Here is a 230,686-nt window from a genome sequence, read left to right as displayed (position 1 = left end):
CCAGCGCGTGGTCGCACGGTTGGCGCCATTAAGCGTGTTGAGTTGGTTGACCTGACGGGTGCCACGCACTTCGAACTGTGCCTCCAGCGGTGCCAGATCCGGTTTGCCGAACTGCGTGACATCGTTGGATTCGAGGGTCAGCTCGACCGTCTCGCCGGAGTTCAGGCGACTGCGATCCACACTGGCTGTCAGCTCGGCCGCGTGGGCAGAGGCTGTGCAGATCAGCAGTGGCAGCAAGAGGGCGGTGAAGCGGGTCATCGAGTGTTTTCCTGATCCTGATGTTGTTGCTGTTCGTACCAGAACTTGCGTCGCAGCAGTTCGCCCGGATCGTCCGGGATCTTGCCCAGCCATTGCTCCAGTGCCTGGCGTTGCTCGCCGGCGAGGTTGTCCTCGCTCGGGTGCAGCGTCGGCGGGGTGCTTTGTTGTTCGCCTGGCTCGCTTTCCGGCAACTGGTTGGCTCCCGGCAGTGGCGGAGCAGTTGGCGGCGGTTCGGTGGCCGAATCGCCCGGTTGAACCTCGCCTGAGGTTTCATTTGTACCTGCCGGCGGTGGAGTATTTGCCGGCGGTGTGTCACCACCCGGAGCGGTCTGCTGATCGGTCTTGTTATCCGGTTCGGCCGGAGGCGGAACATTTTTCAGCTTGAGCAGATTTTCCACCAGCGCCTTGTTGGTCAACGCCGGGCGCAGATCAGGCTGACGCTCCAGTGCCTGTTCATAGGCATCCAGCGCCGCGTCCAGCTCACCGCTTTTGGCCAAAGCATTGCCACGATTGTAGTGGGCGTGAGCGTCATTGCCTTCGGCGAAGCGCTGAGCGGCGCCACTGTAGTCGCCGGCCTCGTACAGCGCCACCCCTTGCCACTGCGGATCTTCGAAATGTTGCGCTGCCTCGGCCGGACGTTTCTGTTTGAGCAGGTGCAAACCTTGCTGGTCGGGGCGCAGCCACAGATCCTCGAAATCAAACGCGTAGCTCGGCTGTGGCAGGCAAAACAACAGCGGCAGACAGAACAACCAGCCACGGCGACCGGCGCAAGCCGCCAGCAGTAACAGCGGCAACAGCAGCCAGTAACCCTGATCGGCCCAAGTGTCGAGACGTAGCGTCTGGCCATCGTTGCGCAGGCTGCGCGGACCGTCGAGCAGGCCGAGTTCGCCCAGATCGGACTCATCGAGACGAGCAATCCGATACTCGCCGCCCACTGCATTTACAAAGCTGTTGAGCGCGGCGCTGTCGAGTTGGGGCACGCGGATCGCGCCTTGTTCATCCTTGAGGAAACTGCCGTCCTCCTGCGCAATCGGCGCACCTTCGGCGGTACCGACGCCGAGCATCAGCAACTGCGCCGATTGCCCGCCCAGTGCGTGGCGAATGCCTTGGCGTTCCTGTTCCGACAGCGACGAGCCGATCAGCAGAATCCGGCCCTGGCCCAGCGCACCTTGTTCTAGCAACGCCAAGGCCTTGCTCACCCCCAGATCAGCGCGATGGCCGCTTTCCGGCATCAGCGAAGGCTTCAACGCGTCGAGCAAGTTGCGACTGGTCGCCAGATCATCCGACAGCGGCACCAGCGTATGAGCGCTGCCGGCGTAAACCACGATTGCGGTTTGCGCATCGCTGCGCACCTGCAGCAGATCGAACAGCTTGCGCCGCGCCTGTTCCAGACGCGTTGGCGGCGAGTCGGTAGCGAGCATTTCCGGGGTCAGCTCCAGCACGACGACTAGCGGGTCAGCAGGTTTCTGACTGATCTGCTCGACGCGCTCCCAGCTCGGCCCGAGCAACGCCAGAATCGTCAGCAGCCACGCCACGCCAAGCGCAACCCACGGCAGTTTGCTGTCGCGACCGCTGCCACCACTGAGTAGCGTGGCGTGGAATGCCGGGGGCAAAATCATCTGCCAGCGCCCGGCACGTTTCTGCCGATGCCACAGCAACCAGATCATCCAGCCGAGCAATGGCAAAAGCAGCAACCACCAAGGGCGAAACCAGTGCGGCCATAGCGCGATCATCGGCGCCTCCGTAAACGCAGGCGCTTGAGCCTTTCACGCCAGTCAGGCAGAGGGCTTTGCAGAAACAGTTCCTTGGTAAACAGGCGTTGCAGCGGATTGTCCGGCCACAATTCGCGTGCGACCAGCAGCATGCTCAACCACAGCGCCAGTGCCAGCGGCCAGTGATACAGAGCTTGGGCCGGGCGGGCCTGGGTCGGTTGCTGAGTCACCGGCTCGAGTTGATCGAGGGTGTCCTTGATTGCTTGCAGTTCCTTGGCGTCACGGGCGCGGAAGTAGCGCCCGCCCGTGGCCTCGGCGATGGCTTCAAGTGCCGGTTCGTCGAGATCCAGCGTCGGGTTGGCGCCGAGCAGGGCGGTAGCGCCGCTTTCTGCCGGATCGGCGCCAATGCCGATCGGATAGATTTTCACCCCTTCACTGGCGGCCAATCGCGCAGCGGTCAGCGGGTCGATTTCGCCGCCATTGTTGGCGCCGTCGGTGACCAGAATCAGCACCCGGCTCTGCGCCGGACGCATGCGTAAACGCTTCAGTGCCAAGCCGATGGCATCGCCAATCGCGGTGTTCTTGCCGGCGATACCGATGCGCGCTTCGTCGAGCCAGACCCGCACCGTGCGCCGGTCAAAGGTCAGCGGCGCTTGCAGATACGCCTGGCTGCCAAACAGGATCAATCCAACCCGATCACCCTCGCGACTTTCGAGGAAATCGCCGAGCAGATGCTGGACCAGCGTCAGGCGGCTGACGTCTTCGTCCTTCCACTGCATGTCGGGGAAATCCATCGAGCCGGACACGTCCACTGCCACCAAAAGATCACGGCCACTGGCGGCAATCGGCAGCGGTTCGCCAAGCCACTGCGGGCGCGCGGCAGATATCAGCAGCAACAGCCAGAGCAGCATGAACGGCGCCTGTTGCCGCCACGCCGGCAGATTGGCCCGGGCGCGGCGGCGGGCCAGGCCTTCGAGGTCGGCGAGGAAGCTGACTTTCAGCGCCGGTTCGCCGCTGTCGGCCACCGGCAGCACGAGGCGCATCACCCACGGCAATGGCAGCAGCAGAAACATCCACGGCCAGGCAAATTCAAACATGCTTTCGAATCCACGTATCGACCGCTTGGGTCAGGCCGGCGATGGCCTTGTCATCGAGTTTGCACTCGGGCTTGTACGCGCCCTCGACCAGCACCATCCAGCGCGTCAGGCCAGCGGCGGGGCAGCGGTTGTCGAGAAACGCCAGCCACTTGCGGCCATTCAGGGTATGGCTCTGGCTGTACGGATAGTGGTTGCGACACAGGCGCTTGAGCAGCCCGTTGAGCTGCTGCAACCAGGCGCCGGCCGGTGCGCCGTCGTAGGGCTTGGGCATTTGCGCGAGTTCAGCGAGAGCGGCGACGCGCAACGGGTCCAGCGGGATTTCGGCGCGCACGATCGGGCGCTTCTTGATCGGAATGAAACGACGCAGGCGCCACAGCACCAAACCGATTATCGGCACCAGCAAAAGCAGCAACCACCAGCCCGGCGCCGGCGGCCAGAAGGCAATCGGTGGCGGTGAGATCAGCGGTTGCAGCTTTTCGAGGTCGTTCATCGACCTTTCCCCGGGCGCTGCGGATTGAGGAACTCGCGCAGTTGCTCGACCATTTCGCTCTGGGTACTCAGCGGCATCAGCAGCACCCGCAGTTTCTGCGCGAGCAATTCCCAGCGGGCGATGCGTGCTTCGGCTTGCGCGCGGTAGGTCTGGCGCAGTTCGAAATTCAGGGTGTCGATTTCCAGTTGCGCGCCGCGTTCGGCGAATCTCAACAGTCCTGCGGCGGGCAGGGCGTGATCCAGTGGATCGGACAGCGGCAACAGCAGCAGGTCGCAATGCCGTGACAGCAAACTGAGTTGTTGCTCGGCGCTGTCGGACAGTGCGCGCTCGTCGCAAATCACAATCGCCAGACTGCCCGGGCGCAGCACTTCGCGCGCACGCCTCAGCGCCACGCCAAAGGCATCGCGATCCGGCTCGCGCTCGGTGTGCAGCGATTGATTGACCTTGACCAAGCGGTTGAGCAGTTGCAGCAAGCTTTGTTTGCTGCGCCGTGGCTTGATCTCGTAGTGCTCATTGTCGCCGAATACCAGCCCGCCGACCCGGTCGTTATGACCCAGCGCAGCCCAGCCGATCAGCGCCGCCGCCTGCGCCGCGAGTACCGATTTGAACATCAGGCCGGAGCCGAAAAACAGCCGTCGGCTCTGTTCGACCATGATGAAAATCGGCCGCTCGCGTTCCTCATGGAACAGCTTGGTGTGCGGCTCTTGAGTACGCGCAGTCACGCGCCAGTCGATGGTGCGCACGTCGTCGCCGGCCTGATACACGCGGACTTGATCGAAGTCGACGCCACGCCCGCGAAATTTCGAGTGATGCAGGCCGATCAGCGGGCTGCGCTGGCTCGGCGTGGAAAACAGCTGTACTTCGCGCACCCGGTGGCGCATTTCGATCAGGTCGGCGAGAGTTGCGCGTACGCCGGGTTCGGAAGGCAGGGAGGCGTTCATCGGGGTCAAGCGACGGCTACGACGTCGAGAATCCGCTGCACCACGCGATCCTGATCGATACCGGCCGCTTCGGCCTCAAACGACAGGATGATGCGATGGCGCAACACGTCGAACAGCACCGCTTGAATATCTTCCGGGCTGACGAAGTCGCGACCCGCCAGCCAGGCGTGGGCGCGGGCGCAACGGTCGAGGGCAATCGAGCCGCGCGGGCTGGCGCCGTAGGCGATCCACTCGGCCATTTCCGGGTCGAACTTGGCCGGGTTGCGCGTGGCCATGACCAGTTGCACCAGGTATTCCTCCACGGCGTCAGCCATGTACAGACCAAGGATTTCCTTGCGTGCGGCGAAGATCGCCTGCTGACTGACCCGACGTTCAGGTTTGGTCTCGCCGTTCAGCGCTTCGCCACGGGCCTGCTGCAGGATGCGCCGTTCGACGGCGGCGTCGGGGAAGCCAATCTTGACGTGCATCAGGAAACGGTCGAGCTGCGCTTCCGGCAGCGGGTAAGTGCCTTCCTGCTCGATCGGGTTCTGCGTGGCCATCACCAGGAACAGCGGCGAAAGCTCATAAGTGCTGCGGCCGACGCTGACCTGACGCTCGGCCATGGCTTCAAGCAATGCCGATTGCACCTTGGCCGGGGCACGGTTGATTTCGTCCGCCAGCACCAGATTGTGGAAGATCGGGCCTTGCTGGAACACGAAGCTGCCGGTTTCCGGACGATAGATCTCGGTGCCGGTGATGTCTGCCGGCAGCAGGTCGGGCGTGAACTGGATGCGATGGAACTGGGCTTCGATGCCCTCGGCGAGTTCTTTGATCGCTTTGGTCTTGGCCAGCCCCGGCGCGCCCTCGACCAGCATGTGGCCGTCGGCGAGCAGGGCGATGAGCAAACGCTCGATGAGTTTTTCCTGGCCGAGAATCTGCGTTGAAAGAAAGGTTCGCAGCGCGAGCAGCGCTTCACGATGTTCCATCGATGACTGTTCCTGGAAAAGGTCGCCACGGGTGTTCGAATAACCCGGGGGCTGGGGGCGTTACTTTAATCCATCGCGGGGGGTGGCGACTAACGGCATTTTGCGCAAAGTGCGGGAAATGACTGGGGGAAATGTTGGAATTTTGTAGGCGGGGGAGTGTTGAGGTAGCAGTTATGGCCTCATCGCTGGCAAGCCAGCTCCCACAGTGTCCGTGGTGAACACAGATTTTGTGTATACCCCAGAACCTGTGGGAGCTGGCTTGCCAGCGATTGGGCCGGTGCAGACACCCTCAAATCTGGCTAATGAAAGTGCCAGTGCCATCCAGAATATTCTTCAAGGTCAGCTCGACTTCAGCCAGGTCGACCATGTTCGCGTCGTAGGTGATTTCCAGCACATCATCGCCATTGAGCACATCGGCATCAGCAGCAGCGATTTCAATCTTCAGCAGCGTCGGGGTCAGCGTGACTTTCACACCATCCAGCGTCGAAGGCTCGCCATCCAGCGTGATCTCCAGCTCATCCTCGTCCGGGTAGCGGCTCATCAGAAACATTTCGCCCTTGTCGCTGTGGCAGCAGAGCATGGCCATGTTGTCTTCTTCGTCGTCGCACGGGTTGACGATCAAAAGGGCGGTGGTCATTTGCATGGGGGAATTCCTCGCCGAGGGGCGCTTCAGGTGCAGCAAAAAAATGCGATTTTGCCAGCCTGCGCGGATTTCTGCTGCTGCATCTTCAACTGCAGTTCTCGTACGCCGGTCTTGAAAGCCGCTTCGATGAATAAAACAGGAACCTGCCTTAGTCGGATTCCGCTGGCCGGGAGTGAAGTGTCCGACGACTTAGTAGGATGTTTTCCCTATACCGAAATATCCGACGTTTCACCGATTTTCGCTTGTGATAGGCGCGTTTATTCCATTAGTTTTGCCATTCGAGCGCAAAGGAGTGCGTATGAAAAACTGAAAAAAGGATCCCGTTCACATGAATCAATACTTCGAATGGCCGGAAGAAATTCGGCACTTGTCCGCAGAGCAGATCGAACAGATTTATCAGCGATACCTGGACGGCGAGAAAAGTGCCGACCTGATGGCGGAATTCAAGATTCCGGCGACAGTTCGCAGTTTGCTCAAGGTTTTGCCGCCGATTGTCAGTAAAGACCTTGTCTGTCCTTATTGCTCGGTTCCGATGTGGGTGCGCCGGCATGCCAAAGGCACCCCGGCATCGCGGCGCAACTCGTTCAAATGCGTGCGCTGCGAGCACCGTTACTTCACCCCCGGACTGCACGCGCGGATCGCAGTTTGCAACTGCAACGCCTGCGCAAGGATTCTCCAGCAGCAAATCGCCGCCCGGGCCGAGCGTGATCGTCTAGAGTTGCAGGCGCGGTACGGCGTGCCTTGTCCGCCCGTGCCGTTCACCAACCTGGGACTCGTTCAGAAGCTTACATTGCTCGCGCTGCTCGACGACGGCACCAAAGTCGAGTGGATCGCGCCTTTGGCGGCGCAGTCCCGGAGTGAATGTCTGGCGCCGACTGATGGTGCCAGCGAAGAGCTAGTCAAAGCGCTGTATGACGCCGGGGTGTTGCTGGTCGCACCCGAATCGGACATCAAAGCGTTCGACCGAACCAATGCATGTTGCATCAGCGATTATTCGGCAGTGAGCTGGCGGCCCAATGTTGCGTTGGCATCCGGACTGCGCAGTGAGCGCAACAGTCTGTACCTGGCGTTGTACCAGGAGTTATCGGGTTACGTGCAGCCAGCGTGGAAGAGTGAACTCTACGGCTTGATTTTCGATCTGGCCCGGGATGAGTCGATTCAGTACGTCCGTGTTCTGGCGAATGAAGTGGGTCTGCCGTTCACAGCTGAGGCGAGCGGCGAGTCGGTGGTGGGGAAATTATTGCAGGACTTTTCCGTGAGCCAAGTCTATTACTTCGCCCGATTGGCCGTGAAGAACGCCACGCATTTCTTCGCCACCGGCAATTCCAAGGGCCGCAGCCACGCGTCCAACACCATTCCCGGCAACATGCTCGGAACATCGCGGGATGCACTGAAACGCGAGTGGCGCAAAAATGCCCATCCCGATTCGCGAGTGCCGCAATCGGCGCTGCATCGGTTGTTGTATGACGTGGTGCTCAAAGACAGTGGCGCAGGATTCTCCAAGTCCCCCGGAATGTATTGGCGCGACGAGTTGGTGCCGCAGTTTTTCTCGCGCGCAGCGTTTGAGGGCAATCTGGACGGCATTCGCTTGTTTTGCCGGGAGTGCGATTCGAGCAACATTGACGCCAGCATGGACAAGCTGATCCTGCGCACGATGTGTTACGACTGTTCCACGGTGAGCAAATTTCGGGCGTTCGAGGAGTTGCCTGATTGATCCGTTGCGTCCATGGGCGATTGATCGACCATGGACGCGGGCAAATTCGGGCGTTGCGGTCGAAATGTTTTTTCTGGCACGACGGTTCCGCAAATCCGACCGTCAATCGCCCAATTTCCCACACCAATGCTAGTGTTGTGCGATGCATCGCGCGTTGTTTGCGTGCCCGTGAACGAATATGTCGCAGCACCGCAAGCAGACACATTGTCGCAGTCGTTAAGCTGCGCAACGGATGAGCACCTGCAAAGGCATTGTCGCTGGCCCGGTTACGGCGCCCGGCAGTCGCTTTTGCAGATGCCCATTCACGGAGGTGAATGTGACCTGAGTGTCTCGTCCAGCTTCACCCACCTGTCATCCTGTTTCCTCTGCCCGAGATTCAGGAACAGGCTGACGGATCGCCCCGAAAGGGGTTTTGCACGCGACGCTTCCATCAATAACAAGCCCAAGCGGAGTACCACAGATGGCGTTCTTCACCGCAGCCAGCAAAGCCGACTTCCAGCACCAACTGCAAGCGGCACTGGCGCAGCACATCAGTGAACAGGCACTGCCACAAGTGGCGCTGTTCGCTGAACAATTCTTCGGCATCATTTCCCTGGACGAGCTGACTCAACGTCGCCTCTCCGACCTCGCTGGCTGTACTCTTTCTGCGTGGCGCCTGCTTGAGCGCTTCGATCACGCGCAACCGCAAGTGCGCGTCTACAACCCTGATTACGAACGCCACGGCTGGCAGTCGACCCACACCGCGGTCGAAGTGCTGCACCACGACCTGCCATTTCTGGTCGACTCGGTACGCACCGAGCTGAACCGCCGCGGCTACAGCATCCACACCTTGCAGACCACCGTGCTCAGCGTACGCCGTGGCAGCAAGGGCGAGTTGCTGGAAGTGCTGCCGAAGGGCACTCAGGGCGACGGCATTCTGCAAGAGTCGTTGATGTACCTGGAAATCGACCGCTGCGCCAATGCGGCCGAGCTGAACGTGCTGTCCAAGGAGCTGGAACAGGTACTCGGTGAAGTCCGCGTTGCGGTCGCCGATTTCGAGCCGATGAAGGCCAAGGTGCAGGAGATCCTCACCAAGCTCGATAACAGCCAGTTCGCCGTCGATGCCGACGAGAAGACCGAAATCAAGAGTTTCCTGGAATGGCTGGTGGGCAACCACTTCACCTTCCTCGGCTACGAAGAGTTCACCGTTACCGATGAAGCCGATGGCGGCCACATTCAGTACGACCAGAACTCGTTCCTCGGCCTGACCAAACTGCTGCGCACCGGCCTGACCTACGATGACCTGCGCATCGAAGACTACGCCGTCAACTACCTGCGCGAACCGACCCTGCTGTCGTTCGCCAAGGCTGCGCACCCGAGCCGTGTCCACCGTCCGGCTTACCCTGACTACGTGTCGATCCGTGAAATCGACGCCGACGGCAAGGTCATCAAAGAACACCGTTTCATGGGCCTGTACACCTCGTCGGTGTATGGCGAGAGCGTGCGGGTCATCCCGTTCATCCGTCGCAAGGTCGAAGAAATCGAACGCCGCTCCGGCTTCCAGTCCAAGGCTCACCTGGGCAAGGAACTGGCGCAGGTACTTGAAGTACTGCCGCGTGACGACCTGTTCCAGACTCCGGTCGACGAACTGTTCAGCACCGTGATGTCGATCGTGCAGATCCAGGAACGCAACAAGATTCGCGTGTTCCTGCGCAAAGACCCGTACGGTCGTTTCTGCTACTGCCTGGCCTACGTGCCGCGCGATATCTATTCCACCGAAGTTCGCCAGAAAATCCAGCAAGTGCTGATGGAGCGCCTGAAGGCTTCCGACTGCGAATTCTGGACCTTCTTCTCCGAGTCGGTACTGGCGCGCGTGCAGCTGATTCTGCGGGTCGATCCGAAGAATCGTCTGGACATCGATCCGCTGCAACTGGAAAAAGAAGTGGTGCAGGCCTGCCGCAGCTGGCAGGACGACTACGCCGCACTGACCGTGGAAAACTTCGGCGAAGCCAGCGGCACCAACGTGCTGGCTGACTTCCCGAAAGGCTTCCCGGCCGGCTACCGCGAGCGGTTTGCTGCGCATTCGGCCGTGGTCGACATGCAGCACCTGCTGAGCCTGAACGACAAGAACCAGCTGGTGATGAGCTTCTATCAGCCACTGGGTCAGGTCTCCGGTCAGCGCGAATTGCACTGCAAGCTGTACCACGCCGACACGCCGCTGGCGCTGTCCGACGTGTTGCCAATTCTGGAAAACCTCGGTCTGCGCGTACTGGGTGAATTCCCGTACCGCCTGCGCCACAACAATGGCCGCGAGTTCTGGATTCACGATTTCGCGTTCACGGCTGCCGAAGGTCTGGAACTCGACATCCAGCAACTCAACGACACCCTGCAAGATGCGTTTGTGCACATCGTGCGTGGCGATGCCGAGAACGATGCGTTCAACCGTCTGGTGCTGACTGCCGGTCTGCCTTGGCGCGACGTGGCGTTGCTGCGTGCTTACGCGCGTTACATGAAGCAGATCCGTCTGGGCTTCGATCTGGGCTATATCGCCAGCACCCTGAACAACCACACCGATATCGCTCGCGAACTGACCCGGTTGTTCAAGACCCGCTTCTATCTGGCGCGCAAGCTGTCCGGTGATGATCTGGACGACAAGCAACAGCGTCTGGAACAGGCGATCGTGACCGCACTGGACGACGTTCAGGTGCTCAACGAAGACCGCATCCTGCGTCGCTACCTTGACCTGATCAAGGCGACCCTGCGCACCAACTTCTACCAGACCGATGCCAACGGCCAGAACAAGTCGTACTTCAGCTTCAAGTTCAATCCGCACTTGATTCCTGAACTGCCGAAGCCGGTTCCGAAGTTCGAAATCTTCGTCTACTCGCCCCGCGTTGAAGGCGTGCACCTGCGCTTCGGTAATGTTGCGCGTGGTGGTCTGCGCTGGTCCGACCGTGAAGAAGACTACCGCACCGAAGTGTTGGGCCTGGTAAAAGCCCAGCAAGTGAAAAACTCGGTGATCGTGCCAGTCGGTGCGAAGGGCGGCTTCCTGCCACGTCGTCTGCCATTGGGCGGCGGGCGTGACGAGATCGCGGCCGAGGGCATCGCCTGCTACCGCATCTTCATTTCGGGCCTGTTGGACATTACCGACAACCTGAAAGACGGCGCACTGGTGCCGCCGGCCAACGTTGTGCGTCATGACGACGATGACCCGTACCTGGTCGTTGCCGCGGACAAGGGCACTGCGACCTTCTCCGATATCGCCAACGGCATCGCCATCGACTACGGCTTCTGGCTGGGTGACGCGTTCGCGTCTGGTGGTTCGGCTGGTTATGACCACAAGAAAATGGGCATTACCGCCAAAGGCGCGTGGGTTGGCGTACAACGTCACTTCCGCGAGCGCGGCATCAATGTTCAGGAAGACAGCATCACTGTAGTTGGCGTCGGCGACATGGCCGGTGACGTGTTCGGTAACGGTCTGTTGATGTCCGACAAGCTGAAACTGGTCGCTGCTTTCAACCACCTGCACATCTTCATCGATCCAAACCCGGAAGCTGCCAACAGCTTCGCCGAGCGTCAGCGTCTGTTCGATCTGCCGCGTTCGGCGTGGTCGGATTACGACACCAGCATCATGTCCGAAGGTGGCGGCATCTTCTCGCGTAGCGCGAAAAGCATCGCCATCTCGCCTCAGATGAAAGAGCGCTTCGACATTCAGGCTGACAAGCTGACCCCGACCGAACTGCTGAATGCCTTGCTCAAGGCGCCGGTGGACCTGTTGTGGAACGGCGGTATCGGCACCTACGTCAAAGCCAGCAGCGAAAGCCACGCCGATGTCGGCGACAAGGCCAACGATGCACTGCGCGTGAACGGCAACGAACTGCGCTGCAAAGTAGTGGGCGAGGGCGGTAACCTCGGCATGACTCAACTGGGTCGTGTGGAATTCGGTCTGAATGGCGGTGGTTCCAACACTGACTTCATCGACAACGCCGGTGGCGTGGACTGCTCCGACCACGAAGTGAACATCAAGATCCTGCTCAACGAAGTCGTGCAGGCCGGCGACATGACCGACAAGCAACGCAACCAGTTGCTGGCGAGCATGACCGACGAAGTCGGTGGTCTGGTGCTGGGCAACAACTATAAGCAGACTCAAGCGCTGTCACTGGCGGCTCGTCGCGCATTGCCGCGGATCGCTGAATACAAGCGTCTGATGAACGATCTGGAAGGCCGCGGCAAGCTGGATCGCGCCATCGAGTTCCTGCCGAACGAAGAAGCGCTCAACGAACGCATTGCCGAAGGCCATGGCCTGACCCGTGCCGAGTTGTCGGTGCTGATTTCGTACAGCAAGATCGACCTCAAAGAGCAGCTGTTGAGCTCGCAGGTGCCGGACGATGACTACCTGACCCGCGACATGGAAACGGCGTTCCCGCCGTCTCTGGTCAGCAAGTTCTCCGAAGCCATGCGTCGTCACCGCCTGAAGCGCGAGATCGTCAGCACCCAGATCGCCAACGATCTGGTCAACCACATGGGCATCACCTTCGTGCAGCGACTCAAAGAGTCGACCGGCATGAGCCCGGCGAACGTGGCTGGCGCTTACGTGATTGTGCGTGACATCTTCCATCTCCCGCACTGGTTCCGTCAGATCGAAGCCCTGGATTACCAGGTTTCCGCTGACGTGCAACTGGAGCTGATGGATGAGCTGATGCGTCTGGGTCGTCGCGCTACACGCTGGTTCCTGCGTGCCCGCCGCAACGAGCAGAATGCTGCTCGTGATGTCGCGCATTTCGGTCCGCAACTGAAGGACCTGGGCCTCAAGCTCGACGAACTGCTCAACGGCGAAATCCGCGAAACCTGGCAGGCGCGTTATCAGGCGTACGTCGAAGCCGGTGTGCCGGAGTTGCTGGCGCGCATGGTGGCTGGCACCACGCACCTGTACACCCTGCTGCCGATCATCGAAGCGTCGGATGTTACCGGCCAGAACCCGGCAGACGTGGCCAAGGCCTACTTCGCCGTGGGCAGTGCGCTGGACATCACCTGGTACCTGCAACAGATCAGCGCTCTGCCGGTTGAAAACAACTGGCAGGCACTGGCCCGTGAAGCGTTCCGCGATGACGTCGACTGGCAGCAACGCGCGATCACCATCTCCGTCCTGCAACAGGGCGACGGTACGCTGGACGTGGAAACCCGTCTGGCACAGTGGATGGCACTGCACGAGGGCATGATTGCCCGCTGGCGCGCCATGCTGGTGGAAATCCGTGCTGCGAGCGGTACGGATTACGCCATGTATGCGGTGGCTAACCGTGAGCTGCTGGATCTGGCTTTGAGCGGGCAAGCCGTGGTGCCTGTCACCGCTGCTGCGGAGCTTGAAACTGCTTAAGCAAGCCGTGAAATGAAAAACCCCTGTATCGAAAGATGCAGGGGTTTTTTTATGTCGGCTCGTCTCGCGTTGGGGATATCGCGATCAGTTTTTCAGCGGAATCAGCACCTGTTCATCGGGCGAGAGCACCATGAATACCAGCAACTTGGCAGGCTTGTTCTTGCTGGCGTTTTTCGACACCAGATGCTCGGAGCCGGCCAGTTCGTACCAGAACTGGCCCTTTTTGTAGGTGACTGCCTGTTCGCCTTTGACCTGGGAAATCACTTCGCCCTCCTGCACATAAGCCATGGCCGTGCCTTCGTGTTTATGGGCGATGGACGACTGGCCAGGCTTGTAGTCGACTTCGATCATCATGGCTTTTTTGCCGGGGACGTTTTTCAGCGGCTGATCTTGCAGGATCGAGACTTTTTCCGAGGCGTCGTGGGCCACGGCGGAAAAGGAAATGCTGAGGGCGAGTGCGGCGGCGAAGCAGTGCAGGATTTTCATGGCGGATTACCTGTGAAGTGGGGGAGTCGGTAATCACAGTAGTCCGCGGGTCGGGGTATTCAAACGGCCAATATTCGGGAAGATCGGGTGACCAATTGCGGGCATTAAGATCAAAAGATCGCAGCCTTCGGCAGCTCCTACACAGATCAATGTAGGAGCTGCCGAAGGCTGCGATCTTTTGACCTTGTTTTTAAACGATTGGAAAAGAGTTGAAATCCACACTATTGGCCAAGCGGCTATCAATCAGGTCGATAAACCCCTGCGCTTCCGGGCGATTGAAATGCGCCTGCATCGCCGCTTCCGACTGCCAGTGCGCGCTGACCGTCCAGCGGTGGCTGTCCTCGGGGCAGCGGTCGACCATGTAGGAATCGCAACCCGGCGTCTGGCGCAGGGTGTCGACGATGCGCTGCAACTGCTTGCCAAGCTCTTCGGAACGGCCGGCCGCAGCCTGCACCTGCACGGTGTTGATCACTTCGTTGGACATTGCTCACACTCCTGAATCAGGCCGGACGAATCCTGCTCATTGAGGGATAACGCCTGTGCAGAATAGGCCTGCGCCCCTCGATCACCAATAACCAATCGGCGGTTAATCGGTTAGGCCAATCTATCAGGCGACTTGTTGCAGAATGTCGCGCAGACGATCCAGCGCGATGTCGATGTCGAGGGTTTCGATGGCGCCGAAGCCGAAGTACAGCCCGCTACGAGCCGGTTGCTGATGATAGAACGTGTCGATGGAATACAGCCCGACCTCGACCTTTTTCGCCAGCTCGATCACCAGCGGCAAGTCAATCGGCACCCGGCAATACACCGCCATGTGGAACCCGGCGCTGGCCGGCACCGCTTCCAGCCATGGCGCCAGATCGCTGGCCATGCGCGCCAGAATCCGCTCGCGGCGCTGGGCGTAAATAGTGTGGCAACGGCGGATGTGCTTGAGCAGACAGCCCTCGGCAATGAATTTGGCCAGCGCCCATTGCGGCAAAGTCGAGGCGTGCAGATCGCTCAGTTGCTTGGCGCGAATCACCGCTTCGAGGATCGCCGGCGGCAGGATTGCGTAACCCAGGCGCAGCTCCGGCAACAGGGTTTTCGAGAAGGTGCCGACGTAGGCGACGAGGCCGCGCTGATCGAGATTGTGCAGTGAGTCAGTCGGGCGGCCCTCGTAGCGAAACTCGCTGTCGTAGTCGTCTTCGATGACAATCGCGCCCAGCTCATGCGCGCGCTCCAGCAACGCCTCGCGCCGCGCCTGACTCATCGGCATGCCTAACGGAAACTGATGCGACGGCGTTACATAAATCAGACGGGTGCCATCGGGAATATGCTCTACCTGCGTGCCCTCGGCGTCCACTGGCACGCCGACTACCGTGGCGCCGTGCGTGCCGAACAACAGGCGCGCGGGCGGATAGCCGGGATCTTCCATCGCCACCAGACTGCCGGGGCGCAACAGTACGCGGCTGATCAGATCCAGCGCCTGCTGCGCGCCGTTGCACACGACGATGTCTTCGTCCTGGCAGTTCACCCCGCGAGAAAACGCGATGTGCCGCGCGATTGCATTGCGCAGTGACGGCAAGCCTTCGGCAAAACTGTAGAAGCCCTTGGACGCCGCTATCTGTCGCAGCGCGTGAGAGACACAACGGCGCCAGTCATCGTGGGGAAACTGGCCCTTGCTGGTGGCGCCGCCAATGAAGTCGTAACGCAGCGAACCCTCAAGCGTCGGGTGGCGCAGGAACACCGGCAGATTGCGCCAGCTCTCGATCACCTCGGCTGCGGCCAGCTCGGAATGACTTTGCTTGCGCTGGACGGTCGCGGGCCGTGCATTGACGTAGGTGCCTTTGCCGATCACGCCGGTGAGGAAGTTTTCGTAGGTCAGTAGCGCGTAGGTGTCGGAAATGGTCTTGCGCGAGATCCCCAGTTGCTCTGCAAGCAAGCGGCTCGGCGGCAACTGGGTGCCAGCCGCCAAGCGCCCGGATTCAATGGCACCGCGCAGTTGTTGATACAACTGACCGGCCAGGTCCTTGCGGCCGTTGATCACGACGTGAAGTTCCATATCGACGGGGCGCTCCGGGCAATTGAGGTGCCGGCCAGATTACTCTGGTTTGCACGGGAGGCAGAAGTTGCGTAGTGCAAATCCCGCAAATTGGACACGTCCTGTGGGAGCTGGCTTGCCAGCGATGAGGACTTTGGATCCAGCATTAATGTCAGCAGATATGCCGCCATCGCTGGCAAGCCAGCTCCCACAGTTTTTGTGTTTGGCTTGTAGGCAGTGGTGTGGCGGTTTTCCGTGGAATTGGGGCTGTGAAGTGGGCGAGGCAGCGCCTAGGTTATAGGCATATTTCCGTCATGAGAGGCGCATCATGTCCCCGCGCCTGGATTACTACACCGCTTCGCCCAAAGCGATGAAAGCGATGATTGCCATGGAGGCCCTGACCAGCAACCTGAGCATCGAGCAGCCGCTGCTGCACCTGATCAAGATCCGCGCTTCGCAGCTCAATGGCTGCGCGTTCTGCACCGACATGCACTCGGTCGACGCGCGCCGGGCGGGGGAGAGTGATCGGCGTTTGTATTCGCTGGTGGTGTGGCGCGACAGCGATTTTTTCAATCCGCGCGAACGTGCTGCGCTGGCGTGGGCTGAAGCCGTGACACTGCTCTCCGAAAGCCACGTGCCGGACGACGTTTACCAGTTGGCGCGCGAGCAGTTCAACGAGGCGGAAATGGTCGATCTGACGATTGCCGTCACCACCATCAACAGCTGGAATCGCCTGGCGGTAAGCTTCCGCCAAACCCCCAGCGAGTGATCATTTGCCGATCAACAACGGCGAATTGCCCGGATTGACTGGCGGGCGCTGCGGTTTCACTGATGTACCAAAGGTATTGCCCATCCGCGTACTAGTCGCCGCTGGCGTCGCCAAACCAACCTGATTCGGCGCGCGTTTGTTCACCGGTACATTCAGCGCTTCCTGATTCTTCTGTGCCGCCGCTGCGCCTTCGGGATTGTTGCCCATCTGCTGGCTCAGGCAATCGTAATTCGGCGCCTTGTAGCCGCCGACCGTGACTTCCACGCACCCCAACGGTTGCTCGGCGTACGCGACATTGAGCGCGGATATCAGCAGCCCGCCAAGGGCGATTTTCCACAGTGAATGCATGTTGCCTCCTGGCCGGCCCGGACGGGCCGCTCTGCCTCTGAGTCTAGTGCAAGCGTGCTGACAACCCCGTGATGGTTTTTTTGCAGTGACCGTCACACCAGATTCATAAACAGCCCTCAGGATGACGGTTTTCAGGGGTATCCCAGCCGTGCAGCGAGGCAGTGCCAGGGACGGTTTTGTGCGTTCAGCGCTTTTGCGCCGGGTCTGCCTGGGGCTGCTGCTTGGCCTGTTGTCTGGCCAGACTCTGGCCGAAGCGCTGCCGGCGGCGATGCGTGTGACGCTGCACATTCCCGCTCAGGATCTGGCGCGGGCGCTGGATCAGTTCAGCCGCGCCACTGGCATGGCGGTGCTGGTCGACAGCCAGTTGAGTCGCGGTCGGCGTTCGCTGGCGGTCGACGGTGAATTTACCGCCGCCCAGGCGTTGCGCCAGTTGCTCGGCGGGAGCGGTTTGATGGCGCGCTATGCCCGTGACGATGCGTTCACATTGCAAGTGGCGCAGGTCGAGGATGTGGCGCCGACCACGGGCAAACCTGTGGCTGGCAGCGCGGCGGTCAATCGCAGTTACGCGACGGCGGTACAAGCGGCCATCGAGCGCAATCTGTGCCGTTCGCCGCTGACCCGGCCCGGCAGTTTTCGCGCGGTGCTGCAGCTGTGGATCGGCCGCGATGGCGTGGTGCAACACAGTCGCCTGCTCACCTCGACCGGTGATGTGCGCCGCGATGCGGCGCTGGTAGACAGTTTTCACACGCTGAAAATCGACCGACCGACACCCGGCGCGCTGCGCCAGCCGGTCACTTTGCTGTTGTTACCCGAATCGTCAGGAAAACGCATGGAATGCACACCACGGGAAGGAGCCTCCAAGGCATGAAAGACCCCGAACACCGTTCGATGGTCGAGCTGTTCCTGGCGTCCTACGAGGACTTTCGGGTGCGCCTGCGCAGGCGACTGGGTTCGGAGGATCTGGCCAACGACGTGCTGCACGAAACCTGGCTGCGCGTCGACCGCATGGAGACGCCACCGAACATCGCCAGCCCTAACGCCTACCTCTATCGCATGGCCCTGAACATCGCCGCCGATCGACGTCAGGCCGACGCGCGTTTTCTGACCGGCACCGAGGTTGAAGAGCTGCTGCAAATCAGCGACGAAGCGCTGGACCCGGCGCGCGTGGTCGGTGGGCAAAAGGAAATTCAGTCGCTGCTCGACGCGTTGTACGAGCTGCCCGCGCGCCGCCGCCGGATCTTCATTGCCGCGCGACTGGAAGAAGCGCCGCACCTGGAAATTTCCCAGCGTTTCGGCATTTCCACGCGCATGGTCGAGAAGGAAATCAAAGCCGCGCTCGGGCATTGCGCAGCGAAACTGGAAAGAAAAGTGTTTCAGCGGTTCGGTCGCGGGGCCGGAAAACCGTCATCACCATGAGTCCCGATCAATTCGCTGAGTATCCGTGCGTTTGAACATCTTCCGTCTGACACCTGCCGAGCCAACGGCCGCCGAGCGTCTGCAAAGCGAAGCCCGCGACTGGCTGATTCTGCTGACCTCAGGCCGCGCCACAGTCGCCGACGCCCGCGCCCTGCGTCAGTGGTGCGCACAAAGCGCTGAACATGCGCGGGCCTTCGAAGAGTGCAAAGCCCTGTGGCATCTACTGCAACCGGCGGCTGAGGCTGTGCAGGCGCCGCGTGGTTATGGTCGACGGGCATTTCTTGGCGGGGCTATCGCCGCATCGGCAGCGTTTTTTCTGGTGCGCGGCACGGTTCCGGGCGGGTTTTCAGGGTTGGGCGCGGATTACATCACCGAGGTCGGCCAGCAGCGCCGGGTCGATCTGGCCGATGGTTTGAGCCTGGAACTGAATACCCAGACGCGCATCAATCAGCGTGCCGTGGACGACGGTGTGCAAGGCTTTGAACTGCTCAGCGGCGAAGTCGAAGTGCAGACCGCGCGGTTGCCGCTGGCGATGCAGGCTGGGGGAGGGTGGTTGCGCGCCAGTCAGGCGCGGTTCAACCTGCGCAATATTGATCAGCAAGTGTGCGTGACTTGTCTCGATGGCGCGCTGGACATCGATGTCGAAGGCCGCCGTCTGCGCCTGGAGCCGGGTCAGCAGCTGACCTACGATGCACAACAGGTCGGCGCCGTGCAAAGCGTCGACACGGCAGCGGTGATGAACTGGCGGCAACAGGTTTTGGTGTTCAACGGCGCGACCTTGAGTCAGATGATTGACGAGATCAACCGCTATCGGCCGGGGATGTTGCTGCTGCTCAACCGTCAGCTTGGTGAGCGGCGGGTGCAGGCGCGTTTCAGTCTTGATCAACTGGCGGGTGTGGCGCTGTTGATTCGTGATGCGTATGGCGTGAAATGTACTGAGTTGCCGGGTGGCGTTGTCGTTTTGAGCTAGTGGGGTTGACTGTGTATATATCCGTTGCTGCGGTAATGGCTGCTTAGGGTTCCGCCCTGACGGCGGGTCACCTTTTCCAAACGCCGAAAAGGTAACCCAAAAGGCTTGCTCCTACGTACGGCCCGCTCGCTGGGGCTCGGGGTTCCTTCGCTCCGGGATCCATCCGGGGGGCATCGCCTCCGGTTTGCTTCGCTGCACCTCCTCTCGATGTGTTTGGCTTCGCCAAACGGTCGCTGCGCTCCCACCCCCGAATGGATCCCTCCACTCAGCCTTCCGACGTCGCCCGCGGATCAAGATCAAAAGCTGCAGCCGAGCTAACGCTCATCCTGTTGAGTGGTGGGGAGCAGAGGCGGAACGCGGTGGGCGTTGCTTTGGCGTTTGCTTTTGCTTTTCTGTGGGAGTGAGCTTGCTCGCGAAAGCATCCAGCTAGCCGACCAATGCCTACCCGCTGCACTCAACCCCTGTGGGAGCCAGCCTGCTGGCGATGGCAATCTCACAGGCGCCGATGCAATTGCAGATGTCCCCCACACCTGTGGGAGCTGGCTTGCCAGCGATGGCGGCCTATGAGCCGACCAGTCTCTTGCAGATGTACTCAGTTCCCACTGTGAGCCAGCCTGCTGGCGATGACACCCTGATAACCGACCGATCTCTCACATGGTTACTCAATCCCAATGTAGAACCTGCCAAAGGTAAAGCCATTGCGCAGACACCTGGATTACAGCCGAATATCACTCCAACGGCCCCATCACCTGCCGATACTTCTCCACCCCCTGCGCCGTCTGCCGCGTCAGCCGAATCTCCAACCCCAGCGGATCCTCCCGCCGATTCCCACTCAACTGTCGCCAACCCTTATCCGTCTCCCAAACCCGCACCTGCGCATCGCTCACCTCATTCAACACCGCCACCCCCGCAGTCGGCGCCGGCAGCGGATAACGGCTGCGACTCGGCGCCACCGCGCGATACAGCGTGTCGCCCTTGAGCCACCAACGCACCCGCTGCAACGCCCCCGGCTGATCCGCAGCGCTGCGAATAATGTCCAGCCGAAACCCCGTGCTATCGCTACTACGCACAGTAATCGCAGGCGGCGCAGTCGAAGGCTCGTCATCAACCCCAGCCTTCTTCGGCTCGCTCAACTCAATCCCCGCGCGCATCTCCACATCACGCTGCAACTGATTCATCGCCCGCAACAGACGGTCACTCTGCTCGCCGCTAGCCTGCAAATGACCATCCGCCCGCGTCACGCTGTCCAGCCCACGCCAGGCAATCAAACTGACCACCGCCATCAACAGAATCGCCACCATCACTTCAATCAAAGTGAAACCACGCTGGCCGTTCATTGCACGCTAATCCGGCCAGTCGCATCCCGCAGCACACTCAGCCGATTGAGCCCATCGGACAACGTCAATTGCAGCGGCGGATTAAGCCACTCAGCGTTAAGCACGACTTTCTGTTTCGGCTCCACCCGCACCTCCATGTTCGGACTCTGCCAAGTGCGCGGACGCAATTGCGCGTCTTCAGCGAAATGCTCAAAACCACGACCACTGTCACTGCGCCGACTGAAACGAAAACCCTTGGCATCACTCAGCCAGGCAATCGCCCGACCATCCGCCCGCGCTTCGGCCTGCGCCACTTGCAGCAACTGCGCCACACGCTCGGCGTCCTTGCGCAGCAATTGCAGCGGGTCAGGCTTGATACTCAAACTGATCGCCGCACTCGCGATGCCGATGATCACCAGCACCACCATCAACTCAATCAGCGTGAAGCCCTGTTGCTTGAAGGACTGTTGAAAAACCGTCATCAGATGCGCGCTCCTTTGCGTCAACGTTCATCCTGCACGGCCAACATGTAAGGCGTGTGAAATAAAACCGTGAGAATTGCCGCGTAGTCTGTCAGCAGGGACTAAAAGGAGATTCAGCCCATGAAATTCACCGCACGCTTTTCCCCACCGCAAATGCTTCAGGCCGCCGCACTGCTGGCCGCACTGGTCGGCGTTGCAACCTGGTCGTCGCTGCTACTGACCAGCGCCGAATCCCGCACCCCGGACGCCGCGCCACAGCTGCTCGTGGCGCGTAGTGATAGCCCGGCGTTGCAATGGTTTTCCAATGAGACTGCGCCGGTGGAGGTCAAGGTCAGTGGCGTGATGGCGGGGAGTCGTGGGGCGGTGGCGATACTTAGTCTGAATGACGGACCGCCGATGAGCTTTTTGCAAGGGGAGCGGGTGAGTGCGGGGGTGAAATTGTTGGCGGTGGAGGGGGATGCGGTGGTGATAGAGCAGGGTGGGGAGCGGGTGCGGTTGGAGGTGGAGAAGTTGGCGGAGGGGGTGGAGTTGCCGCGGTTGGTTAGGCCGTGATTAAGAAGGAGGTGTTGGTTCGCCACTCGGCTGCGTAATGACATCAACTATGATCAGTAGGCACCGTGATCGTAATTTTCTGATAGAAGAAACCGTGCGTCAGCAAATAACGGTAGAGCGTAGACAGCTGCTTCAGCGAGGCAATACTATAGTGCCATTACGCTGAAGGATTTCGGCATGGTTCAGGTGACTGAAAATTTTGAAGGCTGAGAAATGGATCTCGTACCCCTATTTCACTGGACCCGCGCATGGACCCATCGCCGCTCTAAACGACATTTCCAGACAGTCGGGTACCTAGCCGTTATCAAGTTTCGCGATGGCGGGCGCCATAGGCCGTTGGCAACGGTAACCTCCCATTTCCTTCTTGTATATTCCCATAATTTCTGAAGTGCGGTGTTATATGGATATAAACAGCATCAAAGCTCTTCTCGCGTCGTCCTCTTCTGCCTCCGCTTTGTTTTCGGGAATTAAGACGAATACCTCCGGCAAAAGCGTATCGTTTCAATTGTTACACGGGTGGGATATAGCGTTAGCCAGGAAATGTGATGTCGAGTGGACTGAGAAAAATATTGAAATACTCCATTGCGTAAAAAGCTCTACAGCAAATGAGGCGGAGCTTTTACAGAAGATATCATGTTTGCATATGGAGGATGCTCACTGGCGATGGACGGCTAAAGCTATTCATCATAGCGCGCAAGAATACAACTGGTTCTTTTACTTGGCTGAGGATGCCATCCAAGCAGCCTGTCTAATATATCACCCTAAAGATAGTGTAATAGATGGGCAGGGGATCTTTTACATAGAGTATGTCGCGGTGGCACCATGGAATAGACCTAATCCGTTGAGCGCTACACGCTTCAAAGGAATTGGTTCTGATCTTATTAGATATGCATCAAAATATGCCACTGAAACGTTAGGGTTGCGCCCAGGATTTTCGCTGCACTCACTGCCAAAGGCAGCTGCTTATTACAATAAAATCGGAATGATCTGTTTTCCGGAGAGAAATAAAGAGAGCCTTGATTATTACGAGATGGCTAAAGAAGCTGCCCAAAAATTTGGAGTAGTAGCTAATGGATGATAATAATGAGTTCGAAGATTTTTTCGTCTCGACATCTGACTGCGCTCCTGAGAACCTTCTCGGCGCTCTGGAGGCCTATTCTGAAATCGTAAAAAAAATTGGGTCTAACGACCCCCTTATTTTTAAGGATCTCCTTTCTGGAGTTGCGGGGAGTGCTCTCTTTAGACGTAGTGGGGCAGATAAAGAAACTGAAGTGTTTCTATGGCTTTCTCAGATTCAGCGTTACGCTGAAATCCTCGTTTCTAATGGGGGGGTTCAACGATTTAATGGGCTGTCCCGAGAGCAGCTAAAAGAAATTTCTAAGTTTTCGTTGGATGTCGGAAATCTGCCGACTCTATCTAGAATGCTTTGGCGGTATGGTATTGTGCTTATTTATTTGCCACAAGTTGCCGGTATGAAGACTGACGGGGTTTTCTTTAAACTCCCGTGTGGAACTCCTGTAATCGGGATGACATTGCGATATGATAGATATGATTACTTTTGGTTCACGTTAATGCATGAGCTTGCTCACGTCTCAATTCATTATGATCAACTCGATGACCCTCACTTTGATTGCATTGAAGATCTCGGGGAAGATATTGTTGAGCTTGAGGCAAACCAGCTAGCCAAAGAAAGCTTAATTAGTCGTAGTGACTGGAGATCTGCTTCCGTACGGAGGCATCGAAATCAACAAGACCTGTTTAAAGATGCGAAAAGGCTATTTATACACCCTGCGATCTTGGCAGGCTTCGTAAGGCATGATACGGAAAACTACACACTTTTTAGTAGTGTTATTAACGAGATAAGCGTAAAAAGGATGATAAGCGCAAATGCCTAAGTACATGCCATTTCTGAAAGCCAAAGCTAATGAATTTGGAGCGATTAAGTCTCTTGTTAAGGAAAGAAAGCAGCTCATTGCTCCTTTCTTCGATCTTCCTCTAAAAAAGGACATGGATGCATCAACGCTTAAGACGAATATAGAAACTGCTGCTCGAAAATTCTGCTTGAATATGAAGGGTGTGCCTGAATACTTCGTGGACGACTATGATATTCCAGACTCAATCCTAATCGGAGGGCGTCCGAGCTATGAGTATTTCGCAGCATGTATGTATGCTCAGGAATTGAATTTTAACCCAGTTGTTGGTGTGGATCGCACTACTGATCGAAACTCGTGCGTGTTCACGCTTGCGTTTACTAAAGCCGTCAAAAACAGACGGATCGCTTTGCGTATCTCCAGCGAAGATCTCATTAGCTATAATTTAATTAGAACCGATATTTTGCATTTGATAGCGATGGGGAAAGGTATTTATGATCGATGGGTGCTTATTATAGATAACAGAATTTGCAAGGGTGTTGATGCGGTAGCCCGCGCTGCACAAATAAGCGCATTTTGCACAGCAGCTGCTGCTGATTATACATACGAAGCGATTGTTATCACTGGTTCGACACTTCCTCCGGTAACAGGTGATGTGCTTTCAACGAATAATGAAATACATCTGCCCCGCAACGAAATTGCCATCTACAACCATGCTCTTTCTGGTCTCTCTGGTCATAAGGTGATTTTCGGAGATTACACTATAGTTAGTCCCGATTATTCGGATTCTGATATTGATCCGCGCAACATGCTCAACGTAACCGCACCTAAGGTGGTCTACTCTTACGAAGATAAGCACTATATTGTACGTGGTGGTGGTATTAAGACACATCCGCGAGGTTTTAAACAGTACAATGATATCGCTTCAACCATAGTGGCGAAGTCATTTTTCCGGCGTGGAAACTCTGAGGGTGATTTGTATTTGGTTGAGAAAGCAGCTGGGCTCGGTTCGACGGTCATGCCCGGCAGTATTTTGAAGCCGACAATTAACTCTCATATGTCTTTTATGCTTGATCTTTTATAATGCTTCTAAGCACAAGAGCTTTGCCTATTGTAAGGCTGAGTTCTTGTGCGCTGAAAGCGTGAGAAATAAGAGCAGATAGAGAGTTTCTGTTTATTTTGGTCTGAACTTTTGTTTCCATTCCGCTGGCGATATCAAATAACTCGTTCCGCCACAGTGTTAGCAACGCTATCTGTTTGTCAAAGGCCGCGCTTTTCTGGACCTGACGAATGGATTTGAAAATAATTTTTCCCGCAGAGTTGCTTTTAGCTTCAAGTATGCCCCAGTGGTTTGGTGCAATTTTAATTGCTTTGGCTATATGCTTTGTTGTGGTAACTAACGTCACTTTTCGGAACGCGAGATCGTAATAAAAACCTTGCTGGGCAATTCTTTCAATTTTGTCGCCGTCGCCCTTGATTTCGTAGCAGTGTGCTTCCCTATGAACTGCGACCACATCCGCAATTGCGTTGCCGTTATGAACTCGTAATTCTTCGATAAGGGCTTTGGGTTGAGGGTGGGCGTTTCTTAGTCTGGCTAATAGTGCACCACGAATTGATGAGTCATTCAACATCTTGGTTATATGGCTCCATAAGTTATAAATTGTATTGTCCAAGGTGTATTCAACATCTAGCTCCTTTGTTATGTGAAGATTTTAACGTCCAATGCCGCTCTAAGATTTGGCTCGCCGGGCATCCACCTCCTGATCAAACGGTACGGTGGCATATATATCGAGTGGATGCCTCAGGTTGAGCGGGGTCGATTGTATCATCGACATCAAAAAATCGCCTTAGCGCAGGTAGTGCCAATCACCGAGGAAAAGGGAACGAAATTTTTTGCGCAGTAGGCTTTCTGGTACGAGTTCGCACTCGTTCAATCCGCTGACAGGGAGTCAAGCACATGGCAAGGCCTGCCGCACGAATCACTGACCCAACTTCCTGCCGATGCTCGGGCATGGCCCAAAAGCCATTGCGTCAGGTTCCCCTGACGTTTTCTTCGACGGCCTCGCTGCCGCTCGTAAAGGAGATACCTGTACCTGTGGAAGTGCTCTGGTTTCAGGTGTTTCCGCTACGGTGTTCATCAATGGCAAAAACGCTGCGCTGATCGATACCACAGGTTCACACGGGGACGTTGTTATTGGTGGTTCGGGGGACAGTCATCATCGGGAATTCGCATACCCCAGCACCTTTCATTCCTCCTGTGCCGCTCGCCATCCAGAAACGATTCGGGCAGTCGTTCAGTGTTACCGACAGTGAAACGGGTAAGCCATTGGCATTTCGTGACTATGTTGCGACGGTGAATGGCGTTGAGACCTCTGGCGTTACCGATGCTGATGGCATCGCGCATATCAAAACGCTGACACCCAATGCCCAGATTTCACTTCACATCTTGTTCAATGCTCCTGCCCGAATGCTTCATGAATTTTCGGAGAAACAGTAATGGCTGCCAGTTTCGCGACACAATCGACTGCCCAAGAAATCACGCCGGGCGAGTTCATGTGCCCGATACCGGTGACTGTGAATGATCGTGCAGCCACGCGAGAGGCCATAATCAAAAGAGTTCGGGCATTGAATGCCACGTTCGTTGAGTGTTCATCCTGGAAAGCAGTGGATGGCAAGAAGGACATGGTCATGGATTGGGACTACACCATGATCGCCTTGCACCACGCGGGGCGAAGTCACAGCTGTACTCCAGGCGCAGAGCAGATGCAGGAAATTCAGAAAGGACACCTGAGCCAGACCTACGACGATATTGGCTATCACTAGGGCATTGATTGCACAGGTCAGATTTTTGAGGGGCGTGATATTCGGCTTCAAGGCTCGAGTGTCCTGAATAAACACAGGACTGATTGGCATCATTCTACTGGATAACCTGGCGACGCCGGAGGAAGGAGGCGACTGGGTCGCCAAAGGACGTGTGGCTCTTGATAGCATTGGTTACAGCACAACAAACGTCATTCCCGAAGATCAAATTATTGCGCAGATGCATCTGATCGACGCGTTGAAGAGCATATTTGTTGTCAAGAATTTCGGTGGTCACAGGGACTACCCGGGGCAGGGCGCCGAAGGGAAAATTTGTCCCGGTAATATTGGAATGGCGCTGGTTAGAAACATCAGAACTAAAACCAATCTGCTTCCACCACCGGCGCCACAGGAATGAAAAAGCTTTTAATCATAGCGATCCTCGCCCTTGTGACTGTTCTCTACGTCGGCTACTACGAAGCCCTTGAGGACGGAGACATCGAGACAGTCGTCTTCATCAAGAAGCACCCCACGTTTCAAATGAAGTTCTACAACATCCACGCCAACGATGGAGAGATCAGGAAGGTAGAGCGCCTGACCGCAGAGGAGCGGGGGTGGATTATTGACTACTGTAGATACCGGCTGGGAATTGATACAGACCTGAAAACTCAGGGTGACGTCGAGATGTGCCGGAAAAAATAGAATGATTCTTGTGGCCGAGGTTGTCAGTTACGCCTGATAACCTCGGCCATTTGTTTCAGATCTGTTGATCGATAGCGATCAACCGATCACGCCTTCACCTCAACATTATCCAACGCCTGATTCACCGCTAATTCCCCAAGCATCACAATCTGCGCGATCCCCAGCGCGGTTTTGCGGTGGGCGGGTTCTAGGGTGGCGGCGAAGTTTTGCAGCATTTCGCTGGCGGAGCCGAGGGATTCGCTGGCGTTGGCCAGGAGGGATTCGGTGTCGTAGGCGGTGTTGGCGATGAACATGGGGTCGTGTTTGTGGTGGCTGCCCATGACTCGTTGTTGTGGGGTGAGGTAGTGGTCGAGGGCGCGTTCGGCGGCTTCGTTGAGGGTTCGGGAGTCGGGGAATTTGTAAGGGGAGACTGGATCGGTTTGTGTTTCTGGTGGGTTCGGTGTTGGCTTGATCATGATGTAACTCCAGATGAAAAGTGGAGCCATCACCTTCGCGCTACCAAACGGAGGGTGGTGGCCATACGGAGGTTGGTAGACCGGTCACCTGGATACCCGGCGCGTCCGAGGACGCCCTACGCATGGCCACCATAAACAGAGGACGAAACGATCCCTGCAAAGGTTTGCTATGCGTCAGGTGAACCGGGCTACCAAACCCGATCGCTGTGTTTTACAGCGACCGGCCAACGATAGAACCCACGCCAAAAGCGCACAAGCCGGCGGATTCTGGCGCAGTCGTAGGCAATGACGCAAGGCGTTGTAGGCTTGGTGAAGTAACGCTGGGTGTCTTTAAACGGTATGTGAGAGGTCGGTTAAACGCGTGGATCAAGCGCGGTCCTCAGGGGTTCTCCGCCCGCATCAACATGGTCTCCAACCGCGCCAATGCCGGCCCATCCTGCCCCCGATCAAACACCTGCACCCCAACCCTCAACAGCCGCCCATTCTGCGCCGTGCCAATCACCTGCTCACACCGCAACAACAACCGCCCCTGATCACACTCCATCGCTTTCATCCCCAACGGCAATCGCCCCTCAAGCCGCAACTCGGCCATACGACTCTGCGCCGCAATCAAGGCAATCGAGCGATCCCGCAGCAGGCCGCTGCTCTGGGTCATGATTCCTGCCACGCGCACAGCCGCTGACATCGCCACGGCAATAATCGCCAGTGCCACCAGCACTTCAATCAGGGTGAAGCCCGCTTCTCGGGTACGCGCACGCATAAAAGGCCCAAAACCCAAACACAGCCCTCGACGCTAACCCTCGCGCTTGACGGCTTGACGACGAAAACACCCGAGGATTTTCAACATCCCTGACATATCTTCTTGCAACACTGCGCGTCGAATCGAACCAAGCCAGGGAATGTCGAGATGGATATCGCACCGTTCAAACAGCCTGCACGACCGCCACGGATGCCGCGCGCCCAGCAGGGTTTTACGCTGATCGAGATCATGGTCGTGGTGGTGATCCTCGGGATTCTTGCGGCGATGGTGGTGCCTAAAGTGCTGGATCGACCGGATCAGGCGCGGGCCACCGCAGCCAAGCAGGACATCGGCGGGTTAATGCAGGCGCTCAAGTTGTATCGCCTCGATCACGGCACTTATCCGAGCATGAATCAGGGCTTGAAAGTGTTGGTGGAACGTCCGGCGGACGCGAAGAACAGCAACTGGCGCTCGTACCTCGAACGCCTGCCGAATGACCCGTGGGGCCGTCCGTATCAGTACCTCAACCCCGGCGCCAACGGTGAGATCGACATCTTTTCCCTCGGCGCCGATGGCCAGCCCGACGGCGACGGCGTGAATGCCGATATCGGTTCCTGGCAGCTGTAAGGCCGGCCATGAACAATCCTTCGAAACAGCAGGGGATGGCGATCATCAGTGCGCTGTTGATTGCTGCCGTGGTCGCGGTGATTGCGGCGGGCATGTTGACGCGGCAGAGCATTTCGACCCGTGCGTTTGAGGCTGAACAACTGCGTGTGCAGGGGCGCTGGATTTTGCAGGGTGGGCTGGAATTGAGCCGGCAGATATTGTGGGATGCGCGGCAGCGCGATCCGTTGACCCGGCTCGATCAGCCGTGGGCGCAGCGGTTGAATGTTCAGGGTTTTGAAGGTCGGCTTGAAGACGAGCAGGGCAAGTTCAACTTGCGCAATCTGGTGGCCAATGAGCGTGTTGATGAGGCGCAGGTGCAGGCGTTTCAGCGTTTGTGCGAGTTGATCGGGGTCAGCGCGGCGTTGAGTCAACGCATCAGCCAGCGGGTGATTGCTTCTTATCCGAAACTGCTGAGTCCGCCAGTTGCGAACAAGACTGTGGCGAAAAACACGTTCGACAGTGGCCGCAGCACCTCTCCCGACGCCGCACGAAAACCGCAGTCGCCGACGCTGCCGATGCTGCGCAACCTCGACGATCTGCGCAGTGTCGACGGGGTCAATGACGCGTTGATCCTCAAGCTCGCACCGTACCTGACGGTGATCCCGGCGACCACTTGGCTCAACGGCAACACGGCCACCGCGCCAGTGCTGGCGGCGTATGTGCCGGGGTTGTCGCTGGAGCGCGCGCAGGCGTTGATCAATGAGCGTGACGCCGGGCATTGGTTTATCAATCGCGGCGATTTCGTTAACCGCTTGCGTCAGCCCGAGCTGGATGTCACCAGCATCAAGGTCGGCATCACCAGTGACTGGTTTCGCCTGCGTGGCGAGGCGCGGCGTGATCAGCGGCGGGTCAATCTCGATGCGTTGTTGCATCGCAGTCAGGATCGACTGCCGCAGGTGATTTGGTCGCGGGTGGGCGTATGAGCCAGTTGCGCGTGAGTCTGCCGCCATTGGCGCAGTTGAGTCTGGACAGTCAGCTGAATTGTGTATGGCTGGATCGGCAAAGTCAGTTCGTGCGCCAGGAATCAAAAAGCCTTGAGCAACTGCCGAAGCAGTCCGCGCTGGTGTGTTTTCTGCACCCGGCTGACAGCCTGCTGGCGAGCATCGAGTTGCCGCCGTTACCCGCGAACAAAGTCGTGGCCGCCGTGCAGTGCGCGGCGCAGGCCTTGATGCTCGGCGACAGCGCTGACATGCACATCGCCCACGGCCCGCGCGGTGAAACGGGCCAAGTGCAAATGGCCTGGCTGCAAAAAAAGGATCTGCAACACCTCGGCCATTTACTGCGCGAAACCGGGTTGAGCCTCAAAGGCTTGTACCCGGCCGCCTACAGTTTGCCGGTGATCGAGGGCGGGGTCGGCTGCCTGCACGACGATCATCTGTTGTTGCGCGAGAGCGTGCATGTGGCGCAAGTCCAGCCGCTGATCGATGACGACTGGCAGATGCAAACCGGTCTGCCCGCACACTGGATCGGTGATCCGGCGCCGCAGACCGGGCAGTCGCTATTAGCCGATTCGCAGCGCTGGGCCGGGCCGCTGCCGGGTTGGGGCTTGCACGGCGGGATTCAGCAACAACACCAGGAACACCGCGGTTGGGGCAGGGCCATCGGTTGCTGCGCTCTGGCGCTGGCAGTGTGGGTGATCGGCCTCAATCTGTATGCCGCGCGTGAGGCCGGGCAGGGCCAGCAGCTCAAGGCGCAGATGAGTCAGCGGGTGAAGCAGGCGTTCCCGCAAATTCCGGTGATCCTCAATCCGCTGCAACAGGCTCGTCAGCAGATCGCTGCGCAGAAGCAAGGCGCGGCGGACGAGCCGGGGCAGGATTTCAATCGGCTGGTGTTGCAGGCCGGGATCGGCATGCCGTTCATGGCCGGCAGCGTTCAGCGCCTGATATTCGCCGACGGTGCCTTGCAGTTGAGTCTGCTGGCCGAAGCGCGGCGCGGTGACAAGGAGTGGCAAAACACCCTGGCCCAGGCCGGGATCAGTGTCAGCGCGAATGACGACGGTTGGACTTTGCGCCCGGCCGGTGAAGCCACCGCGACAGAAGCCGACGACACCAGCGGAGCCGAAGATGAATAGCGCAACGCTGACCAAATACCGCGCCACCTGGCAACGCTTCGCGAGTCAATTACAGGCACGCTGGCAGCCTCTGGCATTGCGCGAAAAACGCATGGTTGGCGGCGTGGCCGTGCTGGTGATCGGCTGGCTGGTGTGGGTCGCATTGATCCAACCGCCACTGAAAAAAATCACTTACTGGCAAGCCGAAACGCCGAAGTTGCGCGCGCAGACAGAAGCGTTGGAAGTCTTGCTGCGCGAGGTCAGCGTGCGTCCGCAGGGGCAGAGCGTTGAGCAATCGCTAGAGCAAACCCTGCAAGCCAGCGGCCTCGGCGGGCATTTTCAGTTGGAAACCGGGCCATCCGGCGCCTGGCTGCTGACCTTCGACGCCGCACCTGCTGACGCCGCAATCGATTGGCTGTTGGCCAACCCTCGGCAATTTTCACTGCAAGTGGTCGAGGCCCGTTTGCAACGCGCAGACGAGGCCAAAACCGATGACACCGCCGGCACTTTGTCGGGCACCGTTCGCATGGATCAGGCGCTGGGCGCTAAGGAAGCTTCATGAGTGGGTCAGGATCCAACGCGAAACGTATGTCGCTGTCGCTGCTGTTTCTGGCATTGAGCGCGTGCAGCAACACCACGCCATCGAATCAACCGCCACTGCTGGTCGACAGCGAGCTCGGCCGACCGCTGGCCAACACCCAGCGCAGCGGCGATGCGGTGCTCGACCGTGAGCGGGCGCAAGCTCAGGCCCGGCCTGCACCGAAGCAGTTGCACAACATCAGCGAGCGCGGCCGCACCGGTGGATCAAGCCGTGGCGCGGCGCTGCCGAGCAACCCACTGGGCGATCAGCCGGTGACGCTGAATTTTGTCGATGCGGACATTCAAGCGGTGGTGCGGGCGCTGTCGCGTTCCACCGGCCAGCAGTTTCTGGTCGATCCGCGGGTCAAGGGCACTCTGACGCTGGTGTCGGAAGGTCAGGTGCCGGCGCGCCAGGCTTACGACATGCTATTGGCGGCGTTGCGCATGCAGGGTTTCAGCGTGGTCGATGTCGGCGGTGTGGCGCAGGTGGTGCCGGAGGCCGATGCGAAGTTGCTCGGCGGACCGATTTACAGCGCCGACAAGCCCGGCGGCAACGGCATGCTTACGCGCACCTTTCGCTTGCAATACGAGAACGCGGTAAACCTGATTCCGGTGCTGCGTCCCATCGTGTCGCCGAACAATCCGATCAACGCCTATCCGGGCAACAACACCATCGTCGTCACCGATTACGCCGAGAACCTGACGCGGGTTGCGCAGTTGATCGAGGGCATCGACACGCCGAGCGCCATCGACACCGACGTGGTGCAGATCCAGAACGGCATCGCTGCCGACATCGCACCGATGGTTGCCGACTTGCTCGACGCACCGGGCAATGATCCGACGCAGAAAATCGCCGTGATTGGTGATCCGCGCTCGAACACCATCATCATCCGCGCCGGCAGCCCCGAGCGCACCGAGCTGGCGCGCAATCTGATCTACAAACTTGACAACGCGCAGAGCAATCCGAGCAATCTGCACGTGGTTTATCTGCGTAACGCGCAGGCGGCCAAACTGGCGCAGGCACTGCGCGGCTTGCTGACTGGCGAGAGCGACAGCGGCACCAGCGACAGTGCGCGTTCGGTGCTCAGTGCGATGGGCAGCACCAGCAATTCTGGCGGCGGGCAGAATGGCCAGAGTGGCACGCAAACCTCTGGCACAACCGCCACAACAAACTCCGGCAGCACCGGCGGCAGTTACGCCCAGGGCAGCGGGGCCACCAGCGGCAGTAGCACCACCCAAAGCACCGAACAGAACGTCGCTTTCAGCGCTGGCGGCGTCACGATTCAGGCCGACGCCACCACCAACACCTTGCTGATTTCCGCGCCGGAACCGGTGTACCGCAACCTGCGCGAAGTCATCGACTTGCTCGACCAGCGCCGCGCACAAGTGGTGATCGAGAGCCTGATCGTCGAAGTCGGCGAGGACGATGCCAGCGAGTTTGGCGTGCAATGGCAGACCGGCAACCTCGGCGGCAATGGCGTGATCGGCGGCGCCAATCTCGGTGGCTCGGGGATCAATCTGAGTGGCAAGACCAGCCTCGATGTGCTGCCGCAAGGCCTGAACCTCGGTTACGTGAATGGCACCGTGGATATTCCGGGGATCGGCAAGATTCTCGACCTGAAAGTGCTGGCCCGCGCGTTGAAGAGCAAGGGCGGCACCAACGTGCTCTCGACGCCAAACCTGCTGACCCTCGACAACGAAGCCGCGAGCATTTTCGTCGGCCAGACCATTCCGTTTGTCAGCGGCAGCTACGTGACGGGTGGCGGTGGCACCAGCAACAACCCGTTCCAGACCGTGACTCGTGAAGAGGTGGGCTTGAAGCTCAACGTGCGGCCGCAGATTTCCGAGGGCGGCACGGTCAAACTCGACATTTATCAGGAAGTCAGCAGCATCGACGAACGCGCCTCGAACAGCGCGACGGCGGCGGGCATCGTCACCAACAAACGTGCGATCGACACCAGCATTCTGCTCGACGACGGGCAGATCATGGTCCTTGGTGGATTGCTGCAGGATGGCTACAGCCAGAGCAACGATGCGGTGCCGTGGCTATCGACCATTCCGGGAATTGGCGCGCTGTTTCGCAACGAGCGTCGGGCGATCACCAAGACCAATCTGATGGTGTTTCTGCGCCCGTACATCATCCGCGACAGCGCGGCGGGGCGCAGCATCACCCTCAACCGCTACGACTTCATGCGCCGTGCCCAGGGCGGGCTGCAACCGGAACGCAGCTGGGCGATGCCCGACATGCAGGCGCCGCAATTGCCGACTGCTGCGCAGGGTGTGCCAATGCCGACTTCGGGACCGCGCGCCACCATCAAAGCAGTGCCGATTCAATGATCCCCCCGATGTTGAACCGAGTGATGACTGTGGTGAGGGGATTTATCCCCGTTCGGGTGCGCAGCACCCGCAAATCCTCTGCACGCGGTGTATCAGGGAAACCCGGTTGGCAGGATTTGGGTCTGCTGCGCAGACCAACGGGGATGAATCCCCTCGCCACAGGGGATTGTGTGGAGGTTGGAGGATGAGTGTTTTGCCTTATGTCTGGGCCAAGGCGCAGCGGATTTTGTTGCGGGACGGGGTGTTGATTGTGTGCCCGTCTACGCCCGGTTGGTCGATCAGCGAAGTGCGCCGTCAGTTCGGCCCGGCGCGGGTCGAGCGGGTGCGGGATGATGAACTCGACGGCCTGCTCGCGGCGGCTTACGCTGACACCGGCAGTGCGGCAGCGGTGGTCGGCGCGGCGGAGAACGAAGTCGATCTCGACCGCATGCTGCAGGACATGCCGGAAATCACCGACCTGCTCGACACCCAGGACGGCGCCCCGGTGATCCGCATGATCAACGCCTTGCTCACGCAAGCGGCGCGCGACGAGGCCAGTGACATTCACATCGAACCGTTCGAAACCCATTCGGTGGTGCGCTATCGCGTCGATGGCACGTTGCGTGACGTGGTTTCACCGCGCAAAGCGCTGCACGGCGCGCTGGTGTCGCGGATCAAGATCATGGCGCAACTCGACATCGCCGAAAAACGTCTGCCGCAGGATGGTCGCATCGCGTTGCGGGTGGCGGGGCGGCCAATCGATATTCGTGTCTCCACCGTGCCCACCGGCCACGGTGAACGCGTGGTCATGCGCTTGCTCGACAAACAGGCCGGACGTCTGCATCTGGAAACTCTGGGCATGGACGCACAAGTGCTGGCCAAACTTGATCACCTGATCCGCCAGCCCCACGGCATCGTGCTGGTCACCGGCCCAACCGGCAGCGGCAAAACCACCAGCCTTTACGCGGCACTGGCGCGACTCGACGCGAGTACCAGCAACATCCTCACCGTCGAAGATCCGGTCGAATATGACCTGCCGGGGATCAGCCAGATTCAGGTCAACGCCAAGATCGACATGACCTTTGCCCTCGCGTTGCGCGCGATTTTGCGGCAGGACCCGGACATCATCATGATCGGCGAAATCCGCGATCTGGAAACCGCGCAGATCGCGGTGCAGGCCTCGCTCACCGGTCACTTGGTGCTGGCAACGTTGCACACCAACGACGCGGTGTCGGCGGTCAATCGCCTGATCGACATGGGCGTCGAGCCGTTTCTGCTCGCGTCTTCCATGCTCGGGGTTTTGGCGCAGCGGCTGGTGCGACGGCTGTGCAATCACTGCAAGCAAGAAGACCCGACAGCGCCCGGAACCTGGCGCCCGGTCGGCTGCGCGTCGTGCAACCAGACCGGCTACAGCGGCCGCACCGGCATCCACGAATTGTTCTGCATCGACGACGACATTCGCACCCTGATTCACCAAGGGGCAGGGGAGCAGGCCTTGCGTGCGGCGGCGAACAAGGCCGGGATGTTCAGCCTGCGCGAGGACGGTGAGCGCTGGATTCGCAGTGGCGCCACCGCTCCCGAAGAAATCCTCCGTGTGACACGGGACGCCTGATGAATCGCTACCGTTTTGAAGCCGCCGACGCCAACGGCAAGATCGAATCCGGGCACTTGGAGGCCGAAAGCCAGAGCGCCGCGTTTGGCGTGTTGCGCGGCCGGGGTCTGACCGCGTTGTCGGTGGCCAAAGAAAGCAATGTGTCCAACCAGAGCAGCGGGGGAATGTTCAGCGCCAAGCTCTCGGATAACGATCTGGCTTGGGCAACTCGGCAGCTGTCGAGCCTGCTCGGCGCCAGCCTGCCGCTGGAAGCCGCGCTGAGCGCCACCGTCGAGCAGGCCGAGAAAAAACATATCGCGCATACCCTTAGCGGCGTGCGCGCGGATGTGCGTAGCGGTATGCGGCTGGCTGAGGCGTTGGCGGCGCGACCACGGGATTTTCCTGAGATCTATCGGGCGTTGATTGCGGCGGGAGAGGAGTCTGGCGATCTGGCGCAGGTGATGGAACGGCTGGCGGATTACATCGAGGAGCGCAACAACCTGCGCGGCAAGATTCTCACTGCATTCATTTATCCCGGCGTGGTCGGACTGGTGTCGATTGGCATCGTGATCTTTCTGTTGAGCTACGTGGTGCCGCAGGTGGTCAGCGCGTTTTCCCAGGCGCGCCAGGATCTGCCGGGGCTGACGCTGGCGATGCTCACCGCGAGTGATTTCATTCGTAGTTGGGGCTGGTTGTGTGCGGCGGTCATGGCGGGGGCTTTCTGGAGTTGGCGCTTGTATCTGCGCAACCCGGCGGCGCGCTTGGCCTGGCATCATCGGGTGCTCAAGTTGCCTTTGATCGGGCGTTTCATTCTTGGCCTGAACACTGCGCGTTTTGCCTCGACGCTGGCGATTCTCGGCGGTGCGGGTGTGCCTTTATTAAGAGCATTGGAAGCGGCGCGACAAACCTTGTCCAACGAGCGCCTGAGCCTGAGCGTCAGCGAGGCCACGGCCAAGGTGCGCGAGGGCGTGAATCTCGCGGCGGCGCTGCGCGTGGAGAACGTGTTTCCGCCGGTGCTGATTCACTTGATCGCCAGTGGCGAGAAAACCGGTGCGTTGCCGCCGATGCTTGAGCGCGCGGCGCAAACCCTGTCGCGCGATATCGAGCGTCGGGCGATGGGCATGACTGCATTGCTTGAGCCGCTGATGATTGTGGTGATGGGCGCGGTGGTGCTGGTGATTGTGATGGCGGTGCTGTTGCCGATTATCGAGATCAATCAACTGGTGCAATAGCGGTGTGTCTGTTGATTTGATGTTGTCTGGATTGACCTCATCGCGAGCAAGCTCGCTCCCACAGTTTTTGTGAGCGCTGCAAATTATTGTGGGAGCGAGCTTGCTCGCGAAGGGGCCAGATTCAACACTGATTTTCTCAGTTCTTTTTCACCGGTCTGAGCATCTCCCGAGCGCCGATCCAGCCATCCTCGGGTTCACCTTTGTGTCATCTGCAACGGCCCTTCAAGGCCTGTGGCCGATCCCCGCCAAAAGCCTGCTCCAGACGCAGCGCCGATCCGCGCAAACACCCGAGAAAACCCGCCGAAAATCACCTCGCAGCTCCCGAGGTTTTTTCCTTTATCTGTCACCGGAAACTGCGAATTTCTCAGTGCGACGCAACCATCCCTGTGTTCCAAAAAACCGAGTTGAAAAGGAGATTCTTCATGTTCAAGCGCACTCTGATCGCAGCCTCACTGACTGTCGCCGCTCTGGCATCCGCCCAGGCCATGGCCGTAACCGGTGGTGGCGCTTCACTGCCTGCCGCTCTGTACAAAGGCTCTGCCAACAGCATTCTGCCTGCCAACTTCAGCTACGCTGTAACCGGTAGCGGCATCGGCAAAAGTGCTTTCCTGACCAACACCGCTTCGCAGTTCGGCACCACCGGTACTGTGCACTTCGCCGCCAGCGACTCGATTCTCAGCGCTAACGAACTGAGCACCTACGCCACTAACTTTGGTGCGTCGTTCGGTCCGCTGATTCAGCTGCCATCGGTAGCGACTTCGGTGGCCATCCCTTACAAAAAAGCCGGCAACACCACCCTCAACCTGACCAGTGCTCAGCTGTGTGACGCCTTGTCGGGCACCAAGGTTACCTGGGGCGCGCTGTTGGGTACCTCCGACACCACGCCAATCCGCGTTGTTTATCGCACCGCTTCGAGCGGCACCACCGAAATCCTCAGCCGTCACCTGAACTCGATCTGCCCGACCAAATTCGCGGTCAGCACCACCTTCACCAACGCACGTCTGCCAGCGGGTTCCGCTGTGCCGTCCAACTGGGTAGGCGTGGTCAACACCTCTGACGTTGCCACTGCGGTAAACGCGGTTGACGGCTCCATCGGTTATGTCGGTCCGGACGGTGTCAACGCTTCGAGCAACGCTGTTGTTGCCCGCATCAACGGCGTTCAGCCAACCAGCGCCAACGTCAACGCTGCACTGGCATCGGTCCCGGTACCAGCCACCGCAGTCACCGCTGCCGACCCGGCCAAGTGGTCTCCAGTAGTTGCCAACCCAACCAGCGGTTATGCAATGGCTGCCTACACCAACTTCATCTTCGGCCAGTGCTACAAGGACGCAGCCGTGGCCGCTGATGTCAAAGCGTTCCTGACCCAGCACTACAGCACTCCGGGTAACGCTGCGGCTACCGCCGCTCACGGCTTCATCCCGGTTCCAACTGGCTGGAAAACTGCAGTGACCGCCAACTTCGTCACCAACTCCACCGGCTACAACCTGGACATCAACAACACCAGCGTGTGCAACGCTGTTGGTCGTCCTTTGTAAGGATTGTTTCAAGCTGGACCCAAAGACAGCAGCCCTCGGGCTGCTGTTTTTTTTCGCCGATTTACACCCCGATCATGAAGATTGTGTGACATCCGTTCGGTCGTGCCCCTCGCCAACTGCCTATGTCGTAACAGCAGGTTTTTGCTTGGCCTGCAGCTTCGTGTGGCAATCAAAAAGGATCTCGTAGTGATGCTCGCTCGCCCATCCCGTCGCAGTACCCGTGCCCAGATGCTCAAGCGTGAGCTAGCCGATCCGGCGCTGTGGCTGCTCAAGCCACTGGCACACGCGGTGGCGTTGTGTCTGGTGGCGGGCAGTGCGCAGGCGCAAACGGCGTTCAATTCGGGATGGTTTGCGGCCAAGGGTGCCGCACAGCAGGCAGCGGCCGCGCGGCCAAGTGTTGGCGGATTGCCGGGGATGACGCCACCGCTCGCCCAGCAACAGCGAGCCAATCAGCAACTGCAGCGCTCATTGCAGACCCTCAACAACACCGTGGCGGCGATTGCGGCGCAGCAGGCCGCACAAGCAGCCGGACGTGCGGCAGCCTTGGGTTCAGTCCAGTTGGTGCCGGATGGTCTGGGCGCGGGTGGTTTGCAGGTCGATAACAGCCTTGCGCAGGGTTGGCAGAACGCCAAAGGCCCGCAGCAAACCCAGGCTGACGGCAAGACCACGGTGAAGATCGAGCAGACCGCCGACAAAGCGATTCTCAACTGGGAAACCTTCAACGTCGGGCGTAACACCACGGTCGAATTCGCTCAACAAGCAAACTGGGCGGTGCTCAACCGGGTCAACGATCCGGGCGCGCGCGCCAGTCAGATCCAGGGCCAGATCAAGGGCGACGGCACGGTGATGCTGATCAACCGCAACGGCATCGTGTTCAGCGGCAGCAGCCAGGTCAACGTGCGCAATCTGGTGGCCGCTGCGGCCAATATCACCGACATCCAGTTCCGCGACCGGGGTCTGTATTTCGACAGTAGCGCCAGCCAGCCGACCTTCACTGACGCCGCCGGCAAGGTGCTGGTGGAGCGTGGTGCTTCCATCCAGACCCACAAACCGGCGCTGTCCACCGACGCGGGTGGATATGCCTTGCTGTTGGGCAACGAAGTGCACAACGACGGCAGTATCAGCACACCCAAGGGGCAGACCGTGCTTGGCGCCGGTGATCGCTTCTACATCCGCAAAGGTTCGGGCACCGAAGGCAATGCGCTGTCCACCACCTTCGGCAACGAAGTCAGACCTGGTTTCAAGGCCGGGGCGGTAGCCGGCAAAGTCAGCAACAGCGGCTTGATTCAGGCCGCGACCGGTGACATCACCCTGACCGGTCATGAGGTGCTGCAGAACGGCGTGTTGCTGGCCAGCACTTCGGTGGCGACCCGGGGCACCGTGCACTTGCTCAACCCTGCATCCGACGCCGATGGCAGCGTGACGCTCGGCCAGGCCAGCGTCACCGCAATCCTGCTCGACAGCAGCGATCTGACCGCCCTCGACAGCCAGCGCGACGCCGCGCTGAGCGCCGTCAGCGCGAACAACCGGATTCGCAGTGACCAGTCGCGGGTAGAGATCGGCAGCGGTGGCAGTGTCGAGTTTCAGAACGGCTCGATCACGCTGGCCACCGGTGGCCAGGTGGCGGTGGCGGCAGGGCGCCGCAGTCTGGTGCGCGACGGTGCTGTGATTGATGTGTCGGGCGCGGTTGGCGTGAAAGTCGCGATGGAAGCCAACAACATCAAGATCAATGTGCAGGGCAACGAGCAGCGCGATGCGCCGCTCAACCGTGAGGGTGGTGCGCTCAACAGCAACGATATCTGGGTCGATGTGCGGGAGCTGGTGTACGTGCCGGCCGGTACTAATGGTTACGCGACAGACCGTTGGTACACCGCCGGCGGATTGCTCGAAGTCGGTGGTTATCTCGGCACCCAAAGCCACCGCATCGGAGAGTGGATGGCGCAGGGCGGCAGCGTGAATTTCAGCGGCAACGACGTGGTGAGCGAGAAAGGTTCGCTGATCAACCTGTCCGGCGGCACCCTCGATGTGCAGAGCGGCGAGATCCGCCAGAGCTGGTTGCGTGGCGCTGATGGGCATTTATATGAAGTGTCGCGGGCACCAGGGGATCTGCTCTACACCGGGCTGTACAAAGGCTATGAAGACAGCAGCGAGCGCTGGGGCCAGACGCAGGTGTTTTACAACCCGCTGATCGCCCCGCGATCGCGTCGGGAATCGGGCTATACCGTCGGCCGCGATGCCGGGCAACTGGTGATTGGCACGCGCAACGCGCTGGTGGATGGCCAAGTCGTCGGCGAAGTGTTCCAGGGCGAACGCCAGACGCAAACCCCGCGCGCCGTGCTCGACGGCTATGAGCAGAGTCAGACCGCACTGGCGCGCCGGGCGCAGTTGATCGTCGGTCAGTACGATCCGGCCTGGTCGGCGACGGCTGGCGGTCTGCTGTACGAACTCAATCCGGTGCTTGATCAGGTGCAGATCGGTGGCGAGCACGCTGCCGCACTCACGGTTCCCGGCCTGAGCGATGCCGTGGCCCAGGCGCGTCTCGGCAAGCTGTTTCTCGACAGTGATCTGGTCAACGGCTTTCGCCTTGGCGCGCTGAAGGTTTCGGCCAGGCAATCCATCGACGTCAACCAGACCGTGACGGTTGATGCGGGTGGCGATATCACCCTGTTCGGGCCGCAAGTTCAGGTCAATGCTGACCTGATCGCGCGGGGTGGCAGCCTGCATCTGGGCGATGTCCTGGCAGGCAATGCCGGGATCACTGTGCCGAGCGGAACCCGCGCCAGTGTGGCGGTTGCAGAAGGTGTGCAACTGGATACTCGCGGTCTGTGGAGCAATCTGCGCAGCAACCCGAATGACGTGAACAGCCTCGCCTATATCAACGGCGGACTGGTGTCGGTGCGCAGCAGCGGTGACGTCAGCCTGGCCGCGAGGAGTCTGGTGGACGTGTCCTCGGGCGGCGCGGTGTTGGCCAATGGCAAGACCCGTGGTGGCAAGGGCGGCGATGTGACCCTCGAATCCAGCGCACTCACAGCGCCGGGGCAGGCGCAACTACGCCTTGATGGTGAGGTGCTTGGTTACGGCGTGACGGGCGGTGGCAGCCTGACGCTGCAGGCCAACAGCGTGCGCATCGGTGAATCCGGCGATGCACTGGCCGAGCGCACCCTGCAACTGGCGCCAAGTCTGTTCAGCAAGGGTTTTTCCGCGTACAGCGTCACCGGTCTGAATGGACTGCAAGTGGCTGACGGTACGCAAGTCGATGTAGTGATGCCGGTCTACCGTTTTGGCGATGCGGCGGCGAGTCAGGCCAGTGGCGTCGATCCACACACCGCGCTGCAGTTGTGGACGCCAAGCCTGGTTCAGGAAAACCCGATCAAAGGCGTTCTGACCCAGCGCGGCGGTGCCAGTCTGTCGCTGCAAGCCGGGCCGAGCGTAGCCAGCCTGATTGATCCTGCCCGTAGCGCGCTGTCGGTCGGCCAGGGCGCGCGGATCAGCGTCGATCCCGGTCAACGCATCACGTTGCGCGGTGCCGGACAGATCACCGTTGACGGTGAATTGAACGCGTGGGGCGGCACCATTGATATCCGCCAGCAACAATTTGGTTCGATGGACGTGGCCAGCGTCCTGCAGAACGCCGACCCGATCGCCCACAACCGTTCGATCTGGATCGGTGAACACGCGGTGCTGGACGTCGCCGGACGCGCGTTCACTGCCACCGATACGCTGGGCCGGGTTTACGGTCAGGTCGGTAAGGGCGGCAGCATCATTGTCGGCGGCGAGATCGACTCGAAGAAGATCACCGCGACCTCTGCCGATGCCTACGTGATCGTGCGTGACGGTGCGCGTCTGGATGCCTCCGGGACGCAAGCGACGCTGGATATCGCCGGCGTCGGGCCGACCGTGGTCGCCACCGATGGCGGCCGCATCGCCTTGAGTTCATACAATGGCTTGTTCATTGACGGCCAGTTGAAAGCGGCGGCGGGAGGCGCAGGCAAGTCGGGTGGGCGCCTCGAAATCGCCCTGGAAGCGCCGTTGTACAACCGCAACCTGGCGAGTAATGAGGTGCGTGCTCCGCGTGAAATCATCATTGGCCAAGGGCCGGGCGGCGCGTTGTTGCCAGCGGATTTGCAACCTGGCGAAAGTGCTGCGTTGCTGCGCTATGGCCAGACTCGCTTGAGCGCGGACAACTTGATGTCAGGTGGTTTTGACCACCTGAGCCTGTTGAGCAACGGCTTACTGACGTTTGCCGGCGATGTCGATCTGCGCATGAATCAAAGCCTGAATCTGTACGCTGGCTCGATCTCCCTCGCTGAGGCATCCAGCGACACGGCCCGTGTCAATCTGGCGGCGCCTTACATGCGCCTTTCGGGATTGGGTTTCTACCTGGCTTCGGATGTCGCCATCCGCCCAAGGGTCATGGCCAACCCGACCACGCAGGTGGCAAACGCCCAATTCACCGCCACGGCCGATCTGCTCGATTTGAGCAACACCCTGTCGTTCGGCACCGCAGGCTCGATTGCCCAGCTCGGCGCGCCGGCCAGTCAGGTCACCCGGCGCGGTTTCGACCAGGTCACCCTCGACAGCCGTGGCGACATGCGCTTCCTCGCGCCGACGGACAACGAACGCAGCTCGCGCTTGTGGACCGCTGGCGATCTGAATCTGCGCGCCACGCAGATTTACCCTGCGACCGGTGTTTCCGCCGACATCCGCGCCGGTTATCAAGGGCCGATCCAGGTTGCCGGTTTCGAGCGCACCTTGCGCATCAGCGGTCACGGCCCGGCGCCGCAAGCGCTGCCTTATTCGGCGTTTGGCAGCCTGCTGCTGGCGGCCGGGACAATCGAGCAGGGCGGCGTCATTCGTGCCCCGCTGGGTTTGATCACGCTCGGTGAAAACCTGCTGATGAACACCCACGAACTGCATCTGTTGCCTGGCAGCGTCACCTCCGTCAGCGGCGCTGGCCTGGTGATGCCGTATGGCGGCACCACCGATGGCATCGACTATCGCTATAACGGCAAGTCGGTGGCGCTCAACGGGGTGGTCGGAGACTTGAATGGCGTGGTTCTTACCGGCCAGTACGTCGATGTGCAAAGTGGCGCGTTGATTGATTTGTCCGGTGGCGGCGATCTGCGCGGCAGCGGTTTTGTCTCCGGGCGTGGCGGCTCTACCGATGCCCGCTTCAGTCCGTTGGTACGCAATGCCAGCGACGGCACTTTCAGCTTGCCGGGGCTTAGCAGCAATCCGGTGTACGCCATTGTGCCGGGCAATCAGAGTGCCTTTGCTCCGGTGCTCGCAGAGGCCGGTGCCAGCGATCCGCGGCTCGGCCAACAGATCACCATCGGTGCCGGCGTTCCGGGCCTCGCGGCCGGCACCTACACCTTGCTGCCCTCGACCTTTGCCTTGTTGCCGGGAGCGTTCCGGGTCGAAGTCAATGCTCAGGCGACACCGGGCGCGACCGGCGCTGCGCTGAAAATGCGCAATGGCTCGTGGGCCGGTTCGGGGTTGATGTCGATCGCCAACAGCGGTCTGCGCGACAGTCTGGCCAGTCAAGTGATCCTGACGTCGGCCGATGTGTTACGCCGCTATTCGCAGTACAACGAAACCAGTTTCACCCAGTTCGTGCAGAGCGATGCCGCCCGGCGTGGCGTGCCGCGTGCCTTGGCACCGATGGATGCGAAGATGCTCAAGCTGCAACTGGTTGCCGGCGATCAGCACGCCATTGGCCTGAATTTCCAGGGCCGGGCACTGTTTGCCCCGAGCGCAGGCGGCGTGGCCGGGACCGCTGTTGTGACCGGAGGGGAATTTGAAGTACTCGCTCAGGGCCAGTCGCGCACGCCAGACTTTGCCGGCATTTCGCTGTATGCCGACAGCCTAAATCGGCTGAATGCGGGTCGTCTGACCCTCGGCGCGACGCCGACGGTTGAATACGGCTCGACGGGTAACTTCATCCGGTTTGTCGGTGATGCTTCCAACATCATCCTGCGCAACGGGGCAATGTTGTCCGCACCGGAAGTGATATTGCGCACCACCAGCGCGAGCGGCGGTATCACCCTTGAAGCGGGGGCGGGCATCAACACGCTCGGCCGCGGTGACGCGCCTTACGACTCCACGGATGGCTTCATTTATGAGCCGGGCGCCGCCAGTCTGTTGATGGTGTCCAATGGCTGGACCAACATGCTCGCACCCGCGGTCGGGAACGATATCGACGGGGCCGGCAGCATCCGCATCGGCACTTGCGCAGCACAGGCGTGCACCGCGTCAACGCAGCTCTATTCCAACGGCAGCATTACTGCCGCCACCGACAAGCAGTTCGAACTGAACGAGTCCGTGCGCTTCGGTACCCGTCACCTGTCCCTCGCGGTGGGTGCAGTCAATGCTGGTAGCGCCGAGGCGCTGGCGGCGGCCGGTCGCGTGCCGAGTGGCCTGACCCTGAACCAGAACGTGCTTGACCGTCTGCTGCGCGGTGACACGCAATTCGCTGCCCCGGCTCTGGAAACCCTGAGCCTGACCACCCGCGACTCGTTCAACTTCTTCGGTAACGTCACCCTCGATACGCTCGACCCACAGACCGGCGTCAGTCGTCTGCAAAACCTGGTACTTGCCACTCCGGCCATTTATGGCTTGGGCGAAGCCAGCGATGTGGCGACCATTCGTACCGCCAACCTGATCTGGAACGGCGCGACTCAGGCGCCGGGGGCGGTGGCCAGCGGTGGTGCCGGTACGGGTCGCGGCACACTCAATGTCGAGGCGCAACGCATCGAGTTCGGCTATGGCCCGAACCCGCAACCCAATGGGCTGGATCAGAACAATCGTCTGGCACTGGGTTTCAGCAACGTCAATCTGATTGCCAGCGAGCGTATCACCGCCAATCACAAGGGCAGTCTGGCGGTGTATCAGACGCAAGGCGTTTACGATCCGCTGAACGGCTACGCCTACAGCGGCGGCAACCTCAACCTGCGCACGCCGTTGCTCACCGGTGAAGCGGCCTCGGTCAATCTGCTCAAGACGGGCGGCAACCTGACGTTGAGCGGCGCGGCGAATTCGGCGCTGGCCGACGCCCTTGGCGCGGAGCTGACGCTTGAAGCGCGCAACGTGTTGCTCGACGGCCGCATTGCACTGGCCAGCGGCAAACTGGTAGTCAAGTCCGAGGACGATCTGACCTTGACCGCATCCGCGCAGTTGGACATGGCCGGGCGCACCTTGCCGTTCAACGACATCAGCAAGTACAGCTGGGGCGGCGACGTGGCGCTGTACAGCAACGGTGGCAACATTCGTCAGGCCAGTGGCTCGCGCATAGACCTGTCGGCGCGCAACAACCAGGCCGGCAATCTGAGCGCCGTGGCGCTGGCGGCGGATGCGGGCATGGTCGATCTGCAAGGCGAGATCTTTGGCGCCAGCAGTGGTTATTACGATGCCGGTGGCACGCTGGTGCCGTACAAATCTGCGGGCGTGGACATTCGTGCGCAGCGCTTGGGCAGTGAGTTGGACGAGGCGTTTGCGTCGCTCAATCAGCGCCTGAACGCCGGACAGGTGTTTGGCAGCCGCAGCTTCCAGCTCAAACAGGGCGATCTGCTGATCGGTGACGGGCTCAAGGCCGGCGAGGTAAATGTCTCGCTGGACAATGGCAGCCTGACCGTGAACGGTTTGATCGACGCCAGTGGCGAACGGGTCGGCAGCATTCGCCTGTCCGGCAAAAACGGCCTGAGCGTGGCCGGCAATGCCGTGCTCGACGCACATGGCCGCGTGTTGCGGATCGACAGCTACGGCAAGATCATCGATGCGCCGAACCGGGCGATGGTTGAGCTCAATTCCGGCGACGGCATACTGACTTTGGCTTCCGGCGCACGCTTCGATTTGCGCCACGGCACCGACGCGCCGCTGGGCACTCTGGCAGGACAAAACGATGGCTTGCCGCGTGGCACGCTGGAGCTGAATGCACCACGCATCGGCAGCGCTGATATCGCCATCGACGCCAGCGGTGCGCTGGACATTCAAGGCGCACGCTCGATCGGCCTCAACGCCACCCGACGCTACACCGATGCCGCCGATGGTGTTGATCCCGTGGCGAGCGGTCGGCCGTATCAAGTGATCGATCAGGCGTATCTGGAGCGCATTCACGGCGATAGCAGCGCATTCATCGATGCCGCACTGGCTAACAGCGATTTGCTGCAACGCAAACTGGCCGGACTAAACAATGCGGCATACGCCGATGCCTTGCATTTGCGGCCCGGCGTGGAAATCGCCAGTCACAGCGCTGATGGCGACCTCGTCGTGCAGGGCGATGTGGACCTGTCCGGCTACCGCTACGCCAGCCTCAATCCGCATACGCAGAAAACCGCGGTGTACGGTTCCGGCGAGTCCGGCAGCCTGGTGATCCGCGCTGGCGGCAATCTCGATATCTACGGCAGCATCAACGACGGTTTCGCACCGCCGCCGGAAACCGTCGACGACGCCGGCTGGAAACTGGTGCCGGGCGTGCAGCCGTTTGGCGGCGATCTGATCGTGCCTGGCGCGGGCGTGACGCTCGCAGAAGGCACGCTCTTTCCTCAGGGCACGACGCTCAATTACGACTTGCCGATTCAAGCGACGACTCTGGTCAGCGGCACACTGTTGCCGACCGAGGGAACTCTGGCCGGGCCTTACACGTTGAACGCCGGAACGGTGTTGGCAGGTGCGGTGCACGACGCATCGGGCAATCTGCTGTACGCCGCCGGTACCTTGCTCGGCGACAGCGTGACGCTGCCGGCAGGCAGCCGCCTGGGTGCCGGCATTCGCCTGAACGCAGCGACCGAAATGCAAGCCATGCTCTGGCCCAAAGGCGTGCCGCTGCCAGGCGCCTTCGCCGATAACAGTGTCGTTGGCGTGAAGCTCAGCGGATCACTGGAGCTGCTGCGCGGCTCGCTGATTCCGTCGATGACTGACGTGGTGCTGGCCGACGGCACGGTATTCATCGACCTGCGCCCGTTGAACGGCACGCAACAGGGGCGCAACTGGGCGGTGGCGAGCATGCTGCCGGCCGGCAGCACGTCGTGGTCGATGCGTGTGGTGGCGGGGGCAGACCTTGACGCTGCCGACAGTCGCAGCGTGAAGCCGTTGACCAGCGAGGGTCACTTGCGTCTGGCGGACACTCACTACGGGATGCTGATCTCTACCAAAAAACTCGATACCGTCTGGGCCGAAAATAATGGGTTGGGGCAGACGCCCGGCGAGGTCGTCAAAGACGAAGATCTGTACAAGTGCGATCAAAACCCCGGTGCCTGCATAGCGCCCGCCAAGTTCCTGTGGACGGATGGCAATCCGATGGGCGCGCCGGCCGGCTCGCCAGTCAGCGACGACGATCTGTACTGGTGTGATATTGACCCGGCGTATTGCGCTGCCAACGTAGGCGGCACCACGGTTGCCAGCCATACGCAAATGTTCAGTGTGTTGCGCACGGGCGCCGCTGATCTGGACGTGTTGGCCGCTGGCAATCTGAGCATGGCTTCGCCGTTCGGCGTGTATACCGCCGGTACGCAGTCCAGCGACGTTGATCCACGTTACAACCAGCCTCGCGGTCGTCTGTCGGACGATGGCTCGGTACTGGGCAGCGCTGGCAGTGACAACGAGAAGTGGGTCAACGGCGGCAGCGACAGCTTGTATCAAGCCTGGTATCCGCAACAGGGCGGCAATCTCACGATCGGCGCCGGTGGTTCGGTTTCGGGCGATGTCGTCGGGCAACGCCAGGCCGGCATCACCATGGATACCCGTGAGCAGGTTCCGAGCGTTGCGGTGGGCAACTGGCTGTGGCGCCAGGGCAGTGGTAACGATGATGTACCAACTGCCTGGTGGATCAACTTCGGCAGCTATGCAAGTCAGCCCCTGCCGGAGTCGGGCAAGAGTGCCGAACCGTATCTGCTGGGTTTCACCGGTTTCGGCACCCTTGGCGGCGGTAACATCAGCCTGCGTGCCGGTGCGGACGGCGGCATGCTCAATGCGGTGGGTGATGGTCGTACCAATCGCTATCCGCGTGGCCAGGGTCTAATCGTTGCAGTCGGCAGCACTGGACGAGTGGGCAGTGATGGCAGCCTGCAATTGACCGGCGGCGGCGATATCGACATGCGCCTGGGAGGGTCGCTTAATCCGTCGCTGCAGGCCCGTGCCGGGGAAACCGGAACGGAAGTACCGCGCCACGATCTGCAAGGCGCCGTTATCAACCTGCGTGGTGCGGCGCAAATCAGCGCCAGTGCCTTGGGCGGAGTCAATCTGCACTACGGCGCGTTTGCCAAGGATCAGGATCCGCGCGAGGCTCGCGCCTACGACCCGTTCAACTCGACCCTGAGCAGTGCCTCCGGCGGTCTGGTACTGATTCCGGGTGATTCGGCGATGCGCCTGAGCACCCGTGGTGATCTGGTAGTGGGCGGTGCCGCAGACCCCGGGCGAGTGCGCTTGCAGAACTCCACGCCATTTACCGACGCCAGTGGGGTGGCCCATGCGGGTGGTGGCTTGAGCGGTTTCTCGCTGTGGACCGATCACACCGCGATCGATCTGTTTTCGGCCGGGGGCAACCTGACTCCAAGCACGCAATTGGCCGAACAACTGACTTCGCGATTCAATACATCGCCCACTGACGGTCGCTTCGTTTATCCATCGATCCTGCGTGCGGTGGCGGCGCAAGGCTCGATTTATGCGGGACCATCGGCCGTTTATAGCCCGGGCAATGCGCCGCCGTTGGTGGACTACTCGTTATTGCTGGCGCCGTCCAACTCGGGTCAGCTGGATCTGCTGGCAGGCCATTCGATTTACGCCGGCGGTTACGCGATCAATCAGTCCGGGGCCAGTCCTGCGGCGCTGGCCACGCCGTTTGCGCCGTCCTTCAACGGATTTGCCAGTCACACTGCCAGCCAACCGATCATCAGCAATAACAGTGCTGACGGCGTGACCACGGACCGCAACGTGCGTTACCCGTTGTTTGCTTTTGGCGCCAATAGCTACTCGGGTTCGAGTGGCGTGCAAGGGCCTGCGCGGTTCTATGCCTTGACCGGGGATCTGGTCGGGGTGCGCAGTGGCGAAACATTGACGTTCAGTCTGTTCGGCGTACCACAGCGCAACTGGTATGAAGCGGCCGGCCCGGTGTGGATGGTCGCCGGTCGCGATATCGTCGCCTCGGGCACCGATCTGGGCAAACCAACGGCTGTACCGAATGACGGGATGGGCCAAGGTAATCAAACGATCAGTTCCACCGGCAACTTGTTCATCCACGACCGGCCGACCGATGTGTCGCGGGTTTCGGCCGGCCGCGACATTCTCTACAGCAGCTTCGATATCGCCGGTCCGGGCGTTCTGGACATCAACGCCGGACGCAACATCCTGATGGAGGATCGCGCCGGTATCACCAGTCTCGGGCCGGTGTTGTCGGGCGACAGCCGTCCCGGTGCGAGCGTGGTATTGCAGGCTGGGGTGGGCGCGAAGGGGCCGGATTACGCTCGGTTCATCGAGCGTTATTTGCGTCCGGACAACGTGGCGCGTGCGGACGCTTCTCTGATCGCGCAACCAGGCAAAGTGGTGAAGAACTACCTCGACGAGTTGCAGAGCTGGCTGACCCTCGGTTACGGCTTCAGTGGTAACGCAGAGCAGGCGCAAGCTTTCTTCGCCGCGCTGCCGAGCAGTGCGCAAGCGATCTTCGCCCGTCAGGTGTACTTCGCCGAATTGCGTGCCGGCGGCCTCGAATACAACGACGCCGACGGCCCGCGCAGCGGCAGTTATCTGCGCGGTCGTAACACCATTGCGGCGCTGTTCCCGAGTACCGATGTGGCGGGCAATCCGATTCGCTACGACGGCGACATCACCCTATACGGTGGCGCCGGGGTCAAGACGCTGTTTGGCGGCGACATTCAGATGCTTACACCGGGCGGCGGTCAGGTGTTTGGCATCGAAGGCGCGGCACCGCCATCCACGGCGGGGATCATCACTCAAGGTTCGGGCAACATTCAGCTATATTCGCAGGGCAGCATTTTGCTCGGCCAGAGCCGGATCATGACGACGTTCGGCGGCTCGATTTTGGGTTGGTCGGCCGAGGGCGACATCAACGCCGGTCGCGGCTCGAAAACCACCGTGGTCTACACCCCGCCGAAACGCGTATACGACACATGGGGCAACGTCACGCTGTCGCCGTCGGTGCCGAGCACCGGCGCCGGTATCGCCACGCTAAACCCGATTGCCGAAGTCGCGCCGGGCGACATCGACCTGATCGCGCCGCTCGGCACCATCGACGCGGGGGAGGCGGGGATTCGCGTCTCGGGCAACGTCAACATTGCGGCATTGACGGTGGTCAACGCGGCGAACATTTCGGTGCAAGGCAAAGCGACCGGCGTACCGGTGGTGTCGGCGGTCAACACTGGCGCGATTACTTCGGCCAGTTCTGCCGCATCCTCAGCCACGCAAGCGGCGGAAGACGTGGCTCGTCAGCAGCAAGCGGCGGCGCGGCAGAATCAGGCTTCGGTGTTCAGCGTGCAGGTCTTGAGTTTTGGCAATGAGCAACTGGCGCCATCGCGTGACGGCGCCAGCCGCGCGCCGACGCCGGGTTACAACCCGAACAGCCCGGTGCAAGTGCTGGGGGCGGGGGCACTGGATGAACAGGCGAAACAGCAGCTGACCGAGGAGGAGCGGGGGCAGCTGACGTTGTAAAGGACTCTCGTGTAGTACTTTGGGCGGCCGATTGGCCGCCCTTTTTTATGTTGATGAAGTTGAAGGGTATTTTTGTCGGGCGTGAAGCACCCTCAGTATTCTGATGCGCCCATTCACTCGATAGACCAGCAGATAGTTCGGATGAATCACCATTTCGCGCGTGCCAGGCACTCGACCAGGTCGGTAACCATAAGGTATTGATGAAAGTCGCTGTGCTGCTGCACCAACTTTGTGTCTTAGCGAAATTGAAGCGTTGGTGTTTTGTTGCTCGATGTATTTGAAGATGTCAGCCAGTTGACGTGAGGACTTACTGCTCCATTCAAGCAGCAGCGCGGCGCTTCCTGCGTATCTCTTCCAGCATCTGGTCGAGCATTGCCATAGCTTCATCATGGGGAATACCAGGACTAGGATCATCGAGTGCCTCCTGTACCTCTGCACGAAACCAGCGATCGTAGCTCTCTGCCTCTTCTTCGGAGTCGAAGTCAGAGTAAAACGGGGAAAGTAATATGCTCATAGTGATCTCCGTGATCAATCTCGGCAGTCTAAGGGGGGAATGGCCCATTGTCGTCACTGGCAGACGATGCACCCCATGAGCCCTTGAGGAACTATGGGGTAACGGAGCCCAGTATCTGCAAGCGTCCCCGGCAAATCTGCCGGACGTTTCCCACAGTTATCCGGCAATTTCGACCGCCCCTGTAGGCGTATTCCACCCCAGCGTTTTTCAGGTTTTCAGCCTACAAATTCGGGAGCGCTTTCCTACAAATGTGCTCAGAACGCATACGGAATACTCACCTTCGCCCACAACATTTCCCCCTCCGGCCGATTCTCCACATCAAATTCCTTGGCCCAGCGAATCTCCGCACTGGCGTATTTGAGAAAGGTGAAATGCAGCGCCGGCCCAATCGCAAACACTTGCCCGCGTACGCCATCATTCACATCCTCGCCAGCAAACTGCACGGTGTGGCCGAACTGTTTGTCGTCGGTGGTCTGCTTGAGGTAATAGCCGTTGATGCCGAGCATCAGGTCGTCGGTGAGCTTGTAGCTGGCGGAATAATCGAAGTGGAAAATCTGCCCGGACTTGTAGTCGGTGTCCTTGTTCTTTTCGTTGAAGCTGTAAGTGGTTTTCATCGACACCTCGCTGCGCTCGGTCGGCAGCCAGGTGAAGGAGAACAGCGGCTTGTAGGTGTAGAAATTGTTGCTGGTGTTGGCCAGCCGATCGACGCTGTATTCGCCAGTGGGCACGGTGATTTCCACGGCGGCGCCGAGGGTCAGGTTCTTGCCCATGTCCCACAGGATGATCGGCGCGATGGTGGTGTCGCCCATGCCTTCACGGGTGTCGCTGAGGCCGAACGCCGAGACTTCCTGTTTCAGCCACGGTTGGGCGATATAGCCAGCCAGACGCCCGCCGAAAATCCGCACCGGGCTCAGGTAATCGAGACGCGGGATGACTGCTGTGGATTCGATTTCGACATTCGGCACCTTGCCGCCCAACGAGCTGATGTTGAGCTTCCGTGCCTTGTAATGGTTGTAGTAGAGGTTGAACGCGACCATGTTCTGCGGAAGGCTGTCGACTTCCAGCGGCAGCATGAAGAACCCGTCGGTGCCGGTGCCGATGTTGTCGACGCCGGCTTCGGTCGCCAGTGCCGGTAAAGTCGCGGCGCTGGCAACCAGCATCAATGCAAGGCGCAGAGGGAATGTCGCACGGTTCGGGTTCATGTCCGTCCTCATTATTATTGTGTTTGGGCGCACCGCCGGCGCTCAGGACGCCCGGCCACTATACAAATAAGCCTTCGGCGCCCGACAGGGCAGGGTATTGGCGGACACTTGAGGGCACTTCTGCGGACAGCTGATAAACCCTGTGCTAACTTCCTTGGACATAACCGGTAACAAAAATAACAATTCAGCATGATCCGGAATGTCCATCCCCATGAATATGAAAGCCGTCGATCCGACCTATGAACTGGCGCTGGTGTCGCCATTTCTCCTGCAAACCCTGGCCGAAGTCGCCGAGCTCAAGGGTATTCAACCGGACACGCTGTGCCGTGGCCTGGGTTTCACCCTCGAAGATCTGCAGGATCCCGCGCAACGGATTTCCTATCGCCAAGCGGTGGCGATGATCCAGCGCGCGCTCAAGGTCTTGCCCAATCAGGGCCTGGGGTTGTGGGTCGGCGCGCAGAATGTGCTTGGTACTTTGGGTTTGCTCGGGCACGTACTGTCGCTATGCAAGAACCTGCGTGATGCTTTTGCGCTGGGGATTCGTCATCAGCACACCTCCGGCGGGATCGTGGTCTCGAGCGTCGATGTGGTCGGTGATCAGGTGTATCTCGACGCCGAATGTCGGCTGCCGTTTGCCGAGGTGCAGGTGTTTGCGGTGGAAGAATTTTTCGCCAGCCTGCTGGTGTATGGCCGGGCGTTGGTGGGCGAGGGGTTCAAGCCGATTGCCGTGGAGTTTGTGCACGCTGCACCGGATTACCTCGATGAATACCGGCGATTGCTCGGGCCGGATGTGCGTTTCGGCTGTCTGCACAATCGCATGCTCATCGATGTGCAGTGGCTGGATGTGAAGCTGCCCAATCATCATTCGCTGGCGTTGCGTCAGGCGCTCAAATTGCTCGAGCTGGAAGCGGCGCAGGTGCATCAGAAGCTCGATCTGATTCAGGCAGTGGAGCGCGCGATTGCGCGGGATCTGAGTTGCGGCAGCCATATCGAGAAGATTGCCGGCGATCTGAACATGAGCAGCCGTACGTTGCGCCGGCGTCTGACTGAGCATGCGCTGACGTTCGAGGCGTTGCTCGAGCAGGTGCGGCAGGCACGCACCATGAGTTTGCTGGGCAATCCGGACATGGCCATCGAGCGGATTACCGAAGAGGTCGGCTACAGCGATGTGCGCAGCTTTCGCCGGGCGTTCAAGCGCTGGACGGGGAAGAGTCCGAGTGCGTGGCGCAGTGCTTCGATTTGATCGGAAATCGCTGCCCTCATCAAAACGCCGCCCTCACCCCAGCCCTCTCCCGGAGGGAGAGGGGGCCGATCCGGGAATATTGAAGATGTACTGCGACCTGAAAAAGTACCTTTGAATCCATAATCGGCATAAATCTATCAGGTCGACGTATTACGGCAGACACCTCGGTCGGTCCCCTCTCCCTCCGGGAGAGGGCTAGGGTGAGGGTAAGCTTTTGACGCCAATCAATCCCCCACAAACCCTGCGCCTACAGTTAAACTCCGCGCTCTTTCCAAGGAGTCGACATGAGTTACTACCAGCCGGGCATCCTCGCCACCCCTGTTCCATCGCAAGCACGTCATCTGTTTTTCGCCCTGCAATCGGTTGAAGCGCTGCCGCAGGCGATCGACAACCTGCTGAATCTGGTGGACGGCAAGTCGGCGGTGATCGGTTTCGGCGAATCCCTGACCAAGGCGCTGAACGTGGAAATCGCCGGCCTGCGCAGCTTCCCGGCCATGACCGGTGTCGGCGTGGAAAACCCGTCGACCCAGCACGCGCTGTGGGTCTGGCTGCACGGTGTCGACCGTGGCGAACTGCTCAACCGCAGCAGCGAATTGCAAGCTGCACTGGCCCCGGCCCTGCGTCTGGTGCAGATGCAGGAAGCCTTCCGCCACAAGGACGGCCACGACCTCACCGGTTATGAAGACGGTACTGAAAATCCACACGATGAAGCTGCCGTTGCCGCAGCTTTGTTGGGCGAGGGCGCCGAAGGTCTGGTCGGTGGCAGTTTCGCCGCGATCCAGCAGTGGCAGCACAATCTCAAGGGTTTTCACGCGCTGTCGGCTGAAGACAAAGACAACATCATGGGTCGCCGTCTGAGCGACAACGAAGAAATCGACGACGCCCCGGTGTCGGCCCACGTCAAACGCACCGCCCAGGAAAGCTTCGCCCCGGAAGCATTCGTGGTGCGGCGTTCGATGCCGTGGATCGAAGGCGAGCGCGCCGGGCTGATGTTTCTCGCGTTCGGCTTCTCGCTCGATGCCTTTGAAGCGCAATTGCGCCGTATGAGCGGACTTGAAGACGGCATCGTCGATGGTCTGTATCGCATCAGCCGTCCGATCACTGGCGGCTATTACTGGTGCCCGCCGCTCAAGGACGGCCACCTCGACTTGCGCGCGTTGCGCATCGGCTAAGGACTGACGATGAACCTGGTGCGTTGGGGCATGATCGGTTGTGGCAGCGTCGCTGAACGCAAGAGCGGGCCGGCGTTTTACAAGGCACCCGGTTCGGCGCTGGTGGCTGTGATGGGCCGACGCCTTGAGGCGGTCACCGATTACGCAACGCGCCACGGCATCGGGCGGATCTACACCGATGTCGATGCGCTGATCAACGATCCCGAAGTGGACGCGGTGTACATCGCCACGCCACCCGACAGTCACCACGAATACAGCCTCAAAGTCGCCGCCGCCGGCAAGCATTGCTGCGTGGAAAAACCCATGGCACTCAACGCCGGGCAAAGCCGCGAGATGCAGCAAGTGTTTGCCGCTGCCGGGCTGCACCTGTTCGTTTCCTACTACCGCCGCTCGTTGCCGCGCTTTCAGCAAGTGCGGCAGTGGCTGGAGCAGGGGCGTATCGGAGAGGTGCGTCACTTGAGCTGGACGCTGACCAAAGCGCCGTCGCCCAAAGATTTGGACGGTGGCGACAATTGGCGCACTGATCCGGCGGTGGCGGGCGGTGGTTACTTTGCCGATCTGGCCAGCCATGGTTTTGATCTGTTCCAGTACCTGCTTGGCGACATCATTGAGGTCGCCGGTTTCACTGCGCGGCAGGCCGGGTTGTATGCGGCTGAAGACGCGGTGAGCGCCAGTTGGCGTTTTGCCTCCGGTGCGCTGGGCATGGGCTGCTGGAGCTTTGTTGCGGATCGGCGTGAGGATCGGGTCGAGATAATCGGCAGCCTTGGGCGCATCAGTTTCTCAGTGTTCGATGAGCATCCGGTTGAGTTGCGCGCGGATGAACAGCTGAGCCTGACCATCGATCATCACGAGCACATCCAGTGGCACCACGTGCTGGGCATGAATGCGCACATTCGCGGCGAGTCGCAGCACCCGGCCGTGGGTGCAGAAGCGCTCAAGACTGATTGGGTCATGGACCAGATCCTCAACCGCCACTAAAACCCCTCGCCACAGGGTCGCGTCACAGCGCGTATAAGGTTATGCGCATTCGGTATTTCTCAACCTCGTCATAACGTCTCTAAGATCACGTCATAACTCGTTATGACAAGTGATCCCGCGATGACCGATAACGTTCTCTCCCTCAGCAGCGTTCCCTTGCACACTCAACTGCGCGACGTGCTGCGTGCGCGCATTCTCGACGGCGAATACCCGCAAGACAGTCAGATGCCGTCCGAAAGCGAGCTCGGCACGCTGTTCAAAGTCAGCCGCATCACCGTGCGCCAGGCTTTGGGTGATCTGCAAAAAGAAGGGCTGATCTTCAAGATTCACGGCAAAGGCACCTTCGTCGCCAAACCGAAAACCTTTCAAAACGTCAGCTCCCTGCAAGGCCTCGCCGAGTCGATGACCGGGCGTGGCTACGAGGTGATCAACCGCCTGCGCAGCTTCAAATTCATCGCCGCCGACAAACGGGTCGCCGAGCGTTTGCAGGTCGCTGAAGGCGAGATCGTCACCCAGATCAAACGCGTGCGGTTGATCAATCGCGAGCCGATTTCGCTGGAAATCACCTACCTGCCCAAAGCCATCGGGGAGCGGCTGGAGAAGGCTGATCTGGTCACGCGCGACATCTTCCTGATCCTCGAAAACGACTGCGGCCTTGCCCTCGGCCATGCCGATCTGGCCATCGACGCGGTGCTGGCTGACAGCGACCTGACCCAGGCGCTGAACGTCGAGGCCGGCTCGCCGATCATGCGCATCGAGCGCTTGACCCACGACGCCAATGGCCAGCCGCTGGATTTCGAACACCTTTACTACCGTGGCGATGCGTTCCAGTACCGCCTGCGGATCGACCGGCAAAAAGGGGAGCAGGCATGACGCGCAGCACGTTGGAGCAGGAATACGACATCGTCGTGATCGGCGGCGGCACTGCCGGACCGATGGCGGCCATCAAGGCCAAGGAAAAAAACAAAGCGCTGCGCGTGTTGCTGATCGACAAGGCCAACGTCAAGCGCAGCGGCGCGATCAGCATGGGCATGGACGGCCTGAACAACGCGATCATCCCCGGCCACTCCACACCGGAGCAGTACACCAAGGAAATCACCATCGCCAACGACGGCATCGTCAATCAGGCAGCGGTGTATGCCTACGCGACCCACAGTTTCGAAACCATCGAACAGCTCGACCGCTGGGGCGTGAAGTTCGAGAAGGATGAAACCGGCGATTACGCGGTGAAAAAAGTCCACCACATGGGCGCCTACGTGCTGCCGATGCCCGAAGGGCACGACATCAAAAAAGTCCTGTATCGCCAGTTGAAGCGCGCGCGGGTGAGCATCACCAATCGGCTGGTGTGCACGCGGTTGCTGACTGACGAGGAGGGCGCGGTCAACGGCGTGATGGGCTTCGATTGCCGTACTGCGGACTTCCATGTGATCAAGGCCAAGGCTGTGATTCTGGCGTGCGGTGCTGCCGGACGACTTGGTCTGCCGTCCTCGGGTTACCTGATGGGCACTTACGAAAACCCGACCAATGCCGGCGACGGCTACGCCATGGCTTATCACGCCGGGGCGGAACTGGCGAACCTCGAGTGCTTTCAGATCAACCCGCTGATCAAGGACTACAACGGCCCGGCCTGCGCCTACGTCACCGGCCCGCTGGGTGGTTACACCGCCAATAACAAGGGCGAACGCTTCATCGAGTGCGACTACTGGAGCGGGCAGATGATGTGGGAGTTTCACCAGGAACTGGAAAGCGGCAACGGCCCGGTGTTCCTCAAGCTCGATCATTTGGCCGAGGAAACCATCCAGAACATCGAGGAAATTCTGCACAGCAACGAGCGCCCGAGCCGTGGCCAGTTTCACGCCAATCGCGGCACCGACTACCGGACGCAAATGGTCGAAATGCACATCTCCGAAATCGGTTTTTGCAGCGGCCATTCGGCGTCGGGGGTGTGGGTCAACGAGCGTGCGGAGACGTCGGTGAAGGGTTTGTATTCGGCGGGTGACATGGCCGCGGTGCCGCACAACTACATGCTCGGCGCCTTCACCTACGGCTGGTTTGCCGGGCACAACGCGGCAGAATTTGTCGCCGGCCGCGAGTTCTCCGCACTGGATGTCGAGCAGATCGAGAAAGAGAAGGCGCGAGTCTACGCACCGCTGGATCGCGAGCACGGTCTGCCTCCAGCGCAGGTCGAGTACAAGCTGCGGCGCTTCGTCAATGATTACCTGCAACCGCCGAAAGTGACCAAGAAGATGGAAATCGGTCTGCAACGCTTCAGCGATATCGAGCGCGATCTGGATGAGATGAAGGCCAACAATCCGCACGAGCTGATGCGCGCCATGGAAGTCAGCATGATCCGCGACTGCGCCGAGATGGCCGCGCGCGCCTCGCTGTTCCGTGCCGAAAGCCGCTGGGGTTTGTACCACTACCGCGTTGATCACCCGCAACGCGACGACCGCGAATGGTTCTGCCATTGCCATCTGAAGATGGGCGAGGACGGCCGGATGACCAGTTTCAAGAAGGAAGTCGAACCTTACATCATCCCGCTCGATGCCGAAGAAATGCAGGCCTACGACCGCTTGCGCGTCGGCGCCTTCGCGGCTTGAGAACCCACTGACAGAGAGTCCGAACCATGGCCTATCAAGCCCAGGAAATCTTCTTTCGCTCCAATGCCCCGGTCACCGTCGATGAGGACAAATGCATCGCCGAAAAAGGCTGCACCGTGTGCGTCGACGTTTGCCCGATGGACCTGCTGGCAATCAACCCGGCCACGCAAAAGGCCTACATGGCGTTCGATGAATGCTGGTACTGCATGCCGTGCGAAAAGGACTGCCCGACGGGTGCGGTGAAAGTTGAAATTCCTTATCTCCTGCGGTGACTGCAAGGACGCCATCGCTGGCAAGCCAGCTCCCACAGAGATTTGTAGTGGGATGAAGAATTTGCAAACGCCATAGAACCTGTGGGAGCTGGCTTGCCAGCGATGAGGCCCGCACAAACAACGCATAACGCCATCCGGAAACACCGGACGCTGAATTCACCAAAAACCACCCCTCGTTTCCCACCGCGCCCTGATCGCGGCGGAGACGAACATCCAATAAATGATTCGAGGGGATTCAACCATGTTGCGTGCAGCAATCGCCGGTCTGGTACTGGCTTCGTTCACCTTGTCGGCCTCGGCCGAAACCATCCGCATCGCCATCGGCACCCAGGACACCACCATCAACTGCGCGGCCGGCGGTCTGTTGATCCGCGAGTTGGGCCTGCTCGACAAATACCTCCCGCACGACGGGGCTTACAAGGACGCCAAGTACGAGGTGCAGTGGAAGAACTTCACCAGCGGCGCACCGCTGACCAACGAGATGGTCGCCGGCAAACTCGACTTCGGCGCCATGGCCGATTTCCCCGGCGCGTTCAACGGCGTGGCATTTGAAACCGCCGGCAAGCACAGCCTGTTTATCAGCGTTTTGTCGGGGAGCACCAAGGGTAGCGGCAACGGCATCGTGGTGCCGAGCGCGTCTGGCGTGCAGTCGCTGAGCGAACTCAAGGGCAAGACCATTTCCGTGCCATTCGCCTCGACCGCTCACGGCATGTTGCTGCGCGCCGTGGCCGAGCAGGGCTGGGATCCGCTCAAAGACGTGAACATCATCGCCCAGCCGCCGGAGGTTGCCGGCTCAGCGTTGCAGGCCGGCAAGATCGACGCTCACGCCGATTTCGTGCCGTTCGCCGAACTGTTCCCGAGCCGTGGATTCGCGCGCAAGATCTACGATGGCGCCCAAGCCAATGCGCCAACTTTCCACGGCGCGCTGGTCGATCAGGCCTATGCGAAAAAGTACCCGGAAATCGTCGTCGCCTACCTGCGCGCGAGTATCGAAGCCAATCAATTGCTCGCCGCTGAACCTGAGAAGTACAGCGAGCTGATCGCCAAGGTCACCGGTGTCGACGCCGAGGTCAATTATCTGTTCCACGGCCCGCTCGGCGTGCAGACCCGCGACCTGAGCTGGAAGCCGGAATATCGTCAAGCGGTTGGCACAGCGATCGACACGCTGAAGCTGTTGAAGAAGGCTGATCGTGGGCTGGATCTGAACAACTTCATCGACGACCAGTACATCCGTGCGGCGTTCAAGGCTTCGAATCTCGACTACAGCGCGCAACTGGCTAACTACGCGCAGACGCCTTTGCAGTCTGTAGATGCGGCGACAGGTAAAGCGATTACCGATTTCAGCCACGTCGCGGAGATTTGGGTGCGTGGCGAAGACACGGTTCGCCGGTATGCCTCGGCTGAGTCGGCGTTCACTGCGCTGGCCGGTTTGAAGCAGGAAGGTAAGAGCGTTCGTGCGGTGTATGCGCAGGCGAGTGACAGCGGGATCAAATTGCTGGCGGAGCAGGCGTGGTTTGCCAGTGATGGGAAGGGGCGGTTGAGTGCGTTTTTATTGAACGGCCAGGCGCAGCAATATGCGGCGACGCAGGGCGGAAAGGTGTTTGATTTTGCTGGTGCCACCACCCAGGCCGTGGCTAGCCGCTAACGGGAGATCAACAGCAGATCAAGAGCCCCTCACCCTAGCCCTCTCCCGGGGGGAGAGGGGACTGACCGCGTGGGCTGGACTGGATACATCGACCTGAAAATTCCGAGCCGAACTCAGGTTTCGAAAAGCTTAAAGATCGGCTCCCTTTCCCCCTCGCCCCCTTGGGGGCGGTCCGACGATTCGGGAGGGCTGGGGTGAGGGGGTAAATCTCCACCACCACACCGCTCTAAACCTGGAATCCGATCCATGAAACTCGAAAAAAACCGCTGGACCGCCAGAGCCACTTCACTACTAATCTGCCTGCTGTTCTGGCATCTAGCCGCCAGCCACCACTGGAACCTCGGCCTCGTCACCTTCGCCAACGTCCCCACCCCCATGGCCGTCATCGAAGCCGCACTGGGCCTCGGCGACTCCGGCAAACTCATGCAACACCTGACCAGCAGCCTCGGCCGCGTGTTCGCCGGCTACCTCGCCGCGCTGGTCATCGGCATCGCACTGGGCCTGGCCATCGGTCGCTCGAAATGGGCCGAGGATTTGCTCCTGCCACCACTGGAAGTCCTGCGCCCGATCCCCGCTGTCGCATGGATTCCACTGGCGATCCTGATGTTCCCCTCGTCAGAACTGTCGATGGTGTTCATCACGTTCACCGGCGCGTTGTTCCCGATCCTGCTCAACACCGTGCACGGCGTCGAAGGCGTCGATCCGCGCCTGATCGCGTCCGCCCAAAGCCTCGGCGCTGGCCGCCGTGCAATCTTGCTGGAAGTGATTCTGCCGGGCGCCGCGCCGAGCATCATCACTGGCCTCGCCATCGGCATGGGTACTTCGTGGTTCTGCCTGGTCACCGCTGAAATGATCTCCGGCCAGTTCGGCATCGGTTACTACACCTGGGAGTCCTACACCATTCAGAACTACGCCGACATCGTGGTTGGCATGTTGCTGATCGGCGTGTTGGGCATGGGCAGCAGCTTGCTGATCAAACGCCTCGGCGGGCTGTTCACGCCATGGCACCGACCACGAGGTAAAGCCTGATGAGTGCCATGCAAACCCCGGAAGGGCGGATCGATATCCGCCAGTTGTCCATCGTCCTCGGCGAAGGTCGCGAGGCATTCGAAGCGGTGCAAGGGTTGGATTGCCAGATCGAACCGGGCCAGTTCGTGTGCATTCTCGGGCCGTCCGGTTGCGGCAAATCGACCTTGCTTGGCGCGCTCGCCGGGCACTTGCAGCCGCGTGGCGGGCAACTGAAAGTCGATGGCGCCGAAGTCTCCGGGCCGTCGCCACAGCGCGGCATGGTGTTCCAACATCACACGTTGTTTCCGTGGCGCACGGTGCGCGACAACGTCGCGTTCGGCCTGAAGATGCGCGGCATCGGCAAGGCTGAACGGCATCGTGCGGCGGATGAAATCCTCGCGCTGGTCGGTCTCGATGGCTTTGCCGAGCGCTGGCCGGATCAGCTCTCCGGCGGCATGCAGCAGCGAGTGGAAATCGCCCGCGTGCTGGTCAATCGTCCGCGGCTGTTGTTGATGGACGAGCCGTTTGGCGCGCTGGATGCACTGACCCGCCTGAACATGCAGGAACTGCTGCTGGATATCTGGACCCGAATTCGTACCACCGTGGTGTTCGTCACCCATGACATCGACGAAGCGCTGTTCCTCGCCGACCGCTTGCTGGTGATGAGCGCGCGACCGGGGCGGATCATCGAAGACCTGCGTCTGGAATTCCCGCGTCCACGCACCACCGAGCTGGTCACCAGCCCTGAATTTTCCCGGCTCAAGCGCCACTGCCTTGAGCTGCTGCGTCATGACGACAATCGACCGCTGCCGCGCCTCAACCCGCTCGGCTTGCCTCCTGAAAACCCTTTGCCACGGTTTGCCCTATGAACTCATTTTTTGCTGTGACCGATAACGACGAAATTCTTGCCCTGCAACCACGTTTGACCGCCGAGGATGCCGGCGTGCGGCGGATTGCGCTGATTGATCTGGCTGACCTTGAAGAGCCCGAGGGTCTGCTCTGGCTGGTCGAGCGACTGGCTGAAGATCCGGCCGAAGAAGTGCGCGCCGAAGCTGCTCGTCTGCTCGAAGCCTGGGAAGATGAAGCAGTGGTTGAAGCGTTATGTCAGGCGCTGACCGATCCGTCGCCAGCAGTCCAGGCTGCTGCTGCGCAAAGTCTGAGCCTGCTGAAGACAGAGGCGGCGGGGCGGGTGATCTTGCCGTGGGCCGGGCATGCCGAAACCAGTGTGCGAATCGCTGCATTGCGCGCCCTGCGCGAGTTGCGGTTTGCCGATGCGGCGCCGGCCGCCATTCAGGCGCTGAACGACGCCGACGCCAATGTGCGTCGCGAAGCCGTAGGCGTGCTCGGCTGGCTCAAACAGCTCGATGCTTTACCGGCACTGGCACGCCTGGCCAGTGCTGACCCCGACACCGAAGTACGCCGCGCCGCGACCGGTGCCCTCGGTCTGGCATCCGGCGCCGAAGTGCTGCCGGCGTTGCGTCAGGCTTTGCAGGATTCGGCCTGGCAAGTACGCGAAGAAGCCGCCACCACGCTGGGCAAAGTCGGCCAGCCCGACGCCGGCCCGGCGCTGATCGAAGCCCTCAGCGATGACTACTGGCAAGTCCGCCTGCGCGCCACCCGCAGCCTCGGGCGGCTCAAGTACGCCGCTGCCCTCGACGCGCTGATCGAAACCCTCGGCCATCGCATCAGTAACCTGCGCAAGGAGGCCGCGCTGGCCCTCGGCGAACTGCATGATCGAGGTGCTGTGGCCGCATTGCAGGCCGCCCAGGACGACGGCGACCCGGAAGTACGCAAAGCCGTGCGCATCGCGCTGAGTCAGTTGCAATGAACCCGGTCGCCATCGGCAACTCGCAAACTGCGCAGACGCTGCGCCTGAACTGGCCGGATGGCCGCGAATCGCTGCTCGGTCATGCCGAATTACGTCGCCAATGTCCATGCTCGCAGTGCCGGGCGTTCCGCTTGCAAGGCACACCGCCAATGGTCGACCCGCGCGTACGCGTGATCGAACTCAACGCCCAAGGCTACGGCCTGCAACTGGTGTTCAGCGACGGCCATCAGCGCGGCATCTACCCCTGGCCCTACCTGCAACAATTAACTTCCTGAAAACACCTTCGCCCCTGTAGGAGCTGCCGAAGGCTGCGATCTTTTGATCTTGCTTCTAAAAAACAAGATCAAAAGATCGCAGCCTCGTTGCACTCGTCAGCTCCTACAGGGGGATTGTTGGTGGTCAGAAAGACTTGCTGAGGCTGGCGACGACGGTCGCGCTGCACACATCCTTGAACCCCCAGTTACTCAGGCACTGGGTTTGCGACAGGTCGGTGTCCAGGTAGCTCAACCCCAACACCACGCCGGCCAGATCGTGGGTCAGTTTGACCTCCCACTCGCGATAGGATTCGTCGCCATGACCGGACGCCGAATACAGATGTGGATCCTTGAAATCCATGTTGCCGTAACGCAATTTCAGCGCTGATTCGAACGGCAACTCGGTCTCATAACTGATGTAGCTGTAAAGCGAGCTCTGCTGGCTGTCGATCCCCGGCGCATCGCTGGAATAGTAGGCCGCAAGCTTCACTCCGTAAGCGCCGAGAATCGCGTAGACCTCGCCCTGATTGAACTGACTTTCCTTGGGGTAGGCGTACTTGATGTACCCCAGATCCACACTGATGACCTCGCTGGCCTGCCATAGCCAACCGGCGTAGTAATCGACTTCATGACGGGTTTTCAGCCCGCCGCCGAAATCGACGTTGGAACTCCAGGCACCTGCATAGAGGCCGCTGTTGTGCGCGAGGGTCAGACCGGCCTGTGCAGCCGGGTCGTTCTGGGTTTGCGAGATGCCGCGCGTGCGGTAGTCGCTGGCCAGCGTCAGGTCCACCAGCAGGTTGAAGTCGTCATTCAGCGGTACGCCGTGGCTGCTCAAGGGCAACAAGCTCAAGGAACCGAGGGCGAGCAAAGACAAGGCTTTCATGTGAAGTCCCGATGTTGTGATTGTTATGGGGCACAAGGAAAACTCTGGGAGCCAGCAGGCTGGCTCCCGCAGAGAAATTGTGTTGCTAGAGGGGCGAGGTGTAGACCTGACGTCCGGCGAACCAGGTTTGCAGCACTTGGGTGTCATGCAGGGCTTTGTCATCGACGCTGAACACGTCGCGATCGAGCACGATGAAGTCGGCCTGTTTGCCCGGACTCAGCGAGCCAATGGTTTTCTCCAGGCCAATGGTGCGCGCGGCGTTAGCGGTGTAGGCGTAGAACATGGTTTCGCGGTCCAGACGTTCGTCGGCGTTGAGCACGCCCAGCGGCCCGACGCGGGTAATGGCCTGAGCCATGGCGTTCCACGGATTGGGCGAGGACACCGGCCAGTCGCTGGCGCCGGCAATCGTTGCACCCTGTTTGAGCAGTGAATGCGCCGGGTATTGATAGCGAAAGGCGAGGGCGCTGACGTAAGGCTTGATCATCTCCGTGGTGTAGTCGTCGGCACTGGCCCACAGCAGTTGCATCGAAGCAATCACGTTGAGCGGTTTGAAGCGGGCGAACTCGCTCGGGTTGACCATCTGCAAGTGAGTGATCGAATGGCTGATGCCGCTCTGGCGATCCTTGCGCGCCTGGGCGATGCCGTTCAGCGCTTCACGCACCGCGCGGTCGCCGATGGCATGGATGTGTACCAGCCAGCCGCGTTGATCGATGGCGCTGACCAGTTCGCCGAAGTGCTTGGGATCGATCAGCAATTCGCCCTGTTTTTGCGAGTTGCTGTAGGGATCGATCATCGCTGCGCTCTGCGCCGGGTATTCGATCACACCGTCGGCGAAGATCTTGACTCCGGGCAAGGTCAGGTTGGGGATGCCCTGAAATTGTTGGCGCACCTTGTCCAGCGTATCGAGATCGGCCGGTACGCTTTTCGAATTGGCCACCAGCAGCGCGGCAACGTGGGCGCTCATTCCGCCGCTTTCTGAAAGAGCTTTATAGGCCGGCAGCACGCCAACAGTTTTCTCGGTGGGTTTGAGGGCGAATACCGGCTCGCCCGGCGCGGCGTTGGCGGCGGGGTCCATCCACGCGGTGATGCCGAGGCTGTTGTTGTAACGCACCGCCGATTGCGCGGCTTTGAGCATGTCTTCGGCGCTCGGCACCGGCATTTTCGAGGCCACCCGGTCCCAGCCGGCATCGACCACAAAGCCGTTTGGCTCACCGTTGGCGAATTTGCCGATGGTGTCTTTTTCGGCGTCGGGCAAGGTTTTCAGCAGCGCGGCATCGATGCCCGTGCGCTTGAGCATCACGTTATTGGCCCATGCGGTGTGGTGATCGCTGCCGGTGAATACCACGGGCACCTCGGCCCATTCGCCGCTGTTGAAGATTTTGCCCAAGGCTTCGGCCTGCGCCCAGTACATCGAACTCATGCCGGCTACGCTCAGCACGTCCCCATGCCTGGCCTTGCCGTCGTCGCGCCAGCCGCGCAGCCGGTTTGCCAGTTCATCGAGGTCGACCACTTCGTCTTCCATGTTGGCCGCGACCATTTCCAGTCCGCCGAAAATCGCGTGGGAATGGCTGTCGATCAGGCCCGGCATCAGTGCCTTGCCGCCGAGATCGATGACTTGGGTGCCAGGTTCGATCAGGGCTTTGATCTGTGCGTCGGAGCCGACTTTCAGCACCTTGCCATTTTCCACTGCCAGCGCCTGCACCTTCGGCTGAGCACGGTCGGCGGTGAAAATCTTGCCGTTGAGCAGCACCAGATCGGCGGCGGCCATGGCTTCCATCGAGGCAAAACTCACGGCGGCGGCCAATAGGCTCGGGATGAATCTTTTCATTGAAGATTTCCTTGTTATTGCGTCTGATGGCCAGATTAGTGGCTGGCAACGGCCGACAGAACGCCTCCCTCACGAAAAACGTTTTTGCCTGAATGGAAAAAGCATGGACAAGCTGGGTGCTTTGAAAATGTTTGTGGTCACTGCGCAACTTGGCAGTTTCAGCCGTGCCGCCGAGCAATTGGGCAAGACTCCGTCGGCGCTGACTAAAGCGGTGAATCATCTCGAATCAGAGCTGGGTGCGCGGCTGTTCGAGCGCAGCACGCGGCGGATTCTGCTGACCGAAATCGGCCGGCTGTATCTGGAAACTGCGCGTCAGGTGCTGCAGCGCCTTGACGAGGCCTGCGAGGAAATCGAGCAGTTGCAGCATGGCCTGCGCGGCAGCCTGAAGATCACCGCGCCGCTGGCCTACGGGCGGGCGTTTCTCGATCAGGTGTGTGACGGCTTTTTGCAGCAATACCCGCAGATCAGCCTGCAAGTGGACCTGTGCGACGAGTTCGTCAATCTGCTGGAAAGCGGCTACGACCTGGCGTTGCGCGAAGGCCATGACGACTTGCCGGGGCTGATTGCGCGGGTGGTCGGCAGCAATCGCCTGGCCTTGTGCGCCAGTCCCGAATACCTGGCGCGCAAGGCTTTGCCGGTGACTCCGCAAACCCTCGATCAGCATGAATGGCTGTTGTATCGCCATCCGCTGCTTAGCCGCGAATTCTGGTGGGCCGAACGCGATGGTCAGCGCCTGAGCCTGCCGCAACCGGCGACCCCGCGCCTGCGCAGTGACAATTACGACTTGCTGCTGGCCAGTGCGCTGGCCGGGCGCGGTTTGCTGCACACGCCGCTGTGGAGCGCCGCACCGTACATCGCCGACGGGCGGTTGGTGCGGGTCATGGCTGACTATGAAATCGACCCGGACAGCTTTGGCCCGCACATCCTCGCGGTGTACCCGAGCCATCGACGGGCGACGGCCAAAGTCGTGGCCTTCATCGACTACATCGCAGCGTTTCTAAAGACGCCCCATCCTCCGTCTTTGTAGGAGCTGACGAGTGCAACGAGGCTGCGATCTTTTGATCTCGTTTTTTAGAAGCAAGATCAAAAGATCGCAGCCTTCGGCAGCTCCTACGTCGGCTTAGGCCGACCTGCGGTGCTTGTCAGGAAATTCCCACAAGAGTACAAATGTACCCCATGACGACTCTCACTCCCCGCCGTACCGCCATCCTGACCTTTATCCGCGAACGCATCGCCGAACACGGTCAACCCCCAAGCCTCGCTGAAATCAGCGAGGCTTTTGGTTTTGCCTCGCGCAGCGTGGCGCGCAAGCATGTGCTGGCCCTGACCGACGCCGGTTTTATCGAGGTCAATCCGCACCAGGCCCGCGGTATTCGCTTGCTCAATCAACCGCCGCGTGCGGAGTTGCTGGAGATCCCGGTACTCGGTCGCGTGGCCGCCGGTGCGCCCATCGGCGCCGATGCCGACATCCACAATCGACTGATGCTCGACCCGGCGCTGTTTTCCAGAGTGCCGGACTACATGCTGCGGGTGCAGGGCGATTCGATGATCGGCGACGGCATCCTCGACGGTGATCTGGTCGGCGTACGGCGCAATCCTGAAGCGCTCAACGGCCAGATCGTGGTGGCGCGGCTCGACGGCGAAGTCACCATCAAACGTTTCGAGCGGGTCGGCGATCAGGTGCGCCTGCTGCCGCGCAACCCCGCGTATCAGCCGATTGTGGTGCGCGCCGATCAGGATCTGGCGATTGAAGGTGTGTTCTGTGGTCTGGTGAGGCAAGGCTGATGGGCGCCGTCGTTGCGTTGGATACGCTGTTCAATGGCGGCCAGGTCTGGAGAGGCCGGCCTGCGCCACCGGCCGCCAGCCCGCAACCCACCGGGCATGCAGCGCTGGACGCGGCATTGCCCAGTGGCGGCTGGCCGGAAGCGGCGCTGAGCGAAATCCTTCTGGCCGGGCCGGGTGTCGGCGAGCTGCAATTGGTGTGGCCGACGCTGGCACGGTTGTCGGCGGCGGGCGAGCGCATTGTGCTGGTGGCGCCGCCGTTCGTGCCGTACCCGCAGGCCTGGGCGAATGCCGGGGTCGATCTGCGCCAGTTGTCCGTGATCCAGGCCAATGAGCGCGATGCCTTGTGGGCGGCGGAACAATGCCTGCGTTCGGGCAGTTGCGGCGCGGTGCTGTGCTGGCCGCTTAAGGCCGATGACCGCGCGTTGCGGCGTTTGCAGGTAGCGGCGGAAACCGGCCAGACCCTGGCGTTTGCGTGGCGACCGTTGAGCGAAGCGGTGAATCCCTCACCGGCCGCATTGCGAATTGCGATTGATGCCAAACCCGCCCAGTTGCGCGTACTCAAGTGCCGTGGCGGACTGGCGCGCACGGCGCCGATTGTTTACGCCGTGGGTCATTGAGGTCGTCATGCGCTGGGTGTGTATTGTGTTCCCGCAATTGGCGCTCGACGCGGTATTGCGTCAGCGTTCCGATCCCGATGAGCCGTTGGTACTGCTCAGCGGCCCGGCCCAGCGTCGGGTGTTGCAAGCGGTGAATGCATCAGCGCGCAAGCTCGGGCTGCGTCCCGGCCAGTCGATGACCGCCGCGCAATCCATGAGCAAAGGTTTTGTCACCGCCGATTACGACGTGGCCGAGGTCGGCCACTGGCAACAGTTTCTCGCGGCCTGGGTCTACGGTTTCAGCGCGCAGGTCAGCGTGCATTACCCGCGTGCGGTGGTGTTTGAAATCGAATCCAGCCTTGGGCTGTTTGGCTCGTGGGCGCAGCTTGAAGCGCGGCTGCGCAGTGAACTGACTGAACTGGGTTTCCGTCATCGTATCGTCGCTGCGCCCAATCCGGTGGCGGCGCGGGTTTTGGCCAACGCCTATGACGGCTTGGTGGTGCCCGACGGCGAGGCGTTGCAGCATCACCTCGGGCAGTTGCCGATTGACCGCGTGGGGCTGGAACCGAACGTGGCCACCGCGCTGTCGCGCATGGGCCTGCGCAACCTCAGTCAGGTACAGAACCTGCCGCGTCAGGCGCTGGCGCGGCGTTTCGAGGCACAGGTGCTCAAGCACCTCGACACCTTGTTCGGCGCGCGTCCGCAGGCCTTGGCGTTCTATCTGCCACCGGACCGCTTTGATGTGCGCATCGAACTGAATTTCGACGTGCAATCGCACCAGGCGCTGCTGTTTCCGTTACGTCGTTTGACCTCCGATCTGTCAGCGTTCCTCTGCGGGCGCGACAGCGGCGTGCAGCGCTTCGACTTGCATCTGGAACACGCCGGGCTGCCGGACACGCTGGTCAAGGTCGGCCTGCTCAGCGCCGAGCGTGATCCGGCGATGCTCTTCGAACTGGCGCGCGGACGCCTGGAGCAAGTGCAGGTCGAGGCGCCGGTACGCGGGTTTCGCTTGCGTGCGGAGGATCTGCCGAGTTTCGTGCCGCAGTTTCAGGAACTGTTCGACGACCGCCCGCAGCAGACCTTGCCTTGGGAGCAATTGCGTGAGCGCTTGCGTGCGCGGCTCGGCGATGAAGCGGTGCAGGGCTTACGCTTTCAGGCGGATCATCGCCCCGAATGTGCGTGGCAGAGCGCCGATGACAAACAGCCCTGCAATCCGTTGCCGGGTGTTTATCGTCCGGGCTGGCTGCTCGGCGAGCCGAAAACCGTACCCGACGGTTCGGCGCGGATTCTCATGGGGCCGGAGCGTATCGAGTCCGGCTGGTGGGACGGTGACGATGTGCGCCGCGATTATTACCTGATCCAGAACCGCGCCGGCCAGCAAGGCTGGGCCTACCGCGCGGTGGGTGAGGGCGGCCCGTTGTGGCTGCAGGGCTGGTTCGCATGAATGAGGGATATGCCGAACTGCATTGCTTGTCGAACTTCAGCTTCCAGCGCGGCGCTTCGAGTGCGCTGGAGTTGTTTCAACGGGCGAAAAAGCATGGCTATCAAGCCTTGGCGATCACCGATGAATGCACCTTGGCCGGCATCGTTCGTGCCTGGCAAGCGGCGAAATCGGTGAAGTTGCCGCTGATCATCGGCAGTGAAATCCGCATCGAAAACGGCCCGAAACTGCTGCTGGTGGAAAACCTCGAAGGCTATCAAGCACTGTGCGGCTTGATCACCCGCGCCCGGCGGCGTACGCAGAAGGGCCAGTATCAGGTGCTGCGCGAAGATTTCAGTCAGGCGTTGCCGGGGCTGCTGGTGCTGTGGGTGCCGGACACGGTCGATGACATTGAAGAAGGCCGCTGGCTGCAACAGACCTTCGGCGAGCGCCTGTGGCTGGCGGTGCAGATGCATCGCGGGCAGGACGATCATCGGCGGCTGGCGGCGTTGTTGAATCTGGCCAGTGAGTTGGGCATTACCCCGGTGGCCAGTGGCGATGTGCACATGCACGCCCGGGGCCGGCGTGCCTTGCAGGACACCATGACTGCGATCCGCCATCACTTGCCGGTGGCCGAGGCCGGGTTGCGCCTGCATCCGAATGGCGAGCGGCATCTGCGCAGCCTTGAAGTATTGCAAGAGCTGTATCCGCCAGCGTTACTCGCAGAGTCGGTGACGCTGGCGCGGCGCTGCACTTTCGATCTGAGCCAGTTGCGTTATCAATACCCCAAAGAACTGGTGCCTGAAGGCCACAGTGCCAGTTCATGGTTGCGGCATCTGACAGAAGAAGGCATCGCCTGGCGCTGGGAGAAAGGCGTCAAAGCCGAGGTGCTGACGCAAATCGACAACGAACTGGCGCTGATCGCCGAGCTCGGCTACGAAAGCTACTTCCTCACCGTGCACGATGTGGTGAAGTTTGCACGTGACCAGAACATCCTGTGTCAGGGCCGCGGTTCGGCAGCCAACTCGGCGGTGTGTTTTGCCTTGGGCATCACCGAAATCGACCCGGATCGCACCACGCTGTTGTTCGAACGTTTCATGTCTAAAGAGAGCAATGAACCGCCGGACATCGACGTCGACTTCGAACACGAACGCCGCGAAGAAGTCCTGCAATACGTGTTCCGTCGCTATGGCCGGGGGCGCGCGGCGCTGACGGCGGTGGTCAGCACCTATCACGCCGCCGGTGCGGTGCGCGACGTGGCCAAGGCGCTGGGCCTGCCGCCGGATCAGATCAATGCGCTGGCCGATTGCTGCGGGCACTGGAGCGATGAAACCCCGCCCGTCGATCGCTTGATCGAGGGCGGTTTCGACCCGGAAAGCCCGGTGTTGCGGCGGGTGCTGAGCCTGACCGGGCAACTGATCGGTTTCCCACGGCACCTGTCACAGCACCCCGGCGGTTTCGTGATTTCCGAGCAGCCGCTGGACACCTTGGTGCCGGTGGAGAACGCCGCGATGGCCGAACGCACCATCATTCAGTGGGACAAGGACGACCTCGACGCGGTCGGCCTGCTCAAAGTCGATATTCTGGCCCTCGGCATGCTCAGCGCGATCCGTCGCTGTTTCGATTTGCTGCGCCGTCATCGCAATCAGAACCTGACTCTGGCGACGATCCCGCCCGAAGACCGCCCTACCTACGAGATGATCAGTCGCGCCGACACGGTGGGCGTGTTCCAGATCGAGTCACGGGCGCAGATGTCGATGCTGCCGCGCTTGCGTCCTAAAGAGTTCTACGATCTGGTGATCCAGGTGGCCATCGTCCGGCCGGGACCGATTCAGGGCGGGATGGTGCATCCGTATCTGCGCCGACGCGACAAGATCGAACCTGAAATCTACCCCTCGCCAGCACTTGAAGTGGTGTTGAAACGCACCCTCGGCGTGCCGCTGTTTCAGGAACAGGTGATGCAGATCGCCATCGTCGCGGCGGACTACAGTCCCGGCGAGGCCGACCAGTTGCGCCGTTCGATGGCTGCATGGAAGCGCCACGGCGGGCTGGAGCCGCACAAGGTGAGACTGGCCGCCGGCATGCAGAAAAACTGCTACACCGCAGAATTCGCCGCGCAGATCTTCGAGCAGATCAAGGGCTTTGGCAGTTATGGCTTTCCCGAATCCCACGCCGCCAGTTTCGCCTTGCTGACTTATGCCAGTTGCTGGCTCAAATGCCACGAACCGGCGGCGTTCGCCTGTGCGCTGATCAACAGTTGGCCGATGGGTTTTTACAGCCCGGATCAGATTCTGCAGGACGCGCGGCGGCATCATTTGCAGATTCGTGCGGTGGACGTGCGTGCCAGCGATTGGGATTGCAGCCTCGAACCGATTGCCGGCGCGCAACCGGCGATCCGCATGGGCCTGCGCATGATCAAAGGCTTTCGTGAGGACGATGCCTTGCGTATTGAGGCTGCACGGGCGCGCGGGGCGTTTGCCGATGTTGCCGATCTGGGGGCGCGGGCCGGGCTGGATAGCCGGGCGCAGGCGTTGTTGGCGGATTCCGGCGCCTTGCGCGGCTTGGCCGGGCATCGCCATCAGGCGCGCTGGGAAGTGGCCGGGGTGCAGAAACAACTCGGCCTGTTCGAAGGTTTGCCGAGTCAGGAAGAGCCTGACGTAGCGTTGCCCAAGCCGAGTGTCGGCGAAGATCTGTATGCCGATTACGCGACCATTGGCACCACGCTGGGGCCGCATCCACTGGCGCTGCTGCGCGAACAGTTACGCAAGCTGCGCTGTCGCAGTTCGCGCGAGTTGCTGGAAGTCGAGCATGGGCGGCCAGTGAGCATCGCCGGGTTGGTCACCGGGCGCCAACGGCCCGGGACTGCGAGTGGCGTGACTTTCGTGACGCTGGAGGACGAGTTCGGTAACGTCAATGTGGTGGTCTGGCGTGATCTGGCCGAGCGTCAGCGGCAGGTGCTGGTGGGGTCGCAATTGCTCAGGGTCGATGGGCGCTGGGAACGACAGGGTGAAGTTCGGCACTTGATTGCTGGACGCATGAGTGATTTGAGTTCGATGCTGGATGGCGTTCATGTGCGTAGTCGCGATTTCCACTGACGTGATCACTTCTTGAGTACATATCCGTTGTTGCGGTTATGGCTGCTTGGGGTTTCGCCCTGACGGCGGGTCACCTTTTCCAGACGCCGGGATGCCGGCCCAGCGAAAAGGTAACCCAAAAGGCTTTACCCTGACGTTCGGCCCTCGCTGGGGCTCGGGTTCCTTCGCTCCGGGATTGTTCCGGGGGGCATCGCCTCCGGTTTGCTTCGCTGCACCTCCTCTCGATGTGTTTGGCTGCGCCAAACGGTCGCTGCGCTCCCACCCCCGGATCAATCCCTCCACTCAGCCTGCCGACGGGCGCTCGAGATCAAGAGCGGTACTCGAGCTAACGCTCATCGTTGAGTGGGGCGGCTGCGCCGCATGGGTCGTACATGCAAGAACCTGTGGGAGCTGGCTTGCCAGCGATGGCGGCCTTATAGCCGACCAGTCTCTGCCAGATGTACCCAGTTCCCCCTGTGGGAGCAGCAGTTTCTTGCGGATGTATCTCAACAGAGGTATCTGCGATGCCAATCCAATGGCGTCAAAAAAATCTGTCATCAATGCTGGCACTTTGGCATAATGCGCGCCGTTTCGCGTCCTCCCAGCGCATTGCCGCGCCCGGATGCACAGAATTTTCAAAAGGAATGCACAGTGAGAATGATCTCCCGGATGTTGGTCTCGGGCGTTGCGATTGCCGTCCTCGGCACTCTTGCCGGTACGCTTGCCGGTTGCGCCACCGAAAGCTCCCGCGCGCTGCCGGTAGCCAAAGTGGAAAGCGCCTCTCAGGTCTGGACCGGTGTTCGCGTGCCGATGGCCGTGGGCAAGTTCGATAACCGTTCGAGCTACATGCGCGGGATCTTTTCTGATGGCGTCGACCGTCTCGGCGGCCAGGCCAAGACCATCCTGATCACGCACTTGCAGCAGACCAACCGCTTCTCGGTGCTGGATCGCGACAACATGGGCGAGATCCAGCAGGAGGCCGCGATCAAGGGCCAGGCCCAGCGTCTGAAGGGCGCCGACTATGTGGTCACCGGTGATGTCACCGAGTTCGGCCGCAAAGAGATCGGCGATCATCAGTTGTTCGGCATTCTTGGCCGTGGCAAGACCCAGATCGCTTACGCCAAGGTCAACCTGAACATCGTCAACATCAGCACTTCCGAAGTGGTGTATTCGACTCAGGGCGCCGGCGAATACGCCTTGTCCAACCGCGAAGTCATCGGCTTCGGCGGCACCGCTGCATACGACTCTACCCTCAACGGCAAAGTACTGGATCTGGCCATGCGCGAGGCGATCAATCGTCTGGTTGATGGCATGAACGCCGGTGCCTGGAAACCGGGCAACTGATCGACGCCCATCGCAAGGAGCAACTACCCATGAATTTTTCTCTGTCGCGGCCGCTTATGGCCCTGACGCTGGCCGCCAGCGCCTTGCTGGCCGGTTGCAGCAGCCCGCAAACCCTGTATCAGTGGGAAGGCTACCAGCCGCAAGTCTACGAATACTTCAAAAGCGAAACGCCGAAAGAGGCCCAGGCCGAAGCACTCGAAGCCGATCTGCAAAAGATCCGCGCCAGTGGCAAAGCGGTGCCGCCGGGTTACCACGCGCACCTCGGTCTGCTGTACCTGAGCATGGGCAAGGACGATCAGATGGTGCAGCAGTTGCGCACCGAAAAGACCTTGTTCCCGGAGTCCGGCACGTACATGGATTTCCTGCTCAAAAACGCCAAGACCGGAGAAGCCAAATGATCCCGCGTGCAGTGAAACTGCTGGTCGGCGTTTTGGCGCTGGCGGTTCTGGGTGGCTGTGTCAAACCCAAGACCGTGGACTATTCGGCATACAAACAAGTGCGGCCGAAGAGCATTCTGGTGCTGCCGCCGCTGAACACCTCGCCGGACGTCAAGGCGTCTTACAGCCTGCTGTCGCAAGTGACGTATCCGCTGGCCGAGGCTGGTTACTACGTGCTGCCGATCACGCTGGTTGACGAGACATTCCGCCAGAACGGTCTTACCACACCTGACGATATTCATCAGGCACCGGCCAACAAGTTGCAGGAAATCTTTGGTGCCGACGCCGCGCTGTACATCACCGTGAGTGAATACGGCACGCGCTATATGGTGATCAGCAGCGAAACGGCTGTGACCGCCACAGCCAAACTGGTCGACCTGAAAACCGGCACCACGCTGTGGACCGGTGCAGCCCGCGCATCGAGCGAAGAGGGCGGCAACAACGGTGGTGGCGGCCTGATCGGCATGCTGATCACCGCAGCGGTGAAGCAGATCATCAACAGCTCCACCGATGCTGGCTACCCGATTGCCGGTGTGGCGAGCAATCGCCTGCTGTCGGCCGGGCATCCTGCGGGCCTGCTGTACGGGCCACGCTCGCCGAAGTACGGCACCGACTGACTGCTATCGAGGGGGGACAGACTCCCCCCTTTTTCAGTGTGTGCCCACGCTCGCAATGAGCAAGGCCTCCAATCCAGCGCCGCATCTCTGACGGTCGATCCTCGACATCGCCGCCAAACTCCAGACCAGCTACCATCCACTCAAGCATCTGATCGAGGCCTGCGCGTCGGACGGTGCGAATTCGACTATGTCTGCGATGAAACCATTAGCGCGCTTGATGCTCGAAACACACAGGCGCGGCGTCGCTGGGCGTAGCAATTGATCGGGCAAACCACAAGGCGTTGAATCAGTCGATGCAGTTTTTATCCGAAAGCCATGGGTGTGATGGCTAGAAAGGCGAGATGGCCGGGCGCATCCGTGCGTTCGACTGGAGCGGCACGGATCTGGGGCCGCTCGATAACTGGCCGGCGAGCTTGTGCAGCACGGTGCAGTTGATGCTCGCCTCGCCGCTGCCGATGGTCATGCTCTGGGGCCGCGCCGGCTACATGATTTACAACGACGCCTATTCGGAATTCGCCGGTGGCCGTCACCCGTATCTGCTCGGTGTGCCGGTGGAATTGGGCTGGCCGGAAGTCGCCGAGTTCAACCGGCATGTGGTGGATACCTGTCTGGCTGGCGGCACGCTGTCTTTCCGCAGCAAAGAGTTGGTGTTGCTACGCAACGGTGTCCCCGAAGACGTGTGGATGGATCTGTATTACAGCCCGGTGGCCAATGATCTCGGGCAACCGGCCGGGGTTATGGCGATGGTGGTGGAGACCACCGAGCTGGTGTTGTCCGAGCGCCTGCGCCAGGCGGCCGAGGACGCCTATCGAGCGGACAATGAGCGAGTGCGGCTGGCGCTGAATGCCGGGGCCTTGATCGGTTCTTTCGTCTGGGACATCAGAAACAATGTGCTGTCGGCCGATGAACGCTTTGCGCGCACGTTCTCCTATCCTCCGGAGCAGGACCTGGCGAACCTGCCGCAACACATCGCTGAATCGCGGATTCATGCGGACGATCGAAATTGGGTGCAGGAATGTATCGCGCGGTCGCTGCGCACCGCAGAGCCCTATAACGCGGAATACCGCGTGCTGCGCCCGGATGGCAGTTGTCGGTGGGTGCTTGCCAGTGGTGCCTGCGAGTTCGATGAACAGGGGCGGGCGTTCCGGTTTCCCGGGGTGTTGATCGACATTCACGAACGGAAAAGCGCCGAAGAATCGCTGCTCAAATTCACCCGCAACCTCGAACAACGAGTTTCCGATGAGGTGACAGCGCGACTGGCTGCCGAAGAGCGCTTGCGTCAGTCGCAGAAACTCGAAGCCATCGGCGGCCTGACTGGCGGCGTCGCGCATGACTTCAATAATCTGCTGCAAGTGATCGCCGGCAACCTGCACCTGCTGGCGCGGCATGAGCCGGAGAACGTCAACGTGCAACGCCGGGTCAGCGCGTCGCTGGCGGCGGTCGAACGCGGCGCCAAACTGTCTTCGCAACTGCTGGCGTTTGCCCGGCGTCAGCCGTTGTCGCCGGCGGTGTGCAATCCCAGACAGATCTTCGACGGCGTCGGCGAACTGCTGCAACGGGCGCTGGGCGAGACCATTCAGATCGACGTGCAATTGCCGCATGAGCCGTGGCACATCAATGTCGACCGCAACCAACTGGAAAACGCCATTCTCAATCTGGCTATCAACGCCCGCGACGCGATGCAAGGCGAGGGCACGATTGTCCTCGGTGCTGCGAACACCACACTGGATCAAACTTTTTGTGCCGGCAAAGGCCTGGTACCGGGAGATTTCGTACGGGTTTCAGTCAGCGATTCCGGAGTCGGCATTGCCGCGCATTTGCTTGAGCAAGTGTTCGAACCGTTCTTCACCACCAAGGCGGACGGCCAGGGTACGGGCCTCGGTTTGAGCATGGTCTTTGGTTTCGTCAAACAAAGTGGCGGGCACGTCGAGATCGACAGTCAGCTCGGTCAAGGCACGCGGGTGCAGTTGTACTTTCCCCGCAGTCTGCGCGCGGTGCTCGATGATGCCAGCAACTTTGAGTCTGCGCTGGGTGGCGGCAATGAAACCATCCTGGTGGTCGAGGACAACGACGCGGTGCGCGCGTCAGCCGTGGAGTTGTTGCGCGAAGAAGGCTATCAAGTGCTGACCGCCGGCCATGGCGATGCGGCGATGCAGATGTTGCTTGAGGGCACCGCAGTCGATTTGATTTTCACCGATGTAGTCATGCCCGGTCTGATCAAAAGCTCCGACCTGGCCGCATGGGCCAAAGTGCAAAAGCCGCCGGTACCGGTGCTGTTCACCTCCGGCCACACCCGCGACATCATCTCGCGCAACCACCAGCTCAGCCCCGATACCCACTTGCTCGGTAAACCCTACGGCCCGGAAGGTTTGCTGCAAATGATCCGCACGGTGTTGAGTAATTAATTTACACCGTCAGTGGGGGGCTTTTGTGGCGAGGGAGCAAGCTCCCTCGCCACAGTAATGTGCACACTCTGGAAAGTGCTTTCAATCTCGCAAACAAGGCAGGGCCGATGACTTCCAAGCGCAGCTCCAATTCCGCCGCCGGCATGGTTCGGGTGCGCGGTGCCCGTGAACATAATCTGAAGAACGTCGATGTCGACATTCCCCGCGATGCACTGGTGGTGTTCACCGGCGTGTCGGGGTCCGGCAAGTCATCGCTGGCGTTTTCGACGGTGTATGCAGAGGCGCAGCGGCGCTATTTCGAATCGGTGGCGCCGTACGCGCGGCGACTGATTGATCAGGTCGGTGTGCCGGATGTCGACTCCATCGATGGTCTGCCGCCAGCGGTAGCGTTGCAACAGCAACGCGGTACGCCGAGCACACGCTCGTCGGTGGGCAGCGTCACCACGCTGTCGAGCCTGATCCGCATGCTCTACTCGCGCGCCGGCAGTTATCCGCCGGGTCAGCCGATGCTCTACGCCGAGGATTTTTCGCCGAATACCCCACAAGGCGCGTGCCCGGATTGCCACGGGTTGGGCCGGGTCTATGAAGTCACCGAAGCACTGATGGTGCCCGATCCCGAACTGACCATCCGCCAACGCGCCGTCGCGTCGTGGCCTCTGGCGTGGCAGGGCCAGAACCTGCGCGACATCCTTGTAACCATGGGCATCGACGTCGATATCCCGTGGCGCAAACTGCCGAAAAAGCAGCGCGACTGGATCCTGTTCACCGAAGAAACCCCGACTGTGCCGGTGTACGCAGGACTGACCCCGGAAGAAACCCGCGTCGCCCTCAAGCGCAAAATGGAACCGAGTTACCAAGGCACCTTCACCGGCGCCCGGCGCTACATCCTGCATACGTTTACCCATTCGCAAAGCGCGCTGATGAAGAAGCGCGTCTCGCAGTTCATGCTCGGTAGTCCGTGCCCGCTGTGTGACGGCAAGCGCCTGAAACGCGAGGCGCTGTCGGTGACCTTCGCCGGCTACGACATCGGCGAGTTGTCGCAGATGCCGTTGCTGCAAGTGGCGCAGGTGTTGCAGCCGGTGGCCGATGAACATTACCTCGATCACGCCGAAGAAACCGGTGAAACCCTCAGCCATCAGCAAACCCGCGCGGCCCGTCAGCAACGCGTGGCCCATGGCGCCAGCGCGCACGCGAATGCGCCGGACGCGCGCCATACGCCAAACCTCTCACTGGAAAAACGCATCGCAGCGCAGCGTATCGCGCAAGATCTGCTGGAGCGCGTGAGCACTCTGACTGACTTGGGGCTGGGGTATCTGGCGCTGGAACGCAGCACGCCGACTTTATCGTCCGGCGAGTTGCAACGGCTGCGTCTGGCCACGCAATTGGGTTCGCAGTTGTTTGGCGTGATCTATGTGCTGGATGAACCTTCCGCCGGCCTGCATCCGGCCGATGGCGAGGCATTGTTCGAGGCGTTGCAGCGGCTCAAGGCGGACGGCAACAGCGTGTTCGTGGTCGAGCACGATGTGGAAACCATGCGCCGCGCCGACTGGTTGATCGATGTTGGCCCGGCGGCCGGCGAACACGGCGGGCAGATTCTGTACAGCGGCCCGCCCGCCGGGTTGGCCGAGATCGAGTCATCGCAGACTCGCGCCTACCTGTTCGCAGAAGCACGGCGCCAGCCACGCACCGCGCGCAAGGCTTCGGGCTGGCTGAAACTCGAGGGCGTGACGCGCAATAACCTCAACAACCTCAGTGCCGAATTCCCGCTGGGCTGTTTCACCTCGGTGACTGGCGTGTCGGGTTCGGGCAAGTCGAGTCTGGTCAGCCAGGCGCTGCTGGAATTGGTGGGTGCGCACCTTGGCCGGGGCGCCAATGAGCCAGAGCCGGAAGAACTCAATCTGGAAGACGACACCCCGCAGGCCAGTACCGGACTGGTCGCGGCGGGACTGGAGTCGATCAAACGGCTGGTGCAGGTCGATCAGAAACCGATTGGCCGCACACCGCGTTCCAATCTGGCGACCTACACCGGCCTGTTCGATAACGTGCGCAAACTGTTCGCCGCCACGCCTGAAGCGCGTGAGGCGGGATATGACGCCGGGCAGTTTTCCTTCAACGTCGCCAAGGGTCGTTGCCCGACCTGTGAGGGCGAAGGTTTTGTCAGTGTCGAGTTGCTGTTCATGCCGAGCGTGTACGCGCCGTGTTCGACCTGTCACGGGGCGCGCTACAACCCCGAAACGCTTGCGATCCAGTGGCAGGGCTTGAGCATTGCCCAAGTGCTACAACTGACCGTGGATCAAGCGGTGGAAGTGTTCGCCGAGCAACCGGGAATTCGCCGTTCACTGGAAGTGCTGCGCGATATCGGCCTCGGCTATTTGCGTCTGGGACAACCGGCCACCGAGCTGTCCGGCGGCGAGGCGCAACGGATCAAACTGGCCACTGAGCTGCAACGCAATCAGCGTGGCGCAACTTTGTATGTGTTGGATGAGCCGACCACCGGATTGCATCCGCGCGATGTTGATCGGCTGCTGGAGCAACTCGATACGCTGGTCACGGCGGGACACACGGTGGTGGTGGTCGAGCATGAAATGCGCGTGGTTGCGCAGAGTGACTGGGTCATCGATATCGGCCCGGGGGCGGGGGATCAGGGCGGCAGAATTGTGGTGGCGGGGACTCCGCAGAAGGTTGCGGCGAGCAAGAACAGCCGCACCGCGCCGTTTCTTGCTCGTGCCTTGAGATGAAGATCAAAAGATCGCAGCGTGCCGCAGCTCCTACAGGGATCGTGTGTAAAGCAAATCCTGTAGGAGCTGCCGAAGGCTGCGATCTTTTGATCTCAGGCGCCGTCGAGTGTGCGGCGCACCTTGTCCAGCAGTTCGCTGATCTGAAACGGCTTGACCAGCATGTCCATCCCGCTGCCAAGAAACACCTGACGATTGATCGCCGTCTCGGCATACCCGGTCATGAACAGGATCGGCAACGCCTCGCGCCAGCCACGCGCCACGTCCGCCAGTTCACGGCCACTCATGCGCGGCAGTCCAACATCGGTCAGCAACAGGTTGATCGACGGGTCGTTCTGCAAGCGCTCCAGCGCCGTTTCTATATCGCCAGCCTGAGTGCAACGATAACCGGCATCCTCCAGCACTTCCGTCACGAACAGCCGCACCGCCGGCATGTCCTCGACAATCAGAACATGTTCACCCGAACCTTGCGGATCGACAGATGCTGGCGTGACGTCTGCAGCGGTCGGGTCTGAGGTGGCCGGCAACATGATCGTCACTTCAGTTCCGCGCCGGGCCACGCTGCGGATATGCGCATCGCCGCCGGACTGACGGGCGAAGCCGTAGATCGTCGACAAGCCCAGGCCAGTGCCCTGGCCCAGCGGTTTGGTGGTGAAAAACGGGTCGAATACCTTGTCGATCACGTTGTGTTCGATGCCGGTGCCGTCATCGCGCACTGACACCGCCACATAAGCGCCATCTGCCAGATTCGGGTCGCCGTGGGAGTAGGCGGCGTAGGTGCTGAGCCAGATATTGCCGCCCTGGGGCAATGCATCGCGGGCGTTGATCACCAGATTCAGCACCGCACTTTCCAGTTGCACCGGGTCGACGAGGGCAATCGCCGATTTACTGGTCAGCTCCAGTTTCAGCGCGATGCGTTCGCCAATCGTGCGTTCCAGCAACTCTTCCAGCGACCGGACGTGCTGGTTGATGTCCACCGGGCGGGTGTCGAGCGGTTGTTGCCGGGCGAACGCCAGCAAACGGTGAGTCAGAGAAGCGGCGCTGGTCGCTGAACTCAGGGCAGCCTTGGCATAAAACCCGATCTTCTCGGTGCGCCCGTCGGCTGCACGCTTCTGGATCAGCTCCAGACTGGTGATGATCCCGGTCAGCATGTTGTTGAAGTCGTGGGCGATGCCGCCGGTGAGCTTGCCCAGTGCGTCCATTTTCTGCACTTGCAGCAACTGCGATTCGGCACGCGCCAGTTGTGAAGTGGTGTCATCCAGTTGCGCCAGGTGCGAACGTTCGCGATGGCGGTGCTCGGTGACATCCTCGACGAATACCAGGCTCAGCTCCGGGGTCCGGTAAGGTGAAATCTGCCACTCGGTTTCGCGGATCTCGCCCTGCACGCGCATGTTCAGCGTGCCTTTCCAGCGCTCGCCTTCAACCAGCCGCAAGCGTAATTCGTCGAGGATTGCACCTTGATCCTCGGCAAAGCATTCGCTGAGGGTTTGCGAATCACGGTTGTCCTGAATCAGTTGCGCGAAAGCATGATTGCACTCGTGCACCTTGAGGCTGGCATCAAGCACCGCAATCGGCGCGGAGATGTTGGCGAAAATCTCGCGAAACCGTGCCTCACTCTCGCGCAGGGCATTTTCGGTGTCACGCACCCGCAGCAGCGTGCGCAGGGTTGCCAACAGCACTTCAGGGTCGATCGGGTGAATCAGGTAGGCATCGGCGCCTGCGTCCAGCCCGGTGATGATGTCGCCGGTCTGGATCGACGCCGCCGAGACATGAATCACCGGGAGCAGGGCGGTGGCGGGATCGGCGCGCAACTTGCGCACGATGTCGAAACCGCTCATGTCCGGCAGATTGACGTCGAGGATCAGCGCGTCGATCTGTTCACTTTCAATCTGAGCCAGGCCTTCGCCACCGGTGCCGGCTTCCAGCACGACATAGCTGTGCCCTTCCAGGCGCCGGCGCAAGGCGTAGCGGGTGGCGACGTTGTCGTCGACGATCAACAGACGAATGTCACGTTTCATCGTCGGACTCCTTGGCGATGGCCAATGGAATGATCACAAAGAAAGTCGAACCGACGCCGGGCTGGCTGTTCAGCCCGACTTCGCCACCGAGCAGCTCGGCAAAGCGTTTGCACAGCGACAGACCGAGGCCTGTGCCGCGCAGGCGTTTTTGCAACGGTGAGTCGACCTGGGAAAAGTCCTCGAACAACGCGCCATGCAATTCGGGCGCGATGCCGATGCCGGTATCACTGACGGCAAAGCGGATCTTGCCCTCGCATTCCAGACGCGCCGAAACCCGCACTTCGCCGCGCGTGGTGAATTTCAGCGAGTTGGAAATGAAGTTACGCAGGATCTGCGCGAGCTTCTTGTCATCGGTATAGAGGCGCGGCAGGCCGACCGGTTCTTCGAAAATCAGATCTACAGCGGTCGCGTCGACAATCGGGCGAAACATCCCGCGCAAGGCGGCGAACAGGTCGAACATGTCGAACCAGGCCGGAGAAATACTGATGCGACCCGCCTCGATTTTCGCCAGATCGAGCAAGTCATCGACCATGTCGCTCAGCTCCCGGGCGGCAGTGCTGACGAACGCCACCTGCTTGTGCTGCTCGGGGCTGAGCGGCCCGTCTATTTCATCTGCGAGCAGGCTGTTGATGCTCAGGATGGAGCCCAGCGGCGTGCGGAATTCGTGGCTCATGTACGACAGGAAACGGCTTTTCAGATCCGAGGCTTCACGCAGTTCATCAGCCTGTGCATCGAGTTCGGCATACAAGGCCAGAACACCCTGATTGGTTTCATCGAGTTCCTCGCGCAATGACGCCGTCTCGGCCTGCAACTGCGCGATCAGTGCCGTTTGCTCGGCATTGCTCAAGGTTGGCGATTCAGCCATGGGCGGCCTCCAGAGCAACCACCAGTACCGTCACATCGTCGCGCCCGCGACAGAAGTCGCGATGCAAAACGCTGGCTACCACGGCGGGGTGGCGATGCACCAGGCCAGGGTAGTCTTGAAGATTCCAGCGGGACTGCAACCCGTCGCTGTACATGATCAATAAGTGTCCGTTCACGTGAGCATAATCAAAAGGCCGCGCTTTGCGGTATTGCCCGCCGACGATCCCCGGGTGCGAGGCTAACCCTCGGGACTTGTCAGCGGCGATCAGGCTTGCACCAATGTTGCCGACGCCGGCGAAAATCAGCTGATCACGCGCGCCATCGAACTGGGCAAATGCCACCGCGCCGCCGCGACTGCCGATCATCTCGCGGTGCATGTCTTCCATCAGCACCGTCGGTTCGGCAAACGGCGTCAGGGCAAAGGCACGCTCGCCGGCACGCGCGGCGCGTTCAGCGTCCTCGCCATGACCGAGACCGTCGACCACCAGAGCGCTGATGCTCCCGTTGTTATACGCCAAATGCCAGACATCACCGCATGCCGGATCGTCATGCAGCGAATGCTGACTGACACCATACGGCATATCCGGTTGGCGATCGCTGCGCGGATACAGACGCGCCAGCAGTACCGCGCCACGCTGGTCGGCGTAGACGTCAAACACTTCAGCCTGACGCGACACGGCGCCAAGGCCGATTCCTTGCGTGCCGCCCGTGGAAAAACCATCGGCAAGGCACGCGTCGAGATCGAACCCCTGGGCGCGATCGACGGCGAGCATTTCGATGCCGAATCCATCCAGGCGCTTTAAAGCCCGCAAGTGAATTTCGCCATGGCCGGCGTGTTTGATCAGATTGCTCGCCAGTTCCGTTGCTACCAGCGCCACGCGGCCGGCATCGCGTTCGTCGAAGCCATGCAACTCTGCAAGCTGCTGCGCGGTGCGCCGGGCGTAGCCAATCTGGCTGCTGTCTTCTATGCGCAAGACTTGCGTCAGGCTGCCGCTGATATTCATGTCCATCGGGTAATCGTTATCCGTGTGCCTTTGCCGGGCTCGGTCTCCAGTTCGAATTCATCGACCAGCCGCTTGGCGCCGGTCAACCCGAGGCCCATGCCGCTGCCGGAGGTCCAGCCGTCGGTCATTGCCAGTTTGATGTCGGCGATGCCCGGACCTTCGTCGCGGAAGGTCAGACGCAGGCCGACCTTGTGATCGTCCTCGCGATCATGAATCTCCCAATCCATATCGCCGCCGCCACCGTAGACCATGGTGTTACGCGCCAGCTCGCTGACGGCGGTGACCATTTTGGTCAGGTCGATCAAACGCATGCCGCACTCGGTCGCCAGTTTGCGTGCGGTCTGGCGGGCCAGTACTACGTCTTGCTCAATGCTGATTGGCTGAGTACCGCTGCTGCGCAGGGTCATTGCTGGTTCACTCGTTCCCGCAGCAGCTTCATCCCACGCTCGACGTTCAACGCCGTGCTCACGCCTGGTAACGTCAAGCCGAGTTCGACCAGCGTGATCGCCACCGCCGGCTGCATGCCGACCAGCATGGTCTGGGCATCCATGATGCGCGACAGGCCAGAAATAGTGCTGATCATCCGCCCGATGAATGAATCGACCATGTCCAGCGCCGAAATGTCGATCAACACTCCGCGCGCCGAAGTTCGGCTGATGCGCTCTGACAGATCGTCCTGCAACGTGAGGGCGAGTTGGTCATGCATGTCGACCTGAATGGTCACCAGCAGAAACTCACCCATCTGAAGAATCGGAATACGTTCCATGGTTTAAACCGATTTGGTGACGCTGATACCCAGACGGGTCAGGGCCAGTTTCAATGCGTCAGCCAGGTTGGCTTTGGTTACTACGCCTTGCAGGTCGAGACCCAGGTGCACGATGGTCTGCGCGATCTGTGGACGCACGCCGCTGATGATGCAATCGGCACCCATCAGACGAATCGCGGTCACGGTTTTCAGCAGGTGTTGCGCGACCAGAGTATCGACGGTCGGCACGCCGGTAATGTCGATGATGGCGATTTCCGAACCGGTGTCGACGATGCGTTGCAGCAGCGACTCCATCACCACTTGGGTGCGTTGCGAATCGAGTGTGCCGATCATTGGCAGCGCGAGCACGCCGTCCCACAGTTTGACCACCGGGGTCGACAGTTCGAGCAATTCTTCCTGCTGACGCTTGATCACCGCTTCACGGGATTTCTGGAAGGTGCGGATGGTGTGCAGGCCGAATGCGTCGAGCAGCTCGGACATCTCCCACAATTGTTCGCCGAGCAGGGCTGGTTGATCTTTGTAGTGATCTTGCAGCAGCGCAAACAGCGGGCCTTTCAACGAAAAAATGAAGCTCGCGGTCTGGTTGGCATCCTGGCCGAGAAGGGCGCGGCTGTGGGACAGTTTTTCGAGGAACTGACGCGTCACTTCCCAGCCTTGGGAATGGATGTTGGTGCCGTTGTCGTTTTCCAGTCCGCTGATCACCAGCTGCAGGAATTCGCTGGTTTGCAGCTGGATGTCATGTTCTTTCAGATTGCGCGTGGCGCCGCTGTCGCCAAGGCCTTTGGTCCATTCGCTGAGGAGTTGGGTCTGTTTGTTTTTCAACGCATCGAGTGTGCTGTTCTGCAGTGCTGCCATGTGCCTGTTGCTCCGTAGCGAATGGGGGGCCGGTTCAGTAAAAAATCACCGGCGCGAAGTGAATGACATTTGCCGCTCGAAATAGTTGTTCGTTCTCGCGAGGATATTTTTGATCTGCCGCAAGCAACGCCCGGTAACTTTAGTCGGCGTGGCTGCCGGTGATGATCTTTTGAACGTTTCAGCGGTATCAGGCTTCGAATCTTAACGGTGCGGCAGCTTTCAGTCGCGCCTGTTTTTTCGAATTGAGGTGGCCATGAACGAACAAACGCCGCAACAGCCGATTGACACTGAAGAGCCGCAAATCGCGGATCCGGCAGTGGACCAGAAAAACAAGCATACGGACAATGACAATGAGTTCAGTCCGGGATTCGAGCCGAAGCCTGATCGGGCCAAGCCTGGGGAGGAGACGGATGCGGATATTGATACGGATGGGGGTTAAGTCGGGTTGATCGGGCAGGGCCGCTCGTTTGGGGGCGGCTTTTTTGTGGGTGAAGGGTTCGGAATTTTTTGGCGTTCCTGAAATCCTGCCCCTCACCCCAGCCCTCTCCCAGTGGGAGAGGGGGAAAGGGAGCCGATTCGTGTGTTTGTCACAGCCTGAGCTCGCCTCGCAATTGCAGGTCGATGAATTTCGCCTGAACAACACAGTCAGTCCCCTCTACCTTTGGGAGAGGGTTAGGGTGAGGGCAAAAGGTCTCATTACTTGCTTGGATGTTTTGCCTGCAACTCTTTCGCATGCGCCAGATGCTTCTCCAGCGCCGGCAGCATTTTCTGAGCGAACGCTTTCAGCTCAGGAGCACCTTTGACCTTGTCATCCGTCACGGTATTGGCTTGTTCCTTGAACAGCTTGATGGTTTCTTCGTGCGCCATGACCTGGTTGTTGGCATAGGCCGCATCGAAGGACTCGTCGCGCATATCCAGGATCTTTTCCTTGGCCTGCTTTACCAGAGTCGTTTCGTCCGGCACTTCAATGTCGTGCGCCTTGGCAATAGCTGCCAGTTCAGCGTTGGCCTTTTTGTGGTCGGTGATCATCTGATTGGCGAACGCTTTGATGTCCGCCGAGGCACTCTTTTCCAGTGCCAGTTTGCTGGTTTCGATCTCAGCGATACCACCAGCGGCAGCGTTGTCGACAAAGTCGTTGTCGGTGGCGGCGAAGGCACTGCCCATGCCGCAGCTCATGGCTACTGCAAGGGCGAGATGACGCAGGTTGAATCCGTCCATTAGTATTTCTCCACACAGGTTTTTGTGAGCGTTATTCAATGGAGGGATCGCCACGGACAAAGGTTTTATCGCATTTACGACAGGGCGACGAACGGCCACCGTCGGTCTGACAGGAGGTCGACAGAACCGGTCAACCGAGGCCATTCTCATAGGTGGCTGGCGCAATCGAGCGCGTTGGCCACCCGATCAACTGACGGAGGTGTCACATGCCGGTTCCCCATGACCTGTTTCAGGACTTGAGTTGCACGAAGGAAGAGATCCAGCAAAAACGCACCCAGGATCCACGACTGGATTCATTGCTCAACAAGTATTCCGAGGCCGACAAGAACGTCGTCGACGCCGAGAACGCCAAATCCGATGATGACGCGCTGAAAAAGCTCAAAGAGAAACGCCTGACGGTGAAGAACGAGATCGTCGAGCGATTGCAGGCTCAGGCCTGACCGACGCTTGATTCGCCGACCATCGGTGGCGCCATCGCTAGCCTGCTAGCGATGGCGACAGTCAATTCAACACAAATCCCCTGGGTTCACTTCAGGGCTCCGGCCAATGGCACCCGCGCCATATGCGTAGCCTTCAAAGACCCCAGATACAACCAGTCGCCATACTCACGAACAGTGGTGATCGGCGAATAATTGCCCTCGCCAGCATCCTGCAGATTGGCAATCACCTTGCCCTGCAAATCCAGCCCCAACACAAACCCGCGCTTTTCCACCGGTTTCGGCAACACGGTCATCGCCCGCACCATCACCTTGCGTACGAATGGATGCCCGGCCGTGCGATCCAGCAACGCGTTGCGCGGCGTATACAGTGCCACCCAAAACCGGTCTCGACCATTGAATGCAAGGTTGTCCGGCAGCCCCGGCAGGTTGTCGATGAACAGGTCATGCGTCCCGGCTTTCGGCCCGGTCAGCCAATAGCGGCTGATGCGGTAGGCGCCAGTTTCGTTGACCAGTACATAAGCGTCCTCGGGGCCGAGGGTCACGCCGTTGGCGAACTCCAGCTTGTCCAGCAAGACCTTGGTTTTACCGGTCTGAAAGTCATAGCGCAGCAGTCGCCCGTCGCCGCCATGCTCGATGATCGCCTCGCCGTCATGGCCGTAACCCCAGCGGCTCGATGCATCGCTGAAGTAGGCGTAATGCCCGGGCTTGTCGATGACCACGTCGTCGGTGAAACCAAACGGCACGCCATCGGCTTCTTTGGTCAAAGCGATGACCTGGCCTTGGGCGTCGAGCGACAGCAACCCCTTGACCCCGTCGGCGATTACCAGCAAACCGTTGGGATGCCGGGCCATGCCCAGCGGCCGCCCGCCAGTGTCGGCCAGCACTTTGCGTTGTGTGCCGTCGAGGCTGGTTTGCAGCACTCGGCCGTCATGCAATCCGGTGATCAGCAGGTCGCCTTCGAGCAGCAATGCTTCCGGGCCTTCGATATCGCTGGGGCCAATCCTGGCCGCAGCCTTGAGCCGTTGATTGTCGGCGTAAATGCCTTCAGTCAGCGACGGCGCCGGTTGCGGCGTCCAGGCCACCGGCTCGACTTTGCTCGGCATCAGCAGCAGAAACCCCAGAATCACTACGAGCAGCAGCACCCATCCATGGCGTAGTTTCATGCGCTGGCTCTCGCAGATGCCAGGTGCTGCGCAGCCATATCGCGCAAGGCCAGCATCGACGCGCTGGATTCGCGATCAATGCGTTTTTTCAGCAACAGTCGATTGGCAATGCGCATGGCCAGTCCGTCGAATTGATAATCCAGCGTGCGCACGAAACGCGTGCCGCCGGCCTCGGCCGAACATTCGTAAGTCAGCTGCAGCGACAAGCCATGATCGCCTCTGGCCCGCGCGCACCAGCGGCGGCCAGGCAGGTATTCGCTGACTTCCCAGCGCAAATGCCCATCGCGGCCACCGGCACGGATGTCTTCTGCAAAACGTGCGCCGGCATGCAGCGGGCCGGCGGGGCCGTCGATCTTCAATGACGACGGATGCCACTGCGGCCAGCAACTGACGCTGGCGGCGTAGGCGAGCACGGCGATCGGCTCGCCGGCAATGTCGATCTGGTGCTGCATGCGCGTCATGGGGGTTCTCGACAGGTTCAGGGGGGCGGGCTCCGGTTCCCAATACAGGGTGCCGAACAGGTAATCCATCAGCGGGAAAACGATATTGAAGTTGCGCTCCTGCATGCACTCGCGCCGGTGATGCAGCTCGTGCAAACGACGCATCTCGCGAATCCACGGCAGGCGCGTCAGCGGGTTCTGCGGCGGCAGATGCTCACAGGCGTGAAACACCTCGTAAGTCAGATAGCCAAGCACCATACAGCCGCCGAACAGCCCGGCTACGTTGGCATTGACCTGCGCGAGCAGCCACCACAGCGGCAGGGTGATGACCAGTGTGTGCAGCACAATCAGCCACGCCGGGAACAGAATCACCCGCCAGTCGCGCGCACTGTCGTAGGTCATGTGGCCGGGGGTGAAGAAGCTGTGATGGTCGCCGGCGTGGCGCGCATAGAACAGTTTGGCGAAGGACTTCTTGTGATGGCCGAGATGACGATGCACCACATACACGCCGAAGTTGAAGAACAGCAGGGTCAGCGGCACGGTCAGCCATTCCAGCGCCCGCACTTGCTGCACGCTGCTCCAGAACCCGCCAATCGCCAGCGCCCCGAACAGCAGCACGAACACGCCGTGCAACCACGGGTTGTAGCGCGGATGGATCGCCGCTCGGTAGCGGCTGCGAAATGCCTCGGTGGTCTGCCTCACTGCGCTCACCTGCAGAGATTGTTGTTATCCCGGCAGAGTAGCCGATCCGCTCATTTGTGCAGGACCAACCTTGAGGCCAGCAGTGCCATGCTCCGGTTTGTGGCGACCGGATCAGCTCAGCGGATTCCAGCGCTGCGACCAGTCGTCATCGGTCTTGATCACCTCGCGCAGCAGATCGAACGCCTGTTGCAGGATCGCCGAATCACGGTCGCGGGAGTAGACGAGGTAGGTCGGGTAGCCGAATTCCGGGGCTTTGGTGACGGTTTCCAATGCGCCGCTTTCCAGATAAGTGCGCACGACACGGGTGCGAAAATAGCCGCTGCCGCCGTTCTCCAGAATGTATTGCAGGGCCAGCGGGCCGAGGTTGAAGCTCAAGGCTGCCTTGGCTTTTTCCGGCATTGCGGCGTCGTGCTGACGACGGAAGTCCGGGCCCCAGTCGATGTACACGTAAGGATCGGGACGATTCGGGGTTCGAACCAGAATCAGTTTCTCTTCCAGCACTTGCTCGACCTGCAGGCCCGGCCAGTATTCCGGCTGATACACCAATGCCGCATCGAGTACGCCGAGTTCGAGCTGACGCAGCAGGTTTTCGCCGTCGCGCACTTCCATGCGCAGGGCGTGGCTGGGGATTTTCTCGCGCAGTTCGGCGGCCCAACTGAGCATCAACGGGTTGCACAGACTGACTTCGCCGCCGATGTGCAGCACGTTGTCGTAGCCCTCGGGCAGGGGCAGATCACGGCGTGCGGCTTCCCAGGTCTGTACCAACTGATTGGCGTAGACCACGAACGCTTCGCCGTTGGGCGTCAGGCGTGCGCCGGCACGATTGCGCACGAACAGCGTGCTGCCTAACTGGCTTTCGAGTTTCTGCACCCGCGCGGTGATCGCGGTCTGGGTGACGAAGAGCTTTTCGGCGGCGGCGGCAAGGCTGCCGTGGCGGACGATTTCGAGGAAGGTGCGGGCGAGGTCGATGTCCATGGGGCGGGCCGGTGTCTGGGGGTTGGGCATTGTAGGGCAAAAGCACCCTCACCCTAGCCCTCTCCCAGGGGGAGAGGGGACCGATCCGGGGATATTGAAGATTTACACCGACTTGAGCGCTCTGCTCTGAATCCATAATCGATTGGTTTTCTCAAGTCGATGTATGGCGCAAGACACCACGGTCGGTTCCCTCTCCCTTGGGCGGTCCGACGTTTCGGGAGGGCTAGGGTGAGGGGCAAGGCAGACGCCGCCGATTAACTGGCCAACTCAGCCACATCCACCCGCGCCCAATCCTCCACCAACCGCGCCGGCGTCCCGCACACCTTGCGCTTGTAAACAAAGTGCCGGCACTTCTCGGCAAATTGATTGCGGTTGTACAGCATGTCCTCCTGCATCTCTTGCAGCTCGGCTTCCAGGCATTGCTCGATCAACGCCTGATCGACCCGCGCCTTGCGCTCGCGCACCGGCGCATACGTCGGGTCAGTCAACACCCCATTCGCCCGTTGCAGCAGCCACAAGGCAAACTCATCCGGGCAACGCGGGCCGATTTCCTGAACCATGCCCAGCAGTTGCGCCTGACTGGCGCTCACCGGCAGACACGCCTGGGTCAACTGTTCGGCCATCGCCGGGCCAACCGCGCGTGGCAGGCTGTAGGTCCAGTATTCCGAACCGTACAAGCCCATGCTCTTGTAGTGCGGGTTGAGCACGATATCGGCCCGGGCCAGCACGATGTCCGCGGCCAGCGCGAGCATCACGCCGCCAGCGCCGGCATTGCCGGTCACACCACTGACCACCAGTTGCCGCGCACTCAGCAGCTCTGCACACACGTCGTCAATCGCCTGAATATTCGCCCAGGCTTCAGCACCCGGATCCTGCGCCGCTTGAATCACATTCAAATGTACGCCGTTGGAAAAGCTGCCACGCCCGCCCTTGATCAGCAGCACCTGGGTGTCGCGGGACTTGGCCCAGCGCAGCGCGTCAACCATGCGCCGGCACTGCTCGGTGCTCATGGCACCGTTGTAAAACTCGAATGTCAGCTCACCGACCTTGCCGGATTCGCGATAACGGATCGGTTGGTACGCCTCGTCGCTGAACGGCTGACTGGCGATCGACCAGTCCAACACCGGCACGCCACACAAATGCCCGGCCAACACATGCCGCGCCGGTTGCTTGAAGGTTTCTTCGCCGGGTTGCGGTTTGCGCCGCAGTGAGCCGATCCACAGGCTGTGATCCCCGGTCGCCACCAGCACTGCATCGTCATGCACTGCGAGAATTTCGCCGGGCATGCCGGTGCGCTGGTCGAGGTGCGCGTCATACAGGTAATACTGGCCACCTGCGAGACTCGCCAGCACGCCCGGCTGACCATCCGCCGCATCGATGCAACGTTTGATGAAGCGCGAGCAGTCGTGCCAGCTGAAGCTGCGGTCATCCTGCTTCATGTTTGCCTGCAAACGTCCGCGCACTTTGGGATCGGTGTAATCGAGCGCCACCGGTACGAAGCCGTCGATAAACTTTTCCACGACCTCACGAATGCACAGCATCGCCGCGTCACTGACCCGACCGTTGTACAGCTCGGATTTACGCAGTCCCGACGGCAGATTGAATTCGCAGGTCGCCCAAACTGGGCCAGCGTCCATTTCTTCCACGGCTTGCAGGGCAGTGACGCCCCAGCTTGGCAGTTCGCGGGTGATCGCCCAGTCCAGTGCGCTCGCGCCACGATCACCGACGATGCCCGGGTGGATGATCACCACCGGCCGCTGGGTATTGCTCCACAACGCATGCGGCACGCGGTCCTTGAGGAACGTGCAGATCACCAGATCGGCGCCGCTGTGTTCAATCTGTTCGCACACCGAGGCTTCGTCGGTGAACAGCACCACGCTCGGCGAATGCCCGGCCTGGCGCAGTTCCAGCCAGGCGCGTTGGGTCAGGCCGTTGAACGCCGAGGCCAGCAGAATAATGTTGAGTGGTCGCATGTTTGCTCTTCCTTGAGTGGGTCCGCCGCAGGCTCCGATGAGCCGTCCGTGGCATTCGATGGAAGCGCAAGGTTAGAGAGTGGCGCCGGGCGCGCCAGTGATCGAAGTCAACGTTGTGTCAGTCCATGTTTCCCCGGCGACGAGGTGCCTTATTCTCAAAGGTTTGCTTATCCTGATTTTTTATTACTTAAAATGTGCGCATGGCTATTGCACAGTCGCCCCCTGACTTTGCCGGACGATCCCGGCAGTACCATGGATTTTCGCAGCGGGTGGAGCCCGTTTCAGGGAGCAGGGCATGGGTGGCAGTCATAACCCGCATTACCAGGTCATCGGGCAGATGTTCCAAAAGGACTATCGATGGTTGTGCACTGCGGTCAGCCGTACCCTCGGTTGCCCGCACAGTGCGCAGGACATTGCTTCGGAAACCTTTCTCAGGGTCTTGGCGTTGCCCGATCCGCTGGCCATTCGCGAGCCACGGGCGTTGCTGACCACCATTGCGCGGCGTCTTGTCTACGAAGGCTGGCGTCGGCAGGATCTGGAGCGCGCCTATCTGCAAAGCCTGGCACTGGCGCCGGAACCGGTGCATCCGTCACCGGAGGAACGCGCACTGGTCATCGAAGCGTTGCTGGCGGTGGATCGCTTGCTCAACGGCTTGTCGGCCAAGGCCAAAGCGGCGTTTCTCTATCATCAACTCGATGGCCTGACCTACAGCGAAATCGGCGAACGGCTCGGCGTGTCCACCAGCCGCGTGCAGCAATACATGGTCGAAGCGTTCAAGCGCTGCTATCAGGCGATGCAGGCATGAGGCCCGATGAAACGCTGATCGATGAGGCGGCGCAGTGGATGGCGCTGCTGCAATCGGGCGATGTCAGCGTGCAGGAACGTGCGGCGTTCGACGCCTGGCGTGCGGCCGATCCTCGCCATCAGCAGATCATTGAACAGATGGGTGGCGGGTTGAACCTGCTGCGTCAATCGAACCTGCGCGGTGTATCCCGCGACAGTCTGCTGCACAGCCTCAACGCACCTTCGAGTCGCCGCCGGTTTATCAGTGGCAGTTTGAGCGTGCTCGGGATTGCCGTGCTCGCAGGGCTGCTGAATCGGCGTTATGGCTGGCTGCCGGAGGCAGGTGAACTCGCGACCGGGACCGGCGAGCGCCGTGAATTTGCGCTGGAGGACGGCAGCACCTTGACCCTGAATGCGCGCAGCCGCGTGGTGCCGCGCTTCGACAACATCGAGCGCTTGCTGGAGTTGCGCAGCGGCGAACTGCTGGTCGATGTGGCGAAGAATCTGACCCGGCCATTTGTGGTTGAAACCGGGCACGGGCGGATGCGTGCGCTCGGCACCCGATTTCTGGTGCAGCGCGGGGAGGATTCCACGCGTTTGGTGATGCTGCATTCGCAAGTCGAAGTGGTCACCGCCAGCGGCGCGCGGCAAGTGGTGGAAGCGGGCGAAAGCCTGGTGTTCGACGGGCAGAACATCCTCGCGCTGGGGCGCAGCAAAGGTCAGGACAGTGCCTGGGTGCAAGGGCGACTGGAAGTGCGTGACCGCCCGTTGAGCGAAGTCATCGACAGCCTGCGCAGCTACCGGCGCGGCATCATCCATGTGAGCCCGGATGTCGCCGGACTGCGGCTCAGCGGGCTGTATCCGCTGGACGACAGTGACCGCACTTTGCAGTTGCTGGAGCGCTCGCTGCCGATCCGCGTGACCTTCCACAATCCGTATTGGGTCAGCATCGAAACACGGTTATAGATTCATAACTACTCGGACTATTGCTCGCTCTATAAAAAGCGCCGGCCCGCTGCTCATTCCCTGCAGACGCCTTCAACAGGGAAGCCCCTCGATGTTCTCATTCAAACAACCATTACCTGGACTGACACTCGCTGCCGCACTGGTCATGGGCGTAGTTTCTATGCCTATGCTCGCGCAGGAAACCATTGCTCAGGTGTACAGCTTCGACATCGCCGGCGGCGCACTCGATGAGGTGCTGCTGGAGATCTCGCGTCAGTCCGGTGTGCCGATTTCCTTCAGCCAGAATCTGGTGCAAGGCAAACGCAGCAGCGCGGTGCGCGGGGCGTTGGGCAGTCGCCAGGCGGTGGGAAAAGCCTTGCTCGGCAGCGGCCTGCAAGTCGAGCAAAGCACTCAGGGGTTGAGTGTTCGGCAAGGCGAGGCACCGAGCGCGGTTCCGGTCAAAGCTACGGTTGTGGCGCCGGCCAGCAGCGCTGATTACCGCATGGAAAAAGTCACCGTCACGGGTTCGCGCATCGCCCGCGCGCAAAGCGACGGTGCGACCCCGGTCACCGTCATTACCCAAGAAGAAATGCAGGCGCGCGGCTACAAGAATGTCTACGACGCGCTCGCCACGCAGACGCAAAACACCGGCATGACCCAAGGCGAAGACTACGGCAACACTTGGCAACCGGCAGCCAGTGCCCTCAACTTGCGCGGCCTCGGCCCCAATCACACACTGGTGCTGATCAACGGCCGGCGCGTCGCGGATTACCCGACGCCATACGACGGCAAGGTCAACTTCACCAACCTGGCGAACATCCCATCGGCGATTATCGAGCGCATCGAAGTGCTCAGCAGCGGCGCCTCGGCCATCTACGGTTCGGATGCGATTGCCGGGGTGGTCAACATCATCCTCAAAGACAAAATCAATGGCGTCGACGTCAACCTCAAGGGCGGCACCAGCGAGCGTGGCGGAGGTGACAACCAGCGCTTGCAGATCAGTGGCGGCGGCAGTTGGGGCGATTTCGACGGATTGTTCGGACTGGAGCTGACCAACCGCGACCCGATCTGGGCCGATGATCGTGGCTTTATGCAAAGCGGCCCGTTGGCGGATGTCGGCTATCGACGCGATCTGAGCAACAGCCGCTACCTCGGCCCCGGCTGCGGCGCCTATCAGGGCACCTTCGACAATAAACTGGTGAACAGCTCCGGCCGCTGCCGCACCGATCAGATGTACAACGATTACTGGACGGTGCAGACGCAAAAGGAAAACTACGACGGCTACAGCCGAGGCACCTGGCATTTCAGCGACAGCGGCCAAGTGTTCGCCGACCTGATGTACGGCCTCGATCACATTCAAAACAACACCCGTGGCCCGACCTTTACTTCGCCGGATTTCATCAATCAGAACAGCGGTAATCTCGAGCGCTGGTACCGGCGGTTCGGCGAAGAAGAAATCGGCGGTCGCACCAGCAATAACAGCAAGTGGCGTGATACGTCGTGGACTGGCACTTTGGGGCTTTCGGACAAGATTGCCGACACTGGCTGGAACTACGAACTGGCAGCCAATCGCTCGGAATACAAGAGCGTGCGTACCACGCGCTACTCGCCGCTGGCGTCGATTGAGGATTTCTACCTGGGGCCGCAACTCGGCACGCGTGATGGCTACCCGGTGTTCAGTCCGGACGCCTCGCGGCTTGACCGACCGTTGACGCCGCAGGAATGGCAGCAGTTTCGTGGCAATCAGACTCAGACCAGCAAATCGGTCTCGACCAGCTATAACGCCTCGGTCAACGGCGAATTGTTTGATCTGCCGGCCGGCCCGGTCGGATTCGCCGGCGTGCTGGAAGCGGGCAAACAGGAATACCGCATAGACCCGGATGACGGCCTCAATGACGGCACCTTCTATGGCTTGAGTCCGGCGCGAAGTTCTGGCGGCTCGCGCAAGCGTTATGCAGCGGGCGGCGAGTTCAGCATCCCGGTGGCTGACACGGTGTTGGCGACCGCAGCGGGGCGTTGGGATCAGTACAAATTCAGCGGCCGTACCGAACAGCAGAAAACCTACAACCTTGGCCTTGAATGGCGACCGATCACCAGCCTGTTGTTGCGCGGCAGTTACGGCACCAGTTTCCGCGCGCCGGATTTGAACTACATCTATCAGTCCGACAGCAACGGCTACTACCCGGCGCAAATCGACTACTACGGTTGCAGTCAGGGGGTGGAGGGCGCCTGTGATCGGAGTCGCGTCGACTACACGCAAAGCGGCACGGCGAATCTGGAGTCCGAACGCGGCAAATCGTGGACCTATGGCTTCGTCTGGTCGCCGTCACGCAATTTTGATTTCTCCACGGATTTCTGGCGGGTCGAGATTGGCGACCTACTGACCACCGTCGATGAAAATCGCCTGTTGCAGCAAGAGACCGAGTGCCGCAATGGCACGCAGGACATTACTTCGGCCAACTGCCAATCGACCCTTGCACGCGTCGACCGTAATGCCAGCAACGCAGCCATCGACCCGAATCAGTTGCAGCGCGTGCGGGTCAATGCGATCAATGCCGCCAGCGAGCGGGTCAGCGGTCTCGATTTCAAGAGCAATATCCGCTGGGGCGCCGGCCAGTACGGCGCGTTCAGCTCGACGCTGGGCTACACCCTGGTGCTCTCGCATTTCTACAAGGAATCCGAAGAAGCGCCGACTCAGGACTGGCGTACCTCGCGTACCAACTACGACTGGCGCAGCAAGGTCAACGCCAGCCTGACCTGGGATTACCAGAAGGCCACGGCGACCTTGATGGGCATTCGTTATGGCTCGGTCACCAACGGCGCGGGCGATGGGCGTCTGTCGCCGTGGACGGTGTTCAACGCCAGCGCGCGCTACAAGCTCAACGACCGCGCAAGCGTCGGGTTGACCGTGAACAACGTGCTCAATCAGATCAAGCAGGATGACTCGGCGGGCTGGCCGTATTACCCGACCGGCAACTATGACCCCTACGGCCGGCAGTGGTGGCTGGATGTGAGTTATCACTTCGGCAGTTGAGCGAAGGAAACCGTTAAGAGGCGTCCTACGGAAAACAGATGGTTTTGCGTAAAAGCGCCGATATTTCCGACGACTTTTTCAGGTTGGCTGTCGGAAATGCTGTCTATAGCATCGTCTGTGACATGAAGTCGCCGAGCGGCTTGATCGCTCGCAAATCAGACAATGGATGGATTATGCGAATCCCACATCTCGAGAATGAACCTCCTTTTTATCCCCCTCGTGATTCCTGGCGCGTCAATCGCGCCAGATGCCCAACGGAGGGTATCGCGATGCCGCAAACAAGAGCGCCCCGGCTGTCGGGGCTGAAAAAGGTCGAAGGCAAACCTGTGGAGGTGTTGCTGCACGGCCGGGAATGGGATCGAGACACCATGTACATCATCCGCTACACGCGGGAAGGTTTCGATCTGCGCGACGTGGTCAACATGATTTCAACGTCTGAGCTTTATCGGGAGAGCGAGCTTGTGCAGCTCATCACCGAGAAGTCCGTCAGAACCGTGCGGCGTTTGCTTAACAGCGCCGAGCCGACGCGCCTTAGCCGCCAACAGAGCATGATCGCTTTCCAATATGCGCACGCGCTGGAGTCCGCTACCGAGGTGTTCCACGATCAGGCGCGCGCCGAGGAGTGGATGAACAAAGACACCAAATGGTTGAACGGTTACAGGCCAGTGGAATTGATTGAGAGCTCGTTAGGTTATCAATCGGTAGATGCTTATCTACACCGAATGAAATATGGGGTTTATCAATGAACCCGCTGCCTTGGGACGATCGCTGGTATGCGTGGAGGTTGGACCCTGAGGTTTATCGGTGTACATGGGACAGCGGTATCGGTTCAGAAATGCAGGGCGGCCGATGGAACCGGCCTGGCCGGCGCGTCGTTTATGCCTCGATTGATCCATCCACGGCCATTCTGGAGGTAGCAGCGCATGGGAGTTTTAACGCGCTGGATAAATCTCCCTATGTGCTGACGTGCTTTGAGGTGACCAGTGAAGCACTTGTCAAAATAGTGCAACCTGAGGAGCTTCCCAACCCGTACTGGATGAGTCCGGCGCAAGCTTCGCCCAACCAACAAGATTTTGCCGACGCTTTGCTCGCCGAACACCCGTTTGTGCTGATTCCATCGGCAGCCACTCGGCACTCATGGAATTTACTGGTGAGCTGCGACTTGGCGCAGGGCCAGTTCAAAATGGTCTCTCAGGAGCGATTCGGGCTGGATACGCGGCTGCTGAGGGACATGGAATTGGTCTGAGTGTTACCGAACGCCTTTTTGCATAACCTCATCACCCAACGGTCTAACTGACGCCCTATAAAACCCGATCCGTCATCACACATCCCTGCATAAACCAAAACGCAGGGATGGCTGTTCATGATTCGATTTTCACCCGTCAAATCCCCTTTGAGCCTGGCCTTGCTGCTGGCGATCAACACCTTGTCGGCGATGGCCGCCGAGAGCACTGCAACCGAGCCGACCACCCAGTTGCAACGGGTTGAAGTCACCGGCACAGCAATCCGCCGGGTTGATGCCGAGACAGCGGTGCCGGTTACCATTCTGCGGGTAGAAGAGTTGCGCCAGCAGGGTGTGAGTACCACTGAAGAACTGGTCAGTCGTATCTCTGCCAACCAGTCTTCGGTCGGCTCTGGCCGTTCGGTGGGCTCGAGCAGTGGCGGGGCGTCGTACGCGGATTTGCGCGGCATCGGTCCGAACAAAACCCTGGTGCTGCTTAACGGTCGGCGCTTGAGCAACAACGCCACTAACGCGATCAACGGCTCGGGCGTCGATCTGAACACCATTCCGTTCGCCGCCATCGACCGGGTCGAAGTGCTGCGTGACGGCGCTTCGGCGTTGTACGGCACTGACGCGATTGGCGGGGTGATCAACTTCATCACCAAGACCAGCCTCACCGAAGGTCAGATCAGCACCAACTACGACACGCCAACTCATTCCGGTGGCGGAGAAAGCCGCAATTTCAGCGGTAGCTGGGGCTTTGGTGATTTGCAGGAGGATCGCTTCAACGTGTTTGGCGTGGTCAGTTACGACAAGCAGAATCGGCTCGCCGCCGATGATCGCGGCTACACCTACAACTACCAACCGAGTCGCGGCCTAGATTACACCTCCGGTACTGCTTCGCCGGCCAACTGGAGCCAGGGCAGCAACGCCACCAACCCGCTCGCCGGTTCTGGTTGCAACGCCCCGGGATTACAGTCGCGCAACGGCATCTGCCGTCAGAGCCTGTGGAATTATCTCGATCTGGTGCCGGAAACCGAGAAGACTTCAGCCTTCGCCAAAGCCACCGGTAAGCTTTCGGACGATCACAACGTCAGCCTCGAATACTTCTGGGCACGCAACGAAAATCGCACGCAGATCGGTCCCGGCACCTTGATGGGCAATCAGGTCAACCCCGGCACCGCGTTCTATCCCGGCAACGGCATTACCCCAGGCCCCAGCGGTTTTGCTCTCGACCCGACGCAACCGGTGGATGTCAATTGGCGTGAGACTACCGTCGGTGCTCGTCAGCATGAAGACGACAACACCGGCCAGCGCCTGCTGCTGAGTTTCGACGGCAGCCTGGTTGGCTGGGATTACAACGTCGGTGCTTCGTATAACCAGAACAAAGTCACCAACGCGATCAGCAGCGGTTACGTCAACGACCGCGCGATCAGCCAGGGCATCGCCAACGGTGTGATCAACCCGTTCGGCCCGCAGACCCCGGCCGGTTCCGCTTTGCTCGCCGCGAATGCGGTGGATGGCGACTACGCCACAGCAGTGGGTCGAGTCAAAGCCATCGACGGCCGCGTCAGCCGCGAGATTGGCGACTGGTTCGGCGCCGGCCCTTCGGCATTGGCGCTGGGCGGCGAATACCGCAAGGAAGACTTCCATCAGGACTTTGCTGCGTTTGCCGGTGATGTGCAGAGTTTGGGCGTTGACCCGAATGGCAGTGTGGCGGGGGATCGCAGCGTCTCGGCTGAGTACGCCGAGGTCAACGTGCCGGTGCTCGACAGCCTCGAACTGTCCGCCGCCGTGCGTCACGATAAATACAGCGACTTTGGCAGTACGACCAACCCGAAATACTCGTTCCGCTTCCAGCCATTCAAGGAACTGGTGGTGCGTGGCGCTTACAGCGAAGGCTTCCGCGCACCGTCGTTGTATGAACTGTACAACCCGACTTTCACCTCGTTCACCAATGCCAACTACAATGATCCGCGCCTGTGTGCCGGTGGCAATCCGAGCAACGGCGGGATCGCCAACCGCGACTGCGCGCAGCAGTTCAACCGCAGCAGCGGCGGCAATACTGATCTGAGCCCGGAAACCGCGCGCAACGTCACCCTCGGTTTCGTCTATCAGCCGTTCAATCGCCTGACGGCGGGCCTGGATTTCTGGTGGATCGACATTGCCAACCAGATCGCCGAATTCCCAGAATCGGCCGTTTTCGAGAATCCGGAACTGTACCCGGAGCGCCTGATCCGCAAGCCTGATGGCTCGATCGATCACGTGGTCACGGGCCTCGCCAACCTCGGCAAGATCAAGACCAATGGCGTCGATGTCAGCTTCGACTATCGCCTGCCAAGCACTTCATTCGGCGATTTCGGCATCGGTCTGCAAGGCACTTACGTGACTCGCTATGACTATCAGCAACAGCAAAAGGGCGACTACATCGACAAGCTTGGTGACTTCCGTGGCGGCGACTTTTCCTCGGCCGGCTCCGTTGCTCGCTGGCGCCACAGCCTGACCGGTAGCTGGACCTACGGCGCGTACGGCGCCAGTCTGACCAATCGCTACACCAGCGGTTATCACGACTCGGATCGCGACACCCACGATTACGTCGGCTCCTACAACGTCTGGGATCTGGCCGGCACCTACACCTGGCGCAAAACCCTGGGCGTGACCCTCGGCGTGAAGAACCTGTTCGACCGCGAGCCACCGTTCAGCAACCAGACCTACACCTTCCAGAGCGGCTACGACCCGAAGTACGCCGACCCGTTTGGGCGGACGCTGTACACGCGGGTCAATTACAAGTTCTGAGATTGATTGGTCGGGGCGGGTTCCAGTAACTCATCGGTCTAAGCCTGCCCTATAAAAATTGCCTACATGTTGCACATCACAGGTAGGCAGAAGGTTTGGTGTTTGTGCTTGCCAGCGATGAGGCCGGTTGTAGCACCCCCGTGACAAGGATCTGCCAATGCTCTCCAGACTCATACTCTTCACCGCCATTGCCTGCGCATGCCCTGTGACCTTGGCTGCACCTCAACACGCACTCACGGTCTACGGCGAAACCCCGAAATACGCCCCGGTCTTCCAGCACTTGGCCTACGCCAGCCCCAACGCACCGAAGGGCGGCACCCTGCGTCGCTCGTCCCTGGAAAGCGGCCCGTTCGATCATCTGATCCCCTACGTTGACAAAGGCACCGGCGTCGCCGATATCGACGGCTGGCTCTACGCACCACTGGCCTATCGCAGCAAGGATGAGCCGTTCAGCGTTTACGGTCTGGTGGCGCAGCAAATGGAACTTGATCCGCAGCGACGGTGGCTGCGTTTCTACCTCAACCCCAAGGCACGCTTCGATGACGGTACAGCGATCACCGCAGAGGACGTGCGCTACACCTTCGAGTTGCTCACCACTCAGGGCAGCCTCAAATACCGCCAGCAGTTTCGCGATGTTGCCGAAGTGCAGGTCGAGTCGCCGACTCAAGTGCGCTTCGTGTTCAAGAACAACGACAGCCGCACCTTGCCGCTGGATCTGGCAGTGCTGCCGGTGTTGCCCGGGCACTGGTGGCGCACGCGTAACTTCGCTGACGGCGGGGGCTTTGAAATCCCGCCGGGCAGCGGCCCATATCGGGTCAGCGCGGTGGATGCCGGGCGCAGCGTGAAATTCGAACGGGTCAAGAACTGGTGGGCCAAGGACTTGCCGATCACCCGAGGCCTGTACAACTTCGATCAATTGAGCGTGGAGTTCTTCGCCGACACCGACGTGTCACGCCAGGTGCTCAAGTCCGGTGGCTTCGATTACAACCGCGAATTCTCCGCCACCAGTTACATGATCGGCTACGCCGGGGCGGCACTGGAGCAGGGCAAATTACTCCGTGAACACCTGGCTCCCGGCGCCGCCCAAGGTGCGCAGGGGTTTGTCTTCAACCTGCAAAAACCACAGTTTCAGGATCGCCGTGTGCGCCAGGCGATCGCCATGCTCTGGGATTTCGAATGGAGCAACCGGCAGATGATGCGCAGCATGTACCTGCGCCAGCGCAGCTTTTTCTCGCACAGCGAATTGGCAGCTACTGAGTTGCCGGACGCCGAAGAACTGAAAATCCTCGAACCGCTGCGCGGCAAGATTCCGGACGAAGTTTTCACTCAGGTGTTCCAGGCCCCGCGCACCGATGGCAGCGGTAATGTTCGCGCCCAGCAGCGGCAAGCGCTGAAACTGCTGGCAGCTGCGGGTTGGAAACCCGACGGCGATCAACTGGTGAATGCTGCAGGCGAGCCGTTGCAATTCACCTTCCTCAACGGCCAGAAAGGTTTCGAACGCCTGCTGCTGCCGTTCAAACGCAATCTGGCGCAGATCGGCATCGGCTTCGATATCCGCCAGGTCGACACCGCGCAATACACCAACCGCGTGCGCAATCGCGACTACGACATGATCGTCGCCGGTTATCCGGTGAGTCAGGCGCCGGGGCGCGAGATGTTCAATTACTACGGCTCGGACGGCGCCGATGATCCCGGCTCGAACAACTACATGGTGCTGCGCGATCCGGCGGTGGATGCGCTGCTCGAAGGGTTGGCGCAGGCCGACAGCCGCGAGAGTCTGTTGCGCCACGCGCATGCGCTGGATCGAGTGTTGCAGTGGGGCTACTACTGGGTTCCCAACTATTACCCGCCGGGAATTTCCACGGTGTGGTGGAACCGTTTCGGCCGTCCGCCGATTGCGCCGTTGTACGACGCCGGCCTCGACACTTGGTGGGAAGTCAGCCCGACGGCGTTGACCGCCAAACAACAGCAAAAGGAGTCCGCCCATGTGGGGTTATAGCCTGCGGCGTCTGCTGCTGATCGTGCCGACTTTGCTGGCGATTCTGCTGGTGAATTTTGTGATTGTTCAAGCGGCGCCGGGTGGCCCGGTGGAGCAGGCGATTGCGCGTTTGCAGGGCATCGGTGTCGGTGGCGCAGTCGGTGCCAGCCACGTCGAAACCGTTGGCGGCGAATCGCGTGCCACGCGAGGCCTGGAGCCGAAACTGCTGGCCGATATCGAGCGCCAATATGGCTTCGACAAATCCGTCAGCGAACGCCTGTGGCTGATGCTGAAAAGTTACGCGCAGCTGGATTTCGGCAAGAGCTTCTTCCGTGGTGCCAGTGTCACCGAACTGATCTGGCAGAAGCTGCCAGTCACTCTGTCACTGGGTTTATGGGCGACGCTGATTACCTATCTGGTGTCGATCCCGCTGGGCATCCGCAAAGCCGTGCATAACGGGTCGGCGTTCGATGTCTGGAGCAGCGCGGCGATCATCATTGGCTATGCGATGCCAGGATTTCTTTTCGCGTTGCTGCTGATCGTGGTGTTTGCCGGCGGCACGGCGCTGGACTGGTTTCCGGTGCGCGGGCTGGTCTCGGACAACTTCGCCGAGCTGACGCTGTGGGGCAAGGTCGCCGATTACTTCTGGCATCTGGTGCTGCCGGTCAGCGCACTGGTGATCGGTGGTTTTGCGACCCTGACGATTCTCACTAAAAATAGTTTTCTCAATGAAATCTCGCGGCTGTATGTAGTTACCGCGCGGGCCAAGGGGCTGACTGAAAAACAGGTTCTGTACGGCCACGTTTTCTGCAACGCGATGCTGCTGGTGGTCGCCGGATTGCCGCAAGCGTTGGTCACGGTGTTCTTCGGCGGCTCGCTGCTGATCGAAGTGATCTTCTCGCTCGATGGCCTCGGACGCCTGAGTTACGAGGCGGCGGTATCGCGCGATTACCCGGTGGTGTTCGGCTCGTTGTTCATCTTCACCCTGTTCGGACTGCTGATAAAACTGCTCGGCGACCTGTGTTACACGCTGGTCGACCCGCGCATCGACTTCACCGCGAGGACTGCCTGATGCTGAGCTTATCTCCCATGGGCCAGCGGCGCTGGGCACGGTTCAAGGCGCATCGGCGCGGCTGGTGGTCGTTGTGGCTGTTTCTGGCGCTGTTCGGCCTGAGCCTCGGTGGCGAACTGGTCGCCAATGACAAACCGCTGCTGGTGAGCTATCAGGGCGACTGGTATTTCCCGGTGCTCAAACGCTATACCGAGCAGGACTTCGGCGGTGAATTCCCGTTTCAGCCGGATTACCGCAGCGTCCAGGTGCGTGAATTGATCGAAGGGCAGGGCGGGCGCATGTGGTTTGCGCCGATCCCATTCGGCTTCGACACGGTCAACTACGACCTGACTGAACCGGCACCCAGCCCACCCACTGGCGACAACTGGCTGGGCACCGACGATCAGGCGCGCGATGTATTGGCGCGGGTAATTTTCGGCACGCGGGTTTCACTGTTGTTCGCGTTGGCGCTGACGGCGGTGAGTGCGCTGATCGGCATCGCGGCGGGTGCGTTGCAGGGTTACTACGGCGGCTGGATTGATCTGATCGGCCAGCGTTTGCTGGAGGTCTGGTCGGGGCTGCCGGTGCTGTATCTGCTGATCATCCTGTCGGGTTTTGTCGAGCCGAATTTCTGGTGGCTACTGGGGATCATGGCGCTGTTTTCCTGGCTGAGCCTGGTCGACGTGGTGCGGGCCGAGTTTCTGCGCAGTCGCGGGCTGGAATACGTCAAAGCGGCGCGCGCACTCGGCGTGGGGGATGCGCAAGTGATGCTGCGGCACATCCTGCCCAATGCGATGAGCGCGACCCTGACGTATCTGCCGTTCATCCTCACTGGGGCGATCGCCACCCTGTCGGCGCTGGATTTTCTCGGTTTCGGCATGCCCGCCGGCAGCGCTTCGCTGGGCGAATTGATCGGCCAGGGCAAGAACAATCTGCAAGCGCCGTGGCTGGGGCTGACGGCGTTTTTCGCTCTGGCGCTGATTCTCTCGCTATTGGTGTTTATCGGTGAGGCCTGCCGCGATGCTTTCGACCCGAGGACTTGATATGAACGAAAACCTGATCGAAATACGCGACCTGCGGGTGGCGTTCAAAGGACAAGCAGTGGTGCACGGCGTCGACCTCGACATTCGGCCGGGCGAGTGCCTGGCGTTGGTCGGCGAATCCGGCTCCGGCAAATCAGTCACCGCGCACAGCATCCTGCAACTGCTCGACCCGGCAATCACGCAGATCGACGGCAGCATTCGCTATGCCGGCGAGGAACTGCTCGGCGTACATGAACGCTATCTGCGGCAATTGCGCGGTAACCGCATCGCGATGATTTTTCAGGAGCCGATGAGTTCGCTCAATCCGTTGCACACGATTGAACGCCAGATTGGGGAAACGTTGGCGCTGCACAAGGGCTTGGCTGGCGTCGCGGCGCGCAAGCGCATTCTGCAGTTGCTGGAACTGGTCGGCATTCAGCGCCCGAGTGAACGCTTGAAGGCCTATCCGCATCAGCTCTCCGGCGGCCAACGGCAACGGGTGATGATCGCTATGGCGCTGGCCTGCGAGCCGCAATTGCTGATCGCCGATGAGCCGACCACCGCGCTGGATGTGACCGTGCAGCGCAAGATCCTGTTGCTGCTCAAAGATCTGCAACAACGTTTGGGGATGGCGTTGTTGATCATCAGCCACGACCTGAATCTGGTGCGCACCATCGCGCAACGGGTGGCGGTGATGCGCGGTGGATTGATCGTCGAACAGGCCTCGTGCGAGCAGTTGTTCCGCGCACCGCAGGATCCCTACAGCATCGAGTTGCTCAATGCCGAGTCGGGTGGCGCGCCGCTGTGTCGGGGGGCGGCGGAGAATCTGCTGGAAGTGCGTGATCTCAATGTGCGCTTTCGCCTCGGTGGCGGCTGGCTGCGGCCCAAGTCGTATCTGCACGCGGTGAATGCGATTGGACTGAACCTGCAACGCGGCAAAACCCTCGGGATCGTCGGCGAATCAGGTTCGGGCAAATCCACTTTGGGGCAGGCGATTTTGCGGTTGATCGATGCCGAGGGCAGCATTCGTTTTCAGGGCCAAGCGCTCGAACATTTGAGCGGCAAGCACTTGCGACCGCTGCGCAAACGCCTGCAAGTAGTGTTTCAGGACCCGTTCGGCAGCCTCAGTCCGCGTTTGTCTGTGGAGCAGATCATCGCTGAAGGTTTGCAAGTTCACAGTGATTTGAATGCCGCCGAGCGCGAGCACGCGGTGATCGACGTACTGCGCGAAGTCGGCCTCGATCCGGTCACGCGTCATCGCTATCCGCACGAGTTTTCGGGCGGGCAGCGACAACGGATCGCCATCGCGCGGGCGTTGGTGCTCAAGCCGGATCTGATCCTGCTGGATGAACCGACCTCGGCGCTGGATCGCACGGTGCAAAAGCAGATCGTCACGCTGCTGCGGCGCTTGCAGGAGGAGCATGGGCTGACGTATCTGTTCATCAGCCATGATCTGGCAGTGGTGCGGGCGCTGGCCCATGACCTGATCGTGATGAAGGATGGCGAGGTGCTGGAGCGCGGGGAAACGGCTGAGCTGTTTCGCTCGGCGCGGCATGCCTATACCCGGGAATTGTTGGCGGCTTCCTTTATAACGCCGGTCACCGACCAGAGCAGGCAGGTCGCGAGCCTTTCCACTATGGGATAGATCCGGTAAATTCACGTCCCCGCCCATACAAGGATGTAGACGATGGCAAAGCCTGCCGCCCGCCTTAGCGATCTCAATGCCTGCCCGGTCACCGGTCACGGCACCAACCCGAGTAACAGTGGTTCACCCAATGTGAACATCAATGGCATGCCAGTGTTGCGGGTCGGTGACACCACGGCGTGCGGCGATTCCGTTACTGAAGGCATCGGCAACATCCTGATCAATGGCCAACCCATCGCATTTCTCGGCAGTGCCACCGCCCACGGCGGCCTGATCATTACCGGCTCCGGCGATGTTTTCGTCGGCACTCAGGTCGGCTCTGCACCGTTTACCCCCGTCGTGACCGTTCCCAAGCACAGCGAGCGCTTTCAACTGGTGGACGAGACCACCGGTGAAGCAATCCCCGACATGCTCTATTGCATCGAAACCGGTGATGGCCAGCGCCTGGTTGGACACACCGACAACCACGGCAACGCGGCGCGGGTGTTTACCGCTGACCCGACGTCGATTGTCGTGCAGTGGGGTAAGGAAGCTGCCGCTCACCTGGATGCCCTGGGCATTGATTACTAAGGAAAGTTGAACGTGCCACCACCGAAAAAAAAGCAGGGACAGACCAGTGATCAACATGGGACTACCCAGGTCAAGGGGACGCTCAAGTACGATTATGTGACGGTGGTAGGTTCCTACCACATCAGTCGCTGGACCGAGTTTCGCGAGAATTTTGGCAACAAGATGAGCTTCATCAATCAGGGCGTCGGGCAGTTGAATGACTACCTGGGCATTAAAAAGGGGGCTGCGGATAAAACCTTCTTTTTACTTTTTGTCGCCGAGTACGACCCTAAAATGCGTGCGACGCTCAAAGAGCTTGTCGTCAACAAATACAAAGCCGAATACCTGGAAATAGATTCCGCCGCGGAACTGGTTGCCTTCATAAACAAGCGGGTCGAAGAAAAGCGCGAGATTAAACAACTCGACATTTTTGCCCATGGCGTGGTTTTCAATATCGAGTTCGGTTACGAAATCGAAGGCAAGGACGCGACCTATCGCTTTGGGCCTGAGCAGGCCAGCCAGTTGAAGCCTGAAGCTTTTGCCTTGGGCGCTAATATCTTTTCTTACGCTTGCCGAACCGGGCTGGGTGTGGACGAGACGGCGCTGGTCAGTGAAGGTCAGGAACATTACGAGCTCAGCCTCGCGCAGCAACTTGCCGATGCAACCGGGGCAACCATTCATGCTTACCCGCGACGCAGCCTGTACGACCAGACGTATGGTAGCGACAAAGAGAGAGAGGCTTTGGATGGGGCGAAGGCGCGTATAGCGTTGGACGAAAGAGCCAAATCGGCGTTCAGGATCAAGAAGGTTGGTTACGAGCGACGTCTTGCTGAATACAGATTGTCAAAAAAAGACGACACCCTGGAGTTGCCCGGCGAAACAGCGCCGGTCCAGCCGCCGGAGCAGGCCACCGAAAACGATAAAAAGCTGTCGATGCATGCCCAGAGTCGGGCCAAGAACGAAAAGAACATGAGTTTCCCGTTGGACGATTACGGAGCGGTCGGGAAGGTTCGTTCAGGCAATACGCCTCTGGGGCCACCGAAGCAGCAACTGAAGTTTAAAAAAGGGCAACCGGCGCAACCATGACTGTCAATGTTTACAAACGCGTGAGCGTCATAGCGGCCTTTTTGCTGGTTTTTAGTGCACTGGGTTTGTCTCTGCACACAAGGGAAGATGCGATGAGCGAGAAAGTAATGATGTATTACGGCGACTGGAGCCCGGACGAAAACCGTTTTGATGCAACAAAATGGTTTCGTAACGACCTTTACCGTCGTGATGTTGTTGACGGCAAAGCAAGCGCCGTAACCATGTTGCGTAACCGACCATTGTCTTTCAAGTCGAGCGACAACGATGAGGTAGTAGCTGCTGCCATTGTCGCCCTCGAAGCGGCTGATCCAGCGGTCAATGGCGACTCGCTCGGCAACGCCTGGCCGATGCTGCTTCCGCGAATTCGTTATCGCTACAGCGCTTTTGCAGCGCCGGATACGCCGCAGGATTATTACAATATTTACTTGAAGTATCAGGGTGAGCGGTATGTCATCACCTTCGCTCGTGATGCGCAAACAGGTGAAATCATCCCCGGGGGTAGCGTTCAGTTGATGTACCCAGCCAGTGAAACTCAGATCGCCGATCGTGAGGTCTTCAAGGAGCTGGACGCCGCCGGCATCCCATGATGCTGATACGAAAATCCCGCCATTGAGGCGGGATTTTTTTGGCTGGCCTGCGTCTTACGACGGGAACAGCTCGGACAGTTTCATTGCCAGCATCATGTCGCCTTCAGCGCGCAGTTTGCCGCCCATGAATGCCTGCATGCCGTCGGTCGAACCGTCGACGATGCCTTGCAGGGTTTCGCCGTCCATCACCAGAGTGACCTGGGCGTCCGGGTTTTCGCCTTCCTGCAGTTCGCAGGTGCTGTCTTTGACGATCAGCGAGAAGTTCTTGGTGTCGTCGATGCGGAAACCGAAGACCAGATCCAGACCGGCAGCAGCGGCTGGGTTGAACTTGGCTTTCATTGCTTGTACGGCATCAGCTACGGAGGTCATGGTTCAATCCTTTCTTGGGTAATAGGAGCTGGGTGATTGCAGCAGGGTCACAAATATTCCGGACTCAACGAAAAGTGATGAGTTCCGGGGCCTTCAACAGTTGCAGGTGTGTATGGCTGTTGAAGGAAGCCAGAGCCACCTCGCGACCGCGAAACTTCAGCTGGTTGAGCGAGGTGTTGACGATTTGCCAGTTCAACTCAAAGGCCTGGCGTGCAGGCATTTGCGTAATCAGGTGGAGCAGGGCGGTGATGGTGCCGCCCGAGGTGAACACCGCGATTTTCCGGGTGTTGTCGGCCTGTTCGAGAATCCGTTGCAGACCGGCCTGAACCCGTTCGACGAAACCCAGCCAGCTCTCCAGTCCCGGTGTGTCATAGGTGCCGGCCAGCCAGCGTTCGATGATCAGCGCGAAGATACGCTGGAACTCGCCACGGTTCTGTGCGGCGTTGCGCAGGATGTCGAGTGCTTCGGGCTCATCTTCGAGCATCGCCGGAAGCAGGGCGCGGATCACAGCGTCGGCATCGAATTCGTTGAAAGCAGAATCGATTTCCAACTCGGGAACCGATAGGCCGGCAGCAGTGAACTGTTCAAGCGCGCTGGTGGCCGTGTGCTGCTGGCGGCGCAGGTCACCGGACAGGCAGCGATCGAAGCAAATACCCAGCTCGGCGAGGTGCCGGCCGAGGATTTCTGCCTGGCGCACACCGGTCGGCGACAAGACGTCATAGTCGTCTGCACCAAAAGAGGCCTGGCCATGTCGAATCAAATAGATGCTGCCCACGTCCGCGTCATCCCGGTACGTTGAAGGTTTGGCGAGGTTATGAGGATGAGGGTGAGCTGTCAATGAAAAAACATACGCTTGTTTGAATGGCCGCTTGCAGCCTTGTTGCGAGAGGTTTCACGGCTGGCCGATGGGCCGGTGCATGGGTATGCTGGAACTAATTCCCGCGCGCGTTTGAAAGCGGCGCATTGCTTGAAGGAGTCCCTGTGGATTTTTTTGTTGAATACGCCAGTTTTCTGGCCAAGACCGTCACGCTGGTGGTCGCGATTCTGATAGTGCTCGCCAGTTTTGCCGCATTGCGCAGCAAGGGGCGGCGCAAAGCGGCCGGCCAGTTGCAGGTCAGCAAGCTCAATGATTTCTATAAAGGCCTGCGTGAGCGTCTGGAGCAGACCTTGCTCGACAAAGACCAACTCAAGGCGTTGCGCAAGGGCCAGGCCAAATCCGAGAAGAAGCAGAAAAAGAAGCCCGAGGCCAAGCCGCGGGTATTCGTGCTGGATTTCGACGGCGATATCAAGGCTTCGGCTACCGAAAGCCTGCGCCACGAAATTACCGCGCTGTTGACCCTCGCGACACCAAAAGACGAAGTGGTACTGCGTCTGGAAAGCGGCGGCGGCATGGTCCACAGCTATGGCCTGGCCTCATCGCAACTGGCGCGCATCCGCGATGCCGGTGTCCCGCTCACAGTCTGCATCGACAAGGTCGCGGCCAGCGGTGGCTACATGATGGCGTGCATCGGCGACAAGATCATCAGCGCGCCGTTTGCCATTCTCGGGTCGATCGGTGTGGTCGCGCAGCTACCCAACATCAACCGCCTGTTGAAAAAGCACGACATCGATTTCGAAGTGCTGACCGCCGGTGAATACAAACGCACCCTGACCGTGTTTGGCGAAAATACCGAGAAGGGCCGTGAGAAGTTCCAGGAAGATCTGGACATCACCCATCGGCTGTTCAAGAACTTCGTCGCGCGCTATCGCCCGCAATTGGCCATCGATGAAGTGGCGACTGGCGAAATCTGGCTGGGCATCGCCGCGCTGGAAAACCAACTGGTCGATGAACTCAAGACCAGTGATGAATACCTGGCTGATCGCGCCAGACACTCCGAGGTCTATCACCTGCACTATGCCGAGCGCAAAAGTCTGCAAGAACGCATCGGCATGGCCGCCAGCGGTTCGGTGGATCGCGTTCTACTGAGCTGGTGGAGTCGTCTGACTCAACAACGCTTCTGGTAATCGCTGAATACGCTCGGGTGGTTACAGCCATTCGAGCGTAATTCATATTGCCCGGCGAGCTGTGCGGTATATACATATATTAAAGATTCGCATTGTTGCTGGGTTTGCTGCAAACCTATCAACTAATGGCGATGTATTGAATGCTGTTTCAACTTTATTCTGAATGTTCCTTTCAGAACAAGGTTGTTGAACATGGACGTTAAAAACAGTAAGTCGAAACTGTCAGAGATGACGCCTGCACAGCAGGGCGTTTTTTTTGAATTGTTTAAAAAACAGATTCCTGCTTGGGTGGTTGAATCATCGGACGCCGTTCGCGAAAGTCTGTATGAGAGCCTTAAGTCCAGTTACAAATCCCGCCACGCCGCGCTTGAAGAATTCAACAAGCTGAAATCTCCGGAAAGCTTTTGCAAGCCCCTGCTGGTCAAGGCCATGGCTGACAAGCTGGGGGCACCGTTCGAGGTCGAGGGGGCGATTTTTCAGCATGTGCGCTCTACTTCGAGCCTGCTGGGGCTGCGCAAAAAGCTGGTGCTGCCAATTGATCGTGATCTGTTGACGGCAGCCTGCGAAAACTTCGAGCTGGCGGAAACCTTGTCCGGCAACTATCATGAGAGCTCCTTGCTTTATATTCCTGAGCGCGTGACCGGGCGATCCAATCAGGTTTTGTCGATGCTACCCCATGAGTTCGCCAGGCTCTGCCGGTATCTCGATCTGGGCAAGCAGTATCAAAACCACGTGCAAAAATTTTTTGGCAGTGACACTCAAGTGGCAAGTTTGCAGGAAGTGTCTGTCGCCAGTTGCATGGGCCAGTTTGAAGTCGATCGGCATATCGCCTATATGCGCGGACATATTACTGCCGATGTTTATCAGATGCTTGAGTCGGTAAAGGACAAAGCGTCTTCGATCACGCTTGGCAATAATACTCTCGGATACCAAAGTCTCGAGTTATTGGGGGTGAAACTCAGAGGCCCTATGTTCATCGGTCCGGTGAGCGAACACGCCGACGAGGATTATCGTTGCGTCGTGTATGTGCCGGATGATCCGGAGCACCCATTGAAGGAATACCCGTCGTTCGTGAGGTTCGAACTCGAGTTGAGCCGGCGCTTGCGAAACTTCACTTTCCGCAGTTTTTTCATGGGTTTCATCAATCTGCAGGATCGCTCAAGCTTCCTTGCGGGGTTGGAGCTACGTCTGTTGAATAACAGCGCAAGTCCCTTTCCTGTTACATCAAACTACGTGCCGCTGACAGGCGTCGATCTCGAAGGTGACGCCAGACTCGACCTGTTTCTGGCGATCTTCCAGCAGCGTGCAGCGCAGGTGATTGCCGACAGTCGACTGCTGGTCGTGCCGACTGACGACGAAGACGAAAAAACCCGCCTGGCCAGGCTGGAAACATACAAAACCATTGGACTGAACACGGTGTTGTTCTTTGCGTCCTTCCTGCCTGTGCTCGGGCTGGTCATGTGTGCGGTTGCCGGGCTGCAGTTGCTCGGCAAGGTGTTCGAAGGCATCAATAGTTGGGCCCATGGCGATCAGGAGCATGCAACCGATTGCCTGTTCGACACCCTTGAGAATCTGATCCTGATGGCAGGCTTTGCCGCCGGCAGTGTTGCTGCGGGCAAGGCTTACAAGATCGTGCGTTCGTCGAACTTCGTACAGGGACTCAGACGTGTGCCGTTTGATGCGCACTCGCACCGATTGTGGAATCCGGATATGGCGCCATATCGCTTGCGGGAAGCATTGCCGAGCGGTCTGGCCGCTAACGATCAGGGACTGGTCTGGCGTGGCGACAAGCGCTATCTGCCGTTGGGCCAGGACGCGTATGCCGTGCGTGAAATCGACGGTAGCGGATTATGGGAGGTGCGCAATCCGCAGTCACAAGAGCGTTATGCCCCGCAACTTGAGACCAACGGTGCAGGCGCCTGGCGTCACGACTCCGAACTGCCACACAATTGGAGTGCGCTTGCGCTGTTCCGCCGCCTGGGTTACCGCGAAGACATGGTTTCGGACACGCGGGCTTTGCAGATCATCGCGTCCAGCGGCATCGACGAGACGGCCATGCGGCAACAGTTCGTCGACCGCGGCAAACCGATGGCGATATTGACCGATTCAGTCAGACGCTTCCGTGCCGACGCTGACGTGTCAGCCTTCATGGAGCAAATGGTCACGCCATTGTCCGCGCCACTGGCCGATGCCGACTTGCAGTTGTATCTGCTGACGGGAGCAGGGCGCTGGCCTGCGGACTTGGTGATCATTGTGACTGACATCGGGGGTGAAGAGGTCGCGCGCTATGGCGAGGGCAAAGCTCATCGGCGAGTGGAAATCAAACAGGATACGTTGCGCAAAGGCCAGTTCTACCCAGCGCTGTTGACTGCGCTCAACGAAGCGGAGCGCACGCGCTTGCTGGGCGCGGCCACCGTGGAGCTGAAAAACCAGACCACGCTGATGGGCAAGCACATCGCCGGGTTGGCACCGCGCATGCGCATGGCGTTGATGGAGCGCCTGTACCGGCGAGTCGACGTGTCAGCATTGTTTCGCAGCGAGCCGATCATCAAAGCGTTTCCGGGGCTGTCCGCCAGTGTAGCCGACGAGCTGGTACAACATGCCGATGTGCGTGAGTGGGAGCAACTGGAGTCTGACAAAGTCCCGCTGCGCCTGGCTGAAGAGTCGCGACGCTATCAACAGATCCAGCGGCTCAATCGCGCATACGAAGGACTGTATCTGGACGCCGCCAGCGGTCGCGATCCAGACATGCTGGTGCTCGACACGTTGACGCATTTGCCGGGGTGGCCCGGGGATGTACATATCGAGATTCTGGATTGGGGGGTGTACGCCGATCAGCGCGCCACTGTCGGGCTGAGCGACGCCGCATATCAGGTACTCATCGAAGCGTACGCCGAGCGTTATCAGGGACTGGACACGCAGAACACCGTTGTATCGAGTCAGCCGGCGCGCACGCGTGCTAACTTTTTCCAGGCGCTATGGCAAAGCCTTCCCAAGCATGCTCGCAAAGCCATCGGCGTTGATGCGGACTCCGATGGCGCGGGGCTGCGCCAGAAAATCACGGCGCTGGCGTTACAGCGACGCGATGCATTTGCCAAGGTGCTGGGCGTGTCGGCCGCGCGCGCGGACTACCGCTCGCCGATGGGCCTGGCGGATCGTCAGGTCGAACGCCCGATTGTGCTCGGAACGCTGCAGGCCAATGCTGCGCCGCTAAAATCGCCGGCGCTGATACGGCGCGCCCGGGAGCTTTATCCGGCTCATTCCACTGCGCAAATCGAACGCTTTGTCTCGACGCTGGGCACTGACGAAGTACTGGCTATCAGGACACTTGAGCGCATGCGCCAGGAATACCGGACACTGGTCGAAACCCTCGAGCGCTGGGTGCATCGCGATACCTGGTACCACGAGGACGATGGGAATCGACTCAAGGTGCCGCTCCACAGCAAGGCCCGTGCGGCGCGAACGATATTGAGCGCGTGGCGCAAGGAGACCCGCAGTTCGGCGCATTCGGATCACCTTTCATACACTTTGGCTCTTGATACGCTGCCCTTGGGGGATCTGCCGGTACTGATTGCCGATTTCGCTCACGTTGACGTACTGCAGTTGAGCGGAATTGGCGCCAGCGCCGGATTGAATACCTTTCTGCGCAATTTCACTCGTCTGCGCGTGTTGAATCTGTCAGGCAACGGGCTGACACGCATTCCCCAGGCCATTGCAGACATGCCTGGCTTGACGGGGCTGGATCTGAGCAACAACCGGATCCGCCTGATCGAGCGATCCATGCAAGAACTCGGCGCCAAGACGCATTTGCATATGCTCAACCTCAGTTTGAATACGACGTTGGGGCACGCCCCGGCTGTCGCCGCAATGAGCAATTTGCGCCATCTCGATTTGCGCGAAACCGGTATCACCGAGTGGCCCGCGGACCTTGCCGGGCTTAGCCATCTGGAAACCCTGGATCTGCGCAACAACAAGATCGTGGAAATACCCGATTCCGTGTTCAAGTCCCGCACGGTGCTCAATCGCGGCACCAGTATCGATGGCAATCCTTTGTCCGAGGCCGGCCTGCGAGCAATCGCGGCTTATCAGCAAGCGCAGGGCATCAGCCTGGGCGTCATCACCACCGAATACCTCGCCACCGCGCGAATGGCTGCCGACCGAACAGGTACCGGTTGGGTCAGTGGCTTGCCCACCGTGCGGCTCGCCCGGGCACAGGAAGTATTGACATCGTTGTCGGACGATCCGGACTCAAGGGCATTTTTTGAAGTATTGATGCAATTGCGGGGCACTGCCGATTACACACGAACCCGTACACAACTGGCCGAAAGGGTCTGGAACGTTCTGGAGGCGGCTTGTGACGACGACAGCCTGCGCCGCGCGCTGTTTCGCATGGCCAGGATTGGCCGGGTCAGTGCCGTCAATGCGCCCGCGCTGTTCAGCGATCTGGAGGTCAGAGTGCTGTGCGCTCGGGCAATGGCGGCTGCCCGCACCGGAACGCAGTCGCTGGAAGGCGATCTGATCCGCCTGCTGCGCGGGCTGTTCCGATTGCAACAGGTGGATAAACAGGTCTTGCTGGAAACGGCGCGGCGCGCGCGGACAGAATCGCTGAGCTTTCACCAGGCACTGGATATCAGTCTGATCTACCGCGTCAGGCTGGCGCAGCGACTGCAACTGCCGGCGCAACCCCACGAGCTGAATGTACAGCTGGATGCCGAGGTCTCCGACGCGCAGATCGACAACGCCTATCTGGAAGTGGTCAAGGCCGAGCAGACTTCGCAACTGAACGATTCGATCAGTCGGCAGGAATTCTGGGCCGAATACCTGTTTACAACACGCCGTGAAGCATTTGCCGAAATCCTCGATCGCAGCGCCCAGTCTTTCGCGCGGCTGGACGCTCAGGTCGAGCTGCCGCGCGAATCCGCTACGCAGCAAATGACGACGATTTTCGACAACTTCAGGAATGAGAGCCAGGAGCTGCGCAAGCAGTTGACCATCGCGGCGTTGACCCGCCATCCGGAGCTGACCTTGCCAGTCACACCGAGGCCTAACCGATTGGAAGTAAGAGAAGGGTGAGTCTACGCCCCGAGTCCGTCGATACGGGCCCGGGGCGTTCGATCAACGGCGACGGAACAGCGGCAGCGGTTCGTCAGTGGCGGCCTGATAGGTCACCGAAAAATCCTTGAGGCTCTCAAGGGCGTCATACGGGTCTTTGTCCGCGCGCAAGGCGAAGGCATCGAAACCGCAGCGGCGCAGGTAAAACAACTGGTCACGCAACACATCACCAATCGCCCGCAGTTCGCCTTTGAAACCATAACGGTCACGCAGCAGACGGGCGTTGGAGTAGTTACGGCCGTCGGTGAACGCCGGAAAGTTCAGGGCAATAACCTGAAACTCGTTGGCGTCTTCACCGATTTCTTCGGCTTCTTCGTCGGCGTCCAGCCACACGCCCAAACCGCCATCGCGGGCCTTGAGCATACGGCTGTGTTCACGCCACAGCTGCAATGGCACGATCAGGTCGTCGCAGTTGCTGATCTCGTCGATGTTGAAATCCTTGGGCAGCAAGTGCCAGGTTTCGTCGACGACTTCGTTGTTCTTAATGATTCGCTGCATAGACGCGTTCCTTGAAGAGGTCGATGCCAATACGCTGGTAGGTGTCGATGAAGCGCTCGTCTTCGGTACGTTGCTCAACGTAGACATCGATCAGCTTCGAGATCACGTCAGGCATGGCGTCCTGAGCGAAAGACGGGCCGAGGATCTTGCCCAGGCTCGCGTCACGGCTGGCGCTGCCGCCGAGCGATACCTGATAGAACTCTTCACCTTTCTTGTCCACCCCGAGGATGCCGATGTGGCCGACGTGGTGGTGACCGCAGGCGTTCATGCAACCGGAGATGTTCAGGTCGAGTTCACCGATGTCGAACAGGTAATCCAGGTCGTCGAAACGGCGCTGGATCGATTCGGCAATCGGGATCGACTTGGCGTTGGCCAGCGAGCAGAAATCACCGCCAGGGCAGCAGATGATATCGGTCAGCAGGCCGATGTTCGGCGTGGCGAACCCACCTTCACGCAGCTCGCCCCACAGGGTGAACAACTGGCTCTGCTCGACGTCGGCAAGAATGATGTTCTGTTCATGCGAAGTGCGCATTTGACCGAAGCTGTAACGGTCGGCCAGATCGGCCACGGCGTCGAGCTGCTTGTCAGTGATGTCGCCCGGCGCTACGCCGGTCGGCTTCAGCGACAAGGTTACGGCAACGTAACCCGGCTTCTTGTGCGCCAGGGTGTTGCGTGCGCGCCAGCGGGCGAAACCTGGATGCTCTTTGTCGAGTGCCGCCAGCTCGGCGTCTTGATTGCTCAGCGCCTTGTAATCCGGATCGACGAAGTGCTTGGCGACGCGATGTACTTCGGCTTCGGTCAGGGTGGTCTGGCCGCCGCGCAGGTGTTGCATTTCGGCATCGACTTTCTGTGCGAACACTTCAGGCGTCAGCGCCTTGACGAGGATCTTGATCCGCGCCTTGTATTTGTTGTCGCGACGGCCATAGCGGTTGTACACACGCAGGATGGCGTCGAGGTAGCTCAACAGATCTTGCCACGGCAGGAATTCGTTGATGAACGCGCCGATTACCGGGGTACGACCGAGGCCGCCACCGACCAGTACACGGAAGCCCAGTTCGCCAGCGGCGTTGTGCACCGGTTCGAGGCCGATGTCGTGGACTTCGATGGCTGCGCGGTCGGAGGTCGAACCGTTGACGGCGATCTTGAATTTACGTGGCAGGTAGGCGAATTCCGGGTGGAACGTGGTCCACTGACGGACGATCTCGCACCATGGACGCGGGTCGATGACTTCATCGAACGCGACACCGGCGAACTGGTCGGTGGTGACATTGCGCAGGCAGTTACCGCTGGTCTGGATCGCGTGCATCTGCACGGTGGCCAGTTCGGCAAGGATGTCCGGGATGTCTTCCAGCGCCGGCCAGTTGAACTGCACGTTCTGGCGGGTACTGATGTGCGCGTAGCCCTTGTCGTAGTCGCGGGCAATTCTGGCCATCATGCGCAACTGACGCGAGGTCAGTTGGCCGTAAGGCACAGCGACGCGCAACATCGGCGCGAAACGTTGAATGTACAGGCCATTCTGCAGGCGCAGGGGGCGGAATTCTTCTTCGCTCAGCTCGCCTGCCAGATAGCGTCGGGTCTGATCACGGAACTGCTTGACGCGGTCCTCGATGATCCGCTGATCGTACTCGTCGTATACGTACATATAAGTCCTGTTCTCAGGCTTGGGTCACTCGGAAGGGCGCTGCGTTTTCGTTTTGCCGGAGTCCGAAAGTGCCTCTGCAATTCTGCGCGCACGGCCGCGCACTCCCAACGGAGCCGGGGCAATATACCCGTTTGCAGTTATGCGCAAAAGTGATGTTTGAGTATATGGAAAGAACCAAATCGCCTAACGAGAACAGTTATTAACTAATCCACATTTGTAGTGCGGACAATCATCGTCTTAACTGTGCTCGAGTGTTACTGCAATCACCGATAAAACCGATAAGAGGCGATGCAATGAGCAATCCCACCAAAGCAAGGAAAAGCGATAGCAGCGTTGATGCCTGGGCGATTTTGTTCCTGATCATTCTGGTGGTGGGAACCGCCGTATTCTGGGTCAGTCACCAGTAAAACGACCCGTCCGGGCCCGCCTCCGAAGATTGTCGGACAAAAAGCGGGAACAAGCGTGAATGGCCGGGTTCTCGAGGGCTATACTGCGCGGCCATTTTTCCTTGGGCCCGGATGATTCATGTTCAAAATCTTGCACCTCAGTCTGCTGATGTTCGGCGCGGTTTTCGCAACCTGCGCGCGGGCGGAGTCGGTGCTGTTCCTCAATCCGGGTTCAACTCAGGAAGCCTTCTGGGTCAGTTATTCGCAATTCATGCAGTCTGCCGCCCGGGATCTGGGGATTGATCTGCAAATCCTCTATTCGCAACGCCAACCCGAACTGACCCTGGCCCAGGCGCGCCTGGCGCTGCAAGGCCCGAAGCGCCCGGATTTTCTGGTGTTCGTCAATGAGCAATACGTGGCGCCGCAGATCCTGCGCATGGCCACCGACAGCGGCGTGAAGCTGTTTATGGTCAATGCAGCACTCACTGCCAATCAGCAAGCGCTGGTTGGCGAGCGTGCAGACCTCATCGGCAGTTTGCTGCCCAACGACGAGGAGGGCGGTTACCTGATGATGAAGGAGTTGATCCGTCTGCATCCGCCGGTAGCGCCCGGTGAGCGCATCGATCTGCTGGCCTTTTCCGGCCTGAAAATCACCCCGTCGGCGCAACTGCGCGAAAAAGGCATGCAGCGCGCACTCGCCGAGCATCCGCAAGTGCGTTTGCGCCAACTGGTTTACAGCGGCTGGATTCAGGACCGCGCCTATGAACAGGCGAAGTTGCTGCGCGTGCGGTATCCGAAAGCGTCACTGGTGTGGTCGGCCAACGACGAGATGGCGTTCGGCGCGATGCGCGCGTTTTCTGAAATCGGCAAAGTACCGGGTAAGGATCTGCTGTTCAGCGCGGTCAACACCTCGCCAGCGGCATTGCAGGCAGTGGTCGACGGACGCTTGAGTGTATTGGTTGGCGGGCATTTCACTTTGGGCGGTTGGGCGCTGGTGGAATTGCATGATGCGCAGATGGGCGTCGATTTGAACAAATACGGCGGCCGCAACCGGCAGATCCCACTGTTGCAACTGATCGACAAAACCCAGGCGCGACAAATGCTGGCCATGGGCGCCTCGCCGGATTACGGCGTGCACTTTAAAAAGCTGTCGGCGAAGGGCCGACCAGCGTCTTATCGCTACCCGTTCAACCTGCAAACCCTGATGCGCTAAACGCCTGCCAGATGAACCACCAGTTTGACGATGCCGAACAGCGTCAATGCGAACACCGCCGTGAAGCCGATCCCGAGTAACAGAAAGTGGCTGGGCTTGCCGTGAGTGAAGTCCCTTGCCCGGTTCTTGCCGCTCTGCACCCCGAACGCCGCAGCCATCACGCTGTGCAGCATCTGCCAGAAGGTCGGCGGTTTGTTGTCGACTGGATCGTCCATAAATCCCTCGTCTGCGTGTGTGTCAGACAAGCATAGCCAACCTTCTGAAGAACACTGCAAAACCCCTGCAGGAGTGAGCCTGCTCACCCAAGATGTTGGCTGACCCGACGCCATCGCTGGCAAGCCAGCTCCCACAGGGTATTGGGTCAGCAGTTACTCAGTTGTCATAACCCAGATTCGGCGCCAACCAGCGTTCAGTCACGCTCAACTCCTGCCCTTTGCGCGATGTGTAGCTCGCGACCTGATCCTTGTCGACCTTGCCCACCGCAAAGTACTGCGCCTGCGGATGCGCGAAGTACCAGCCGCTGACTGCCGCCGCCGGGAACATTGCGTAGTGCTCGGTGAGGAACACGCCGCTACGACCGGCGCGCATTTCTTCAGCTTCAGGATCGAGCAACGCAAACAACGCGGCTTTCTCGGTATGGTCCGGGCAGGCCGGATAACCCGGAGCAGGGCGGATGCCGCTGTATTGCTCTTTGATCAACGCGTCGTTGTCGAGCGTTTCATCCTTGGCATAACCCCAGTGTTCTTTACGCACTTGCTGGTGCAGCCATTCGGCGCATGCTTCCGCCAGACGATCAGCCAGGGCCTTGACCATGATCGAGTTGTAATCGTCGCCAGCGTCCTGATAAGCCTTGGCGACTTCTTCGGCGCCGATGCCGGCGGTGGTGATGAAGCCGCCGACGTAGTCGGTGATTTCGCTGTCTTTCGGCGCGACGAAGTCGGCCAGCGAGAAGTTCGGTTTGCCGTCGGTCTTGATGATCTGCTGACGCAGGTGATGCAGTTTGGCCAATGGCTTGCCATCGTCGCCGTACAGTTCGATGTCGTCGTCATGCACTTGATTGGCCGGCCAGAAACCGAACACTGCGCGGGCGCTAATCAGTTTCTCGTCGATCAGCTTGGCAAGCATTTCCTGGGCATCGGCGTACAGCGCAGTGGCGGCTTCACCGACCACTTCGTCTTCGAGGATGCGCGGGAACTTGCCGGCCAGATCCCACGAGATGAAGAACGGCGTCCAGTCGATGTACTCGGCCAGCACCTTGAGATCGATATTGTCCAGCACGCGCGCGCCAGTGAAGGTCGGTTTGACCGGCGTGTAGTTTGCCCAGTCGAACTGCGGCTTCTTGGCAATCGCCGCTGGATAGCTCAGGCGCTCAGTGCGCGCGCTGCGGTTGGCGGTGCGCTCACGCACTTCGACGTATTCGGCACGGGTGCGCTCGACGAAACCGGCCTTGAGTTCCTTGGACAGCAGCTGTGTAGCCACGCCCACCGCGCGCGAGGCATCGGTCACGTAAACCACGGCATCGTTGCTGTACTTCGGTTCGATCTTCACCGCCGTGTGCGCTTTGGAAGTGGTCGCGCCGCCGATCATCAACGGCAGGTGGAAGTCCTGACGCTGCATCTCGCGAGCGACATGCACCATTTCATCCAGGGACGGGGTGATCAGACCGGACAAGCCGATGATGTCGCACTTCTGTTCTTTGGCGACCTGCAGAATCTTTTCCGCCGGGACCATCACGCCAAGGTCAACGATGTCGTAGCCGTTGCAACCCAGCACCACGCCGACAATGTTCTTGCCGATGTCATGCACGTCACCTTTGACGGTGGCCATGAGAATCTTGCCCTTGGCCTCCGGTTTGTCGCCTTTTTCCAGTTCGATGAACGGGATCAAGTGCGCAACGGCCTGCTTCATCACGCGGGCGGATTTCACCACTTGCGGCAGGAACATTTTGCCGGCGCCGAACAGGTCGCCGACGATGTTCATGCCGGACATCAGCGGGCCTTCGATCACCTCGATCGGGCGGCTGAATGACTGGCGCGATTCTTCGGTGTCTTCAACGATGTGCGTGGTGATGCCCTTGACCAGCGCATGTTCCAGACGCTTGTTGACCTCCCAGCCGCGCCATTCTTCGGTCTCGGCTTCCTTGACGCTGCCGTCGCCCTTGTACTTATCGGCGATGGCGAGCAGGGCGTCGGTGCCGTTCGGCGTGCGGTTGAGCACCACGTCTTCGACGGCGTCGCGCAGTTCGGCCGGGATCTGGTCGTAGATCTCCAGCTGACCGGCGTTGACGATGCCCATGGTCAGCCCATTGCGGATCGCGTACAGCAGGAACACCGAGTGGATCGCCTCACGCACCGGGTTGTTGCCCCGGAACGAGAACGACACGTTGGACACGCCGCCCGACGTCAGCGCATACGGCAGTTCATCGCGGATGTAGGCGCAGGCGTTGATGAAGTCCACAGCGTAGTTGTTGTGTTCTTCGATGCCGGTGGCCACGGCGAAGATGTTCGGGTCGAAGATGATGTCTTCCGGCGGAAAGCCGACTTCGTTGACCAGAATGTCGTAGGAGCGTTTGCAGATTTCTTTCTTGCGCGCTTCGGTGTCGGCCTGGCCGGCTTCGTCGAACGCCATGACCACGACCGCCGCGCCGTAGCGCTTGCACAGTTTGGCGTGGTGGATGAACTGCTCGACGCCTTCTTTCATGCTGATCGAGTTGACGATGCCCTTGCCCTGAATGCATTTCAGGCCGGCTTCGATCACTTCCCATTTCGAGGAGTCGATCATGATCGGTACGCGCGAGATGTCCGGTTCACCGGCAATCAGATTGAGGAAGGTCACCATGGCCTTCTTCGAATCGAGCATGCCTTCGTCCATGTTGATGTCGATCACCAGCGCGCCGGCCTCGACCTGTTGCAGGGCGACTTCCAGCGCTTCGGTGTAGTTGTCTTCACGAATCAAACGGGCGAATTTCGCCGAGCCGGTGATGTTGGTGCGCTCACCGACGTTGACGAACAGCGAGCTGCGATCGATGGTGAACGGCTCAAGACCGGCCAGGCGGCAGGCCTTGGGAATGTCCGGAATCGGCCGTGGCGCGTAACCGGCCACCGCTTTGGCGATGGCTTCGATGTGGCCCGGCGTGGTCCCGCAGCAGCCACCGACGATGTTGAGGAATCCGCTCTGGGCGAATTCTTCGATGACTTTGGCGGTTTCCGACGGCAGTTCGTCGTACTCGCCGAATTCGTTCGGCAGGCCGGCGTTCGGGTGCGCGGAAACGTGAGTACCGGCCTTGTCCGACAGTTCTTCCAGATACGGACGCAGCTCACGGGCGCCGAGTGCGCAGTTGAGGCCAACGGAAATCGGCTTGGCGTGCGCCACCGAGTTCCAGAATGCTTCGGTGGTCTGGCCCGACAAGGTACGGCCGGAGGCGTCGGTGATGGTCCCGGAGATCATGATCGGCAGTTCGAAACCGACTTCCTCGAACACACCTTGCACTGCGAAGATCGCGGCTTTGGCGTTGAGGGTATCGAAGATGGTTTCGATCAGGATCAGGTCGGCGCCGCCCTCGATCAGGCCTTTGGTGGCCTCGGTGTAGTTCTCCACCAGCTCATCAAAAGTGACGTTGCGGTAGCCGGGGTTGTTGACGTCCGGCGACAGCGAGCAGGTGCGGCTGGTCGGGCCGAGCACGCCGGCGACGAAGCGCGGCTTGTCCGGGTTCTCGGCGGTCTTGGCGTCGGCGACCTTGCGCGCCAGGCGTGCGCCTTCTACGTTTAATTCGTAGGCCAGCTCCTCCATGCCGTAATCGGCCATGGAAATCCGCGTGGCGTTGAAGGTGTTGGTTTCAAGGATGTCGGCACCGGCATCCAGGTAGGCTTTTTCGATACCGCCGATCACGTCCGGACGAGTGATCACCAGCAGGTCGTTGTTGCCCTTGACGTCGCTCGGCCAGTCGGCGAAGCGTTTGCCGCGATAATCCTGCTCTTCGAGCTTATAGCTCTGGATCATCGTGCCCATGCCGCCGTCCAGAATCAGGATGCGCTCTTTGAGAGCTTGCTTGAGAGCTTGAAGACGGACGCTGCGATCGGACATTGGGACTACTCGAAAAAGACCATGACGAAGGGCCGGGATCATAACAAACCTGTGCGCTTTTGGAGCATGTAGGCTTTTTGCATGAATATCGCTCATGTTGGTGCGGGCGTCATAACGGTAGAATCGCGAACTTTTTTTCTCAACACCGGACCCGCCACATGTCGCACCGCATCATCAGCATTGCATTGCTGTTATTGAGCTGGGGCGCTGCGGCGCAAGATCCCGCTGTCTCGTCTGCGATTTCCTACACCCGCGATATTCAACCGATCTTCACCGAGAAGTGCGTGTCCTGCCATGCGTGCTACGACTCTGCCTGCCAGCTCAACCTGGGCAGCGGCGAAGGCGTGGCGCGCGGTGCGAGCAAGTTGCCGGTCTACGACGGCGAGCGCACGCAAGCGGCGCCGACCACCCGACTGTTCTATGACGCTTTCGGCAAGCGCGCCTGGCAACAGAAGGGCTTCTATTCGGTACTCGATACCCAAGGCAGCCAGGCAAACCTGATGGCGCGCATGTTGGAACTTGGGCACAGCGTGCCGTTGCAGCCCAACGCCAAACTCCCGCCAGAGATCGTGCTGGGACTCAATCGCGCCAATACCTGTGCAATGCCGGGCGAATTCGAGGGTTATGCCGGTGCGCATCCGAAGGAGGGCATGCCGCTGGCGGTCACCGGTCTGACCGATCAGCAATACCAGACCCTGCAACGCTGGCTCGCCTCGGGGGCGCCGATCGACGAACAAGGCCTGGCGCCGAGCGCACAGGAAGCACTGCAGATCGTGCAGTGGGAAAATCTGCTGAACCGCCCCGGTGCGCGGGAAAGTCTGGTCGGACGCTGGTTGTTCGAGCACTTGTATCTCGCCCACATCTACTTCAAGGATGGCGAGCCGGGGCATTACTTTCAGTGGGTGCGCTCGCGCACGCCGAGCGGTCAGCCGATTGACCTGATCGCCACCCGCCGCCCGAACGATGATCCTGGCACGCAGGTTTACTACCGCTTGTGGCCGGTGCAGGGCGTGATCGTGCACAAGACCCACATCACCTATCCGCTCAGCGCGGCGAAGATGGCGCGGGTCAAGAGCCTGTTCTACAGCGGCAAATGGCAGGTCAACGCCTTGCCCGGTTACGGGCCGCAGGGCCGGGCCAATCCGTTTGCCACGTTTGAGGCGATTCCGGCGCAGGCGCGCTATCAATTCATGCTGGATAACGCTGAGTACTTCGTGCGCACCTTTATTCGCGGGCCGGTGTGTCGCGGACAGATTGCGACCGACGTGATCCGCGACAACTTCTGGGCGCTGTTTCAGGCGCCCGAGCATGATCTGTACATCACTGACCCCAACTATCGCGGCCAGGCTACGCCGTTGCTGGCGATGCCGGGCCAGAACGACGACGTCGGCAGCGTTCTCGGCCTGTGGCGCGACTACCGTGACAAGCGCAACGAATACGAAGCCTTGCGCCGCGACAGTTACGCTGATCTGCCAGCTCCGGGGTGGTCGACGTTGTGGGCTGGAAACGATAACGCGCTGCTGAGCGTCTTCCGCCACTTCGACAGCGCTTCGGTGACCAAAGGCCTGATCGGCGATGTACCGCAGACCCTGTGGCTGTTCGATTACCCGCTGCTGGAACGCACCTATTATCAGTTGGCGGTCAACTTCGATGTGTTCGGCAATGTCTCGCATCAGGCGCAAACCCGCCTGTATTTCGACTTGATCCGCAATGGCGCCGAGCAGAATTTCCTGCGGCTAATGCCCGCCGATTCGCGCGAAGACTACCTCAACGATTGGTATCAAAGTGGCGGTCAGTTCAAGATGTGGCTGGATTACGAAGCCATCGACGACGACAAACCGACCGGGCTGAAACTCAACGAAAACGACCCGAAACGTGATTTCGCCATGCAGTTGCTCGCGCGTTACGGCGACCTGAATGCGCGGCCCGACCCGATCAACCGTTGCGCAAACGCCTATTGCTCGCGGCCGAACATCGATCCGGCACTGCAAAACGCCGAGCAGGCGCTGAGTCGTCTAACTTCGCGTCCGGCCGCTGGCCTCAAGGTCATCGATCAACTGCCGGAAGCAAGCATGCTGCGCATCGAAACCCGCAGCGGCAAGCGCGTGGTTTACAGCCTGATACGCAATCGCGCGCACAGCAACGTGGCGTTTTTGCTCGGCGAATCGCTGCGTTATCAGCCGGGGCTGGACACTTTGACGATTTATCCGGGCGTGCTCAGCAGTTATCCGAATTTCATCTTCAATGTCCCGGCGAATCAGGTGCCGGCGTTTGTCGATGCCATGGAAGGCGCCCGCGATCAAGCGCAGTTCGAACGCATCGTCGAGCGCTGGGGGATTCGCCGCAGTCATCCACAATTCTGGTTTTACTTCCACGACTTGAGTCAGTACATCCACGAAACCGAGCCGGTGGAAGAGGGTGTGCTGGACATGAACCGCTACGAGAATCTTTGATCTTTTGCGCGAGGTCCGCTGTCCCACCTCTAAGCAACACCGCAAGTCCCCTGTAGGAGCTGTCGAGTGCAACGAGGCTGCGAGCTTTTGATTTTTTAGAAGCAAGATCAAAAGATCGCAGCGTGCCGCAGCTCCTACAGTCGGACGGTGTGAGTTGGAGGCGTGTGGAGGGCAATTGATGTTGATTTCAGTGCAAGCCCTGCGTGCGCTCGCGGCCTGGACCGTGGTTTGCCATCACTTCATGCAGATTTTCTTCGACTTCAATGCGCGTGGGCCGATTGGCCAGTTGTTCATCGACAAAGGCGCGGTGGGCGTCGATATCTTCTTTGTCATCAGCGGGCTGGTGATTTTTCTGTCGACTGAAGGCAAAGCGCTGCCGCCGGCGCGTTTTCTGTTGTATCGACTGTTTCGCATCGTCCCGGCGTATTGGCTGTACACACTGCTGATGGCGCTGCTGGTAGTGGTCGCCCGGCCGTTGCTGCCGGATCAGTCGGTGGACTGGAGACACGTGCTGGCGTCGTTACTATTTATCCCGACCGAGAATCCGGGCGGCTATGGCATTTATCCGACCCTGAATGTCGGCTGGACGCTGAATTACGAAATGCTCTTCTACGTGCTGTTTGCCTGGGCGCTGTTGTTTCGCTTGCAGGTGCGGCTGCTGGTGGTGGCGGCGCTGTTATTTGCGGTGTGTCAGGCGTGGACCGGGTTTGGCTGGGTCAGCGAGTTTTATCGCTCGGACATCGTTTATGAATTCTTGCTCGGCATCGCGATCGGCATGCTCTATCGGCGGGGCTGGATTGGCGCGGGGTTGTGGTTGCCGTTGATCGGGATTGGCGCAGCGTTGATCGCGATTTATCGGCTGCCACCAGCGCCGAGATTATTCAATTGGGGCGTGCCGAGCGCGGTGTTGGTCATGGCGTGTATTGCGCTGGAGCGTTACGTCGAAGGCAATCGGGTACTCAAACTACTCGGTGATTGCTCGTATTCGGTGTACCTGATGCATGTGCTGGTATTGTCGGCCGGCGGATTTATCGCCAGCCGTTATGCGATCAATCCATATTTGATGTTCGTTGTGTGTGCGCTGGCGATTGGTGTCGGTTCGTGGTTGAGCTATGAATGGGTGGAAAAACGCAGCTATCAGTGGCTTAAAGCGCGAGTCGACGACAAATCAGCGACTTAGGCGGTTGCGAACTATTCCTACGTAAATACTAGGACTTTGTGCCGCGCGCCGATTGGCGTAAACTCCGCCCAAGCCTGCGAGGAGTTTCCATGACCGCTATTACCATTACTGACGCCGCCCACGATTACTTGGCCGATCTGCTTTCCAAGCAGAACACCCCAGGCATCGGCATCCGCGTCTTCATCACCCAGCCTGGCACCCAGTACGCCGAAACCTGCATTGCCTATTGCAAGCCGGGCGAAGAAAAACCGGAAGACACCGCGCTGGGGCTGAAAAGCTTCACCGCCTACATCGACAACTTCAGCGAAGCGTTTCTCGACGACGCGGTTGTCGATTACGCCACCGACCGCATGGGCGGCCAACTGACCATCAAGGCGCCAAACGCCAAAGTCCCGATGGTCAACGCCGACAGCCCGGTCAACGAGCGCATCAACTACTACCTGCAAACCGAGATCAATCCGGGGCTGGCCAGTCACGGCGGTCAGGTCAGCCTGATCGATGTGGTCGAAGACGGCATCGCCGTGTTGCAGTTCGGTGGCGGTTGCCAGGGTTGCGGCCAGGCTGACGTGACCTTGAAGGAAGGCATCGAGCGCACCTTGCTCGAGCGCATTCCGGAGCTCAAAGGTGTGCGTGACGTGACAGACCATACGCAGAAAGAAAACGCCTACTACTAAGTAAGGCGTTCGCTGCGACCAAAAAAAAACGGTGCCCGTGAGCACCGTTTTTTTATGCGTGAAGCCTAAGAGCTCGCAGCCTTCGGCAGCTCCTACATTGGAATGCATTTCCCTGTAGGAGCTGCCGAAGGCTGCGATCTCTTGATCTTATGGCCGGTAAAGATGGGCGTGCCCGGCGCGATACAGCGAGGACTCGCTGAAGTGATCGCTACCCAACACGCGCCCGACCAGAATCAACGCCGTTCGCCTAAAACCTTTGGCTGCAACCTTCTCGGCAATATCCTCAATGGTCCCCACCACCCAATCCTGATCCGGCCACGTCGCCCGGTGAACCACCGCAATCGGGCAATCAGCGCCGTAATGCGGGAGCAATTCAACCAGGATCTTCTGCAGATGATTGACTCCCAGGTGAATCGCCATGGTCGCGCCATGCTGCGCCAGACTGGCCAGTTCCTCACCGGCCGGCATCGCGGTTTTGTCCGCATAGCGCGTCAGAATCACGCTTTGCGAAACATCCGGCAGGGTCAGCTCAGCGCCCAATAACGCCGCGCAAGCCGCCGTAGCTGTCACACCGGGAACGATCTCGAACGGGATCGACAACTCACGCAAGTAACGAATTTGCTCACCAATCGCGCCATACAGACTCGGATCACCGGAATGCACCCGCGCTACGTCCTGCCCCTTGGCATGCGCACCTTTGATCAAATCAATGATCTGCTCCAGATGCAGCTCGGCGCTGTTGACCACCGTTTCTGCCTGATGCCCCTCCAGTACCGCCTCGGGTACCAGCGAGCCTGCATAGATGATCACCGGGCAATTGCGGATCAGCCGCTGGCCTTTGACGGTGATCAATTCCGGGTCGCCGGGGCCGGCGCCGATGAAGTAGACGGTCATCGTTGAATCCTGTGAAAAGGGCAGGGTGACGCTGCACAAGCGCGCTTCAGATGAAGATTGCTCATGATCGAAAGCGTGGATTATCGGGAATTTACGCCGCGCCAGCCAATGCCAGTGTTGCCTGCGCGTACTTTTGCCGGGAAATCAGCAGTTTTGCCGGGGCGCTGATCAGTTGTTCGGCAAGCGCCAAAGCGGCACTTTCCGCCACGCCATAGCAGCCGGTGCGTTCAAAAGCGATTTGCGAATGGTGACTCAAGCGCTGCTGATAACTGGCCAGTTCTTCACTGCTGAAATACAGCAACGGTAGCGCCAGTTGTGCAGCCAGCTCTTGCAGGCCGGGCTCATCGCGTTTCAGGTCGATGCTGGCCAAGGCTTTGACGGCGTCGAGTTCGATGCGATGGGCCTGCAAGGCCTGGTCAAGCAACGCGCGCAGCGTACTGGCCGGGCAGCCACGCTGGCAGCCCAGGCCGACGACAAAGGTCGGCGCTGCGCGGGTTTCGGTCATGCCTGGTATTGACCTTCGCTTTTGCGACGGAACAACCACGCACTGATCAGGCCCAGAGCCAGCCAGAACGCGACGTTGGTCAGTTGCGAGGCGATTTTGAACTGCGCTTCCAGCGCTTCCGGCGCGAGCATCGAATGCACTTCCGGTTGCGGCGCGCCGATCACGTGCGGCACCGCGAGGATCGCCACGCCGAGGATCTTCATCAGCCAGGGACGGCTGAACGCGATCAGCGACAGGCCGACAGCGGTGGACGCCGCGGTGCCGATCCACCATATCTGCCGCGAAGCCAGATCCGCCGCCGCAGTGCCCGGCAATTCAGGTGGCAGGCCCATGGTCGGCGCCAGCACGAAAGTCGCGTAACCGGCCAGACCCCAGAGCAGGCCCTGCGAAGTTTTGGTCGGCGCACGCAGGGTGTACAGACCCGCGAGCATCAGCGCGAAACCAACGGCTACTACCAGATTGCCGCCAGTGGTCGAAACCACGCGCTGCCAACCGTCTGCCGGTTCCCAGGCTTCGCCATCGTGGGTGTGCGCGGCGGTGCCGGCGGCGTGTTCGTGAACTTCCGCCACAGGCTCGGACTTCTCGTAAGTCTCGGCCTGCAGAATCAGCGGCGACACCCAGAAACTTTGCAGCAGAGTGAGGAGCAGGGCGGCCAGCAGGCCGGTGAAACCTGCGGTTTGCGCAATACGCTTGATCATGTCGTCAGGTCTCAGTGGCACGGGAACGCGGCGCTGTGGCGGGTATCGTGCGCGGCGTTGTGCACCGCTTCGATGTGCGAGAAACCGGCGAAGTAGACCAGGCACGCGCCGAGAATCGACGCGAAGATCGCGGCCGTCAGGCGTTGGCTCAAGGTGTTGGTGCTGGCGAAACTCTTGTCAGTGCTGCCGCTGCTGCTGATGATCGACATGGCGCGTCCCTCTGGAATGTCAGCGGGGTGACAGAGCGCATGCAAACCCCTGCGAGCCGGGCACGCAGAGGTTCAAACAGCGCCCGCCCACCGCGGGTTGTTATGTTCAGTGACGCAAAATGCGCACTGTGTGTTGCGGGCCGGTCTCCGGGCTCACGAGGGGTTGGCAGTTGGCCGACCGGCAAGCGTCACCTTCCCATGCCAATCGCACAGTGGATCTGACGCTTCGCTCGCTTACCGTTGCGGGGGCAGCACCGGACTGACATGGCTTTGGAGTAAAGCACATGATTCACCGGTTTCCCGTTTCACCCTGTGAAGGGCACCCGTAACAAGGTGTGTAGGAGAGCATGGGTTGGGGTTTTTAGTCAATTTTGTGGGGGCATATCCGTTGCTGCGGTTGTGGCTGCTTAGGGTTCCGCCCTGACGGCGGGTCACTTTTTCCAGACGCCGAAAAAGTAACCAAAAAGGCTTTACCCTGACGTTCGGCCCTCGCTGTGGCTCGGGTTCCTTCGCTCCGGGATTGTTCCGGGCGCATCGCCTCCGGTTTGCTTCGCTGCACCTCCTCTCGATGCATGCGGCTGCGCCGCACGGTCGCTGCGCTCCCACCCCCGGATCAATCCCTCCACTCAGCCTGCCGACGGGCGCTTGAGATCAAGAGCTGCACTCGAGCTAACGCTCATTGTGTTGAGTGGTGAGGGGCGGGGGTTCGGCTGTGGTTTTGCGGTGGATTCACCCCTCACCCCAGCCCTCTCCCCGAGGAGAGGGAGCCGATTTGTGGTCTTTTCATAGTCTGAGTTCGACTCGGTATTTCACGTCGGCGTAGCTCTGCCAAACCACTCGGTCAGTTCCCTCTCCCTCTGGGAGAGGGCTAGGGTGAGGGGCTCTTGATCCGGCTTTTGATGTGGCTTTTGATCTCCAGCCCCATCGGCAGGCCGAGCGTAGGCGCTCATCAGGGGTAGGCGCGCAGCGCCGTGCGGCGAAGCCGCATACATCGAGAGGAGGTGCAGCGCAGCAAACCGGAGGCGATGCCCCCTGATGGGCGCCGGAGCGAGGGAACACTGAGCCTAAGCGAAGTGCCGTACGTCAGGGAGAAGCCTTTTTGGTTACTTTTTCGGCGTCTGGAAAAAGTGACCCGCCGTAAGGGCGGAACCCTAAGAAGCCATCACCGCAGCAACGGATAAGCTCACAAAACCAAAAAAACCACCCATTGACCCACCCCCACTCGATGCGTAGCCTTGCCCCTTCGAGGTTCTTCGGCCCACGCCGAAGCTAAGAAGGGAACGCGGTCCAAGCCGCGGCTGCCCCCGCAACTGTGAACGGTGCTGTTCGCTGCCACGCCACTGCCAACTCTGCCGACAGAGCCAGCGGGAAGGCGCAGTGAACGCCAGGCCCAACGCCTGAACACCGTCAGCCAGGAGACCTGCCTCGACACAGATTCTCAATTTAAACCGGGCGGGGTGATCCGGTGGCGAACTCTCCAGGCACGCACGCACGCTGCCGGTTCTCGTCCCGTATGCCCGCCACCTTGCCAAAGGGCATCCGATGAAAACACTGGCCAAACTCCCCGTCACCATCGTTACCGGTTTCCTCGGATCGGGCAAAACCACGTTGCTGCGGCACATGCTCGACAACGCGCAGGGCCGACGCATTGCGGTGATCGTCAACGAGTTTGGCGAGCTGGGCATCGACGGTGAAATCCTCAAGCAATGCACCATCGGCTGTTCCGAAGAAGAAGCGGTCGGCCGCGTCTATGAACTGGCCAACGGCTGCCTGTGCTGCACCGTTCAGGAAGAGTTCTTCCCGGTGATGCGCGAACTGGTTGCGCGTCGCGGCGACCTCGACCACATCCTCATTGAAACCTCGGGCCTGGCCCTGCCAAAACCTCTCGTGCAAGCCTTCCAGTGGCCGGAAATCCGCAGCGCCTGCACGGTTGATGCGGTAATCACCGTGGTCGATAGCCCGGCCGTGGCCGCTGGCACTTTCGCCGCGTTCCCGGATCAGGTCGATGCCCAGCGCAAACTCGATCCGAACCTCGATCACGAATCGCCGCTGCACGAATTGTTCGCTGACCAACTGGCCAGCGCCGATCTCGTCATCCTTAACAAGTGCGACCTGATCAACCCGGAAGACCTCGCTCGCGTGCGTCTGGAAGTCGCTGAAGAGCTGCCGCCTGCGGTGAAAATCATCGAAGCCAGCAGTGGTCGCGTGCCACTCGACGTGCTGATCGGCCTCGGCGCCGGTTCCGAAGAACACATCGACAGCCGCCACAGCCATCACGACCATCACCACGGTGAAGGCGATGACGACCACGATGACCACGATCACGACGCCTTCGATTCGATCTCCATCGAGCTGCCGCAAGCTGACGAAAGCCTGCTGCTCGACGCGCTGACGCAACTGGTGGTCAAGCACGGCATTCTGCGCGTGAAAGGTTTTGCGGCGATCCCGAACAAGCCGATGCGCTTGCTGATTCAGGGTGTGGGCACGCGTTTCGATAAGCATTTCGACCGGCAGTGGGGCGCTGATGAAGCGCGGGTCACGCGTCTGGTGTTGATCGGTCAGGAACTCGACGCCGCACAACTCGAAGCGCAACTGCGCGCTGCGCTCAGCGTTTAAGCCATGCACCTGCTCAGGACCCAGCCCGGCGGATTCGTCTCGGATGACAACATTGCCGACCTCGGACAAACCCCTGCTGAAATGGTGATTCTGTGCAGCGGCGATTCCAGCCTGGCGCTGCTCGCCGAAGCCGCGCAGCAACTGCCGGAAGATTACCCGAGCGTGCGCCTGGCCAATCCGATGCAGGTGCAGAATCACGCCTCGGTCGATCTGTATGTCGACGAAGTATTGCGCCACGCCAAGGTCATTCTGATTTCGCTGCACGGCGGGATCGGTTATTGGCGTTACGGCGTCGAGCGTCTGGTCGAGTTGTCCGAGCGCGGCGTGCAGGTGATTCTGGTGCCGGGCGATGACCGACCGGATCCGGAACTCAGCGATCTGAGCACCGTTAATGCCGAGGATCGTGACCGGCTCTGGCAATTCTTGCGTCAGGGCGGCATGGCCAATGCACTGGATTTTTTCCGTTGTATGGCCAACCTTTGGCTCGACCGCGATTACCCGTGGGGTGAGCCACAAACCCTGCCGCGCACGGCGATTTACCACCCACATAAAAGCACCGCTGCACTGAGTGACTGGCAAGCCGATTGGCTGCCGGAGCAACCGGTCGCGGCGGTGTTGTTTTATCGCTCGCATTTGCAGGCGGCGAACACGGCGTTTATCGATGTGTTCTGTCAGCGCTTGCAGGCTGCGGGACTTAATCCGCTGCCGATTGCCGTGGCCAGTTTGAAAGAGCCCGGCTGCCTGTCGGTGGTCGAGGACTGGCTGGATGAAGTCGAGGCCGGGGTGATTTTGAACACCACCGGATTCGCCCAGTCCAGCCCGGAAGCGCCGCATCTGCGGCCATTTCGTCGCAACATTCCGGTGATTCAGGCGATCTGTGCGCAGGACAACGAGCCCGGCTGGCGCGCCAGCGAGCAAGGCCTCGGCCCGCGTGATCTGGCGATGCACATTGCCTTGCCGGAACTCGACGGACGCATCATCAGCCGGCCGATCAGCTTCAAGGATCTGGCCTGGCGCAGCGAGCGCAGTCAATCGGATGTGGTCTGCTACCGCGCGCAACCCGAACGTATGGATTTCGTCGCGCAACTGGCGCGGCGCTGGATCGATCTGGCACGCGTGCCGAACGCAGAAAAACGCATCGCTTTGATCCTCGCCAACTACCCGACTCGTGATGGGCGGATTGGCAACGGCGTCGGCCTCGACACGCCAGCGGCGGCGCTGAATATTCTGCGTGCATTGCAGGCCGAAGGTTATCCGCTGCCCAGCGAGTTGCCGGGCAGTGGCACTGAGTTGATTCAGCAATTGCTCGGCGGCGTCAGTAATGACCTCGATACTCTCGATCAGCGTCCATGCCAGCAAAGTCTGGCGATGGATGACTACCTGACAATGTTCAACGCCTTGCCCGAAGCCAATCGCGCGGCGGTGCTGGAACGCTGGGGCACGCCGCAAACCGATCCGATGTGTCGCGATGGACGGATGATGATCGCCGGTTTGCGCTTCGGCCTGACCTTCGTCGGCATTCAACCGGCACGCGGGTATCAGGTTGATCCGAGTGCGGTGTATCACGACCCGGATCTGGTGCCGCCGCACGCCTATCTGGCGTTCTATTTCTGGTTGCGCCAGACCTACGGCGCGCACGGTGTGATCCACGTCGGCAAGCACGGCAACCTCGAATGGCTACCGGGCAAGGGCGTCGGCCTGTCGGAGAACTGCTGGCCGGACGCACTGCTCGGGCCGCTGCCGAACGTCTATCCGTTCATCGTCAACGATCCGGGCGAGGGTGCGCAGGCCAAACGTCGCACGCAGGCAGTGATCATTGATCACCTGATGCCGCCGCTGACCCGCGCCGAAACCTACGGCCCGCTGCGCAATCTGGAACTGTTGGCCGACGAATATTACGAAGCACAACTGCTCGATCCACGCCGCGCCCGCGAGCTGCAACGCGACATCCTGCAACTGGTGCGTGAGACGCAGATCGACCGTGAGTTGCAACTGGACGATGGCCTCGACAGTGACGCCGACGCGGCGATCTGGTTGCCGCGTCTGGACACGTATTTATGTGATCTGAAGGAATCGCAAATTCGCGATGGCTTGCACATTTTTGGTGAATCGCCGAGCGGGCGCTTGCGCATCGACACGTTGCTGGCACTGCTGCGCATTCCGCGTGGTGACGGCAAGGGCGCGCAATCGAGTTTGTTGCGCGCGTTGGCCAAGGCTTTTGAGTTGGGGTTCGATCCGCTGGATTGTGCGTTGGCTGAGCCTTGGGTTGGGCCGCGGCCTCCGCTGTTGCAAGCGGTCAGCGAAGAACTCTGGCGCACCGCAGGCGATACCCGCGAACGTCTGGAATTGTTCGCCGCGCAATTGATCGAGCAGACACCGCCGCTCCCACAGGATGCGTGGTGGGCCGACGTTCGCGCAATCATCGATAGCCTGCGCGAAGTTGTTGCTCCACGCCTCGACGCCTGCGGCCCCGCCGAAATGCGCGGCCTGCTTGACGCACTCAGCGGTCGTTTCGTCCCCGCCGGCCCGAGCGGCGCGCCGAGTCGCGGTCGCCTCGACGTGCTGCCGACCGGACGCAATTTCTATTCGGTGGACGTACGCAATCTACCGACCACCACCGCGTGGCGCATCGGCTTCCAGTCGGCGACGCTGATTCTTGAGCGGCACTTGCAGGACCACGGCGATCACCTGCGCCAGCTCGGCCTGTCGGTGTGGGGCACGGCGACCATGCGCACCGGCGGCGACGACATCGCGCAGGCCATGGCGCTGATGGGCGTGCGCCCGGTGTGGGCCACCGGCAGCCAGCGCGTGGATGATTTCGAAATTCTGCCGCTGAGCCTGCTCGACCGCCCTCGCGTCGATGTCACGCTGCGCGTCTCGGGATTCTTCCGCGATGCCTTCGCCAACCTGATCCGCCTGTTCGACGCTGCCGTACAAGCCGTAGCCGAACTGGACGAACCGGACGACCTCAATCCGTTGGCTGCCAAAGTCCGCGCCGAACGTGCGGCACTGGAACAATCCGGGCTGGATCAAGAAGCAGCGCGACGTCAGGCCGGTTGGCGCATCTTCGGCGCCAAGCCCGGTGCCTATGGCGCAGGCGTGCAGGGCGCGATCGACGGGCGTCTGTGGCAGAGCCGCGAAGATCTGGCCGAGGTTTATCTGAACTGGGGCGCCTACGCTTACGGCGGCTCTGATGAAGGCACCGCCGCCCGCGAACAGTTCGTGCAGCGCCTGAGCCAAGTGCAAGCGGTGCTGCAAAATCAGGACAACCGCGAGCATGACTTGCTCGACTCTAACGACTATTACCAGTTCCAGGGTGGCATGCTCGCGGCGGTGGAAACTTTAAGCGGTGCAGCGGCCGCCAGTTACCACGGCGATCACAGCCAGCCGGATCTGCCGAAGATTCGCACCTTGAAGGAAGAACTGAACCGGGTGATCCGCTCGCGGGCAGCCAATCCGAAGTGGATCAACGGGGTCAAGCGCCACGGCTACAAAGGCGCGTTCGAGTTGGCGGCGACCGTGGATAACCTGTTCGCGTTCGACGCTACGACGCAGTTGATCGATGATCATCAATACGCGTTGTTGGCGGACGCGTATTTGCTCGACCCGGCGACCCGCGAGTTTGTGCGCGAGCATAATCCGCATGCGTTGCGTGACATGACGGAGCGGATGCTGGAGGCGCAGCAGCGCGGGATGTGGCAGGAACCGGGGGCCTATAAAGAGGCGCTGGAAAATCTGTTGCTGGATATAGAAGAGGATGGATGAGGGTTTTAAAAGCTACCCCTCACCCCAGCCCTCTCCCTAAGGGAGAGGGGGAAAGGGAGCAGATCTCCATCGCATTCAGCTCCGGAGTTCGACGCGGTATTTCACGTCGGCGGACTTCTTGAGTGCAACACGGTCAGTCCCCTCTCCCTCTGGGAGAGGGCTAGGGTGAGGGCAGCCCCCCTGACACCCCACAAAACTCAAGACCACCACCGACCACGACAGAGAACCCGCAAATGACCGAAACCCCACATTTCCCGCTCTCCGCCGTGGTCGGCGCCGACGACTTGAAACTCGCTCTGTACCTTACCGCCATCGACCCGAAAATCGGCGGCGTGCTGATCGAAGGCCCGCGCGGCATGGCCAAATCCACGCTGGCCCGAGGCCTCGCGGACCTGCTCGCCAGCGGCCAGTTCGTCACCTTGCCCTTGGGCGCCACCGAAGAACGTCTGGTCGGCACCCTCGACCTCGACGCGGTCCTGAGCGAAGGTCGTGCGCAGTTTTCCCCCGGTGTGCTGGCCAAGGCCGACGGCGGCGTGCTGTACGTCGATGAAGTGAATCTGCTGCCGGATCACCTGGTCGATCTGCTACTCGACGTCGCCGCTAGCGGCACCAACCTGATCGAGCGCGATGGCATCTCCCATCGGCATTCGGCGAAGTTTGTACTGATCGGCACCATGAACCCGGAAGAGGGCGAGTTGCGGCCGCAACTGCTCGATCGCTTCGGTTTGAACGTTGCGCTCAGCGGCCACACCGTGCCGACCGAGCGTGGACAGATCATCCGCCGTCGGCTCGATTTTGATAGCGATCCGCAGGCCTTCTGCACGCAGTGGGAAGCCGAACAACAAGCCTTGCGCGAACGTTGCGAAAACGCTCGTAACGCGTTGGCAAGCATTCCTCTGGATGATCAGGCGTTGGCGGCAATCACCGAGCGTTGCTTCGCTGCTGGCGTCGATGGATTACGCGCCGATCTGGTGTGGCTGCGTGCCGCCCGGGCGCATGCGGCTTGGCGCGGCGCCGAGGCGATTGCCGAACAAGACATCGATGCTGTCGCCGAATTCGCTCTGCGTCACCGTCGTCGTGAGCAACAAACGTCCAGTGCGCAACCACCTGCGCAATCCCCGTCCAACGCCCAGAGCAACCCGAGCGATGGCCAAGGCCAGTGGGGTGAAATGCCCGCCCCGGCACTCGCCACCGGCGCCCGCCGCGAAGTGCCGAGCTGGCCAAAAAAGCCCTAGGCATTCGCCCCCGATCCGACGCGGGGGCGAATGCCAGACCCCGTGCCGGGCGCCTGGATAACGGCCGACAAGGCAAGCGTCATACCGCTCGCAGCGGTTCAGTGAATTGGCCCGGCACCTTGCTCAATGGGCGGCCGACAGTGCGTGCGGATCTGCTGTTCCAGTTGCGCACGCGCACGCCGCATGAATTGTGGCTGGTGATCATCGATGCCTCGGCCTCGACCCGCCGGCATCGAGCCTTGAGCGATGCCAAAGGGTTACTCGCGCAACTGTTCGACGACGCTTACCGGCAACGCGCGCGACTCGCGTTGTTGACCGCCAGCGGAGCAGCGCCGAAATGGCAGGTACAGGGACTGAAAGCGTCCAAAGATTTAGGCGTGTGGCTCGATGGTTTGGGCGCGGGCGGCGGCACGCCGTTGCTGGCGGCGTTGAGTCAGGCCGAACAATGGCTGACGCTGCGGCGCAAGCGCTTTCCGGCCGAGCAGCAGCGCTTGCTGGTGGTGACGGATGGACGCTTGAAGGATCTGCCAGCGCTGCCGGTGCTGGACTGTCCGGGGTTGTTGATCGATATCGAACGCGGGCCGATTCGGCTGGGGCGAGCGCAACAGTTGGCGACTGCGCTGGCTGCCGATTACCGGCACATCGACGATTTGTAAAGCGTTCGCGGCTATGCTGCACCCCAGCCAATTCACAAGGAGTGAAGCATGCGCGTAACGGTCACCAATCCGCAGGATGATTTTCGCGTCAAAGCCTACGCCGGTACTAACGGCGTGCTACTGGCCATGGACCTCGCCGAACCCCGGCGCAAAGGCTTGCTCGGATTTGCCATCGAGAAGCAGCAGGGCGCCAAGCCGTGGCTGTTTCTGTTCAACAGCCTGACGTTTCCCGGCAAGGCCCACACTTTCCCGCAATTTCACGCGACGCCGAGTGATCTGGCGCCGCTGCAAAAATTCCGCTGGGCCGATTACGCGGTCAATCCCGGGATGACCATTCACTATCGCGTGCACCTGGCCTACGGCACGCCGGATGCGCCGCAACTGGGTGAATCACTGGAGCTGACCATCAGCTCCGATGATGGTTATCCAGCCAATCAAAGCGTGATCTTCAATCGCGCCGTAGCGGCGAGTCAGGCGTTCCAGCGCAAGTTTCCCGACCTTGATGCGCAGATCAGCGCCAACAAGAACATGCCCATAGAAGCTTGGCCGGACGCCGCCCGCCAATGGCTGGAGAACGGCTTGCTCGGGCGGCTTCAGGGGTTTATCGAGCGCGCCGTCGACGGCCAGTGGGCGCTGGACATCGCGATCTACGAGTATCAGTTGCAAGCCATCGTCGATACGGTGAATGCCGCGTTCGAGCGCGGGGTGCAGGTGCGCGTGCTGTATCACGCCAAGCTCGATGACGAAGACACGTTGATCAACGAGGCCAGCCTTGCGCAGTTACCCGCAGCGAGCAAGCGCGGGCGCGTTACGCACAACATCTTTCATAACAAATTCATCGTCCTCAGTCGGTTTGACGCCGAGGGTCAACGCCAGCCGCAAGCGGTGCTGTGCGGCAGTACCAATTTCACTGCCAACGGCGTCTACCGTCAGGCCAACGTGGTGCATGTGCTGGATGACGCTGCAGTCGGCGCCAGTTACCTGCAAACCTTCGAACAGATCTGGGCCAAACCGGATGACATCGGCGCCACCCGCGACTGGATCACCGCCAGCAACCCGATGGACCCGGCGCAGCCGTTGTTTGTCGGCTTCTCGCCACGCACGGGCGGCGGTGATTTGCGTGAATTCGTCGAGATCATCGAAGCAGCGAAAAAAGACTTGCTGTTCGTCACCGCATTCAGTTTGCCCGACGCGATCCTCAACGCCTTGCTCGGCCAACCCCACGACGACATCCTGCGCTACGGCCTGCAAAACACCGTCAGCCGCATCACCGGTTTTCACGCTGATCGCACTGCCGAATTCGCTGCCACTGCATTGCTCAACACCGGCCTCGAAGGCTGGCTGCGCGAGAACATGAAAGGCCAGAAGGGCAATCTGCTGGTGCATACCAAAGCGGTAGTCACCGACTTCACCACAGACGCGCCGACCATCATCAGCGGCAGCCACAACCTCAGCGCCTCGGCCAGCAACGGCAATGACGAGAACTACCTGATCATTCGCGGCGACACCGATCTGGCGGATCGCTATGGCCTGGAATTGCTGAGGTTCTATGAGCATTACCGCTTTCGCTATTTCGCGAAGAAACTTGCTTTGAAACAGGTGAGTCCATTAGCGCTGGATGATCGTTGGACGAACGATTATTTCACCGAAGGGGATTTACGGAAGTTGTCTCGATTGCGATTTGCAGGGCGTTGAATACCCTGGAGCTTCCAAAGGAAATACAGATTTTGAAATGATTTCAGACTGTGGGGAGAGTCACTACAGCCTGTACGCTCCAAGGCCATTTTTCTTTCAGGATTTGCATGAACACCGTTTTGGAGCCTCCCAGTTATTCATTCCCCTCGCGCCATGGCGCGGTCTTGACGCACTCGCAGCATCCAGTTTTCCGACTCCCGTCTATGGTTGATGGCGCAGCCCTCGAGCTTTCGCGCCGCGCTTTGCCGTGTCCGGCAGCCTGAATTCACTGAGAGAGATCGAGACAATATATGGAATGGTTAGCGGATCCCACGGCCTGGCTGGGCCTGGCGACATTGATCGTGCTGGAACTGGTGCTGGGTATCGACAACCTGGTGTTCATCGCAATTCTCGCGGACAAACTGCCGCCGCATCAGCGCGACCGTGCGCGGATTATCGGCCTGTCGCTGGCGTTGATCATGCGTCTGGGCCTGCTGGCGAGTATTTCGTGGCTGGTCACCCTGACGCAGCCGCTGTTCGAGGTGTTTGACAAGAGCTTCTCCGGCCGTGACCTGATCATGCTGTTCGGTGGTGTGTTCCTGTTGTTCAAAGCGACCATGGAGTTGCACGAACGACTGGAAGGCCATATCGGCCAACGCTCGACCAATGCTGCTTATGCGCTGTTCTGGCCAATCGTCGCGCAGATCGTGGTGCTGGATGCGGTGTTCTCGCTGGACGCGGTGATTACCGCCGTGGGCATGGTCGATGAGCTGTCGGTGATGATGATCGCCGTGGTGGTTTCCATCGGTGTGATGATCGTCGCCAGCAAGCCGCTGACGCGCTTCGTCAACGCGCACCCGACGGTGATCATGCTGTGTCTGGGCTTTCTGATGATGATCGGTTTCGCCCTGACCGCCGAAGGTTTGGGCTTCCACATTCCGAAGGGCTATCTGTATGCGGCCATTGGTTTCTCGATCCTGATCGAGGTGTTCAACCAGATCGCCCGCGCTCGGCGCAAACGTTCGATGCAGGGCTTGCGGCCGATGCGTGAGCGTACGGCGCATGCGGTGCTGAGCTTGTTGGGCGGGCGCAAGATGGCCGAGGAAGACGTCGGCGAGGAAATTTCCGACTTGCTGGACGACGGCGAGAAGCCTGCTGCGCAACTGTTCGACCGCCGCGAGCGGGTGATGATCAGCGGCGTACTGCAACTGGCCGAGCGCCCGATCCGCACCTTGATGACCGTGCGTGCGGATGTTGATTACATCGATCTGGCCGATGATGCCGAAGCGATTCGTACACGACTGATGCATTCGTCCTACTCGCGCTTGCCGCTGATTCGCAACGGTGCGGTGGATGAACCGTTGGGCTTCGTGCATAAAAAGGAACTGCTCAAGGAGTATCTGGCCGGCCACGAGCCGAACCTTGAACACCTGGCGCGCAAACCCCTGAACCTGCTCGACAGCTACTCGATCCTTAATGCGCTGGAACAGATGCGCGCGGCATCGACGCATATCGCGTTCGTGGTCAACGAATTCGGCGACTTCGTCGGCGTGTTGACCATGACCGACATTCTCGAATCGATTGCCGGTGAACTGCCGGACGCGAGCGAAATCGCCGGCCCGGACGTGGTTGCGGAGCAGGGCGGGTACATGGTCAGCGGCGCGTTGAACTTGACGCGCATCCGTCAGCACACCGGGTTCGGCGCGGAACCGACTGAGGATTATCAGACCTTGGCCGGGTTGGTCATGAGCCTGCTGGATCGCTTGCCGATGATTGGCGATCGACTGCAACACGATGGCTGGCGCATGACCGTGGTCGCGGTGGAAGAGCGGCGGGTTACGCGCGTGTTGTTGGTGCGTGAGGCGGCGTAAGGCACCGGGAGTACGTTGTGCCCGTGCGGCCCTCATCGCTGGCAAGCCAGCTCCCACAGGGGGCAGTCGTTCACAGAATTTGTGCTCACCGCCAGACATTGTGGGAGCTGGCTTGCCAGCGATGGCGATCTGTCAGGCGCCGCTCACCCCGTGCGCGTGAAATGGTGCAAAGGTTAATCAGGGCATGACGAAGCCAGCGCGAGTCGTGCTTTGGTTCACTTTTCATGACAGGCCGTCTGGTCTTACCGAGAAACTGAGTGAAATCTTGTTGGAGAGTTTCGTCTGTACCAATTCCCTTGAGCTTTTTGCGGAGTACGCCTTCCTCATAAAACAACACGGTCGGCGTCCCCGTGACATCCGGATGCCGAGTTGAATGCTCGGTATCGAGCATGAAGATATCCATCCACGGCCGGAAAGGCTTGGCGATATCGAGGAATATCGGGCCAGAAAATTCGCAGGCGCCGCAGTGCTTGCTAAAGAAATACAAGACGACGTGACGCCGCGCTTTCAGGACCTTCTTGTATGTCGGTGGCAGCAATGAATAGGGGGTCGGCTTGGTCATTGGAACCTCTTTGTTCCATGCGCGAGACACAGCGACGGTAGAGGAACAGCGGTCGCGGCCGCAACTGTCAGAGTTGACAGGTGCAGCGTCCGTGCAATTGTGCTGCGCGCACCATGATGTGACCCGAATACCCGCAGTGTGTAGCCCAAAGTAGCGCAGTGAGATGTCGCCTTTGGTTACACCGTTTTGGGCGTTACTCCCATCCCTTTGATTCAAAACAACATTCAATCCACTACAGATTCCCGTCGATTCCTGTGGCACACTTTCTGCCGTCTATTCCGTTGTGACAAACCGTGTTCCGGTATAGCGGAATAAACATCATTTTGGAGTGCTTGCCATGCATCGCCGACTTTCCTTGTTCAAAACCTGTGTGTTTGTTCTCGCGGCTTCGTCCGCTTTCATGGGCGCGGCCCAAGCGGCAGAGGGCAAGCTTGATGCTGTGCTGGCCCGTGGCAAATTGATTGTGGGCACCGGCAGCACCAACGCCCCTTGGCACTTTCAGGGCGCGGACGGCAAGTTGCAGGGTTTTGATATCGACATCGCCAGGATGGTGGCCAAAGGTTTGTTCAACGACCCGAGCAAGGTCGAGTTCGTGGTGCAGTCGTCCGATGCGCGGATTCCCAATCTGCTGACCGACAAGGTCGACATGAGCTGCCAGTTCATCACCGTCACCGCCAGCCGTGCGCAGCAAGTGGCATTCACGCTGCCGTACTACCGCGAAGGCGTCGGCCTGCTGCTGCCGAACAACAGCAAGTACAAGGAAATCGAAGACCTGCAGGCCGGCGGTGACGGCGTGACCGTTGCCGTGCTGCAGAACGTGTACGCCGAAGAACTGGTGCATCAGGCGCTGCCCAAGGCCAAGGTCGATCAGTACGACAGCGTCGATCTGATGTATCAGGCCGTCAACTCCGGTCGCGCCGATGCCGCTGCCACCGACCAGTCTTCGGTCAAATACCTGATGGTGCAGAACCCGGGTCGCTATCGCAGCCCGACCTACGCCTGGAGCCCGCAAACCTACGCTTGCGCGGTCAAACGCGGCGATCAGGACTGGCTGAATTTCGTCAATACGGCGCTGCATGAAGCCATGACCGGGGTGGAGTTCCCGACTTACGCGGCGTCGTTCAAACAATGGTTTGGCGTGGACCTGCCATCGCCCGCCATCGGTTTCCCTGTCGAATTCAAATGATCCCGTGAGAGTGGGGCGCTCTGATGTGCCCCGCTCAAGGTACTGCCGACCATGAACTATCAGTTGAACTTTGCCGCCGTGTGGCGCGATTTCGACACCTTGCTGGCGGGGCTCGGTCTCGGCTTGCAACTGGCATTGCTGTCGATCGCCATCGGCTGCGTGATCGGCCTGCTGATGGCGTTTGCCTTGCTGTCGAAGCATCGCGCCTTGCGGGTGCTGGCATCGGTGTATGTGACGGTGATCCGTAACACGCCGATTCTGGTGTTGATTCTGTTGATCTACTTTGCTTTGCCCAGCCTCGGAATCCGCCTGGACAAGATCCCCTCGTTCATCATCACCCTGTCGCTGTATGCCGGGGCGTACCTGACCGAGGTGTTCCGTGGTGGCTTGCTGAGCATTCCCAAAGGTCAGCGCGAAGCGGGCCTGGCCATCGGTCTCGGCGAATGGCAGGTTAAAGCTTACGTGACCGTGCCGGTGATGCTGCGCAACGTGTTGCCGGCGCTGTCGAACAACTTCATTTCGCTGTTCAAGGACACCTCACTGGCCGCCGCGATTGCGGTGCCGGAGCTGACTTATTACGCGCGCAAGATCAACGTCGAGAGCTACCGGGTGATTGAAACCTGGATGGTCACCACGGCGTTGTATGTCGCGGCCTGTTACCTCATTGCCATGCTGCTGCGCTATCTCGAGCAGCGACTGGCGATCCGCCGATAGGAGGCCGCAATGTACCAATCTCCCAGTTGGTTAAACGAGTTGTGGATTGCCCGCGAAACCCTGTGGCAGGGCTTTTTGACCAGCGTGCAAGTGTCGGCGCTGGCGATTTTGTTCGGCACCGTGCTTGGCGTATTCGCCGGTCTGGTGCTGACTTACGGCAAGTTCTGGATGCGTGCGCCGTTTCGTTTGTACGTCGATCTGATTCGCGGTACGCCGGTGTTTGTACTGGTGCTGGCCTGCTTCTATATGGCGCCTGCACTCGGATGGCAGATCAGCGCGTTTCAGGCTGGCGCATTGGGGCTGACGCTGTTCTGCGGCTCGCACGTCGCGGAAATTGTGCGCGGTGCATTGCAGGCGTTGCCGCGCGGGCAGATGGAAGCGGGCAAGGCCATCGGCCTAACGTTTTATCAATCGCTCGGTTACGTACTGTTGCCGCAAGCGCTGCGGCAGATACTGCCGACCTGGGTCAACTCGTCCACGGAAATCGTCAAGGCTTCGACCTTGCTCTCGGTGATCGGCGTGGCCGAGTTGCTGCTCAGCACCCAGCAAATCATCGCCCGCACCTTTATGACCCTGGAGTTTTACCTGTTCGCCGGTTTTCTGTTTTTCGTCATCAACTACGCCATCGAATTACTCGGCCGGCACATTGAAAAGCGGGTGGCTTTGCCATGACTCAGACTGATATTTCCAACGCGCAACCGCTGCTGGACATTCGCGGCCTGCACAAACAATACGGCGCAGTCGAAGTGCTCAAAGGTGTCGACCTGAGCATGCAGCGCGGCAACGTGGTCACGCTGATCGGCTCCAGCGGTTCGGGCAAGACCACGCTGCTGCGTTGCGTGAACATGCTTGAAGAATTCCAGGGCGGGCAGATCCTGCTCGACGGCGAATCGATCGGCTATGACGAAAGCAACGGCAAGCGCGTGCGCCATGCAGAAAAAGTCATCGCCCGTCATCGCGCAATGACCGGCATGGCGTTTCAGCAGTTCAACCTGTTCCCGCATCTGACCGCGTTGCAGAACGTCACCCTCGGGCTGCTGAAGGTGAAAAAACTGCACAAGGACGAAGCCGTGGCGCTGGCCGAAAAATGGCTCGAGCGTGTTGGCCTGCTGGAGCGGCGCAATCACTTTCCCGGTCAGTTGTCCGGCGGTCAACAACAGCGCGTGGCGATTGCCCGGGCGATTGCGATGAACCCGAGCCTGATGCTGTTCGATGAAGTCACTTCGGCCCTCGATCCGGAACTGGTCGGCGAAGTGCTGAGCGTGATCAAGGGCCTCGCCGAGGACGGCATGACCATGTTGCTGGTGACCCACGAGATGCGTTTCGCCTTCGAGGTCTCGGACAAGATCGTTTTCATGAATCAGGGGCGGATCGAAGAGCAGGGGCCTCCCAAGGAACTGTTCGAACGCCCGCAATCGCCGCGGCTGGCGGAATTTCTCAAAAGCACGCGGTTTTGACTTTTCACTTTTTCGATCAGGAGCAACATTCATGAGCATTACTCGATACGGCACCGGCAGCACCGCCGCTGGCGGCCAGCCACGGCCATTCGCCCGCGCGGTTGAAGCCGATGGCTGGTTGTACGTTTCCGGTCAGGTGCCGGCGGTGGATGGCGAGATCATTGTCGGCGGCATCGTCGAGCAGACGCACCAGACCATGAAGAATTTGATCGCGATTCTCGAAGAGGCCGGTTATGGCCTCGAAGACGTGGTACGGGCCGGGGTGTGGCTGGACGATCCGCGGGATTTCTCGAGTTTCAACAAGGTTTTTGGTGAGTACTTCAAGCCTGAGCATGCACCGGCTCGGGCCTGTGTGCAGGCGAGCATGATGGTCGATTGCAAGGTTGAGATTGACTGTATCGCGTACAAGAAAAAGGTTTGATCGCTTGAGGAGTCCCTCACCCTGGCCCTCTCCCGAGGGAGAGGGGACTGATTTGTATCGATGCAGATTTTTGCGCTAGACAAAGACGTTTGCATCAATGCGGTCAGGCTCCCTCTCCCTCGGGGAGAGGGCAGCATTCTCACTGACACAACACCAAGGCCCAGTTACCATCCCGGCATCTTTTATGGGAACCCAATGAAATGACCGAAGACACCATCAAACGCCGGGCTCGCGGTCTGGATCGGGCGTTCGATATCCTCGATTTTCTCAAGGAGATCGGCCAGCCGCTGCGCCCGAACGACATCGCCAACGGCATCGGCAGCCCGAAATCCACGGTTTATGAACTGGTCGCTTCACTGCTGGAACGACGGATTCTCGAGCCGGTGGGCAAGGACGGTCACGTCTATCTCGGTCGCCAGTTGTACTTCCTCGGCCAGGCGCATTTGCGTCACTTTGATCTGAGCCGCGAAGCCGACCACGCATTGCAGGAGATCGTCAGCCAGACCCGCGAAACCGCGCAGATGTGCCTGCTCAACGGGCGCAAATATACGGTGGCACTGATGAAGGAGGGCGAGCGGCATTTCCGCATTTCTTCCGACATCGGCGAGAACGCGCCGATCCCGTGGACGGCGTCCGGGCGCCTGCTGCTGGCGCATCTGAGCGACCAGCAGATCATCGACCTGATCGACCCTGACGACTTCATTTTGCCCGGTGGCGAACGCCTGCCGCTGAACACGTTTCTGCAGGAAATCCGTCAGGCCGGCATCGACGGTTTTTTCTCCTTCGATAGCGTCGCCGACACCTTTACCCATTGCTTCGCCGCCCCGGTCAAAGACCCGAGCGGCGTAGCCATCTGCACCCTGTGCATCGTCGCCCCGCGCGCCGATGCCAAAACCCATTACGAAGACTATCGCCGGGTTCTGATCGAGAGCGCCAACAGCCTCGCCCGGCGGATCAACGAATAACCGCGCCGCTTGCCGGCGCGACTGTGAGGAGTTTGACCATGACGACTGCCAACAACTCTGCTGCCGTGAACAAGGGCGATGCCGCAATCGGCGCGCAACTGGTGCACGATGTCCGCCTACCGGCGCTGGTGCTGCACCGCGAAGCACTGGAGCACAACATCCGCTGGATGCAGAAATTCGTCAGCGACAGCGGCGCCGAGCTCGCGCCCCATGGCAAAACCAGCATGACTCCGGCGCTGTTCCACCGCCAGCTCGACGCCGGTGCATGGGGCATCACTCTCGCCAGCGCCACGCAGACTCAGGCCGCATACGCCCACGGTGTGCGCCGGGTATTGATGGCCAACCAATTGGTCGGAGCGCCGAACATGGCGCTGATTGCCGACCTGCTGGCAGACCCGACTTTCGACTTCTATTGCATGGTCGATCACCCGGACAACGTTGCGGACTTGGGTGCCTATTTCGCCGCGCGCGGCGTTCGTTTGAACGTGATGATTGAATACGGCGTGGTGGGCGGCCGTTGCGGGTGCCGCAGCGAACAGGAAGTCATCGAGCTGGCCAAAGCGATTGACGCCCAACCGGCGCTGGCGCTGACCGGGATTGAAGGTTACGAAGGTGTGATCCATGGCGATCACGCGGTCAGCGGTATTCGTGAATTCGCTGCCTCGCTGGTGCGACTGGCAGTGCAGTTGCAGGACAGCGGCGCGTTTGCCATCGGCAAGCCGATCATCACTGCGTCGGGTTCGGCGTGGTACGACTTGATCGCCGAATCCTTCGAGTCACAGAACGCTGGCGGGCGTTTCCTCAGCGTGTTGCGTCCGGGCAGTTACGTGGCGCACGACCATGGCATCTACAAAGAAGCGCAATGCTGCGTGCTCGACCGCCGCAGTGATTTGCACGAAGGCCTGCGTCCGGCGCTGGAAGTCTGGGCGCATGTGCAGTCGTTGCCGGAACCGGGTTTTGCGGTGATCGCTCTCGGCAAACGCGATGTGGCGTATGACGCCGGGCTGCCGGTGCCGTTGCTGCGCTACAAGGCTGGCGTGCTGCCGGCGGTGGGTGAGGATGTCGGCGCGTGCAAAGTCACGGCGGTGATGGACCAGCATGCGTTCATGAGCGTGGCGCCGGGTGTTGAACTGCGCGTCGGTGACATCATTTCCTTCGGCACTTCGCACCCGTGCCTGACCTTTGACAAGTGGCGCACAGGTTTGCTGGTGGATGAGCAACTGGCAGTGATCGAAAGCATGGAAACCTGCTTCTGATGAACACCCTCAGCACTCTGGGGCCGAACGCCCCGCGCATCGCCCTGATCGGCGAATGCATGATCGAACTGCAGCAACGTGCCGACGGCAGTCTGCAACAGAGTTTCGGCGGTGACACGTTGAACACTGCGGTTTATCTGTCGCGTGCCATGGGCGACCACGCGCAGGTCGATTACGTCACGGCGTTGGGCGACGATAGCTTCAGCGACGCCATGTGCCGCATTTGGGCTGATGAAGGTATCGGCCTGGAACTGGTGCAGCGCTTGCCCGGGCGTTTGCCGGGTCTGTATTGCATTCAGACTGACGCCGCCGGTGAGCGGCGTTTTCTGTACTGGCGCAACGAAGCTGCCGTGCGCGATTGCTTCACTACGCCGGCCGCTGCACCGATTCTGGCGGCGCTACCGGATTACGACGTGCTGTATTTGAGTGGCATCACCCTCGCGGTAATGGGTGCGCAGGGCCGCGAGAAACTGATCGAGACTTTGATCGAGGCCCGCCAGCGGGACGCGCGCATCGTCTTCGACAACAACTTCCGGCCACGCCTGTGGGCTTCGCCGGAGGAAGCGCGGGCGGCCTATCGCAGCGTTTTGCCGCATGTCGATCTGGCGTTGTTGACGCTGGAGGATGAGCAGGCGCTGTTTCATTTCTCCAGTTGCGAGGCGGTGTTCGACGCCTACGCGCAGATCGGCACGCCGGAAGTGGTACTCAAGCGTGGCGCCGAGGCGTGTTTGATTCGCTGTGGCGGGGAGTCTTACGAGGTGCCGGCGCAGAAAGTCGAGAAGGTCGTCGACACCACGGCGGCGGGGGATTCGTTCAGTGCGGCGTATCTGGCGCGGCGGTTGCTGGGGGGCAGTCCTGTCGAAGCAGCAGAGGCTGGGCACCTGCTCGCGAGCCAAGTCATCCAGGTTTCCGGAGCACTGATCCCCAAAGCCTGAAACACAAACCCGGTAGGAGCTGCCGAAGGCTGCGATCTTTTGATCTTGTTCTGCAAAAAAGCAAAGTCAAAAGATCGCAGCCTCGTTTCACTCGACAGCTCCTACAGGTGCAGGGGGAGCTGATCAATCGCGGTAAAACACCTGCACCAGGTGGTAACCGAATTTGCTTTTGATCGGCCCATGCACGGTGCGCAGCGGCTTTTTGAAGATCACTGCATCGATCGCGCCGACCATCTGCCCCGGTCGCACTTCACCCAGATCGCCGCCGCGTTTGCCGGACGGGCAGGTCGAGAATTTCTTGGCCAGCACATCAAAGGCTTCGCCCTTGGCGATGCGTTGTTTGAGCTGTTCGGCCTCTTCGGCGGTTTTCACCAGAATGTGGCGGGCTTGGGCTTTCATCGTGCAATACCTGTAGCGGGGTGACGGCGGGGCGCGGATTATGCCTCAAGTCACGGTGTCTGGTTGAGCATCGTGCGGATCTTGCCCGCCAATAGCTCGATGGCAAACGGCTTGGCAACCATGTCCATGCCGTCCTCGAGAAAGCCCTGACGCTCCGCGGCTTTGTGCGCATAACCGGTCATGAACAACACCTTGAGGCCCGGTCGATGCTGACGGGCGATCTCCGCCAGTTGCCTGCCGTTCATGCCCGGCAGCCCGACATCGGTCACCAGCAGATCCACGCGCACCTCGGATTCGAGCAGCGGCAACGCGCTTTTTGCGTCTTCGGCTTCGTGTGCGCTGTAGCCAAGTTCCTTGAGCAAATCGAGCACCAGCATGCGCACGGCCGGGTCGTCCTCGACTACCAGGACCGTTTCGCCGCTGGCGATGGCAGGCGATTCACTCAGCGTTTCCAGCGCGGGCTGTTCCGGTTCCGATGTGCGCAAACGCGGCAAGTACAGACGCACGCAAGTGCCCTTGCCGGGCAAGCTGTCGAGGCTGACGTGCCCACCGGACTGCTGGGCGAAACCATAAATCATCGACAATCCCAGACCCGTACCCTGGCCGATAGGCTTGGTGGTAAAGAACGGGTCAAAGGCTTTCGACAGTACCGACGGCGTCATGCCGCTGCCGTTATCGCTGACCGCGAGCATCAAGTAATCGCCAGCCTTGACCGGCTCCAGCGTGGTGATATCGCTGCCATCGAGGTAGACATTCGCCGTCTCGATCACCAGTTCACCGCCATCGGGCATTGCGTCGCGGGCGTTGATGACGAGGTTGAGCAGGGCGTTTTCCAGTTGGCTGACGTCGGTGCTCACAGGCCACAGGTTGTCGGTCAGCTTCAACGTGAGGGCGATCGGATCACCCTTTGTGCGGCGGATCAGGTCTTCGAGCGAAAGCACCAGCTCGTTGACGTCCAGCGTCTTGCGATCCAGCGATTGCCTACGCGAGAACGCCAGCAAACGGTGGGTCAGCGCCGCCGCGCGGTTGGCCGACGACACCGCCGCTTCAGTGAAACGGCCGATCTCGTCGGCGCGGCCGTTGGCAATGTAGCGCTGCATCAGATCGAGACTGCCGATGATCCCGGTGAGCATGTTGTTGAAGTCATGCGCGATGCCGCCGGTGAGCTGGCCGACCGCTTCCATTTTCTGCGCATGCCGCAACGCATCCTCGGCGCGCTCGCGTTCGACCATTTCGTTCTGCAAACGCTCGTTGGCCTGCGCCAGTTGCTCGGTACGCGCGCTGACGCGTTCTTCAAGGGTTTCATTGAGGTGACGCAGCGCTTCCTCGGTCTTCTTACGCTCGCTTTCATCGATCACGAAAATGTAGAAACCATTCACCGAGCCGTCCGGACCGTGGCGCGGCAGGTAATTCATGAGTGCATGACGCTGGCTGCCATCGCGGTGAGGGGTGTACAGACTGAACGAACAGGGCCGCCCGGCCAATGCTTCGGCAATGTACGGTGCTCGCAGAAAGTAGGCTTCATCGCCGAGCACGTCGCGAATGGTGCGGCCGTAGAGTTCCTGCGGCGTGAGGCCGTACCAGTCGAGGTAAGCGGCGTTGTTCAAGCGAAAGCGCTCTTCGTGGTCGACGTAGCTGATCAGAATCGGCATGGCGTTGATGATCAACTGCAACTCGGTCTGGCTTTGGCGCAGCGCCTGTTCAGTGTGTTTGCGCTCGGTCAGATCCAGCGCCGCACCGAGAAAGCGCGTCGGCCGCCCGTGGTGATCCTTGTAGCAACGACCGCGAGCAAATACCCAGCGCAACTCGCCGTCGGCGCGTAGCAGGCGATATTCCTCGGCGTATTCGGTGCCGTGGGTGATGCAGTGTTTGATGCTACGCGCAATCAGTGCGCGGTCTTCGGGGTGCACGCCTTGCAGGTATTCGCTGATCGGCAATTGCTCGGCCAGCGCCGGATCGACACCGTGCAATTGCGCAAAATGCGCGTCGGCAATAAAACGATCTTCGCCGATGTCCCAATCCCAGGTCCCAACTGCATCAGTTGCGGCCAACGCCAGTTGCAGGCGTTCTTCGGTTTCGCGCTGGGCCTTGAGGCTGTCGTCGGAGCGCTGCTGGAGTTCGAGGGCGATGCGTCGGCGTTCGTTGGTTTCGATGGCCGTGACCAGAATCCCGGCGACTTGCGCACGTTCATCGCGGATCGGGCTGTAGGTCAGGTCGAGCCAGAAGTCGGATTCCTGGCCATCGCGTTGCAAGGTAAAGCGCCGTTCGCTGTAGGTGCGCACTTCGCCTTGTAGGACGCCGCTGTAGATCGGGTCAGTAAAGTCTCGAAGTTCTGGCCATATAAGGTTCGCCGGTTGTCCGAAAGCGTACGGATGCTTGCTGCCGGCGAGCAGGGCGAAGCCATTGTTGTAGATCTGTGTCAGCTCCGGCCCCCACAACAACAGCATCGGCATTGGCGAGTGCAGCACGATGTCCACCGCAGTGCGCAGGCTCTGCGGCCAGGTTCCGGCAGCGCCCAGTGGCGTGCGGCTCCAGTCGGTTCGGGCAATCAGTGCCTGGGCGTCGTTGCTGGTGGGTACAGCGTTCATCTAAAAGTCCTGAGCGTCGGTCGGTGAGGCGGCGTCTACTATCCTAGTTCGGTAGACGCTGTTTGGCCCGCTGCGTCACGGCGCGGGTTGTCCCTGATCATTGAAAGCTTCGCAGGTGTTGTTGCCATGGAAATCGATGCACTGCTCAAACAACTGGCGAGCCGTCACGGTTCGGACCTGTTCCTGTCCACCGGCGCGCCGCCCAGTGCGCGATTCGACGGGGTGCTGGCGCCGTTGAGCGAACAACCCTTCAAACCCGGCGAGGTCGCAACCATCGGCACCTCCCTGATGGACGCCGAGCAACGCCGGGAGTTCGACCGGGATCTGGAAATGAACCTGGCGATCTCGCGCGCAGGCATCGGCCGCTTTCGGGTCAATATCTTCAAGCAACGCAACGATGTGTCAATCGTGATCCGCAACGTCAAGCTCGACATTCCGCGTTTTGAAGACCTCAAACTGCCGCCGGTGTTGCTCGAAACGGTAATGCTCAAGCAAGGGTTGATCCTGTTTGTCGGCGCCACCGATTCGGGTAAATCCACTTCACTGGCGGCGCTGATCGATCATCGCAATCGGCACAGCAGCGGGCACATCATCACCATCGAAGATCCGGTGGAATATATCCATCGGCACAAGAAATCGATCATCAACCAGCGCGAAGTCGGCGTCGATACGCGCAGCTTTCACGCAGCGCTGAAAAACACCTTGCGTCAGGCGCCGGACGTGGTGCTGATCGGCGAAATCCGCGACCGCGAAACCATGGAACATGCGTTGTCGTTTGCCGAGACCGGGCATCTGGTGCTATCGACGTTGCACGCCAACAACGCCAATCAGGCGCTGGACCGGATCATTAATTTCTTCCCTGAAGAGCGCCGGCCGCAGCTGCTGCATGCGTTGGGCAATCATCTGAAAGCGTTCGTGTCCCAACGCCTGGTACGCACGATTGATGGTCAAAGGCGCGCCGCGGTGGAGGTAATGCTGGGCACGCCGACCATAGGCGATTTGATCCGGCGCAATGAGTTACATGGGCTTAAGGACATCATGGAAAAGTCCGCTGAGTCGGGCATGCAGACGTTTGATGCGGCGTTGTTCGCGCTGGTGGTCGAAGGGGTGATAGCTGAAGAGGAGGCTCTGAAACACGCCGATTCGGTGAATAACCTGCGGCTGAGATTGAAGTTGCATGCGGATGCGGCCCCGGCCCCACCGCGATCAACGTCGACCGGGGAGTGGGGTTTGATGGATTGAAGATCAAAAGCTCGTCCGAACGCGGCCCGAGCCTTCGGCAGCTCCTACACAATCCCTGTAGGAGCTGCCGCAGGCTGCGATCTTTTGACTTTAAGTGCGCAACTCCGGTCGATCGCGAAACTGCTCCAGCGCTTCGGGATTGGCCAGCGCATCGGTGTTCTTCACCGGTTCACCGTGCACCACATTACGCACCGCCAGTTCCACGACCTTGCCGCTGATGGTGCGCGGAATATCAGTCACCGCAACGATTTTCGCCGGCACATGCCGCGGCGTGGTGTTGGCGCGGATCACCTGGCGAATCTGCTGCTGCAACGCCTCGTCCAGCACCACGCCATCCTTGAGGCGCACGAACAACACCACGCGCACGTCGTCCTGCCACTGTTGGCCGATGGCCACGCTGTCGAGCACTTCAGCGACTTTTTCCACCTGCCGGTAGATTTCCGCGGTGCCGATTCTCACGCCACCGGGGTTGAGCACTGCGTCCGAGCGTCCGTGAATGAGCATCCCGCCATGCGCCAGCTCCTCGGCGTAATCGCCCTGAGCCCAAACTCCGGGGAACTGGCTGAAATAGGATTTGCGCAGCTTCTCGCCGTCCGGGTCATTCCACAGGCCAACCGGCATCGCCGGGAAATGCCGGGTGCAGACCAGTTCGCCTTTTTCGCCAATTACCGCATGGCCGGCGGCGTTCCATACCGCGACCGCCATGCCCAGGCTCTTGCCGATGTTCTCGCCCCGGCGTACCGGCGACAGCGGATTGCCGTTGACGAAGCAGGAAACAATGTCGGTACCGCCGGACATCGAGGCCAGGCACACGTCCGGTTTGAAGTCGCGATAGACGAAATCGTAGCTTTGCGGTGATAGCGCGGAGCCGGTGCACAGCAGAGTTTTCAGGCTGCTCAAGTCATGGCTTTCGCGCGGCTTGAGGCCGCTGCTTTCCAGCGTCGCGAGATACTTGGGACTGGTGCCGAACACACTGACCCGCTCATCCTCAAGCAACTCCAGCAGGCGCGTATTATCCGGATGAAACGGCGAGCCGTCATACAACAGCACCGCGCTGCCGACCGCCAGCGCCGAGACCAGCCAGTTCCACATCATCCAGCCGCAAGTGGTGTAGTAGAACAAGCGATCGCCGGGGCCGAGATCGACGTGCAGCCCATGTTCCTTGACGTGTTGCAGCAACACACCGCCGGTGCTGTGCACGATGCATTTCGGCACACCGGTGGTGCCGCTGGAATACAGCACGTACAGCGGATGAGCGAAGGGCACCGCGACGAAATGCGGCTCGCCGCCGGGTTGATAGAAATCATCCCAAAGCGTGACGTTGGCCTGCGTGCGGTAATCCTCGATGTGCGCCTGCGTTCGCGCGTAAGGCACGATGATCAATTGCTCAAGTGACGGCAGCTGTTCGAGGATTTCGTTGAGCTTTTGGGTTTGATCGATTTGCTTGCCGGCGTAGCGATAACCGGCACAGGTGATCAGCACTTTTGGTTCGATCTGGCCGAAGCGATCAATCACGCCGTGGGTGCCGAAGTCGGGTGAAGAACACGACCAGATTGCGCCAAGGCTGGTGGTCGCGAGCATCGCCACCAAGGTCTGCCAGGTGTTGGGCATGCACGCCGCCACGCGGTCGCCAATGCCGATTCCCGCTGCTTGCAGGCTGGCTTGAAAGCCTGCGACTTGTTCGGCCAGTTCGGCCCAGGTCAATTGTTCGCGCTGACCGTTTTCCGCCACCGCAATCACAGCCACGGCATCATCGCGGCGACGCAAAAGGTGTTCGGCAAAATTCAGCGTGGCACCGGGAAACCATTCGGCGCTGGGCATTTGCGCACCTTCGCGCAGGACCGCATCCGGACGCGTGTGGAAGCGGACATCGAAGAAATCGACGATTGCCTGCCAGAACGCTTCACGCTGGTCGATCGACCATTGGTGCAGGGCAGGGTAGTCGTGCAGATCCAGCTCATGGCGCTGATTAACCCAGCGTCGGAACATGTCCATGCGGGAGTTGGCGATACGCGTTGCGTCGGGTTGCCAGAGAATGTCGGACATGGTTTGCCTCTTGTTTTATCTTCAGATCCCACATAAAACCTGTGGGAGCGTGGCTTGCCCGCGATGAACGATAACGCGGTCTACCAGTTGCTCACTGCGCGAGCCAGCCACCATCAATATTCCACGCCGCACCGCGCACCTGACTGCCCGCCTCGCTGCACAAAAACAGCACCAGTTCCCCCAGATGCGCCGGTGTAACGAACTCCAGCGACGGCTGTTTTTCCGCGAGCAAATCGTGCTGTGCCTGCTGCGGCTCGACGCCCGTGGCAATCCGGTCATCGATCTGCTTCTGCACCAGTGGCGTCAGCACCCAGCCGGGGCAGATCGCGTTGCAGGTGACGTTGCTGGTAGCGGTTTCCAGGCCGACAACCTTGGTCAAACCGATCACCCCGTGTTTGGCCGCCACATACGCAGCTTTGCCGGTCGAACCGACCTGGCCATGCACCGAAGCGATGTTGACGATCCGCCCCCAGCCCTTGCTGCGCATGCCGGGCAAGCTCAGACGCGTGCTGTGAAATACCGAGGACAGGTTGATCGCAATGATCGAATCCCAACGCTCCACCGGAAATTCTTCAACCGCTGCCACATGCTGAATACCGGCGTTGTTCACCAGAATGTCGACGCCGCCGAACTCGCGCTCGGCGTAGGCGATCATCTCGGCAATCTGCGCCGGGTCGCTGACGTCGGCCGGGTGATGCCCGACCTTGCCGCCAAATTGCTCGACTTCGGCAATCACTTTGGACGCATCGCCAAAACCGTTGAGGATCAGATTGGCGCCAGCCTTGGCCAGCGTCAGGGCGATGCCCAGCCCGATGCCGCTGGTGGAACCGGTAACCAGCGCGGTCTTGCCTGAAAGAGTCGTCATCAATACCTCACACAATGCCAGTGGCGTAGAAAGTGCCGATCACCACGAAAACCGCCAGGGTCTTGATCAGCGTAATACAGAAAATGTCTTTGTAGGCTTCACGGTGGGTCAGGCCGGTGACTGCGAGCAAGGTGATTACCGCGCCGTTGTGCGGCAGGGTGTCCATGCCGCCGCTGGCCATCGCGGCCACTCGGTGCAGCACTTCCAGCGGAATATTCGCGGCGTGGGCGGCGCTGATGAATTGTTCGGACATTGCCGCCAGGGCGATGCTCATGCCGCCGGAAGCGGAACCGGTGATACCCGCCAACAAGGTCACGGTGATCGCTTCGTTGACCAGCGGATCGGGGATGCCCTTGAGCCAGTCGGCCAACACCAGAAACCCTGGTAGCGATGCGATAACCGCGCCGAAACCGTATTCCGATGCAGTATTCATCGCCGCCAGCAGCGCACCGCTGACCGCGCTTTTACTGCCCTCGGCGAGTTTGCTTTTGATCGCATTAAAGCCAAATGCCAACACCATCAAAATGCCGATCAGCAGGGCTGCCTGCACCGCCCAGATCGCCGTCAGTTTGGCGATTTCGGTGGTGACCGGCGTGGCCATGCCCGGCAGCGCCAGGCTGTGGGTCTTGCCGTACCACTGCGGAATCCAGTGGGTGAACAGCAAGTTCATGATGCCCACCGCCAACAGCGGCGACAGTGCCAGCCATGGGTTCGGCAGCTTCAGGTCTTCAGCGGTTTCCGGCTCGTTGCGCAGTTCAGTGCCATAGCCTTCGCCGGCGCGTTGCGCCTTGTTGCGCTGACGTTGCAGAAACAGCATGCCGGCGCAGAACACGAAGATCGTGCCGATCACCCCCAGCCACGGCGCTGCCCACGCAGTGGTGTTGAAGAAGGTGCTGGGGATGATGTTCTGGATTTGCGGGGTGCCGGGCAGGGCGTCCATGGTGAACGAGAACGCGCCGAGGGCGATGGTCGCCGGGATCAGGCGCTTGGGGATATTGCTCTGGCGGAACATTTCTGCGGCGAACGGATACACCGCAAACACCACCACAAACAGGGACACGCCGCCATAAGTGAGCACGGCGCAGACCAGCACGATCACCAGCATCGCCTGACGCGTGCCGAGCAGACGAATTGCCGCCGCAACAATCGAACGCGAGAAGCCCGATAGCTCGATCAACTTGCCGAACACGGCGCCAAGCAGGAATACCGGGAAATACAGTTTGATGAAGCCGACCATTTTCTCCATGAACACCCCGGTGAATGCAGGGGCGACGGCGGAGGGGTCCGTTAGCAGGACGGCGCCGAGGGCGGCGATCGGGGCAAAAAGGATAACGCTGTAGCCACGGTAGGCCGCGAGCATCAGCAGCGCGAGGGCTGCCAAGGCAATGATCACACTCATGGTGTGTCTCCTGGGATTGTTATTTTTGTGGGTGATGCTTTGTAGGAAGGGACTATTGCGAGATGTGTGCCAACAGTTAAGTGATTGAAATATATGAATATATTTCAATGCGAGGTAATAAATTCGATTTTCTGTCTCAATCTAGAGATTGTTGATTATGGTCTATCGCCATCGCGAGCAGGCTAGCTCCCACAGTAGAAACGCGTTCTCCCTGTGGGAGCAAGCCTGCTAGCGATGATCGCGAAGCGATCCCGGGGGTCTATCTCAATATGGAGATCTAGTCTCTTTATCGAGATTCGGCAATTCCAAGTGCGACCATTTTCTTGTACAACGTCGATCGTCCAAGCCCCAATCGCTCGGCCGCTTCAACGACTTTGCCCCCGCATTGCGCGAGGGTCGCCTCAATCAATTGCCGGTCAAACCGCTCGCGCGCCTGACTGAAGGTTTCGCCTGACAGCGCTTCGGCGGACGCCGTTGACGTCCGCTCAACCGGAGTAAACGTACCAATCGCCGCGCGAATGTCATGCACCGTCAACAGCAAGTCATCACTCAACAGCGCCGCCCGCTCCAGCACGTTGCGTAACTCGCGGATATTCCCCGGCCATGCGTGCTGCCCCAGCAACTCCAGCGCCTCACGATGCAGCTCATGCTGGCTGCGCAGCTCTTCAAGAATCGCTTCACTCAGTGCTGGCAGGTCATCGAGACGCTCGCGCAACGGCGGAACCTTGATCGGCAACACGTTGAGGCGGTAGCACAAATCCGCACGAAACTCGCCACGCTTGATCGCCGCTTCCAGATCCGTCGAGGTCGCGGCAATCACCCGCACATCACTCTGAATCACGTCGTTGGAGCCGACCGGTTCGAATTCCTTTTCCTGCAACACGCGCAGCAGTTTGCTCTGCAGCGGCAGCGGCATGTCGCCGATCTCATCAAGAAACAACGTGCCGCCCTGAGCAATCTGCAATTTGCCGGTTCGACCCTTACGGTCAGCGCCGGTAAAGGCCCCCAGCGCGGTGCCGAAAAACTCTGACTCGAGCAGCGCCTCCGGAATGGCTGCGGAGTTAATGCTGACGAAGGCTTTGTGCGCCCGTGGTGACGCGCTGTGGATCGCCTGCGCCAGCAGCTCTTTGCCGGTGCCGGTCTCGCCGAGCAGCAAGACCGGCGACTCGGCGCTGGCACTGCGCCGGGCGCGGCGTTTGACTTCGAGGCTGGCGGCGCTGGTGCCGATGAAATGGGCGAAGTTGTATTTGGTCTGCCGGGCGCGCAGCAGCGAGCGGGTCGAAGCCAGCTCTTCCTGCATGCTCAGGTAGCGCTTGAGCATCGGCGACAGCGTGCGCAATTCGTCGAACAGGGCGAAACCGATGGCGCCGATTACTGAGCCAGCGTCGTCGTGGATCGGCAGGCGCATCACCACCAGCGGCTCTTTGGGGGTGTCTTGCATGTCCAGCAAAATCGGCCGGCCAGTGCGCACCACTTCGCGCAGCAGACTGCCGGGGATCACGCCTTCACAAGGCTTGCCGATGGCGCCCTCGGCAGATTCGAGGCCGAAGCGCCGCGCATAACGCTCGTTCATCCAGACGATGTTCGCGTCACGGTCGACAATCACCGTGCCTTCGCTGGACTGCTCGATGATCTCGAACAGCGAACGGATCGCCAAGGTGCGGACGCGTTGGTAATCCTTGAGGCTTTCGGTGTTGTTCATCTGACTGAACCCGGATGCGCCGCCGCCAACAGCTCTTTGGTATACGGATGCTGCGGCGAGTCGAACACATCATGGCTCGCCCCGCGCTCGACCACTTTGCCGTCCTTGATCACGATCATATCGTGGGCCAAGGCACGCACCACGGCGAGGTCGTGGCTGATGAACAGATAGGTCAAACCGTGTTTTTCCTGCAGATCGCGGAGCAGGGCGACCACTTGTTTTTGTACCGTGCGATCGAGCGCCGAGGTCGGTTCGTCGAGCAGGATCAGCGCCGGTTTCAACACCAATGCGCGGGCGATAGCGATGCGCTGGCGCTGGCCGCCGGAGAATTCATGGGGATAGCGGTGACGGCTGTCGGGGTCGAGGCCGACCTCCTTGAGCACGCGAATCACCTGTGCGTCGCACTCATCAGCGGTGGACTGGCAATGCACCTCCAGCCCTTCGCTGATGATCTGCGCCACCGACATGCGCGGGCTGAGGCTGCCGAACGGGTCCTGAAACACCACCTGCATCTGTCGGCGCCACGGACGCATCTGCTTCTGATTGAGGCGGTCGAGGGATTCGCCCTGGAAACGAATGCTGCCTTCTGAGTCGAGCAACCGCAGGATTGCCTGGCCCAGTGTCGACTTGCCTGAACCGGACTCGCCAACGATGCCCAAGGTCTTGCCACGCTGGATGTTCAGGCTGATGCCGTCAACTGCGCGCAGGTATTGCTTGCGCTGAAACAAACCACCGCCGACGGTGAAGTCAACCCGCAGGTTTTCCACTTCCAGGACGTTTTCCCGCTCGGCCCGGGTCAGCGCTTCGCCTTCCGGCTCAGCGTTGAGCAGCACGCAGCTGTAAGGGTGTTTCGGCTCGGTGAACAGCGTTTCGCAGGGCGCCTGCTCGACAATTTCGCCGGCTTTCATCACGCACACCCGTTGCGCGATGCTGCGCACCAGGTTCAGATCGTGGCTGATCAGCAGCAACGACATGCCGAGCCGCTGTTGCAGGGACTTGAGCAGCAGCAGGATCTTGCGCTGCACGGTGACGTCGAGCGCGGTGGTCGGCTCGTCGGCGATCAGCAGTTCCGGCTCGCAGGCCAGAGCCATGGCGATCATCACGCGCTGGCGCTGGCCGCCGGAGAGTTGATGCGGATAAGCCTTGAGCCGCTCTTGCGGTTTTTGGATGCCCACCAGCTCGAGCAATTCGAGGATGCGTTTTTGTGCCTGTTTGCCGCCCAACCCCCTGTGCAGCAGCAGGGTTTCGCCGATCTGTTTTTCGATGCTGTGCAACGGGTTGAGCGAGGTCATTGGCTCCTGAAAGATCATGGCGATGCGATTGCCGCGCAGCTCGCGCAAGATCTTCGGGTCGGTGCCGACCAGCTCCTGCCCGCGATAGCGAATGCTGCCGGTGGTTTGCGCTTCGCCCTCGGGCAGCAATTGCAGGATCGAATGCGCGGTCACTGATTTGCCAGAGCCGGATTCGCCGACCAGTGCCAGACATTCGCCGGGCCGGATGTTGAGGCACAGATTGCGCACCACAGCCTGGCCATGGAAGGCGACGTTGAGGTCACGGATTTCGATCAGGTTGTCAGTCATTTGTGCCTGCGCCTCAGGATCGCGGATCGAAGGCATCACGCAACGCCTCGCCGATGAAAACCAGTAAAGAGAGAATCAACGCCAAGGTGAAGAACGCGGTGAGCCCGAGCCACGGCGCTTGCAGGTTCTGCTTGCCCTGACCGATCAATTCGCCCAGCGAAGCGCTGCCGGCCGGCATGCCGAAACCGAGGAAGTCCAGCGCCGTGAGGGTGGAAATTGCCCCGGTCAGAATGAACGGCAGATAGCTCAGGGTCGCATTCATCGCGTTCGGCAGAATGTGCCGGAAGATCACCTTGCGGTCGGTCAGACCCAATGCCCGCGCTGCTTTGACGTATTCGAGATTGCGCCCGCGCAGGAACTCGGCACGCACCACGTCCACCAGCGCGAGCCAGGAAAACAGCGCCATGATCCCCAGTAGCCACCAGAAATTCGGCTCGACAAAACCGGAGAGAATGATCAGCAGATACAGCACCGGCAACCCTGACCAGACTTCCAGCAAACGCTGACCGATCAGATCGACCCAGCCGCCGTAATACCCCTGCAACGCACCGGCGGCAATGCCGATCAGCGCACTGACCAAGGTCAGCATCAGCGCAAACAGAATTGACACCCGCGCACCGAAAATCACCCGCGCCAGCACATCTCGTGCCTGGTCGTCGGTTCCCAGCCAGTTGACGGCCGACGGCGGACTCGGCGCCGGTTTGTTCAGTTCGTAGTTCGGCGTGTCATCACTGAACGGGATTGGCGGAAACAGCAGCCAGCCACCGTCCTTGCGAATCAGGTTCTGCACGTAATCGCTGCGGTAGTCGGCCTGAAACGGCAGTTGTCCGCCAAACTCCTGCTCAGTGTGGCGCTTGAATACCGGGAAGTACCAGTCGCCCTGATAGCTGACGATCAACGGTTTATCGTTGGCGATCAACTCACCACCGAGACTTAGCAGAAACAGGCCGATAAACAGCCACAGCGACCACCAGCCCCGGCGGTTTTTCTTGAAACGTTCGAAACGGCGGCGACCCAACGGCGAGAGCTTGAACATCAGGCGTTCCTCGCGGCAAAGTCGATGCGCGGGTCAACCAGCGTGTAGCACAGGTCGCCGATGAGTTTTATCAGCAGGCCGAACAGCGTGAAGATGAACAGCGAGCCGAACACCACCGGATAGTCGCGCGATACGGCCGCTTCGTAACTCATGCGTCCGAGGCCGTCGAGGGAGAAGATCACCTCGATCAGCAACGAACCGGCGAAGAACACGCTGATGAATGCCTGAGGAATTCCCGAAACCACCAACAGCATGGCGTTGCGGAACACATGGCCGTACAGCACCCGGCGTTCGCTCAGGCCTTTGGCGCGGGCGGTGACCACGTACTGACGGGTGATTTCATTGAGGAACGAGTTCTTGGTGAGGATGGTCAGCGTCGCAAAACCGCCGATCACCAACGCCGTCACCGGTAGCACTAAGTGCCAGAAATAGTCAGTGATTTTGCCGAGGGTCGATAGCGATTCGAAGTTGTCTGAAACCAGTCCGCGTACCGGAAACCAGTTCAGTGAAGTGCCACCGGCGAAGACCACGATCAGGAACATCGCAAACAGAAACGCGGGCATCGCGTAGCCGATGATGATCGCGGTGCTGCTCCAGATGTCGAAGTGACTGCCGTGATGCACGGCTTTGCGGATGCCCAGCGGGATCGATACCAGATAAGTAATCAGCGTCGCCCACAATCCAAGGGAAATGGTCACGGGCATTTTTTCAAGGATCAGATCAGTGACCGTGGCGCCGCGAAAGAAACTCTTGCCGAAATCCAGTTGCGCGTAATTCTTGAGCATCAGCCACAGGCGCTCATGCGCCGGTTTGTCGAAGCCGTACTGTTTTTCGATGTCTTTGATCAGTTGCGGGTCGAGGCCACGGCTGGCGCGCGAGGTGCCGCTCATGGTCTCACTGGAACCGCCGCCGACATTGCTGCCGCCGATACCCTGCAAGTGCGCAATGGCTTGCTCCACCGGACCGCCCGGTGCGGCCTGAATGATCACGAAATTGACCAGCAGAATGATCACCAGCGTCGGAATGATCAGCAGCAGACGTCGCAGTATATAAGCCCACATCAGCGCGGCCCTCCGGGTCTGCCACGGCTGATTTTCTCGGCCGTCATCTGTTGATTGGTCAGCGGCGTGCGGCTGATCTCCCACCAGCTCTCGATGGCCTCGTCATTGCTCGCCTGAACAGTCGGGATGCCAAAGCGGTTCCACCACACCGTCGAGGTGCCCGGCGGGTAATAGTTGGGGATCCAGTAGTAGTTCCATTGCAGCACGCGATCCAGCGCGTGGGCGTAGCGCAGCATGTCGGGCTGGGTCGAGGCGCGGATCAGGCCGTTGATCAAGGTGTCGACAGCGGGGTTCTTCAGCACCATGTAGTTGTTGGCGCCGGGATCGTTGGCCGAGGCTGAACCGAAATAGTTGAGCAACTCGCCACCCGGGGAAGTGGTGACGGGGTAGCCGGTGACGATCATGTCGTAGTCACGGCTCATCAAACGGTTGACGTATTGCGAGGAATCGATGCGGCGGATATTGAGGTCAATGCCGATCTGCTTCAGTGTGCGCTTGTACGGCAAGAGCAAGCGATCCATGCCGTTCTGGCTGACGAGGAAGGTGAAACTCAGCGGCTCGCCCTGCGCATTGACCAGTTGATCGCCATTCGGCTTCCATCCGGCCTGTTCCAGCAGCTCAAGCGCTTGCAACTGCTTGTCGCGAATCACCCCGCTGCCGTCGGTCTTCGGTGCTTCGAAGACTTTATTGAATACCTCATCGGGTATTTGCCCGCGCAGGGGTTCGAGAATTTTCAGTTCGGCAGCGTCCGGCAGTTGCCGAGCGGCGAGGTCGCTGTTGGAAAAATAGCTCTGCTGGCGAATGTACAGATTGCGCATCATCTGCCGGTTGCTCCACTCGAAGTCCCAGAGCATGGCCAGCGCCTGACGCACGCGCCGATCGGCGAACAGCGGTTTTTGCAGGTTAAACACGAAACCTTGCGCCGATTGCGGCGCCTCGGTGGCCAGATGGGCTTTTTGCAGACGCCCGTCACTCAACGCCGGGCTGTCGTAACCGATGGAGTAGCCGGTGGCGGAGAATTCGCGGTTGTAGTCGTAAGCGCCGCCGCGCAATACCTGACGGGCAACGTCGGTGTCGCCGAAGTACTCAATGCTGAAGTGATCGAAATTGTACAAACCACGGCTGACCGGTAGATCCTTGCCCCACCAGTCGGCGTTGCGTTCGAAGGTGATGCTGCGTCCGGAGTCGACCTTGCCGACGCGATACGGGCCGCTGCCCAACGGTGGTTCATAGCCGCCACCGCCGGCAAAATCCCGGGTTTTCCACCAGTGTTCGGGAAACACCGGCAGAGTCGCGATGTCCAGCGGCAGGGTACGGTTCTCGTTGCTCTTGAAATCGAAACGCACGGTCAGTGGCGCTTCGACTTCGACGCCTTTGACGTCGGCAAACTGGGTGCGGTAGCGCAGGCTGCCCTGGGTCATCAACAAATCGTAGGTGTAGCGCACATCCTCGGCGGTGATCGGTTTGCCATCGGCGAAGCGCGCCTTGGGATTGATGAAGAAGCGCAGCGACAGACCATCCTCGGAGCGCTCCATCTTCTGCGCGACCAGGCCGTAGACCGTATACGGCTCGTCCTGTGAACGCTGGGCCAGCGGCGAATACAGCATGCCGTCGATCTGGGATACGCCGATACCTTTGTCTATATAAGGCAGCAGGTGATCGAAATGGCCGATCTCGACGGCCGAGCGGCGCATGGTGCCACCCTTGGGTGCCTGCGCGTTGGTGTAATCGAAGTGGCTGAAGCCGGCTGGATACTTCGCCGGTTCGCCATAAACGGTCAATGCATGTTGCGGTGCAGCGTCCACACCGGCGGCGCCAAACAGCAGGGCCACGGCAGTGAACATCAATGAGGGGAAAGCCAGTCGCATTGTCAGCCTTAGCGCCGGGTGATCGATAAGCGCAATTTGTACGCGAGCAACGCGGTGCCCGCCAGCCGTATCGTGTTACCAAAACACAACGGCCCACCAATAGGCGGGCCGTTTTCAAGCGAGTCGGACGACGGATCAGTCCTGACGGCTGGTCACTTCCAGCAGGTGATAACCGAACTGGGTTTTCACCGGGCCTTGCACGACATTGATCGGCGCGCTGAATACCACGGTGTCGAATTCCTTGACCATCTGGCCAGGACCGAACGAACCGAGATCGCCACCCTGACGGCTGGACGGGCAGGTGGAGTTGGCCTTGGCGACGTCGGCGAAATCAGCGCCGCCTTCGATCTGGGCCTTGAGTTCGTTGCACTTGTCTTCGCTGGCAACGAGGATGTGGCGGGCAGTGGCTTTAGCCATGGGGAAACTCTCCAATCAAGATTCAGTAAAGGGTGGAGCCTACCGGATTCAGTGGCCGATTTCTCGGCAAAGTTCCATTCGTTTCCTGATCACTGCACCTAGAGATTCGCTGCTTGCAGGCGCAAGGCGTGCTCGACGTAGAGTTGAATCGAGTCAACAGGTGATGGTCGTCGGCCATGGGCTCGACCCAGGCTAGCTAAATGGTCGTGGGGATAATCAGAACGGATCACGGTTCCGAGATGAGAGCTGAAGCGACCGACAAAACCGTCGTTCTGCGCAGGCTCAGTCACAAAATATGCAGAAAGGGCTGTGCAGACACTTCGCACCGGATCAACCGCTGGCAAGACTGCATCCGGTACGACACCGCTCCAGGAGTAGTAGCGCACGCCATTGACCTGTTCCGCTCCGTGTCCGCCCCATTTTTCAGGCAAGCCTTGCGGGTATTTGTCATTGAATTTTCCGACGCCTTCGGTCGTCAGGGCATCAAGTGAGGCCAGCGCGTTTTGCGGCAGTGTGGTGCTGCCACTGATCAGCGACAGGAAGTCGCCGAACAGCGTCGCGACATTTTGCGCGACCGTTTCCGGTAATCGTCCCGGTACCAACGCCTTGCGCAGGAAATCTGCAAGTTCCGAACCGTGATTTGGACCGCTGACCGAGGTCACTGAAGCGACGTGGTGTGGTGCAAGCGCCGCAGCGTATCGGGCGGAGAGTGCGCCCTGACTGTGTCCGATCAGGTTGACTTTGGCCGCGCCCGTGCCTCGCAGCACGGAGTCTATCTGCAAGAGCAGTTGCTCACCCCGAACTTCGTTGTCTTGAGTCGCCGAGAGGTGCGGCACAAACACTCGACTACCGGCGTCTTTGAGTGCCTGTGTAACGCCGTGGAACAGGTCGAAGGGGCCGATGCGCTCAAATCCGAACAGTCCGTGCACCAACAGGATGGGGTAACGAGTTGTGGCATTCCGTTGCATATTTGCACCTAAATCGCAGAAGTTGATCGACGTTGTCTGCGTGTCACTCTAAAACACTCACGGCGCTGGCGATGTATGAAGAGTCTTTGTCGTTTACTGGAATTCGGATCAGCGTGCGTGCGAAATTTCTCTACTTTCTGAAATCCGGATCGGAATAACTGGACATCTTTTACGTCATCCAGAGTGATTTTCTCGCAGTTGCCTACCTTCCTGGGCGCTGTTGACTCGCATCCAAGGCGCCTGGAGCTGACATCGCAATGACCACGAAACGGGTTCAATAAAGGCTCTTGCTCGCGGCAGGCTGGCTGCGTGTTTAATCCAGGGAATGGAGCAGTATATGAAGAGGCGAGATGCACCAACGCTGGCAACAACAAGGCTTAGCGCTCGGGTAATGGCGAAAAAGCCAAAGCTGCCTGTGCTCTGTTGCAAGCGCGAACACGGAGTAACCCTCGATCCACCGGCGCTCGATGCGGTAAATGGAACGGTGCTTGATCCGTCACTGCAACAGGTTGTGGTGCGTATTGCGCCTTACCCCGGCATGGCGTGCGGCGACAGGCTGATGTTGAGCTGGACTGGTCTGGATATGGATGGCTTGCCGTACCGTCACGAAAGCATCCGCTTTGTGAGTCAACTTCAACTGGGAAAGGAGGTTTTTTTCGTTGTCAGAAGCGCTCACATCGCCGCGCTGGATGGGGGGACACTAGAGGTTTTCTGGACGCTGACCAGCAGCAGAATCCCGACCCCCGCGACTTCTGACCGATTGCAGCTGGATGTCGGAGATGTTCGCGGCAGCTTGTTGCCGGCGATCATTGACGACGCGATCAGAGCACACCTTGATCCGGCGAGGGTTACGCATGGCACCTCGGCCACGATCCGGCCCTACGCGTGGATGGCTGCCGGTGACCGCATCCGGTTGTTCTGGGGCGTGGCGCCGGGGGGCGCGATGTTTGAGGATCAATTGATCGTCGAGCCTTTCGCTGTGGGCCAGCCGGTGGTATTTGGCATTCCTCCCGAGTCAATCTCCGCGCATATTGGCAGCGAAGTAAGCGTGCGGTACCGCGTCGAGCAACGAAGCGCGGCAATCCGCGAATCCGGGGTCACACGAATCATGATCGCGGCGCAGGAAAGAGGTCTGTTGGAAGCCCCGCAAATAGTCGAGGCAATAGATGGTGTGCTCGATTTGCAGGATGCCAATGACGGCGTCACTGCACTGATCAGTGATGCGCAGGTAGAAGAGGGCGAACTGGTTTATCTCAAATGCGATGGCGAAAGTTTCTCTCATCGCGAGGATCGAGAAATCACTGGCGCGATGGCCTCGCAGCCACTGGAATTCAATGTTCCATATGAGTTCTGGCGGGAGCACGTGGATACCGAGGTGCGCGTGTCGTTTTCCATTGAACGACTGGATGAAGCAACCCAGCTATCCGGCGTAACCGTGTTGCGGGTACAAGCATGATGTGCAACCTTGCGGAGTGCGCATACTCTGCAAGGCTGCAGTCACTTTCAGCTCCGGGAGCGCTTGCGCAGGCGAGCTGCGGCGTCCACCAGCAGGCGCTCTGTCGCATCGAAACCGAGGCAGCCGTCGGTCACGGAAACGCCGTAGCGCAGCGATGTCCCCAATGGCTGGCAGCCTTCGAGCAGATGCGACTCGAGCATCATGCCGACCAGCGAATGGTCACCTTGCAGGCGTTGCTCCAACACGTCGTTGAACACGCTCGGCTGACGCAGCGGATCTTTGCCGCTGTTGGCGTGGCTGCAATCGACCATGATCCGGCTCGGGATCTTCAAGCGGGCAAGCTCGGTGCGGATCCGGGCCACGCTTGCGCTGTCGTAGTTCGGGCCCGAATGACCGCCGCGCAGTACCAGATGCGTATCCGGGTTGCCCAAGGTCGGGATGATTGCCGGATGCCCCTGGCTATCTACCCCAAAGTGGCGATGCGGGTGAGCAGCCGAGCGCATGGCGTCGACGGCTACCGCGACACCGCCGTCGGTACCGTTTTTGAACCCGACCGGGATACCCAATCCGCTGGCCATTTCCCTGTGAATCTGTGATTCGGTGGTGCGCGCGCCGATGGCGACCCAACTCAGCAGGTCATCGAAGTAGCCGGCTGCCATCGGTTGCAGCAATTCGGTCGCGACAGGCAAACCAAGGCGAGTCATTTCCAGCATCAAACCGCGCGACAGGGACAGGCCGGTGGCCATGTCATCGCTGCCGTCGAGATCAGGGTCGTACGCCAGGCCTTTCCAGCCGATCGTGGTGCGCGGTTTCTCCACGTAGGCACGCATGACCAGCAGCATTTCATTGCTGACCTCATCGGCGAGGCGTGCGAGTTTGCCAGCGTATTCGAGCGCGGATTGTGGGTCATGAATCGAGCAGGGGCCGACGATCACCAGTAAACGGCTGTCGTGGCCGTCGAGGATCGCCCGAACGGCTTGGCGATGGGCACTGATTTGCTGGCTCAGCTCATTGCTCAGTGGCAATTGCTGTTTGAGTTGCAACGAGCTGGGCAGACGTACGGTCAGCGCTTCGTTGGCAGAAGTGAGGGTGGACAGCGGCAGAGCAGAGATGGACGAGTTCATATTCAGATTTCCTGGGCTGGCGGCGGGTGCTTCCCGCTCGCTCGGCCCTACTGGGGTGTTCGACAATTGGCCGTACTGGCTGCGTGCGTGTGCTTGCCACCTGTGGGTGACCGATCGGAGGCGGCAGGCTGTCCCGAGCGGCGGCTGGTAAATCGCCATGCGGTAAAACTGTCGTAGCGGTAATAAGTGGCGTAGTTCATGTGATGATTCCTCAAAGTGTCTGGTGTGATACTGAAAAGTGTGGGGCCTGAAAAAACAAAACCCCCGGTCGGGAGGCCGACCGGGGGTTGAGAATTCTCTGGTAGGCGACCCGTCTGTATGGGCGCCGTGTGGGTATCAGGCGCGCCAGTGGCTAAACCAATACCCAAAATAAAAACTGACCGGAGCGCAGACGTTGTTCACCCGGGCAGCCGCAACCGAACGCAGGGCGCTGGCGGTGTGACGCTGGGAAAGGGCGTTGAACATGAGCTGTCTCCGATGGATGCGCCGAGCTTACTAGAGCCTGCCGCGCGTCAGCAATCAGAAATTGCTATTGAATGGGCGAAACGTTGGCTATCGGTTGATTGCCCCCGGTGTTCTGACACACTCTGGGATTTGCGCTTCGCAAGATCGGCGATTCATTGTTACGGGAGGGGTGATGACGTTCCAATTACACCGAGCGACGCTGGCCGAGCTGTCATTTGTTCGAGAACTCACTTGCAGGAATATGCTGCGCTACTACATTCAGCACGACTTGCTTTGGCAAGACGAGGCGTTTGATGTGGCCTGGCTCGGCCGGGACAATTGGCTGATCGGGCATGGTGCTGAGCAAGTTGGCTATTTCAGCCTGAGCCGCGATGCGCGTGCCTTATACATCCGCGAATTGCAGGTTGCACCAGCGTGGCAAGGACGGGGCGCGGGATCCTGGGCGATCGATCAGGTTATTGCGGTGGCGCGGGAGGAAAAGCGCTCGGCATTGCGCCTGACGGTTTTCCACAATAATCCGGCGCGAAGTCTTTATGAGCGAAAGGGATTGATCCTGCAGGGTGAGGACGAGTGTTTCCTGAGAATGCAGCTGGATTTGAGTACAGCTGTGCTCTGAAATCCACGGCCGACAAGCCCTCCATGATGAATTGAAACTTTTTATATGCGGCTTGCCGCTAGGTCTGTCTGGCTCTTTTTGCTAAGGTGTCAGCCATCCCAATAAGACCATATCGCGAGGTGTCTGCTTGATTAGGGTGCTAGTGGTCGATGACCACGATCTCGTTCGTACAGGCATTACACGGATGCTGGCCGATATCGATGGCCTACAAGTAGTTGGCCAGGCCGAATCCGGGGAAGAATCCCTGATCAAGGCTCGAGAGTTGAAGCCCGACGTGGTGCTGATGGACGTCAAGATGCCTGGCATCGGCGGTCTCGAAGCCACGCGCAAACTGCTACGCAGTCACCCTGACGTCAAGGTGGTCGCTGTCACCGTGTGCGAAGAGGATCCGTTCCCTACACGACTCCTGCAGGCCGGAGCCGCGGGTTATCTGACCAAGGGCGCCGGACTGCCTGAGATGGTTCAGGCCATCCGTCTGGTATTTGCCGGCCAGCGCTATATCAGCCCGCAGATTGCCCAGCAACTGGCGATCAAATCTTTCCAGCCAACCAGCGATTCTCCGTTCGATGCGCTTTCCGAGCGTGAAATCCAGATCGCGTTGATGATTGTCGGCTGTCAGAAAGTCCAGATCATTTCCGACAAGTTATGCCTGTCACCGAAAACCGTGAATACCTACCGCTACCGCATTTTCGAGAAGCTATCGATCAGCAGCGATGTCGAGCTGACGCTTCTGGCAGTTCGTCACGGCATGGTTGACGCCAGCCTCTGACCATCATGACCGAGACTTTTGATCCCAGCGCCTTTCTGTCGACTGTCAGCGGGCGTCCAGGCGTTTATCGCATGTTCGACAGCGATGCGCGTTTGCTCTATGTCGGCAAAGCCAAGAATCTGAAGAAACGCCTGGCCAGTTACTTTCGCAAGACCGGTCTGGCGCCGAAAACTGCGGCTCTGGTCGGGCGTATCGCCCAAGTCGAAACGACTATCACCGCCAATGAGACCGAAGCGCTGCTGCTTGAGCAAAACCTGATCAAGGAGTGGCGGCCGCCGTACAACATTCTGTTGCGCGACGATAAGTCCTATCCGTATGTATTTCTGTCTGACGGACAATTCCCGCGACTGAGTATTCATCGCGGCGCCAAGAAGGCCAAGGGCAAGTATTTCGGCCCTTATCCGAGCGCCGGGGCAATCCGCGAAAGCCTCAGCTTGCTGCAAAAAACGTTTTTCGTTCGTCAGTGTGAAGACAGCTATTACAAAAACCGCACCCGTCCGTGCCTGCAATATCAGATCAAACGTTGCAAGGCGCCGTGTGTCGGGTTGGTCGAGCCTGAAATATACGCGGAAGACGTGCGTCACTCGGTGATGTTTCTCGAGGGGCGCAGTCATGCGTTGACCAACGAGCTGTCGGCAGCAATGGAAGAGGCGGCGGTCAACCTCGAGTTCGAACGAGCTGCCGAACTGCGCGACCAGATCGGGTTGCTGCGCCGGGTTCAGGATCAGCAGAGCATGGAAGGCGGCACCGGTGATATCGATGTAATCGCCGCCTTCGTCAATCCTGGTGGCGCCTGTGTGCATCTGATCAGTGTGCGGGGAGGGCGCGTCCTGGGCAGCAAGAACTTCTTCCCACAGGTTGGTATTGAAGAAGATGTGTCCGAGGTCATGGCGGCGTTTCTGGGGCAATACTTCATTACCAGCCCGGAGCGCGACTTGCCGAGTGAATTGATTGTCAACGTGGTCCATGAAGACTTTCCGGCGCTGATCGAAGGTATTCAGACGCTGCGCGGTCGCGAGTTGGCGATCAGCCATCGGGTTCGCGGTACGCGTGCGCGTTGGCAGCAATTGGCCGTGACCAATGCCGAGCAGGCGCTTGGCGCGCGACTGGCCAACCGACAACATGTGGCCGCGCGCTTCGAGGCACTGGCCGAAGTGCTGAATCTGGATGAACCCCCGCAACGTCTCGAATGCTATGACATCAGTCACTCCAGCGGTGAGGCGACGGTCGCTTCCTGCGTGGTGTTCGGCCCGGAAGGTCCGATCAAATCAGATTACCGGCGCTACAACATTGAAGGCGTGACGGCTGGCGATGATTACGCGGCAATGCACCAGGCCTTGACCCGACGTTTCAGCAAGCTAAAAGACGGCGAGGGCAAGTTGCCGGATATTTTGCTGGTGGACGGTGGTAAAGGTCAGTTGTCGATGGCGCGCGATGTTCTCAATGAACTGGCTGTGCCCGATCTGATTCTATTGGGTGTTGCCAAGGGTGCTACACGCAAGGCGGGCTTCGAGACTTTGTATCTTAATGATGCAGCGCATGAGTTCACATTGCGTGGGGATTCGCCCGCGTTGCACTTGATCCAGCAGATACGCGACGAAGCTCACCGCTTTGCAATCACTGGCCATCGCGCGCGCCGCGGTAAAACCCGGCGTACGTCAACGCTGGAAGGCGTTGCGGGTGTGGGGCCAACCCGGCGTCGCGACTTGTTGAAACATTTTGGTGGATTGCAGGAGCTGTCTCGTGCAAGCATCGAAGAGATCGCCAAAGCGCCGGGGATCAGTAAAAAGCTAGCAGAGTCGATTTATGCAAACCTGCATAGTGAGTAGAATGCCCATTCACCTCGTAGCCAGTTGTGCCGATGAATATCCCGAATCTGATTACCGTTCTCCGCGTCCTGCTCATCCCGATCTTCATTTTGCTGTTCTATCTCCCGTACGAATGGAGTTATCTCGCTTCAAGTTCGGTCTTCGCATTCGCTGCCGCGACTGACTGGCTGGATGGCTATTTGGCGCGACGCCTTGAGCAAAGCACGCCGTTTGGCGCGTTCCTTGACCCTGTCGCTGATAAACTGATGGTCGCGGTTGCGCTTGTGCTACTGGTTCAAGAGCACGGCAATCTTTGGCTGACTCTACCGGCCGCCGTGATCATCGGTCGCGAGATTGTTATTTCTGCACTGCGCGAGTGGATGGCAGAACTGGGCGCTCGTGCGCACGTCGCCGTCTCGAATCTGGGCAAATGGAAAACTGCTGCGCAAATGCTCGCACTGGTGATCTTGCTGGCCACGCCGAAGGCTTTCAACTTCTGGGTCGTATTGGGTTATGCATTGTTGATCGTGTCTGCCGGCCTGACGTTGTGGTCGATGGTTCAATACCTGCGGGCTGCCTGGCCGCATCTGAAGACTGATGTTGAAAAGAAATAAAACTTTTTTGAATCAAAGGGTTGACGGGGCTTCTGGATTCTATAGAATGCGCCACACCAAGCGGGAATAGCTCAGTTGGTAGAGCACGACCTTGCCAAGGTCGGGGTCGCGAGTTCGAGTCTCGTTTCCCGCTCCAATTTGTACGTGTTTGTTGTTGTGCTACTGACAGCAGATGCTTTGAGGCCGAGTAGCAAAATGGTTATGCAGTGGATTGCAAATCCACCTACGCCGGTTCGATTCCGACCTCGGCCTCCACTATAAACAAGCTCCGTAGATCCATGATTTACGGAGCTTTTTTATTGGCGAAAAAGTTGAGAGATTTAGTCTTGAAAACGACTCTCGCCAACTTGCGTCACCGGGAAGTGATGTATATATTTCCCCTCTGCTTGCTGCGGTGCTGACCCTGTCAGGATCGTGATTCAACCACAGAGCAATGCAACACCGCGCTACCGCCCGAATGGCGAAACTGGTAGACGCATGGGACTTAAAATCCCCCGCTCGTAAGGGCGTGCCGGTTCGATTCCGGCTTCGGGCACCATGAATATCAAGGGCTTGCGTGAGATACCTCATGCAGGCCCTTATTCTTTTGCTCCGCAAAATATTGCTTGTGCTCAGCAACACGCGCTTCACACGTCATCACGTCGGCGTAACGTTCATCTCCTTTCAAATCCAATTCCAAATGCACGGCCCAGCCAAACGCAAAAGTAATAAGGAAGTTACTTGTTTCGGAAACTGATTTTGCTGATCTTGATCGCCAGTATGAGCGCGTGTGCGGCAGTTGCCACGCGAATGGATTACGACAAACATCGATGTCCTTACATCGGGGTACGATTTGACTGGTGGCTGGTAGGTACATCTAAAGGAAAGCTGATTCCTGTTTTACTGATCGACGCACCGTTCTCATTGGTCGTCGATACGCTATTTTTCCCATTCGAATATCAGTACACCTGCAACCTTTGATCGATTCGCAAGCGTCGAAGTGTGTCTGCGCGAGATTGTCGTCACCTAGCCGTCATACGAAGAAGCTGCAAGGCAATAACTAACGCAAATGGGCCGATCTGATCGGCCCATTTTTTTGCTCGAACATCAGACAAATGCTTGACCGGCGAAGCCTCGAGGCAGACGTTGCAGTCCAATCATTGCCGACAATCGTTCAGTCCACTCCGAACGCCAGTTACCGGCAGCGTGCGGCGTAATGGTCTTGCGAGAAGTTCGCCGTGCGAGATTGCGTTGGCTCTTGCGAGCATCTTTGTAGGCATCGGTATTGCGGCAGCTGCGGCACTTGACTTGGTTGAGTTCGCGGCTGGAGGAGAGGTTATTACCGTTGTGGCCGCAGGCGAGGTGCCCGTCGACTTTGAAGTGAATGACCATGAGACGTCTCCTTGGTGACGTGTAAAGGTTTTGACCTTTAATCACCAAGGGCGTTCGGTAACACGATTATCCCAGGCAGCAGCTGGCGACAGTAGCGTCGCTCAACCGCCAGTCGTGATTGCAGACTGCTAACTACCTGAACCGCGGCAGCGGCCGATCGGCCGGTCTGAGCGAGGACAAGGTCCTGCGAATCAGCGGAGTATCCTTTTCGATATCGTTCAGTCGATCACGGATACGTAGTGCGGTCGGGTGGCCGCCTTGGTGGTCGACCCAGTCGGCGATGTCTTTGCAAGCGGCCGCCAGGCGTGCCTCGCGAGCGTCGAGCAAGGTGAGAAGGGTGGTGATGGACTCTTTTTCGGACATGTGACACCTCCGTTCAAAAAGTTGTGAATCGTCAGTACGCGTTGCGTTAAGCAAATCTCAGTATAGGCCCGAAAATGATCGGCATCAGCCGGAGGACTCCCGGGCAGGTGATGGCGCGCTGGCGGTGTTGAGTCGGCGACATTCATGCATGGCATCTTCTTCAACATCGTAGCCATCGCCGATGAAACCAGCCGTGCGCGTATCGCAAATGCGAAACCACACTGTGGCTTCAGCCGGCGCGTGTTGGCTTTCTCCAGCACGACGGCCGTGGATGATGATCTTGTTGCAGCGTTTCACTACGAAAATGTCTTCCATGGCTTCACCGCAGCTGATTTGTGTCAGATGAACTATAGAAGCCTGGGCCAATCGTGCAAAAAATAGACAGTCAGTTCGTCGGGTACAGCTCCCAGCCTGTTCGGTGCCATTGCAGGCAGTGGCTGGGATTCAGCGCTTGGAGGAAATTCTGATCGTGGGAAACGGCGACAATTGCGCCAGGAAATGTCTGTAAAGACTCTTCAAAAGCCTCTGTCGATGGCAGATCCAGATGGTTGGTCGGCTCATCCAGCAGGAGCAGTTGCGCGGGTGTCTTGCGCCAGACTGCCAAAGCCAGCGCAGCTTTCAAGCGCTCGCCGCCACTTAGCGACCCGCAGGGTTGCGTGACCTGCCTGGCCTCCAATTGCAATCGGGCGAGGTAACTGCGCAAGGTGCCCTCGCTCAACGGCGTGCCCTGCGCGATCAGTTGCTCAATGATGCTCTGTTGATCATCGAGTAATGTCAGATGCTGATCCAGGAAAGCCCAAGGCACATTCGTTGTGCAGGTACCGCTTACCGGTGCGAGTTCATCAGCGAGCATTCTCAGCAAAGTCGACTTGCCACAACCGTTGGGGCCGCGGACGGCCACGCGCATCGGGCCACCCAGCGTTAGGGTGAGCCGGGTTGACGGCGCTTCTATCGGCAACCACGGTAAACCAGCTTCCACCAGCGTGCAGACTTGCCGCCCCATCGGCACAGCACTGCCCGGCAGGTTGATCATGACGCCCTCCATGGGCGCAACCTTGAGAAAGGCCTCAGTGACCTGCGCGTCCAGTTCAGATTTGCGCGCCTGATGATTCGAGCGGACATGGCCCATGATGTCCTTGGCGGCGCCTTTCATGGCGGCTCGCTCGAAACCGGCCACGTTGGCGGTGTCGGCGTGGCGTCGGGCGCCAGCCGCATGGCGCTGAATCGTGTCGTGTTCACGTTGCAAACGCAGGCGTTCGCGCTGACGTTCGCTTCTGGCTTGAGCAAGTCGAGCTTGCGCTGCGGCTTGATGTGTTCGCTGATGCTCGCGAAAGGCTGAGTAATTGCCACCGAATTCGCTGACACCCGATACGCTTAGCTCGATGATCCGCTGCATACCCTCAAGCAGTTGTCGATCATGACTGACAACGATCAGGCCGCCGCGCCAGCGTTCGAAAGTATTCATCAACCATTGTCGGCCGGGCGCATCCAGATGATTGCTTGGTTCGTCCAGAACCAGCATCGACGCCTCGCTCAGAAAGGCGCCGATCAGGGCAATGCGCGCTTGTTGGCCGCCGCTCAGGTGCTGTGTCGGATCGGTGAAAGCGACCTCGGGCAAGCCTGCGCCATCGAGCGCGCGGCGCAAGCGCTCGGCCATATCCCAGCGCTCGCCAATCACGTCGAAATCCTCGACCGTTGCGCAGCCTTGACTTAGCCGATCCAGCGCTTCAAGAATCGAGGCTGTTCCCGTGGCTTGAGCAACCGTTTGCCAAGGTTCATGGATAAAATTTTGCGGCACATAAGCGATCGCTACCGAGCTGACCACGCTGCCGCTAGTGGGCTGCAAGGATCCGGCTAGCAGGCGTGCGAGCAGGCTTTTACCGACGCCGTTGCGTCCGACGATGGCCGTTGGTGTGTGGTCGAATTGCAGATTCAGAGCAGTGAAAATCGTCTGGCCATCAGCCAACTGAAAACCCAGCTGATTGAGGGAGACGAGAGCAGGCGTACGCGAGACGTGAGTCATCGGCACCTCCGAAAAATGTCGTGAACACTGACAAGCACCCTGAAGCGCATGTCGCGATTACATTTTTGAAGGCTTAGTTGTTCACTTCTGCGGTCGTCCTGGGAGAGGGTAAGCCCGGCAGACTAGCCGAGGAACGCCCGAGGATCAAGGCGCGGCTGCCACTTCAGACATCTGCTCAAGAAATGTCGCCAGTGCAACTTCCTCTGCGCGCAGCCCTTTGCGCAAGCGTGGGCGCGGCAATTCCGCCAGCGCACCCAGCATGAAATGTTCGACCACCGCCGGGTGGATGTAGCACTTGCGGCACACCTCCGGCGTGTTGCCGAGTTGCCGGGCCACACCTTTGACCATTTCCACCACATGCCGCTTGGCTTCGGCTTCCGACTCCCATTGCAGTTCGCGTAATACCGACAACGCCAGTGCACTGCCGGCCCAGGTGCGGTAATCCTTGGCGGTGAAATCGGCGCCGGTAAGCTTCTGCAAGTAGCTGTTCACATCCGAGGAACTGACGGTGTGCCGTTCACCGTTTTCATCCAGATACTGAAACAGATTTTGCCCCGGAAGCTCCAAGCAGCGCTTGATGATCCGCGCCAAGCGTCGATCTTTCACCGTGATCTGATGCTCGATGCCGCTCTTGCCGCGAAACTGGAACAGGATGGCGCTGCCGTTGACCTCGACGTGACGGCTACGCAAAGTCGTCAGGCCATAGGAGCGGTTATCGCGGGCGTATTGCGTGTTGCCGACGCGGATCAGCGTGGCGTCGAGCAAAGTAATCACGGTCGCCATGACCTTGTCGCGGCTGAAACCGGGCGCCTCCAGCAGTGCTTCGAGTTGTTTGCGCAACTTGGGCAGGGCCGCGCCGAACTCGCGCAGCCGCGAGTATTTGTCGGCATCGCGCACCTCGCGCCAGCGCGTGTGATAGCGGTATTGTTTGCGGCCACGCGCGTCACGGCCGGTGGCTTGCAAGTGACCACGCGGATCGTTGCAGATCCACACATCAACGTAGGCGGGCGGCACCGCAAGGGCATTGATGCGTTTGATCTCGTCGGGATCGGTGATGCGCTGGCCCGCCGGGTCGAAATAACAGAACTCGCCGCGCAGCTTTTTGCGGGTGATGCCTGGCTGCGTGTCATCAACATAGTGCAGGTCGGAGGGCAGCACATCGGTGAGCGCGGTGTCTGGCATGGCAGGTTTCCTGGTGGCAATAGGTGGCTGTTATGCGATTGACCGCACGCCATGCCCGCAGTGCCAACGGATTTATGCCAGTACTGCGACAGCCTTGATTTGCGCCCAGAGCTGTTGGCCTGGATGTACGCCGAGTTGATCGCGCGAATAACGTGTGATTCGCGCCAGCAACGGCGTACCACCGGCATCGAGGCGGATCAACACATGCGCCGCATTATCTGCCGGCTGTTCAGTGACCACTGTGACCGGCAAGCGATTGAGGATGCTGCTGTGTTCGGTGTTTTGCAGCGTCAGGCTGATGTCCCGCGCCTGAACTTTGCAACGCAAGGCCCGGCCCACGGCCAACGGTGCGTGAGTCACGCGAATGCTCAGCAACGTCTCAGGGAGTTGCAGTGTGAGCAATTGATAGTCCGAATCGTAGTCGCTGACCTGACCTTCAATCACCACGCCGGCGTCATCGCCCATCGCCAGCGGCAGGTCGAGGCGGGCGAGGGTTTCGCCGATCGGGCCGCTGGCCAATGCCTTGCCATCGCTGAGCAGCACAAGGTGATCAGCCAGTCGCGCGACTTCATCTTGCGCATGGCTGACGTACAGCAGCGGGATATCCAGTTCGTCATGCAGACGCTGTAGATAAGGCAGGATTTCGCTTTTGCGCTGACTGTCGAGCGCCGCCAGCGGTTCATCCATCAGCAGCAGTTTCGGACTGGTGAGCAGCGCGCGAGCAATGCCGACGCGTTGGCGCTCGCCGCCGGACAGATGCTGCGGATGCCGTTCCAGCAAATGGCCAATCCCGAGCAACTTGGTGGCGTGCGCCATATCGACCCGGCGTTGAGCTTTTGGAATACGTTTGAAGCCGAATTGCAGATTGGCCAGCACAGACAGGTGCGGGAACAGGCTGGCTTCCTGAAAAACATAACCCAGCGCGCGCTTGTGCGGCGGCAGGAAAATGCCCTTGTCGCTGTCCTGCCAGACCTCGTCATTGATGCGCACGAACGCCTGCTCGGCGCGCTCAAGGCCGGCGATACAGCGCAGGCAGGTGGTTTTGCCAGAACCGGATTGGCCGAACAGGGCGGTCACGCCCCGGCCGGGTAACTTCAAGTCGACATCCAGACTGAAGCCTGAATACGCCAGTTTCAGACGCGCATCAATCATCGATCAACTCCAGCCCGCGCGAGTCTTGCGGCTGGAATAGAGCGCCAGCAACACCACAAACGAAAATACCAACATGGCCCCCGCGAGCCAATGCGCTTGCGCGTATTCCATGGCTTCGACGTGGTCGTAGATTTGCACAGAGACCACGCGGGTCTTGTCGGGAATGTTGCCGCCGATCATCAGCACCACGCCGAATTCGCCGACGGTATGCGCGAACCCGAGGATCGCCGCTGTGATGAAACCGGGGCGGGCCAGCGGCAGGATCACGCTGAAAAAGGTGTCCCACGCATTGGCGCGCAAGGTCGCAGCGACCTCCAGTGGACGGGTGCCAATTGCGGAGAAAGCGTTTTGCAACGGCTGCACCACGAACGGCATGGAATACAGCACCGAGCCGATCACCAGCCCGGCGAAACTGAAGGTCAACGTGCCCAGCCCCAGCCATTGCGTAAACTGGCCGACATACCCGTGCGGACCGAGCGCCAGTAGCAGATAAAAACCAATGACCGTCGGTGGCAACACCAGGGGCAGGGCGACGATTGCGCCGATGGGGCCGCGCATCCAGGAGCGGGTGCGCGACAACCACAACGCAATCGGAGTGCCGATGATCAACAGGATCACGGTGGTCAGTGACGCCAGTTTCAGGGTCAGCCAGATCGCTGCGAAATCGGCACTCGTCAGCGCCATGTCAGAGCTGGTAGCCGTAGGATTTGATCACCGCAGCGGCTTTCGGGCCTTTGAGGTATTCAACCAGTGCCTTGGCGGCAGCGTTGTCTTTGCCTTTGGTGAGGATTACCGCGTCCTGTTTGATCGGATCATGCATGCTCGCCGGAACGATCCACGCCGAACCGCTGGTGACTTTACCGTCCTTGTAGATCTGCGACAGAGCAACGAAGCCCAGCTCGGCATTGCCGGTGGAAACGAATTGGTAAGCCTGAGTGATGTTCTGGCCTTCGACGATTTTGGCTTTGCTCGCTTCGGTCAGTTTGAGTTTCTCCAGCACTTGGGTCGCAGCCAGGCCATAAGGCGCGGCTTTCGGATTGGCAATGGACAGATGTCGGTACTCATTTTTCTTCAGGACTTCGCCTTCGGAGTCGACGTAACCGTCCTTGGCCGACCACAGCGCCAGCGTGCCGATGGCGTAGGTGAAGCGCGAGCCCTTTACGGTGTCGCCTTCTTTTTCGAGTTTTTCCGGCGTGGTGTCATCTGCCGAGAGGAACACTTCGAACGGCGCGCCGTTTTTGATCTGGGTGTAGAACTGTCCAGTAGCGCCGTAGGCTGCGACCAGTTTGTGCCCGGTGTCTTTTTCGAAATCGGCAGCGATGGCCTGGATCGGTGCGGTGAAGTTTGCTGCGACAGCGACTTGTACTTCATCGGCCTGAGCGCTACCGAAAGCGCAGAGCGCGATCAGGGACGCCAGGCAACCAGGGGCAAAACGTGAGGCACGAATGGTCATGAAACGGCTCCGCTGCGAGGGCTAAAACGCTATATAGCGAAATATATAGCGAAACGCCGTCAGACGGGAAGTGCTGGATAGTTGCGGCAATTCAGCGAGTCAGTTTTTCCCGGGCGCCTTCGGCCAACTGCCGGGTGAGTTCAGCGCTGCTGGTGTCTTTGCCCAAAGGAAACGCCTGACCGGCCCAGAGGTTGCTGAAATCCGCTTCATCCTTGGCTCGCAGAGGCAACAAAGCGCCACCCGCCAGAGGGAAGGCCGGGGCAGAGGATGACATCGGCCCAATCTCACGCATCACCCGATTGAGAATCCCGCGTGCCGGGCGGCCGGTAAACAGATTGGTGATCGCGGTCTGGCTTTCCTTGGCGGTGCGCAAGGCTTTGTGATGCGCAGCGCTGACTTTTGCTTCGTGGGCAAACAGGTACGCGGTGCCTACCTGCGCCGCCGACGCGCCAAGCATGAATGCCGCTGCGACCCCGCGCGCATCAGCAATCGCTCCCGCCGCAATCACCGGTAGGCTGACGGCATCGACGATCTGTGGCACCAAGGCAAAAATGCCGACCTGGGTGCTCAGGTCATCGCTGAGGAACATCCCGCGATGGCCGCCAGCCTCGTAACCCATCGCGATGATAGCGTCGCAGCCATTCTGCTCGAGCCAGATTGCTTCATCGACCGTGGTCGCCGAGGACAGGATTTTTGCGCCGGTGGCCTTGACCCGATCCAGCAGCGATTTCTCTGGCAGGCCGAAGTGAAAGCTCACCACTTGCGGGCGAAACTCTTCCAGCACTTCACAGGCCGCGGCGTCGAATGGTGCGCGGTTGGAAACCGGTGTGGGTGCGTCGAAATCCAAGCCAAGTTCGCGGTAGTAGGGCTCCAGCAGATTCTTCCAGTCCCGCGCTCGTTGCTCATCGGCAACTGGTGACTGATGGCAGAAGAAGTTCACGTTGAAGGGATTGTTTGTGCCTTGGCGGATGGTTTTCAGTTCCTCGCGCAATTGCTCGATGCTGAGCATCGCTGCTGGCATCGAACCCAATCCGCCGGCGTTGCACACCGCAATCACCATCGAAGAATTGGTGGCGCCGGCCATTGGCCCCTGGATGATCGGCAACTCGATACCGAGTAGATCGAGAATGCGAGTATCTGGCCATTGGCTCATTGAATTTCTCCGACGTCGAAACAGGGCAGGGGCGCTAGAGCGGTTTTTTAACGCAATCAGTCCTGCATGACCAGCCGAGATTTGCAGCCTGCCCGTGATGACATTTTTCTTGGAGGGGGCGAGGGCGTCAATCGCTGACAGCAGATTCGCGGGCCAGCAACTCACGCTTGCGCTCCACGCCCCAGCGATAGCCGGAAAGATTGCCATCGCTGCGGACTACGCGGTGGCAAGGGATCGCCACGGCGAGGTGGTTGGCCCCGCACGCCTGAGCAACCGCGCGCATGGATTTTGGCGCGCCGATACGCTGCGCAATGTCGGCGTAGCTGGCAGTGCTGCCCACCGGGATTTCGCGCAAGGCTTGCCAGACGCGCTCCTGAAAGGCTGTGCCGCGCACATCCAGCGGCAGATCGAGGCCGATGGCGGGTGCTTCGATGAAGCCGACGACTTGGGCGATCAGTTGCTCGAACTCGCGGTCTGCGCCGATCAGATTGGCGCGGCGGAATCTATCCTGCAGGTCGCAGACCAGTTGATGCGGATCGTCGCCCAACAGAATTGCGCAGACTCCGCGCGCGCTCTGCGCCACCAGTATCGCCCCCAGCGAGCACTGCCCGACGGCAAACCGAATGTCATTGTTTTGCCCGGCTGCGCGGTAATCGCCGGGTTTCATCCCGAGCAGTTGGTCAGCGGCCTCATAAAAGCGGCTGTTGGAATTGAAGCCAGCCTCGTACAGCGCGTCAGTCACCGAGCCGCCATCGGTCAGGCGTTCGCGCACTCGCCGCGAGCGATGAGCCGCCGCGTAACCCTTGGGCGTCAGGCCGGTGGCAGCTTTGAACACACGATGGAAATGGAAAGGGCTCAATCCTGCAACGTGTGCAAGGTCATTCAACGCCGGCAGCGCTTCAGAGGTTTCGATCTGTCGGCACGCCGCTGCAACCTTCGCGGCATGTTGGGCCAGCACTTCAGTCTGATCCCTGCTCGCGCGCTTGCTCGGGCGAAAACCTGCGGCTTCCGCATCTTGTGCTGTATCGAAAAACACCACGTTCTGCGGTTTCGGCAAACGCGCCAGACTGCTCGGGCGGCAATACACACCGGTGGTTTTCACCGCGTAGACGAATTGGCTATCGGCTTGCGCATCTCGCGCTACGACAGCGGCCCAGCGTGGGTCGGCTTCGGTGGCTGGCGTGGTGGTAGGCGTTTTCATGATGGAGAGTCCGTTGACCTGTTTGATGCAGGTTAACCAGCCGCAGTTGTCGCAACACTCCGACCCTTGCGGTCAAACTTTGCAGGATTACCCGGCGCTGCGAAAGGTCAGATTGATCCGTTGTTCACCCAGGCGCGGATGCTGCCCGGGCTTGATCGGCAATACGCCGTGATAACGCAAGCGATCAACCCCGCCCCAGATCACCATGTCGCCGTGTAAAAGTGGAATGCGCTGAGGCTTGTCGCTGCGTTCAAAACCGCCGAACAGGAACATCGCTGGAAGCCCGAGTGATAGCGAGACGATTGGAGCAGCGTAGGCCTTTTCGTCTTTGTCTTGATGCAAAGACATTTTGGCACCGGGAACATAGCGATTGATCAGGCAGGAGTCCGGCGTGAAATCGGCAAATCCCGCATGTGTCGCAGCTGCTCGGGCGAGACTGCAAAAGACCTCGGGCATCCTTGGCCAAGGTTGCCCGGTCGCCGGATCCACTGAAGAATAGCGATACCCGCTACGGTCAGTGATCCAGCCCAGCGCGCCACAACTGCTGGTGGCCACCGACATGCTGAATCCGCCGGGAGTAACCATATGGCGCAGCGCAGCACTTGCGAGAACGACGTCAAGCGCCAGCAGCAACGTATCCATATCGGGCAAGGCAAAACCACGCAACACCCACGATTGCTCGCCAATCTGTTCAGCGCGCGGCGGCTGAGTGGATTCGGTGTCGGCAAACAGATCGAAGGTGGTTTGCATGATTGGGTACGCGTTACAGCGCCTTGCTGACGCTGATCTCGCTGATCACGTCGTCGCTCTGGCCATGCAAGGCATCCAGGGCGGCTTTGGCTTCTTCCGGGGTGCCGTTTTCCAGCTGGGCGAACTCGAAACGGCGCTCGCCGTTGAGTTTGTATTTGATGACGTATTTGGTCGTTTGGGCCACGGTCATGCTTACCTGTCTGCGTTGGCGGGCGGCTCAGCTGAGTTTGGTGCTGGAGCGGCGGATGACTTTGATCGAGTGTGTCAATGTCGGCTTTTTCGTCACGCTGATTGCACGGCGATTTACGGTGTCGATGGTGATGTTCCAGAAACCGGTGCTTGGCGCCGTAATGCGGGCCGGGAACGTGTCGAACGCGCCGCCATGATAGGTGTGACGGCCGCCGTTCTTGAAGCTGCGGAAGTTGGCGTCGTTCATCAGACGGATGTTGCAGGTTTGCGAGCATTGAATGACGACGATATCGTCTTCGTTGAGGTGTTCGCGCTGGTGAATAAATTTCATGTGCGCCTCCAGAAGGGCTTTTTCTACAAAATCAAAACGATAGCAGGGCAATTTTGCCGCAGTTTATCAGTCCGGACAGGTTATTATCCGGCCGTCGGGCGCCGCTTTGACAATTTAAAACAGTTATTCGCGATTCGTTGCGCGTTAAATGCAGTACGCCCGGAGAAAAACAGCATTCGTGCTGTCGGAGGGTCTTTATGGAGATTTTGTATGAAGTGGGGTGTTGTGTGTCTGCCGTTGGTTTTGGCAATGGGTGGTTGTGCGAACGTTTCAGAGATCAATGAAACGTTGCCCACCGTGAACGTCATTTCCGGCAAGAAGCCCCATGAGTATGCGCAGTGCCTGGAAGACAAGCTGGCCAACAGCCGCGGTGCCTTGCAGATGGAAGCGCACAAAGACGGTGTCCGGGTCATTGTTCCAGGCAAGCTCGCGTCGGGTCCGGCGGCGTTATTTGACATTGACGACCGCTCCGGCGGCAGCAGCATCAAGCTGCACGAGCGCATGTCCAACGTTCCGATGCGCCCGCGCGATGTGCGCAATGCCGCCACGGCGTGCATCTCCGGCTGATAGAATGTCGGCGGTCAGCATCAATGCCGCCCAAGTCACGCTTGGGCGGCATTGTCATATCTGGAGATACGCATGAAGCGCGAGCAAGTACGGGAACGGCATGCAGAAGGCCTTGTTTCTGCCACCCACGTTATCCAGAACCCTGCCAATTCGGGCGAATGGATCGTGTTTTTCAAGACAAGCGCCGGGCGCAGCTACTTTTTGGTGGACGATAACGACGAAGTCGAATCTTTCGCCCGGCTCGATGACTTGATCGAAGTCGTCCGTGGCCTGGGAATCAAATTCGCCGAAATCCACATGTAAGGCTTACTTGCAGACCACCACCACGCTGCGGTTCTTGTAGTTGCCGACGTCTACCCCAAGGGTCTTGTCGCTTTCTTTGGGGGCTGGTGTGCCGTCAGTGCCAACGATGTTGTAGCCGGTGCCCGCGCAAGAGGCGTCGGCTTTCTCGTAGCAGGTGGCCCAGGAGTTGGCCTCGCCAGAGCAATCGATGCTCAGACCTTGCTGGCCGTTGTTCAGGTAGGTGGTCTGCGAAGTGGCGCAGCCGCCCAGGGTCAGCAAAGCAATCATGGGCAGCATGCTGGTGAAAGTGTGAGTGTTCATGGCGTTTTCGTCTTCGAGAGGAGGGGGCTAGACGCTATGACAGCGCCGAAATGAAAAGGTTATAGCGATTGGCCATATCTGTGTAGATAGCCACAAAAAAGCCCTGCGCGCTGGCAGGGCTTTGATGTTGGGGCTGATCAGTCCTGATCTTTACCGCGGCGCTTCGGTGCGGGAGGCGTGTAATCAAGCACCGAGGCTACTTCAATAGCCATCGCTTCGGTGGGCAACGGCCCGGACACGTCTTCACCGTTCGTGGCGGTGATATGCCACTGGCCATCTTTTCCCTTGTCGACGGTGTATCCATTGATGATCTTTGCTGCGGACATCTATCTGCCTCGTTGAAATCGTTCAAAGGCGCCATGATACCGGCAAATGCTCGCCACGGCTGCTTATAAGCGTAGGGTAAATCGGTTCGCCGGCGTCATTGAGCTACTCTGCTCTGACCGTCTCGACGTTGCGACGGAACTAACGGCGAGAATATTTCTCTATGTTGACATCGGTTAGCCAGTGCGGGGCATTGTAAGGTGCACGCCGCCTGATTAGACTGCGCCGAAACTCGTACACACAGCCCTTTCAAGGACTTTTATGATCAAGAAATGCTTGTTCCCAGCAGCCGGTTACGGTACTCGCTTCCTCCCAGCGACTAAGGCCATGCCTAAAGAAATGCTGCCGGTGGTAAACAAGCCACTGATCCAGTACGGCGTTGAAGAAGCTCTGGACGCTGGCCTGACCGAAATTTCCATCGTTACCGGTCGTGGCAAGCGCGCACTGGAAGACCACTTCGACATCAGCTACGAGCTGGAAAACCAGATCAAAGGTACCGACAAAGAGAAATACCTGGTTGGTATCCGCAAACTGTTGGACGAGTGCTCGTTCTCCTACACCCGTCAGACCGAAATGAAAGGCCTCGGCCACGCGATCCTGACCGGTCGCCCGCTGATCGGTGACGAACCGTTCGCGGTAGTGCTGGCGGACGACTTGTGCGTCAACCTCGAAGGCGACGGTGTCCTGACCCAGATGGTCAAGCTGTACGAACAGTACCGCTGCACCATCATTGCGATCCAGGAAGTCGATCCGCAGGAAACCAACAAGTACGGCGTTATCGCCGGCGAATTGATTGCTGACGACCTGTACCGTGTGCGCAACATGGTTGAGAAACCAGCTCCGGAAGATGCACCGTCGAACCTGGCGATCATCGGTCGCTACATCCTGACCCCGGACATCTTCGAACTGATCAAGCAAACCGAGCCAGGCAAAGGCGGCGAGATCCAGATCACCGACGCCCTGATGAAGCAGGCGAAAAACGGTTGCGTGATTGCCTACAAATTCAAAGGCAAGCGCTTCGACTGCGGTGGTGCTGAGGGTTACATCGAGGCGACCAACTTCTGCTTCGAGAACTTCTATAAGACGGGTAAGGCTTACTGATCAGGCCTGATTCCTTGTAGGAACATTCCCAATTCCCGCTATTGCGCGGAGTGAAGGAAACGCAAACGCCCCGACATGTTCGGGGCGTTTGCGTTTCTGCGGGTCGGCAATCTGACAAGGCCTTCGCAACCAGCGTGATAACCAGCGCCATGACAAAGATACGGCAGGAAACAATTGTTCGATTGAGTTGAGGTGTGGCGAAGCTTTAAAAGTGATGCGCTCTCAACGATCAGGAATCCAAATTTTAAAGGTGAGCTGCTTGAGCATTCCGCACGGACGCGGGTAGGAAATTTTCTCGGCCGATTTTAGATCGCGCCCAAGATAATCACTGATCTACAAGGAATTTTTGATGGCATTGCTTAATAACGCGACGTCTCGCCGTCTTCGAACAAGACGTTGGGCAGGGCTTGCTGTGCTGATGTTGCCAGTGCTGCTGGTGACCGTTGATAACACCGTACTCGGTTTCGCATTGCCCAAAATCGCCGAAGCCTTGCGCCCGACTGCCAGCCAGCAGTTGTGGATGATCGATGCCTATTCACTGGTTCTTGCAGGGCTGTTGGTGTCAATGGGTAGCCTGGGTGATCGGGTGGGGCACCGTAAGTTACTGCTTGTCGGGTCGCTCGGGTTTGCGGTGGTCTCGGTGCTGACCGCGTATTCCGAAACGGCCATGCAGCTGATTATCGGGCGGGCTTGTATGGGGATTTTCGGCGCGATGCTGATGCCTTCCACGCTGGCATTGATACGTTCGGTATTTGAGGATCGAGAAGAGCGCAGACTGGCAGTAGCGATCTGGGCAACGACATTGACCGTCGGCTCGGCACTGGGGCCTTTGGTGGGAGGGGTGTTGCTGCAGTTCTTTGATTGGGGCGCAATTTTTCTGTTGGCGGTGCCCGTCTTGATTCCATTGTTGGTGTTGGGGCCGCTGTTGCTCCCGGAGTCGGAGCGTGACGCTTCGGGCCCGCTGGATCCGGTGAGCATCCTTCAGTCAATGGTTGCTCTTGGAAGTATCGTTTACGGCATCAAGCATGGCGCCAGTGACGGTATCGACGCGGTGGTGCTGAGCACCTTTTTGATCGGTTTGTTGGCGGGCGGGATGTTCGTGCGTCGGCAGTTGCGTCTTACTGTACCCCTCATCGACATGACCCTGTTCCGGATCGGCACTTTCAGCGGGTCTGTTCTGATCAACCTGATGAGTCTTGCGTTTCTCGTCGGCTTTGTTTTCTTCACGACTCAGTTCTTGCAGATTGTCCTTCAGATGTCCCCCCTGAGTGCAAGCCTGGCATTGGTGCCGGGGCAGATCATGGCGATCATTGTCGGGATGGCGGTGGTGCCGGTCGCGCAGCGTATGCCTGTGCATGTACTGATACCGCTCCTGATGGCCTTCGCTGGTGCGGCGTTTTTGCTGGTGGCCAGTATGGGCAGCAGTCTCGCGGTGTTGGTAGCGGCGTTTGCATTGTTGAATATCGGAGTGGGCGCTATTGCGACGGTGTCCAATGACGTGATTTTGTCGGCCGCGCCTCCGGCAAAGGCAGGTGCAGCTTCCGCCATCAGCGAAACGGCCTATGAAGTGGGCGTGGTGTTGGGGACGACTCTTCTCGGCGGCTTGGTCACGGCCTACTATCGTACTGGCCTGCAGCTTCCAGCGTTTTTGAGTGATATTCAGGCGACGCTGGCAAGTGAAACGCTGTCGGGCGCTCATCATGTGGCGGCCGGTTTGGCGGGTGATCAGGCGCTACAGTTGATGCAACAAGCAGGAGGTGCACTTGAGGGCGGAATCGAATTGGTTTCGTGGGTCGCGTTTAGCCTGGCGCTTCTGGCGATTCTGATCGCTTGGCGTACGTTGCGGTTGCCAAAAGTTGAACCAGCAGAATGTCATTGATCAAAAGCTGAAGGTAAGACACCTCGGTGTTGCTGATTCACATTCTGTAGAGGCTTGCTCAATAAGCGTCTGCAGGTATGCTGATCCCCTGCCGAGGAGATAGAAATGGCCTACGATTTTGACCTTTATGTGATTGGCGCCGGTTCTGGCGGTGTGCGCGCTGCGCGGTTTGCTGCCGGTTTCGGTGCGAAAGTGGCGGTGGCCGAGAGCCGTTATCTGGGGGGTACTTGCGTCAATGTCGGCTGCGTGCCGAAAAAACTGTTGGTGTACGGCGCGCATTTCGCCGAAGACTTTGAGCAATCCTCGGGTTTCGGCTGGACACTGGGTGAAGCCAAATTCGATTGGGCGACGCTGATCGCTAACAAGGATCGCGAGATCAATCGCCTGAACGGGATTTATCGCAATCTGCTGGTCAACAGCGGCGTGACCTTGCATGAAGCGCACGCGAAAATTGTTGGCCCGCATGAAGTCGAGGTCAACGGTGAGCGTTTTACTGCGAAAAACATTCTGATTGCCACCGGTGGCTGGCCGCAGATTCCGGAAATTCCGGGGCATGAGCACGCGATCAGTTCGAATCAGGCGTTTTTCCTCAAAGAACTGCCGAAGCGCGTATTGGTAGTTGGCGGCGGTTACATCGCGGTCGAGTTTGCCGGGATTTTCCACGGTTTGGGCGCGAACACCACGCTGCTGTATCGCGGCGATCTGTTCTTGCGCGGCTTCGACGGCGCCGTGCGCAAGCATTTGTACGAAGAGCTGACCAAGCGTGGCATGGATCTGCAATTCAACGCGGACATTGCGCGTATCGACAAGCAGGCCGACGGCACCCTCAAGGCCACGCTCAAGGATGGCCGTGTGCTGGAAGCGGACTGCATTTTCTACGCGACTGGTCGCCGTCCGATGCTCGACAACCTTGGGCTGGAAAACACCGATGTTGCGCTGGACGACAAAGGCTTTATCAAAGTCGATGAGCAATACCAGACCACCGAGCCATCGATCCTGGCGCTGGGTGATGTGATCGGTCGTGTGCAGTTGACGCCGGTTGCCTTGGCGGAAGGCATGGCTGTAGCGCGTCGTCTGTTCAAGCCGGAGCAGTACCGTCCAGTGGATTACAAAATGATCCCGACGGCGGTGTTCAGCCTGCCGAACATCGGCACGGTCGGTTTGACCGAAGAAGAAGCGCGCGATGCCGGTCACGATGTGGTGATCTACGAAAGCCGCTTCCGGCCGATGAAGCTGACTCTGACTGAATGCCAGGAACGCACGCTGATGAAACTGGTGGTCGATGGCAAGACCGAAAAGGTCTTGGGTTGCCACATGGTCGGCCCGGATGCCGGTGAAATCGTGCAAGGGCTGGCGATTGCCTTGAAGGCTGGCGCGACCAAGCGTGACTTCGACGAAACCATCGGGGTACACCCGACGGCCGCCGAAGAATTTGTCACCATGCGTACGCCGGTCGGCGCTTAAGCGTCTTTCGACCCAGCTGCGTCTGCCGCTGCCGCAACGGTAGCGGCCAGACGCAAGCTGTCATCCAGACTGGCCTGAACCTTGGCCAAATCCTTTTCCAGTGATTGATTGAGCTGCGTCTGCTCGTCGACATTTTGTTTGAGTGTCTGGCTTTCCAGCAAGGCAACGCGCAAGCGTTCCTGGAGGAGGGTGCGCTCGCCGTCGACGCGAGTGGCTTGCTCGAGCAATTGATCCTGGCGCTGATTGCTGTGCTTGAGCTGATCCTGCAAAAGACTCAGTTCGCGCAGCGTGCCGCGGTTTTCCGTCAGCAGCCGCTCGTTGTCACGGTGCAACTGAGTGATTTCGTCCTGGCGTACCAGTGCGCTTTGCTGGGACTGGCGCAACTCCATCTGCAATTGCTGCACCTGTCCTTCGTGACGACTCTGTTCCTGCTCGCGCTGTTCCTTGCTGGCGTTGCGATAGTGCTCAAGCGCATCGCGAGCGTGCAGGTGTTTTTCTTCCAGGGAGCGGATCTGCTCGTCCTTGTCCTGCAATCGCAATTCGAAATCTGCCAGCGCCTGGTTCAAACCGGCGTTGCGGGTTTGTTCGGTCTGCAACATTGAACGGGTGTTGTTCAGTGTCTCGGATTCGCGGGCGAGGGCGGCGGCCTGGATTTCGTGTTGCTGCTCCAACTGCGTATGAGCCTGGCGAGCCTGATTGAGTTCGGTTTCCAGTGTCTTGCGTTGTTCTTCGTACTGCTCGCGGGCCTGATCGATAGGCTCTTGCGCCTGCTCTTTCAGGCGCTGCGCAAGACGTGAGACCAGTGCTGCCAGCTCGTCATCGATCGGTTCTGCTGAGGCTTCCGCAGGTTCGCGGCCGTCATCCAGCTCCTTCAAATAACGATGAATCGTGGTTTTCGAGCCAGTGTTGCCCATTTCGATGCGTACAGCGTCGATGCTTGGGTGTTCGCCGCGAGCCAGAATCGCTGTGCGCGCGATCTGAACCACTGCTTTGTTTATGCCGCCACGGGCCATGATCACTCCTACGGTTTTGTACTGTGGTACGTACCACTAAAGTACGCAGTGTACCATGCTGAATATAAAGTTAAATGCTGGCCAATTGTCAGGCGGGATATACTGGTATTACCCCATGTGATGCGCTGTAATCAATTTTCAGCCTCCAAATCAGTACGCCAGCGAGAAATCAGCCCATGAGCGATCTGGATCGCTATCTGCAAGCCGCCACCCGCGACAACACGCGCCGTAGCTATCGCGCGGCCATCGAACACTTCGAAGTCAGTTGGGGTGGGTTTCTGCCGGCCACGGCTGATAGCGTGGCGCGGTATCTGGTAGCGCATGCGGGCGTGCTGTCGATCAATACGCTCAAGTTGCGTTTGTCGGCGCTGGCGCAGTGGCACAACAGTCAGGGGTTTGCTGATCCGACCAAGGCGCCGGTCGTGCGTAAAGTCTTCAAGGGGATTCGCGCGCTGCACCCGGCGCAGGAAAAGCAGGCCGAGCCGCTGCAACTGCGCGATCTTCAACTGGTTGTGGAATGGCTTGAGAAGGAAATCGAGGAAGCGAGAGAAAACCATGATCAACCTTCGCTGCTCAGAGCCTGCAGAGACAGGGCGCTGATTCTGCTGGGCTTCTGGCGCGGCTTTCGCAGCGATGAACTGTGCCGCTTGCAGATCGAGCATGTGCAGGCGCACGCGGGCAGCGGCATCACTTTGTATCTGCCGCGGAGCAAGGGCGACCGGGAAAATCTCGGCCAGACCTACCAAACACCTGCACTGCTCAAGCTGTGTCCGGTTCAGGCCTACATCGAATGGATGACCGAAGCAGCACTGGTGCGGGGCCCGGTATTTCGTGGTGTCGACCGCTGGGGCAATCTGAGCGAGGAGGGCTTGCACGCCAACAGCGTGATCCCTTTATTGCGCCAAGCGCTGGAGCGTGCCGGAATTGCTGCCGAGCAGTACACCAGCCATTCCTTGCGTCGCGGTTTCGCGACCTGGGCGCATCAAAGTGGCTGGGATCTGAAATCGTTGATGAGTTATGTCGGCTGGAAGGATATGAAGTCGGCAATGCGCTATGTTGAAGCCAGCCCATTCCAAGGGATGGTTCGGGTTACGGAAAAACCGCTGTCGCCGTAGATATCGTTTTCTTCTATTAATAGTGTTCTCTAATAGCGAAAACCAATCAGCAGCATCAGGTTTGCCAATGAGCCATCCGTCGAGTGAGTGGGTAGGATTCACCCCATCAACTTCTCAACCCTGACGGAGAGTCATCAATGCCTATCATCAACAGCCAAGTAAAACCGTTCAAAGCTACCGCGTTCAAAAACGGCGACTTCGTACAAGTCTCGGACGCTGACCTGAAAGGCAAATGGTCCGTAGTGTTCTTCTACCCAGCCGACTTCACCTTCGTTTGCCCAACCGAGCTGGAAGACCTGGCTGACAACTACGCTGAATTCAAGAAACTCGGCGTTGAAATCTACAGCGTTTCCACCGACACCCACTTTGCTCACGCTGCCTGGCACAACACCTCGCCAGCCATCGGCAAAATCCAGTACACCATGATCGGCGACCCGACTCAGGTCATCTCCCGCAACTTCGACGTACTGATCGAAGAAGCTGGACTGGCTGACCGTGGCACCTTCGTGATCAACCCTGAAGGCCAGATCAAAATCGTTGAACTGAACGATGGCGGCGTTGGCCGTGACGCTTCCGAGCTGCTGCGCAAAATCAAGGCTGCTCAGTACGTCGCTGCTCACCCAGGCGAAGTTTGCCCGGCCAAGTGGAAAGAAGGCGAGGCCACTCTGGCTCCGTCGCTGGACCTGGTCGGCAAGATCTAAGTCTGTGACACGCAACTCAGGGCGGACTTCCGCACCTACTCAGTAAGCTACACCGCCCTGTAAAACGCCCGGGCGAGATTCGCTCGGGCGTTTTTTTTCGCCTCAAATAAAGTCAGGAGATCGCCCGTATGTTGGACGCCAATCTTAAAGCCCAGTTGAAATCGTACCTGGAACGGGTCACCCAACCGATCGAGATCGTTGCTTCGCTCGACGACGGTGCGAAATCCCGTGAAATGCTCGACCTGCTGAAAGACGTTGCCAGTCTTTCCAGCCAGATTACTTTGATCGACAGCGGCGACGATGCACGCAAGCCGTCGTTCTCGATCAATCGCCCCGGTGCCGATATCAGCCTGCGTTTCGCTGGCATTCCGATGGGCCACGAATTCACTTCATTGGTGCTGGCCCTGCTGCAAGTCGGCGGCCACCCATCGAAGGCCAGCGCTGAAGTGATCGAGCAGATTCGCTCGCTCAAAGGCGAATTCAACTTCGAAACTTACTTTTCGCTGTCGTGCCAGAACTGCCCGGACGTGGTCCAGGCGCTGAACCTGATGGCAGTGCTCAACCCGAACATCCGTCACGTCGCTATCGATGGCGCGCTGTTCCAGGACGAAGTCAACGATCGCAAGATTATGGCTGTGCCGAGCCTGTACTTGAACGGCGAGAACTTTGGTCAGGGCCGGATGGGCCTGGAAGAAATCCTCGCCAAACTCGACACCGGCGCCATCGAGCGTCAGGCCGAGAAAATCAGCGGCAAAGCAGCGTTTGACGTGTTGGTTGTCGGCGGTGGCCCGGCCGGTGCTTCGGCAGCAATCTATGCCGCACGCAAAGGCATTCGCACTGGCGTCGCGGCCGAGCGTTTTGGTGGTCAGGTGCTGGACACCATGGCCATCGAGAACTTCATTTCCGTGCAGGAAACCGAAGGTCCGAAACTCGCAACTGCACTGGAAGAACACGTCAAACAATACGACGTCGATATCATGAACCTGCAACGCGCCGACAAGCTGATCCCGGGCAAAAACGGCGAGCTGCATGAAGTGCATTTCGCCAGCGGCGCGACCCTCAAGGCCAAGAGCGTAATTCTGGCTACCGGTGCGCGCTGGCGTGAAATGAACGTGCCGGGCGAGCAACAATACCGCAACAAAGGCGTGGCGTACTGCCCGCACTGCGATGGTCCGCTGTTCAAAGGCAAGCGTGTAGCGGTGATCGGCGGCGGTAACTCCGGCGTTGAAGCGGCTATCGATCTGGCCGGCATCGTTGCCCATGTGACCCTGCTTGAGTTCGACGTGCAACTGCGTGCCGACGCGGTACTGCAACGCAAGCTGCACAGCCTGCCGAACGTCACCGTGATCACCAGTGCGCAGACCACTGAAGTCACTGGCAACGGTGAGAAGGTCAACGGTCTGGTTTACAAGGATCGTCAGTCTGACGAACTGCGCACAGTCGAGCTGGAAGGGATCTTCGTGCAGATTGGTTTGCTGCCGAACACCGACTGGCTCAAAGGCACCATCGAGCTGTCGCCGCGCGGTGAGATCATTGTCGATAACCGTGGCGAGACGTCGATTCCGGGCATCTTCGCTGCCGGTGACGTGACCACCGTGCCGTACAAGCAGATCGTGATTGCGGTGGGCGAGGGCGCCAAGGCTTCGCTGAGCGCGTTCGATCACCTGATCCGTACCTCGGCTCCGGCTTAAACGGCAGTCTGGAAAGAAAAAAACCCGTCAGCGATGACGGGTTTTTTGTGCTTCAGATCCAGCCCCTCACCCCAGCCCTCTCCCGAGGGAGAGGGGGCCGACCGAGGTGACTTGCGCTACACATCGACCTGAGAGATCCAGTCGATTATGGATTCGCCAAAGAAATTTCACGTCGGCGGGTGTCTTGAATATTCCCCAATCAGTCCCCTCTCCCTCTGGGCGGTCCGACGTTTCGGGAGGGTTAGGGTGAGGGGCTTTTGGCTCTTCGACAGTTACATCGGCGCAGGCTGAATGATCTCGACCCAATAGCCATCCGGATCCTTGATAAACGCCAGGCTTTTCATACGCCCGTCAGTCAGGCGCTTCTGGAAATCGCAGCCCAACTCCTCGAACCGCGCACAAGCCGCGACAATATCTGGCACCGAAATGCAGATATGGCCAAAGCCTCGCGGGTCAGTATTGCCATTGTGGTAAGCAAAATCCGCGTCATTCTCAGTGCTGTGATTGTGAGTCAGTTCCAGAATGCCGGGAATCGACTTCATCCACTCGGTGCGCGCAGCGGCATCAGCCGGGATCTGTGCTTTGTCGACCAGTGCGAGGAAGTACAGGCTGAATTCCGCTTCCGGGAAATCACGTTTTTCCACCAGCGAGAAACCCAGCACGCGGGTATAGAAGTCCAGCGACTTGGTGATGTCCTTCACGCGCAGCATGGTGTGGTTGAACACGAAGTTGCGGGTTGCGCTGTCTGGCGTGGCGGTGACGCCGGGGAAAGTGTTCAGTTCTTGCAGGCTCATGAGCCCTCCGTAACAAATTGGGGCGAGTGAATGGGCGCAATGATACGCATGCCTGTCGGCATCGCCAAACCGAAACCGTGGGGCTTGCCCTGTGGGTGGGCGGGCCTCAGACTTTACGGCTCAATTCGCGAGTGCCTCCGGTAATGATCCGACCGTTCAAATCGCTGTTCGTTTTCTTCAGTTTGTCTGTGCTGGCCGCGCCATTGTTCGCGCAGGAGCCGAGCATCACCTGGCCCGCTGGCTGGCAGGTCGAAGCGCTGCCCGACACTGGCCCTGAAGTGTCCCGCCAGCGCGCGGTGAAAACCGATGCTGATGGTAATCAGGTCATGGTGATGGAGTTGACCATGACCACTGTGCAGAGCGGTCATCAGGTCAACTTGCAGGGCGTGTTGCTGGAAATGCGCAAGTCGGTGCAGAAAGACTTTTTCCAGAGCGGTTATCAAAGTGTTTGCAACAAGATCCATCCCGCCGCGCTGGGTTCACTGTCGGCGCTGGAAACGACGTGCACGGTTACCGAAAACGGCCGGCATGTGTTGTCGCAAACTTTGGTCGCAGCGGTCGACGCGGATAAGGCCTATGTACTTTCTTACGCCGGGCAGGCGGAGGTTTATAAGGCGAGCCAAGACGAAATAGTGGCGGCAAGAAACAGCTTGAAACTTTAATCGGTCCTGCCGTGATCTGCGTGCGTTAGATATCCTAAGGAATTAAGCACAAAGTTTTTCTGCAGACAAAAAATGCAACATCTGGCTGAGATATTCAGTGCTGTCTCGTGCCGATCTTGCACAATAGTCTCAACTTGAAATGTGATAATTCATTGCATTTGTTAGATATTGTCCATAAAAAAGCCCTGCAAGTGCAGGGCTTTTATGTTGGCGAGAAATTAACCGCGCAACCAGGACTCAACAGTAGCCGCACCGTATTGTTCCTTCCAGGCCTTCAGGCCACGGTGGTTGCCGCCCTTGGTCTCGATCAGCTCGCCAGTGTGCGGGTTGTGATAGACCTTGACCACGCGAGCGCGGCGGGTTTTAGGCGCTGCGGAGGTTTGCAGGCCGGACTTGGACGGGTTCGGATCGAGGATGGCGACGATCTCTTTCAGGCCTTTGCCGTAGGTTTTCATCAGCCCCAACAGCTTCTCTTCGAATTCGATTTCTTTCTTGAGCCCGGCGTCATTCTTCAGCGATTCCAGCTGCTTGAGCTGTTCCTGAAGGGCCTTTTCAGCTGCACGAAATTCAGCGAGTCTGGACAATATCTTTACTCCAATAGTGTGTTTGGCTGAAACCAACCGCAAACAAAGCTATAAGCCAAGAGCCTTGAAGCGACTCGGTGATAATGGCTCACCTGCCAATCTTGCATCAGGTTTGAAAAATTGTAGTAGTTAATGCGCCCGGAGTAAATCCTGACTTTTTCTTCATGTAACGATAGCGTTGTTTTGTATCAATTTGGTGCGCTAATTTGCCGGCGTCGGGTTTGTTACGCTAGTTAATGGTGACTTAATGCGTCAATGAAGTCCGCCGCTGGCATCGGTTTACCAAACAGGTAGCCTTGTAGAAAGTTGACGTGGCGCGCTGACAGATAGTCGCTCTGAGCCTGAGTCTCGACACCTTCCGCAACAATGCCCAGTTCGAGCTTGGCACTGAGTTCGATAATGCTTTCGAGAATGTGCCGCGACAGCGCGTCCTTGTCGATCATCGCCACGAAAGTCTGGTCGATTTTCAGAAAGTCGACGTTGAATGTGCGCAAGTAGCTGAGGCTCGAATGGCCAGTGCCAAAGTCGTCGATGGCTATTTTCACGCCCATGGCCTGCAGTTGCGCGAACAGTTGTCGGGTGATCTCGGTGGGTTCAATCAGCTCGCGCTCGGTCAACTCCAGCACCAGACTGACACTCTCAGGCGCAAACGCAGCGAGGAACTCACGGCAATCTCCCACCAGCTGCAGGTCGCGGCAATGGCTGGCGGTGATGTTGATGCCGATGTGAAACGGCGCTGCGAAGGTAGACGACAGCGGCCCCAGCACCAAGGCAGTCTGCTGCATCAATCCGCGCGTCATCGGTACGATCAGCCCGGAATGCTCGGCAAATGGAATAAATAGATCCGGGCGCACCAGACCTTCTTTCGGGTGATTCCAACGCATCAGCACTTCAGCCCCTGACCATTTTTTCGTGTCACCGTGGACTACAGGCTGAAAGTAGGGGATGAATTCGCCGGCCTCCATCGCGCGGTGCATTTCGTGGCTGGGCGAGGTCGAGCGTTTTTGCACGATGTAACCGATTGCCGCCGACACCGCGCCAAAGAAAATCAACAGGCTGAACAGTGGCGGGTATTCGTTACTCATGTAACGCCATGTCTCGCCGGCAGGAAAACCGGCGGCCACGGTGAACGCGTAGCGCGAAGAGTCCAGCGTACTAGGTGTGACCGGCAGCACAGGCAGGCCGCCCTGCTGCACCTTGCCATCGGCAGACAACCAGAAATTGCCGACTTGCAATACTAATAACGTCTGCCTGCCGATCAGGCGCAGCACGTTGCTCAGGTGATAACCGTCCAGCGTGGTGAGCGCACCACCATGACCTTCACTTAGTCGATAGACCAGCAGCGCCGTATTCGGCGTCACCGGATTGCCGTTCATCAGCCACAACATGCCGTGGGTGTAATCACCCGGATTTACAGCTTCCTTATAGTCGCCGAACAGCGAACTGCAATAGAGGTTGTTGTCCCACACCAGATTGGTCGAGCGCACGAACGGGCGGCGGGTGACTTGTTCGCGCAATGCCAGCTTGACGCTTTCGCATGGCTGACCGGCCAGCGGCAGCAACTCCTGCGCAGCCTGGGCGGTGTTGTCGAGCATCAGTTCGAACTGGCGCAAGGCTTCATCGGCGGTGTGTTGCGAACTCTGTTGCAGCGTGCGTTCGGCTTGCAGATAGAGAATCACGCTGCCCAGCACAATCGGCAGTAAACCGCTGAGCAGAGTCACAACAATTCGGGTGCTGCGCTTGCGGCGGGGTCTGACGGTCAGAGGCATGGGCGCATCCTGTCGCGTTGGAGTTTGGCTCTAGACCGGCAGGGCAACGGCGCACCTTCCAGAAAGTGTCTCAACTGTGCCCATGATAGATGGCAGATCGCGCCTGCGCTGCTCAACAGTAGGCAAGTTGTGTCGCCAGCTGGATAAACGCCAAAGCGGCAGGCGAGCACTGGCGCTGATCGAGCACCGCGAGGCCGACTTGCCGTTGCACGGCGGGCGACAGCGATTTGCTCACATAGCGCGGATCTGCTGCGAGCGGCAGCGAACTTTCGGCCACTACGGTGATTGCGTCGCCACGGCCGACAGCGTCGAGCGTGCTGAGCAATTGCGAACAGCGAAAGCGGATGTTCGGGCTTAAGCGCGCCGCGTTGAACAAGCGTGATACCAACTCTGCAGAGCCAGCCTCGGTCAGCACAAACGGGTCTTTGCAAAGATCCTTGAGGCTCAGCTCTGATCGCTGCGTCAAAACATGGCCGGCCGGGAGCAGGGCGACCATCTGATCTTCGATCAGGGCGAACGTGTCGAAACGCTCCTCGGGCAGCACCACGAAACCGATGTCGATGCGGCGCTCCTCCAGCCATTGGATCACCTGACGATCCGGCCCTTCGTCAATGTGTACTTCGATCCCCGGATGCAACTCGCGGTAGTGCCGAAGGATGGTTGGCAACAACTTGATCGATGACGTCGGCCCAAATGAGCCGATGCGCAACGTCCCGCGCTTCATGCCCCGCGCATCGGCCGCTTCCTGACGCAGGGTGTTGGCGAGTCCGAGCATGGCGCGTGCGCGCAGCAGCAACTGTGCGCCGATGTCGCTGAGCTCCACTTGCGACTGATGCCGACGCAGCAGTTCGACGCCCAGTTCCTGCTCAAGCGACTTCATGGCGTGCGACACCGCCGATTGCGAGATCCCCAAACGATGGGCTGCGAGGGTGAAGCCGCGCAGATCGGCCACCAGCGAGAAGATTTCCAGTTGGGTCAGGGTCATGAGCTTTTACTCATTTTACGATGATGGAGAATCAGGACAATGATACGGCATCCCGTAGCTGATTCTTTGGAGTGTCATGAGCATTTGTGAGCAACCCCGTCCCGTTACGTCGGACATTCGGGTGTATTTAACCTTGGCGATGGTCACGATGATCTGGGGTGGAACGTGGGTCGCCGGGAGATTTCTGGCTGGGAGCCTGAGTCCGATTTTCGCCGCCAGCTTGCGCTTTCTGCTGGCCAGCCTGGCCTTGCTCGGATTTATGTGGCTCGCGCGAATTCCCCTCGCACGGCCTACTCCGGTGCAATGGCTGCAACTGACACTACTGGGGGGCTTCGGGATTTTCTTCTATAACCTGTGCTTTTTTTACGGGCTGAATTACATCAACGCTTCCCGCGCATCGCTGATCGTTGCGCTGAATCCGGCAGTGATTGGCCTCGCGTCATGGTTACTGTTCAAAGAACGGTTGAGCAGGGCGAAGGTGGCGGGCATCGCGATCTGCATTGCTGGCGCGGGTGTAGTGATCGTCAGTCGTAATCCTCAACTGCTGGCGACCACGGCGGATGCGTGGATCGGCGATCTGCTGATTCTCGGCTGCGTGCTGGGCTGGGGCGTGTATTCGCTGTTTTCCCGCAGCCTGAATCAAAGCCTCGGCCCGCTGCAGACCGTGACGTTTTCCATTCTGCTTGGCACGTTGATGCTGTGGACTCTGGCAGCCGTGCGCGGCGAGCTGAGCTGGTCGGCGTTGACACAACTGGGCACAACGCAATGGCTGAGCCTGATCTACCTCGGCCTGCTCGGTTCGGCGCTGGCGTACATCGGCTATTACCACGGCATCCGCCAAATCGGCGCCACGCGCGCGGGCGTGTTCATTGCGTTGAATCCACTGACAGCAGTGATTTTCGGCGCGCTTTTGCTGGGCGAGCAACTGACAGCAAGCATGGGGCTGGGCGGCACGCTGATCCTGGCGGGCATTTATCTGTGCAACAAACCTCTTGCACGGTCTGCAGAAAAGCGGATTTTATAGAGAGGGCAGACAACCCCTATTACGCTGTGTAGAATCGGGTTACGCATACAATAATAAACGTCTTCTGGCAGCAGAAGCCTCGCCCGCAATAGCCTTGGGTCGACAATGAAGATTTACGGGTTTCAATTGATCTACGGTGACTTCCTCGCCCGCAGTGTGCGCGGCATCTCCTGTGCGCCACCCGCCGACCTCAGCATTACTGACAAATAACTCTGGTTAATTGATAAGAATGATGAGGCGCCAACCATGGCAGATTTATACGAAAACCCAATGGGCCTGATGGGCTTCGAGTTCATCGAGTTCGCATCGCCGACGCCGGGCATCCTGGAACCGATCTTCGAGATCATGGGTTTCAGCAAAGTCGCGAGCCACCGCTCCAAGAACGTGCACCTGTATCGTCAGGGCGCGATCAACCTGATCCTCAACAACGAACCGAACAGCGTTGCCTCGTACTTCGCGGCTGAGCACGGCCCTTCGGTGTGCGGCATGGCGTTCCGCGTCAAGGATTCGCAGCAGGCGTACAAGCGCGCTCTGGAAATCGGCGCTCAGCCGATCCACATCGAAACCGGTCCGATGGAGCTCAATCTGCCGGCGATCAAAGGTATTGGCGGCGCGCCGCTGTACCTGATCGACCGTTTCGGCGAAGGCAGCTCGATCTATGACATCGACTTCGTGTTCATCGAAGGCGTAGATCGCAACCCGGTCGGTGCTGGTTTGAAGATCATCGACCACCTGACGCACAACGTGTATCGCGGTCGCATGGCTTACTGGGCGAATTTCTACGAGAAGCTGTTCAACTTCCGCGAAATCCGCTACTTCGACATCAAGGGCGAATACACTGGCCTGACCTCGAAAGCGATGACCGCGCCGGACGGCATGATCCGCATCCCGCTCAACGAAGAGTCGTCGAAAGGCGCCGGGCAGATCGAAGAATTCCTGATGCAGTTCAACGGCGAGGGCATTCAACACGTAGCGTTCCTCACCGACGACCTGATCAAGACTTGGGATCAACTGAAGAAAATCGGCATGCGCTTCATGACCGCGCCGCCGGAAACCTATTACGAAATGCTCGAAGGTCGCCTGCCAAACCACGGCGAGCCGGTTGATCAACTGCAAGCGCGCGGCATTCTGCTCGACGGCTCTTCGGAGCAGGGCGACAAGCGTCTGCTGCTGCAGATCTTCTCGGAAACCCTGATGGGGCCGGTGTTCTTCGAATTCATCCAGCGTAAAGGTGACGATGGTTTCGGCGAAGGCAACTTCAAGGCCCTGTTCGAATCGATCGAGCGTGACCAGGTGCGTCGTGGCGTACTCGCCACTGAGTAATCCGCAATAGATGCGAAAAAGCCCGGCCTGCAGTGATGCAGGCCGGGCTTTTTTATGGGCGGCGTTGTCGCATCAGGTGTTTGAAACCTTCGAAGACCAGCACAACAACAGCCAGCCAGATCGGAATGTAGGTCAGCCATTCACCGGGCTTGATGCTCTCGCCAAGCAACAACGCCACACCCAGCAATAACACCGGTTCCACATAACTCAACAACCCAAACAGGCTGAACGGCAGCAAGCGACTGGCGATGATGTACACCACCAGTGCCGAGGCGCTGATCAGGCCTAGTAATGGAATCAGCCACAGCAATCCCGGGTATTGATCGAACACGCCGAAGCCTTGCTCGCCGCCGCGCACAAACCAGTACGCGACCGGCAGCATCAGCGTCATGTCGACCCACAAGCCTCCGAGGTGGTCGGTTTTGAGATATTTGCGCAGTACGAAGTACAACGGATAGCCGACCACGACCACCAGCGTCGCCCAAGAGAAGCCGCCAACCTGATACAACTCGTTCAACACGCCTAAACATGCGAAGAACACCGCGACCTTTTGCAGGTACGACAGGCTGTCCCCAAAAGCAATCCGCCCGGTCAACACCATGGCCAGCGGCAGCAGGAAATAACCGAGCGACACGTCGAGGCTGTAGCCATTGAGTGGCGCCCACATGAACAGCCACAATTGCACGCCGAGCAAGCCTGCCGAAACGATCAACCCGCCGATCAGTTTCGGCTTCGCCGCCACCAGCCGTACCAGCTCCAGAACACGCCGCCATTCTCCGGAAACCAGCATGAACACGGTCATGCACGGCACGGTCAGCAGCATGCGCCAGCCAAAGATTTCCACGCCGCTCAAAGGTGTGAGCAACGAAGTGTAGTAATACATGACGGCAAACAGCACTGAGGCTGAAACCGATAAAGCGATACCTTTAGACAAACTGTCCTCGCGGGTAGGTAATCAAACGGGGCGCGAAGGATACGTGGTTTCTGTGCTGAATATTGCTCGGGTGCTCAATATTCCCAACATCAGCTTAGCTGACGGACCTCATTCATTGAGCAGTTCTCAACGGATTACTGAAGCGCTTGATGTGCATTTCGCCGAATTTGTAAGAGGCGTAATCCGTCAAGTGACCAATGTCGCGGTAAACCGGCAAACCATCGACGCTCGTCATGCAAGTGCCGTCAATGCATTGCACACCTCGCGGGTCAATGATCAACAAGCCTGGATATTCAGCCTGCAGATCACTGAACAGTTTGGCGAGTACCGGATTTTCATCGCCAGACCATGGTACTGAAGTGCATTGACTGCTTTGTTCGGCACTGCCCATCAGCCCGCGCAATTTCACCCGTTGTAGCAAACACTCGTTGATACCGGGCGGCATTGGCAGCGTGTTTTTCAGGAAAACCGGCGTTGCACCCGATTTGACGATGATGTCCAACGCTTGGCGAATCGCAACGTTCAGACGTTCAAGGGACAGTTCGGGGCTGCGTGGGTCATCGAGTTTCGTGACGATCTCGGCGGTGAGATAGGCCTCCCAGTTCTGACCGACGATCACGTATTGGAAATGGTTTTTCGCGACGATATCGTAGTAGCGCCGAGTGGCATCGTGGCACTTTTTATACAGCGTGTTCTTGTACTTTGACCAGTTGTAGAGATAGATCCCGGGCAGTGCCAGGCATGTTGGGTAGGCCTGCGCGAGTACAGAAAGATTGGCGTCTTTGGCCAGCGTATCGACAAAACCCCAGTAGTGATTGGAGAACGAATCGCCCATCAGGAAAACCTGCGGGGCGGCCTGCTCGGCGCCGAATATGCAGCCCGGATCGCCTCCGTCGCTGGCACCCAGGCAGTCCTCGCGGCTGGCGGGGACTGCCGCTTTCAAATCGCTGAACACGTTACTCGAACCATCACCGAAACGGTTTGGCCATCCGTCATGTTTAACGCTGGCAGCGTAAAGCAGCGAAAGCCCGATCGCGGGCACAATCATCAGCAGCAACAGCGTCTTGCCAAAGCCAGCCCGGGCTTTGCGAAATTTGTTTTCAACCAGTACGAAGGAAAGGTAGCCAAGGGCGAAGGTCGCGACGAAGTAGACCACTTTCAACAACGGCGTAAGCGTGATGCCCATGTAACTCATGAACGCCAGAATCGGCCAGTGCCATAAGTACAGGGAGTAGGAGAGGGTGCCGATAAATACCATCGGTTTGAATGCCAGTACTTTGGACGTAATGCTCACGTCGCCAAGCCCCCTGAACAGCAATGCTGCGGTAGCGAGACAAACCGCTATGGCGTGGTAGCCCGGAAACCCGCTCAGGATATTGTCCCGTGTCGCGCAATAGAGAATCGTGGCAAGCGCGAGCGCACACATTAAAGACGCGCTCAAACGATTGAGCCTGAACTTCTGCGCACTGAAGATGACTGCGCAAGAGCCAATCATCAATTCAAAAATCCGGGCAGTGAAGAAGTAGTAGTTTTTGTCCGCGAGGGCATGAGACCAGTACAAAGCCAGCGCCATTGCCGCCACGGTCAAACCGAGCACAGCCGCCTTGAAGGCTTGTTTCGGCACAGAGCGATTGAGTAGCCAGATGCCCAGCGGCAAGACCAGATACCACTGCCATTCGATGGCCAGCGACCAGGTATGTAACAGCGGCAGGGTTGCCGCATCCGGAGTGGCATAGCCCGATGTCGCTTTGGAAAAGTACTGGTTTGAAAGAAGCAGCGACGTGTACTTTTCGCTTTTGAGGAAGTCGACGTAGTCATCGGGCAAGTACAGCAACGTTGCGATTGCCAATGTTGCCAGCAACAACGCGATGACTGCCGGTTGCAAGCGCCAGATCCGTCGCGTGTAGAACCCCGAGAAGCTGAACGTTCCGTTGTCCAGCGACTTCATGATGATCGAGGTGGTCAGATAACCCGAGATCACAAAGAAGATATCCACGCCGATAAAGCCTGACGGGAACAAGGTCAAACCGCCGTGAAAAATCAATACCAGCAGAACGGCGATCGCGCGCAGACCGTCAATGTCCGCACGGTACTCAATGGCAGGTTTTCGAGGCCCGACGGCAGACGATGCTGCGGTGGAAGGGGCGGTAGCAGACTCCTTATTACCGCCGAGCGTCTTGAACCACATCCCGCGCAAAGGCCTGGACGTAAACCCGAAAGGGCGATTGAACATTTGCTGATCCCTGCACATTCGCGAACGAGCAATCGACTGATCTCGTTAGATCGCGCTCAATTCCATGAAAAAAGCGAATTGTATCGGCTATCAGCGATGTCGCAGCATTTTTCAATCGCCCGGCGCAGGAATGTTTCAGCTCCGATACGGTTTACGCCCCGACACGAAATGACTCACATCGTTGAATCCTGGTGTCGATGCATGCCCCGGCGTCACCAGCGAATCGATAAACGCCTCATCCTCAGCGGTAATCTTCACTTGCTGCGCCTTGGTATACGCGTCCCACTGTTGCTCAGTGCGCGGCCCGACAATCGCCGACGTCACCGCGCTATTGTTCAACACCCAGGCAATCGCGAACTCGACAATCCCGACCCCACGACCTTCGGTGTACTGCTGAATTTGCTGGGCAATGCGCAGCGATTCAACCCGCCATTCGGTCTCCAGAATGCGCTTGTCCTGACGCCCGGCGCGGCTGTTGGCGTCCGGCGTGACATCCGGCGCGTACTTGCCGCTGAGCACGCCACGGGCCAGCGGGCTGTAAGGCACCACGCCCAAACCGTAGGTTTGCGCGGCGGTAATCTGCTCGGTTTCGGCCTGACGGTTGACGATGTTGTACAGAGGCTGGCTGATCACCGGGCGATCGACCCCGAGTTTGTCGGCGACACGAATCACCTCGGCAATCCGCCAGCCGCGATAGTTGGACAGGCCCCAGTAACGGATCTTGCCCTGACGAATCAGATCGCCAATCGCCGAAATGCTCACTTCAAGCGGGGTGTTGTGGTCTTCGCGGTGCAGGTAATAGATGTCGAGATAGTCGGTGCCGAGCCGGGTCAGGCTGGCGTCCAGACCATTGAAGATGTGCTTGCGGCTCAAACCGCTGCGGTTCGGCACGCCGTCCACAGGACCGAAACCGACTTTGGTCGCCACCACCCATTCATGGCGGTTGCCGGCGATGGCTTCGCCGACGATCTCTTCCGAGCGGCCATTGGTGTAGACGTCGGCGGTATCGATGAAATTAATGCCCTGATCCCAGGCCTTGTCGATGATGCGCAGCGATTCTTCCGTGCTGGTCTGTTCGCCAAACATCATCGTGCCGAGGGTCAGGGTGGACACCTGCAACCCCGAGTGGCCCAGTGTGCGATAGCTCATGCCGAAATCCTTTTGGTCGATGGGAAAGCTTTTATCAAATACCAGAAGCGTGGATGGCGGCAAAGTGAATTTATGAGGGTGGCGTTATCAACCACAACGAAACGTTTAAGCCTGGCGTTTAAAGGGACATTTCATGACACGCACTCAGGCTACACAACCTTGCGCCGTTGCCTACACGTAAGCCAGAATCCGCTGGCTTGTGCACTTGGGGGCCGGGTTTTATCGTTATCCCGTCGCTGAAAAACAGCGATCGGGTTTGGTAGCCCGGTTCTGACTTGTTGCGCAACTCGCCATATAGGGACGCTGGTCGTTCGTGTTTTTATGGTGGCCATGCGCGGGGCGCTTTCGAGCGCGCCGGTTCTCCAAGTCACCGGTCTACCAACCCGTGTATGGCCACCACCCCTTCGTTTGGTAGCGAAGTTTGATGGCTCCTTTTTTCTGATTTGGAGATTCAAACATGATCAAACCAACACCCAACCCACCAGAAACCGACACAACGTCCCCCTACGAAACCCTCGATTCGAAGAAATTCCACGAAGCCGCCGAGCGCGCTCTCGACCATTACCTCAATCCGTTCGCCCCGCGAAAACCGCTGCTCAAACCCAACACCATCTACATCATCGCCCCCGGCATTCAGAACGAAGAACTGCTGGCCAATGCCTGCGAAACCCTGACCTCGGCCAAAGTCATGGCCAACGACTTCGCCGCACTGGTCGATGGGCCGCATCGGCATATTTTGTTGGGGATTGCGCAGTTGATTATGTTGGGGGAGCTGTCGGTTAGCCGGGCGTTGGATAATCTGGAGTTGGCGGTGCCTGGTTGAAAGGCAAGGGCCCCTCACCCTAACCCTCTCCCGGAGGGAGAGGGACTGACCGAGTTGGATGTGTAAGCTACATTGACCTGAAATATCCAGTCGAACTCAGGTTTTGAAAAGCATAGAGATCTGCTCCCTTTCCCCCTCGCCCCCTTGGGGGAGAGGGCTGGGGTGAGGGGGGCGGATATCAGCCACACCGAATGTTTTAAAACTGCTAAAAACCAGTTTCTGTGTAATCGCATTGACAGTGTCTAAAGCAGACGCTCCGATTTATTCGGAGCGTCTTTTGGCCATAAGTCAGGCTTTAGCCTCACTTCATCGACGACGGTTTCAGAGCTCCAATCATTTCCTTGTGAATCTTTGCTCGGATTTCAACCTTTTGGAAGCTGAGGATGTCCTCGTACCGGACAACTATCAAATCCGGCCCAACCGAAATAGCATCAGGCCCCGCAGCGTTCACAACTCCAGACACCACGCCAGAAGCCGTGGTGATTTCATAAAGCGAACCAAATACAAAACTGCTGCTACCAGTGCTCATTGCCGTACTCCTTTGAGATCTTCAAGAAGTACCAGCTTCGGCGTGAACGACAATTCAGACACCTGTAATTTCTGACAGGTTTTTATACGTTTTCGAAATTGAGTCGAGAAGCAGATCATTACCCATGTTGCTCGTTGCCAGTCTTTGCGTGGGAGCGACCAAAAAGAAACACGGCCCGAAAGGGCCGTGTCTGTATCTACGCTAAAGCTTAAACCCGCAACGTCCGCGTCATCCTCAACGCCAACAAACTCCCGCCAACGATAACCCCTGCCAGCAGATACAAAGCCGCATCCGTCGACCCGGTCGTGTCCTTGACCCAACCCACCAGATAAGGACTCAAAAACCCGGCCATCTGCCCCATCGAGTTAATCAACGCCAACCCACCCGCAGCCGCGCCTGCACTCAACATCGCCGTCGGCACTGGCCAGAACATCGGCAGCCCGGTCAGCGCGCCCATGGTCGCGATCGTCAGGCCGAGAATCGCGATCGCCGGATTCGCCGCGAAATTCACCGCGATCACCAGACCGACAGCGCCCATCAGCATCGGCACCACCAGATGCCAGTGACGTTCTTTGCGCAAATCCGCCGAGCGCCCGACCAGCAGCATGAACACCGCCGCCAGCAAATACGGGATCGCGCTCAACCAGCCGATCACCAGGTTGTCGCTGAAACCGAGGTTCTTGATGATCGACGGCAGCCAGAAGTTGATCGCGTACACGCCGCTCTGGATGCAGAAGTAAATCAGGCCGAAGGCCCAGATGGCCGGGTTCTTGAACACCGCGAGCAACGAATCGGTGGTGGTTTTCGGTTTGTTGGCCAGATCTTCAGCCTGATCCGCCTCAAGCACTGCGCGCTCATGCGGGGTCAGCCATTTGGCGTTGGCGAAGCTGTCGCTGAGCAGGAAATACGCCAGAGCACCCAGAATCACCGTCGGAATACCTTGCAGCAGGAACATCCACTGCCAGCCGGCGAGGCCGCCCTGGCCGGCCGCGAAGTGGTTGAGGATCCAGCCGGAGAACGGACTGCCGAGCAGGCCGGACACCGGGATCGCCGACATGAACAGCGCCATGATCCGCCCACGGCGGAAGGTCGGGAACCACTGCGAGAGATACAACACCACGCCCGGGAAGAACCCGGCTTCGGCCGCGCCGGTGAACAGGCGCAAGGTGTAGAACTCGGTCGGTGTGGTGACGAACAGCAGGCACGTCGACAGCGTGCCCCAGGTGATCATCATCAGCGCGATCCAGCGCCGTGGGGCGAATTTGCTCAGTGCCAGGTTGCTCGGCACGCCACACAGCACGTAGCCGATGAAGAAGATCCCGGCCCCGAGGCCGTAGACGGTTTCGCTGAATTTCAGTGCGTCGAGCATCTGCAGTTTGGCAAATCCAACGTTGACCCGGTCGAGGTAGTTGAACAAGTAGCAGATGAAAATGAAGGGGATCAAACGCAGGGTGATGCGTTTGTAGACGGCGTTTTTATCGTCAACGATGGTCTGGGTAGCTGCGGCGCTCTGCGACATAGCGGCTCTCTCTTTATTATGATTTTTTGCGATGCAAAGGGTAACGTTGATCGCCCTGAGAGTCTCGGCCACCTGTGGCCGGATTGTCTTTGTGCCTGAGCACAGGGTTTGCCGCCAGACCCTGTGCGGGTGACCAACCGTCCGCGCCTGTTTAAAAGGATTCCCGCCGCTATGTTCGAACTCGATCACGACCTCGCTCAGGACATCGTCGACCGGGCCATGGCCATTTTGCCGTACAACGTCAACGTCATGGACAGCCAGGGCTTGATCCTCGGCAGCGGTGAGCCGGAGCGCATCAACACGCGCCACGAAGGTGCGCAACTGGTGTTGGCCAACGGCCGGGTGGTGGAGATCGACGCGCAGACCGCCGTGCATTTGAAAGGTGTGCAGCCGGGGATCAACTTGCCGTTGTTGCTCGATCAGCGCTTGATCGGCGTGCTTGGCATCACCGGCGAGCCGGAGCTGCTGCGCACTTACGCGGAGCTGGTGCGCATGACCGCCGAAATGCTCGTCGGCCAGCGCAATCAACAGGCTGAACAGCAATGGCGGCGTCAGCGTTGTGATGATCTGCTCGCGTTGCTGCTGACCGAAGCAGGCGATTCACCGCGATTGCTGGATGAGGCGCAGCAATTGGGCCTCAAGCCGCAGCTGACGCGAGTGCCGTATCTGTTCGAGTTGGGTCTGGAGCACGCACCGGGGCAAACGGTCGAGGCGCTGAGTGCGTGGCTGATTTCGCGCTATCCGGACAGTTGGTGTGTGAGTTCGGCGAAGTCGTCGCTGCTGTGGTGTCGGCCGGCGAGTCAGACGATTGAGCATGAGCGCTTGCTGGAAAAGCTCGACGGTCTGGGCTGGAACATCTTGCGCATCGCCGTCGGCGGGCAGGCGGATGGGCTGAGCGGGTTGCGGCGTTGCTACCGGCGTGTGGCTGATTTGCTGGCCTATGGTCGCGAAGTGCTGCCGCGCTCGCGACTGCTTAATCTCACTCGCTATCGCCTGCCGGTGATGCTCTGGCGCCATCGCAATGATGATGCGCTGGACGAGTTGCTCAAGCCTCTGCGGAAGGTCATCGCCAAGGACAGCAATGGTCAGCTACTGGCGACGCTGCGCAGTTGGTGTGAACACGACGGTCAGAGTCAGGCCTGTGCGGATGCGCTGGGGATTCACCGTAACAGTCTGCGCTACCGGATGGAGCGGATTGCCGAGTTGAGCGGAGTTGATCCGCTGCGCCTCGATGGCATGCTCGCGCTATACCTCGGCGTGCAACTGCTGCCCCAAACCTGATAGCAACCCCTAGACCTCTGTAGGAGCTGTCGAGTGAAACGAGGCTGCGATCTTTTGATCTTGTTCTTAAAAACCAAAGTCAAAAGATCGCAGCCTCGTTTCACTCGACAGCTCCTACAAGTGCTTCGCTGCTGAGGCTTTGTATAAATGAACAACAAACGCCAACCCGATTTGTGCAGCGGACAGGCGTCAATGCCCATCCCGACTGGCAGGATGAGGAGCATTGGAACTGGAGAATTCGCATGAAAATCGTCATCGCCCCCGATTCGTTCAAGGACAGCCTGAGTGCCCAAGGCGTTGCCGAGGCCATTGCTCTGGGCCTGGTGCAGGTCTGGCCGCACGCCACAATCGTCAAGTGCCCGATGGCGGATGGCGGCGAGGGCACGGTCGAGTCGATTCTCGCCGCGTGCGAAGGCGAACTGCGTCGCACTCGGGTGCGCGGTCCGCTGGGCGCAGCGGTTGATGCGGCGTGGGGCTGGTTGCCGCACAACCACACCGCGATCATCGAAATGGCCGAAGCCAGCGGTCTGCAACTGGTGCCGCCGGGGCAACGCGATGCGTGCATCAGCAGCACCTTCGGCACCGGCGAACTTATTCGCGCAGCGCTGGATGCCGGCGCACAACGGGTGATTCTGGCCATCGGCGGCAGCGCCACCAATGACGGCGGTGCCGGTGCGATGCAGGCGCTGGGTGTGAAGTTGCTCGACGCTCAAGGCCAATCGCTGGTGCCCGGTGGTCTGGCGTTGGCACAACTGGCGCGGCTCGATCTGAGCGAACTCGATCCACGTCTGGCGCAAGTGCGTTTCGACATCGCCGCCGACGTCAACAATCCGCTGTGTGGCGCGCACGGTGCCTCGGCGATTTTCGGCCCGCAAAAAGGTGCGTCACCGGCGCAGGTACAGCAACTGGATCAGGCGCTGGGCCACTTCGCAGAACTCTGTGCGCAGGCGCTGGGCAAAGATGTGCGCGACGAACCGGGCAGCGGTGCGGCCGGCGGCCTGGGTTTTGCCGCCAAGGCGTTTCTCGACGCGCAGTTTCAGGCTGGAGTTGAGGTGGTTGCGGAACTGGTCGGCCTAGCCGAAGCAGTCGAAGGCGCGGATCTGGTCATTACCGGGGAAGGGCGCTTCGATGCGCAAACCCTGCGTGGCAAGACGCCGTTCGGCGTGGCACGCATCGCCAAGCAACACTGCGTGCCGGTGATCGTCATTGCCGGTACTTTGGGCGACGGTTATCAGGAGCTTTACGAACACGGCATTGACGCGGCTTTCGCGGTCACCAGTGGCCCAATGACTCTGGAACAAGCCTGCGCAGAAGCGCCGCGGTTGTTGCGCGAACGTGCGACTGACATTGCGCGGGTCTGGCGCATAGCGACCGGCAACAACTGAACCGCGCGCATATCCTGTGGCGAGGGGATTTATCCCCGTTCGGCTGCGCAGCAGTCGTAAAACGTGCACGCTCGGTCGGTCTGACCTGCAGCGTTGTCTCGATGGGGGTGCGCTACGCGCCCCAACGGGGATAAATCCCCTCGCCACAGGGTTTCATGGCTGTATTCGTGAAAAATATTTCATCTGTACCTGCGAATTTCCTCAAGCCTGGCCGATACAGCTAACAGGCGCACACAAGACTTCCTGAAACAGTGACGCCGGACTGAAGCCCACCCCACGGGCCAGTGATCAGGGCAGGGACGCTCGTAGTTTCTATCATCCGAGAGTCCAACTATGTCCTTGCGTAATCTGAATATCGCGCCGCGTGCCTTCCTCGGTTTTGCCTTTATCGCCTTGCTGGTGATTGTCCTCGGTGTTTTCGCCGTCAATCGCATGGGCGTCATTCGTCAGGCCTCCATCGACATGGAGCAGACCCAACTGCCAAGCGTCAGCCAGCTCAGCGTGGTCACCGAAAACGTCCTGCGCCTGCGTATTCTCTCGTTCCGGGTTTTGGTCAACCGCGAACCGGCGGCTCTGCAGGAGGCGCAAACGCGCATTGGCGTGCTGGTCGACAAGGTGCGCAGTGCACAGGCAAGTTATGCGGCATTGCCGGCAGGCGCGGAAGAACGTGCGCTGTATCAGACATTCTCGAACACGCTGGACAACTACGTGCAAGCGCAAAACCAGATGCTGGAGCTGTCGCGCCAAGGCAAGGTTGACGAGATGCGCAGCTTGATCAACACGCGCATCAAGGACGGCACCGATCAGATGGGCGAGCAATTGAACAAGCTGATCGCGTTCAACGCTGCTGACGCCAAAACCGCGTCGAATCATGCCGGCGAGCAATACAGTGGCGCCATCACCGGGATCATCGGCGTGGCGGTGATTGCCGCACTGTTGACCGTTCTTCTGGCCTGGCTGCTGACTCGCAGCATCGTCACGCCGTTGAACCGCGCCGTGCTCGCTGCGCAAACCATTGCTGGCGGCAACCTCACCAAAGCCATCGAAGTTGATGGCAACGACGAGCCGGCGCGCCTGCTCGAAGCCTTGTCGGCAATGCAGACCAACCTGCGCAAAACCATCGAACAGATTGCCGGTTCCGCCACGCAACTGGGTGCCGCTGCCGAAGAACTCAGCGCCGTCACCGAAGAAGCTTCGCGTGGTCTGCAACAGCAGAACAATGAAATCGAACAAGCCGCCACCGCCGTCAACGAGATGACCGCAGCGGTGGAAGAAGTCGCGCGCAACGCCGTGTCGACCTCCGAAGCCTCGAACCAGTCGACCCACGCCGCGCGCGAAGGTCGCGATCAAGTGGTGAAAACCGTCGACGCGATCCAGACCATGACCCACGACGTGCAGAACACCGCGCAGATGATCGAAGGCCTGGCTGCACAAGGTCGCGACATCGGCAAAGTGCTCGATGTAATCCGCGCCATCGCCGAACAGACCAACCTGCTGGCACTCAACGCCGCGATCGAAGCGGCGCGTGCCGGTGAAGCCGGGCGCGGTTTCGCCGTGGTCGCAGACGAAGTGCGCGCGTTGGCGCATCGCACTGCGCAATCGACCCAGGAAATCGAAAAAATGGTCGCCGGTATCCAGAACGGTACCGGCGAAGCGGTCAATTCGATGCAGCAAAGCAACCAGCGCACTCAATCCACGCTGGAAATGGCCCGCGCTGCCGGCGTCGCGCTGGAGCAGATTACACAGTCGATTCACCAGATCAACGAGCGCAATCTGGTAATCGCCAGCGCTTCGGAGGAACAGGCGCAGGTCTCGCGCGAAGTCGATCGCAACCTGGTAAACATCCGCGACCTCGCCACGCAATCGGCCGCCGGCGCCAATCAAACCAGCGCCGCTACCCACGAACTCTCGCGACTGGCGGTGGATTTGAACGCGATGGTGGCGCGGTTTGTGATTTGACCTAGGGTGAAGGCTGGACACCGCGCGATCAGGAGACGTACATGCGCTTTTCAGCCTTGACCCAACGCATTGCCGGGGAGGGTGCAGCGGCCTGGCGGATTCATGACCGGGCGCTGGAGTTACGTGCACAAGGCATTGATGTGTTGCTGCTGTCGGTGGGCGATCCGGATTTCGATACGCCGTTGCCGATCATTCACGGCGCCATCGACAGTCTGTTGGCTGGCGACACGCATTATTCCGAAGTACGCGGCCGAGTTGAGCTGCGCACGCGCATCGCCGAGCGCCATCAGCGGCGCAGTGGTCAGGTCGTCGATGCCGACCATGTGATCGTGCTGCCGGGCGCGCAGTGCGCGGTGTATTCGGTGGCGCAGTGTTTACTCGATCCGGGTGATGAAGTGATTGTCGCCGAGCCGATGTACGTAACCTACGAAGGCGTGTTCGGCGCGTGCGGGGCGACGGTGATTCCAGTGCCGGTGCGCCCGGAAAACGGTTTTCGCGTGGATCCGGCGGATGTTGCGGCGCGTATCACATCCAAGACACGGGCGATGTTGCTCAACAGTCCGAACAATCCCTCCGGCGCGAGTTTGTCGCTGCTGATCTGGCAGGAGTTGGCCGCGCTGTGCATCCGCCATGACTTGTGGCTGATCAGCGATGAGGTCTACAGCGACCTGCTCTATGAAGGCGAACACGTCAGCCCGGCGAGTCTGCCGGGCATGGCCGAGCGTACTGCGACTATCAATAGCCTGTCGAAATCCCATGCGATGACCGGGTGGCGGATCGGCTGGGTGATCGGGCCTGAAACCCTGGCCGAACATTTGGTAAACCTGTCACTGAGTATGTTGTTCGGGCTGCCGGATTTTGTGCAAAAAGCCGCGCAGGTGGCGTTCGAAAAAGATCTTCCGGAAGTGACGCAGATGCGCGAGGAATATCGGCTGCGTCGGGATCTGGTGTGCGAGCGCTTGCGCGGCTGCCCGGGGTTGTACCCGATCCAGCCTGATGGCGGCATGTTCGTGATGGTCGATGTGCGCCAGACCGGTATCGACGCGCAGGATTTTGCCGAGCGCTTGTTGGAGGGGTATGGGGTTTCGGTGTTGGCGGGGGAAGCGTTCGGGCCGAGTGCGGCGGGGCATATTCGCATTGGGCTGGTGGTGGATCGGGTGAAGCTGGCGGATGCCTGTGCGCGGATAGCCTTGTGCGCAGCGCAGTTGCTGCAAATGCGCAGTGCCTGATGGTCTTATATTGCCGGCCTCATCGCTGGCTTGCCAGCGATGAGGCCAGAACAGACACCGCGAATCTCAGCCCTGCCAAGCCGCTGGATTCACCAGATTCGCCGGCTTGTGACCACTCAACGCCGCCAGCAGATTCTCCACCGCACAACGCGCCATCGCCTCACGCGTCTCGTGCGTCGCCGAGCCCATATGCGGCGTCGCCACCACGTTATCCAACTGCAACAACGGCGAATCCTGATTCAACGGTTCGCGCTCGAACACATCCAGCCCGGCCCCGCGAATCCGCCCATTACTCAGTGCGTCAATCAACGCCGCCTCATCGACAACCTTGCCGCGCGAGATGTTGATGAAGATGCTGTCCGAGCGCATCAACGCAAACTGCTGAGCGCCAATCAAGCCCTCGGTCTGCGCAGTCAGCGGCAAGGTCAGACAAACGAAATCTGCCTGCTGCAACAAATCCTCAAGACTGCGGTATTGCGCATCGAAACGTTCCTCAACCGCCGGTTTACGCGACTGACTGTGATAGATCACCGGCATGCCAAAGCCGAAGTGCCCACGCTGCGCCAGCGCCTCGCCAATCCGGCCCATGCCGATGATGCCCAGCGTCTTGCCATGCACATCGGTGCCGAAATGCGCCGGGCCGATGTTGCGTTGCCACTGACCGTTGCGCACCATGTTCGCCAGTTCTACCACACGCCGGGCGCTGGCCAGAATCAACGCGAAACCGGTGTCGGCAGTGGTTTCGGTGAGCACGTCCGGGGTGTTGCTCAGGGCGATTTTGCGCCGGGTCAGGTAATCGATGTCGTAGTTATCGACGCCGACCGAGACGCTGGCAATCGCTTCCAGTTTGGGCGCCAGATCAAGCAGCGCGGCATCCAGTTTCAGACTCGCGCCGAGCAGACCGTGGGCGCCGGGCAGGGCGTCGCGCAGTTTCATCAGGCCATCGGCATCGAGGCTGTCGATCAGCGTCACGTCGAATTGTTCTTGCAGCCGCGCCATCAGCGCCGGCGACAGTTTTTTGTACAACACAACCTGCTTTTTCATCGCGAGCATCTCTCTTCAATTCAGGAATGGGCCGGCAGCGGACGTGGCGCAACCGGCTTGGCAACTACCCGGTCACTGGCGCCGGGCTTGAGGAAAATCGTCAGCACCACGGCAAACATCAGCGCGCCGCTCATCAGCAAATACGAAGCGCCGGGTGAGCCAGTGGAACTGTTCAGATAGCCGACCAGATACGAGCCGCCGAACGAACCCAGCGCGCCCATGCTGTTGATCAACGCCATCGCGCCGCCGGCAACGTTGGCCGGCAGAATTTCCGGGACGATCGCAAAGAACGGCCCGTAAGGCGCGTACATGCAGGCGCCGGCGATCACCAGCAACGTGTACGACCACCAGAAATGTTCCGCGCCCAAGGCGTAGGAGCCGTAGAACGCCACTGAGGCGATCAGCAGCGGCGGCCAGACGAAGCGTTTGCGCTTCTGCAATTTGTCCGAACCCCAGGACACCAGCAGCATGCCGATCACCGCCGCCAGATATGGCAACGCCGACAGCCAGCCGGCCTCGATCATGTCCATTTGCGCGCCAGCCTTGAGGATCGATGGCAGCCACAACACGAAGCCGTAAACGCCGATGCTCCAGCAAAAGAACTGCAACGCCAGAATGATCACTTTCGGCGAGCGAAACGCTTCGGTGTAGTTCTTCACCGCTTTGATCCCGACCTGTTCAGCGGCCAGAGCACTTTCCAGATCATGTTTTTCCTCAGCACTGAGCCACTTGGCCTCGGCCGGACGATCATCCGCCAGTTTCCACCAGATGAATGCCCAGAGCACCGCCGGCAAGCCTTCGATGATGAACATCCAGCGCCACGAGTAATGCTGCACCAGATAACCCGAGACCACCGACATCCACAGCATGGTCACCGGATTACCGAGGATCAGAAAAGTGTTGGCCCGCGAGCGTTCGGCGCGGGTGAACCAGTGGCACAGGTAAACCAGCATCGCCGGCATCACGGCGGCTTCGACCACGCCGAGCATGAAGCGGATGACGATCAGCCAATACGCGTTGGAAACCACGCCGGTCAGGGTGGCGAGACCGCCCCAGAGGATCAGGCTGACGAAGATCAGCTTCTTCACGCTGTGTTTTTGCGCGTAGATCGCGCCGGGTACCTGGAAGAAGAAGTAACCGAGGAAGAACAGTGCGCCGAGCAGCGATGACAGGCCCGGGGTGATCATCAGGTCTTCGGCCATGCCGGAGGCTGCGGCGAAACCGTAGTTGGCGCGATCCAGATACGCCAGGCTGTAGGTGATGAACACGATCGGCATGATGTACCACCAGCGGCGGGCGGCAAGGGTTGCGGTTTTCATGGTGTTGCTCCTGAGCTTGTTGTTTTTGTCGCAGCAGGTTCAAAAAAATATTTTGTCTGTCAGGGCCTCATCGCTGGCAAGCCAGCTCCCACAGGTATTTCAGCTGTTTCAAAGATTGAGGGAACACCAGCAACCCCTGTGGGAGCTGCGGTGCGACGATTCGACTTGCCAGCGATGGCGGCCTCAAATTCACGGCACATTTCAGATCGAGTCGGCAAACCCTCCATATCCCCACGACTCTGCACCGCACGACTGCCAATCCAGTTCGCACGCTTCACGGCTTCGGCAAAACTCTGATGTTCAAGCAGCGCACTGATCATCCCGACCGCAAACCCGTCACCGGCACCCACCGTATCGACCACTTTCGCCACCGGCACCCCGGCAACAAAACCCTGATCCAGCTGCGTGCGGTAATACGCGCCCTGCGGCCCGAGCTTGATTGCCACAGCTTCGGCGCCTTGATCGAGATAAAACGCGGCGATGTCCGCCGGATCTTCGAAACCGGTGAGCAAACGGCCTTCGCTCAACCCCGGCAAAACCCAGTGGGCGAGGGCGGCGAGGCGGTTGATCTCACTGATCATCTCGCGCTCACTGGCCCACAGGCTCGGACGCAGATTCGGGTCGAAGGAAACGCTGCGCCCTGCGTTACGCATGCGCGTCATCAGCTCCAAAGACATTTCCCGCGCCGAAGCCGACAGGGCGGGCGGAATACCAGTGGCATGCAAATGCCGAGCACCGAGCAATGTCGGCGTAATCGATTGCGACGATAGATGACTGGCCGCCGAGCCACGGCGGAAATACTCGACCTGCGGATCGCTGCCATCGTCATTGCGCGACTTGAGCTGAAACCCGGTGGGGTGCGCCTGGTCGACTTCGACATGGCTGCAATCCAGACCTTCGCGCACGAGGGTTTCAACCACAAAGCGTCCCAGCGAATCAGCGCCAACCCGGCTCAACCACGCAACCTTGAAGCCCAGCCGCGAAAGTCCGATGGCGACGTTGCTGTCGGCCCCGGCAATCCTTTTGTGAAACTCGCCGACCGCCGCCAGATCACCGCTCTGTTCGGCGACAAACATGGCTATGGTTTCGCCGAACGACAGAATATCGATCTCAGACATGAGCAGGCTCCAGACGGGATTGGCCGAGGCGGGCGAGGGCGGCGACGTGTTCGCTGGTCAGTTGCACCAGGTCATCGCCCTGCAATGGATATTCGGCGGCGCGCATGACGCCTTGGTCCATGTGCCGCAGCAGTTGTTCCCACAGATGCAGGTCAGTGGCGGCTGGCGGCACCGCCACCAGTTTGCCGTCGGCGCGGCGATTCACGGCTTTGCAGTGCACATAGCCGACATGCCGACCCAGCAGGCGTGCAGCACTGGCGGCGGACTGGTCTTGCCACTGCCAGTTGCCGATGTCGAAAGTCATCTTCACCGGCAGATTGTGTTGCTCGACCGCGGCGAAGAAACGCTGAAATGGTTCAATGCGTCCACCGTGCAGGGTCTGGTCGTTTTCCACCAAAAGCTGCACCGGACTTTGCTGGATGATTTGCGCGAGGGTTTGCAGATCACAGTTGTCGGTGAAAAATCCCAGCGAGACTTTCAGCCACTTCGAGCCGAACGCCTCAGCGTTTTGCAGCGCGGTGATCAACTCGGGATTGGGCCGCGCCTGACCGGCCAGCCATAATTCGCTGGGTGATGAATAGATGCTTTGCAGGCCTTGCGCTTGAGTGGCAGCGGCGAGTTGCGCGGACACTTCGTTGGTGAGCAACTCTTCGCGCCACTCGATGCGATTGGCGCCAGCGGCGGCCAGTACCTCGATGAATGAGCCTTGTCCACGGCGGCGCACAAGCTCGGCGCCGTAGCTGGACAGGCTGATGGAAACGGCTGGTTTATTCATTGTTATTGACCTCTGAAACCGGTTTCATTTTTGTTCAAAAAAATATCAGGTGTTTCTGTGTTGTCCTTTACGGCCTCATCGCTGGCAAGCCAGCTCCCACAGTGTCCGGGTCGTACACAAAGGCTTGGTACACCTCTGAACCTGTGGGAGCTGCGGTGCGACGATTCGACTTGCCAGCGATAGCGTCAGATCAGACACCGTCAACGTCACGGGTCGACCCACGCTCAACCAGCACCGGCGCAAAATCCAATGTCCGAACCGCTTCGGTATCGCCACGCAAGCGCTTGAGCAAACACTCAAACGCCCGCGCACCAATCTCCGCCGTCGGCTGGGCCAGCGCAGTAATCCCGCTCCCCACCAACGGATACCAATCCAGATCATCCAGCGCGATCAGCCCGACGTCCTCAAACAACCGGGCACCGATCTCGCGCAAGGCCAGCGTACAAGCCAGCGCCGCCACGCCGTTGGCGCAGAACAGCGCTTTCGGCTTGTCGCCAGACGTGTTTAAAAAGGTGTGAATTTCTGTAGGAAGCTGCGGCCCGGTTTCCAGCACCGCGCCGCTCAAGCCTGGCCGCTGCGCAATCTGCTGTTGAAAACTCGCAACCCGCTCGATCCGCGAGCTGGTGCCGTCAAACGGTTCGCTGATCAGCAAGATCTCCCGATAGCCACGCAACTCAAGATGATCCAGCGCCATCTCAATGGCCTGCGGGTTGTTCAATCCGACCATATCGCTGTCCAACCCATCGACCTTGCGATCCACCAGCACCAACGGCATCTCGCGCTGCAACTCATGCAGCTCATTCCGGTGATGACCGAGGGTGTTCACGATCAGCCCCTCGATGTTGTACGAGCGCAACAGCGCCAGGTGCTGACGTTCCTGCTCGTCATCGCGGTCGGTGTTGCACACCACCAGGCTATAGCCGTGCGCACGGCAAGCGGTTTCCACCCCGTGCATAACGGCAATCGAATAAGGGTTACGGATATCGGCCACCAGCATGCCGATCAGGCGAGTGCGGCCGCGCTTCAAGCCACGGGCCATCTGATTCGGGCTGTAGCCGAGTTCGGCGATGGATTGCTCGATGCGCTGCGCAATCGCATCGGAGAGCAGGGCGCGGTCATCACCGATGAAGCGCGAGACGCTGGCCTTGGATACGCCAGCGTGTTCGGCGACGTCGAGCATGGTGACGCGGCTGCGCTGGGCGGCGGAGAAATCGTTCACGGATGAAAAGCCTTTTTATTGGAATTATGTGAATCAGCCTGGTAAGGCTGAAACCGGTTTCAGATAACCGCATTAAACCTCGACTCGTCAAGCCTGAAAGCTCCAGACCCAGTAGAGCACCCAGTGCAATTCCGACCAGCGGTCATAAAACCTGTCAGATCTGACAGTAGGCGAAAGTTGGATTACTGCGTTTAATTTCCCCCACCGCGGAATCTTTTTAAGGTGAAGGGAGAGCACTGGATGAGCGCCAAGAAAGCCGTAGGAATATTTGCCCTGCCGTTGACCATTGATGGTGTTGGTGCCGATCAGGTGCTGCCTGCGGATGCCCATCTCAATGGCGCAACGCTGCGAATTCCTCCTTGGATAGCACCGACGCTCGAACCCGGCACCCGTGATTTGCTGGAAATCTGGATACGAGAGCCAGGCGCATCTTCCGAGACCCGCTTTCATAGCAGCACGTACCCGTTTCCTGTGGTGTTTCCAGGTTCGATCCATCTGCCTGCTCAGTACCTGCAACTGATCGGCAGCTTCACGCTCAAGTACCGAGTGACTGCCGGCGACACCGGTAACAAAGATGACGCGTTACCGCAGGACTTCATTCTCCGGCGCTCGATTCCGGTCAATCTGAAGGAAGTGACATTCCCCAACGCAACCTTGTGGGGCTATTTCAATTGCACTACGTCACCCCCGATCTGGGTGGTGGTGATCATTCGAGTGCCAGCGCAACCGGGGCGGTTCCAGGCAAACGATGTGTGCGAACTGGATTGGGAAGGCTTCACCACTCTGAACGGAGTCAACGCTATTCCCGGCACGGCGCTACGCCTACCAAAAACCCTGTCGCAGCAGGAAGCCACCTCGCCCCAAGGGTTCGATTTCAGAATTGAAAGCATCCATTACGACAAACACATAAAACCGATGGAAATAAACGCATCGGCGCTTGCCTCTTACACCCTGTACCGCAATGGCGTTGCGTTGGGCAAATCAGCGCTGGAACTCGTCAAGATCGATCGGGGCATACCGGGGCAGAGTGTTTCATGTGGACCATGAAGCAATCAGGTGCAATTTCAACCGCAAGACAACAGTAGAAAAAAACGCTGGAACAGACGTCAATCCCATGACCAAGCAGCCTGCAGTCGCGAGAAATTTCATTGGGAAACAACGTTGATGATTCAACAACTAACTCATCGATGGAGTTCACGAACATGAATATGCAGGTTAAAACTGGTGGTGGTGTGCTTGCTTTGCCTCCAACAATTGTCGGTATTTTGCCCGATGGTCGACTACCTCGTAGCCAGTTGGTAGACGACAACCTAAACGATGGAGCCGACTCTAGAGAAGTCATCTTCCAATTGGGTGACGTCGATGACAAATCGTCCAGTGGAGCTCATACGATCACGCTGCTGGTTTATCCGGAGGGATACACGCCGGTTGAAAACGACCCGACTTATGTAGTCCTTACAAGGTTCAAAGCCGATCAGCCAACAGGTGACTGGAGCTTTCCAGAAGATTTTAAATTGACTGGTGATGCCGTCAGGTTCTTGGTAGACAAGCACCATCCGTCCGGTGATTACGCCGAATATGGTGCGGCGCTCATCATCTACGATGAGTTCGGGAATCCCGACATGTCTCAGCCGGAGCTTAAGTTCTTTGTCGATCTAACCGCGCCGCACCAAGACCAACCCGGTAATGGCAACGGAAGGGGTAGACGGCCTCCTTTGATTGACCAAACAGGCTTGCCAGCCGTCATCGATGACGCCTGGCTGGCTGACCAGGCTAACACTGGCGGTTTGGACATCACCATTTCCACCGCCTATCAAAAGTTCGAAGCAGGGCTCGATCGTCTCAACTTCTACTTGTCTGCCCAGACAACATTTTCCGGTATGCAGGGTGAGGGCGCCGCCGTAGCCAATTTCCCTTTGCCTGTTGGCGGGGTCGTCAACATTCCTCTCGCCAGGCTGCAAGCGCTTAAGGATGGGCCGTATTATTACTCCTACAACCTCACGGATGCACCGGGCAATATCAGCAACAGTTCGGCAATCACATTGTTGTTCAATCGAGTCAGCGCACCGGCTCCGGTATTGGACATTCCAAGGATCCCGATCACCAATCCCAATGGGCAAACGCCTATTACCTTTGCGAGCTTCAAACCTGATCCCAATGCGGTGGTGATGGAGATCGATTTCCCGCTCAATTCGCTTCAGGGCGACCGGATCTTGCCACACATCCAGGATGCAAACGGCAATGTCTATGATCTGCCAGAACAGCCGATTCCAGCGCCAGGCACAACGGGCCCACTGAAGTTCGGCATGGATTACGACTTTTGCGCACAAGTCTTTGGCGATCCGAACGGGCAGACTGACCAACAGTTTGTGTACTGGTACGAATTGCTTCGCACGACGATTCCGGACAATCCGGTCTCTGCACCTCAGCAATACGGCATTATCGACTTCGCGTATGGCGGGCCGGAGCAGCCAAATCTGCCTGACCTGGAAAACCCTAATATCGTCCCGGTTGTGGTTCAAGGTGGCGGCACCCCCGCCCCTGCGCCCAATACGCTTGGTCCGGCACAGGCAGGCCTTGCTGCAACCATGACCTGGAACTTGTGGACTGACCCTAACCGACCAATTACCGGTCGTGAAATCGTCACGTTCTTCTATCAGGGCAAGCAAGTCGGTACTCCGGTGGGCGTGCAGGCGGGGCAGACAACTGTTTCCACGCCGCTGCCTTGGGCAACGATACTGGCGGAGCAGAACGGCAGCGGTGCAAACGCGCGCTTGGCTTATATCACCGTTTCGTACCCCGGCAGCTTGAATCCGATGACGCAAACACCTCCAACGCGTGTGGATGTAACAGCTGTCGTGATCAATCTGCCGGCGCCAAAAATCATCGTTTCGGCATTCAGGACAGCGACCGGGACGCTTGTTCCAGAGCGCGCAGTGACCGCCATCAATTGCCCGAGCCAGGATCACCCGGTGGTGGCGAACGGGCCAATGCCGCCGTATGCACCACGCAAGTTGCGGGTTCGGGTCGATCGGGATCTCAATATTCCGGCAGGCGCAACGGTGGCGTTCAAATTCGAGGGGCGCGTGACCAATGGCGCCGGTGGTGCGGTGATCCCTAACACCAGCTTCAGCGACTCGAAGCCGATGCCGGCAACAGGCCCGCTTGAATTTGACGTGGATTACAGCTTCATCCGCCCAATTCAGAACCCAAGCCCCGGCCCGGGCCTGCGTCCGGCTACTCAATACGCGTACATCGAGTATGTGGTCAACGGCATTACGGCTTCGATCATCGTCGGCGTGGCGCTGTTGAACTCGAGCCTGGTGTATTGCGAGACGAACCGTCCTTGATCATGGATCAACAGTACTTCGAGTGAAACTTCTGAGGATCAGGGCGACAGCAATTGTCGCCCTAATCCGAGGAAGCGAAGTCAGATACGGATGATCTTACGATACAAGGGGATAAATCGTACGGAGACGAAGATTAATCCTACATATCCCTGGGAAAGTTATCCGTAGTCTGGCGGCCTTTCAGTTCCGGCTCGCGACTTGTTTGAGCCGGACACTCGTTCCTTACGGAATGCAATCGAGTAGGACTCACTTATGTCGCCGAAATCGCACCCCCCGTTCCACAAGACTTCATTCAGTTTCCGGCTGTTGACCCTGATGCCTGTGATGATCAGTTCGTCGATGGTCTATGCGGGCAGCGTACCGTCAGGCACCACGCTACCGATTGACGGCACGACCCCCGTGCAATCCTGGCAGCTGCAAACCAACGCCACGTTGAACGCTACGAATGCCACGACACTGGAAATGACCAGCTCTGGCGGTGGTGCGATCAATTTGACTGGCTCAAATGTAAGCGCTGCTGCGGGCTCAGGGATTTTTCTCACCAATGCCACTGCCAACCTGGATAACTCAACCGTTAACAGTGCTGCCGGTATCGGAATCTCGGCAGTCCGCAATCCCGTCAGCGTAGGTGGCTCCAACGTCACTTTGCGTAACGGCTCCGTTGTTCGAGGCTTGCAAGGGGGCATTGCGGGCAATCGGTTCAGTGTAATAAACCTGAATAATTCCACCGTTGAAGGAACGGGTAATACCAGTTTCGGAATACGGATGCTGGAAGGTTCACTGGCGGCGACCGGCAGCACGATTACCGGCGGTCTCAACGGGGTAACCGTGGGTACCGACACCCGGGTGGCTGCCGTCATTCCCACCAAAATCATCCTCGACAGCACCCGGGTCGAAGGTGTTACCGGATCGGCCCTGGTCGTTGGCATCAACGCACCGAACTTTCCGACCGTGGCCGATATTGAGGTCCGCAATGGCTCGACGCTGGTGGCTGGCAACAACACCTTGTTGGAAGTCAGACAGGGCGCCTCGGCCGGCTTCCTTGTAGATAACAGCGCCTTGACCGGCAATGTCACGGTAGTGTCTGGCAGCTCCGCTAACGTCACGCTACAAAACAATGCATCTTTGACTGGCGACTTGCAAAACGTCACAACGGCTGTGTTGAACAACCAGGCACACATGGCGGGCAATGTGCTGGGGGCTTCCAGTGTGATGCTGGATAATGGTTCGACGCTGACCGGCGATCTGGACAATGTCGCCAGTGCGTCTCTCAATAACAAGAGCAGCATGATCGGCAACTTCAATGCGGCTGCGGGAAGTGTTTCGAACCTGACTCTGGATAACGGTGCGAGTCTGAGGGGGGAAGTAAACAACGTCGGCAACTTCGCTATCAATAATCAGGCGCTCTGGCAAATGACCAGCAGTCAGTCTGTGAATAATCTGTCACTCGGTAATGGCGGCGCTGTAGAGTTGGGCTCGCCCCAGCAGTACTTGCAACTGAACGTAGCCAACTTGTCGGGCAACGGTCAGTTCAGGATCGGCACCGACTTCAATCAAGGCATCAGCGATTTGCTGAATGTCACTGGTAGCGCCTCCGGAACTCATGAATTCATAGTCACCAGCTCGGGGCTTGATCCGGTCAACGACTCCTCCATCAAAGTGGTGCAGAGCGTGGCTTCGGCAGCGCAATACGGTGTAGTAAACAACCGTGTGGATGTCGGCGCGTTCACTTATCGTTTGGTGAAGGAAGGCGATGACTGGTTTCTGCGACCGGACAAAACCGTGATCAGTACGCCGACCCGTGCGGCGCTGGCCATTGCCGGCATGTCCCCGACGGTGATCTATGGCGAAACGGTTTTGCTGAATAATCGCATGGGTGATTTACGCGTCAATGGCGGGCAAACGGGTGGATGGGTCCGTTCGTTCGGCAGCCAGTACAGCATCAGCAACAACGCATACGGAAACGGTTTCCGCCAGCAACAGTATGGTGGGTCGTTGGGTGTCGACACTCCGGTGCAGATTGCAGGCGAGCGGGTATTGGTCGGCGTGTTTGCCGGTTACAGCAAGTCGGATCTGGATTTGACCCGTGGCAGTTCCGGAGAAATCGGCAGTACATCACTCGGCATCTACGGTACCTGGTTCGGCGATCGCGGTTATTACCTGGATACGGTGGCAAAGCTCAATCATTTTCGTAACAAAGCCGATGTGATGCTGAGCGATGACACCAAGACCAAAGGCGACTACAACAACCTGGGTGTCAGCGCGTCGGTGGAGTTCGGTAAGCGCTTTGAACTCGGGGAAGGCTACTACGCCGAGCCGTTCACCCAATGGCAGGCAGCCTCGGTGCAGGGCAAGGATTTCCATCTGGACAATGGCCTGAGTGTCGACGCCGACACCACTCGTTCCATGCTTGGCAAGGCGGGCGTGACGTTGGGACGTGGCATGAAGTTGGCGAATGGCAGCGTATTACAACCCCATGTGCGTTTGGCTGCGGTGCATGAGTTTGTGAAAACCAATGAGGTGCGAGTCAACCGCAACAAATTCAATAATGATCTGTCGGGCACAGGTGTTGAAGCCGCCGCTGGCGCATCCTGGACCTTGAATGACCGCTGGCAGTTGCACGCAGAACTGGACACCCGCAAGGGCGATAGCGTGACCAAGGACTACGGCGTCAACATGGGGGCGCATTTCAAGTTTTGAGGATCAAGACATGAAAAAGGGAAGCGTTGGCTTCCCTTTTTTTGCATGCTGTGGGTATCACTTCAAGACTTGCACATCTCCGACGAGCTGATACGTAGAGCCATCAGCCTTATCGAGCACAACGTTGAAGTTGGCCGCGACATTCTGCCCGCTTGCAGGCTTGATTTCGATGTGACCTGAAATAGCCTCGCTGATCTCATTGCCATCTTTAAAACTGAGCGCTACATCGGAGCTGCTGTTGATTATGTGTTTGCCTACCGGATAGGACTTTGGAACGATGAGCGTGATTTCCCGCGCATCATGGGTCTTGGCTTTAGTTGCCGAAGGTGGTCGGTCGATCGCCACGATTTGTTCTGCGTCGATCTTGTCAATGCCAACCTTGACTGTGCCGATCAGCCGGGAGGATGCAACGAAATCCGTGAAGGGCGTCCCGGTGTTGGCGAAAGCCTTGGCCGTCACGAAATTACCGGGGGCAAAACTGGTGCGTCTGGTCACAGCGTTCATGAATAGGATCTCCGTTCACTTTAGGGAAGTATCCAAAGGCCGTTCGACCCTAAGTCTGGATGCATCATAAAAGCGTGTTTCGTGCGGCTTGTATACTGTCAGACTTGACAGGTTACAGCGCTTGAAATCTGTGAGCGAATTGACTGTGCTATCGATATTTCCGGTTCAGCCAAACAACCCGGCAGCAATGTTGATCGAGAATCCCAGAATCGCCGTGTTGAATACAAATCCGATCAACGACTGCGCCAAAACGATCTTGCGGATGTCCCGCGTGGCCACACCGACATCCGCTGTCTGCACCGCCACGCCGATGGTGAACGAGAAGTACAGGAAGTCCCAGTAATTGGGCGTGGTCAGTCCTTCGGCGAAACGCAACGCTGGCTCCTTGCCGTTCCAGGTGTAAAAAAGCCGCGCGTAGTGCACACAGAAAATCACCCCGATCAGCAGCCATGAGCCGATCACCGTCAGCGCGGTGAAGCCGTAGTGCAGCAGTTTTTGCGTGGTATCCAGATTCTTGCTTCCGGCCAGTTCGAAAGCGATGGTAGCCAGACTGGCGAGCGCTGCAATGCATACTACGAACAACACCAGCCCGGCGTTTTCGTCCTCGACTTCGGCGATGCGTTTGACGTCCGGCGCCTTGGCGCGGGCGGCGAGCCACAGCATCAGGATCAAGTAGGTCCAGACGCCGGCGTTCCAGCCGACGAGGATCTTGCTGATGATGGATTCGGCAGGCGTCACTAGGCCGACGGCGAGGCCAAGCAGAGCGGCGGCGGAAAGGCGAGGGTGGGTGAGGGCGAAGAAGCGCATGGAAGGCTCTATGGTGACGGCATCGAGCGAACCATAGCATGGGTGTGAAGTTTGGCAGGCGTTGGGGCTGCTTAACAAAAAACCTTGAGGCTCTGTCAGCATGGACGGAAGCTCAAGGTTTTTTGTTACAGCAGGGCGGACTCATGACTACGTCAGTTTTGGATCTGAAGCTTGCCTTTGGAGACTGTCACGGTTTTCGGAACAGCGTCCCCGTTCTGGCCAACGAATCCGAATATGGCCTCTATTTGCCCCTTGTCCGAACCGGTAGCCGGAAAACCGAGAAAGGTAACGGTGCCTTGAATCGCCCGATAAAACGGATCCACGCCAACTGCAAGTCTTTCCACGAATACTGCACTGACCAGATGGGAGTCGGCCCCGAAGTCGTAGACGGTATTCAAACTGGCGGTTTGTGCCACGTTCAAAACAATGCTCAGACTCCGTCTCGGACGACCATCAATCCACCATTCCCCCCGAGCAGTCCAGGCCTGTTGCTTGAAGGATGAATCGAACTGCGCAGTGAGCTGTACTGTTTCCGCTGAATAGCTATCTTTCACCGGTGGTTCCAGTCCATCGACATCAGCAGTCAGAGTGCCTGCGGATGTTGTAAGTGCGGCAGTCATAGGTTGACGCTCCCTTGGTCGTTCGGCGCGAGATCCAGCTCTCCGGCAACCGTAACCTGGTCTTTGCCATTCGGTGCTACGGCAGTGAAGTGGAACTTTGCCGTGGCTGTATCTGTGGCAGCGTTGACACTGACAGTAACTGTACCGCTATTCGCGTAATAGGGAGACTCGCTACTGCCGGATGTACTTTTCCACCAGGTGGCTGAAACGTCGGGACTGGTGGCGAAATCGAAGGTCTGGTTGGAAATGTCACCGCCGTCAACGAAGTTGAAGGCGATGTTTCTTCGCTCGTTCGGCCAAGCCGACAAAGAGGCCCACCCCTGCAAGGAGCGCCCCCCAACCACGGAATAAAACATTTCTTCTGCGTCAAAATTCTGAAGTTCGGGATCGGTTGTCGTGGCTTTCAAAAAGCCACTTGCATTGCCCCTTACATTTGTCATGAGTAGCTCCTGCTTAATTAGTCTGATGTGACAGGAGCCAGCCTAA

General features: G+C 59.4%; 195 protein-coding genes, 3 tRNA genes, 2 pseudogenes and 2 riboswitches (1 of these 202 running past the window's edge). Of the genes and pseudogenes, 109 read left to right on the top strand and 91 right to left on the bottom strand.

Going from position 1 to position 230,686, the window contains the following annotated elements; translation table 11 throughout:
* From ACOI8A_RS01455 to ACOI8A_RS01425, 7 genes are all read right to left on the bottom strand, one after another.
* On the bottom strand, window positions 1-258 hold the 5' end (the start) of the coding sequence (locus tag ACOI8A_RS01455) for a BatD family protein (RefSeq protein WP_420649733.1). It extends 1,386 nt beyond the left edge of the window; the window shows 258 of its 1,644 coding nt (coding positions 1-258); it begins with the start codon at window positions 256-258; the stop codon falls past the left edge of the window.
* On the bottom strand, window positions 255-1,991 hold the full coding sequence (locus ACOI8A_RS01450; protein ID WP_420649734.1) for a tetratricopeptide repeat protein: 1,737 nt from the start codon (window positions 1,989-1,991) through the stop codon (window positions 255-257). Before ACOI8A_RS01450 ends, ACOI8A_RS01455 begins: the two co-directional genes overlap by 4 nt.
* Entirely contained in the window at window positions 1,988-3,067 is a 1,080-nt protein-coding gene (locus ACOI8A_RS01445; RefSeq protein ID WP_420649735.1) for a vWA domain-containing protein, read from the bottom strand. The genes ACOI8A_RS01450 and ACOI8A_RS01445 overlap by 4 nt, the downstream gene beginning before the upstream one ends.
* Window positions 3,060-3,557 carry a DUF4381 domain-containing protein gene (locus tag ACOI8A_RS01440; RefSeq protein WP_420651248.1) on the bottom strand — a complete coding sequence of 166 codons (498 nt, stop codon included), beginning with the start codon at window positions 3,555-3,557 and terminating at the stop codon, window positions 3,060-3,062. The genes ACOI8A_RS01445 and ACOI8A_RS01440 overlap by 8 nt, the downstream gene beginning before the upstream one ends.
* Window positions 3,554-4,498 (bottom strand): DUF58 domain-containing protein, encoded by a 945-nt coding sequence (locus ACOI8A_RS01435; protein WP_420649737.1) that lies wholly within the window; start codon window positions 4,496-4,498, stop codon window positions 3,554-3,556. The genes ACOI8A_RS01440 and ACOI8A_RS01435 overlap by 4 nt, the downstream gene beginning before the upstream one ends.
* A 5-nt stretch (window positions 4,499-4,503) precedes the next feature.
* A complete protein-coding gene (locus ACOI8A_RS01430) occupies window positions 4,504-5,463 on the bottom strand; it encodes an AAA family ATPase (RefSeq protein ID WP_007913915.1) in 960 nt (319 codons plus the stop codon).
* 289 nt (window positions 5,464-5,752) lie between these two features.
* The gene (locus ACOI8A_RS01425) at window positions 5,753-6,106 is read right to left on the bottom strand and encodes a hypothetical protein (protein ID WP_420649738.1); all 354 of its coding nucleotides are present in this window, start codon (window positions 6,104-6,106) and stop codon (window positions 5,753-5,755) included.
* Between the two features lie 328 nt (window positions 6,107-6,434).
* Here ACOI8A_RS01425 and ACOI8A_RS01420 point away from each other — a divergent pair, with 328 nt between their 5' ends.
* Both ACOI8A_RS01420 and ACOI8A_RS01415 read left to right on the top strand, forming a co-directional pair.
* Complete coding sequence (locus tag ACOI8A_RS01420; protein ID WP_420649739.1) at window positions 6,435-7,820, top strand: hypothetical protein; 1,386 nt, start codon at window positions 6,435-6,437, stop codon at window positions 7,818-7,820.
* A gap of 460 nt (window positions 7,821-8,280) precedes the next feature.
* Window positions 8,281-13,173, top strand: a complete 4,893-nt coding sequence (locus ACOI8A_RS01415) for an NAD-glutamate dehydrogenase (protein WP_420649740.1) — start codon at window positions 8,281-8,283, stop codon at window positions 13,171-13,173.
* An 84-nt stretch (window positions 13,174-13,257) separates the two neighbouring features.
* Here ACOI8A_RS01415 and ACOI8A_RS01410 read toward each other — a convergent pair whose 3' ends face one another.
* From ACOI8A_RS01410 to ACOI8A_RS01400, 3 genes are all read right to left on the bottom strand, one after another.
* Complete coding sequence (locus tag ACOI8A_RS01410; protein ID WP_420649741.1) at window positions 13,258-13,659, bottom strand: cupin domain-containing protein; 402 nt, start codon at window positions 13,657-13,659, stop codon at window positions 13,258-13,260.
* A gap of 190 nt (window positions 13,660-13,849) precedes the next feature.
* A complete protein-coding gene (locus ACOI8A_RS01405; protein ID WP_420649742.1) occupies window positions 13,850-14,143 on the bottom strand; it encodes a putative quinol monooxygenase in 294 nt (97 codons plus the stop codon).
* A 123-nt stretch (window positions 14,144-14,266) separates the two neighbouring features.
* Entirely contained in the window at window positions 14,267-15,700 is a 1,434-nt protein-coding gene (locus ACOI8A_RS01400; RefSeq protein ID WP_420649743.1) for a PLP-dependent aminotransferase family protein, read from the bottom strand.
* Between the two features lie 307 nt (window positions 15,701-16,007).
* Here ACOI8A_RS01400 and ACOI8A_RS01395 point away from each other — a divergent pair, with 307 nt between their 5' ends.
* Window positions 16,008-16,448 carry a carboxymuconolactone decarboxylase family protein gene (locus tag ACOI8A_RS01395; RefSeq protein ID WP_420649744.1) on the top strand — a complete coding sequence of 147 codons (441 nt, stop codon included), beginning with the start codon at window positions 16,008-16,010 and terminating at the stop codon, window positions 16,446-16,448.
* On the opposite strand, the gene ACOI8A_RS01390 is transcribed toward ACOI8A_RS01395, so the two are convergent.
* Entirely contained in the window at window positions 16,449-16,796 is a 348-nt protein-coding gene (locus ACOI8A_RS01390) for a hypothetical protein (RefSeq protein WP_420649745.1), read from the bottom strand.
* A 148-nt stretch (window positions 16,797-16,944) separates the two neighbouring features.
* Here ACOI8A_RS01390 and ACOI8A_RS01385 point away from each other — a divergent pair, with 148 nt between their 5' ends.
* The 3 genes from ACOI8A_RS01385 to ACOI8A_RS01375 are packed head-to-tail and all read left to right on the top strand — an operon-like array spanning window position 16,945 to window position 19,182.
* A complete protein-coding gene (locus ACOI8A_RS01385) occupies window positions 16,945-17,664 on the top strand; it encodes an STN domain-containing protein (RefSeq protein ID WP_420649746.1) in 720 nt (239 codons plus the stop codon).
* Window positions 17,661-18,212 carry an RNA polymerase sigma factor gene (locus ACOI8A_RS01380; RefSeq protein WP_420649747.1) on the top strand — a complete coding sequence of 184 codons (552 nt, stop codon included), beginning with the start codon at window positions 17,661-17,663 and terminating at the stop codon, window positions 18,210-18,212. Before ACOI8A_RS01385 ends, ACOI8A_RS01380 begins: the two co-directional genes overlap by 4 nt.
* A 31-nt stretch (window positions 18,213-18,243) precedes the next feature.
* On the top strand, window positions 18,244-19,182 hold the full coding sequence (locus ACOI8A_RS01375) for a FecR family protein (protein ID WP_420649779.1): 939 nt from the start codon (window positions 18,244-18,246) through the stop codon (window positions 19,180-19,182).
* A 728-nt stretch (window positions 19,183-19,910) separates the two neighbouring features.
* On the opposite strand, the gene ACOI8A_RS01370 is transcribed toward ACOI8A_RS01375, so the two are convergent.
* Window positions 19,911-20,519 (bottom strand): prepilin-type N-terminal cleavage/methylation domain-containing protein, encoded by a 609-nt coding sequence (locus tag ACOI8A_RS01370; RefSeq protein ID WP_420649748.1) that lies wholly within the window; start codon window positions 20,517-20,519, stop codon window positions 19,911-19,913.
* Window positions 20,516-20,980, bottom strand: a complete 465-nt coding sequence (gene gspH, locus ACOI8A_RS01365) for a type II secretion system minor pseudopilin GspH (RefSeq protein ID WP_420649749.1) — start codon at window positions 20,978-20,980, stop codon at window positions 20,516-20,518. Before gspH ends, ACOI8A_RS01370 begins: the two co-directional genes overlap by 4 nt.
* Window positions 20,981-21,100: 120 nt before the next feature.
* Between gspH and ACOI8A_RS01360 the strand changes: the two genes are divergently transcribed.
* The 4 genes from ACOI8A_RS01360 to ACOI8A_RS01345 all read left to right on the top strand — a co-directional run bounded on the left by ACOI8A_RS01360 (window position 21,101) and on the right by ACOI8A_RS01345 (window position 24,487).
* Window positions 21,101-21,532: a type II secretion system protein N gene (locus ACOI8A_RS01360; RefSeq protein WP_420649750.1), complete on the top strand. Its 432-nt coding sequence runs from the start codon at window positions 21,101-21,103 to the stop codon at window positions 21,530-21,532.
* Between the two features lie 400 nt (window positions 21,533-21,932).
* Complete coding sequence (locus ACOI8A_RS01355; RefSeq protein ID WP_420649751.1) at window positions 21,933-22,610, top strand: hypothetical protein; 678 nt, start codon at window positions 21,933-21,935, stop codon at window positions 22,608-22,610.
* Entirely contained in the window at window positions 22,603-23,427 is an 825-nt protein-coding gene (locus ACOI8A_RS01350; protein ID WP_420649752.1) for an ImmA/IrrE family metallo-endopeptidase, read from the top strand. Before ACOI8A_RS01355 ends, ACOI8A_RS01350 begins: the two co-directional genes overlap by 8 nt.
* Window positions 23,420-24,487, top strand: a complete 1,068-nt coding sequence (locus tag ACOI8A_RS01345; RefSeq protein ID WP_420649753.1) for a beta family protein — start codon at window positions 23,420-23,422, stop codon at window positions 24,485-24,487. Before ACOI8A_RS01350 ends, ACOI8A_RS01345 begins: the two co-directional genes overlap by 8 nt.
* Here the strand turns inward: ACOI8A_RS01345 and ACOI8A_RS01340 are convergent.
* A complete protein-coding gene (locus ACOI8A_RS01340) occupies window positions 24,468-25,076 on the bottom strand; it encodes a sce7726 family protein (protein ID WP_420657628.1) in 609 nt (202 codons plus the stop codon). The two genes, ACOI8A_RS01345 and ACOI8A_RS01340, sit on opposite strands and share 20 nt — an antisense overlap.
* 284 nt (window positions 25,077-25,360) lie before the next feature.
* Between ACOI8A_RS01340 and ACOI8A_RS01335 the strand changes: the two are divergent.
* The 4 genes and pseudogenes from ACOI8A_RS01335 to ACOI8A_RS01320 all read left to right on the top strand — a co-directional run bounded on the left by ACOI8A_RS01335 (window position 25,361) and on the right by ACOI8A_RS01320 (window position 26,904).
* Window positions 25,361-25,900 (top strand): annotated as a pseudogene (locus ACOI8A_RS01335) (PAAR domain-containing protein).
* A complete protein-coding gene (locus tag ACOI8A_RS01330) occupies window positions 25,900-26,226 on the top strand; it encodes a hypothetical protein (RefSeq protein ID WP_420649755.1) in 327 nt (108 codons plus the stop codon). The pseudogene ACOI8A_RS01335 and the gene ACOI8A_RS01330 overlap by 1 nt, the downstream one beginning before the upstream one ends.
* Window positions 26,227-26,377: 151 nt before the next feature.
* A complete protein-coding gene (locus ACOI8A_RS01325) occupies window positions 26,378-26,620 on the top strand; it encodes a hypothetical protein (protein WP_420649756.1) in 243 nt (80 codons plus the stop codon).
* Window positions 26,617-26,904 (top strand): hypothetical protein, encoded by a 288-nt coding sequence (locus ACOI8A_RS01320; protein ID WP_420649757.1) that lies wholly within the window; start codon window positions 26,617-26,619, stop codon window positions 26,902-26,904. Before ACOI8A_RS01325 ends, ACOI8A_RS01320 begins: the two co-directional genes overlap by 4 nt.
* 86 nt (window positions 26,905-26,990) lie before the next feature.
* Here the strand turns inward: ACOI8A_RS01320 and ACOI8A_RS01315 are convergent, their stop codons facing one another.
* Together ACOI8A_RS01315 and gspI are read right to left on the bottom strand one after the other, a co-directional pair.
* The gene (locus ACOI8A_RS01315; protein ID WP_420649758.1) at window positions 26,991-27,359 is read right to left on the bottom strand and encodes a DUF6124 family protein; all 369 of its coding nucleotides are present in this window, start codon (window positions 27,357-27,359) and stop codon (window positions 26,991-26,993) included.
* A gap of 379 nt (window positions 27,360-27,738) precedes the next feature.
* The gene (gene gspI / locus ACOI8A_RS01310; RefSeq protein ID WP_420649759.1) at window positions 27,739-28,119 is read right to left on the bottom strand and encodes a type II secretion system minor pseudopilin GspI; all 381 of its coding nucleotides are present in this window, start codon (window positions 28,117-28,119) and stop codon (window positions 27,739-27,741) included.
* A gap of 147 nt (window positions 28,120-28,266) precedes the next feature.
* Here gspI and gspG point away from each other — a divergent pair, with 147 nt between their 5' ends.
* The 9 genes from gspG (at window position 28,267) to ACOI8A_RS01265 (ending at window position 50,724) form a co-directional block, all read left to right on the top strand.
* Window positions 28,267-28,725, top strand: coding sequence for a type II secretion system major pseudopilin GspG (gene gspG / locus ACOI8A_RS01305; protein WP_420649760.1), 459 nt, complete (start codon window positions 28,267-28,269; stop codon window positions 28,723-28,725).
* 8 nt (window positions 28,726-28,733) lie between these two features.
* Entirely contained in the window at window positions 28,734-29,687 is a 954-nt protein-coding gene (gspK, locus tag ACOI8A_RS01300; protein WP_420649761.1) for a type II secretion system minor pseudopilin GspK, read from the top strand.
* Window positions 29,684-30,835, top strand: a complete 1,152-nt coding sequence (gspL, locus tag ACOI8A_RS01295) for a type II secretion system protein GspL (RefSeq protein WP_420649762.1) — start codon at window positions 29,684-29,686, stop codon at window positions 30,833-30,835. Before gspK ends, gspL begins: the two co-directional genes overlap by 4 nt.
* Window positions 30,828-31,376 carry a type II secretion system protein GspM gene (gspM, locus tag ACOI8A_RS01290; RefSeq protein ID WP_420649763.1) on the top strand — a complete coding sequence of 183 codons (549 nt, stop codon included), beginning with the start codon at window positions 30,828-30,830 and terminating at the stop codon, window positions 31,374-31,376. The genes gspL and gspM overlap by 8 nt, the downstream gene beginning before the upstream one ends.
* Window positions 31,373-33,730: a type II secretion system secretin GspD gene (gspD, locus tag ACOI8A_RS01285; protein ID WP_420649764.1), complete on the top strand. Its 2,358-nt coding sequence runs from the start codon at window positions 31,373-31,375 to the stop codon at window positions 33,728-33,730. Before gspM ends, gspD begins: the two co-directional genes overlap by 4 nt.
* A gap of 184 nt (window positions 33,731-33,914) precedes the next feature.
* Complete coding sequence (gene gspE / locus ACOI8A_RS01280) at window positions 33,915-35,321, top strand: type II secretion system ATPase GspE (RefSeq protein ID WP_420649765.1); 1,407 nt, start codon at window positions 33,915-33,917, stop codon at window positions 35,319-35,321.
* Complete coding sequence (gspF, locus tag ACOI8A_RS01275; RefSeq protein ID WP_420649766.1) at window positions 35,321-36,532, top strand: type II secretion system inner membrane protein GspF; 1,212 nt, start codon at window positions 35,321-35,323, stop codon at window positions 36,530-36,532. The genes gspE and gspF overlap by 1 nt, the downstream gene beginning before the upstream one ends.
* Window positions 36,533-36,954: 422 nt before the next feature.
* Complete coding sequence (locus ACOI8A_RS01270; RefSeq protein WP_420649767.1) at window positions 36,955-38,067, top strand: substrate-binding domain-containing protein; 1,113 nt, start codon at window positions 36,955-36,957, stop codon at window positions 38,065-38,067.
* 189 nt (window positions 38,068-38,256) lie between these two features.
* Window positions 38,257-50,724 carry a filamentous haemagglutinin family protein gene (locus tag ACOI8A_RS01265; RefSeq protein WP_420649768.1) on the top strand — a complete coding sequence of 4,156 codons (12,468 nt, stop codon included), beginning with the start codon at window positions 38,257-38,259 and terminating at the stop codon, window positions 50,722-50,724.
* Between the two features lie 45 nt (window positions 50,725-50,769).
* Here ACOI8A_RS01265 and ACOI8A_RS01260 read toward each other — a convergent pair whose 3' ends face one another.
* From ACOI8A_RS01260 to ACOI8A_RS01250, 3 genes are all read right to left on the bottom strand, one after another.
* Complete coding sequence (locus tag ACOI8A_RS01260; protein WP_420649780.1) at window positions 50,770-51,054, bottom strand: type II toxin-antitoxin system RelE/ParE family toxin; 285 nt, start codon at window positions 51,052-51,054, stop codon at window positions 50,770-50,772.
* Window positions 51,044-51,238 (bottom strand): stability determinant, encoded by a 195-nt coding sequence (locus ACOI8A_RS01255; protein WP_420651247.1) that lies wholly within the window; start codon window positions 51,236-51,238, stop codon window positions 51,044-51,046. Before ACOI8A_RS01255 ends, ACOI8A_RS01260 begins: the two co-directional genes overlap by 11 nt.
* Before the next feature lie 254 nt (window positions 51,239-51,492).
* Window positions 51,493-52,440 carry a SphA family protein gene (locus tag ACOI8A_RS01250; RefSeq protein WP_420649209.1) on the bottom strand — a complete coding sequence of 316 codons (948 nt, stop codon included), beginning with the start codon at window positions 52,438-52,440 and terminating at the stop codon, window positions 51,493-51,495.
* 211 nt (window positions 52,441-52,651) lie between these two features.
* On the opposite strand from ACOI8A_RS01250, the gene ACOI8A_RS01245 reads away from it, so the two are divergent.
* From ACOI8A_RS01245 to ACOI8A_RS01195, 11 genes are all read left to right on the top strand, one after another.
* Window positions 52,652-53,683 (top strand): AraC family transcriptional regulator, encoded by a 1,032-nt coding sequence (locus ACOI8A_RS01245; protein ID WP_420649208.1) that lies wholly within the window; start codon window positions 52,652-52,654, stop codon window positions 53,681-53,683.
* 284 nt (window positions 53,684-53,967) lie between these two features.
* Entirely contained in the window at window positions 53,968-54,855 is an 888-nt protein-coding gene (locus ACOI8A_RS01240) for a Dyp-type peroxidase (RefSeq protein WP_420649207.1), read from the top strand.
* Window positions 54,856-54,864: 9 nt separating this feature from the next.
* Window positions 54,865-55,833, top strand: a complete 969-nt coding sequence (locus tag ACOI8A_RS01235) for a Gfo/Idh/MocA family protein (protein ID WP_420649206.1) — start codon at window positions 54,865-54,867, stop codon at window positions 55,831-55,833.
* Between the two features lie 120 nt (window positions 55,834-55,953).
* Window positions 55,954-56,706 (top strand): GntR family transcriptional regulator, encoded by a 753-nt coding sequence (locus ACOI8A_RS01230; RefSeq protein WP_420649205.1) that lies wholly within the window; start codon window positions 55,954-55,956, stop codon window positions 56,704-56,706.
* Entirely contained in the window at window positions 56,703-58,433 is a 1,731-nt protein-coding gene (locus ACOI8A_RS01225) for a fumarate reductase/succinate dehydrogenase flavoprotein subunit (protein WP_420649204.1), read from the top strand. The genes ACOI8A_RS01230 and ACOI8A_RS01225 overlap by 4 nt, the downstream gene beginning before the upstream one ends.
* 26 nt (window positions 58,434-58,459) lie before the next feature.
* The gene (locus ACOI8A_RS01220; RefSeq protein WP_007959413.1) at window positions 58,460-58,705 is read left to right on the top strand and encodes a 4Fe-4S dicluster domain-containing protein; all 246 of its coding nucleotides are present in this window, start codon (window positions 58,460-58,462) and stop codon (window positions 58,703-58,705) included.
* A 241-nt stretch (window positions 58,706-58,946) separates the two neighbouring features.
* On the top strand, window positions 58,947-60,350 hold the full coding sequence (locus tag ACOI8A_RS01215) for an ABC transporter substrate-binding protein (protein ID WP_420649203.1): 1,404 nt from the start codon (window positions 58,947-58,949) through the stop codon (window positions 60,348-60,350).
* 246 nt (window positions 60,351-60,596) lie between these two features.
* Complete coding sequence (locus ACOI8A_RS01210) at window positions 60,597-61,379, top strand: ABC transporter permease (protein WP_420649202.1); 783 nt, start codon at window positions 60,597-60,599, stop codon at window positions 61,377-61,379.
* Window positions 61,379-62,227: an ABC transporter ATP-binding protein gene (locus ACOI8A_RS01205; RefSeq protein ID WP_420649201.1), complete on the top strand. Its 849-nt coding sequence runs from the start codon at window positions 61,379-61,381 to the stop codon at window positions 62,225-62,227. The genes ACOI8A_RS01210 and ACOI8A_RS01205 overlap by 1 nt, the downstream gene beginning before the upstream one ends.
* Window positions 62,224-63,186: a HEAT repeat domain-containing protein gene (locus ACOI8A_RS01200; RefSeq protein ID WP_420649200.1), complete on the top strand. Its 963-nt coding sequence runs from the start codon at window positions 62,224-62,226 to the stop codon at window positions 63,184-63,186. Before ACOI8A_RS01205 ends, ACOI8A_RS01200 begins: the two co-directional genes overlap by 4 nt.
* Window positions 63,183-63,461 carry a DUF971 domain-containing protein gene (locus ACOI8A_RS01195; RefSeq protein ID WP_420649199.1) on the top strand — a complete coding sequence of 93 codons (279 nt, stop codon included), beginning with the start codon at window positions 63,183-63,185 and terminating at the stop codon, window positions 63,459-63,461. Before ACOI8A_RS01200 ends, ACOI8A_RS01195 begins: the two co-directional genes overlap by 4 nt.
* A 124-nt stretch (window positions 63,462-63,585) precedes the next feature.
* Here ACOI8A_RS01195 and ACOI8A_RS01190 read toward each other — a convergent pair whose 3' ends face one another.
* Both ACOI8A_RS01190 and ACOI8A_RS01185 read right to left on the bottom strand, forming a co-directional pair.
* Entirely contained in the window at window positions 63,586-64,323 is a 738-nt protein-coding gene (locus tag ACOI8A_RS01190; RefSeq protein ID WP_420649198.1) for a TorF family putative porin, read from the bottom strand.
* Window positions 64,324-64,408: 85 nt separating this feature from the next.
* Entirely contained in the window at window positions 64,409-66,151 is a 1,743-nt protein-coding gene (locus ACOI8A_RS01185; RefSeq protein WP_420649197.1) for an amidohydrolase, read from the bottom strand.
* Between the two features lie 103 nt (window positions 66,152-66,254).
* On the opposite strand from ACOI8A_RS01185, the gene ACOI8A_RS01180 reads away from it, so the two are divergent.
* From ACOI8A_RS01180 to ACOI8A_RS01135, 10 genes are all read left to right on the top strand, one after another.
* The gene (locus ACOI8A_RS01180; RefSeq protein WP_420649196.1) at window positions 66,255-67,178 is read left to right on the top strand and encodes a LysR substrate-binding domain-containing protein; all 924 of its coding nucleotides are present in this window, start codon (window positions 66,255-66,257) and stop codon (window positions 67,176-67,178) included.
* Window positions 67,179-67,318: 140 nt separating this feature from the next.
* Window positions 67,319-67,936, top strand: a complete 618-nt coding sequence (gene lexA, locus ACOI8A_RS01175) for a transcriptional repressor LexA (RefSeq protein ID WP_420649195.1) — start codon at window positions 67,319-67,321, stop codon at window positions 67,934-67,936.
* A complete protein-coding gene (imuA, locus tag ACOI8A_RS01170; RefSeq protein WP_420649194.1) occupies window positions 67,936-68,553 on the top strand; it encodes a translesion DNA synthesis-associated protein ImuA in 618 nt (205 codons plus the stop codon). Before lexA ends, imuA begins: the two co-directional genes overlap by 1 nt.
* A 7-nt stretch (window positions 68,554-68,560) precedes the next feature.
* The gene (locus tag ACOI8A_RS01165; protein ID WP_420649193.1) at window positions 68,561-69,976 is read left to right on the top strand and encodes a Y-family DNA polymerase; all 1,416 of its coding nucleotides are present in this window, start codon (window positions 68,561-68,563) and stop codon (window positions 69,974-69,976) included.
* Window positions 69,973-73,047, top strand: coding sequence for an error-prone DNA polymerase (locus ACOI8A_RS01160; RefSeq protein ID WP_420651246.1), 3,075 nt, complete (start codon window positions 69,973-69,975; stop codon window positions 73,045-73,047). Before ACOI8A_RS01165 ends, ACOI8A_RS01160 begins: the two co-directional genes overlap by 4 nt.
* Window positions 73,048-73,683: 636 nt before the next feature.
* The gene (locus tag ACOI8A_RS01155; protein WP_420649217.1) at window positions 73,684-74,370 is read left to right on the top strand and encodes a CsgG/HfaB family protein; all 687 of its coding nucleotides are present in this window, start codon (window positions 73,684-73,686) and stop codon (window positions 74,368-74,370) included.
* A gap of 29 nt (window positions 74,371-74,399) precedes the next feature.
* Complete coding sequence (locus tag ACOI8A_RS01150; RefSeq protein WP_420649191.1) at window positions 74,400-74,768, top strand: DUF4810 domain-containing protein; 369 nt, start codon at window positions 74,400-74,402, stop codon at window positions 74,766-74,768.
* On the top strand, window positions 74,765-75,424 hold the full coding sequence (locus ACOI8A_RS01145) for a DUF799 domain-containing protein (protein WP_420649190.1): 660 nt from the start codon (window positions 74,765-74,767) through the stop codon (window positions 75,422-75,424). Before ACOI8A_RS01150 ends, ACOI8A_RS01145 begins: the two co-directional genes overlap by 4 nt.
* Before the next feature lie 341 nt (window positions 75,425-75,765).
* Window positions 75,766-77,829 carry an ATP-binding protein gene (locus ACOI8A_RS01140; RefSeq protein ID WP_420649189.1) on the top strand — a complete coding sequence of 688 codons (2,064 nt, stop codon included), beginning with the start codon at window positions 75,766-75,768 and terminating at the stop codon, window positions 77,827-77,829.
* Between the two features lie 107 nt (window positions 77,830-77,936).
* A complete protein-coding gene (locus ACOI8A_RS01135; RefSeq protein ID WP_420651245.1) occupies window positions 77,937-80,567 on the top strand; it encodes an excinuclease ABC subunit A in 2,631 nt (876 codons plus the stop codon).
* A 92-nt stretch (window positions 80,568-80,659) separates the two neighbouring features.
* Here ACOI8A_RS01135 and ACOI8A_RS01130 read toward each other — a convergent pair whose 3' ends face one another.
* The 6 genes from ACOI8A_RS01130 to ACOI8A_RS01105 are packed head-to-tail and all read right to left on the bottom strand — an operon-like array spanning window position 80,660 to window position 86,071.
* Window positions 80,660-82,582: a response regulator gene (locus tag ACOI8A_RS01130; RefSeq protein WP_420649187.1), complete on the bottom strand. Its 1,923-nt coding sequence runs from the start codon at window positions 82,580-82,582 to the stop codon at window positions 80,660-80,662.
* Window positions 82,572-83,447, bottom strand: coding sequence for a sensor histidine kinase (locus tag ACOI8A_RS01125; protein WP_420649186.1), 876 nt, complete (start codon window positions 83,445-83,447; stop codon window positions 82,572-82,574). Before ACOI8A_RS01125 ends, ACOI8A_RS01130 begins: the two co-directional genes overlap by 11 nt.
* Window positions 83,440-84,450 carry an ATP-binding protein gene (locus ACOI8A_RS01120; protein WP_420649216.1) on the bottom strand — a complete coding sequence of 337 codons (1,011 nt, stop codon included), beginning with the start codon at window positions 84,448-84,450 and terminating at the stop codon, window positions 83,440-83,442. Before ACOI8A_RS01120 ends, ACOI8A_RS01125 begins: the two co-directional genes overlap by 8 nt.
* Window positions 84,447-84,857: an anti-sigma regulatory factor gene (locus ACOI8A_RS01115; RefSeq protein ID WP_420649185.1), complete on the bottom strand. Its 411-nt coding sequence runs from the start codon at window positions 84,855-84,857 to the stop codon at window positions 84,447-84,449. Before ACOI8A_RS01115 ends, ACOI8A_RS01120 begins: the two co-directional genes overlap by 4 nt.
* Window positions 84,854-85,216 (bottom strand): STAS domain-containing protein, encoded by a 363-nt coding sequence (locus tag ACOI8A_RS01110; RefSeq protein ID WP_420649184.1) that lies wholly within the window; start codon window positions 85,214-85,216, stop codon window positions 84,854-84,856. Before ACOI8A_RS01110 ends, ACOI8A_RS01115 begins: the two co-directional genes overlap by 4 nt.
* A 3-nt stretch (window positions 85,217-85,219) precedes the next feature.
* Window positions 85,220-86,071 carry an STAS domain-containing protein gene (locus ACOI8A_RS01105; protein ID WP_420651244.1) on the bottom strand — a complete coding sequence of 284 codons (852 nt, stop codon included), beginning with the start codon at window positions 86,069-86,071 and terminating at the stop codon, window positions 85,220-85,222.
* A 253-nt stretch (window positions 86,072-86,324) separates the two neighbouring features.
* On the opposite strand from ACOI8A_RS01105, the gene ACOI8A_RS01100 reads away from it, so the two are divergent.
* Entirely contained in the window at window positions 86,325-86,510 is a 186-nt protein-coding gene (locus tag ACOI8A_RS01100; protein WP_420649182.1) for a hypothetical protein, read from the top strand.
* A gap of 257 nt (window positions 86,511-86,767) precedes the next feature.
* On the opposite strand, the gene ACOI8A_RS01095 is transcribed toward ACOI8A_RS01100, so the two are convergent.
* Window positions 86,768-87,289: a DUF4142 domain-containing protein gene (locus ACOI8A_RS01095; protein WP_420649181.1), complete on the bottom strand. Its 522-nt coding sequence runs from the start codon at window positions 87,287-87,289 to the stop codon at window positions 86,768-86,770.
* 206 nt (window positions 87,290-87,495) lie between these two features.
* Here ACOI8A_RS01095 and ACOI8A_RS01090 point away from each other — a divergent pair, with 206 nt between their 5' ends.
* Entirely contained in the window at window positions 87,496-87,729 is a 234-nt protein-coding gene (locus ACOI8A_RS01090) for a hypothetical protein (RefSeq protein WP_420649180.1), read from the top strand.
* 86 nt (window positions 87,730-87,815) lie between these two features.
* Here ACOI8A_RS01090 and ACOI8A_RS01085 read toward each other — a convergent pair whose 3' ends face one another.
* The 4 genes from ACOI8A_RS01085 to ACOI8A_RS01070 all read right to left on the bottom strand — a co-directional run bounded on the left by ACOI8A_RS01085 (window position 87,816) and on the right by ACOI8A_RS01070 (window position 92,982).
* On the bottom strand, window positions 87,816-88,892 hold the full coding sequence (locus ACOI8A_RS01085; protein WP_420649179.1) for an SMP-30/gluconolactonase/LRE family protein: 1,077 nt from the start codon (window positions 88,890-88,892) through the stop codon (window positions 87,816-87,818).
* Window positions 88,889-90,034, bottom strand: coding sequence for a sterol desaturase/SRPBCC family protein (locus ACOI8A_RS01080; RefSeq protein ID WP_420649178.1), 1,146 nt, complete (start codon window positions 90,032-90,034; stop codon window positions 88,889-88,891). The genes ACOI8A_RS01085 and ACOI8A_RS01080 overlap by 4 nt, the downstream gene beginning before the upstream one ends.
* A gap of 111 nt (window positions 90,035-90,145) precedes the next feature.
* Window positions 90,146-91,009: a LysR family transcriptional regulator gene (locus ACOI8A_RS01075; protein ID WP_420651243.1), complete on the bottom strand. Its 864-nt coding sequence runs from the start codon at window positions 91,007-91,009 to the stop codon at window positions 90,146-90,148.
* 254 nt (window positions 91,010-91,263) lie between these two features.
* Entirely contained in the window at window positions 91,264-92,982 is a 1,719-nt protein-coding gene (locus tag ACOI8A_RS01070; RefSeq protein WP_420649176.1) for an enoyl-CoA hydratase-related protein, read from the bottom strand.
* Between the two features lie 295 nt (window positions 92,983-93,277).
* On the opposite strand from ACOI8A_RS01070, the gene ACOI8A_RS01065 reads away from it, so the two are divergent.
* From ACOI8A_RS01065 to ACOI8A_RS01005, 13 genes are all read left to right on the top strand, one after another.
* Complete coding sequence (locus ACOI8A_RS01065) at window positions 93,278-93,787, top strand: sigma-70 family RNA polymerase sigma factor (RefSeq protein WP_420649175.1); 510 nt, start codon at window positions 93,278-93,280, stop codon at window positions 93,785-93,787.
* Entirely contained in the window at window positions 93,784-94,731 is a 948-nt protein-coding gene (locus ACOI8A_RS01060; RefSeq protein WP_420649174.1) for a FecR domain-containing protein, read from the top strand. The genes ACOI8A_RS01065 and ACOI8A_RS01060 overlap by 4 nt, the downstream gene beginning before the upstream one ends.
* A 91-nt stretch (window positions 94,732-94,822) precedes the next feature.
* Window positions 94,823-97,744 carry a TonB-dependent receptor domain-containing protein gene (locus tag ACOI8A_RS01055; RefSeq protein ID WP_420651242.1) on the top strand — a complete coding sequence of 974 codons (2,922 nt, stop codon included), beginning with the start codon at window positions 94,823-94,825 and terminating at the stop codon, window positions 97,742-97,744.
* Between the two features lie 38 nt (window positions 97,745-97,782).
* On the top strand, window positions 97,783-98,490 hold the full coding sequence (locus ACOI8A_RS01050) for an antitoxin Xre/MbcA/ParS toxin-binding domain-containing protein (RefSeq protein WP_420649172.1): 708 nt from the start codon (window positions 97,783-97,785) through the stop codon (window positions 98,488-98,490).
* On the top strand, window positions 98,487-98,990 hold the full coding sequence (locus tag ACOI8A_RS01045; RefSeq protein ID WP_420649171.1) for an RES family NAD+ phosphorylase: 504 nt from the start codon (window positions 98,487-98,489) through the stop codon (window positions 98,988-98,990). Before ACOI8A_RS01050 ends, ACOI8A_RS01045 begins: the two co-directional genes overlap by 4 nt.
* Window positions 98,991-99,107: 117 nt before the next feature.
* On the top strand, window positions 99,108-101,762 hold the full coding sequence (locus tag ACOI8A_RS01040; RefSeq protein ID WP_420649170.1) for a TonB-dependent receptor: 2,655 nt from the start codon (window positions 99,108-99,110) through the stop codon (window positions 101,760-101,762).
* A 157-nt stretch (window positions 101,763-101,919) separates the two neighbouring features.
* Window positions 101,920-103,761, top strand: a complete 1,842-nt coding sequence (locus ACOI8A_RS01035) for an extracellular solute-binding protein (protein WP_420649169.1) — start codon at window positions 101,920-101,922, stop codon at window positions 103,759-103,761.
* Window positions 103,748-104,812, top strand: coding sequence for a microcin C ABC transporter permease YejB (locus tag ACOI8A_RS01030; RefSeq protein ID WP_420649168.1), 1,065 nt, complete (start codon window positions 103,748-103,750; stop codon window positions 104,810-104,812). The genes ACOI8A_RS01035 and ACOI8A_RS01030 overlap by 14 nt, the downstream gene beginning before the upstream one ends.
* On the top strand, window positions 104,812-105,834 hold the full coding sequence (locus tag ACOI8A_RS01025) for an ABC transporter permease (protein WP_420649167.1): 1,023 nt from the start codon (window positions 104,812-104,814) through the stop codon (window positions 105,832-105,834). The genes ACOI8A_RS01030 and ACOI8A_RS01025 overlap by 1 nt, the downstream gene beginning before the upstream one ends.
* Window position 105,835: 1 nt before the next feature.
* A complete protein-coding gene (locus ACOI8A_RS01020) occupies window positions 105,836-107,458 on the top strand; it encodes an ABC transporter ATP-binding protein (RefSeq protein ID WP_420649166.1) in 1,623 nt (540 codons plus the stop codon).
* A gap of 42 nt (window positions 107,459-107,500) precedes the next feature.
* Window positions 107,501-108,028, top strand: coding sequence for a PAAR domain-containing protein (locus ACOI8A_RS01015; protein WP_420649165.1), 528 nt, complete (start codon window positions 107,501-107,503; stop codon window positions 108,026-108,028).
* 12 nt (window positions 108,029-108,040) lie between these two features.
* A complete protein-coding gene (locus ACOI8A_RS01010) occupies window positions 108,041-109,093 on the top strand; it encodes a hypothetical protein (protein ID WP_420649164.1) in 1,053 nt (350 codons plus the stop codon).
* Window positions 109,090-109,680 (top strand): hypothetical protein, encoded by a 591-nt coding sequence (locus tag ACOI8A_RS01005; RefSeq protein ID WP_420657627.1) that lies wholly within the window; start codon window positions 109,090-109,092, stop codon window positions 109,678-109,680. The genes ACOI8A_RS01010 and ACOI8A_RS01005 overlap by 4 nt, the downstream gene beginning before the upstream one ends.
* Before the next feature lie 54 nt (window positions 109,681-109,734).
* Here ACOI8A_RS01005 and ACOI8A_RS01000 read toward each other — a convergent pair whose 3' ends face one another.
* Together ACOI8A_RS01000 and ACOI8A_RS00995 are read right to left on the bottom strand one after the other, a co-directional pair.
* Window positions 109,735-110,049, bottom strand: a complete 315-nt coding sequence (locus ACOI8A_RS01000) for an SCP2 sterol-binding domain-containing protein (protein ID WP_007946492.1) — start codon at window positions 110,047-110,049, stop codon at window positions 109,735-109,737.
* A 64-nt stretch (window positions 110,050-110,113) separates the two neighbouring features.
* Window positions 110,114-110,824, bottom strand: coding sequence for a histidine phosphatase family protein (locus ACOI8A_RS00995; protein WP_420649162.1), 711 nt, complete (start codon window positions 110,822-110,824; stop codon window positions 110,114-110,116).
* Between the two features lie 206 nt (window positions 110,825-111,030).
* Between ACOI8A_RS00995 and sohB the strand changes: the two genes are divergently transcribed.
* Together sohB and ACOI8A_RS00985 are read left to right on the top strand one after the other, a co-directional pair.
* On the top strand, window positions 111,031-112,053 hold the full coding sequence (sohB, locus tag ACOI8A_RS00990) for a protease SohB (RefSeq protein WP_420649161.1): 1,023 nt from the start codon (window positions 111,031-111,033) through the stop codon (window positions 112,051-112,053).
* 288 nt (window positions 112,054-112,341) lie between these two features.
* On the top strand, window positions 112,342-117,126 hold the full coding sequence (locus tag ACOI8A_RS00985) for a dermonecrotic toxin domain-containing protein (protein WP_420657624.1): 4,785 nt from the start codon (window positions 112,342-112,344) through the stop codon (window positions 117,124-117,126).
* A gap of 42 nt (window positions 117,127-117,168) precedes the next feature.
* Here the strand turns inward: ACOI8A_RS00985 and ACOI8A_RS00980 are convergent, their stop codons facing one another.
* Both ACOI8A_RS00980 and ACOI8A_RS00975 read right to left on the bottom strand, forming a co-directional pair.
* On the bottom strand, window positions 117,169-117,663 hold the full coding sequence (locus tag ACOI8A_RS00980; RefSeq protein ID WP_420649159.1) for a DUF934 domain-containing protein: 495 nt from the start codon (window positions 117,661-117,663) through the stop codon (window positions 117,169-117,171).
* A complete protein-coding gene (locus ACOI8A_RS00975; RefSeq protein WP_420649158.1) occupies window positions 117,647-119,305 on the bottom strand; it encodes a nitrite/sulfite reductase in 1,659 nt (552 codons plus the stop codon). Before ACOI8A_RS00975 ends, ACOI8A_RS00980 begins: the two co-directional genes overlap by 17 nt.
* A 525-nt stretch (window positions 119,306-119,830) precedes the next feature.
* Here ACOI8A_RS00975 and ACOI8A_RS00970 point away from each other — a divergent pair.
* Window positions 119,831-120,904: an ABC transporter substrate-binding protein gene (locus ACOI8A_RS00970; protein WP_420649157.1), complete on the top strand. Its 1,074-nt coding sequence runs from the start codon at window positions 119,831-119,833 to the stop codon at window positions 120,902-120,904.
* On the opposite strand, the gene ACOI8A_RS00965 is transcribed toward ACOI8A_RS00970, so the two are convergent.
* Both ACOI8A_RS00965 and metH read right to left on the bottom strand, forming a co-directional pair.
* The gene (locus tag ACOI8A_RS00965; protein WP_420649156.1) at window positions 120,901-121,119 is read right to left on the bottom strand and encodes a DUF2970 domain-containing protein; all 219 of its coding nucleotides are present in this window, start codon (window positions 121,117-121,119) and stop codon (window positions 120,901-120,903) included. The genes ACOI8A_RS00970 and ACOI8A_RS00965 overlap by 4 nt on opposite strands.
* A gap of 157 nt (window positions 121,120-121,276) precedes the next feature.
* Window positions 121,277-124,987 (bottom strand): methionine synthase, encoded by a 3,711-nt coding sequence (metH, locus tag ACOI8A_RS00960; protein ID WP_420651240.1) that lies wholly within the window; start codon window positions 124,985-124,987, stop codon window positions 121,277-121,279.
* A 158-nt stretch (window positions 124,988-125,145) separates the two neighbouring features.
* Here metH and ACOI8A_RS00955 point away from each other — a divergent pair, with 158 nt between their 5' ends.
* The 3 genes from ACOI8A_RS00955 (at window position 125,146) to nfuA (ending at window position 129,294) form a co-directional block, all read left to right on the top strand.
* Entirely contained in the window at window positions 125,146-127,440 is a 2,295-nt protein-coding gene (locus ACOI8A_RS00955; RefSeq protein ID WP_420649154.1) for a fatty acid cis/trans isomerase, read from the top strand.
* A 178-nt stretch (window positions 127,441-127,618) separates the two neighbouring features.
* Window positions 127,619-128,620 carry an acyltransferase family protein gene (locus ACOI8A_RS00950; RefSeq protein ID WP_420649153.1) on the top strand — a complete coding sequence of 334 codons (1,002 nt, stop codon included), beginning with the start codon at window positions 127,619-127,621 and terminating at the stop codon, window positions 128,618-128,620.
* 89 nt (window positions 128,621-128,709) lie between these two features.
* Window positions 128,710-129,294 (top strand): Fe-S biogenesis protein NfuA, encoded by a 585-nt coding sequence (gene nfuA, locus ACOI8A_RS00945; protein ID WP_420649152.1) that lies wholly within the window; start codon window positions 128,710-128,712, stop codon window positions 129,292-129,294.
* Between the two features lie 147 nt (window positions 129,295-129,441).
* Here the strand turns inward: nfuA and cobM are convergent, their stop codons facing one another.
* The 4 genes from cobM to ACOI8A_RS00925 form a co-directional block, all read right to left on the bottom strand.
* Window positions 129,442-130,188: a precorrin-4 C(11)-methyltransferase gene (gene cobM, locus ACOI8A_RS00940; protein ID WP_420649151.1), complete on the bottom strand. Its 747-nt coding sequence runs from the start codon at window positions 130,186-130,188 to the stop codon at window positions 129,442-129,444.
* 91 nt (window positions 130,189-130,279) lie between these two features.
* Window positions 130,280-130,693, bottom strand: coding sequence for a cobalamin biosynthesis protein (locus ACOI8A_RS00935; RefSeq protein ID WP_420649150.1), 414 nt, complete (start codon window positions 130,691-130,693; stop codon window positions 130,280-130,282).
* The gene (locus ACOI8A_RS00930) at window positions 130,690-131,391 is read right to left on the bottom strand and encodes a CbtA family protein (protein WP_420649149.1); all 702 of its coding nucleotides are present in this window, start codon (window positions 131,389-131,391) and stop codon (window positions 130,690-130,692) included. The genes ACOI8A_RS00935 and ACOI8A_RS00930 overlap by 4 nt, the downstream gene beginning before the upstream one ends.
* A gap of 11 nt (window positions 131,392-131,402) precedes the next feature.
* Window positions 131,403-131,600: a CbtB domain-containing protein gene (locus tag ACOI8A_RS00925; protein ID WP_420649148.1), complete on the bottom strand. Its 198-nt coding sequence runs from the start codon at window positions 131,598-131,600 to the stop codon at window positions 131,403-131,405.
* Between the two features lie 120 nt (window positions 131,601-131,720).
* A riboswitch (cobalamin riboswitch) is annotated at window positions 131,721-131,942 on the bottom strand.
* Window positions 131,943-132,829: 887 nt separating this feature from the next.
* Window positions 132,830-133,043: riboswitch (cobalamin riboswitch) on the top strand.
* A gap of 99 nt (window positions 133,044-133,142) precedes the next feature.
* Between ACOI8A_RS00925 and cobW the strand changes: the two genes are divergently transcribed.
* The 6 genes from cobW to ACOI8A_RS00895 all read left to right on the top strand — a co-directional run bounded on the left by cobW (window position 133,143) and on the right by ACOI8A_RS00895 (window position 143,417).
* Window positions 133,143-134,216 carry a cobalamin biosynthesis protein CobW gene (cobW, locus tag ACOI8A_RS00920; protein WP_420649147.1) on the top strand — a complete coding sequence of 358 codons (1,074 nt, stop codon included), beginning with the start codon at window positions 133,143-133,145 and terminating at the stop codon, window positions 134,214-134,216.
* Between the two features lie 3 nt (window positions 134,217-134,219).
* Complete coding sequence (gene cobN / locus ACOI8A_RS00915; protein ID WP_420649146.1) at window positions 134,220-137,981, top strand: cobaltochelatase subunit CobN; 3,762 nt, start codon at window positions 134,220-134,222, stop codon at window positions 137,979-137,981.
* Between the two features lie 233 nt (window positions 137,982-138,214).
* The gene (locus ACOI8A_RS00910; protein ID WP_420649145.1) at window positions 138,215-139,216 is read left to right on the top strand and encodes an ATP-binding protein; all 1,002 of its coding nucleotides are present in this window, start codon (window positions 138,215-138,217) and stop codon (window positions 139,214-139,216) included.
* Entirely contained in the window at window positions 139,198-139,872 is a 675-nt protein-coding gene (locus tag ACOI8A_RS00905; protein ID WP_420649215.1) for a vWA domain-containing protein, read from the top strand. Before ACOI8A_RS00910 ends, ACOI8A_RS00905 begins: the two co-directional genes overlap by 19 nt.
* A gap of 48 nt (window positions 139,873-139,920) precedes the next feature.
* A complete protein-coding gene (locus tag ACOI8A_RS00900; protein ID WP_420649144.1) occupies window positions 139,921-141,567 on the top strand; it encodes a phospholipase D-like domain-containing protein in 1,647 nt (548 codons plus the stop codon).
* Window positions 141,568-141,857: 290 nt separating this feature from the next.
* Window positions 141,858-143,417, top strand: a complete 1,560-nt coding sequence (locus ACOI8A_RS00895; protein WP_420649143.1) for a TerC family protein — start codon at window positions 141,858-141,860, stop codon at window positions 143,415-143,417.
* A gap of 85 nt (window positions 143,418-143,502) precedes the next feature.
* Here ACOI8A_RS00895 and ACOI8A_RS00890 read toward each other — a convergent pair whose 3' ends face one another.
* A complete protein-coding gene (locus ACOI8A_RS00890; RefSeq protein WP_420649142.1) occupies window positions 143,503-143,979 on the bottom strand; it encodes a thioredoxin domain-containing protein in 477 nt (158 codons plus the stop codon).
* A 337-nt stretch (window positions 143,980-144,316) separates the two neighbouring features.
* On the opposite strand from ACOI8A_RS00890, the gene ACOI8A_RS00885 reads away from it, so the two are divergent.
* The 8 genes from ACOI8A_RS00885 (at window position 144,317) to ACOI8A_RS00850 (ending at window position 150,913) form a co-directional block, all read left to right on the top strand.
* The gene (locus ACOI8A_RS00885; RefSeq protein WP_420649141.1) at window positions 144,317-145,165 is read left to right on the top strand and encodes a transporter substrate-binding domain-containing protein; all 849 of its coding nucleotides are present in this window, start codon (window positions 144,317-144,319) and stop codon (window positions 145,163-145,165) included.
* A 51-nt stretch (window positions 145,166-145,216) separates the two neighbouring features.
* The gene (locus tag ACOI8A_RS00880; protein WP_420649140.1) at window positions 145,217-145,879 is read left to right on the top strand and encodes an amino acid ABC transporter permease; all 663 of its coding nucleotides are present in this window, start codon (window positions 145,217-145,219) and stop codon (window positions 145,877-145,879) included.
* Between the two features lie 9 nt (window positions 145,880-145,888).
* Window positions 145,889-146,551, top strand: a complete 663-nt coding sequence (locus tag ACOI8A_RS00875; RefSeq protein WP_420649139.1) for an amino acid ABC transporter permease — start codon at window positions 145,889-145,891, stop codon at window positions 146,549-146,551.
* On the top strand, window positions 146,548-147,336 hold the full coding sequence (locus ACOI8A_RS00870) for an amino acid ABC transporter ATP-binding protein (protein ID WP_420649138.1): 789 nt from the start codon (window positions 146,548-146,550) through the stop codon (window positions 147,334-147,336). The genes ACOI8A_RS00875 and ACOI8A_RS00870 overlap by 4 nt, the downstream gene beginning before the upstream one ends.
* Before the next feature lie 31 nt (window positions 147,337-147,367).
* The gene (locus ACOI8A_RS00865; protein WP_420649137.1) at window positions 147,368-147,757 is read left to right on the top strand and encodes a RidA family protein; all 390 of its coding nucleotides are present in this window, start codon (window positions 147,368-147,370) and stop codon (window positions 147,755-147,757) included.
* A gap of 200 nt (window positions 147,758-147,957) precedes the next feature.
* The gene (locus ACOI8A_RS00860) at window positions 147,958-148,722 is read left to right on the top strand and encodes an IclR family transcriptional regulator (RefSeq protein WP_420649136.1); all 765 of its coding nucleotides are present in this window, start codon (window positions 147,958-147,960) and stop codon (window positions 148,720-148,722) included.
* A 38-nt stretch (window positions 148,723-148,760) separates the two neighbouring features.
* Window positions 148,761-149,978, top strand: coding sequence for an amino acid deaminase (locus ACOI8A_RS00855; protein ID WP_420649135.1), 1,218 nt, complete (start codon window positions 148,761-148,763; stop codon window positions 149,976-149,978).
* Window positions 149,978-150,913 (top strand): sugar kinase, encoded by a 936-nt coding sequence (locus ACOI8A_RS00850; protein ID WP_420649134.1) that lies wholly within the window; start codon window positions 149,978-149,980, stop codon window positions 150,911-150,913. Before ACOI8A_RS00855 ends, ACOI8A_RS00850 begins: the two co-directional genes overlap by 1 nt.
* 123 nt (window positions 150,914-151,036) lie before the next feature.
* On the opposite strand, the gene ACOI8A_RS00845 is transcribed toward ACOI8A_RS00850, so the two are convergent.
* Together ACOI8A_RS00845 and ACOI8A_RS00840 are read right to left on the bottom strand one after the other, a co-directional pair.
* Window positions 151,037-151,312: a peptidylprolyl isomerase gene (locus ACOI8A_RS00845; RefSeq protein ID WP_007912322.1), complete on the bottom strand. Its 276-nt coding sequence runs from the start codon at window positions 151,310-151,312 to the stop codon at window positions 151,037-151,039.
* A gap of 50 nt (window positions 151,313-151,362) precedes the next feature.
* Window positions 151,363-153,900: a PAS domain S-box protein gene (locus ACOI8A_RS00840; protein ID WP_420649133.1), complete on the bottom strand. Its 2,538-nt coding sequence runs from the start codon at window positions 153,898-153,900 to the stop codon at window positions 151,363-151,365.
* 126 nt (window positions 153,901-154,026) lie between these two features.
* On the opposite strand from ACOI8A_RS00840, the gene ACOI8A_RS00835 reads away from it, so the two are divergent.
* Window positions 154,027-155,142, top strand: a complete 1,116-nt coding sequence (locus tag ACOI8A_RS00835; protein WP_420649132.1) for a PilT/PilU family type 4a pilus ATPase — start codon at window positions 154,027-154,029, stop codon at window positions 155,140-155,142.
* 90 nt (window positions 155,143-155,232) lie between these two features.
* Here ACOI8A_RS00835 and ACOI8A_RS00830 read toward each other — a convergent pair whose 3' ends face one another.
* The 10 genes from ACOI8A_RS00830 to ACOI8A_RS00785 all read right to left on the bottom strand — a co-directional run bounded on the left by ACOI8A_RS00830 (window position 155,233) and on the right by ACOI8A_RS00785 (window position 168,084).
* Complete coding sequence (locus ACOI8A_RS00830; RefSeq protein ID WP_420649131.1) at window positions 155,233-157,188, bottom strand: acetoacetate--CoA ligase; 1,956 nt, start codon at window positions 157,186-157,188, stop codon at window positions 155,233-155,235.
* Window positions 157,189-157,279: 91 nt separating this feature from the next.
* Window positions 157,280-158,053 carry a 3-hydroxybutyrate dehydrogenase gene (hbdH, locus tag ACOI8A_RS00825; protein ID WP_420649130.1) on the bottom strand — a complete coding sequence of 258 codons (774 nt, stop codon included), beginning with the start codon at window positions 158,051-158,053 and terminating at the stop codon, window positions 157,280-157,282.
* A 7-nt stretch (window positions 158,054-158,060) separates the two neighbouring features.
* Window positions 158,061-159,452, bottom strand: coding sequence for a GntP family permease (locus tag ACOI8A_RS00820; protein ID WP_420649129.1), 1,392 nt, complete (start codon window positions 159,450-159,452; stop codon window positions 158,061-158,063).
* A gap of 286 nt (window positions 159,453-159,738) precedes the next feature.
* Window positions 159,739-161,154 (bottom strand): sigma-54 interaction domain-containing protein, encoded by a 1,416-nt coding sequence (locus ACOI8A_RS00815; protein WP_420649128.1) that lies wholly within the window; start codon window positions 161,152-161,154, stop codon window positions 159,739-159,741.
* On the bottom strand, window positions 161,151-162,734 hold the full coding sequence (locus ACOI8A_RS00810) for an ABC transporter ATP-binding protein (protein ID WP_420649214.1): 1,584 nt from the start codon (window positions 162,732-162,734) through the stop codon (window positions 161,151-161,153). Before ACOI8A_RS00810 ends, ACOI8A_RS00815 begins: the two co-directional genes overlap by 4 nt.
* Before the next feature lie 13 nt (window positions 162,735-162,747).
* Window positions 162,748-163,770, bottom strand: a complete 1,023-nt coding sequence (locus ACOI8A_RS00805) for an ABC transporter permease (protein WP_420649127.1) — start codon at window positions 163,768-163,770, stop codon at window positions 162,748-162,750.
* Window positions 163,770-164,831, bottom strand: coding sequence for a microcin C ABC transporter permease YejB (locus tag ACOI8A_RS00800; RefSeq protein WP_420649126.1), 1,062 nt, complete (start codon window positions 164,829-164,831; stop codon window positions 163,770-163,772). The genes ACOI8A_RS00805 and ACOI8A_RS00800 overlap by 1 nt, the downstream gene beginning before the upstream one ends.
* A complete protein-coding gene (locus ACOI8A_RS00795) occupies window positions 164,831-166,699 on the bottom strand; it encodes an extracellular solute-binding protein (protein ID WP_420649125.1) in 1,869 nt (622 codons plus the stop codon). Before ACOI8A_RS00795 ends, ACOI8A_RS00800 begins: the two co-directional genes overlap by 1 nt.
* 135 nt (window positions 166,700-166,834) lie before the next feature.
* The gene (locus tag ACOI8A_RS00790) at window positions 166,835-167,116 is read right to left on the bottom strand and encodes a peptidylprolyl isomerase (protein WP_095058119.1); all 282 of its coding nucleotides are present in this window, start codon (window positions 167,114-167,116) and stop codon (window positions 166,835-166,837) included.
* Between the two features lie 98 nt (window positions 167,117-167,214).
* Window positions 167,215-168,084, bottom strand: coding sequence for an esterase/lipase family protein (locus ACOI8A_RS00785; protein ID WP_420649124.1), 870 nt, complete (start codon window positions 168,082-168,084; stop codon window positions 167,215-167,217).
* 337 nt (window positions 168,085-168,421) lie between these two features.
* Here ACOI8A_RS00785 and ACOI8A_RS00780 point away from each other — a divergent pair, with 337 nt between their 5' ends.
* Window positions 168,422-169,540: a hypothetical protein gene (locus ACOI8A_RS00780; protein ID WP_420649123.1), complete on the top strand. Its 1,119-nt coding sequence runs from the start codon at window positions 168,422-168,424 to the stop codon at window positions 169,538-169,540.
* A gap of 47 nt (window positions 169,541-169,587) precedes the next feature.
* On the opposite strand, the gene ACOI8A_RS00775 is transcribed toward ACOI8A_RS00780, so the two are convergent.
* Window positions 169,588-170,664 (bottom strand): 3-deoxy-7-phosphoheptulonate synthase, encoded by a 1,077-nt coding sequence (locus ACOI8A_RS00775; protein ID WP_420649122.1) that lies wholly within the window; start codon window positions 170,662-170,664, stop codon window positions 169,588-169,590.
* 336 nt (window positions 170,665-171,000) lie between these two features.
* On the bottom strand, window positions 171,001-171,129 hold the full coding sequence (locus ACOI8A_RS00770) for a hypothetical protein (protein WP_420649121.1): 129 nt from the start codon (window positions 171,127-171,129) through the stop codon (window positions 171,001-171,003).
* 172 nt (window positions 171,130-171,301) lie between these two features.
* Between ACOI8A_RS00770 and ACOI8A_RS00765 the strand changes: the two genes are divergently transcribed.
* The 8 genes from ACOI8A_RS00765 to ACOI8A_RS00730 all read left to right on the top strand — a co-directional run bounded on the left by ACOI8A_RS00765 (window position 171,302) and on the right by ACOI8A_RS00730 (window position 175,896).
* Window positions 171,302-171,745, top strand: a complete 444-nt coding sequence (locus tag ACOI8A_RS00765) for a GNAT family N-acetyltransferase (RefSeq protein ID WP_420649120.1) — start codon at window positions 171,302-171,304, stop codon at window positions 171,743-171,745.
* A 127-nt stretch (window positions 171,746-171,872) separates the two neighbouring features.
* Window positions 171,873-172,514, top strand: coding sequence for a UvrY/SirA/GacA family response regulator transcription factor (gene uvrY / locus ACOI8A_RS00760; protein ID WP_420649119.1), 642 nt, complete (start codon window positions 171,873-171,875; stop codon window positions 172,512-172,514).
* A gap of 5 nt (window positions 172,515-172,519) precedes the next feature.
* Window positions 172,520-174,343: an excinuclease ABC subunit UvrC gene (gene uvrC, locus ACOI8A_RS00755; protein ID WP_420649118.1), complete on the top strand. Its 1,824-nt coding sequence runs from the start codon at window positions 172,520-172,522 to the stop codon at window positions 174,341-174,343.
* A 32-nt stretch (window positions 174,344-174,375) separates the two neighbouring features.
* Complete coding sequence (pgsA, locus tag ACOI8A_RS00750) at window positions 174,376-174,936, top strand: CDP-diacylglycerol--glycerol-3-phosphate 3-phosphatidyltransferase (protein WP_420649117.1); 561 nt, start codon at window positions 174,376-174,378, stop codon at window positions 174,934-174,936.
* A gap of 60 nt (window positions 174,937-174,996) precedes the next feature.
* Window positions 174,997-175,072, top strand: a tRNA-Gly gene (locus ACOI8A_RS00745).
* Between the two features lie 45 nt (window positions 175,073-175,117).
* Window positions 175,118-175,191 (top strand) — tRNA-Cys (locus tag ACOI8A_RS00740).
* 196 nt (window positions 175,192-175,387) lie between these two features.
* Window positions 175,388-175,474: transfer RNA gene (locus tag ACOI8A_RS00735), tRNA-Leu, on the top strand.
* Between the two features lie 182 nt (window positions 175,475-175,656).
* A complete protein-coding gene (locus tag ACOI8A_RS00730) occupies window positions 175,657-175,896 on the top strand; it encodes a YceK/YidQ family lipoprotein (RefSeq protein ID WP_420649116.1) in 240 nt (79 codons plus the stop codon).
* Window positions 175,897-176,022: 126 nt separating this feature from the next.
* Here the strand turns inward: ACOI8A_RS00730 and ACOI8A_RS00725 are convergent, their stop codons facing one another.
* The 13 genes from ACOI8A_RS00725 to ACOI8A_RS00665 form a co-directional block, all read right to left on the bottom strand.
* Window positions 176,023-176,307, bottom strand: a complete 285-nt coding sequence (locus ACOI8A_RS00725) for a hypothetical protein (protein WP_420649115.1) — start codon at window positions 176,305-176,307, stop codon at window positions 176,023-176,025.
* 132 nt (window positions 176,308-176,439) lie between these two features.
* Entirely contained in the window at window positions 176,440-176,670 is a 231-nt protein-coding gene (locus ACOI8A_RS00720) for a hypothetical protein (protein WP_420649114.1), read from the bottom strand.
* An 84-nt stretch (window positions 176,671-176,754) separates the two neighbouring features.
* Window positions 176,755-176,985, bottom strand: coding sequence for a hypothetical protein (locus ACOI8A_RS00715; protein WP_420649113.1), 231 nt, complete (start codon window positions 176,983-176,985; stop codon window positions 176,755-176,757).
* Between the two features lie 70 nt (window positions 176,986-177,055).
* Window positions 177,056-178,693: an ABC-F family ATP-binding cassette domain-containing protein gene (locus ACOI8A_RS00710; protein WP_420649112.1), complete on the bottom strand. Its 1,638-nt coding sequence runs from the start codon at window positions 178,691-178,693 to the stop codon at window positions 177,056-177,058.
* Window positions 178,694-178,837: 144 nt separating this feature from the next.
* The gene (locus ACOI8A_RS00705; RefSeq protein WP_420649111.1) at window positions 178,838-179,875 is read right to left on the bottom strand and encodes a DNA topoisomerase IB; all 1,038 of its coding nucleotides are present in this window, start codon (window positions 179,873-179,875) and stop codon (window positions 178,838-178,840) included.
* A 72-nt stretch (window positions 179,876-179,947) separates the two neighbouring features.
* Window positions 179,948-181,027, bottom strand: a complete 1,080-nt coding sequence (modC, locus tag ACOI8A_RS00700; protein ID WP_420649110.1) for a molybdenum ABC transporter ATP-binding protein — start codon at window positions 181,025-181,027, stop codon at window positions 179,948-179,950.
* 3 nt (window positions 181,028-181,030) lie between these two features.
* Window positions 181,031-181,711: a molybdate ABC transporter permease subunit gene (gene modB / locus ACOI8A_RS00695; protein WP_420649109.1), complete on the bottom strand. Its 681-nt coding sequence runs from the start codon at window positions 181,709-181,711 to the stop codon at window positions 181,031-181,033.
* A 1-nt stretch (window position 181,712) separates the two neighbouring features.
* A complete protein-coding gene (modA, locus tag ACOI8A_RS00690) occupies window positions 181,713-182,480 on the bottom strand; it encodes a molybdate ABC transporter substrate-binding protein (protein ID WP_420649108.1) in 768 nt (255 codons plus the stop codon).
* A 91-nt stretch (window positions 182,481-182,571) separates the two neighbouring features.
* Window positions 182,572-183,633, bottom strand: coding sequence for an NAD(P)H-dependent flavin oxidoreductase (locus ACOI8A_RS00685; protein WP_420649107.1), 1,062 nt, complete (start codon window positions 183,631-183,633; stop codon window positions 182,572-182,574).
* Window positions 183,634-183,760: 127 nt separating this feature from the next.
* The gene (ada, locus tag ACOI8A_RS00680; RefSeq protein ID WP_420649106.1) at window positions 183,761-184,834 is read right to left on the bottom strand and encodes a bifunctional DNA-binding transcriptional regulator/O6-methylguanine-DNA methyltransferase Ada; all 1,074 of its coding nucleotides are present in this window, start codon (window positions 184,832-184,834) and stop codon (window positions 183,761-183,763) included.
* 87 nt (window positions 184,835-184,921) lie between these two features.
* A complete protein-coding gene (gene alkB / locus ACOI8A_RS00675; protein ID WP_420649105.1) occupies window positions 184,922-185,584 on the bottom strand; it encodes a DNA oxidative demethylase AlkB in 663 nt (220 codons plus the stop codon).
* Between the two features lie 13 nt (window positions 185,585-185,597).
* Window positions 185,598-185,774, bottom strand: a complete 177-nt coding sequence (locus tag ACOI8A_RS00670) for a hypothetical protein (RefSeq protein ID WP_420649104.1) — start codon at window positions 185,772-185,774, stop codon at window positions 185,598-185,600.
* A gap of 27 nt (window positions 185,775-185,801) precedes the next feature.
* Window positions 185,802-186,104, bottom strand: a complete 303-nt coding sequence (locus ACOI8A_RS00665; RefSeq protein WP_420649103.1) for a DUF1883 domain-containing protein — start codon at window positions 186,102-186,104, stop codon at window positions 185,802-185,804.
* A 210-nt stretch (window positions 186,105-186,314) separates the two neighbouring features.
* Between ACOI8A_RS00665 and ACOI8A_RS00660 the strand changes: the two genes are divergently transcribed.
* A complete protein-coding gene (locus ACOI8A_RS00660) occupies window positions 186,315-186,671 on the top strand; it encodes a hypothetical protein (RefSeq protein ID WP_420649213.1) in 357 nt (118 codons plus the stop codon).
* A gap of 72 nt (window positions 186,672-186,743) precedes the next feature.
* The gene (locus ACOI8A_RS00655; RefSeq protein WP_420649102.1) at window positions 186,744-186,974 is read left to right on the top strand and encodes a hypothetical protein; all 231 of its coding nucleotides are present in this window, start codon (window positions 186,744-186,746) and stop codon (window positions 186,972-186,974) included.
* Window positions 186,975-186,977: 3 nt separating this feature from the next.
* Here the strand turns inward: ACOI8A_RS00655 and ACOI8A_RS00650 are convergent, their stop codons facing one another.
* Both ACOI8A_RS00650 and ACOI8A_RS00645 read right to left on the bottom strand, forming a co-directional pair.
* Window positions 186,978-187,274, bottom strand: coding sequence for a hypothetical protein (locus ACOI8A_RS00650; RefSeq protein ID WP_420649101.1), 297 nt, complete (start codon window positions 187,272-187,274; stop codon window positions 186,978-186,980).
* 137 nt (window positions 187,275-187,411) lie between these two features.
* The gene (locus ACOI8A_RS00645; protein ID WP_420649100.1) at window positions 187,412-187,600 is read right to left on the bottom strand and encodes a hypothetical protein; all 189 of its coding nucleotides are present in this window, start codon (window positions 187,598-187,600) and stop codon (window positions 187,412-187,414) included.
* A gap of 259 nt (window positions 187,601-187,859) precedes the next feature.
* Here ACOI8A_RS00645 and galU point away from each other — a divergent pair, with 259 nt between their 5' ends.
* The 3 genes from galU (at window position 187,860) to gorA (ending at window position 192,042) form a co-directional block, all read left to right on the top strand.
* Entirely contained in the window at window positions 187,860-188,699 is an 840-nt protein-coding gene (galU, locus tag ACOI8A_RS00640; protein ID WP_420649099.1) for a UTP--glucose-1-phosphate uridylyltransferase GalU, read from the top strand.
* Between the two features lie 349 nt (window positions 188,700-189,048).
* Window positions 189,049-190,578, top strand: coding sequence for an MFS transporter (locus ACOI8A_RS00635; RefSeq protein WP_420649098.1), 1,530 nt, complete (start codon window positions 189,049-189,051; stop codon window positions 190,576-190,578).
* 105 nt (window positions 190,579-190,683) lie between these two features.
* Window positions 190,684-192,042, top strand: coding sequence for a glutathione-disulfide reductase (gene gorA, locus ACOI8A_RS00630; RefSeq protein WP_420649097.1), 1,359 nt, complete (start codon window positions 190,684-190,686; stop codon window positions 192,040-192,042).
* Here gorA and ACOI8A_RS00625 read toward each other — a convergent pair.
* Complete coding sequence (locus ACOI8A_RS00625) at window positions 192,039-193,055, bottom strand: DNA-binding protein (RefSeq protein ID WP_420649096.1); 1,017 nt, start codon at window positions 193,053-193,055, stop codon at window positions 192,039-192,041. The genes gorA and ACOI8A_RS00625 overlap by 4 nt on opposite strands.
* 176 nt (window positions 193,056-193,231) lie before the next feature.
* On the opposite strand from ACOI8A_RS00625, the gene ACOI8A_RS00620 reads away from it, so the two are divergent.
* The 3 genes from ACOI8A_RS00620 to ahpF all read left to right on the top strand — a co-directional run bounded on the left by ACOI8A_RS00620 (window position 193,232) and on the right by ahpF (window position 196,562).
* The gene (locus ACOI8A_RS00620; protein WP_420649095.1) at window positions 193,232-194,170 is read left to right on the top strand and encodes a site-specific integrase; all 939 of its coding nucleotides are present in this window, start codon (window positions 193,232-193,234) and stop codon (window positions 194,168-194,170) included.
* Between the two features lie 137 nt (window positions 194,171-194,307).
* The gene (gene ahpC / locus ACOI8A_RS00615) at window positions 194,308-194,871 is read left to right on the top strand and encodes an alkyl hydroperoxide reductase subunit C (RefSeq protein ID WP_420649094.1); all 564 of its coding nucleotides are present in this window, start codon (window positions 194,308-194,310) and stop codon (window positions 194,869-194,871) included.
* A 128-nt stretch (window positions 194,872-194,999) separates the two neighbouring features.
* Complete coding sequence (gene ahpF, locus ACOI8A_RS00610) at window positions 195,000-196,562, top strand: alkyl hydroperoxide reductase subunit F (RefSeq protein WP_420649093.1); 1,563 nt, start codon at window positions 195,000-195,002, stop codon at window positions 196,560-196,562.
* A gap of 272 nt (window positions 196,563-196,834) precedes the next feature.
* Here ahpF and gloA read toward each other — a convergent pair whose 3' ends face one another.
* Window positions 196,835-197,356, bottom strand: coding sequence for a lactoylglutathione lyase (gloA, locus tag ACOI8A_RS00605; RefSeq protein WP_420649092.1), 522 nt, complete (start codon window positions 197,354-197,356; stop codon window positions 196,835-196,837).
* Between the two features lie 143 nt (window positions 197,357-197,499).
* On the opposite strand from gloA, the gene ACOI8A_RS00600 reads away from it, so the two are divergent.
* Window positions 197,500-198,018: a DUF4946 domain-containing protein gene (locus ACOI8A_RS00600; RefSeq protein ID WP_420649091.1), complete on the top strand. Its 519-nt coding sequence runs from the start codon at window positions 197,500-197,502 to the stop codon at window positions 198,016-198,018.
* Window positions 198,019-198,236: 218 nt separating this feature from the next.
* Here the strand turns inward: ACOI8A_RS00600 and ACOI8A_RS00595 are convergent, their stop codons facing one another.
* The 3 genes from ACOI8A_RS00595 to ACOI8A_RS00585 form a co-directional block, all read right to left on the bottom strand.
* A complete protein-coding gene (locus ACOI8A_RS00595; protein WP_420649090.1) occupies window positions 198,237-198,602 on the bottom strand; it encodes a histone-like nucleoid-structuring protein, MvaT/MvaU family in 366 nt (121 codons plus the stop codon).
* A gap of 233 nt (window positions 198,603-198,835) precedes the next feature.
* The gene (locus tag ACOI8A_RS00590) at window positions 198,836-200,371 is read right to left on the bottom strand and encodes an EAL domain-containing protein (protein WP_420649089.1); all 1,536 of its coding nucleotides are present in this window, start codon (window positions 200,369-200,371) and stop codon (window positions 198,836-198,838) included.
* 112 nt (window positions 200,372-200,483) lie between these two features.
* Window positions 200,484-201,356, bottom strand: coding sequence for a LysR family transcriptional regulator (locus tag ACOI8A_RS00585; RefSeq protein WP_420649088.1), 873 nt, complete (start codon window positions 201,354-201,356; stop codon window positions 200,484-200,486).
* 76 nt (window positions 201,357-201,432) lie between these two features.
* Here ACOI8A_RS00585 and ACOI8A_RS00580 point away from each other — a divergent pair, with 76 nt between their 5' ends.
* Window positions 201,433-202,380 carry a DMT family transporter gene (locus ACOI8A_RS00580; protein WP_420649087.1) on the top strand — a complete coding sequence of 316 codons (948 nt, stop codon included), beginning with the start codon at window positions 201,433-201,435 and terminating at the stop codon, window positions 202,378-202,380.
* A 246-nt stretch (window positions 202,381-202,626) separates the two neighbouring features.
* Window positions 202,627-203,703, top strand: a complete 1,077-nt coding sequence (gene hppD, locus ACOI8A_RS00575) for a 4-hydroxyphenylpyruvate dioxygenase (RefSeq protein ID WP_420649086.1) — start codon at window positions 202,627-202,629, stop codon at window positions 203,701-203,703.
* Window positions 203,704-203,755: 52 nt separating this feature from the next.
* Here the strand turns inward: hppD and rarD are convergent, their stop codons facing one another.
* The 3 genes from rarD to ACOI8A_RS00560 form a co-directional block, all read right to left on the bottom strand.
* Window positions 203,756-204,637, bottom strand: coding sequence for an EamA family transporter RarD (gene rarD / locus ACOI8A_RS00570; RefSeq protein WP_420649085.1), 882 nt, complete (start codon window positions 204,635-204,637; stop codon window positions 203,756-203,758).
* 112 nt (window positions 204,638-204,749) lie between these two features.
* Window positions 204,750-206,870, bottom strand: a complete 2,121-nt coding sequence (locus ACOI8A_RS00565; RefSeq protein WP_420649084.1) for an acyltransferase family protein — start codon at window positions 206,868-206,870, stop codon at window positions 204,750-204,752.
* A 135-nt stretch (window positions 206,871-207,005) separates the two neighbouring features.
* A complete protein-coding gene (locus tag ACOI8A_RS00560; RefSeq protein ID WP_420649083.1) occupies window positions 207,006-208,019 on the bottom strand; it encodes an aldo/keto reductase in 1,014 nt (337 codons plus the stop codon).
* 457 nt (window positions 208,020-208,476) lie between these two features.
* Here ACOI8A_RS00560 and ACOI8A_RS00555 point away from each other — a divergent pair, with 457 nt between their 5' ends.
* A complete protein-coding gene (locus ACOI8A_RS00555) occupies window positions 208,477-208,842 on the top strand; it encodes a DUF6124 family protein (protein WP_420649082.1) in 366 nt (121 codons plus the stop codon).
* 301 nt (window positions 208,843-209,143) lie between these two features.
* Here the strand turns inward: ACOI8A_RS00555 and ACOI8A_RS00550 are convergent, their stop codons facing one another.
* Together ACOI8A_RS00550 and ACOI8A_RS00545 are read right to left on the bottom strand one after the other, a co-directional pair.
* On the bottom strand, window positions 209,144-209,371 hold the full coding sequence (locus ACOI8A_RS00550; protein WP_420649081.1) for a hypothetical protein: 228 nt from the start codon (window positions 209,369-209,371) through the stop codon (window positions 209,144-209,146).
* Window positions 209,372-209,579: 208 nt separating this feature from the next.
* A complete protein-coding gene (locus tag ACOI8A_RS00545) occupies window positions 209,580-210,890 on the bottom strand; it encodes an MFS transporter (RefSeq protein ID WP_420649080.1) in 1,311 nt (436 codons plus the stop codon).
* Between the two features lie 171 nt (window positions 210,891-211,061).
* Here ACOI8A_RS00545 and ACOI8A_RS00540 point away from each other — a divergent pair, with 171 nt between their 5' ends.
* The 5 genes and pseudogenes from ACOI8A_RS00540 to ACOI8A_RS00520 all read left to right on the top strand — a co-directional run bounded on the left by ACOI8A_RS00540 (window position 211,062) and on the right by ACOI8A_RS00520 (window position 216,744).
* Window positions 211,062-212,171: a sugar diacid recognition domain-containing protein gene (locus ACOI8A_RS00540; RefSeq protein ID WP_420649079.1), complete on the top strand. Its 1,110-nt coding sequence runs from the start codon at window positions 211,062-211,064 to the stop codon at window positions 212,169-212,171.
* 242 nt (window positions 212,172-212,413) lie between these two features.
* Window positions 212,414-213,556 (top strand): glycerate kinase, encoded by a 1,143-nt coding sequence (locus ACOI8A_RS00535; protein WP_420649078.1) that lies wholly within the window; start codon window positions 212,414-212,416, stop codon window positions 213,554-213,556.
* A gap of 333 nt (window positions 213,557-213,889) precedes the next feature.
* A pseudogene (locus tag ACOI8A_RS00530) lies at window positions 213,890-214,657 on the top strand (MCP four helix bundle domain-containing protein); the annotation flags it as partial.
* 309 nt (window positions 214,658-214,966) lie between these two features.
* A complete protein-coding gene (locus tag ACOI8A_RS00525; RefSeq protein ID WP_420649212.1) occupies window positions 214,967-215,515 on the top strand; it encodes a methyl-accepting chemotaxis protein in 549 nt (182 codons plus the stop codon).
* A 41-nt stretch (window positions 215,516-215,556) separates the two neighbouring features.
* Window positions 215,557-216,744 (top strand): pyridoxal phosphate-dependent aminotransferase, encoded by a 1,188-nt coding sequence (locus ACOI8A_RS00520; protein ID WP_420649077.1) that lies wholly within the window; start codon window positions 215,557-215,559, stop codon window positions 216,742-216,744.
* 66 nt (window positions 216,745-216,810) lie between these two features.
* On the opposite strand, the gene ACOI8A_RS00515 is transcribed toward ACOI8A_RS00520, so the two are convergent.
* The 5 genes from ACOI8A_RS00515 to ACOI8A_RS00495 all read right to left on the bottom strand — a co-directional run bounded on the left by ACOI8A_RS00515 (window position 216,811) and on the right by ACOI8A_RS00495 (window position 222,219).
* On the bottom strand, window positions 216,811-217,788 hold the full coding sequence (locus ACOI8A_RS00515) for a 2-hydroxyacid dehydrogenase (RefSeq protein ID WP_420649076.1): 978 nt from the start codon (window positions 217,786-217,788) through the stop codon (window positions 216,811-216,813).
* Window positions 217,789-217,808: 20 nt separating this feature from the next.
* Window positions 217,809-219,107 carry an MFS transporter gene (locus tag ACOI8A_RS00510; RefSeq protein ID WP_420649075.1) on the bottom strand — a complete coding sequence of 433 codons (1,299 nt, stop codon included), beginning with the start codon at window positions 219,105-219,107 and terminating at the stop codon, window positions 217,809-217,811.
* Window positions 219,108-219,166: 59 nt separating this feature from the next.
* The gene (locus ACOI8A_RS00505; RefSeq protein WP_420649074.1) at window positions 219,167-220,225 is read right to left on the bottom strand and encodes a sugar kinase; all 1,059 of its coding nucleotides are present in this window, start codon (window positions 220,223-220,225) and stop codon (window positions 219,167-219,169) included.
* The gene (locus ACOI8A_RS00500; protein WP_420649073.1) at window positions 220,218-221,000 is read right to left on the bottom strand and encodes a TIM barrel protein; all 783 of its coding nucleotides are present in this window, start codon (window positions 220,998-221,000) and stop codon (window positions 220,218-220,220) included. Before ACOI8A_RS00500 ends, ACOI8A_RS00505 begins: the two co-directional genes overlap by 8 nt.
* Window positions 221,001-221,190: 190 nt before the next feature.
* A complete protein-coding gene (locus tag ACOI8A_RS00495; protein WP_420649072.1) occupies window positions 221,191-222,219 on the bottom strand; it encodes a LacI family DNA-binding transcriptional regulator in 1,029 nt (342 codons plus the stop codon).
* 240 nt (window positions 222,220-222,459) lie between these two features.
* On the opposite strand from ACOI8A_RS00495, the gene ACOI8A_RS00490 reads away from it, so the two are divergent.
* The 3 genes from ACOI8A_RS00490 (at window position 222,460) to ACOI8A_RS00480 (ending at window position 228,269) form a co-directional block, all read left to right on the top strand.
* Entirely contained in the window at window positions 222,460-223,266 is an 807-nt protein-coding gene (locus ACOI8A_RS00490; RefSeq protein WP_420649071.1) for a hypothetical protein, read from the top strand.
* Between the two features lie 155 nt (window positions 223,267-223,421).
* The gene (locus tag ACOI8A_RS00485) at window positions 223,422-225,569 is read left to right on the top strand and encodes a hypothetical protein (RefSeq protein ID WP_420649070.1); all 2,148 of its coding nucleotides are present in this window, start codon (window positions 223,422-223,424) and stop codon (window positions 225,567-225,569) included.
* 252 nt (window positions 225,570-225,821) lie between these two features.
* Window positions 225,822-228,269, top strand: coding sequence for an autotransporter outer membrane beta-barrel domain-containing protein (locus tag ACOI8A_RS00480; protein ID WP_420649069.1), 2,448 nt, complete (start codon window positions 225,822-225,824; stop codon window positions 228,267-228,269).
* Window positions 228,270-228,326: 57 nt separating this feature from the next.
* On the opposite strand, the gene ACOI8A_RS00475 is transcribed toward ACOI8A_RS00480, so the two are convergent.
* The 4 genes from ACOI8A_RS00475 to ACOI8A_RS00460 all read right to left on the bottom strand — a co-directional run bounded on the left by ACOI8A_RS00475 (window position 228,327) and on the right by ACOI8A_RS00460 (window position 230,640).
* Window positions 228,327-228,773, bottom strand: coding sequence for a hypothetical protein (locus ACOI8A_RS00475; protein WP_420649068.1), 447 nt, complete (start codon window positions 228,771-228,773; stop codon window positions 228,327-228,329).
* Between the two features lie 165 nt (window positions 228,774-228,938).
* Window positions 228,939-229,580 (bottom strand): DUF1345 domain-containing protein, encoded by a 642-nt coding sequence (locus tag ACOI8A_RS00470; RefSeq protein ID WP_420649067.1) that lies wholly within the window; start codon window positions 229,578-229,580, stop codon window positions 228,939-228,941.
* A 152-nt stretch (window positions 229,581-229,732) separates the two neighbouring features.
* Complete coding sequence (locus tag ACOI8A_RS00465) at window positions 229,733-230,200, bottom strand: hypothetical protein (RefSeq protein WP_420649066.1); 468 nt, start codon at window positions 230,198-230,200, stop codon at window positions 229,733-229,735.
* Window positions 230,197-230,640 carry a hypothetical protein gene (locus tag ACOI8A_RS00460; protein WP_420649065.1) on the bottom strand — a complete coding sequence of 148 codons (444 nt, stop codon included), beginning with the start codon at window positions 230,638-230,640 and terminating at the stop codon, window positions 230,197-230,199. Before ACOI8A_RS00460 ends, ACOI8A_RS00465 begins: the two co-directional genes overlap by 4 nt.
* Window positions 230,641-230,686: the final 46 nt, after the last annotated feature.

Origin of the sequence: Pseudomonas sp. P4795, from assembly GCF_048822895.1 — a bacterium.
Taxonomy (GTDB): Bacteria; Pseudomonadota; Gammaproteobacteria; order Pseudomonadales; family Pseudomonadaceae; genus Aquipseudomonas.
Note: the sequence above shows the minus strand (reverse complement) of the source record. Positions and strands in the feature narration are given on the sequence as shown.

Excerpts from the sequence above, each read along its gene's own strand:
- ACOI8A_RS01450 (WP_420649734.1), bottom strand. The coding sequence starts at position 1,991 with ATGATCGCGCTATGGCCGCACTGGTTTCGCCCTTGGTGGTTGCTGCTT.
- ACOI8A_RS01445 (WP_420649735.1), bottom strand. The coding sequence starts at position 3,067 with ATGTTTGAATTTGCCTGGCCGTGGATGTTTCTGCTGCTGCCATTGCCG.
- ACOI8A_RS01440 (WP_420651248.1), bottom strand. The coding sequence starts at position 3,557 with ATGAACGACCTCGAAAAGCTGCAACCGCTGATCTCACCGCCACCGATT.
- ACOI8A_RS01435 (WP_420649737.1), bottom strand. The coding sequence starts at position 4,498 with ATGAACGCCTCCCTGCCTTCCGAACCCGGCGTACGCGCAACTCTCGCC.
- ACOI8A_RS01430 (WP_007913915.1), bottom strand. The coding sequence starts at position 5,463 with ATGGAACATCGTGAAGCGCTGCTCGCGCTGCGAACCTTTCTTTCAACG.
- ACOI8A_RS01425 (WP_420649738.1), bottom strand. The coding sequence starts at position 6,106 with ATGCAAATGACCACCGCCCTTTTGATCGTCAACCCGTGCGACGACGAA.
- ACOI8A_RS01420 (WP_420649739.1), top strand. The coding sequence starts at position 6,435 with ATGAATCAATACTTCGAATGGCCGGAAGAAATTCGGCACTTGTCCGCA.
- ACOI8A_RS01415 (WP_420649740.1), top strand. The coding sequence starts at position 8,281 with ATGGCGTTCTTCACCGCAGCCAGCAAAGCCGACTTCCAGCACCAACTG.
- ACOI8A_RS01410 (WP_420649741.1), bottom strand. The coding sequence starts at position 13,659 with ATGAAAATCCTGCACTGCTTCGCCGCCGCACTCGCCCTCAGCATTTCC.
- ACOI8A_RS01405 (WP_420649742.1), bottom strand. The coding sequence starts at position 14,143 with ATGTCCAACGAAGTGATCAACACCGTGCAGGTGCAGGCTGCGGCCGGC.
- ACOI8A_RS01400 (WP_420649743.1), bottom strand. The coding sequence starts at position 15,700 with ATGGAACTTCACGTCGTGATCAACGGCCGCAAGGACCTGGCCGGTCAG.
- ACOI8A_RS01395 (WP_420649744.1), top strand. The coding sequence starts at position 16,008 with ATGTCCCCGCGCCTGGATTACTACACCGCTTCGCCCAAAGCGATGAAA.
- ACOI8A_RS01390 (WP_420649745.1), bottom strand. The coding sequence starts at position 16,796 with ATGCATTCACTGTGGAAAATCGCCCTTGGCGGGCTGCTGATATCCGCG.
- ACOI8A_RS01380 (WP_420649747.1), top strand. The coding sequence starts at position 17,661 with ATGAAAGACCCCGAACACCGTTCGATGGTCGAGCTGTTCCTGGCGTCC.
- ACOI8A_RS01370 (WP_420649748.1), bottom strand. The coding sequence starts at position 20,519 with ATGAACGGCCAGCGTGGTTTCACTTTGATTGAAGTGATGGTGGCGATT.
- gspH (WP_420649749.1), bottom strand. The coding sequence starts at position 20,980 with ATGACGGTTTTTCAACAGTCCTTCAAGCAACAGGGCTTCACGCTGATT.
- ACOI8A_RS01360 (WP_420649750.1), top strand. The coding sequence starts at position 21,101 with ATGAAATTCACCGCACGCTTTTCCCCACCGCAAATGCTTCAGGCCGCC.
- ACOI8A_RS01355 (WP_420649751.1), top strand. The coding sequence starts at position 21,933 with ATGGATATAAACAGCATCAAAGCTCTTCTCGCGTCGTCCTCTTCTGCC.
- ACOI8A_RS01350 (WP_420649752.1), top strand. The coding sequence starts at position 22,603 with ATGGATGATAATAATGAGTTCGAAGATTTTTTCGTCTCGACATCTGAC.
- ACOI8A_RS01345 (WP_420649753.1), top strand. The coding sequence starts at position 23,420 with ATGCCTAAGTACATGCCATTTCTGAAAGCCAAAGCTAATGAATTTGGA.
- ACOI8A_RS01330 (WP_420649755.1), top strand. The coding sequence starts at position 25,900 with ATGGCTGCCAGTTTCGCGACACAATCGACTGCCCAAGAAATCACGCCG.
- ACOI8A_RS01320 (WP_420649757.1), top strand. The coding sequence starts at position 26,617 with ATGAAAAAGCTTTTAATCATAGCGATCCTCGCCCTTGTGACTGTTCTC.
- ACOI8A_RS01315 (WP_420649758.1), bottom strand. The coding sequence starts at position 27,359 with ATGATCAAGCCAACACCGAACCCACCAGAAACACAAACCGATCCAGTC.
- gspI (WP_420649759.1), bottom strand. The coding sequence starts at position 28,119 with ATGCGTGCGCGTACCCGAGAAGCGGGCTTCACCCTGATTGAAGTGCTG.
- gspG (WP_420649760.1), top strand. The coding sequence starts at position 28,267 with ATGGATATCGCACCGTTCAAACAGCCTGCACGACCGCCACGGATGCCG.
- gspK (WP_420649761.1), top strand. The coding sequence starts at position 28,734 with ATGAACAATCCTTCGAAACAGCAGGGGATGGCGATCATCAGTGCGCTG.
- gspL (WP_420649762.1), top strand. The coding sequence starts at position 29,684 with ATGAGCCAGTTGCGCGTGAGTCTGCCGCCATTGGCGCAGTTGAGTCTG.
- gspM (WP_420649763.1), top strand. The coding sequence starts at position 30,828 with ATGAATAGCGCAACGCTGACCAAATACCGCGCCACCTGGCAACGCTTC.
- gspD (WP_420649764.1), top strand. The coding sequence starts at position 31,373 with ATGAGTGGGTCAGGATCCAACGCGAAACGTATGTCGCTGTCGCTGCTG.
- gspE (WP_420649765.1), top strand. The coding sequence starts at position 33,915 with ATGAGTGTTTTGCCTTATGTCTGGGCCAAGGCGCAGCGGATTTTGTTG.
- gspF (WP_420649766.1), top strand. The coding sequence starts at position 35,321 with ATGAATCGCTACCGTTTTGAAGCCGCCGACGCCAACGGCAAGATCGAA.
- ACOI8A_RS01270 (WP_420649767.1), top strand. The coding sequence starts at position 36,955 with ATGTTCAAGCGCACTCTGATCGCAGCCTCACTGACTGTCGCCGCTCTG.
- ACOI8A_RS01265 (WP_420649768.1), top strand. The coding sequence starts at position 38,257 with ATGCTCGCTCGCCCATCCCGTCGCAGTACCCGTGCCCAGATGCTCAAG.
- ACOI8A_RS01255 (WP_420651247.1), bottom strand. The coding sequence starts at position 51,238 with ATGAGCATATTACTTTCCCCGTTTTACTCTGACTTCGACTCCGAAGAA.
- ACOI8A_RS01250 (WP_420649209.1), bottom strand. The coding sequence starts at position 52,440 with ATGAACCCGAACCGTGCGACATTCCCTCTGCGCCTTGCATTGATGCTG.
- ACOI8A_RS01245 (WP_420649208.1), top strand. The coding sequence starts at position 52,652 with ATGAATATGAAAGCCGTCGATCCGACCTATGAACTGGCGCTGGTGTCG.
- ACOI8A_RS01240 (WP_420649207.1), top strand. The coding sequence starts at position 53,968 with ATGAGTTACTACCAGCCGGGCATCCTCGCCACCCCTGTTCCATCGCAA.
- ACOI8A_RS01235 (WP_420649206.1), top strand. The coding sequence starts at position 54,865 with ATGAACCTGGTGCGTTGGGGCATGATCGGTTGTGGCAGCGTCGCTGAA.
- ACOI8A_RS01230 (WP_420649205.1), top strand. The coding sequence starts at position 55,954 with ATGACCGATAACGTTCTCTCCCTCAGCAGCGTTCCCTTGCACACTCAA.
- ACOI8A_RS01225 (WP_420649204.1), top strand. The coding sequence starts at position 56,703 with ATGACGCGCAGCACGTTGGAGCAGGAATACGACATCGTCGTGATCGGC.
- ACOI8A_RS01220 (WP_007959413.1), top strand. The coding sequence starts at position 58,460 with ATGGCCTATCAAGCCCAGGAAATCTTCTTTCGCTCCAATGCCCCGGTC.
- ACOI8A_RS01215 (WP_420649203.1), top strand. The coding sequence starts at position 58,947 with ATGTTGCGTGCAGCAATCGCCGGTCTGGTACTGGCTTCGTTCACCTTG.
- ACOI8A_RS01210 (WP_420649202.1), top strand. The coding sequence starts at position 60,597 with ATGAAACTCGAAAAAAACCGCTGGACCGCCAGAGCCACTTCACTACTA.
- ACOI8A_RS01205 (WP_420649201.1), top strand. The coding sequence starts at position 61,379 with ATGAGTGCCATGCAAACCCCGGAAGGGCGGATCGATATCCGCCAGTTG.
- ACOI8A_RS01200 (WP_420649200.1), top strand. The coding sequence starts at position 62,224 with ATGAACTCATTTTTTGCTGTGACCGATAACGACGAAATTCTTGCCCTG.
- ACOI8A_RS01195 (WP_420649199.1), top strand. The coding sequence starts at position 63,183 with ATGAACCCGGTCGCCATCGGCAACTCGCAAACTGCGCAGACGCTGCGC.
- ACOI8A_RS01190 (WP_420649198.1), bottom strand. The coding sequence starts at position 64,323 with ATGAAAGCCTTGTCTTTGCTCGCCCTCGGTTCCTTGAGCTTGTTGCCC.
- ACOI8A_RS01185 (WP_420649197.1), bottom strand. The coding sequence starts at position 66,151 with ATGAAAAGATTCATCCCGAGCCTATTGGCCGCCGCCGTGAGTTTTGCC.
- ACOI8A_RS01180 (WP_420649196.1), top strand. The coding sequence starts at position 66,255 with ATGGACAAGCTGGGTGCTTTGAAAATGTTTGTGGTCACTGCGCAACTT.
- lexA (WP_420649195.1), top strand. The coding sequence starts at position 67,319 with ATGTACCCCATGACGACTCTCACTCCCCGCCGTACCGCCATCCTGACC.
- imuA (WP_420649194.1), top strand. The coding sequence starts at position 67,936 with ATGGGCGCCGTCGTTGCGTTGGATACGCTGTTCAATGGCGGCCAGGTC.
- ACOI8A_RS01165 (WP_420649193.1), top strand. The coding sequence starts at position 68,561 with ATGCGCTGGGTGTGTATTGTGTTCCCGCAATTGGCGCTCGACGCGGTA.
- ACOI8A_RS01160 (WP_420651246.1), top strand. The coding sequence starts at position 69,973 with ATGAATGAGGGATATGCCGAACTGCATTGCTTGTCGAACTTCAGCTTC.
- ACOI8A_RS01155 (WP_420649217.1), top strand. The coding sequence starts at position 73,684 with ATGATCTCCCGGATGTTGGTCTCGGGCGTTGCGATTGCCGTCCTCGGC.
- ACOI8A_RS01150 (WP_420649191.1), top strand. The coding sequence starts at position 74,400 with ATGAATTTTTCTCTGTCGCGGCCGCTTATGGCCCTGACGCTGGCCGCC.
- ACOI8A_RS01145 (WP_420649190.1), top strand. The coding sequence starts at position 74,765 with ATGATCCCGCGTGCAGTGAAACTGCTGGTCGGCGTTTTGGCGCTGGCG.
- ACOI8A_RS01140 (WP_420649189.1), top strand. The coding sequence starts at position 75,766 with ATGGCCGGGCGCATCCGTGCGTTCGACTGGAGCGGCACGGATCTGGGG.
- ACOI8A_RS01135 (WP_420651245.1), top strand. The coding sequence starts at position 77,937 with ATGACTTCCAAGCGCAGCTCCAATTCCGCCGCCGGCATGGTTCGGGTG.
- ACOI8A_RS01130 (WP_420649187.1), bottom strand. The coding sequence starts at position 82,582 with ATGAAACGTGACATTCGTCTGTTGATCGTCGACGACAACGTCGCCACC.
- ACOI8A_RS01125 (WP_420649186.1), bottom strand. The coding sequence starts at position 83,447 with ATGGCTGAATCGCCAACCTTGAGCAATGCCGAGCAAACGGCACTGATC.
- ACOI8A_RS01120 (WP_420649216.1), bottom strand. The coding sequence starts at position 84,450 with ATGAATATCAGCGGCAGCCTGACGCAAGTCTTGCGCATAGAAGACAGC.
- ACOI8A_RS01115 (WP_420649185.1), bottom strand. The coding sequence starts at position 84,857 with ATGACCCTGCGCAGCAGCGGTACTCAGCCAATCAGCATTGAGCAAGAC.
- ACOI8A_RS01110 (WP_420649184.1), bottom strand. The coding sequence starts at position 85,216 with ATGGAACGTATTCCGATTCTTCAGATGGGTGAGTTTCTGCTGGTGACC.
- ACOI8A_RS01105 (WP_420651244.1), bottom strand. The coding sequence starts at position 86,071 with ATGGCAGCACTGCAGAACAGCACACTCGATGCGTTGAAAAACAAACAG.
- ACOI8A_RS01100 (WP_420649182.1), top strand. The coding sequence starts at position 86,325 with ATGAACGAACAAACGCCGCAACAGCCGATTGACACTGAAGAGCCGCAA.
- ACOI8A_RS01095 (WP_420649181.1), bottom strand. The coding sequence starts at position 87,289 with ATGGACGGATTCAACCTGCGTCATCTCGCCCTTGCAGTAGCCATGAGC.
- ACOI8A_RS01090 (WP_420649180.1), top strand. The coding sequence starts at position 87,496 with ATGCCGGTTCCCCATGACCTGTTTCAGGACTTGAGTTGCACGAAGGAA.
- ACOI8A_RS01085 (WP_420649179.1), bottom strand. The coding sequence starts at position 88,892 with ATGAAACTACGCCATGGATGGGTGCTGCTGCTCGTAGTGATTCTGGGG.
- ACOI8A_RS01075 (WP_420651243.1), bottom strand. The coding sequence starts at position 91,009 with ATGGACATCGACCTCGCCCGCACCTTCCTCGAAATCGTCCGCCACGGC.
- ACOI8A_RS01070 (WP_420649176.1), bottom strand. The coding sequence starts at position 92,982 with ATGCGACCACTCAACATTATTCTGCTGGCCTCGGCGTTCAACGGCCTG.
- ACOI8A_RS01065 (WP_420649175.1), top strand. The coding sequence starts at position 93,278 with ATGGGTGGCAGTCATAACCCGCATTACCAGGTCATCGGGCAGATGTTC.
- ACOI8A_RS01060 (WP_420649174.1), top strand. The coding sequence starts at position 93,784 with ATGAGGCCCGATGAAACGCTGATCGATGAGGCGGCGCAGTGGATGGCG.
- ACOI8A_RS01055 (WP_420651242.1), top strand. The coding sequence starts at position 94,823 with ATGTTCTCATTCAAACAACCATTACCTGGACTGACACTCGCTGCCGCA.
- ACOI8A_RS01050 (WP_420649172.1), top strand. The coding sequence starts at position 97,783 with ATGGTTTTGCGTAAAAGCGCCGATATTTCCGACGACTTTTTCAGGTTG.
- ACOI8A_RS01045 (WP_420649171.1), top strand. The coding sequence starts at position 98,487 with ATGAACCCGCTGCCTTGGGACGATCGCTGGTATGCGTGGAGGTTGGAC.
- ACOI8A_RS01040 (WP_420649170.1), top strand. The coding sequence starts at position 99,108 with ATGATTCGATTTTCACCCGTCAAATCCCCTTTGAGCCTGGCCTTGCTG.
- ACOI8A_RS01035 (WP_420649169.1), top strand. The coding sequence starts at position 101,920 with ATGCTCTCCAGACTCATACTCTTCACCGCCATTGCCTGCGCATGCCCT.
- ACOI8A_RS01030 (WP_420649168.1), top strand. The coding sequence starts at position 103,748 with ATGTGGGGTTATAGCCTGCGGCGTCTGCTGCTGATCGTGCCGACTTTG.
- ACOI8A_RS01025 (WP_420649167.1), top strand. The coding sequence starts at position 104,812 with ATGCTGAGCTTATCTCCCATGGGCCAGCGGCGCTGGGCACGGTTCAAG.
- ACOI8A_RS01020 (WP_420649166.1), top strand. The coding sequence starts at position 105,836 with ATGAACGAAAACCTGATCGAAATACGCGACCTGCGGGTGGCGTTCAAA.
- ACOI8A_RS01015 (WP_420649165.1), top strand. The coding sequence starts at position 107,501 with ATGGCAAAGCCTGCCGCCCGCCTTAGCGATCTCAATGCCTGCCCGGTC.
- ACOI8A_RS01005 (WP_420657627.1), top strand. The coding sequence starts at position 109,090 with ATGACTGTCAATGTTTACAAACGCGTGAGCGTCATAGCGGCCTTTTTG.
- ACOI8A_RS01000 (WP_007946492.1), bottom strand. The coding sequence starts at position 110,049 with ATGACCTCCGTAGCTGATGCCGTACAAGCAATGAAAGCCAAGTTCAAC.
- ACOI8A_RS00980 (WP_420649159.1), bottom strand. The coding sequence starts at position 117,663 with ATGCAGCGAATCATTAAGAACAACGAAGTCGTCGACGAAACCTGGCAC.
- ACOI8A_RS00975 (WP_420649158.1), bottom strand. The coding sequence starts at position 119,305 with ATGTACGTATACGACGAGTACGATCAGCGGATCATCGAGGACCGCGTC.
- ACOI8A_RS00970 (WP_420649157.1), top strand. The coding sequence starts at position 119,831 with ATGTTCAAAATCTTGCACCTCAGTCTGCTGATGTTCGGCGCGGTTTTC.
- ACOI8A_RS00965 (WP_420649156.1), bottom strand. The coding sequence starts at position 121,119 with ATGGACGATCCAGTCGACAACAAACCGCCGACCTTCTGGCAGATGCTG.
- metH (WP_420651240.1), bottom strand. The coding sequence starts at position 124,987 with ATGTCCGATCGCAGCGTCCGTCTTCAAGCTCTCAAGCAAGCTCTCAAA.
- ACOI8A_RS00955 (WP_420649154.1), top strand. The coding sequence starts at position 125,146 with ATGTCGCACCGCATCATCAGCATTGCATTGCTGTTATTGAGCTGGGGC.
- ACOI8A_RS00950 (WP_420649153.1), top strand. The coding sequence starts at position 127,619 with ATGTTGATTTCAGTGCAAGCCCTGCGTGCGCTCGCGGCCTGGACCGTG.
- nfuA (WP_420649152.1), top strand. The coding sequence starts at position 128,710 with ATGACCGCTATTACCATTACTGACGCCGCCCACGATTACTTGGCCGAT.
- cobM (WP_420649151.1), bottom strand. The coding sequence starts at position 130,188 with ATGACCGTCTACTTCATCGGCGCCGGCCCCGGCGACCCGGAATTGATC.
- ACOI8A_RS00935 (WP_420649150.1), bottom strand. The coding sequence starts at position 130,693 with ATGACCGAAACCCGCGCAGCGCCGACCTTTGTCGTCGGCCTGGGCTGC.
- ACOI8A_RS00930 (WP_420649149.1), bottom strand. The coding sequence starts at position 131,391 with ATGATCAAGCGTATTGCGCAAACCGCAGGTTTCACCGGCCTGCTGGCC.
- ACOI8A_RS00925 (WP_420649148.1), bottom strand. The coding sequence starts at position 131,600 with ATGTCGATCATCAGCAGCAGCGGCAGCACTGACAAGAGTTTCGCCAGC.
- cobW (WP_420649147.1), top strand. The coding sequence starts at position 133,143 with ATGAAAACACTGGCCAAACTCCCCGTCACCATCGTTACCGGTTTCCTC.
- cobN (WP_420649146.1), top strand. The coding sequence starts at position 134,220 with ATGCACCTGCTCAGGACCCAGCCCGGCGGATTCGTCTCGGATGACAAC.
- ACOI8A_RS00910 (WP_420649145.1), top strand. The coding sequence starts at position 138,215 with ATGACCGAAACCCCACATTTCCCGCTCTCCGCCGTGGTCGGCGCCGAC.
- ACOI8A_RS00900 (WP_420649144.1), top strand. The coding sequence starts at position 139,921 with ATGCGCGTAACGGTCACCAATCCGCAGGATGATTTTCGCGTCAAAGCC.
- ACOI8A_RS00895 (WP_420649143.1), top strand. The coding sequence starts at position 141,858 with ATGGAATGGTTAGCGGATCCCACGGCCTGGCTGGGCCTGGCGACATTG.
- ACOI8A_RS00890 (WP_420649142.1), bottom strand. The coding sequence starts at position 143,979 with ATGACCAAGCCGACCCCCTATTCATTGCTGCCACCGACATACAAGAAG.
- ACOI8A_RS00885 (WP_420649141.1), top strand. The coding sequence starts at position 144,317 with ATGCATCGCCGACTTTCCTTGTTCAAAACCTGTGTGTTTGTTCTCGCG.
- ACOI8A_RS00880 (WP_420649140.1), top strand. The coding sequence starts at position 145,217 with ATGAACTATCAGTTGAACTTTGCCGCCGTGTGGCGCGATTTCGACACC.
- ACOI8A_RS00875 (WP_420649139.1), top strand. The coding sequence starts at position 145,889 with ATGTACCAATCTCCCAGTTGGTTAAACGAGTTGTGGATTGCCCGCGAA.
- ACOI8A_RS00870 (WP_420649138.1), top strand. The coding sequence starts at position 146,548 with ATGACTCAGACTGATATTTCCAACGCGCAACCGCTGCTGGACATTCGC.
- ACOI8A_RS00865 (WP_420649137.1), top strand. The coding sequence starts at position 147,368 with ATGAGCATTACTCGATACGGCACCGGCAGCACCGCCGCTGGCGGCCAG.
- ACOI8A_RS00860 (WP_420649136.1), top strand. The coding sequence starts at position 147,958 with ATGACCGAAGACACCATCAAACGCCGGGCTCGCGGTCTGGATCGGGCG.
- ACOI8A_RS00855 (WP_420649135.1), top strand. The coding sequence starts at position 148,761 with ATGACGACTGCCAACAACTCTGCTGCCGTGAACAAGGGCGATGCCGCA.
- ACOI8A_RS00850 (WP_420649134.1), top strand. The coding sequence starts at position 149,978 with ATGAACACCCTCAGCACTCTGGGGCCGAACGCCCCGCGCATCGCCCTG.
- ACOI8A_RS00845 (WP_007912322.1), bottom strand. The coding sequence starts at position 151,312 with ATGAAAGCCCAAGCCCGCCACATTCTGGTGAAAACCGCCGAAGAGGCC.
- ACOI8A_RS00840 (WP_420649133.1), bottom strand. The coding sequence starts at position 153,900 with ATGAACGCTGTACCCACCAGCAACGACGCCCAGGCACTGATTGCCCGA.
- ACOI8A_RS00835 (WP_420649132.1), top strand. The coding sequence starts at position 154,027 with ATGGAAATCGATGCACTGCTCAAACAACTGGCGAGCCGTCACGGTTCG.
- ACOI8A_RS00830 (WP_420649131.1), bottom strand. The coding sequence starts at position 157,188 with ATGTCCGACATTCTCTGGCAACCCGACGCAACGCGTATCGCCAACTCC.
- hbdH (WP_420649130.1), bottom strand. The coding sequence starts at position 158,053 with ATGACGACTCTTTCAGGCAAGACCGCGCTGGTTACCGGTTCCACCAGC.
- ACOI8A_RS00820 (WP_420649129.1), bottom strand. The coding sequence starts at position 159,452 with ATGAGTGTGATCATTGCCTTGGCAGCCCTCGCGCTGCTGATGCTCGCG.
- ACOI8A_RS00815 (WP_420649128.1), bottom strand. The coding sequence starts at position 161,154 with ATGAACAACACCGAAAGCCTCAAGGATTACCAACGCGTCCGCACCTTG.
- ACOI8A_RS00810 (WP_420649214.1), bottom strand. The coding sequence starts at position 162,734 with ATGACTGACAACCTGATCGAAATCCGTGACCTCAACGTCGCCTTCCAT.
- ACOI8A_RS00805 (WP_420649127.1), bottom strand. The coding sequence starts at position 163,770 with ATGTTCAAGCTCTCGCCGTTGGGTCGCCGCCGTTTCGAACGTTTCAAG.
- ACOI8A_RS00800 (WP_420649126.1), bottom strand. The coding sequence starts at position 164,831 with ATGTGGGCTTATATACTGCGACGTCTGCTGCTGATCATTCCGACGCTG.
- ACOI8A_RS00795 (WP_420649125.1), bottom strand. The coding sequence starts at position 166,699 with ATGCGACTGGCTTTCCCCTCATTGATGTTCACTGCCGTGGCCCTGCTG.
- ACOI8A_RS00790 (WP_095058119.1), bottom strand. The coding sequence starts at position 167,116 with ATGGCTAAAGCCACTGCCCGCCACATCCTCGTTGCCAGCGAAGACAAG.
- ACOI8A_RS00785 (WP_420649124.1), bottom strand. The coding sequence starts at position 168,084 with ATGCAACGGAATGCCACAACTCGTTACCCCATCCTGTTGGTGCACGGA.
- ACOI8A_RS00780 (WP_420649123.1), top strand. The coding sequence starts at position 168,422 with ATGAAGAGGCGAGATGCACCAACGCTGGCAACAACAAGGCTTAGCGCT.
- ACOI8A_RS00775 (WP_420649122.1), bottom strand. The coding sequence starts at position 170,664 with ATGAACTCGTCCATCTCTGCTCTGCCGCTGTCCACCCTCACTTCTGCC.
- ACOI8A_RS00770 (WP_420649121.1), bottom strand. The coding sequence starts at position 171,129 with ATGTTCAACGCCCTTTCCCAGCGTCACACCGCCAGCGCCCTGCGTTCG.
- ACOI8A_RS00765 (WP_420649120.1), top strand. The coding sequence starts at position 171,302 with ATGACGTTCCAATTACACCGAGCGACGCTGGCCGAGCTGTCATTTGTT.
- uvrC (WP_420649118.1), top strand. The coding sequence starts at position 172,520 with ATGACCGAGACTTTTGATCCCAGCGCCTTTCTGTCGACTGTCAGCGGG.
- pgsA (WP_420649117.1), top strand. The coding sequence starts at position 174,376 with ATGAATATCCCGAATCTGATTACCGTTCTCCGCGTCCTGCTCATCCCG.
- ACOI8A_RS00725 (WP_420649115.1), bottom strand. The coding sequence starts at position 176,307 with ATGGTCATTCACTTCAAAGTCGACGGGCACCTCGCCTGCGGCCACAAC.
- ACOI8A_RS00720 (WP_420649114.1), bottom strand. The coding sequence starts at position 176,670 with ATGTCCGAAAAAGAGTCCATCACCACCCTTCTCACCTTGCTCGACGCT.
- ACOI8A_RS00715 (WP_420649113.1), bottom strand. The coding sequence starts at position 176,985 with ATGGAAGACATTTTCGTAGTGAAACGCTGCAACAAGATCATCATCCAC.
- ACOI8A_RS00710 (WP_420649112.1), bottom strand. The coding sequence starts at position 178,693 with ATGACTCACGTCTCGCGTACGCCTGCTCTCGTCTCCCTCAATCAGCTG.
- ACOI8A_RS00705 (WP_420649111.1), bottom strand. The coding sequence starts at position 179,875 with ATGCCAGACACCGCGCTCACCGATGTGCTGCCCTCCGACCTGCACTAT.
- modC (WP_420649110.1), bottom strand. The coding sequence starts at position 181,027 with ATGATTGATGCGCGTCTGAAACTGGCGTATTCAGGCTTCAGTCTGGAT.
- modB (WP_420649109.1), bottom strand. The coding sequence starts at position 181,711 with ATGGCGCTGACGAGTGCCGATTTCGCAGCGATCTGGCTGACCCTGAAA.
- modA (WP_420649108.1), bottom strand. The coding sequence starts at position 182,480 with ATGACCATTCGTGCCTCACGTTTTGCCCCTGGTTGCCTGGCGTCCCTG.
- ACOI8A_RS00685 (WP_420649107.1), bottom strand. The coding sequence starts at position 183,633 with ATGAGCCAATGGCCAGATACTCGCATTCTCGATCTACTCGGTATCGAG.
- ada (WP_420649106.1), bottom strand. The coding sequence starts at position 184,834 with ATGAAAACGCCTACCACCACGCCAGCCACCGAAGCCGACCCACGCTGG.
- alkB (WP_420649105.1), bottom strand. The coding sequence starts at position 185,584 with ATGCAAACCACCTTCGATCTGTTTGCCGACACCGAATCCACTCAGCCG.
- ACOI8A_RS00670 (WP_420649104.1), bottom strand. The coding sequence starts at position 185,774 with ATGACCGTGGCCCAAACGACCAAATACGTCATCAAATACAAACTCAAC.
- ACOI8A_RS00665 (WP_420649103.1), bottom strand. The coding sequence starts at position 186,104 with ATGAAATTTATTCACCAGCGCGAACACCTCAACGAAGACGATATCGTC.
- ACOI8A_RS00660 (WP_420649213.1), top strand. The coding sequence starts at position 186,315 with ATGAAGTGGGGTGTTGTGTGTCTGCCGTTGGTTTTGGCAATGGGTGGT.
- ACOI8A_RS00655 (WP_420649102.1), top strand. The coding sequence starts at position 186,744 with ATGAAGCGCGAGCAAGTACGGGAACGGCATGCAGAAGGCCTTGTTTCT.
- ACOI8A_RS00650 (WP_420649101.1), bottom strand. The coding sequence starts at position 187,274 with ATGAACACTCACACTTTCACCAGCATGCTGCCCATGATTGCTTTGCTG.
- ACOI8A_RS00645 (WP_420649100.1), bottom strand. The coding sequence starts at position 187,600 with ATGTCCGCAGCAAAGATCATCAATGGATACACCGTCGACAAGGGAAAA.
- galU (WP_420649099.1), top strand. The coding sequence starts at position 187,860 with ATGATCAAGAAATGCTTGTTCCCAGCAGCCGGTTACGGTACTCGCTTC.
- ACOI8A_RS00635 (WP_420649098.1), top strand. The coding sequence starts at position 189,049 with ATGGCATTGCTTAATAACGCGACGTCTCGCCGTCTTCGAACAAGACGT.
- gorA (WP_420649097.1), top strand. The coding sequence starts at position 190,684 with ATGGCCTACGATTTTGACCTTTATGTGATTGGCGCCGGTTCTGGCGGT.
- ACOI8A_RS00625 (WP_420649096.1), bottom strand. The coding sequence starts at position 193,055 with ATGGCCCGTGGCGGCATAAACAAAGCAGTGGTTCAGATCGCGCGCACA.
- ACOI8A_RS00620 (WP_420649095.1), top strand. The coding sequence starts at position 193,232 with ATGAGCGATCTGGATCGCTATCTGCAAGCCGCCACCCGCGACAACACG.
- ahpC (WP_420649094.1), top strand. The coding sequence starts at position 194,308 with ATGCCTATCATCAACAGCCAAGTAAAACCGTTCAAAGCTACCGCGTTC.
- ahpF (WP_420649093.1), top strand. The coding sequence starts at position 195,000 with ATGTTGGACGCCAATCTTAAAGCCCAGTTGAAATCGTACCTGGAACGG.
- gloA (WP_420649092.1), bottom strand. The coding sequence starts at position 197,356 with ATGAGCCTGCAAGAACTGAACACTTTCCCCGGCGTCACCGCCACGCCA.
- ACOI8A_RS00600 (WP_420649091.1), top strand. The coding sequence starts at position 197,500 with ATGATCCGACCGTTCAAATCGCTGTTCGTTTTCTTCAGTTTGTCTGTG.
- ACOI8A_RS00590 (WP_420649089.1), bottom strand. The coding sequence starts at position 200,371 with ATGCCTCTGACCGTCAGACCCCGCCGCAAGCGCAGCACCCGAATTGTT.
- ACOI8A_RS00585 (WP_420649088.1), bottom strand. The coding sequence starts at position 201,356 with ATGACCCTGACCCAACTGGAAATCTTCTCGCTGGTGGCCGATCTGCGC.
- ACOI8A_RS00580 (WP_420649087.1), top strand. The coding sequence starts at position 201,433 with ATGAGCATTTGTGAGCAACCCCGTCCCGTTACGTCGGACATTCGGGTG.
- hppD (WP_420649086.1), top strand. The coding sequence starts at position 202,627 with ATGGCAGATTTATACGAAAACCCAATGGGCCTGATGGGCTTCGAGTTC.
- ACOI8A_RS00565 (WP_420649084.1), bottom strand. The coding sequence starts at position 206,870 with ATGTTCAATCGCCCTTTCGGGTTTACGTCCAGGCCTTTGCGCGGGATG.
- ACOI8A_RS00560 (WP_420649083.1), bottom strand. The coding sequence starts at position 208,019 with ATGAGCTATCGCACACTGGGCCACTCGGGGTTGCAGGTGTCCACCCTG.
- ACOI8A_RS00555 (WP_420649082.1), top strand. The coding sequence starts at position 208,477 with ATGATCAAACCAACACCCAACCCACCAGAAACCGACACAACGTCCCCC.
- ACOI8A_RS00550 (WP_420649081.1), bottom strand. The coding sequence starts at position 209,371 with ATGAGCACTGGTAGCAGCAGTTTTGTATTTGGTTCGCTTTATGAAATC.
- ACOI8A_RS00545 (WP_420649080.1), bottom strand. The coding sequence starts at position 210,890 with ATGTCGCAGAGCGCCGCAGCTACCCAGACCATCGTTGACGATAAAAAC.
- ACOI8A_RS00540 (WP_420649079.1), top strand. The coding sequence starts at position 211,062 with ATGTTCGAACTCGATCACGACCTCGCTCAGGACATCGTCGACCGGGCC.
- ACOI8A_RS00535 (WP_420649078.1), top strand. The coding sequence starts at position 212,414 with ATGAAAATCGTCATCGCCCCCGATTCGTTCAAGGACAGCCTGAGTGCC.
- ACOI8A_RS00525 (WP_420649212.1), top strand. The coding sequence starts at position 214,967 with ATGATCGAAGGCCTGGCTGCACAAGGTCGCGACATCGGCAAAGTGCTC.
- ACOI8A_RS00520 (WP_420649077.1), top strand. The coding sequence starts at position 215,557 with ATGCGCTTTTCAGCCTTGACCCAACGCATTGCCGGGGAGGGTGCAGCG.
- ACOI8A_RS00515 (WP_420649076.1), bottom strand. The coding sequence starts at position 217,788 with ATGAAAAAGCAGGTTGTGTTGTACAAAAAACTGTCGCCGGCGCTGATG.
- ACOI8A_RS00510 (WP_420649075.1), bottom strand. The coding sequence starts at position 219,107 with ATGAAAACCGCAACCCTTGCCGCCCGCCGCTGGTGGTACATCATGCCG.
- ACOI8A_RS00505 (WP_420649074.1), bottom strand. The coding sequence starts at position 220,225 with ATGTCTGAGATCGATATTCTGTCGTTCGGCGAAACCATAGCCATGTTT.
- ACOI8A_RS00500 (WP_420649073.1), bottom strand. The coding sequence starts at position 221,000 with ATGAATAAACCAGCCGTTTCCATCAGCCTGTCCAGCTACGGCGCCGAG.
- ACOI8A_RS00490 (WP_420649071.1), top strand. The coding sequence starts at position 222,460 with ATGAGCGCCAAGAAAGCCGTAGGAATATTTGCCCTGCCGTTGACCATT.
- ACOI8A_RS00485 (WP_420649070.1), top strand. The coding sequence starts at position 223,422 with ATGAATATGCAGGTTAAAACTGGTGGTGGTGTGCTTGCTTTGCCTCCA.
- ACOI8A_RS00480 (WP_420649069.1), top strand. The coding sequence starts at position 225,822 with ATGTCGCCGAAATCGCACCCCCCGTTCCACAAGACTTCATTCAGTTTC.
- ACOI8A_RS00475 (WP_420649068.1), bottom strand. The coding sequence starts at position 228,773 with ATGAACGCTGTGACCAGACGCACCAGTTTTGCCCCCGGTAATTTCGTG.
- ACOI8A_RS00470 (WP_420649067.1), bottom strand. The coding sequence starts at position 229,580 with ATGCGCTTCTTCGCCCTCACCCACCCTCGCCTTTCCGCCGCCGCTCTG.
- ACOI8A_RS00465 (WP_420649066.1), bottom strand. The coding sequence starts at position 230,200 with ATGACTGCCGCACTTACAACATCCGCAGGCACTCTGACTGCTGATGTC.
- ACOI8A_RS00460 (WP_420649065.1), bottom strand. The coding sequence starts at position 230,640 with ATGACAAATGTAAGGGGCAATGCAAGTGGCTTTTTGAAAGCCACGACA.